General features: G+C 70.2%; 230 protein-coding genes, 3 tRNA genes and 1 pseudogene (2 of these 234 only partly in view). 143 read left to right on the forward strand and 91 right to left on the reverse strand.

The window, feature by feature from the left end; all coding sequences use genetic code 11:
* The 4 genes in view from ACIBKY_RS35980 to dnaK are tightly spaced (at most 15 nt apart) and all read right to left on the reverse strand, a layout consistent with a single transcriptional unit that may run on beyond the window.
* A protein-coding gene (locus ACIBKY_RS35980; RefSeq protein WP_184958700.1) for a heat shock protein transcriptional repressor HspR crosses the window boundary here: on the reverse strand, positions 1 to 268 show its 5' portion. The gene continues 83 nt to the left of window position 1, outside the view; the window shows 268 of its 351 coding nt (coding positions 1-268); its start codon is at positions 266 to 268; its stop codon lies beyond the left edge, outside the window.
* 4 nt (positions 269 to 272) lie between these two features.
* Positions 273 to 1463 (reverse strand): molecular chaperone DnaJ, encoded by a 1191-nt coding sequence (gene dnaJ, locus ACIBKY_RS35985; RefSeq protein WP_397103866.1) that lies wholly within the window; start codon positions 1461 to 1463, stop codon positions 273 to 275.
* Positions 1464 to 1478: 15 nt separating this feature from the next.
* On the reverse strand, positions 1479 to 2111 hold the full coding sequence (gene grpE, locus ACIBKY_RS35990) for a nucleotide exchange factor GrpE (RefSeq protein WP_379611372.1): 633 nt from the start codon (positions 2109 to 2111) through the stop codon (positions 1479 to 1481).
* Complete coding sequence (gene dnaK / locus ACIBKY_RS35995) at positions 2111 to 3982, reverse strand: molecular chaperone DnaK (RefSeq protein ID WP_397103869.1); 1872 nt, start codon at positions 3980 to 3982, stop codon at positions 2111 to 2113. Before dnaK ends, grpE begins: the two co-directional genes overlap by 1 nt.
* A gap of 144 nt (positions 3983 to 4126) precedes the next feature.
* Here dnaK and ACIBKY_RS36000 point away from each other — a divergent pair, with 144 nt between their 5' ends.
* Positions 4127 to 4663 carry an RNA polymerase sigma factor gene (locus ACIBKY_RS36000; RefSeq protein WP_397103871.1) on the forward strand — a complete coding sequence of 179 codons (537 nt, stop codon included), beginning with the start codon at positions 4127 to 4129 and terminating at the stop codon, positions 4661 to 4663.
* Positions 4647 to 5657, forward strand: coding sequence for a hypothetical protein (locus ACIBKY_RS36005; RefSeq protein WP_397103873.1), 1011 nt, complete (start codon positions 4647 to 4649; stop codon positions 5655 to 5657). Before ACIBKY_RS36000 ends, ACIBKY_RS36005 begins: the two co-directional genes overlap by 17 nt.
* 4 nt (positions 5658 to 5661) lie before the next feature.
* On the opposite strand, the gene ACIBKY_RS36010 is transcribed toward ACIBKY_RS36005, so the two are convergent.
* Complete coding sequence (locus ACIBKY_RS36010; protein ID WP_397103875.1) at positions 5662 to 6483, reverse strand: SDR family oxidoreductase; 822 nt, start codon at positions 6481 to 6483, stop codon at positions 5662 to 5664.
* 87 nt (positions 6484 to 6570) lie between these two features.
* On the opposite strand from ACIBKY_RS36010, the gene ACIBKY_RS36015 reads away from it, so the two are divergent.
* On the forward strand, positions 6571 to 7047 hold the full coding sequence (locus ACIBKY_RS36015) for a MarR family winged helix-turn-helix transcriptional regulator (RefSeq protein WP_397103877.1): 477 nt from the start codon (positions 6571 to 6573) through the stop codon (positions 7045 to 7047).
* Here the strand turns inward: ACIBKY_RS36015 and ACIBKY_RS36020 are convergent.
* A complete protein-coding gene (locus ACIBKY_RS36020; protein ID WP_397103879.1) occupies positions 7040 to 10798 on the reverse strand; it encodes a LamG-like jellyroll fold domain-containing protein in 3759 nt (1252 codons plus the stop codon). The two genes, ACIBKY_RS36015 and ACIBKY_RS36020, sit on opposite strands and share 8 nt — an antisense overlap.
* Before the next feature lie 118 nt (positions 10799 to 10916).
* On the reverse strand, positions 10917 to 11264 hold the full coding sequence (locus tag ACIBKY_RS36025; RefSeq protein WP_397103881.1) for a hypothetical protein: 348 nt from the start codon (positions 11262 to 11264) through the stop codon (positions 10917 to 10919).
* Positions 11265 to 11429: 165 nt separating this feature from the next.
* Between ACIBKY_RS36025 and ACIBKY_RS36030 the strand changes: the two genes are divergently transcribed.
* The 6 genes from ACIBKY_RS36030 to ACIBKY_RS36055 are packed head-to-tail and all read left to right on the forward strand — an operon-like array spanning position 11430 to position 17997.
* Positions 11430 to 12311, forward strand: coding sequence for a proline dehydrogenase family protein (locus tag ACIBKY_RS36030; RefSeq protein ID WP_397103883.1), 882 nt, complete (start codon positions 11430 to 11432; stop codon positions 12309 to 12311).
* A 55-nt stretch (positions 12312 to 12366) separates the two neighbouring features.
* On the forward strand, positions 12367 to 13161 hold the full coding sequence (gene proC / locus ACIBKY_RS36035) for a pyrroline-5-carboxylate reductase (RefSeq protein WP_397103885.1): 795 nt from the start codon (positions 12367 to 12369) through the stop codon (positions 13159 to 13161).
* Between the two features lie 53 nt (positions 13162 to 13214).
* Complete coding sequence (locus ACIBKY_RS36040; protein WP_397103887.1) at positions 13215 to 14420, forward strand: MFS transporter; 1206 nt, start codon at positions 13215 to 13217, stop codon at positions 14418 to 14420.
* Between the two features lie 33 nt (positions 14421 to 14453).
* Complete coding sequence (locus tag ACIBKY_RS36045) at positions 14454 to 15803, forward strand: efflux RND transporter periplasmic adaptor subunit (protein ID WP_397103889.1); 1350 nt, start codon at positions 14454 to 14456, stop codon at positions 15801 to 15803.
* Complete coding sequence (locus ACIBKY_RS36050; protein WP_397103891.1) at positions 15800 to 16816, forward strand: ATP-binding cassette domain-containing protein; 1017 nt, start codon at positions 15800 to 15802, stop codon at positions 16814 to 16816. Before ACIBKY_RS36045 ends, ACIBKY_RS36050 begins: the two co-directional genes overlap by 4 nt.
* Positions 16813 to 17997, forward strand: a complete 1185-nt coding sequence (locus ACIBKY_RS36055) for an ABC transporter permease (protein WP_397103892.1) — start codon at positions 16813 to 16815, stop codon at positions 17995 to 17997. The genes ACIBKY_RS36050 and ACIBKY_RS36055 overlap by 4 nt, the downstream gene beginning before the upstream one ends.
* Positions 17998 to 18166: 169 nt before the next feature.
* Here ACIBKY_RS36055 and ACIBKY_RS36060 read toward each other — a convergent pair whose 3' ends face one another.
* The 4 genes from ACIBKY_RS36060 to ACIBKY_RS36075 form a co-directional block, all read right to left on the reverse strand.
* The gene (locus tag ACIBKY_RS36060) at positions 18167 to 18928 is read right to left on the reverse strand and encodes an ABC transporter permease (protein ID WP_397103894.1); all 762 of its coding nucleotides are present in this window, start codon (positions 18926 to 18928) and stop codon (positions 18167 to 18169) included.
* Positions 18925 to 19815: an ABC transporter ATP-binding protein gene (locus tag ACIBKY_RS36065; RefSeq protein ID WP_397103895.1), complete on the reverse strand. Its 891-nt coding sequence runs from the start codon at positions 19813 to 19815 to the stop codon at positions 18925 to 18927. Before ACIBKY_RS36065 ends, ACIBKY_RS36060 begins: the two co-directional genes overlap by 4 nt.
* Positions 19816 to 19896: 81 nt before the next feature.
* Positions 19897 to 20550 carry a response regulator gene (locus ACIBKY_RS36070; protein WP_397103897.1) on the reverse strand — a complete coding sequence of 218 codons (654 nt, stop codon included), beginning with the start codon at positions 20548 to 20550 and terminating at the stop codon, positions 19897 to 19899.
* Complete coding sequence (locus ACIBKY_RS36075) at positions 20547 to 21677, reverse strand: sensor histidine kinase (RefSeq protein WP_397103899.1); 1131 nt, start codon at positions 21675 to 21677, stop codon at positions 20547 to 20549. The genes ACIBKY_RS36070 and ACIBKY_RS36075 overlap by 4 nt, the downstream gene beginning before the upstream one ends.
* 92 nt (positions 21678 to 21769) lie before the next feature.
* Here ACIBKY_RS36075 and ACIBKY_RS36080 point away from each other — a divergent pair, with 92 nt between their 5' ends.
* The 10 genes from ACIBKY_RS36080 (at position 21770) to ACIBKY_RS36125 (ending at position 29901) form a co-directional block, all read left to right on the forward strand.
* Positions 21770 to 22933 (forward strand): acetoin utilization protein AcuC, encoded by a 1164-nt coding sequence (locus ACIBKY_RS36080; RefSeq protein ID WP_397103901.1) that lies wholly within the window; start codon positions 21770 to 21772, stop codon positions 22931 to 22933.
* Positions 22934 to 22940: 7 nt separating this feature from the next.
* Positions 22941 to 23723, forward strand: a complete 783-nt coding sequence (locus tag ACIBKY_RS36085; protein ID WP_397103903.1) for a phosphatase — start codon at positions 22941 to 22943, stop codon at positions 23721 to 23723.
* Between the two features lie 312 nt (positions 23724 to 24035).
* The gene (locus tag ACIBKY_RS36090; protein WP_026214222.1) at positions 24036 to 24239 is read left to right on the forward strand and encodes a helix-turn-helix domain-containing protein; all 204 of its coding nucleotides are present in this window, start codon (positions 24036 to 24038) and stop codon (positions 24237 to 24239) included.
* 184 nt (positions 24240 to 24423) lie between these two features.
* Positions 24424 to 24522, forward strand: a complete 99-nt coding sequence (locus tag ACIBKY_RS36095; RefSeq protein ID WP_018654693.1) for a 30S ribosomal protein bS22 — start codon at positions 24424 to 24426, stop codon at positions 24520 to 24522.
* A gap of 22 nt (positions 24523 to 24544) precedes the next feature.
* Positions 24545 to 25546, forward strand: a complete 1002-nt coding sequence (locus ACIBKY_RS36100; protein ID WP_397103905.1) for an NAD-dependent epimerase/dehydratase family protein — start codon at positions 24545 to 24547, stop codon at positions 25544 to 25546.
* Positions 25543 to 26376, forward strand: coding sequence for a lysophospholipid acyltransferase family protein (locus ACIBKY_RS36105; RefSeq protein WP_397103907.1), 834 nt, complete (start codon positions 25543 to 25545; stop codon positions 26374 to 26376). Before ACIBKY_RS36100 ends, ACIBKY_RS36105 begins: the two co-directional genes overlap by 4 nt.
* Positions 26377 to 26439: 63 nt before the next feature.
* Positions 26440 to 27234, forward strand: coding sequence for an SDR family NAD(P)-dependent oxidoreductase (locus tag ACIBKY_RS36110; RefSeq protein ID WP_397103909.1), 795 nt, complete (start codon positions 26440 to 26442; stop codon positions 27232 to 27234).
* A 58-nt stretch (positions 27235 to 27292) separates the two neighbouring features.
* Entirely contained in the window at positions 27293 to 27874 is a 582-nt protein-coding gene (locus ACIBKY_RS36115) for an RNA polymerase sigma factor (protein WP_397103911.1), read from the forward strand.
* 2 nt (positions 27875 to 27876) lie between these two features.
* Complete coding sequence (locus ACIBKY_RS36120) at positions 27877 to 28893, forward strand: LCP family protein (protein ID WP_397103913.1); 1017 nt, start codon at positions 27877 to 27879, stop codon at positions 28891 to 28893.
* Positions 28894 to 28926: 33 nt separating this feature from the next.
* Positions 28927 to 29901: an alpha/beta fold hydrolase gene (locus ACIBKY_RS36125; RefSeq protein ID WP_397103915.1), complete on the forward strand. Its 975-nt coding sequence runs from the start codon at positions 28927 to 28929 to the stop codon at positions 29899 to 29901.
* On the opposite strand, the gene ACIBKY_RS36130 is transcribed toward ACIBKY_RS36125, so the two are convergent.
* The 3 genes from ACIBKY_RS36130 to ACIBKY_RS36140 all read right to left on the reverse strand — a co-directional run bounded on the left by ACIBKY_RS36130 (position 29875) and on the right by ACIBKY_RS36140 (position 32151).
* Positions 29875 to 30747: an HAD family hydrolase gene (locus tag ACIBKY_RS36130; protein ID WP_379611403.1), complete on the reverse strand. Its 873-nt coding sequence runs from the start codon at positions 30745 to 30747 to the stop codon at positions 29875 to 29877. The two genes, ACIBKY_RS36125 and ACIBKY_RS36130, sit on opposite strands and share 27 nt — an antisense overlap.
* A 10-nt stretch (positions 30748 to 30757) precedes the next feature.
* Positions 30758 to 31450, reverse strand: a complete 693-nt coding sequence (locus ACIBKY_RS36135; RefSeq protein WP_397103918.1) for a DUF5667 domain-containing protein — start codon at positions 31448 to 31450, stop codon at positions 30758 to 30760.
* A 62-nt stretch (positions 31451 to 31512) separates the two neighbouring features.
* Positions 31513 to 32151 (reverse strand): sigma-70 family RNA polymerase sigma factor, encoded by a 639-nt coding sequence (locus ACIBKY_RS36140; RefSeq protein WP_379611405.1) that lies wholly within the window; start codon positions 32149 to 32151, stop codon positions 31513 to 31515.
* Positions 32152 to 32329: 178 nt separating this feature from the next.
* Here ACIBKY_RS36140 and ACIBKY_RS36145 point away from each other — a divergent pair, with 178 nt between their 5' ends.
* Positions 32330 to 33820 (forward strand): putative quinol monooxygenase, encoded by a 1491-nt coding sequence (locus tag ACIBKY_RS36145; RefSeq protein ID WP_397103920.1) that lies wholly within the window; start codon positions 32330 to 32332, stop codon positions 33818 to 33820.
* A gap of 12 nt (positions 33821 to 33832) precedes the next feature.
* On the opposite strand, the gene ACIBKY_RS36150 is transcribed toward ACIBKY_RS36145, so the two are convergent.
* Positions 33833 to 34069 (reverse strand): glutaredoxin family protein, encoded by a 237-nt coding sequence (locus tag ACIBKY_RS36150; RefSeq protein ID WP_397103922.1) that lies wholly within the window; start codon positions 34067 to 34069, stop codon positions 33833 to 33835.
* A gap of 115 nt (positions 34070 to 34184) precedes the next feature.
* Between ACIBKY_RS36150 and ACIBKY_RS36155 the strand changes: the two genes are divergently transcribed.
* From ACIBKY_RS36155 to ACIBKY_RS36190, 8 genes are all read left to right on the forward strand, one after another.
* Positions 34185 to 34862: a redox-sensing transcriptional repressor Rex gene (locus ACIBKY_RS36155; protein WP_379611408.1), complete on the forward strand. Its 678-nt coding sequence runs from the start codon at positions 34185 to 34187 to the stop codon at positions 34860 to 34862.
* On the forward strand, positions 34859 to 36127 hold the full coding sequence (locus tag ACIBKY_RS36160) for a glutamyl-tRNA reductase (RefSeq protein ID WP_397103924.1): 1269 nt from the start codon (positions 34859 to 34861) through the stop codon (positions 36125 to 36127). The genes ACIBKY_RS36155 and ACIBKY_RS36160 overlap by 4 nt, the downstream gene beginning before the upstream one ends.
* Positions 36124 to 37029: a hydroxymethylbilane synthase gene (gene hemC / locus ACIBKY_RS36165; RefSeq protein WP_397103926.1), complete on the forward strand. Its 906-nt coding sequence runs from the start codon at positions 36124 to 36126 to the stop codon at positions 37027 to 37029. The genes ACIBKY_RS36160 and hemC overlap by 4 nt, the downstream gene beginning before the upstream one ends.
* Positions 37026 to 38567 (forward strand): uroporphyrinogen-III synthase, encoded by a 1542-nt coding sequence (locus ACIBKY_RS36170; protein ID WP_397103928.1) that lies wholly within the window; start codon positions 37026 to 37028, stop codon positions 38565 to 38567. The genes hemC and ACIBKY_RS36170 overlap by 4 nt, the downstream gene beginning before the upstream one ends.
* Positions 38568 to 38579: 12 nt before the next feature.
* The gene (hemB, locus tag ACIBKY_RS36175) at positions 38580 to 39563 is read left to right on the forward strand and encodes a porphobilinogen synthase (protein WP_379611412.1); all 984 of its coding nucleotides are present in this window, start codon (positions 38580 to 38582) and stop codon (positions 39561 to 39563) included.
* 134 nt (positions 39564 to 39697) lie between these two features.
* A complete protein-coding gene (locus ACIBKY_RS36180) occupies positions 39698 to 40339 on the forward strand; it encodes a bifunctional DNA primase/polymerase (protein WP_379638220.1) in 642 nt (213 codons plus the stop codon).
* Between the two features lie 33 nt (positions 40340 to 40372).
* The gene (gene hemL / locus ACIBKY_RS36185) at positions 40373 to 41662 is read left to right on the forward strand and encodes a glutamate-1-semialdehyde 2,1-aminomutase (protein ID WP_397103931.1); all 1290 of its coding nucleotides are present in this window, start codon (positions 40373 to 40375) and stop codon (positions 41660 to 41662) included.
* Positions 41663 to 41715: 53 nt separating this feature from the next.
* The gene (locus ACIBKY_RS36190; protein ID WP_397103933.1) at positions 41716 to 42309 is read left to right on the forward strand and encodes a GNAT family N-acetyltransferase; all 594 of its coding nucleotides are present in this window, start codon (positions 41716 to 41718) and stop codon (positions 42307 to 42309) included.
* On the opposite strand, the gene ACIBKY_RS36195 is transcribed toward ACIBKY_RS36190, so the two are convergent.
* Entirely contained in the window at positions 42228 to 43124 is an 897-nt protein-coding gene (locus tag ACIBKY_RS36195; protein ID WP_397103935.1) for an EamA family transporter, read from the reverse strand. The two genes, ACIBKY_RS36190 and ACIBKY_RS36195, sit on opposite strands and share 82 nt — an antisense overlap.
* Positions 43125 to 43320: 196 nt before the next feature.
* Between ACIBKY_RS36195 and ACIBKY_RS36200 the strand changes: the two genes are divergently transcribed.
* Positions 43321 to 44220 (forward strand): LysR family transcriptional regulator, encoded by a 900-nt coding sequence (locus ACIBKY_RS36200; protein WP_397103937.1) that lies wholly within the window; start codon positions 43321 to 43323, stop codon positions 44218 to 44220.
* Here the strand turns inward: ACIBKY_RS36200 and ACIBKY_RS36205 are convergent.
* Positions 44213 to 45070 carry an SMR family transporter gene (locus tag ACIBKY_RS36205; RefSeq protein WP_397103939.1) on the reverse strand — a complete coding sequence of 286 codons (858 nt, stop codon included), beginning with the start codon at positions 45068 to 45070 and terminating at the stop codon, positions 44213 to 44215. The two genes, ACIBKY_RS36200 and ACIBKY_RS36205, sit on opposite strands and share 8 nt — an antisense overlap.
* Positions 45071 to 45307: 237 nt before the next feature.
* Between ACIBKY_RS36205 and ACIBKY_RS36210 the strand changes: the two genes are divergently transcribed.
* From ACIBKY_RS36210 to ccsA, 5 genes are all read left to right on the forward strand, one after another.
* Positions 45308 to 45946: a histidine phosphatase family protein gene (locus ACIBKY_RS36210; protein WP_397103941.1), complete on the forward strand. Its 639-nt coding sequence runs from the start codon at positions 45308 to 45310 to the stop codon at positions 45944 to 45946.
* 79 nt (positions 45947 to 46025) lie between these two features.
* Positions 46026 to 46592, forward strand: a complete 567-nt coding sequence (locus ACIBKY_RS36215) for a TlpA family protein disulfide reductase (RefSeq protein WP_397103943.1) — start codon at positions 46026 to 46028, stop codon at positions 46590 to 46592.
* Positions 46585 to 47307 carry a cytochrome c biogenesis CcdA family protein gene (locus ACIBKY_RS36220; RefSeq protein ID WP_184958626.1) on the forward strand — a complete coding sequence of 241 codons (723 nt, stop codon included), beginning with the start codon at positions 46585 to 46587 and terminating at the stop codon, positions 47305 to 47307. The genes ACIBKY_RS36215 and ACIBKY_RS36220 overlap by 8 nt, the downstream gene beginning before the upstream one ends.
* A complete protein-coding gene (locus ACIBKY_RS36225; protein ID WP_397103946.1) occupies positions 47307 to 48869 on the forward strand; it encodes a cytochrome c biogenesis protein ResB in 1563 nt (520 codons plus the stop codon). The genes ACIBKY_RS36220 and ACIBKY_RS36225 overlap by 1 nt, the downstream gene beginning before the upstream one ends.
* Positions 48859 to 49824: a cytochrome c biogenesis protein CcsA gene (gene ccsA, locus ACIBKY_RS36230; RefSeq protein WP_397103948.1), complete on the forward strand. Its 966-nt coding sequence runs from the start codon at positions 48859 to 48861 to the stop codon at positions 49822 to 49824. Before ACIBKY_RS36225 ends, ccsA begins: the two co-directional genes overlap by 11 nt.
* A 10-nt stretch (positions 49825 to 49834) precedes the next feature.
* Here ccsA and ACIBKY_RS36235 read toward each other — a convergent pair whose 3' ends face one another.
* Positions 49835 to 50149, reverse strand: coding sequence for a PLDc N-terminal domain-containing protein (locus ACIBKY_RS36235; protein WP_397103949.1), 315 nt, complete (start codon positions 50147 to 50149; stop codon positions 49835 to 49837).
* A gap of 130 nt (positions 50150 to 50279) precedes the next feature.
* Here ACIBKY_RS36235 and ACIBKY_RS36240 point away from each other — a divergent pair, with 130 nt between their 5' ends.
* Positions 50280 to 51326 carry a hypothetical protein gene (locus tag ACIBKY_RS36240; RefSeq protein ID WP_397103951.1) on the forward strand — a complete coding sequence of 349 codons (1047 nt, stop codon included), beginning with the start codon at positions 50280 to 50282 and terminating at the stop codon, positions 51324 to 51326.
* A 10-nt stretch (positions 51327 to 51336) separates the two neighbouring features.
* Positions 51337 to 51579 carry a hypothetical protein gene (locus ACIBKY_RS36245; protein ID WP_379625274.1) on the forward strand — a complete coding sequence of 81 codons (243 nt, stop codon included), beginning with the start codon at positions 51337 to 51339 and terminating at the stop codon, positions 51577 to 51579.
* Positions 51580 to 51832: 253 nt separating this feature from the next.
* Here the strand turns inward: ACIBKY_RS36245 and ACIBKY_RS36250 are convergent, their stop codons facing one another.
* Positions 51833 to 52054 carry a BldC family transcriptional regulator gene (locus tag ACIBKY_RS36250; RefSeq protein ID WP_157248821.1) on the reverse strand — a complete coding sequence of 74 codons (222 nt, stop codon included), beginning with the start codon at positions 52052 to 52054 and terminating at the stop codon, positions 51833 to 51835.
* 277 nt (positions 52055 to 52331) lie between these two features.
* Between ACIBKY_RS36250 and ACIBKY_RS36255 the strand changes: the two genes are divergently transcribed.
* On the forward strand, positions 52332 to 52550 hold the full coding sequence (locus tag ACIBKY_RS36255; protein ID WP_379625276.1) for a DUF4229 domain-containing protein: 219 nt from the start codon (positions 52332 to 52334) through the stop codon (positions 52548 to 52550).
* On the opposite strand, the gene ACIBKY_RS36260 is transcribed toward ACIBKY_RS36255, so the two are convergent.
* Positions 52547 to 53758: a hypothetical protein gene (locus ACIBKY_RS36260; protein ID WP_397103953.1), complete on the reverse strand. Its 1212-nt coding sequence runs from the start codon at positions 53756 to 53758 to the stop codon at positions 52547 to 52549. The genes ACIBKY_RS36255 and ACIBKY_RS36260 overlap by 4 nt on opposite strands.
* Before the next feature lie 109 nt (positions 53759 to 53867).
* Here ACIBKY_RS36260 and ACIBKY_RS36265 point away from each other — a divergent pair, with 109 nt between their 5' ends.
* The 17 genes from ACIBKY_RS36265 to ACIBKY_RS36345 all read left to right on the forward strand — a co-directional run bounded on the left by ACIBKY_RS36265 (position 53868) and on the right by ACIBKY_RS36345 (position 72387).
* Positions 53868 to 54587: a demethylmenaquinone methyltransferase gene (locus tag ACIBKY_RS36265; RefSeq protein WP_397103955.1), complete on the forward strand. Its 720-nt coding sequence runs from the start codon at positions 53868 to 53870 to the stop codon at positions 54585 to 54587.
* Positions 54588 to 54809: 222 nt separating this feature from the next.
* Positions 54810 to 56048 (forward strand): geranylgeranyl reductase family protein, encoded by a 1239-nt coding sequence (locus ACIBKY_RS36270; RefSeq protein WP_397103957.1) that lies wholly within the window; start codon positions 54810 to 54812, stop codon positions 56046 to 56048.
* A gap of 76 nt (positions 56049 to 56124) precedes the next feature.
* Positions 56125 to 56520 (forward strand): NADH-quinone oxidoreductase subunit A, encoded by a 396-nt coding sequence (locus ACIBKY_RS36275; protein WP_184958606.1) that lies wholly within the window; start codon positions 56125 to 56127, stop codon positions 56518 to 56520.
* A 2-nt stretch (positions 56521 to 56522) separates the two neighbouring features.
* Positions 56523 to 57074 (forward strand): NADH-quinone oxidoreductase subunit B family protein, encoded by a 552-nt coding sequence (locus ACIBKY_RS36280; RefSeq protein WP_184958604.1) that lies wholly within the window; start codon positions 56523 to 56525, stop codon positions 57072 to 57074.
* Positions 57071 to 57742 (forward strand): NADH-quinone oxidoreductase subunit C, encoded by a 672-nt coding sequence (locus ACIBKY_RS36285; protein ID WP_397103960.1) that lies wholly within the window; start codon positions 57071 to 57073, stop codon positions 57740 to 57742. The genes ACIBKY_RS36280 and ACIBKY_RS36285 overlap by 4 nt, the downstream gene beginning before the upstream one ends.
* A gap of 49 nt (positions 57743 to 57791) precedes the next feature.
* Positions 57792 to 59117: an NADH-quinone oxidoreductase subunit D gene (locus tag ACIBKY_RS36290; protein WP_184958600.1), complete on the forward strand. Its 1326-nt coding sequence runs from the start codon at positions 57792 to 57794 to the stop codon at positions 59115 to 59117.
* Positions 59114 to 59770: an NADH-quinone oxidoreductase subunit NuoE gene (gene nuoE / locus ACIBKY_RS36295; RefSeq protein ID WP_397103962.1), complete on the forward strand. Its 657-nt coding sequence runs from the start codon at positions 59114 to 59116 to the stop codon at positions 59768 to 59770. The genes ACIBKY_RS36290 and nuoE overlap by 4 nt, the downstream gene beginning before the upstream one ends.
* Positions 59767 to 61056, forward strand: coding sequence for an NADH-quinone oxidoreductase subunit NuoF (gene nuoF, locus ACIBKY_RS36300; protein WP_397103964.1), 1290 nt, complete (start codon positions 59767 to 59769; stop codon positions 61054 to 61056). Before nuoE ends, nuoF begins: the two co-directional genes overlap by 4 nt.
* The gene (locus tag ACIBKY_RS36305) at positions 61053 to 63428 is read left to right on the forward strand and encodes an NADH-quinone oxidoreductase subunit G (RefSeq protein WP_397103966.1); all 2376 of its coding nucleotides are present in this window, start codon (positions 61053 to 61055) and stop codon (positions 63426 to 63428) included. Before nuoF ends, ACIBKY_RS36305 begins: the two co-directional genes overlap by 4 nt.
* On the forward strand, positions 63425 to 64762 hold the full coding sequence (nuoH, locus tag ACIBKY_RS36310; protein WP_397103968.1) for an NADH-quinone oxidoreductase subunit NuoH: 1338 nt from the start codon (positions 63425 to 63427) through the stop codon (positions 64760 to 64762). Before ACIBKY_RS36305 ends, nuoH begins: the two co-directional genes overlap by 4 nt.
* Positions 64749 to 65264, forward strand: coding sequence for an NADH-quinone oxidoreductase subunit NuoI (gene nuoI / locus ACIBKY_RS36315; RefSeq protein ID WP_090931991.1), 516 nt, complete (start codon positions 64749 to 64751; stop codon positions 65262 to 65264). The genes nuoH and nuoI overlap by 14 nt, the downstream gene beginning before the upstream one ends.
* A complete protein-coding gene (locus ACIBKY_RS36320) occupies positions 65257 to 66021 on the forward strand; it encodes an NADH-quinone oxidoreductase subunit J (protein WP_379625296.1) in 765 nt (254 codons plus the stop codon). Before nuoI ends, ACIBKY_RS36320 begins: the two co-directional genes overlap by 8 nt.
* Positions 66018 to 66314 (forward strand): NADH-quinone oxidoreductase subunit NuoK, encoded by a 297-nt coding sequence (gene nuoK, locus ACIBKY_RS36325; RefSeq protein ID WP_184958585.1) that lies wholly within the window; start codon positions 66018 to 66020, stop codon positions 66312 to 66314. Before ACIBKY_RS36320 ends, nuoK (ACIBKY_RS36325) begins: the two co-directional genes overlap by 4 nt.
* Positions 66315 to 66384: 70 nt before the next feature.
* The gene (gene nuoL / locus ACIBKY_RS36330; protein ID WP_397104308.1) at positions 66385 to 68250 is read left to right on the forward strand and encodes an NADH-quinone oxidoreductase subunit L; all 1866 of its coding nucleotides are present in this window, start codon (positions 66385 to 66387) and stop codon (positions 68248 to 68250) included.
* Positions 68250 to 69809, forward strand: coding sequence for an NADH-quinone oxidoreductase subunit M (locus ACIBKY_RS36335; RefSeq protein WP_397103971.1), 1560 nt, complete (start codon positions 68250 to 68252; stop codon positions 69807 to 69809). The genes nuoL and ACIBKY_RS36335 overlap by 1 nt, the downstream gene beginning before the upstream one ends.
* Positions 69806 to 71389 carry an NADH-quinone oxidoreductase subunit NuoN gene (nuoN, locus tag ACIBKY_RS36340; protein ID WP_379625301.1) on the forward strand — a complete coding sequence of 528 codons (1584 nt, stop codon included), beginning with the start codon at positions 69806 to 69808 and terminating at the stop codon, positions 71387 to 71389. Before ACIBKY_RS36335 ends, nuoN begins: the two co-directional genes overlap by 4 nt.
* A gap of 8 nt (positions 71390 to 71397) precedes the next feature.
* Positions 71398 to 72387, forward strand: a complete 990-nt coding sequence (locus tag ACIBKY_RS36345; protein WP_397103973.1) for a polyprenyl synthetase family protein — start codon at positions 71398 to 71400, stop codon at positions 72385 to 72387.
* A 23-nt stretch (positions 72388 to 72410) separates the two neighbouring features.
* Here the strand turns inward: ACIBKY_RS36345 and ACIBKY_RS36350 are convergent, their stop codons facing one another.
* A complete protein-coding gene (locus ACIBKY_RS36350) occupies positions 72411 to 72737 on the reverse strand; it encodes a hypothetical protein (RefSeq protein ID WP_397103975.1) in 327 nt (108 codons plus the stop codon).
* Positions 72738 to 72739: 2 nt separating this feature from the next.
* Positions 72740 to 73657, reverse strand: coding sequence for an EamA family transporter RarD (rarD, locus tag ACIBKY_RS36355; protein WP_397103977.1), 918 nt, complete (start codon positions 73655 to 73657; stop codon positions 72740 to 72742).
* Positions 73658 to 73771: 114 nt separating this feature from the next.
* Here rarD and msrA point away from each other — a divergent pair, with 114 nt between their 5' ends.
* The 3 genes from msrA to ACIBKY_RS36370 all read left to right on the forward strand — a co-directional run bounded on the left by msrA (position 73772) and on the right by ACIBKY_RS36370 (position 75797).
* Positions 73772 to 74431 (forward strand): peptide-methionine (S)-S-oxide reductase MsrA, encoded by a 660-nt coding sequence (gene msrA / locus ACIBKY_RS36360; protein ID WP_397103979.1) that lies wholly within the window; start codon positions 73772 to 73774, stop codon positions 74429 to 74431.
* A 366-nt stretch (positions 74432 to 74797) separates the two neighbouring features.
* Complete coding sequence (locus ACIBKY_RS36365) at positions 74798 to 75226, forward strand: hypothetical protein (protein WP_397103981.1); 429 nt, start codon at positions 74798 to 74800, stop codon at positions 75224 to 75226.
* Between the two features lie 271 nt (positions 75227 to 75497).
* Positions 75498 to 75797 (forward strand): multiprotein-bridging factor 1 family protein, encoded by a 300-nt coding sequence (locus ACIBKY_RS36370; protein WP_397103983.1) that lies wholly within the window; start codon positions 75498 to 75500, stop codon positions 75795 to 75797.
* Positions 75798 to 76198: 401 nt separating this feature from the next.
* Here the strand turns inward: ACIBKY_RS36370 and ACIBKY_RS36375 are convergent, their stop codons facing one another.
* The gene (locus ACIBKY_RS36375) at positions 76199 to 76813 is read right to left on the reverse strand and encodes a GntR family transcriptional regulator (RefSeq protein ID WP_397103985.1); all 615 of its coding nucleotides are present in this window, start codon (positions 76811 to 76813) and stop codon (positions 76199 to 76201) included.
* Between the two features lie 9 nt (positions 76814 to 76822).
* Positions 76823 to 77680 (reverse strand): DMT family transporter, encoded by an 858-nt coding sequence (locus tag ACIBKY_RS36380; RefSeq protein WP_397103987.1) that lies wholly within the window; start codon positions 77678 to 77680, stop codon positions 76823 to 76825.
* Between the two features lie 81 nt (positions 77681 to 77761).
* Here ACIBKY_RS36380 and ACIBKY_RS36385 point away from each other — a divergent pair, with 81 nt between their 5' ends.
* Entirely contained in the window at positions 77762 to 78139 is a 378-nt protein-coding gene (locus ACIBKY_RS36385; protein WP_397103989.1) for a hypothetical protein, read from the forward strand.
* Here the strand turns inward: ACIBKY_RS36385 and ACIBKY_RS36390 are convergent.
* Complete coding sequence (locus tag ACIBKY_RS36390) at positions 78136 to 78621, reverse strand: GNAT family N-acetyltransferase (RefSeq protein WP_397103991.1); 486 nt, start codon at positions 78619 to 78621, stop codon at positions 78136 to 78138. The genes ACIBKY_RS36385 and ACIBKY_RS36390 overlap by 4 nt on opposite strands.
* Positions 78622 to 78732: 111 nt before the next feature.
* On the opposite strand from ACIBKY_RS36390, the gene ACIBKY_RS36395 reads away from it, so the two are divergent.
* Positions 78733 to 79368: a TetR/AcrR family transcriptional regulator gene (locus ACIBKY_RS36395; RefSeq protein WP_397103993.1), complete on the forward strand. Its 636-nt coding sequence runs from the start codon at positions 78733 to 78735 to the stop codon at positions 79366 to 79368.
* Entirely contained in the window at positions 79365 to 80174 is an 810-nt protein-coding gene (locus ACIBKY_RS36400) for a nucleotidyltransferase domain-containing protein (protein ID WP_397103995.1), read from the forward strand. Before ACIBKY_RS36395 ends, ACIBKY_RS36400 begins: the two co-directional genes overlap by 4 nt.
* On the opposite strand, the gene ACIBKY_RS36405 is transcribed toward ACIBKY_RS36400, so the two are convergent.
* Positions 80060 to 81304, reverse strand: a complete 1245-nt coding sequence (locus ACIBKY_RS36405; RefSeq protein WP_397103997.1) for an FAD-dependent monooxygenase — start codon at positions 81302 to 81304, stop codon at positions 80060 to 80062. The genes ACIBKY_RS36400 and ACIBKY_RS36405 overlap by 115 nt on opposite strands.
* A 52-nt stretch (positions 81305 to 81356) precedes the next feature.
* Positions 81357 to 84398 (reverse strand): BTAD domain-containing putative transcriptional regulator, encoded by a 3042-nt coding sequence (locus tag ACIBKY_RS36410; RefSeq protein ID WP_397103999.1) that lies wholly within the window; start codon positions 84396 to 84398, stop codon positions 81357 to 81359.
* A 32-nt stretch (positions 84399 to 84430) separates the two neighbouring features.
* Between ACIBKY_RS36410 and ACIBKY_RS36415 the strand changes: the two genes are divergently transcribed.
* Both ACIBKY_RS36415 and ACIBKY_RS36420 read left to right on the forward strand, forming a co-directional pair.
* Positions 84431 to 85129, forward strand: coding sequence for a toxin glutamine deamidase domain-containing protein (locus ACIBKY_RS36415; protein ID WP_397104001.1), 699 nt, complete (start codon positions 84431 to 84433; stop codon positions 85127 to 85129).
* 14 nt (positions 85130 to 85143) lie between these two features.
* Positions 85144 to 85440 carry a YrhB domain-containing protein gene (locus ACIBKY_RS36420; protein WP_397104003.1) on the forward strand — a complete coding sequence of 99 codons (297 nt, stop codon included), beginning with the start codon at positions 85144 to 85146 and terminating at the stop codon, positions 85438 to 85440.
* 3 nt (positions 85441 to 85443) lie between these two features.
* Here the strand turns inward: ACIBKY_RS36420 and ACIBKY_RS36425 are convergent, their stop codons facing one another.
* From ACIBKY_RS36425 to ACIBKY_RS36435, 3 genes are read right to left on the reverse strand one after another with little or no spacing between them, the layout of a single operon-like run.
* Positions 85444 to 85938: a hypothetical protein gene (locus ACIBKY_RS36425; RefSeq protein ID WP_397104005.1), complete on the reverse strand. Its 495-nt coding sequence runs from the start codon at positions 85936 to 85938 to the stop codon at positions 85444 to 85446.
* Positions 85939 to 85943: 5 nt separating this feature from the next.
* A complete protein-coding gene (locus ACIBKY_RS36430) occupies positions 85944 to 86267 on the reverse strand; it encodes a hypothetical protein (protein ID WP_397104007.1) in 324 nt (107 codons plus the stop codon).
* Positions 86268 to 86277: 10 nt separating this feature from the next.
* Positions 86278 to 87102, reverse strand: a complete 825-nt coding sequence (locus ACIBKY_RS36435) for a YbaB/EbfC family nucleoid-associated protein (RefSeq protein WP_397104009.1) — start codon at positions 87100 to 87102, stop codon at positions 86278 to 86280.
* Between the two features lie 85 nt (positions 87103 to 87187).
* Here ACIBKY_RS36435 and ACIBKY_RS36440 point away from each other — a divergent pair, with 85 nt between their 5' ends.
* The 6 genes from ACIBKY_RS36440 (at position 87188) to rfbD (ending at position 92622) form a co-directional block, all read left to right on the forward strand.
* Positions 87188 to 87550, forward strand: a complete 363-nt coding sequence (locus ACIBKY_RS36440; protein ID WP_397104011.1) for an MmcQ/YjbR family DNA-binding protein — start codon at positions 87188 to 87190, stop codon at positions 87548 to 87550.
* Between the two features lie 89 nt (positions 87551 to 87639).
* The gene (locus tag ACIBKY_RS36445) at positions 87640 to 87990 is read left to right on the forward strand and encodes a hypothetical protein (RefSeq protein WP_379615417.1); all 351 of its coding nucleotides are present in this window, start codon (positions 87640 to 87642) and stop codon (positions 87988 to 87990) included.
* Between the two features lie 269 nt (positions 87991 to 88259).
* Positions 88260 to 89714: a sugar transferase gene (locus tag ACIBKY_RS36450; RefSeq protein ID WP_397104013.1), complete on the forward strand. Its 1455-nt coding sequence runs from the start codon at positions 88260 to 88262 to the stop codon at positions 89712 to 89714.
* Positions 89715 to 89716: 2 nt separating this feature from the next.
* Positions 89717 to 90787, forward strand: coding sequence for a glucose-1-phosphate thymidylyltransferase (locus tag ACIBKY_RS36455; RefSeq protein ID WP_397104015.1), 1071 nt, complete (start codon positions 89717 to 89719; stop codon positions 90785 to 90787).
* A 54-nt stretch (positions 90788 to 90841) separates the two neighbouring features.
* The gene (rfbB, locus tag ACIBKY_RS36460; protein WP_397104017.1) at positions 90842 to 91771 is read left to right on the forward strand and encodes a dTDP-glucose 4,6-dehydratase; all 930 of its coding nucleotides are present in this window, start codon (positions 90842 to 90844) and stop codon (positions 91769 to 91771) included.
* On the forward strand, positions 91771 to 92622 hold the full coding sequence (gene rfbD, locus ACIBKY_RS36465; protein WP_397104019.1) for a dTDP-4-dehydrorhamnose reductase: 852 nt from the start codon (positions 91771 to 91773) through the stop codon (positions 92620 to 92622). The genes rfbB and rfbD overlap by 1 nt, the downstream gene beginning before the upstream one ends.
* Here the strand turns inward: rfbD and ACIBKY_RS36470 are convergent.
* On the reverse strand, positions 92604 to 93179 hold the full coding sequence (locus ACIBKY_RS36470; RefSeq protein ID WP_397104021.1) for a dTDP-4-dehydrorhamnose 3,5-epimerase family protein: 576 nt from the start codon (positions 93177 to 93179) through the stop codon (positions 92604 to 92606). The genes rfbD and ACIBKY_RS36470 overlap by 19 nt on opposite strands.
* Positions 93180 to 93323: 144 nt before the next feature.
* Between ACIBKY_RS36470 and ACIBKY_RS36475 the strand changes: the two genes are divergently transcribed.
* The 12 genes from ACIBKY_RS36475 to ACIBKY_RS36530 all read left to right on the forward strand — a co-directional run bounded on the left by ACIBKY_RS36475 (position 93324) and on the right by ACIBKY_RS36530 (position 105458).
* Complete coding sequence (locus ACIBKY_RS36475; protein WP_397104023.1) at positions 93324 to 94529, forward strand: methyltransferase domain-containing protein; 1206 nt, start codon at positions 93324 to 93326, stop codon at positions 94527 to 94529.
* Positions 94526 to 95287, forward strand: a complete 762-nt coding sequence (locus tag ACIBKY_RS36480) for a glucose-1-phosphate cytidylyltransferase (protein WP_397104025.1) — start codon at positions 94526 to 94528, stop codon at positions 95285 to 95287. Before ACIBKY_RS36475 ends, ACIBKY_RS36480 begins: the two co-directional genes overlap by 4 nt.
* Positions 95284 to 95922, forward strand: a complete 639-nt coding sequence (locus ACIBKY_RS36485; RefSeq protein ID WP_397104027.1) for a PIG-L deacetylase family protein — start codon at positions 95284 to 95286, stop codon at positions 95920 to 95922. The genes ACIBKY_RS36480 and ACIBKY_RS36485 overlap by 4 nt, the downstream gene beginning before the upstream one ends.
* A gap of 1 nt (position 95923) precedes the next feature.
* On the forward strand, positions 95924 to 96943 hold the full coding sequence (locus ACIBKY_RS36490) for an NAD-dependent epimerase/dehydratase family protein (RefSeq protein ID WP_397104029.1): 1020 nt from the start codon (positions 95924 to 95926) through the stop codon (positions 96941 to 96943).
* Positions 96940 to 98178, forward strand: a complete 1239-nt coding sequence (locus ACIBKY_RS36495; protein ID WP_397104031.1) for a DUF4910 domain-containing protein — start codon at positions 96940 to 96942, stop codon at positions 98176 to 98178. The genes ACIBKY_RS36490 and ACIBKY_RS36495 overlap by 4 nt, the downstream gene beginning before the upstream one ends.
* Entirely contained in the window at positions 98178 to 99140 is a 963-nt protein-coding gene (locus ACIBKY_RS36500; RefSeq protein ID WP_397104310.1) for a hypothetical protein, read from the forward strand. Before ACIBKY_RS36495 ends, ACIBKY_RS36500 begins: the two co-directional genes overlap by 1 nt.
* A complete protein-coding gene (locus ACIBKY_RS36505; protein WP_397104033.1) occupies positions 99137 to 100573 on the forward strand; it encodes a lipopolysaccharide biosynthesis protein in 1437 nt (478 codons plus the stop codon). The genes ACIBKY_RS36500 and ACIBKY_RS36505 overlap by 4 nt, the downstream gene beginning before the upstream one ends.
* On the forward strand, positions 100570 to 101430 hold the full coding sequence (locus ACIBKY_RS36510; RefSeq protein WP_397104035.1) for a glycosyltransferase family 2 protein: 861 nt from the start codon (positions 100570 to 100572) through the stop codon (positions 101428 to 101430). The genes ACIBKY_RS36505 and ACIBKY_RS36510 overlap by 4 nt, the downstream gene beginning before the upstream one ends.
* A gap of 68 nt (positions 101431 to 101498) precedes the next feature.
* A complete protein-coding gene (locus ACIBKY_RS36515) occupies positions 101499 to 102365 on the forward strand; it encodes a hypothetical protein (RefSeq protein WP_397104037.1) in 867 nt (288 codons plus the stop codon).
* A gap of 72 nt (positions 102366 to 102437) precedes the next feature.
* Positions 102438 to 103328: a hypothetical protein gene (locus tag ACIBKY_RS36520; RefSeq protein ID WP_397104039.1), complete on the forward strand. Its 891-nt coding sequence runs from the start codon at positions 102438 to 102440 to the stop codon at positions 103326 to 103328.
* A gap of 10 nt (positions 103329 to 103338) precedes the next feature.
* Complete coding sequence (locus ACIBKY_RS36525) at positions 103339 to 104043, forward strand: hypothetical protein (RefSeq protein ID WP_397104041.1); 705 nt, start codon at positions 103339 to 103341, stop codon at positions 104041 to 104043.
* A 2-nt stretch (positions 104044 to 104045) separates the two neighbouring features.
* Entirely contained in the window at positions 104046 to 105458 is a 1413-nt protein-coding gene (locus ACIBKY_RS36530; protein WP_397104043.1) for an O-antigen ligase family protein, read from the forward strand.
* Here ACIBKY_RS36530 and ACIBKY_RS36535 read toward each other — a convergent pair.
* Both ACIBKY_RS36535 and ACIBKY_RS36540 read right to left on the reverse strand, forming a co-directional pair.
* On the reverse strand, positions 105413 to 106453 hold the full coding sequence (locus ACIBKY_RS36535; protein ID WP_397104045.1) for a hypothetical protein: 1041 nt from the start codon (positions 106451 to 106453) through the stop codon (positions 105413 to 105415). The genes ACIBKY_RS36530 and ACIBKY_RS36535 overlap by 46 nt on opposite strands.
* 13 nt (positions 106454 to 106466) lie before the next feature.
* Positions 106467 to 107012 carry a dTDP-4-dehydrorhamnose 3,5-epimerase family protein gene (locus ACIBKY_RS36540; RefSeq protein WP_397104047.1) on the reverse strand — a complete coding sequence of 182 codons (546 nt, stop codon included), beginning with the start codon at positions 107010 to 107012 and terminating at the stop codon, positions 106467 to 106469.
* 26 nt (positions 107013 to 107038) lie between these two features.
* Here ACIBKY_RS36540 and ACIBKY_RS36545 point away from each other — a divergent pair, with 26 nt between their 5' ends.
* On the forward strand, positions 107039 to 107869 hold the full coding sequence (locus tag ACIBKY_RS36545) for a glycosyltransferase (RefSeq protein WP_397104049.1): 831 nt from the start codon (positions 107039 to 107041) through the stop codon (positions 107867 to 107869).
* A gap of 37 nt (positions 107870 to 107906) precedes the next feature.
* On the opposite strand, the gene ACIBKY_RS36550 is transcribed toward ACIBKY_RS36545, so the two are convergent.
* Together ACIBKY_RS36550 and ACIBKY_RS36555 are read right to left on the reverse strand one after the other, a co-directional pair.
* Positions 107907 to 109097, reverse strand: a complete 1191-nt coding sequence (locus ACIBKY_RS36550) for a glycosyltransferase family 4 protein (RefSeq protein WP_397104051.1) — start codon at positions 109095 to 109097, stop codon at positions 107907 to 107909.
* The gene (locus ACIBKY_RS36555) at positions 109087 to 110400 is read right to left on the reverse strand and encodes a nucleotide sugar dehydrogenase (RefSeq protein WP_397104052.1); all 1314 of its coding nucleotides are present in this window, start codon (positions 110398 to 110400) and stop codon (positions 109087 to 109089) included. The genes ACIBKY_RS36550 and ACIBKY_RS36555 overlap by 11 nt, the downstream gene beginning before the upstream one ends.
* Positions 110401 to 110508: 108 nt before the next feature.
* On the opposite strand from ACIBKY_RS36555, the gene ACIBKY_RS36560 reads away from it, so the two are divergent.
* Positions 110509 to 111558, forward strand: coding sequence for an acyltransferase family protein (locus ACIBKY_RS36560; protein WP_397104054.1), 1050 nt, complete (start codon positions 110509 to 110511; stop codon positions 111556 to 111558).
* 4 nt (positions 111559 to 111562) lie between these two features.
* On the opposite strand, the gene ACIBKY_RS36565 is transcribed toward ACIBKY_RS36560, so the two are convergent.
* The 6 genes from ACIBKY_RS36565 to ACIBKY_RS36590 are packed head-to-tail and all read right to left on the reverse strand — an operon-like array spanning position 111563 to position 116189.
* Complete coding sequence (locus tag ACIBKY_RS36565; protein WP_397104056.1) at positions 111563 to 112555, reverse strand: GNAT family N-acetyltransferase; 993 nt, start codon at positions 112553 to 112555, stop codon at positions 111563 to 111565.
* Positions 112552 to 113445: a glycosyltransferase family 2 protein gene (locus ACIBKY_RS36570; RefSeq protein WP_397104058.1), complete on the reverse strand. Its 894-nt coding sequence runs from the start codon at positions 113443 to 113445 to the stop codon at positions 112552 to 112554. The genes ACIBKY_RS36565 and ACIBKY_RS36570 overlap by 4 nt, the downstream gene beginning before the upstream one ends.
* Positions 113442 to 114098: a polysaccharide deacetylase family protein gene (locus ACIBKY_RS36575; protein WP_397104060.1), complete on the reverse strand. Its 657-nt coding sequence runs from the start codon at positions 114096 to 114098 to the stop codon at positions 113442 to 113444. The genes ACIBKY_RS36570 and ACIBKY_RS36575 overlap by 4 nt, the downstream gene beginning before the upstream one ends.
* Before the next feature lie 48 nt (positions 114099 to 114146).
* Positions 114147 to 114992 (reverse strand): Gfo/Idh/MocA family protein, encoded by an 846-nt coding sequence (locus tag ACIBKY_RS36580; protein WP_397104062.1) that lies wholly within the window; start codon positions 114990 to 114992, stop codon positions 114147 to 114149.
* Positions 114989 to 115696: a hypothetical protein gene (locus ACIBKY_RS36585; RefSeq protein ID WP_397104064.1), complete on the reverse strand. Its 708-nt coding sequence runs from the start codon at positions 115694 to 115696 to the stop codon at positions 114989 to 114991. The genes ACIBKY_RS36580 and ACIBKY_RS36585 overlap by 4 nt, the downstream gene beginning before the upstream one ends.
* Complete coding sequence (locus tag ACIBKY_RS36590) at positions 115680 to 116189, reverse strand: carboxymuconolactone decarboxylase family protein (RefSeq protein WP_397104066.1); 510 nt, start codon at positions 116187 to 116189, stop codon at positions 115680 to 115682. Before ACIBKY_RS36590 ends, ACIBKY_RS36585 begins: the two co-directional genes overlap by 17 nt.
* 144 nt (positions 116190 to 116333) lie before the next feature.
* On the opposite strand from ACIBKY_RS36590, the gene ACIBKY_RS36595 reads away from it, so the two are divergent.
* Positions 116334 to 116696: a hypothetical protein gene (locus tag ACIBKY_RS36595; RefSeq protein ID WP_397104068.1), complete on the forward strand. Its 363-nt coding sequence runs from the start codon at positions 116334 to 116336 to the stop codon at positions 116694 to 116696.
* 41 nt (positions 116697 to 116737) lie between these two features.
* Here ACIBKY_RS36595 and ACIBKY_RS36600 read toward each other — a convergent pair whose 3' ends face one another.
* The 5 genes from ACIBKY_RS36600 to ACIBKY_RS36620 all read right to left on the reverse strand — a co-directional run bounded on the left by ACIBKY_RS36600 (position 116738) and on the right by ACIBKY_RS36620 (position 122768).
* A complete protein-coding gene (locus ACIBKY_RS36600) occupies positions 116738 to 117643 on the reverse strand; it encodes an NAD-dependent epimerase/dehydratase family protein (protein WP_397104070.1) in 906 nt (301 codons plus the stop codon).
* A 482-nt stretch (positions 117644 to 118125) separates the two neighbouring features.
* Positions 118126 to 119172, reverse strand: coding sequence for a 2-oxoacid:ferredoxin oxidoreductase subunit beta (locus tag ACIBKY_RS36605; protein ID WP_397104072.1), 1047 nt, complete (start codon positions 119170 to 119172; stop codon positions 118126 to 118128).
* Positions 119169 to 121004 carry a 2-oxoacid:acceptor oxidoreductase subunit alpha gene (locus tag ACIBKY_RS36610; protein ID WP_397104074.1) on the reverse strand — a complete coding sequence of 612 codons (1836 nt, stop codon included), beginning with the start codon at positions 121002 to 121004 and terminating at the stop codon, positions 119169 to 119171. The genes ACIBKY_RS36605 and ACIBKY_RS36610 overlap by 4 nt, the downstream gene beginning before the upstream one ends.
* Before the next feature lie 195 nt (positions 121005 to 121199).
* On the reverse strand, positions 121200 to 121274 hold the full coding sequence (locus tag ACIBKY_RS36615; protein WP_376773454.1) for a putative leader peptide: 75 nt from the start codon (positions 121272 to 121274) through the stop codon (positions 121200 to 121202).
* Positions 121275 to 121307: 33 nt separating this feature from the next.
* The gene (locus tag ACIBKY_RS36620) at positions 121308 to 122768 is read right to left on the reverse strand and encodes a polysaccharide deacetylase family protein (protein ID WP_397104076.1); all 1461 of its coding nucleotides are present in this window, start codon (positions 122766 to 122768) and stop codon (positions 121308 to 121310) included.
* Positions 122769 to 122880: 112 nt separating this feature from the next.
* On the opposite strand from ACIBKY_RS36620, the gene ACIBKY_RS36625 reads away from it, so the two are divergent.
* Genes ACIBKY_RS36625 through ACIBKY_RS36650 form a run of 6 tightly spaced genes read left to right on the forward strand, consistent with a single transcriptional unit; the run spans position 122881 to position 127758 of the window.
* Complete coding sequence (locus ACIBKY_RS36625; protein WP_397104078.1) at positions 122881 to 124227, forward strand: glutamate-1-semialdehyde 2,1-aminomutase; 1347 nt, start codon at positions 122881 to 122883, stop codon at positions 124225 to 124227.
* A gap of 19 nt (positions 124228 to 124246) precedes the next feature.
* Positions 124247 to 124618, forward strand: a complete 372-nt coding sequence (locus ACIBKY_RS36630) for an NADH-quinone oxidoreductase subunit A (RefSeq protein ID WP_184958519.1) — start codon at positions 124247 to 124249, stop codon at positions 124616 to 124618.
* An 18-nt stretch (positions 124619 to 124636) separates the two neighbouring features.
* Positions 124637 to 125725 carry a M48 family metallopeptidase gene (locus ACIBKY_RS36635; RefSeq protein ID WP_397104080.1) on the forward strand — a complete coding sequence of 363 codons (1089 nt, stop codon included), beginning with the start codon at positions 124637 to 124639 and terminating at the stop codon, positions 125723 to 125725.
* Between the two features lie 58 nt (positions 125726 to 125783).
* Positions 125784 to 126293, forward strand: a complete 510-nt coding sequence (locus tag ACIBKY_RS36640) for an NADH-quinone oxidoreductase subunit B (protein WP_379615455.1) — start codon at positions 125784 to 125786, stop codon at positions 126291 to 126293.
* Complete coding sequence (locus ACIBKY_RS36645; protein ID WP_397104082.1) at positions 126290 to 126811, forward strand: NADH-quinone oxidoreductase subunit C; 522 nt, start codon at positions 126290 to 126292, stop codon at positions 126809 to 126811. The genes ACIBKY_RS36640 and ACIBKY_RS36645 overlap by 4 nt, the downstream gene beginning before the upstream one ends.
* 5 nt (positions 126812 to 126816) lie before the next feature.
* A complete protein-coding gene (locus ACIBKY_RS36650) occupies positions 126817 to 127758 on the forward strand; it encodes an NADH-quinone oxidoreductase subunit H (protein ID WP_397104084.1) in 942 nt (313 codons plus the stop codon).
* Positions 127759 to 127864: 106 nt separating this feature from the next.
* On the opposite strand, the gene ACIBKY_RS36655 is transcribed toward ACIBKY_RS36650, so the two are convergent.
* Positions 127865 to 129049: a serine/threonine-protein kinase gene (locus ACIBKY_RS36655; protein WP_397104086.1), complete on the reverse strand. Its 1185-nt coding sequence runs from the start codon at positions 129047 to 129049 to the stop codon at positions 127865 to 127867.
* A 208-nt stretch (positions 129050 to 129257) separates the two neighbouring features.
* Between ACIBKY_RS36655 and ACIBKY_RS36660 the strand changes: the two genes are divergently transcribed.
* From ACIBKY_RS36660 to ACIBKY_RS36700, 9 genes and pseudogenes are all read left to right on the forward strand, one after another.
* Entirely contained in the window at positions 129258 to 130505 is a 1248-nt protein-coding gene (locus tag ACIBKY_RS36660; RefSeq protein WP_397104087.1) for a 4Fe-4S binding protein, read from the forward strand.
* A complete protein-coding gene (locus tag ACIBKY_RS36665; protein WP_397104089.1) occupies positions 130502 to 131095 on the forward strand; it encodes an NADH-quinone oxidoreductase subunit J in 594 nt (197 codons plus the stop codon). Before ACIBKY_RS36660 ends, ACIBKY_RS36665 begins: the two co-directional genes overlap by 4 nt.
* A pseudogene (gene nuoK / locus ACIBKY_RS36670) lies at positions 131095 to 131379 on the forward strand (NADH-quinone oxidoreductase subunit NuoK); the annotation flags it as partial. The gene ACIBKY_RS36665 and the pseudogene nuoK (ACIBKY_RS36670), both read left to right, overlap by 1 nt.
* A gap of 212 nt (positions 131380 to 131591) precedes the next feature.
* The gene (locus ACIBKY_RS36675; RefSeq protein WP_397104091.1) at positions 131592 to 133523 is read left to right on the forward strand and encodes an NADH-quinone oxidoreductase subunit L; all 1932 of its coding nucleotides are present in this window, start codon (positions 131592 to 131594) and stop codon (positions 133521 to 133523) included.
* The gene (locus tag ACIBKY_RS36680; protein ID WP_397104093.1) at positions 133520 to 135139 is read left to right on the forward strand and encodes a NuoM family protein; all 1620 of its coding nucleotides are present in this window, start codon (positions 133520 to 133522) and stop codon (positions 135137 to 135139) included. The genes ACIBKY_RS36675 and ACIBKY_RS36680 overlap by 4 nt, the downstream gene beginning before the upstream one ends.
* Positions 135136 to 136644: an NADH-quinone oxidoreductase subunit N gene (locus tag ACIBKY_RS36685; RefSeq protein ID WP_397104094.1), complete on the forward strand. Its 1509-nt coding sequence runs from the start codon at positions 135136 to 135138 to the stop codon at positions 136642 to 136644. Before ACIBKY_RS36680 ends, ACIBKY_RS36685 begins: the two co-directional genes overlap by 4 nt.
* 358 nt (positions 136645 to 137002) lie before the next feature.
* Positions 137003 to 137851, forward strand: coding sequence for a hypothetical protein (locus ACIBKY_RS36690; RefSeq protein ID WP_397104096.1), 849 nt, complete (start codon positions 137003 to 137005; stop codon positions 137849 to 137851).
* Positions 137852 to 137864: 13 nt separating this feature from the next.
* Positions 137865 to 138311, forward strand: coding sequence for a hypothetical protein (locus ACIBKY_RS36695; protein ID WP_397104097.1), 447 nt, complete (start codon positions 137865 to 137867; stop codon positions 138309 to 138311).
* Positions 138312 to 138323: 12 nt separating this feature from the next.
* A complete protein-coding gene (locus tag ACIBKY_RS36700; RefSeq protein WP_379615318.1) occupies positions 138324 to 138467 on the forward strand; it encodes a hypothetical protein in 144 nt (47 codons plus the stop codon).
* 139 nt (positions 138468 to 138606) lie between these two features.
* Here the strand turns inward: ACIBKY_RS36700 and ACIBKY_RS36705 are convergent.
* Together ACIBKY_RS36705 and ACIBKY_RS36710 are read right to left on the reverse strand one after the other, a co-directional pair.
* Positions 138607 to 138688 (reverse strand) — tRNA-Tyr (locus ACIBKY_RS36705).
* Positions 138689 to 138778: 90 nt separating this feature from the next.
* Positions 138779 to 139111 (reverse strand): cupin domain-containing protein, encoded by a 333-nt coding sequence (locus ACIBKY_RS36710; protein ID WP_397104099.1) that lies wholly within the window; start codon positions 139109 to 139111, stop codon positions 138779 to 138781.
* Positions 139112 to 139338: 227 nt separating this feature from the next.
* Between ACIBKY_RS36710 and ACIBKY_RS36715 the strand changes: the two genes are divergently transcribed.
* The 3 genes from ACIBKY_RS36715 (at position 139339) to ACIBKY_RS36725 (ending at position 142872) form a co-directional block, all read left to right on the forward strand.
* Positions 139339 to 139830, forward strand: coding sequence for a YajQ family cyclic di-GMP-binding protein (locus ACIBKY_RS36715; RefSeq protein WP_184958497.1), 492 nt, complete (start codon positions 139339 to 139341; stop codon positions 139828 to 139830).
* Positions 139831 to 140506: 676 nt separating this feature from the next.
* On the forward strand, positions 140507 to 141358 hold the full coding sequence (htpX, locus tag ACIBKY_RS36720; protein WP_397104101.1) for a zinc metalloprotease HtpX: 852 nt from the start codon (positions 140507 to 140509) through the stop codon (positions 141356 to 141358).
* A gap of 32 nt (positions 141359 to 141390) precedes the next feature.
* Entirely contained in the window at positions 141391 to 142872 is a 1482-nt protein-coding gene (locus ACIBKY_RS36725; protein WP_397104103.1) for a hypothetical protein, read from the forward strand.
* On the opposite strand, the gene ACIBKY_RS36730 is transcribed toward ACIBKY_RS36725, so the two are convergent.
* On the reverse strand, positions 142847 to 143317 hold the full coding sequence (locus tag ACIBKY_RS36730; RefSeq protein WP_397104105.1) for an NUDIX hydrolase: 471 nt from the start codon (positions 143315 to 143317) through the stop codon (positions 142847 to 142849). The genes ACIBKY_RS36725 and ACIBKY_RS36730 overlap by 26 nt on opposite strands.
* A 95-nt stretch (positions 143318 to 143412) precedes the next feature.
* Here ACIBKY_RS36730 and ACIBKY_RS36735 point away from each other — a divergent pair, with 95 nt between their 5' ends.
* Positions 143413 to 143907 (forward strand): flavoprotein, encoded by a 495-nt coding sequence (locus ACIBKY_RS36735; RefSeq protein WP_397104107.1) that lies wholly within the window; start codon positions 143413 to 143415, stop codon positions 143905 to 143907.
* Positions 143908 to 144422: 515 nt separating this feature from the next.
* Here the strand turns inward: ACIBKY_RS36735 and rpmG are convergent.
* The 9 genes from rpmG to ACIBKY_RS36780 form a co-directional block, all read right to left on the reverse strand.
* Positions 144423 to 144587 carry a 50S ribosomal protein L33 gene (gene rpmG / locus ACIBKY_RS36740; RefSeq protein ID WP_101786011.1) on the reverse strand — a complete coding sequence of 55 codons (165 nt, stop codon included), beginning with the start codon at positions 144585 to 144587 and terminating at the stop codon, positions 144423 to 144425.
* 70 nt (positions 144588 to 144657) lie between these two features.
* Positions 144658 to 144731, reverse strand: a tRNA-Met gene (locus ACIBKY_RS36745).
* 157 nt (positions 144732 to 144888) lie between these two features.
* Positions 144889 to 144964 (reverse strand) — tRNA-Thr (locus tag ACIBKY_RS36750).
* 51 nt (positions 144965 to 145015) lie between these two features.
* Entirely contained in the window at positions 145016 to 146353 is a 1338-nt protein-coding gene (locus ACIBKY_RS36755) for an ATP-binding protein (RefSeq protein WP_397104109.1), read from the reverse strand.
* On the reverse strand, positions 146350 to 147012 hold the full coding sequence (cseB, locus tag ACIBKY_RS36760; RefSeq protein WP_397104111.1) for a two-component system response regulator CseB: 663 nt from the start codon (positions 147010 to 147012) through the stop codon (positions 146350 to 146352). The genes ACIBKY_RS36755 and cseB overlap by 4 nt, the downstream gene beginning before the upstream one ends.
* Positions 147009 to 147425 (reverse strand): hypothetical protein, encoded by a 417-nt coding sequence (locus tag ACIBKY_RS36765; protein WP_397104113.1) that lies wholly within the window; start codon positions 147423 to 147425, stop codon positions 147009 to 147011. The genes cseB and ACIBKY_RS36765 overlap by 4 nt, the downstream gene beginning before the upstream one ends.
* 31 nt (positions 147426 to 147456) lie before the next feature.
* Positions 147457 to 147660 carry a transposase gene (locus ACIBKY_RS36770; RefSeq protein ID WP_397104115.1) on the reverse strand — a complete coding sequence of 68 codons (204 nt, stop codon included), beginning with the start codon at positions 147658 to 147660 and terminating at the stop codon, positions 147457 to 147459.
* Positions 147661 to 147729: 69 nt separating this feature from the next.
* Positions 147730 to 148263 carry a C40 family peptidase gene (locus ACIBKY_RS36775; RefSeq protein ID WP_397104117.1) on the reverse strand — a complete coding sequence of 178 codons (534 nt, stop codon included), beginning with the start codon at positions 148261 to 148263 and terminating at the stop codon, positions 147730 to 147732.
* A gap of 160 nt (positions 148264 to 148423) precedes the next feature.
* Positions 148424 to 149434: a GH25 family lysozyme gene (locus ACIBKY_RS36780; RefSeq protein ID WP_397104119.1), complete on the reverse strand. Its 1011-nt coding sequence runs from the start codon at positions 149432 to 149434 to the stop codon at positions 148424 to 148426.
* A 255-nt stretch (positions 149435 to 149689) separates the two neighbouring features.
* Between ACIBKY_RS36780 and ACIBKY_RS36785 the strand changes: the two genes are divergently transcribed.
* From ACIBKY_RS36785 to ACIBKY_RS36795, 3 genes are read left to right on the forward strand one after another with little or no spacing between them, the layout of a single operon-like run.
* Positions 149690 to 150625, forward strand: coding sequence for an ATP-binding cassette domain-containing protein (locus ACIBKY_RS36785; RefSeq protein ID WP_397104312.1), 936 nt, complete (start codon positions 149690 to 149692; stop codon positions 150623 to 150625).
* Positions 150606 to 151349 carry an ABC transporter permease gene (locus ACIBKY_RS36790; protein WP_397104121.1) on the forward strand — a complete coding sequence of 248 codons (744 nt, stop codon included), beginning with the start codon at positions 150606 to 150608 and terminating at the stop codon, positions 151347 to 151349. Before ACIBKY_RS36785 ends, ACIBKY_RS36790 begins: the two co-directional genes overlap by 20 nt.
* A 20-nt stretch (positions 151350 to 151369) precedes the next feature.
* Positions 151370 to 151855, forward strand: a complete 486-nt coding sequence (locus ACIBKY_RS36795) for a DinB family protein (RefSeq protein ID WP_397104123.1) — start codon at positions 151370 to 151372, stop codon at positions 151853 to 151855.
* Between the two features lie 292 nt (positions 151856 to 152147).
* Here the strand turns inward: ACIBKY_RS36795 and ACIBKY_RS36800 are convergent, their stop codons facing one another.
* A complete protein-coding gene (locus ACIBKY_RS36800; protein WP_397104125.1) occupies positions 152148 to 153233 on the reverse strand; it encodes a calcium:proton antiporter in 1086 nt (361 codons plus the stop codon).
* Positions 153234 to 153435: 202 nt separating this feature from the next.
* Here ACIBKY_RS36800 and ACIBKY_RS36805 point away from each other — a divergent pair, with 202 nt between their 5' ends.
* From ACIBKY_RS36805 to ACIBKY_RS36825, 5 genes are all read left to right on the forward strand, one after another.
* Positions 153436 to 153885, forward strand: coding sequence for a MaoC family dehydratase N-terminal domain-containing protein (locus ACIBKY_RS36805; RefSeq protein ID WP_379630370.1), 450 nt, complete (start codon positions 153436 to 153438; stop codon positions 153883 to 153885).
* Position 153886: 1 nt separating this feature from the next.
* Positions 153887 to 154315: a MaoC family dehydratase gene (locus tag ACIBKY_RS36810; protein ID WP_397104127.1), complete on the forward strand. Its 429-nt coding sequence runs from the start codon at positions 153887 to 153889 to the stop codon at positions 154313 to 154315.
* Between the two features lie 34 nt (positions 154316 to 154349).
* Positions 154350 to 155558 (forward strand): hypothetical protein, encoded by a 1209-nt coding sequence (locus ACIBKY_RS36815; RefSeq protein WP_397104129.1) that lies wholly within the window; start codon positions 154350 to 154352, stop codon positions 155556 to 155558.
* Between the two features lie 50 nt (positions 155559 to 155608).
* A complete protein-coding gene (locus tag ACIBKY_RS36820; RefSeq protein ID WP_397104131.1) occupies positions 155609 to 156640 on the forward strand; it encodes a UDP-N-acetylmuramate dehydrogenase in 1032 nt (343 codons plus the stop codon).
* A 220-nt stretch (positions 156641 to 156860) separates the two neighbouring features.
* On the forward strand, positions 156861 to 157427 hold the full coding sequence (locus tag ACIBKY_RS36825; protein WP_397104133.1) for a TMEM165/GDT1 family protein: 567 nt from the start codon (positions 156861 to 156863) through the stop codon (positions 157425 to 157427).
* Here the strand turns inward: ACIBKY_RS36825 and ACIBKY_RS36830 are convergent, their stop codons facing one another.
* A complete protein-coding gene (locus ACIBKY_RS36830) occupies positions 157428 to 160286 on the reverse strand; it encodes an AAA family ATPase (RefSeq protein ID WP_397104135.1) in 2859 nt (952 codons plus the stop codon).
* A gap of 199 nt (positions 160287 to 160485) precedes the next feature.
* Entirely contained in the window at positions 160486 to 160632 is a 147-nt protein-coding gene (locus tag ACIBKY_RS36835; protein ID WP_397104137.1) for a hypothetical protein, read from the reverse strand.
* Between the two features lie 151 nt (positions 160633 to 160783).
* Between ACIBKY_RS36835 and ACIBKY_RS36840 the strand changes: the two genes are divergently transcribed.
* The 4 genes from ACIBKY_RS36840 (at position 160784) to ACIBKY_RS36855 (ending at position 165265) form a co-directional block, all read left to right on the forward strand.
* Positions 160784 to 161830: a hypothetical protein gene (locus ACIBKY_RS36840; protein WP_397104139.1), complete on the forward strand. Its 1047-nt coding sequence runs from the start codon at positions 160784 to 160786 to the stop codon at positions 161828 to 161830.
* 56 nt (positions 161831 to 161886) lie between these two features.
* Complete coding sequence (gene deoC, locus ACIBKY_RS36845; protein ID WP_397104141.1) at positions 161887 to 162816, forward strand: deoxyribose-phosphate aldolase; 930 nt, start codon at positions 161887 to 161889, stop codon at positions 162814 to 162816.
* A 2-nt stretch (positions 162817 to 162818) separates the two neighbouring features.
* Positions 162819 to 164240 carry an aldehyde dehydrogenase family protein gene (locus ACIBKY_RS36850; protein ID WP_397104314.1) on the forward strand — a complete coding sequence of 474 codons (1422 nt, stop codon included), beginning with the start codon at positions 162819 to 162821 and terminating at the stop codon, positions 164238 to 164240.
* Positions 164241 to 164419: 179 nt separating this feature from the next.
* Positions 164420 to 165265: an aldehyde dehydrogenase family protein gene (locus ACIBKY_RS36855; RefSeq protein ID WP_397104143.1), complete on the forward strand. Its 846-nt coding sequence runs from the start codon at positions 164420 to 164422 to the stop codon at positions 165263 to 165265.
* A 272-nt stretch (positions 165266 to 165537) separates the two neighbouring features.
* On the opposite strand, the gene ACIBKY_RS36860 is transcribed toward ACIBKY_RS36855, so the two are convergent.
* Positions 165538 to 166827, reverse strand: coding sequence for an FAD-binding oxidoreductase (locus ACIBKY_RS36860; protein ID WP_397104145.1), 1290 nt, complete (start codon positions 166825 to 166827; stop codon positions 165538 to 165540).
* 70 nt (positions 166828 to 166897) lie between these two features.
* Between ACIBKY_RS36860 and ACIBKY_RS36865 the strand changes: the two genes are divergently transcribed.
* Entirely contained in the window at positions 166898 to 167785 is an 888-nt protein-coding gene (locus ACIBKY_RS36865) for a LysR family transcriptional regulator (protein ID WP_397104147.1), read from the forward strand.
* Here ACIBKY_RS36865 and ACIBKY_RS36870 read toward each other — a convergent pair.
* The gene (locus tag ACIBKY_RS36870; RefSeq protein WP_397104149.1) at positions 167782 to 168897 is read right to left on the reverse strand and encodes an MFS transporter; all 1116 of its coding nucleotides are present in this window, start codon (positions 168895 to 168897) and stop codon (positions 167782 to 167784) included. The two genes, ACIBKY_RS36865 and ACIBKY_RS36870, sit on opposite strands and share 4 nt — an antisense overlap.
* Before the next feature lie 90 nt (positions 168898 to 168987).
* On the opposite strand from ACIBKY_RS36870, the gene ACIBKY_RS36875 reads away from it, so the two are divergent.
* The 3 genes from ACIBKY_RS36875 to ACIBKY_RS36885 all read left to right on the forward strand — a co-directional run bounded on the left by ACIBKY_RS36875 (position 168988) and on the right by ACIBKY_RS36885 (position 172671).
* The gene (locus tag ACIBKY_RS36875) at positions 168988 to 169302 is read left to right on the forward strand and encodes an ArsR/SmtB family transcription factor (RefSeq protein ID WP_397104151.1); all 315 of its coding nucleotides are present in this window, start codon (positions 168988 to 168990) and stop codon (positions 169300 to 169302) included.
* Positions 169303 to 169462: 160 nt separating this feature from the next.
* Positions 169463 to 171988, forward strand: a complete 2526-nt coding sequence (hrpB, locus tag ACIBKY_RS36880; protein WP_397104153.1) for an ATP-dependent helicase HrpB — start codon at positions 169463 to 169465, stop codon at positions 171986 to 171988.
* The gene (locus tag ACIBKY_RS36885) at positions 171985 to 172671 is read left to right on the forward strand and encodes a hypothetical protein (RefSeq protein ID WP_397104155.1); all 687 of its coding nucleotides are present in this window, start codon (positions 171985 to 171987) and stop codon (positions 172669 to 172671) included. The genes hrpB and ACIBKY_RS36885 overlap by 4 nt, the downstream gene beginning before the upstream one ends.
* Before the next feature lie 71 nt (positions 172672 to 172742).
* Here ACIBKY_RS36885 and ACIBKY_RS36890 read toward each other — a convergent pair whose 3' ends face one another.
* Entirely contained in the window at positions 172743 to 173921 is a 1179-nt protein-coding gene (locus tag ACIBKY_RS36890; RefSeq protein ID WP_397104157.1) for a pyridoxal-phosphate dependent enzyme, read from the reverse strand.
* Between the two features lie 56 nt (positions 173922 to 173977).
* On the opposite strand from ACIBKY_RS36890, the gene ACIBKY_RS36895 reads away from it, so the two are divergent.
* From ACIBKY_RS36895 to ACIBKY_RS36905, 3 genes are read left to right on the forward strand one after another with little or no spacing between them, the layout of a single operon-like run.
* The gene (locus ACIBKY_RS36895) at positions 173978 to 174826 is read left to right on the forward strand and encodes an SPFH domain-containing protein (RefSeq protein ID WP_397104159.1); all 849 of its coding nucleotides are present in this window, start codon (positions 173978 to 173980) and stop codon (positions 174824 to 174826) included.
* Positions 174819 to 174980: a hypothetical protein gene (locus tag ACIBKY_RS36900; protein ID WP_184958437.1), complete on the forward strand. Its 162-nt coding sequence runs from the start codon at positions 174819 to 174821 to the stop codon at positions 174978 to 174980. The genes ACIBKY_RS36895 and ACIBKY_RS36900 overlap by 8 nt, the downstream gene beginning before the upstream one ends.
* Before the next feature lie 43 nt (positions 174981 to 175023).
* Entirely contained in the window at positions 175024 to 176451 is a 1428-nt protein-coding gene (locus ACIBKY_RS36905) for an amidase (protein ID WP_397104161.1), read from the forward strand.
* Here ACIBKY_RS36905 and ACIBKY_RS36910 read toward each other — a convergent pair.
* Complete coding sequence (locus tag ACIBKY_RS36910) at positions 176448 to 177284, reverse strand: undecaprenyl-diphosphate phosphatase (protein ID WP_397104163.1); 837 nt, start codon at positions 177282 to 177284, stop codon at positions 176448 to 176450. The two genes, ACIBKY_RS36905 and ACIBKY_RS36910, sit on opposite strands and share 4 nt — an antisense overlap.
* 156 nt (positions 177285 to 177440) lie before the next feature.
* Here ACIBKY_RS36910 and ACIBKY_RS36915 point away from each other — a divergent pair, with 156 nt between their 5' ends.
* Together ACIBKY_RS36915 and ACIBKY_RS36920 are read left to right on the forward strand one after the other, a co-directional pair.
* Entirely contained in the window at positions 177441 to 177926 is a 486-nt protein-coding gene (locus tag ACIBKY_RS36915) for a SigE family RNA polymerase sigma factor (RefSeq protein WP_397104316.1), read from the forward strand.
* Entirely contained in the window at positions 177923 to 178615 is a 693-nt protein-coding gene (locus ACIBKY_RS36920) for a hypothetical protein (protein ID WP_397104165.1), read from the forward strand. Before ACIBKY_RS36915 ends, ACIBKY_RS36920 begins: the two co-directional genes overlap by 4 nt.
* Here ACIBKY_RS36920 and ACIBKY_RS36925 read toward each other — a convergent pair.
* Entirely contained in the window at positions 178612 to 179418 is an 807-nt protein-coding gene (locus tag ACIBKY_RS36925; RefSeq protein WP_397104167.1) for an NmrA family NAD(P)-binding protein, read from the reverse strand. The genes ACIBKY_RS36920 and ACIBKY_RS36925 overlap by 4 nt on opposite strands.
* Positions 179419 to 179493: 75 nt before the next feature.
* Between ACIBKY_RS36925 and ACIBKY_RS36930 the strand changes: the two genes are divergently transcribed.
* The 4 genes from ACIBKY_RS36930 to lipB all read left to right on the forward strand — a co-directional run bounded on the left by ACIBKY_RS36930 (position 179494) and on the right by lipB (position 181800).
* A complete protein-coding gene (locus tag ACIBKY_RS36930) occupies positions 179494 to 180405 on the forward strand; it encodes an AraC family transcriptional regulator (protein ID WP_397104169.1) in 912 nt (303 codons plus the stop codon).
* Complete coding sequence (locus ACIBKY_RS36935; RefSeq protein ID WP_397104171.1) at positions 180402 to 180908, forward strand: HAD domain-containing protein; 507 nt, start codon at positions 180402 to 180404, stop codon at positions 180906 to 180908. Before ACIBKY_RS36930 ends, ACIBKY_RS36935 begins: the two co-directional genes overlap by 4 nt.
* A gap of 63 nt (positions 180909 to 180971) precedes the next feature.
* On the forward strand, positions 180972 to 181160 hold the full coding sequence (locus ACIBKY_RS36940) for a PspC domain-containing protein (RefSeq protein ID WP_379615231.1): 189 nt from the start codon (positions 180972 to 180974) through the stop codon (positions 181158 to 181160).
* Position 181161: 1 nt separating this feature from the next.
* Positions 181162 to 181800, forward strand: coding sequence for a lipoyl(octanoyl) transferase LipB (gene lipB / locus ACIBKY_RS36945; RefSeq protein WP_397104173.1), 639 nt, complete (start codon positions 181162 to 181164; stop codon positions 181798 to 181800).
* Here the strand turns inward: lipB and ACIBKY_RS36950 are convergent.
* From ACIBKY_RS36950 to ACIBKY_RS36970, 5 genes are all read right to left on the reverse strand, one after another.
* A complete protein-coding gene (locus ACIBKY_RS36950) occupies positions 181797 to 183323 on the reverse strand; it encodes an amino acid permease (RefSeq protein ID WP_397104175.1) in 1527 nt (508 codons plus the stop codon). The genes lipB and ACIBKY_RS36950 overlap by 4 nt on opposite strands.
* Before the next feature lie 641 nt (positions 183324 to 183964).
* A complete protein-coding gene (locus ACIBKY_RS36955) occupies positions 183965 to 184477 on the reverse strand; it encodes a hypothetical protein (protein ID WP_397104177.1) in 513 nt (170 codons plus the stop codon).
* 341 nt (positions 184478 to 184818) lie between these two features.
* Positions 184819 to 185346: a type 1 glutamine amidotransferase domain-containing protein gene (locus ACIBKY_RS36960; RefSeq protein ID WP_397104179.1), complete on the reverse strand. Its 528-nt coding sequence runs from the start codon at positions 185344 to 185346 to the stop codon at positions 184819 to 184821.
* Entirely contained in the window at positions 185321 to 185554 is a 234-nt protein-coding gene (locus tag ACIBKY_RS36965; protein WP_397104181.1) for a hypothetical protein, read from the reverse strand. Before ACIBKY_RS36965 ends, ACIBKY_RS36960 begins: the two co-directional genes overlap by 26 nt.
* A gap of 464 nt (positions 185555 to 186018) precedes the next feature.
* Positions 186019 to 186375 carry a DUF2809 domain-containing protein gene (locus ACIBKY_RS36970; protein WP_397104182.1) on the reverse strand — a complete coding sequence of 119 codons (357 nt, stop codon included), beginning with the start codon at positions 186373 to 186375 and terminating at the stop codon, positions 186019 to 186021.
* A 58-nt stretch (positions 186376 to 186433) separates the two neighbouring features.
* Between ACIBKY_RS36970 and ACIBKY_RS36975 the strand changes: the two genes are divergently transcribed.
* The 6 genes from ACIBKY_RS36975 (at position 186434) to ACIBKY_RS37000 (ending at position 193883) form a co-directional block, all read left to right on the forward strand.
* Entirely contained in the window at positions 186434 to 188068 is a 1635-nt protein-coding gene (locus tag ACIBKY_RS36975; RefSeq protein ID WP_397104184.1) for an ABC-F family ATP-binding cassette domain-containing protein, read from the forward strand.
* A 113-nt stretch (positions 188069 to 188181) separates the two neighbouring features.
* Complete coding sequence (locus ACIBKY_RS36980) at positions 188182 to 189996, forward strand: ABC transporter substrate-binding protein (protein ID WP_397104186.1); 1815 nt, start codon at positions 188182 to 188184, stop codon at positions 189994 to 189996.
* Complete coding sequence (locus tag ACIBKY_RS36985; protein WP_397104188.1) at positions 189993 to 191048, forward strand: ABC transporter permease; 1056 nt, start codon at positions 189993 to 189995, stop codon at positions 191046 to 191048. The genes ACIBKY_RS36980 and ACIBKY_RS36985 overlap by 4 nt, the downstream gene beginning before the upstream one ends.
* Entirely contained in the window at positions 191045 to 191917 is an 873-nt protein-coding gene (locus tag ACIBKY_RS36990) for an ABC transporter permease (RefSeq protein ID WP_397104190.1), read from the forward strand. The genes ACIBKY_RS36985 and ACIBKY_RS36990 overlap by 4 nt, the downstream gene beginning before the upstream one ends.
* Positions 191914 to 192879, forward strand: a complete 966-nt coding sequence (locus tag ACIBKY_RS36995) for an ABC transporter ATP-binding protein (protein ID WP_397104192.1) — start codon at positions 191914 to 191916, stop codon at positions 192877 to 192879. Before ACIBKY_RS36990 ends, ACIBKY_RS36995 begins: the two co-directional genes overlap by 4 nt.
* Positions 192876 to 193883 carry an ABC transporter ATP-binding protein gene (locus tag ACIBKY_RS37000; protein WP_397104194.1) on the forward strand — a complete coding sequence of 336 codons (1008 nt, stop codon included), beginning with the start codon at positions 192876 to 192878 and terminating at the stop codon, positions 193881 to 193883. Before ACIBKY_RS36995 ends, ACIBKY_RS37000 begins: the two co-directional genes overlap by 4 nt.
* Before the next feature lie 6 nt (positions 193884 to 193889).
* On the opposite strand, the gene ACIBKY_RS37005 is transcribed toward ACIBKY_RS37000, so the two are convergent.
* The gene (locus ACIBKY_RS37005) at positions 193890 to 194537 is read right to left on the reverse strand and encodes a response regulator (protein ID WP_397104196.1); all 648 of its coding nucleotides are present in this window, start codon (positions 194535 to 194537) and stop codon (positions 193890 to 193892) included.
* Positions 194534 to 195637, reverse strand: coding sequence for a sensor histidine kinase (locus ACIBKY_RS37010; protein ID WP_397104198.1), 1104 nt, complete (start codon positions 195635 to 195637; stop codon positions 194534 to 194536). Before ACIBKY_RS37010 ends, ACIBKY_RS37005 begins: the two co-directional genes overlap by 4 nt.
* Before the next feature lie 108 nt (positions 195638 to 195745).
* On the opposite strand from ACIBKY_RS37010, the gene ACIBKY_RS37015 reads away from it, so the two are divergent.
* Positions 195746 to 196822 carry an alpha/beta hydrolase family protein gene (locus ACIBKY_RS37015; RefSeq protein ID WP_397104200.1) on the forward strand — a complete coding sequence of 359 codons (1077 nt, stop codon included), beginning with the start codon at positions 195746 to 195748 and terminating at the stop codon, positions 196820 to 196822.
* 36 nt (positions 196823 to 196858) lie between these two features.
* Here ACIBKY_RS37015 and ACIBKY_RS37020 read toward each other — a convergent pair whose 3' ends face one another.
* Together ACIBKY_RS37020 and ACIBKY_RS37025 are read right to left on the reverse strand one after the other, a co-directional pair.
* Positions 196859 to 197677: an NAD(P)H-binding protein gene (locus ACIBKY_RS37020; protein WP_397104202.1), complete on the reverse strand. Its 819-nt coding sequence runs from the start codon at positions 197675 to 197677 to the stop codon at positions 196859 to 196861.
* Between the two features lie 65 nt (positions 197678 to 197742).
* Positions 197743 to 198876, reverse strand: coding sequence for an FAD-dependent monooxygenase (locus ACIBKY_RS37025; RefSeq protein WP_397104204.1), 1134 nt, complete (start codon positions 198874 to 198876; stop codon positions 197743 to 197745).
* A 60-nt stretch (positions 198877 to 198936) separates the two neighbouring features.
* On the opposite strand from ACIBKY_RS37025, the gene ACIBKY_RS37030 reads away from it, so the two are divergent.
* Positions 198937 to 199503, forward strand: coding sequence for a TetR/AcrR family transcriptional regulator (locus ACIBKY_RS37030; protein WP_397104206.1), 567 nt, complete (start codon positions 198937 to 198939; stop codon positions 199501 to 199503).
* A gap of 23 nt (positions 199504 to 199526) precedes the next feature.
* Here the strand turns inward: ACIBKY_RS37030 and ACIBKY_RS37035 are convergent, their stop codons facing one another.
* The 3 genes from ACIBKY_RS37035 to ACIBKY_RS37045 are packed head-to-tail and all read right to left on the reverse strand — an operon-like array spanning position 199527 to position 201120.
* Positions 199527 to 200162 carry a maleylpyruvate isomerase N-terminal domain-containing protein gene (locus ACIBKY_RS37035; protein WP_397104208.1) on the reverse strand — a complete coding sequence of 212 codons (636 nt, stop codon included), beginning with the start codon at positions 200160 to 200162 and terminating at the stop codon, positions 199527 to 199529.
* Between the two features lie 20 nt (positions 200163 to 200182).
* The gene (locus tag ACIBKY_RS37040) at positions 200183 to 200497 is read right to left on the reverse strand and encodes a multidrug efflux SMR transporter (RefSeq protein WP_184958408.1); all 315 of its coding nucleotides are present in this window, start codon (positions 200495 to 200497) and stop codon (positions 200183 to 200185) included.
* Positions 200494 to 201120 carry an FMN-dependent NADH-azoreductase gene (locus tag ACIBKY_RS37045; protein WP_397104210.1) on the reverse strand — a complete coding sequence of 209 codons (627 nt, stop codon included), beginning with the start codon at positions 201118 to 201120 and terminating at the stop codon, positions 200494 to 200496. Before ACIBKY_RS37045 ends, ACIBKY_RS37040 begins: the two co-directional genes overlap by 4 nt.
* Before the next feature lie 70 nt (positions 201121 to 201190).
* On the opposite strand from ACIBKY_RS37045, the gene ACIBKY_RS37050 reads away from it, so the two are divergent.
* Positions 201191 to 201736 (forward strand): TetR/AcrR family transcriptional regulator, encoded by a 546-nt coding sequence (locus ACIBKY_RS37050; protein ID WP_397104212.1) that lies wholly within the window; start codon positions 201191 to 201193, stop codon positions 201734 to 201736.
* A 97-nt stretch (positions 201737 to 201833) separates the two neighbouring features.
* Here the strand turns inward: ACIBKY_RS37050 and ACIBKY_RS37055 are convergent, their stop codons facing one another.
* Positions 201834 to 202544 carry a nucleotidyltransferase domain-containing protein gene (locus ACIBKY_RS37055; RefSeq protein WP_397104214.1) on the reverse strand — a complete coding sequence of 237 codons (711 nt, stop codon included), beginning with the start codon at positions 202542 to 202544 and terminating at the stop codon, positions 201834 to 201836.
* A 1-nt stretch (position 202545) separates the two neighbouring features.
* Positions 202546 to 203481, reverse strand: coding sequence for a ribose-phosphate diphosphokinase (locus ACIBKY_RS37060; RefSeq protein ID WP_397104216.1), 936 nt, complete (start codon positions 203479 to 203481; stop codon positions 202546 to 202548).
* Positions 203482 to 203549: 68 nt separating this feature from the next.
* Here ACIBKY_RS37060 and ACIBKY_RS37065 point away from each other — a divergent pair, with 68 nt between their 5' ends.
* Positions 203550 to 204581, forward strand: a complete 1032-nt coding sequence (locus ACIBKY_RS37065; RefSeq protein WP_397104218.1) for an AI-2E family transporter — start codon at positions 203550 to 203552, stop codon at positions 204579 to 204581.
* Here ACIBKY_RS37065 and ACIBKY_RS37070 read toward each other — a convergent pair.
* From ACIBKY_RS37070 to ACIBKY_RS37085, 4 genes are read right to left on the reverse strand one after another with little or no spacing between them, the layout of a single operon-like run.
* Positions 204565 to 204987 carry an ester cyclase gene (locus ACIBKY_RS37070; protein WP_397104220.1) on the reverse strand — a complete coding sequence of 141 codons (423 nt, stop codon included), beginning with the start codon at positions 204985 to 204987 and terminating at the stop codon, positions 204565 to 204567. The two genes, ACIBKY_RS37065 and ACIBKY_RS37070, sit on opposite strands and share 17 nt — an antisense overlap.
* A gap of 47 nt (positions 204988 to 205034) precedes the next feature.
* Positions 205035 to 205511 (reverse strand): GNAT family N-acetyltransferase, encoded by a 477-nt coding sequence (locus ACIBKY_RS37075; RefSeq protein ID WP_397104222.1) that lies wholly within the window; start codon positions 205509 to 205511, stop codon positions 205035 to 205037.
* Between the two features lie 28 nt (positions 205512 to 205539).
* A complete protein-coding gene (locus ACIBKY_RS37080; protein ID WP_397104224.1) occupies positions 205540 to 206184 on the reverse strand; it encodes an HAD family hydrolase in 645 nt (214 codons plus the stop codon).
* Between the two features lie 4 nt (positions 206185 to 206188).
* Complete coding sequence (locus ACIBKY_RS37085; protein ID WP_397104226.1) at positions 206189 to 207481, reverse strand: alpha/beta hydrolase family protein; 1293 nt, start codon at positions 207479 to 207481, stop codon at positions 206189 to 206191.
* Positions 207482 to 207603: 122 nt separating this feature from the next.
* On the opposite strand from ACIBKY_RS37085, the gene ACIBKY_RS37090 reads away from it, so the two are divergent.
* Both ACIBKY_RS37090 and ACIBKY_RS37095 read left to right on the forward strand, forming a co-directional pair.
* Positions 207604 to 208713 carry a sensor histidine kinase gene (locus ACIBKY_RS37090; protein ID WP_397104228.1) on the forward strand — a complete coding sequence of 370 codons (1110 nt, stop codon included), beginning with the start codon at positions 207604 to 207606 and terminating at the stop codon, positions 208711 to 208713.
* On the forward strand, positions 208710 to 209378 hold the full coding sequence (locus ACIBKY_RS37095) for a response regulator (protein WP_397104230.1): 669 nt from the start codon (positions 208710 to 208712) through the stop codon (positions 209376 to 209378). The genes ACIBKY_RS37090 and ACIBKY_RS37095 overlap by 4 nt, the downstream gene beginning before the upstream one ends.
* Here the strand turns inward: ACIBKY_RS37095 and ACIBKY_RS37100 are convergent.
* Entirely contained in the window at positions 209364 to 209768 is a 405-nt protein-coding gene (locus ACIBKY_RS37100) for a DUF2000 family protein (RefSeq protein WP_397104232.1), read from the reverse strand. The two genes, ACIBKY_RS37095 and ACIBKY_RS37100, sit on opposite strands and share 15 nt — an antisense overlap.
* Positions 209769 to 209803: 35 nt before the next feature.
* Here ACIBKY_RS37100 and ACIBKY_RS37105 point away from each other — a divergent pair, with 35 nt between their 5' ends.
* The 3 genes from ACIBKY_RS37105 to ACIBKY_RS37115 all read left to right on the forward strand — a co-directional run bounded on the left by ACIBKY_RS37105 (position 209804) and on the right by ACIBKY_RS37115 (position 215774).
* Complete coding sequence (locus ACIBKY_RS37105) at positions 209804 to 210640, forward strand: AraC family transcriptional regulator (protein ID WP_397104234.1); 837 nt, start codon at positions 209804 to 209806, stop codon at positions 210638 to 210640.
* 193 nt (positions 210641 to 210833) lie between these two features.
* Positions 210834 to 212207, forward strand: a complete 1374-nt coding sequence (locus tag ACIBKY_RS37110; protein ID WP_397104236.1) for a carbohydrate-binding protein — start codon at positions 210834 to 210836, stop codon at positions 212205 to 212207.
* A 270-nt stretch (positions 212208 to 212477) separates the two neighbouring features.
* Positions 212478 to 215774, forward strand: coding sequence for a S8 family serine peptidase (locus ACIBKY_RS37115; protein WP_397104238.1), 3297 nt, complete (start codon positions 212478 to 212480; stop codon positions 215772 to 215774).
* Positions 215775 to 215781: 7 nt separating this feature from the next.
* Here the strand turns inward: ACIBKY_RS37115 and ACIBKY_RS37120 are convergent, their stop codons facing one another.
* Positions 215782 to 216015, reverse strand: a complete 234-nt coding sequence (locus ACIBKY_RS37120; protein WP_397104240.1) for a hypothetical protein — start codon at positions 216013 to 216015, stop codon at positions 215782 to 215784.
* A gap of 92 nt (positions 216016 to 216107) precedes the next feature.
* Here ACIBKY_RS37120 and ACIBKY_RS37125 point away from each other — a divergent pair, with 92 nt between their 5' ends.
* Entirely contained in the window at positions 216108 to 216494 is a 387-nt protein-coding gene (locus ACIBKY_RS37125) for an SgcJ/EcaC family oxidoreductase (RefSeq protein ID WP_397104242.1), read from the forward strand.
* Here ACIBKY_RS37125 and ACIBKY_RS37130 read toward each other — a convergent pair.
* The 4 genes from ACIBKY_RS37130 to ACIBKY_RS37145 all read right to left on the reverse strand — a co-directional run.
* On the reverse strand, positions 216484 to 216870 hold the full coding sequence (locus ACIBKY_RS37130) for a hypothetical protein (RefSeq protein WP_397104244.1): 387 nt from the start codon (positions 216868 to 216870) through the stop codon (positions 216484 to 216486). The two genes, ACIBKY_RS37125 and ACIBKY_RS37130, sit on opposite strands and share 11 nt — an antisense overlap.
* Positions 216871 to 216957: 87 nt before the next feature.
* Entirely contained in the window at positions 216958 to 217599 is a 642-nt protein-coding gene (locus ACIBKY_RS37135; RefSeq protein WP_397104246.1) for an HAD family hydrolase, read from the reverse strand.
* Positions 217600 to 217601: 2 nt separating this feature from the next.
* Positions 217602 to 218735 (reverse strand): acyl-CoA dehydrogenase family protein, encoded by a 1134-nt coding sequence (locus ACIBKY_RS37140; RefSeq protein ID WP_397104248.1) that lies wholly within the window; start codon positions 218733 to 218735, stop codon positions 217602 to 217604.
* A 16-nt stretch (positions 218736 to 218751) separates the two neighbouring features.
* On the reverse strand, positions 218752 to 220640 hold the 3' portion of the coding sequence (locus ACIBKY_RS37145; RefSeq protein ID WP_397104250.1) for an indolepyruvate ferredoxin oxidoreductase family protein. It continues 1336 nt past the right edge of the window; the window shows 1889 of its 3225 coding nt (coding positions 1337-3225); the start codon falls outside the window, past its right edge; it ends in the stop codon at positions 218752 to 218754.

A 220640-nucleotide genomic window follows, 5' to 3' on the forward strand; every position in this document is an offset into this window, starting at 1 on the left:
GCCGCAGGGCCTCGTTCTCCAGTTCGAGAATGCGCTTGATCCCGGCGAGGTTGATGCCCTCTTCCTGGGACAGGCGCTGGACCTCGCGGAGCATGATGATGTCGCGCGTGGAGTAGAGGCGGCCGCGTCCGGCCGTGCGACCGGGGCTGACCAGCCCGAGCCGGTCGTACTGCCGCAGCGTCTGCGGGTGCAGTCCCGAGAGTTGCGCGGCCACCGAGATGACGTAGACGGGGGTGTCGTCGGACAGGTCGAAATAGTTGGCGTCCATCGGCTTACTCGCTTCTGGCTCGCTGGATGAGTTCGGCGCGCGGGTCGTCACCGGCGGTGGCCGTGCCGAACTCCGTCAGCAGGTCACGCGACTTCTCATCGAGCGTCTCCGGCACGAGCACTTCGACGCTGGCGAGCAGGTCGCCCTTGGTGCCGTCCTTGCGGGTGACGCCGCGGCCACGGACGCGGAAGGTGCGCCCGTTGGGAGTGCCCGCGGGGATGCGCAGCGTGACCGGCAGGCCCTTGAGGATCGGGACCTTGATCTCGGCGCCCAGCGCGGCCTCGGTGAAGGTCACGGGCACCGTGATGGTCAGGTTGTCGCCGGTCCGACCGAAGACGGCATGCGCCTTCACGTGGGTGACGATGTAGAGGTCGCCCGCGGGCCCGCCGTTCTCGCCCGGCGCGCCCTTGGCCTTGAGCTTGACCCGCTGGCCGTCGCCCACCCCCGCGGGGATGCGCGCCTGGATCGTACGGGTGCTCTTGGCCCGCCCGCTGCCGTCGCAGTCGGGGCAGGGGTCGTCGACGATCAGACCACGGCCCTTGCAGTCGCGGCAGGGCTCGGAGAAGGCGAAGTTGCCCAGGTTGCGGCTGGCCGCGCCGGTGCCCTCACAGGTCGGGCAGACGCGCGGCGTGGTGCCGGCCTTGGCGCCGGTGCCGGTGCACGACTTGCACGCGGCCGAACTGGTCAGCCGGAGCGAGACCGTGCTGCCCTCCACCGCCTCGGTGAAGGTCAGCGTGACCTCGGACTCGATGTCCTGCCCGCGCCGCGGCCTGGTCGTGCCGCTGGTACGGCCGGTGCCGGCGCCACCCCGGTTGAACAGCCCGCCGAACAGGTCGCCGAGCCGCTCTCCCGCGCCGCCACCGCCACCGCCGCTCTGCTGACCGGCGGTGCCGCCGAACAGGTCGCCGAGGTCGAACGGGAAACCGCCACCGCCGGGACGCTGGCCGCCGACGCCGGACCCGAACAGCGTCCGGGCCTCGTCGTACTCCTTGCGGCGCTTGGTGTCCGACAGGATGTCGTTGGCTTCGGAGATCTCCTTGAACTTGGCCTCTTTGACGGAGTCACCCTGGTTGGTGTCGGGGTGATACTGCCGGGCCAGCTTCCGGTAAGCCTTCTTGATCTCGTCTGCGGTGGCGGTCTTGGGCACACCAAGGACGGCGTAGTAGTCCTTCTCCAGGTAGTCCTTGGTGCTCATCGATGGCCCTTCGTCCTAGTTTTCGTCGTTGTCGTCGTCAGCCGGTGAGTCGTCCGGCTCCGCCACGGCCACTCGCGCAGGACGCAGCACCCGCTCTCCGAGGCGGTACCCGGACTGCAGCACCTCGATGGCGGTGGGTTCGGACACTTCCGACGAGTAGCTGTGCATCAGCGCCTCGTGGATGGTCGGGTCGAAGGGGTCGCCCTTCTGCCCGAACGAGCTGAGCCCCAGCTTGGTGACGGCCGCTTCGAGCGACTCGGCCACCTTCGCGAAGCCGCCGGTGAGCTCGCCGTGGTCGCGGGCCCTGCCGATGTCGTCGAGGACCGGCAGGAATTCGGCGAGAATCCCGGCCATGGCCTGCTCGCGGACCGCGACGCGGTCGCGCTCGACCCGGCGGCGGTAGTTGGTGTACTCCGCCTGGAGCCGCTGGAGATCGGCGGTGCGCTCCGCCAGCAGGATGGTGTCGGAGCCGGGCGCGCCGCTGGTGTTCGACTCGGCGCCGCCGTTGGCGGAGCCCGCGCCGGGCGCGGGGGTCGTGCCCGCGCCGGCGGCGTCCTGGGAGTCGGACCCGGCGCTCTGACGCGCCTGGCCCGTCTCGGGGTCGATCTTGCGGTTGTCGCGGATCACCGGCTCGTCTGCCCCCGGCATCACTTGTCCTTCTTCGGCTGGTCGTCGTCGACGATCTCGGCCTCGACCACGTCGTCGTCGTCGCTCTTGTCCTGCTCGGGGCCGGGCGTGGCGTCCTGCGGAGCGCCCTCGCCGCCCTGCTGCTGGTTCTGAGCGTAGATCGCCGAGCCCATCTTCTGGCTGACGGTCGCCAGCTTCTCGGCGCTCGTGCGGATGACGTCGGTGTCGGTGCCCTCAAGAGCCTTCTTCAGCTCGGTGAGCGCATCGTTGACCTCGGTCTTGATCTCGCCGGGGACCTTGTCGTCGTTCTCGCGCAGGAACTTCTCCGTCTGGTAGGCCAGACCGTCCGCGTTGTTGCGGACCTCGGCCTCCTCGCGGCGCTGCTTGTCCTCTTCGGCGTAGGACTCGGCCTCGCGCATCATGCGCTCGATGTCGTCCTTCGGCAGCGCGGAGCCGCCGGTGATCGTCATCGTCTGCTCCTTGCCGGTGCCGAGGTCCTTGGCGGAGACGTTGACGATGCCGTTGGCGTCGATGTCGAAGGTGACCTCGATCTGCGGGATGCCGCGCGGCGCCGGGGCGATGCCGGTCAGGTCGAAGGTGGCCAGCTTCTTGTTGTAGGAAGCGATCTCACGCTCGCCCTGGTACACCTGGATCTGCACCGACGGCTGGTTGTCCTCGGCCGTGGTGAAGACCTCGGAGCGCTTGGTCGGGATCGTGGTGTTGCGCTCGATGATCTTGGTGAAGATGCCGCCCTTGGTCTCGATGCCCAGCGACAGCGGGGTCACGTCGAGCAGCAGGACGTCCTTGACCTCACCCTTGAGCACGCCGGCCTGCAGGGCGGCGCCGATGGCGACGACCTCGTCCGGGTTCACGCCCTTGTTGGGCTCCTTGCCGCCGGTCAGCTCCTTGACGAGCTCGGAGACGGCGGGCATGCGGGTCGAACCGCCGACGAGCACCACGTGGGCGATGTCGGCAACCTTGATGCCGGCGTCCTTGATGACCTGGTGGAACGGGCCCTTGGTCCGCTCGAGCAGGTCGGCGGTGAGCCGCTGGAACTCGCTGCGGGTGAGCTTCTCGTCGAGGTGCAGGGGCCCCTCGGAGGAAGCGGTGATGTAGGGCAGGTTGATGTTCGTCTCGGACTGGCTGGACAGCTCGATCTTCGCCTTCTCCGCGGCCTCGCGGAGACGCTGGAGCGCCATCTTGTCCTTGGCCAGGTCGACGCCGTGGGCGTTCTGGAAGCGCTTGACGAGCTCGTCGACGACGCGCTGGTCCCAGTCGTCGCCACCGAGGTGGTTGTCACCGGAGGTGGCCTTCACCTCGACGAAGCCGTGGCCGTCCTCCTGGCCGACGTCGAGCAGGGACACGTCGAACGTGCCGCCGCCGAGGTCGAAGACGAGGATGGTCTGGTCCTGGTCCTTGTCGAGCCCGTAGGCCAGAGCGGCCGCGGTCGGCTCGTTGATGATGCGCAGGACGTTGAGGCCCGCGACGGTGCCGGCCTCCTTGGTCGCCTGACGCTGGGCGTCGTTGAAGTACGCCGGGACGGTGACCACCGCGTCGGTGATCTTCTCGCCCAGGTACGCCTCGGCGTCCTGCTTGAGCTTCTGCAGCACGAACGCGCTGATCTGCTGGGGGGAGAACTTCTTGCCGTCGATCTCCTGGGACCAGTTGGTGCCCATCTCCCGCTTGACGGAGCGGATGGTCCGGTCCACGTTGGTGACGGCCTGTCGCTTGGCGACCTCGCCGACCAGGACTTCGCCGTTCTTCGCAAAGGCGACCACGGACGGCGTGGTCCGCGAGCCCTGCGCGTTGGCGATGACGGTGGGCTCACCGCCCTCGAGGATCGAGACGACAGAGTTGGTCGTCCCCAGGTCGATACCTACCGCACGTGCCATGAGTACGTCCTTGTAGTCAAAGTTGAGTCCGATAGGCTCAACTTACGAAGCCGAATGACCTTTGTCAAACGAGTTGAGCCTACCTGACTCAACCCCGATGAGCGTGAAAGCATTCCGCGGCATCGGGCAAGAACGGGTGTGATCGTGCACAACACGCGTAACGGGGCAGATCGGCTGGGGGTTCCACCTGATCTCTTCGACCGATATTTCGGTGAGATTCACCGCTACATCGCCCGCCGCCTGTCCGAGGACGTCGCCGACGATCTGGCCGCGGATGTCTTCGTGGCCGCGCTGCGCGGCGGCTACGACCCGGCGGCGGGTCAGATCAGGCCCTGGCTGTACGGCATCGCCACCAACCTGGTCGCGCGGCATCGCCGTACCGAGAGCAGGAGGTGGAAGGCGCTGGCCCGCGCGGCCGAGCGCGACTGGGACGACCGGGAGGACGCCGTCCTCGACCGGATCGACGCCGCGCGCTTCACCGGGCCGCTGGCGGGGGCGCTGGCCCGGCTGAAGCGGCGCGACCGCGACGTGGTGCTGCTGGTCGCGCTGGGCGGTCTGAGCCACGCCGAGGTGGCCGCGGCTCTGAACATCCCCTACGGAACCGTCGCGTCCCGGCTCAACCGGGCGCGCAAGCAACTGCGCGAGGCGCTCAAGGAGGAGTTCGGTGGAGTCGATGGATGAGCTGGAGCTGCTCGCACGTGCCGTGCCCGACGCCCGGCCGCCGTCGGACGAGGTCGTGGCGAGAGGGCGCGCCAAGGCGGCGGCCGCGCGGACCCGGCCGCGGCCGGGCGGGCTCGCCTCGCGAGGGAGCCTGGGCCGGAGAAACTGGGTACCGAGGAACTGGGCGCCGAGGAACTGGGCGCGGAGGAGCTGGGCCTGGGCCGCAGCGGCGACGGCGGCGGTCGTGGCGGTGGTCGTCGCGCTGGCCGCGAACCTCGCGCCGGCGCCCGCCCCGGTGCTGACCCCGGCGCCTTCTCCGAAGCCGGGGCCGAACCAGGCCATGCTCGACCTCGCCGCGCGGATCGAGAAGCTGCATGAGCCACCACGACGGTACTGGCGGACGTCCCGCACGGCCGACGACAAGACGCGGACCGAGAACTGGCTGCCGCGGTCGGCCGGTGATCAGGTCATGCTGTGGCGGGTGGCCGGCGGCAAGTGCGTGTGGGGTTTCAGCGGCGACTGGGGCGGCAGGTACGGCGACAGGACCGTCGCGGACTTCACCATGGCCGACCTCGCGGCGCTGCCCGCGGAGACCGGGGCTCTGGAGCGGAAGTTCCGGGAGTACAACCGGATCTGGAACGAGCGGGGTTTCCGCGACTCCTTCGCGGAGTTCGCCCCCGTGCTCGGCAACATGTTGTACATGCCGATCAGTCCCCAGGTGCGGGCGGGGGTGCTGCGCGTGCTGGCCGGGCAGCCCGGCACCCGCGCGCACGGCGTCGCGCGCGATCCGCTCGGCCGCGAGGGCCTGGTCGTGGACCTGGGCGGGGAGGGCGGGACCTTCAACGACGTGCCCGTCAAGTACCGCCTCTTCATCAGCCTCCACAACGGCGCCTGGCAGGCCAATGTCGCCTACGCCGTCAAGGGCGGCCGGATCGTCTCGTACGACGCGACCACCGTGAGCGGCTGGACGGACCTCCCTCCGCGGATGCCGGAGCGCTGTCCGCGCAAGGGCTGAGCCGTCAGCTCCCGAAGTCGCCGGTGTGGGCGCGTGCCCAGGTCTCGAAGGTGCGGGCGGGGCGGCCGGTCAGGTCCTCGACGGCCGTGGTCAGGGACGCGGGCACGCCGTCGCACGACTGCCACCAGTCGAGCAGCGCGTCGGCGTAGGCGCCGCGCACGTACTGGGCGACCTCGGCCTTCCACTCCTCGCGGGTGACGGGCTTGACGCCGATCTCCCGGCCGAGCGCGCGTCCGAGGATCTCGAGCTGCTCGGCGAAGGTGATCGACCGCGGTCCGGTCAGCGTGTACGCCCGGCCGCCCGGCCCGGGATCGGCCAGCACGGCGGCGGCACAGGCGGCCACGTCGTCCTCATGGATGGCGTCACTGTGCGCGCCGGGGTAGGGCAGGCTGACCGGCTCGCCGGACTTGATGGCCCACGACCAGGCGGTCGCGTTGCCGGCGAACGCCCCCGGACGCAGCAGGGTGGCCGGGATCGGGGAGCGGAGCAGCGCGTTCTCCGCGTCGAGGTGGGAGACGGCCAGGGGGTTGCCGGCCGGGTCGTCGGTGAGCACCGAGGAGGAGGAGAGCAGCACGATGTGCCGCACCCCGGCCTTGGCGGCCTCGGCGGCGAAGGCGTCGGCGTGGGACGGCTCGGCGTAGAGGAAGACGGAGCTCACGCCGTCCAGCGCGGCGGGGAAGGTGTCCGGATCGGTGAGGTCGCAGCGGATGGTCCGGGCGTCGTCCGGCGCGCTGGAGGCCACGCGGACCGGCAGGCCGCGTTCACGCAGCATCGGGATGAGCGCGCGGGCGACGGCGCCGCGGCTTCCGGTGACGAGGGTGGTCATGCTGGGGTTGTCCCTTCAGGACGATAGAATGAGTGTGTCACGCAAACATTGCGTCACGCACGTAATTTAGCCGAATGGAGGCGCACGGTGTCAAACCGCGCGGAGTTGTTCGACGTCCTCGTCGCCGAGAGCCAGCGGCACTACGCGGCGTACGTGCTGTTCAACCAGGCGCTGGCCGACAGCCTCGGCATTCACCCCACGGACCTGCAGTGCGTCGTGCTGCTCGACCTGGAGCCCGGTCCGGTGACCACGGGCAGGGTCGCGGCGCTCACCGGGCTGACGCATGGCTCGGCCACCCGCCTGGTCGACCGCCTGGAAAAGGCCGGACTGGTCGTACGGCAGGCCGACGAGCAGGACCGCAGGCGCACGCTCGTCGCGCTGGCCCCCGCGGCGAGGGAACGGATCGGGGCGGCCTGGACCGAGCCCGGCACGGACTTCGGCCAGGCGCTCACCGGCTACTCCGAGAGCGAGCTGGAAGTGATCGTCGACTACCTGCGCCGCACCGGTGAGGTGGGGCGCAGGCAGGCCGAGCGGCTGACGGCGGGCAGGCGGGCCGTCAGGTGATGGGGGTGTTCATGTCGGTGGTGAGCTGGGCGGGGGTCAGCGCTCTGTTGTAGACGCGTACCTCGTCGATGAGGCCGTTGAAGTACTCGCCCCAGACGGCGTTGCCGCCGATGCGCAGCACGCCGCCGTCGGTCCTGATGTTTCCGGACGCGGTGACGGAACTCACCTCTGCTCCGTTGACGAACAGCTTCAGGTTGGCGCCGTCGTAGGTGGCGGCGACGTGGGTCCAGGTGTTGAGCGGCAGGGAGGCGGGGCTGTAGAGGCCGCGTTCGGAGGTGGTGTGGATGGTGCTGTGGGCGCGGTCGTTGAGGTCGAGGGTGTAGGCGAGGTCGTTGCCGAACTGCTTCATGACGATCGTGCGCCAGCCGGTGCCGACCGCCGGTCTGACCCACGCCTCCACGGTCATGCCGCCGGTCAGGCGCAGGCTCGGGGAGTCGGCGACGGTGACCCAGCTGCCGGTGCCGTTGAACGACAGGGCGTTGCCGTACTTGCCGGTGGTGGTCCAGGACGTGGCGGTGGAGGTGCCGTTGTTGCCGCTGCCCGAGGAGTCGGCGACGGTGACGCCGGTGCCCTCGTTCATGGCGTAGGCCGCCACCAGGCCCTGGCCGGTCGGCGGCGCGGTCACGGCCGCGCTCACCTCGCCGGACGAGGCGCTGGTGTTGGGGACGGCGTCGAAGGCGCGCACGCGGTAGTAGTACGTGCCCGCCGCCAGGCCCGAGTCCGTGAACGACGTGGACGGCGTGGAGCCGACCTGGTTCGCCCCGGACGGGGTGAAGTTCGGCGTCGCCGAGCGGTGGATCGTGTAGCCCTCGACGCCCACGTTGTCGGTGGAGGCGGTCCACGACAGGGAGGCGAAGCCGGCGCCGCCGGTGGCCGCCGGGGAGCCCGGGGCGCTCGGCGCTTCGGTGTCGGGCGGTTGCGGGGTGCCGATCGGGGTGTTCATGTCGGCGGTGAGCTGGGCGGGCGTCAGGGCCCTGTTGTAGACGCGCACCTCGTCGATGAGGCCGTTGAAGTACTCGCCCCAGACGGCGTTGCCGCCGATGCGCAGCACGCCGCCGTCGGTCCTGATGTTCCCGGTCGCCGCCACCGAGCCGGTCTCGGCGCCGTTGACGTACAGCCGGAGCGTCGCGCCGTCGTAGGTGGCCGCCACGTGGGTCCAGGTGTTCAGGGGAAGGGAGGCGGCGCCGTAGAGGCCGCGTTCGGAGGTGGTGTGGATGGTGCTGTGGGCGCGGTCGTTGAGATCGAGTGAGTACGCCAGGTCGTTGCCGAACTGCTTCATCACGATGGTGCGCCAGCCGGTGGTGGTGGCCGGCCGGATCCATGCTTCCAGGGTCATGGCGTTGGTCAGGCGCAGGCTCGGGGAGTCGGCGACGGTGACCCAGGCGCCGGTGCCGTTGAACGACAGGGCCTTGCCGTACTTGCCGGTCTGGGCCCAGGTGGTCGCGGTCGCGGTCCCGTTGTTGCCCGAGGGTGAGGCGTCGCCGACGGCCGTGCCGGTGCCCTCGTTCATCGAGTACGCCGCCACGAGACCCGGCTGGCCCGTCACGGTCTCGTAGGTCGCGGTGTAGGTGGCCGCGCTCGCCGGGGCGGTGATGTTGTGGGCCGCGGCGCCGCCGTCCGACCAGGAGACGAAGCCCTGGTCACCCTGCGGAGAGGGCGCGGACAGGCCGACGCTCGAACCGACGATCACCGTCCGGGTGAACGGCGCGACCGTCTGTTCGGCGTTGAAGCCGAGCAGGAGGCCGGGCGGATTCGTCTGGAAGGTCAGGTTCACCGTCTTGGGCTGCAGCAGCACGCTCTTGGTGTCGGTCAGGCCGTGCGCGTCGGTGACGGTGAGCTTGAGCTCCAGGTGCGACGGGTACTCGTGGTCGGGCGCCTGGAAGGAGCCGGACGCGCCGGTGAACGTGGTGATCTCGTGCTCGTGGCAGCCGCCGGGACAGTGGTGCATGATCAGCGCCCAGTGCATGCGCGAGCCGGGGATCGTGCCGTCCTGGGCGTCGGTGCCGGTGCCGGAGAACCCGATCGACTCGCCCACCGCCCAGGTCGTCGCGGCCGTCGGGGTGGTGATCGCCGCTGTGGGCGCCGTGTTGCCGACGTTGATCGTCACCGTGGCGTCGCTCTGGCCGCCCCTGCCGTCGCTGACGCGCAGCCGTACCGTGTGGGAGCCCGGCTGGGTGTAGGTGCGCGAGGGGGTGGCGGAGGTGGAGTCGTCGAGCTCGCCGTCACCGTCGAGGTCCCAGGCGTAGGTGAGCGGGTCGCCGTCGGGGTCGGTGGAGCCGGTGCCGGAGAAGTCGACCGTGAGCGGGGCCTCTCCCGAGGTCGGGCCGGCCGTGATCGCGGCCGTCGGCGGGTTGTTGTTGTACAGGTAGCGCACGACCGTTCCGGCGTTGTAGTCCACCGCGAACAGGTCGCCGTTCGGCCCGGTCTCCAGCTCGACCGAGCCGACACCGGAGTCGAACGTCGTGATCGTCGCGGGGTCGGGCAGCCCGTTGGCGCCCTTGGTCATCACCCAGACGCACGAGCGGCTGTAGTCGGAGAAGAACAGCGCGCCGTCGTAGGCCGGCGGGTACGGCCCGCCCGGGTAGAACGCCACCCCGCTGGCCGAGGAGTTGCCGCTGGGGCAGGGGTCGTTGGGCGCCGGCCGGGTGCTGTGGTTCCAGCCGAAGTACGGCGCGGCGTGCGCGGACGGGCCGGCCGCGTAGTAGTTCTCGCACAGGGTCAGGTTGAGCGCGTCGTAGCCGCCCTGCCGGTTGGCGCCCTCGTAGCAGGGCCAGCCGAAGTTCGTCACGCCGGCGGTCGGGGAGGCGACGCGGTTGATCTCCTCCCACGTGGTCCAGCCGACCTCGCCCAGCCACATCTCCGCGGTGCCCGGCCGGTTGGTCAGGCGGAACGGGTTGCGCAGGCCGTTGGCGACGATCCTGGCGGTGTTCTGGTCGGCGCTGCCGGCGTTCGGGTTGCCCGCGGCGGCGGCGCCGGTGTCGGGGTTGACGCGGATCATCGTGCCGTCGAGGCCGCTCGGGTCGCCGCTGGTACGGACGTCCTGGGCGCGCAGCGCGCCGCCCTCCGCCGACGGGGGCGACAGGGCGGTGCCGACCGCGTTGGGCGGGTCGCCGCAGGGGTTGTCCGGAGTGATGTCGGAGCTGGGCAGGTTGTCCTGTCCGTAGTCGGCGAAGTTGAAGCTGGCGCCGTCGCCGCCGGTCGCGTACAGCATGCCGTCGGGGCCGAACTGCAGGTCGCCGGTCGAGTGGCTGGGGTGCTGCTGGCACCAGTCGGTGATCAGCGGTGTCTCCGCGCCCGCCGGCGAGATGACCGAGAGGCGGCCGGTGATCAGGCAGCCGTCGCCGGTGGGGCCGGGCGGGCTGGGGCAGGGGTCGTCGGTGGCGCCGGCCGTACCCCATCGTGGAGCGTTCCCGCCGGGGACGGCGTCGCGGGCGTACAGGACGTACAGCCGGGGGTCGGCGGGGAAGTTCGGGTGGAGGGCCATCCCGAGCAGGCCGCGGTCCCAGAAGTTGTGCACCTGGGTGCGCAGGTCCGCGTAGACGGCGGGGGTGGTGTCGGTGAGGGAGTCGAAGACCTTGATGATCCCGCTCTTCTCGGCCACGAAGACGCGGCCGTCGGCGGCGAACTCGATGTTCGACGGGCGCGTCAGGCCGCTGAAGACGACCTGTTTCTGGAACTGCGCCGGCAGGGCCTGCGCGGGTGGCGCGACCACCGCGGTGGTGCCGGCCATGCCGGCGGCGAGTAAGAGCACGGACGTGAGCGCACGTAAGAGCCGTGTCAAGAGAACCCCCCAGTGACCATTTATTTTGATCTATGCAAGAAATCGCATCGAAGTCACTGGGGATGTCCTCATCTGGACATGTCCCGAATTATCGGAGTTTGGCGCCGTCGACGATCTTCCGCTTGCCCAGCGGCGCCTTGAGCTTGACGGTCGTCGTCTTCTGGATGGCGATCATGATGCAGGCGACGTCCTTGGCCTTCCTCGGCGTGCCCTCGTAGAGCGTGATGGTGACCTTGCCCCGGGTCTCCTTCACCTTCACCCGGGCGAGCACCGTGCACGGAGCGACGCCCGACTCCCAGGTGAGCCTGACCTTGCGGCCCTTGTCGTAGGACCTGGCCTTGGCGAAGGGAACCTTCCTCGTGTTGATCGTGTCGGCGACCGGCTTGACCGGCTCCGGGCCCTTGGCCGGGGCCCGCTCCACGGGCGCCGAACTCACCGGGGCGGCTTTCGTGCCGCTGGGGGCCGCCGTCTGGGGCGGCGCAGCCGTACCGCAACTCGTTACCAGGACCAGGCATCCAGCCAGGAGGATTGTCCGCATAACCTTTCGACGGATCCCGCGTCGTGCGGGTTCATCGGCGGCACTGAAGTTAGGGTGAGGGACGTGCTTCGTCAGGCCCTCATCGCCGTCTCCAAGAGCGAGCGCGCCGAGCGCGTCGTCTCCTCCTCGCCGCTGACCAGGGATCTGGTCCGGCGCTACGTCGCCGACGACATCGGCGCCGTCGTCACCGAGCTGACCGACAGGCGGCTGCTGGTGACCGTCGACCACCTCGGGGAGGAGGTGCGCGACCGGGCGCAGGCCGACGGCGCCGTGCGCGCCTACCTCGCCGTGCTCGACCGGCTGCCGCCCGGCGCCGACGTCTCGGTCAAGCTCACCGCGCTCGGCCTGCGCCTGTCCGAGCAGCTCGCGCTCGACAACGCCGCCACCATCTGCGACGCCGTGGCGGGCAGGGGCATCACGCTCACGCTCGACGCCGAGGAGCACGACACCGTCGCCGGGCTGGAGTCGGTCCACGCCACGCTGCGCAAGGAACATCCCGGCGTCGGCATCGTCGTCCAGGCGTACCTGCTCGACGCCGCCGAACGCTGCGCCCGCCTCGACGGCGCGCGCGTACGCCTGTGCAAGGGCGCCTACACCGCGCCGGGCGCCTACACCTCCGCGCGTGAGATCGACCGCTCGTTCGTGCGCTGCCTCAAGATCCTCATGGCCGGGAGCGGCTATCCGATGGTCGCCACGCACGACCCGCGACTCATCGAGATCGCCTCCGCGCTCGCCGTGCTCAACGGCCGCGACGCGACCGCCTTCGAGTTCCAGATGCTGTACGGCGTGCGTCCCGCCGAGCAGGAGCGGCTGGCCGGAGTCGGCGCCCAGGTCCGCGTGTACGTGCCCTACGGCGCCGACTGGTACCCCTACCTGATGCGCCGCCTGGCGGAACGGCCGGCGAACCTCGCCTTCTTCGCCCGTTCCCTGCTCTCCAGAAGGTAGCCGCGCCCCGCCCGGTAGGCTGCGGGCCAGCGTCTACACCTGCGAGGGACCTGACATGATCGCGATTCTGGGCACGGGCAAGATGGGCGAGGCCCTGTTGTCGGGGCTGCTGCGTGCCGGGTTCAAGCCGGGCGACATCGTGGCCACCGCGCGCAGGTCGGAGCGTTCCCAGGCGCTGCGCGAGACCTACGGCGTGCGGACGGTCGCCAACCCCGAGGCGGCCAAGATGGCCGGCACCATCATCCTGGCCGTCAAGCCGCAGGACATGGCCGCCCTCCTCGCCGAGATCGCCCCCTACGTCGCCGCCGACCATCTGGTCATCTCGGCCGCCGCCGGCATCACGACCTCCTTCGTCGAGGAGCGGCTGGGCGTGGACGTGCCGGTGGTGCGGGTCATGTCCAACACGCCGATCCGCTTCGACGAGGCGATGAGCGTCATCTCGGCCGGCGCCCACGCCGGCGAGGAGCACCTGCGCCGCACCGAAGACCTGCTCAAGCCCGTCGGCAAGGTCCTGCGCATCCCCGAGTCGCAGCAGGACGCCGCCACCGCCCTTTCCGGCAGCGGGCCCGCGTACTTCTTCTACCTGGTCGAAGCCATGGTGGACGCCGGCATCCTGCTCGGCATGCCCAGGGCGGCCGCCCTCGACATGGTCACCCAGTCGATCGTCGGCGCCGCGATCATGCTGCGCGACTCCGGCGAGCACCCGGTCATCCTGCGCGAGGCCGTCACCAGCCCCGGCGGCACCACCATCGCGGCGATCGCCGAGCTGGAGCGCCACAGCGTGCGCGCCGCCTTCCTGGCCGCCATCGAGGCCGCCCGCGACCGGGGCCGCGAACTCGCCTCCGGCTGAGCGCGCACCCCCACCAACAGGAAACTTTCCTGTGTGGGGCAGGATGGGCGCCCATGTGGACCCGGGACTTCCGTCTCTTCTTCGTGGCCAGGACGGTCTCCATGGCCGGATTCGCCATGATGCCCGTGGCCACCGCCCTGGGCATGCGGCAGGCGGGCCACGGGGCCACCGGCGTGGGGCTGGCGCTGGCCGCCACCTCGGCGCCGATGGTCGCGCTGATCCTGTTCGGCGGCGTCCTGATGGACCGTTTCACACCTCGCCGGATGATGATCGGCGCCGACGTCGCCAGGATCGCCACCCAGGCCACCACCGCGGTGCTGTTCATGACCGGCAAGCCCGCCCTGTGGCAGATCCTCGTCCTGTCCGCGGTCAACGGCGTCGCCACCGCCATGTACAGCCCCGGAGTCGCCGGAACCATCCCCAGGATCACCGCCGACATCCAGAAGGCCAACGCCTCGCTCCGGGTCTCCGAGTCGATCATGATGCTGGCCGGGCCCGGCCTGGCCGGCGCACTGGTCGGGCTGGCCGGCGTCGGCACCGTGTTCGCGCTGGACGCCGCCGGGTTCGCCGCCAGCGCCGTCTGCCTGCTGCTCATGCGGGTCCGGGTCACCCGCGCCGAAGCCACCCGGCCGATGCTCCACCAGCTCAGGGAGGGCTGGCAGGAGTTCCGCTCGCGCACCTGGATGTGGAGCGTCATCCTGATGTGGATGATCTTCGGCATCACCCTGTTCGGCCCGCTCATCCCGCTGGGCTCCGAACTCATCACCGGCGCGTACGGCGAGGCCGCCTACGGCCTGGTCCTGTCCTCGGGCGGCGCCGGAACCATCGTCGGCGGCCTGGTCGCCATGCGGGTGCGCCCCGCCCGCCCGCTGGCCGCGGGCGCGACCGGCATGCTCCTGTTCGCCCTCGAACCGCTCACCATCGCCCTCGGCGCCCCGCTTCCCGTGATGATGGCCGGGCACCTGCTCGGCGGCGCCGCCTGGGGCCTCTGGTCGGTCATGTGGGCCACCAGCATCCAGACCAACATCCCCGGCGAGGCGCTCAACCGGGTCAGCGCCTACGAGATCGGCGGCTCGGTCATGGCCATGCCCATCGGCAACGCCGTCGCCGGACCGGTGGCGGGCTTCGTGGGCGCGGAGAGCGTGCTCGGGTTCTCGGCCGTGATCGCGGTGTCGGGATGTCTGGTGCTGCTGGCCGTACCGGCTGTCCGGGGGGTACGGCTGGCCTCACCCCGGCCGGTCGAGGCCGACGCCGTGTGAGGGGCGCGTGACCCTCTCTTTACGATGGGCCGGGTGACGATCCGTCGCGGAATTCCCCCGCTGCTCGTCCTTCTCGCCCTGACCGGCTGTTCGGCTGACGCGCCGCCCGCCGTACAGCTCGCGGAAGTAAAGCGCGCGCCCGTCACCGAGGTCGTCGAGGCCCCGGCCACGATCGGCGCGCGCGCCACCGCCACCCTGCGCTCACCCGCGCAGGGCACCGTCGCCAAGCTGTACGTCAGCGACGGCGACCACGTGAAGAAGGGCCAGATCCTGGCCAAGATCCGCTCCCCGCAGGCCGAGGACCAGCTCAAGCAGGCCAAGAAGGCCGCCAAGCCGGCCCGTACGCCGTCGATCGGGATGCCGCGGATCCAGCTCGCCGCCTTCGACACCTCCGCACTCGACCGCAAGGTCGGCGCGCACTTCACCAAGGCCGCCCGCGAGGCCAGGAAGATCGACGACCCGCGGGCGCGCAAGCAGGTGCTGGCTGCGGTGAGCCTGGCGCGCACCCAGTACCAGGCCCAGTCGAAGGCGCTGTCCGGCATCACCGCGCAACTCGGACGGACCATCTCCCAAGTGCTCGCGCAGACCGCCGGCGGACTCAGCGCCTCGATGTCCTCGCTGCAGGCGGCGTCGCTGACCCAGGCCAGGGTCGCGGTCAAGGCCGCCGAAGGGACCGTCAAGGCGCTCACGATCAAGGCCCCGTTCGCGGGCGTCGTCACGCTCGGCCGCGCCTCGGGAGAGAGCGGCGCCGCCACGCCCGGCCTGAGCGGCCTGCTCAGCCAGTTGCCGGGCGGCGGGCAACCACTCCCTAACCTGCCCTCCAACGGCGCCGGGACCGCCGTCGCCACGGGAGTCCCCGTCTCGGCCGGCGACTCGATCATCACCGTCACGGACATCTCCAAGCTCACGATCTCCGCCGACATCGACGAGACCGACATCCTCCTCGTGAAGGTGGACGCCAAGGCCGAGGTCGAACTCGACGCCGTCCCCGGTGCCACCTACACCGCCGGGGTCGCCGGAATCGGCGTCACCCCCATGCAGTCCAGCACCGGCGGCGTCAGCTACCCCGTCCGCCTCAGCCTGGGCGCCGGAACCTTCGACGACGGCACCAAGGCGCCCGCCCCCAAACCGGGCATGAGCGCCGTGGCCCGCCTGGTCGTCCGCGAGTCGCCCGAGGCCGTCTCGGTGCCCGCCTCGGCGATCGTCAGCAGCGGGCGGGAGAGCGTCGTGTGGGCCGCCGCCGGCGGTGCGGCACAGCGGCGCGTGGTCAAGCTCGGGGCGCAGGGGGAGGCGGTGGTCGAGGTACTGAGCGGGCTGTCGGTGGGGGAGCGCGTGGTGGTGAAGGGCGCTGACTCCGTACGGCAGGGCCAGCAACTGCCATGACCTCCACCGGCCCGGCGCTGGAGGCCGTCGACCTCACGCGGCGCTACCAGCTCGAAGGCGTGTCCGTCGAGGCGCTGCGCGGCGTCACGCTCCGGATCGGCCAGGGGGAGTTCGCCGCCATCATCGGCCCGTCGGGCTCCGGCAAGTCGACGCTCATGCACCTGCTCGGCTGCCTCGACCGTCCGTCGTCCGGGCAGCTACGCGTGAACGGCGTGGAGATGTCCGGCCTGTCCGACACCGAGCTGGCCGAGCTGCGCAACCGGACCATCGGCTTCGTCTTCCAGTCGTTCCATCTGCTGGCCAGGACGTCGGCGTTGGAGAACGTGGCGCTGCCGCTGGTGTATCGGGGCATGGGCAAGACGGAGCGGCGCGACCGCGCGCGGGCGGCGCTGGAGGCCGTCGGCCTGGGCCACCGCCTCGACCACCGTCCGTCCCAGATGTCCGGCGGCGAACAGCAGCGGGTCGCGATCGCCAGGGCCCTGGTCGGCGAGCCCAAGGTACTGCTGGCCGACGAGCCCACCGGCAACCTCGACACCCGCAACGGGGCCGAGGTCATGTCCATGCTCGACCGGCTGAACGCCGACAGCGGAGTCGCCATCGTCCTCGTCACCCACGAACCCGACATCGCCGCCCACGCCCGCCGCCAGATCCACGTCCGGGACGGCCTCATAGAACTCGACACCGCCACAGCCCACCTGCCCGAGACCGGCACGACTCCCAAGAGCCCAGGCCCCACGGCCGCCCACCCCAAGGTTGACCGCCCCGAGGCCACCCACCCGGAGGCTGCCCACCCCCGGGTCGCCCACCCGGAAGCTGCCCGCCCCAGGGTCGACCGCTCCGGGGGCGACGCTCATCCCGAGGCCGCCCACCCGGAGGCCGCTCACCCCGAGGCCGTCCACCCGGAGACCGCCCATCCCGAGGCCGCCCGACCCGGGGGCGACCGCTCCGGGGATGGCGGTTCTGTGAGTGGTCACTCCGAGTCCGGGGACCAGTCGTGGGAGGAGGGCCGGTGAGGGGGCGTGAGGCGTTCGGGATGGCGCTGGAGGCGCTGCGGGTCAACCGGATGCGCAGCCTGCTGACCATGCTCGGCGTGATCATCGGCGTGCTGTCGGTCGTGATCCTCGTCTCGGTGGGCACCGGCGCGAAGGACACCGTCGAGCGGGAGATCTCCGGCCTGGGCAGCAACATCATCCTGATCGTCCCCGGCCGCCTGAACGTCGGCGCCGCCCCCACCCAGAGCCGGCTGGACCTGACCGACGTGGCCTACGTGCGCCGCGTGGTGGGGGATCCGGGCAAGGTGACCGTGTCCCTGCAGTCCGGCGAGACGGTACGCGTCGGCAGGGCCGAGGTGTTCTCCACCATCGTCGGCACCGACGAGAACCTGCCCAAGATCTTCGCCCGCCCCCTGGACAAAGGCCGCTACCTCAGCGAAACCGACGTCGACACCCGCCGCCGCGTCACGGTCCTGGGCTCAGAGGTGGCGAACAAGCTCTTCGGCGACATCGACCCGATCGGCCGCCAGGTCTCGATCTCCGGCGCCCGCTTCCGGGTGGTAGGCGTGTACGCCCAGCTGGGTTCCGCCTTCGGAGTGGCCAGAGACCAGGAAATCCACATGCCGGTCACCACGGCGCAGCGCCTGCTCGGCATCCCCCGCATCAACGGCATGGCGGTCGGAGCCAGCGGCCCGGACGAAATCGAGCCGCTCCAGCAGAAGGTCGTGGACGCGCTGGTGGACCGCTACCCGGGAGAACACTTCTCGGCGGTGACCCAGACCCAGCTCCTGGGCACCATCGGCACCGTGATCAGCATGCTCACCGGCGTACTGGCGGCCATCGCCGGCATCTCGCTCCTGGTGGGCGGGGTGGGAGTGTCCAACATCATGCTGGTGAGCGTCCGGGAACGCACCCGGGAGATCGGCCTCCGCAAAGCGCTGGGCGCCCGGCAGGGCGACATCCTGCGCCAGTTCCTGATCGAGGCCGTCCTCCTGACCACGATCGGCGGCCTGATCGGCATAGCCCTGGGAGTGGGCGGCGCCCTGGCCATCGCCACCTTCACCCCCGTCCCGGCCTCGATAACCTGGTGGTCGGTGGCGCTGGCCTTCGGCGTCTCGGCCGCGGTGGGCGTCTTCTTCGGAGTGGCCCCGGCCCGCCGAGCCGGCAAACTCGACCCCGTCGTAGCCCTCCGCGCCGAGTAACCACCCCCAGGTGCTGCCCCCACTGCCCTCCCGCCGCGGGCCGCTCCGCTCGTCCTGCCTGCGCGGGCTCCGCACGGGTCGCCCCGCTCGCGGGTCCGTGTGCGCTGTCCGGCCGGGGTCGCGCGTGAGAGGAGGGCCGGGCCGCGCGTGAGGAGGGCCGGTCCGCGGGTCAGGCGTCGCGGCGGTGGAGGAGGGCCGTGCCGGCTGCCAGGATGACGGCTGTCCAGATCAGGTACACCGCGAAGCCGGTCCACGGCGGCAGCCCGCCCACGCGTGGTTCGACCATGGTGAGCTGGAGGCCGGCGTTGGAGGTGAAGTGATCGCTGACGATGTCCCCGAGCTTCCCCGGCAGCACGGTGGTCAGCTGGGGCAGGACCAGGGTCAGCGTGATGACGGCCACGATCGCGCCGGGCGTGTGGCGGATCAGGGAGCCCAGGGCCAGGCCGAACAGGCCGCTGGCCGCCAGGTAGAGGCCGGCGCCGGTTACCGCGCGCAGCACCTCCGGGGCGGTGATCGAGGTGTCGAGGTCCTTGATGGACAGGACGCCCTGGCTGACGAAGAAGGCGGTGTACGCGGTCACCAGCCCCACGACCAGCGCGGCGATGGTGAAGACGACGGCCTTGCCGTACAGGAGGGTCAGACGTTGCGGTACGGCCTGCAGCGACGTCCTGATCATCCCGGTGCGGTATTCGCCCGAGATGACCAGCACCCCCAGCGTCGCCATGGCGATGGCGCCGAACGGCAGCGCGACCAGCGCGGTCATCACCGCCTGCGCCGCGGTGCCGGTGGCGTCCGCCGGGGTGTTGGACACGGCGGCCCAGGAGATGAGCCCGCCGATGCCGACCATCATCACGAAACCCGCGATCAGCGTCCACACCGTGGAGCGCAGCGAGCGCAGCTTGGTCCATTCGGAGCGCATCACGTCGATCATGAGGTGTACTCCAGGCTGTCCTTGGTCAGCTCCATGTAGGCCGCCTCCAGCGTGGGCTGGACGAAGGTGAGTTCCTCCAGCGGCAGCCCGGCGCGCGCGGTGAGCGTGCCGATCTCCAGAGGCTGCATGCCGGTCACCCGCAGGTGGTCGTGGTGGAGTTCGCCCGCGTTGAGCAGCTGGGCGACCTCGGCCAGGCGCGGCGAGCGTACCTTGACGAAGCCCTGGGAGCTGCGGCCGATGAAGTCGGCCACGCTGGTGTCGGCGATCAGCTCGCCCTTGCCGATCACGATGAGGTGGTCGGCCGTCTGGGCCATCTCGCTCATCAGGTGGCTGGAGACGAAGACCGTGCGGCCTTCCGCGGCCAGCTTGCGCATGAAGGTGCGGATCCACAGGATGCCGTCCGGGTCGAGCCCGTTGACCGGTTCGTCGAACAGCAGGATCTCCGGGTCGCCGAGCAGCGCCGCGGCGATGCCGAGCCGCTGGGACATGCCCAGCGAGAACCCGCCGATCCGCCGCTTGGCCACCTGGCTGAGACCGACGCTCTCCAGGACCTGCCCGACCCGCGAGGCGGGCAGTCCGTTGCTCTGGGCGATGGCCAGCAGGTGGTTGCGCGCGCTGCGCCCGCCGTGCACGGCCTTGGCGTCGAGGAGCGCGCCGATCTTGCGGAGCGGGTGCTTGAGCTTCTGGTACGGCACGCCGTCCACCACCACGGAGCCCCCGCTGGGATGGTCGAGCCCGAGGATCATGCGCATCGTGGTCGACTTGCCCGCCCCGTTGGGGCCGAGGAAGCCGGTCACCTGGCCGGGTTCCACGGTGAACGACAGGCCGGAGACCGCGGTGGTCTGCCCGTAGCGCTTGGTCAGGCCCGTGGCCTTGATGGAGGTCATGGATTCAAGGGTGCCGGGGGGATCGGCGGGGGGCTTCCTGCCGGAGGACCGTTCGCGTCGGCGTGAGGTAGGAGCCTGCTCCTACTCCCCGGGGCTGACCAGGCCCGCCTCGTAGGCGAGGATGACGGCCTGCGCACGGTCGCGTACCCCCGTCTTGCCGAACAGGCTCGTCACGTGGTTCTTGATCGTGGACGGCGAGACGCGGAGCCGGTCGGCGATCTCGGAGTTGGAGCGGCCCTTGGCGATGAGGACGAGCACCTCGCGTTCGCGGTCGGTCAGCTCGGGCAGCGCGGTGGGCGCCCGGCGGGGGCGGGCGGCGCGGACGAACGTGCCGATCAGCCGGGTGAGCAGCCGGGGCGCGACGGCGGACTCGCCGCGGTGGACGACGCGTACGCCCTCGACGAGTTCCTCGGGCGAGATGTCCTTGGGCAGGAAGCCGCCGGCGCCGGCGCGGAGGGCGGCCACGACGTTCTCGTCGAGGTCGAAGGTGCTGAGCGCGAGGACCCGCGTCTCCGGGAGCTCGGCGGAGATCAGCCCGGTGGCGGTCACGCCGTCCATGACGGGCATGTGCAGGTCCATGAGCACGACGTCGGGCCTGAGCTCGCGGGTACGCGTGAGCGCCTCCTGGCCGTCGCCCGCCTCCGCGACGACCTCGATGTCGGGCTGGGCGTTCAGCATGAGCTTGAAGCCCGTGCGCACGAGCGCCTGGTCGTCGACCAGTAACACCCTGATCATGCGTTCTCCAGCGGCAGCAGCGCGTACACCCGGAACCCGCCTCGCGCGCGGGGCCCCGTCTCCAGACGACCGCCACACAGTGCCACACGTTCGGCCATGCCGCCCAATCCGAACCCGGACCCGCCGCCCATGGTTTTGACAGGGGAGCCGTCGTCGAGCACCTCCACCTCGACGCCCTGGCTGAGGTAGGCGAGCCGCACGCCGGCCCGCGAGCCGGGGGAGTGCTTGCGGGAATTGGTGAGCGCCTCCTGGACGACGCGGTAGACCGCGTGGTCGACGGCTGTCGGCAGCGGCACCGGCTCGCCGTCCACGCGCAGCGAGGCGTTTCCCGACTGCTTGACCAGCTCCGGCAGGCCGGAGGCGCCCACGCCGGTGGCGGCGTCCGGGCCGTCGGTGGTGTCGGCCCGCAGGACCTGCAGCAACTGGCGCATCTCCGACAGCGCCTGGCGGGCGCTGTGCTCGGCGGCCTCCAGCGCCTCGCGGGCCGGGGTCGGCTCGGGTGGCAGCACCGTGCGGGCGCCGCCGACGAGCGCGTTGATCACGCTCAGGTGGTGGGCCACGACGTCGTGGAGCTCGCGGGCGATACGGCGCCGCTCGCCGTGGATCGCCTCGTCGCGCATCTCTCGCTGCCTGCGCTCCTTCAGCTCGCGGCGCAGCCGTACGAACTGGCCCAGGCCCAGCCCCAGGAACGGGCCGACGAAGCCGCCGACGACCGGCGCGACGGCGGAGCCGACAAAGGCGGGGTCGTACTGGGTGACCAGGCCGGTGATCGTGTAGGCCGCGCTCGCGGCCAGCCCGGTGAGCAGCACGCTCCGGCCGGCGCGATGGCGGCCCACGGTGTAGAGCGCGATCAGCGACGTGATCCCTAGGAAGGCGTCGGACTCGATGAGAATGGGGACGGCCGCGTCCAGCCCGAGCACGATCGCGGCCACGGTGAGGGGGTAACGCCGCCGCCAGATCAGCGGCAGGGAGCTGAGCAGCAGCAGCACCGGCGCGACCCGGTCGACCTGCGGGATCGAGTACGACACCGCCACCGCGAACAGGCTGCCGACCACGAGCGGGGAGGCCAGCGCGACGTCCTGGACCCACGGGTTGCGCACGAAGCGGTGCAGCCGGGGGAAGCGCATGCCGCGGAGGATACCTCGCGATTTCCGGATCATGACGATGGGCGGTGGCGTGCGCCTGCGGTAACGTCGGCGAAAGGCTAGGAGGGAGACTCATGTCTGGTGCGGCGAGGGTGATCTGGGACGATGCCCTGACCTCCTACGACTTCGGCCCTGATCATCCGCTGGCTCCCGTCAGGGTCGAGCTGACGATGGCGCTCGCCCGCGACCTGGGCGTGCTGGAGCGGGTCGAGCTCGCGGGCTGCGCCCCGGCCACCGACGACGAGCTCGCGCTGGTGCACAAGCGCGGCTACATCGAGGCCGTCAAGCGCGTCTCGGTCGCGGGTATGCCCGACGTGTCCGCCGGGCTGGGCACCTCGGACAACCCGGCCTTCGCGGGGGTGCACGAGGCCTCCGCGCTGATCGCCGGCGCCACCCTGGCCGCCGCCCGCGCGGTCTTCGACGGTACGGCGGAGCACGCCCTCAACGTCGCCGGCGGCCTGCACCACGCCATGGCCGCCACGGCCAGCGGCTTCTGCGTCTACAACGACCCGGCCGTGGCGATCGCCTGGCTGCTGTCCAAGGGCGTCACGAAGATCGCCTACGTCGACGTGGACGTGCATCACGGCGACGGCGTGCAGGCGATGTTCTACGACGACCCGCGGGTCCTGACGATCAGCCTGCACGAGAGCCCCCGCACGTTGTTCCCCGGCACCGGCTGGCCGGAGGAGACCGGCGCGGAGGGCAGCGCGGTGAACGTGGCGCTGCCGGCCGGCTGCGGCGACGGCGGCTGGCTGCGCGCCTTCGACGCGGTGGTGCCGCCGCTGCTGCACGCGTTCCGGCCGGAGATCCTGGTGACCCAGCACGGCTGCGACAGCCACGCCCTGGACCCCCTGGCCAACCTGATGCTCAGCCTGGACGGCCAGCGCGCGGCGTACGCGGCCCTGCACCGGCTGGCGCACGAGACGGCGGGCGGCAAGTGGATCGCGACCGGCGGCGGCGGCTACGAGCTGGTCCAGGTGGTGCCCCGGGCCTGGACGCACCTCATGGCCGAGGCGTCGGGCAGCCCGGTGGACCCGGCCACCCGGACACCCGAGTCCTGGCAGCGTTTCGTCCGCGAGCGCACCGGTGAGACACCCCCGCTGACCATGACAGACGGCCGGAGCCCGGAATTTCGTGACCTTTCCGGTGGTTATGATCCTGCGGATCCCATCGACCGTGCGATCATGGCGACGCGTAACGCGGTGTTCCCTCTGCACGGCATCGACCCGCTGCCCTAGGAGAGTTGTGCAGACCCGCGACGAACTCCGCGAGCACCTGGTTCGCACGCGCATCGCCGGCGACGTCGCGACCCCTCGCGAGAACAACCTCGACCACTACAGCTCCCTGGCCAACCGCGACCCGCACTACACGCTGGGCCTGACCGTCTCGCAGCCGTGGTCCTACCGCGACATCCTGGAGCTCATGGCCAAGTCCGCGGGCGTGGTGGCCGACGTCAAGCATCGTTCCGGGCAGGACACCATCGATCCCGAGCGGACGATCGACGCCCTGGACGCCATGGCCGACCGGATCGCCGCCGCGCTGTCGCGGCCCTCGCCCCGGCTGCTGTTCGCCACGGGACATCCGACGGGGCTGCTGGCCGTACACCTGCCGCTGGCGTGGTTCGCGGCCGAGCGCGGCGCGCGGCTGCTGACGCCCGCCGAAGGCTGGACCTACTGGGGCCAGGGCTTCGGCCGCAAGCGCAAGATCCGCTACCTGCAGGACGTCGCCATGCTCGACGACCGCGGCGGATTCGTGCACAGCCACGACCCCGCGCCGATGGTCGCGATGATCGCGGAGATGGGCGAGGAGCGCCCCGACCTGGTCGTCGCCGACCATGGATGGGCCGGCGCTGCGGGCGAGGCGGGCATCCCGACCGTGGGCTTCGCCGACAGCAACGACCCCGCGCTGTTCGTGGGCGAGGCCGAGGGCAAGATCGATGTGGTCGTCCCGCTCGATGACAACGTGCTTCCGCGCTATTACACACCGTTGACGGACCATCTGGTCACACGGGTCTCACGAGCCCTTTGAGTCGAATTCGGTCATCCCCATACCGTCTTTTCGCGCCTGCATTCCAAGAGGCTCGTCGTCCCTTTGCCAACTTTTGATGGGCCTGGGGCGACTCTTATGTGTACGAAGTTGGACAGTTCCAACGTCCTGGCGAGGTGCTCTGCCCTGCTGCTGGCCAGCGACTTTGCTGGTTTGGCTGACAGGTGGCTCCGCGAGCTGAGAAAATAGGGGGTTTGCGCACTCGGAGTCCCGACTTACGCTGACGGCAGTACACGTGCGTGAGCAATGGCACCAGTGGGGATAACCCGGAAACACGTGCGGAAGAGGCGTCCGATGGGTGCAGGCGAAAGACCTCTCAGCGAGGTTAAGTTCCTGACGGTGGCAGAAGTGGCCACGGTCATGCGAGTGTCCAAGATGACGGTGTACCGGCTGGTGCACTCGGGCGAACTGCCGGCCATTCGCGTCGGCCGCTCGTTCAGGGTGCCTGAGCAGGCGGTACACGACTATCTGCGAGAGGCCTACATCGAGGCCGGATGAGAGTTGGAGTAGCGGCGCGTTCGTACTCTCGCCGTGAATACACGCCGTGGGACATGGCCCGGTCGCGCGAACGCGGCCGGGCACCCACCCCCGAGGGGCGATCTACCACCGATCGCCGGTAGTCTGTGAGCCGGCGTGCGCTCGCACGTCGATTCAGACTTGCTATCAGTTAACTGGGGGTCCCGTGGGCTCTGTGATCAAGAAGCGCCGCAAGCGGATGGCCAAGAAGAAGCACCGCAAGCTGCTCAAGAAGACGCGCATCCAGCGGCGTAACAAGAAGTAGTAGACGCTGTTGTGAGGCGCTGATGACCCGCACCGTGCTCGTCACCGGGGTCTCGCGCCACATCGGCGCCCGGGTGGCGAGCGTCCTGGCGGCCGACCCGGACATCAGCCGCGTCATCGGAGTCGACACCGTCCCGCCCTTGTCGCCGGCGCTTGCCTCGCTGGCGCGAGAAGGCGGCGGCTCCCTCGGCCGGACGGAGTTCGTCCGGGTGGATCTGCGCAGCCCCGACATCGCCCAGGTGATCGCGGCCGCGGACATCGACACCGTTGTGCACATGAGCCTGGTCAGCGCTCCTTCGCGGAGTACGGGCCGGGCACTGATGAAAGAGCACAACGTCATCGGCACCATGCAGCTGCTCGGTGCCTGCCAGCGGTCGGCGACCGTGCGCCGCGTGGTGGTCCGTTCCACCACCGCGGTCTACGGCTCGTCGCCGAAGGATCCGGCGGTCTTCGACGAGGACGTGGAGCCGCACGACGGCCCCGGCCACGGCTATGCCAAGGACGCGGCCGAGGTCGAGGGCTACGTGCGCGGGTTCGCCCGCCGGCGTCCCGACGTGACCGTCTCCATGCTGCGCTTCGCCAACTTCATGGGTCCCGGCGTCGACTCGCCGGTCACCCGCTACTTCGCCCAGCCGGTCCTGCCGACGGTGTTCGGCTTCGACCCTCGCCTGCAGTTCGTCCATGAGGACGACGCGGTCGAGGTGCTGCGGCGGATGGCCACGGAAGACCACCCCGGCACGTACAACGTGGCCGGGGCGGGCGTGCTTCTGCTCTCGCAGTGCGTACGCCGTGCCGGCCGGTTCTCGCTGCCGCTGTTCTCACCCGCCTTCCGCGTGATGGGTGAGATGGCCAGGCGCGCCGGGCTGGTCGAGTTCTCACCCGAGCAGCTGCGGCTGATGAGCCACGGCAGGGCCGTCGACCCCGCCAAGCTCGCCGCCGAGCTCGGCTGGAAGCCCAAGTTCACCACCGCGGCGGCCTTCGACGACTTTCTCCGCTCGCGCGGGCTTGGAGCCATGCTGACATGAGCGAGCCCGATCGGCTGGCCGAGATCCTGGCCTTCCTGCGCAGGCGGCTCAACGGCGACTACGAGGTCGACGAGTTCGGCTACGACCCCGAGCTGACCGACAAGGTCCTGCTCGAACTCCTGCGGCCGATCTACCACCGCTGGTTCCGGGTGGAGACCGCCGGCGTCAAGAACGTCCCGCAGGACGGCGGCGCCCTCGTCGTGGCCAACCACTCCGGCACGCTGCCCGTCGACGCGCTCATGACCCAGGTCGCGCTGCACGACGAGGCCGGGCGGGCGCTGCGGCTGCTCGGCGCCGACCTCGTCTACCAGCTCCCGGTGCTCGGCCACCTGTCGCGCAAGTCCGGCCACACGCTGGCCTGCCGCGAGGACGCCGACCGGATGCTGCGCAAGGGCGAGCTGGTCGGGGTCTTCCCCGAGGGCTACAAGGGGCTCGGCAAGCCGTACGCCGACCGGTACAAGCTCCAGCGCTTCGGCAGGGGCGGCTTCGTCGCCTCCGCGATCCGGGCCGGGGTGCCGATCGTGCCCACCGCGATCGTGGGCGCCGAGGAGATCTATCCCAAGCTCGGCGACATGAAGACGCTGGCCAGGGCGCTTGGCCTGCCGTACCTGCCGATCACCCCGCTCTTCCCCTGGCTGGGGCCGCTGGGGCTGCTGCCGCTGCCGTCCAAGTGGATGATCGAGTTCGGCGAGCCCATCCGCACCGACGAGTACGAGCCGGGCGCGGCCGACGACCCGATGCTCGTGTTCAACCTCACCGACCACGTGCGCGAGGTCATCCAGCAGATGCTCAACGAGCTGCGGCTGAGAAGAGGCCACGCCTTCGCCTGAGAAGGCTGCAACCGATCCCGTCCCGCGGGTGTTCACGAGGCGTCATCCAAGAAAGGAACCCTCGTGGACCTGCAGCTTTCCGGCCGTGTGGCCGTCGTCACCGCCGCTTCCAAGGGCATCGGCCTGGCCGTCGCCCGCACCCTTGCCGAGGAGGGCGCCCACGTCGTGGCGGCCTCGCGCACCCCTACCTCCGAGCTCCCGCCCGAGATCGTGCACGTGCCCGTGGACCTCATGGACCCGCAGGCGCCCGCGCACGTGATCGCCACCGCCGCCGAGCGGTTCGGCGGGCTCGACATCCTGGTCAACAACGCCGGAGGGCCGCCGCCCGGCGTGACCCTGCCGCGCTTCGGCTTCCTCACGCCCGGGGACGACGACTGGCGGGCGATGTTCGAGTTCAACCTCTACTCGGCGGTGCGGGCGATGCGCGCGGCCGTACCTCTGATGCTGGAGCGCGGCGGCGGCTCGATCGTCAACGTCTCCTCGGGCGGCGCGCGGCAGCCCGCGCCGATGAACGTCGACTACAACGCCGCCAAGGCGGCGCTGAACTCGGTGGGCAAGGCCCTGTCCGAGGAGTACGGCCCGCGCGGCATCCGGGTCAACACCGTCTCGCCCGGCCCGACCCTGACCGCCTGGTGGACCAAGGAGGGAGGCGCGGCCGAGGTCCTGGCCTCGATGACCGGCGGCGACACCGCGACCGTGATCGAGCGGGCCGCGCCTGAGATGATGCGGCTGGCCACCGGACGCCTGGTGGAGCCGCAGGAGATCGCCGACGCCGTCGCGCTGCTGGCCTCGCCGCGCTCCGCGAGCACGACCGGCGCCGACTTCGTGATCGACGGAGGCTTCCTCAAGGAGCTGTGAACCGGATGGGCGGGTTGCGGCAAGACATCCCTGACCGACTCCCCACAGAAGGGCGGAGATGATCACGCAACCCGCCACCAGGGCCGCTGACGCAGAGCTCGTCAGCGCGTCCTGGACCGATCCGGAGGCGTTCGCCGAGCTGTTCGACCGCTACTCCGGCATGCTCTACAGGTACGTCGTGAAGCGGCTGGGCCCCGAGCCCGCCGAGGACCTGGTGGGCGAGACGTTTCTGGTGGCCTTCTCCCGCAGGAGGAGCTACGACACGGGCTACTCCGACGCCCGGCCCTGGTTGTTCGGAATCCTGACCAAGCTCATCTCGCGCCACCACCGCAGCGAGGCGGCCCGCTACCGCGCCATGCGGCGCGCGCCGCTCGACGGCGACGTGGAGTCCCCGGCCGACCGCGTGGCGGCCGGGGTCACCGCGCAGGCCGCCAGGCCCGAGCTGGCCGAGGCCCTGGCCAAACTGCCCGCCAAGGACCGCGACGTCCTTCTGCTCATCGCGTGGGGCGATCTGACCTACGACGAGGTCGCACGGGCACTCGACATCCCGATCGGCACCGTGCGCTCCCGCCTCAACCGGGGCAGGCGGAAGGTACGCGCGGCCCTCGGCGACACCAACCCGATGATCGAGGAGGAGTGACGATGGACGATCTGAAGTTGCTCCGTGACTTCGGCAGGGAGCTGGAGCAGGAGCCGCCCGCCACGCTGGTCCGCCAGCGCCGCCGGTACATGGGGACGGCGCCCAGGCGGCGCGTCCGTACCGGCTGGGCGATGATGGGCGCGGTGGCCGTCGCGACCGCGCTGGCCGTCGCGGTGCCCACGCTGCTGCTGGGCAACCGGGACCGGGCGTTGCCGGTGGGATCGGGGAACCGGCCGGTGAACGTCTCCGGCGTCCAGAACATCCTGCTCATCGGCTCCGACACCCGCCAGGGCCCGGGGAACGAGGAGTACGGCCCGCTGGAGGCGCGAACGGAGTCCAAGGCGCGGGCCGACACGATCGCGCTCGTGCACCTGCCCGCCGACCGGGGCAAGCCGACGGTGGTGAACGTTCCGCGCGACTCGATGGTGCAGATCCCCGCGTGTGGCGACTCTCCCGCGCGCCGGGACATGATCAACAGTGCCTACACCACGGGCGGCGTCGGCTGCCTGGCCAAGACGCTGGAGAAGCTGACCGACGTCCGGGTGGACCACTACGCAGAAGTGGATTTTTCGGGATTCAAGAAGGTCGTTGACGCTCTCGGCGGTGTCGAGGTGACGATCAAGCGTCCCATCGACGACCCGAAGTCGAAGCTGAAGCTGCCCAGCGGGCGGAGCGTGCTCAGCGGCGAGCAGGCGCTCGGCTACTTCCGGCTGCGCGACCACGGCGACGGCTCCGACATTCAGCGCATCAAGCGCCAGCAGAGCCTGCTCTACGCGATGCTGGCCAAGGCGAAGACCGCACTGGTCGCCAACCCGGCCGGGTTCCGCGAGTTCCTGGCCGCCGTGACTACGGCCACCACGTCGGACCTCAACGTCGAGGAGATGTACCAGCTCGCCGTCGATCTGCGGCAGAGCAAGCCGGCGTTCTTGACCGTCCCCTGGACGCCCGATCCCGAGGACCCCAACCGCCTGCTCTGGAAGCAGCCCGACGCCCAGAAGCTCTTCGCGAAGCTCCGATAGTCTTATTAGACAAAAAGTCCTATAGTCGCGGGCATGCGGTACAAGGTGCTCGTGACCGGGCTGCTCCTCGGCGTCGCCGTGGGACTCGTCGCCCGGAAGAGGTCCAGCGAGACGCTCGGCGGCGGCCAAGGCCGCCGGCTGCCCGTCGAGACGGACGACGGCGCCGTCATCGACGTCGACGTCAGGGAGTCCGGCACGCCCGCCTACGCCGTGGTCTTCGCCCACGGCTGGGTGCTCAACCGGCACAGCTGGCACTACCAGCGGGAGGCCCTACCCGATGAGGCCATGCTGGTCGGCTACGACCAGCGCGGGCACGGGGCCTCCACGGCCGGTCCGGCAGGACCCTGCTCGATCGAACGGCTCGCCGCCGACCTGGAGGCCGTGATCGACGCGGCGGTCCCGCCGGGCCTGCCGATCGTCCTGGCCGGCCACTCCATGGGCGGCATGACCATCATGGGACTGGCCGCCCGGCGGCCCGAGCTGTTCGGCGACCGGGTCGTCGCCGTGGCGCTCATCAGCACCTCGTCGGGAAGGCTGGCGGAGGGGCTGGCCGGCAGAACCGCCCCCGTCCTGCTGAACCGGCTGAAGGCCAGGGCGGCGCTCATCGACGCCAGCCCGGCGCTCCTGCGCGCCGGGACCAACTGGCCGGTCACCCGGCTGGCCGCCTTCGGGCCGAAGGCGCGCGGCCATCACGTGCGGTTCGTCAACAGGATGGTCGCCGCGACGCCCACCGAGGTCATGGTCGGCTACTTCCACGCCATCCTGGCCCATGACAAGCTCGCCGCCCTCCAGGCGCTGAGCCGGGTCGAGACGCTGATCATGGTGGGCGAGCGCGACCGGCTCACCACGCCCGCGCACGCCCGCAGGATCGCCGGCGCGCTGCCGGGCGCCACGCTGGTCGTCGCGCCGGGCGCCGGTCACATGCTGGGGCTGGAACGTCCGGAACTGGTCAACGCCGCGCTGAAGGCCCTGATCCGGCGCTCACTTGGACCGGTAGTGGCGGCGTAGCGCGATCCCGGCCGCGATGCCGCCCGCGACGGCGCCCAGGCCCGCCGCTATCGGCAGCGCGGCCATCGTGGCCTTCCTGCCGGTGCGGAAGTCCTTGATCGGCCAGCCGTGCTTCCTGGCGTGCTCGCGCAGCTCGGAGTCGGGGTTGATGGCCACCGCGTGCCCGACCAGCGACAGCAGCGGCAGGTCGTTGGCCGAGTCGCTGTAGGCGGTGCAGCGGGTCAGGTCGAGCCCTTCCCTGCGGGCCAGCGCGCGCACCGCCTCCGCCTTGGCGGGGCCGTGCAGCAGGTCGCCCACCAGATGGCCGGTGTAGACGCCGTCCCGGGTCTCGGAGACCGTGCCGAGCGCGCCGGTGAGGCCGAGACGCTGGGCGATCACGTGGGCCAGCTCGACCGGGGTGGCGGTCACCAGCCAGACCCGCTGGCCGGTGTCCAGGTGTGACTGTGCCAGCGCCCTGGTGCCCGCCCAGATGCGGTCGGCCATGACCTCGTCGTAGATCTCCTCGCCGAGCCGTACGACGTCGTCGACCTTGCTGCCGGCGACGAAGGCCAGCGCGGTCTCGCGGGCGACCGCGATGTGCTCGGGGTTCTCGTTGCCGCGCAGCCGGAACGCGGCCTGCCCGACCGCGAACTTCAGCAGGTCGGAGGTGGTGAACAGGCCACGCGTGGCCAGGCCTCTGGCGAAGTGGTAGATCGAGGCGCCGCGCATCATCGTGTTGTCGACGTCGAAGAACGCGGCGGCCTCCGGGTCGGGGTCGGCAGGTTGGGTCACGACCGCCGCCGCGGCGGCGACCTCGCCGGCGACCTGGGCTTCCGTCTCGTGTCGTCGTCGAAGTAGCCGCCTCATGGACAGCAGCTTACCTAGGCACCGCAAGGCCTTCGATGTAGTGCAAATACGTACTCGCCTGGTCCTGCTCTGGGCCGTTGAGCTGCTCCAGCATGGGCTCGACCATGTCGCGCTGGTCCTGGGCGAAACTGTTGAGCTTGGGGGAGCGCGGCTCGACCCGCTCCATCCGCTTGATGGCCGACTTCGTGGATTCGGCCATGTCACTCAGAGTAGCCGAGACGAGGGGCCCATCACCGGAGCCGCCGAGCAGCACGGCCACCTCGGCGGCGCGTTCCTTGGCCGAGACCATCTCGCGCTCCGCCCGCTCCCTGTCGTCGGTGCTGAGCCGTACGAGCGTGTGCTCGGCGGCCCGTTTGAGCGGGTAGAGCGTGTCGCCGGGCACCGACTGGTAGGTGAAGAAGGCCGACATCATCATGCCCGCGGCCAGGCCGAGCGTCGCGAGCTGCGACGGCCACGACAACCGCACCCTCCTGGTACGCCTGGCGTGCCGAGCCCTGCCAGGCGGCGCCTGAGCCTCGGGCACGGCGAGCGCGTCGGCGTCGGCGTCGGCCGAGATCAGCCGCGTTCTCAGCCGCTCGCGGAAATCGCCGTCCGGCCCGCCGCCCTGAGGCAGGCTGCGCAGCTCGTCCAGATGGCCGAGAAGCCGCTCGTGCGACCCTCGCGTGGCTCCGAACGGCCATCGGCTAGGTCGCGCCCTACCCATGACTGCTCCCTGTGGCCCCCGTCCGGTGTGACACCTGCCTAACGAGGCGCCGCGTGCGGAGGTTACGCGAGGTCGTGCTTGAGAGCCCTGGCCAGCGCCCGGATCGCACGGAACTGCAGGGCTTTGATCGCTCCACTCTTCTTCCCCATGATCAACGCGGTCTCCGCGAGAGACAGGCCGTGCAGGAAGCGCAGGACCACGCACTCCTGCTGCTCGGGATTGAGGTCTCGGACGGCGCGCAGGACGCGGTCGTTGATGATGGCCGTGACCACCGCGTTCTCCGGGATGTAAGCCCCGTCGAGCGGCACGTCGAGCACCTCGCCGGTAGTGATCTCCAGACGGTAGCGCCCGGACTTGAAGTGGTCGGTGACGAGGTTGCGGGCGATCGTCACCAGCCAGGCGCCGAAGTCGCGGCCCTGCCAGGTGAAGTCCGCCACACGGCGGAGGGCACGTAAGAATGTCTCTGAGGTGAGGTCCTCGGCCAGGGGGTGAGAGCCCACGCGGAAGTAGATGTAGCGGTAGACAAGATCGACGTAGCGGTCATAGAGCGTGCCAAAGGCTTCCGTGTCGCCGGTCTTCGCCCGCAACACGAGCGTACGCACGTCATCTGGGATCTCTTCGCGCACAGCAAGCTCGCTCGACCGGGTGTTGCCAGCGACCGCTGGCGACAGAAGCCCGGCGAACGGCCACGAGTCAGGCATCCGGTGTCCCTGGGGGTAAGGGCTGCGGCGTGCTCGAACACTCTAGAAATCAACCGGAAATTCCACAATCCGCTTCAGGGTGGCGTCACTAGCCGTAATCGGCGGATACGGTGTGGACCGACCCGTTCCCTCTTCGGCTACCGGCTGGGAGGCATCGTCCGGCAGCATTGGAGTCACCATGGAGATCCTTGTTGCTGTCATCGCGTTCGCGGGCGCGCTCCTCGCCGCGATCGCAACCGGTGCCTTGATCCGTAGTCTTCGCGAGGAGCGCGAAGGGTGGCTCATCGCCTGGACGGTCGCCACGGCGATGCTCTGCCTCGCACTGGGTGCGATCGGCACGGGCTACCTTATCGGCTTCGGCGAGGGGACGTTCAGGATCTACCAACTGGCCGGATCCCTGATCGCTCCGCTGTGGATGGCGATCGGCCTCGTCCAGTTGCTGGCGGAGAAGACGCCCCCGAAGTTCCTCGCCTGGCTGCTCGGGATCGCGTTCACGATCGTCAGCTCGGTGGTGATCGTCTTCGACCCCGTGCTCAAGGCCACGGAGATGGCCAAGGCGCTGCCGCCCGGCTCGTCCCACTGGAGCCTGATCGCCAGCTCCGTCCTCGTCGGCGCGCACGTGATCGACGCGCTCATCCTGCTCGGCTGTGTGGTGGTGGCCGCCCTGCGCTGGCGCGACGGCGACGACTACGACACCGACAACCTGCACGCCGCCGCCGTCATCGCGCCCTCGGCGCTGGCCCTGATCGGCGCGGTGCGCTTCGCCGTGCCGGGTGTCTTCACCACTGCGCTGCTCGTGGTGGCCGCCGCGGCGATCTGGTACGCCGTGCTGCGGCCGCTCGCGCCGTACGAGGACGAGGAGGACGACATCAAGAGCGAGAGCTGGGAACCCGCCTCGACGGGCCGCAGAGCCGTGCCTGAGCGCACGCCCGCCCGCATGGAGGCCCAGGCGCCGCTGGAGCCCCCGCGGGCCAGGCCCTCCGGCCTGAGCGACCTCGTCGCCGAGTACCGCGCGGGCGACCAGGACGTGGGCTTCGGCGCCCGCATGGAACCGGGCCCGGCGACCGGCCACGTCAACCCGATGAACCCGATGAACCCGGCGAACCCGGCGAACCCGGCGAACCCGATGAACCCGGCGCCCACGATGGACCCTGGCCCCTCGACCGGCTACATCATGAACGGCAGCCCGGAGCAGGCGTTCGGCCGCCACAGCGGCGGCCCGCCCCAGCCCCAGCCCCAGCAGCCGGACAACTACAACATGCCGAACACCGGCGTCGTCTACCCGGGCGCCGAGGTCTTCCAGCCCAGCGCGCCCCAGCCGGCCGTCGGCGGGCGCCCCTCGCCCAGCATCTACGGCCTGCTGACCGTCTTCACGCTGATGGACGGATCCGGCGACATGTTCGACCGCCTGGCCGACCAGACCGTCGAGGCCGTGCGCCGGAGCGAGCCCGACACGCTCGTCTACGCCTGCCACGCGGTGAAGTCCGCGCCCCTGCAGCGCATCGTCTACGAGCTCTACCGCGACGAGGTGGCCTTCCAGGACCACCAGCGCCAGCCCCACGTCGAGCGCTTCGTCAACGAGCGCCAGGCCATGGTCCTGGCGACCAACATCATCGAGCTCAACGTCAACGCCGCCAAGGTCGTCCCGCTGCCGACCGCGCTCTTCTGAGCCTTGACCCGCCTAGCTCTCCAGGGCCGCCCGCAGGCGCTCCTCCGACACGCGCCAGAAGTCGTGCTGCACTCCGTCCACGAGCGTGACCGGAATCATGTCGTTGTACTTTTCCCGGAGCTCAGCGGAGCTGTCGATGTCCACTTCGGTCCACCTGACCCCCAGCTCAGCCGCGACTTTCGCGATGGTGGCGCGGGCGTCGTCGCACAGGTGGCAGCCCTGCCGGCCGTACAGAGTGATCTCGTGCATGGGGTCCACGGTAGTGGCGACTTTGTGCGTCGGTTCACAAAGGGATTAACCTGAAAGACGGTTCGATTCCCATGACGCGGCCGAGAGGCCGCCCGTTCCCCTGGAGCTCCGGCACGTGAAGAGCCCGTCCCAGCCCCGTGACCGAGGCATACCCGAGGCGACGGTCGCACGGCTCCCGCTGTATCTGCGGGCGCTGAACGGGATGGCCGAGCGCGGGATCGCCACGGTCTCGTCTGAGGACCTGGCGGCCGCCGCCGGCGTCAATTCGGCCAAGCTCCGCAAGGATCTGTCGCATCTGGGGTCGTACGGCACGCGGGGGGTGGGTTACGACGTTGAGTATCTCGTGTACCAGATCTCGCGGGAGCTGGGCCTGACCCAGGACTGGGCCGTCGCCATCGTCGGCGTCGGCAACCTCGGCCGCGCACTCGCGAACTATGGCGGATTCGTGTCCCGGGGGTTCCGGATCGCCGCCCTGCTCGACGCCGACCCCGAAATCGTGGGCGACGACATCGCGGGGTTGAATGTTGAACACATCGACGAACTGGAAGCCGTGATCGGGCGGCGCGGGGTCTCCATCGTGGTCCTCGCGACACCCGCGGCGGCGGCTCAGGAAGTGTGCGACCGCGTGGTGACCGCGGGCGTGACCAGCATCCTGAACTTTGCTCCTGTCGTACTTTCTGTGCCGGACAGCGTCGATGTCCGTAAGGTTGACCTATCAATAGAACTGCAGATCCTTGCGTTCCATGAGCAACGCAAAGCTGGGGGGCCACTCATGGCCGTGGACAGTCAATGAGTGTTCTGACGATCGGGCTCAGCCACCGGACGGCTCCGGTGGCCATGCTCGAACGCGTCTCGGTGTCGGGGGACACTCTTTCCAAACTCATCCACGACGTGCAGCAGGACGCCTGCGTCGCGGAGACGATGGTGGTCTCGACCTGCAACCGGGTCGAGGTCTACGCCGCCGTGGACCGTTTCCACGCGGCCGTGACGGCGATCAGCAGGCTGCTGAGCGTCCATTCCGGGGTGCCCGTCGACGAGCTGACGCCACACCTGTACGTCCACTATGAGGACCGCGCGGTCGAGCACCTGTTCTCGGTGGTGTCCGGCCTCGACTCGATGGTGGTCGGCGAGGGCCAGATCCTCGGCCAGATGCGCGGGGCGCTCAAGCTCGCCCAGAAGCACGGCACCGTCGGCGCCACGCTGAACGAGCTCGTCCAGCAGGCGCTGCGCGTGGGCAAGCGGGCCCACGCCGACACCGAGATCGACCAGGCGGGCGCGTCCCTGGTCTCCGCCGGCCTGGCCTTCGTCGGCCCGCTGGAGGGCAAGCGGGTGCTGATCGTCGGCGCCGGCTCGATGAGCGCGCTGGCCGCCGCCACGCTCTCCCGCGCGGGCGCCGGCGAGATCGTGGTGGCCAACCGCACCTTCGAGCGAGGCGTACGGCTCGCCGAGCGGGTGGGCGGCCGGGCGGTGCCGCTGCGCGAGGTTCCCCGTGAACTCGCCGCGGCCGACCTTGTGATCACGTGCACCGGCGGAGGGTCGCACGTGGTCACCCCGGCCATGCTCGCCGGCAAGCCCGCGGGAGAGCTGTTCCTGCTCGACCTGGCCCTGCCCCACGACGTGGACCCGGCGGTACGCGAGCTGCCCGGCGTCACGCTGGTGGACCTGGAGACCATTCAGGAGTCGGGCATCGGCTCGCGGGAGGGCGACGCCGTACAGACGGTGCGCGCGCTCGTCGCCGACGAGCTGACGGCCTTCCTGAACGCCGAGCGCGCGGCCAGGGTCACCCCGACCGTGGTGGCGCTGCGCAGCAAGGCCGCCAACGTCGTGGAGGCCGAGCTCGGCCGCCTGCTCATGCGCCTGCCCGAACTCGACGACAAGGCGCGCGGCGAAGTGACGCAGACCGTGCAGCGCGTGGTGGACAAACTCCTTCATGAGCCCACTGTGCGTGTCAAACAGCTCGCCACCTCCCCAGGGGGCGATCATTATGCGGAAGCTCTGCGCGAGCTGTTCGACCTGGATCCGAAGATGCCCGAGGCCGTGAGGGAGGTGGAGCTGTGACCCTGAAGCTGGGAACGCGCAGGAGCCTGCTGGCCACCACGCAGTCGCAGATGGTCGCCGACGGCTACACCCGCGCGACCGGCCGGGAGATCGAGATGGTCGGCATCACGACCTTCGGCGACGTGACCAAGGCGCACCTGGCGCAGCTCGGCGGCACCGGCGTGTTCGTCAGCGCGCTGCGCGACAAGCTGGTGGACGGCGAGATCGACTTCGCCGTCCACTCGCTCAAGGACCTGCCGACCAAGCGGGACGAGCGCTTCACGCTGGCCGCGCTGCCCACCCGCCACGACCACCGCGACGCGCTGGTCGGCGCGCACAAGCTGGCCGACCTGCCGCCCGGCGCAAGGGTCGGCACCGGGTCGCCGCGCCGGGTCGCGATGCTGCGCGCGCTCAGGCCCGACCTGGAGTACGTCCCGATCCGCGGCAACGCCGACACCCGGATCGGCAAGGTAACCTCGGGCGAGCTCGACGCCGTCGTACTCGCTTCGGCGGGTCTGACCAGGATCGGGCGCGACACGGAGATCGCCCAGATCTTCGAGGTCGAGGAGATGCTGCCCGCGCCCGGCCAGGGCGCGCTGGCGGTGGAGTGCCTCGCCGGCCGCGCCGACCTGATCGCCTTCCTTGGTGTGCTCGACGACCCGCGGACCCGCTCCGCGGTCGCGGCCGAGCGCGCCGTTCTGTCCGCTCTCGAGGCAGGGTGCTCCGCTCCGGTGGGTGCCTTCGCCGCCGATGACGGGCAGACTTTGAACCTGACCGCCGCCGTCGTCTCGCTCGACGGCCAGGCTGCGGTCCGCAAGTCCGCCGCCGGCCCGTCCTCGGACGCCGATCGCCTGGGCCGCCTTCTGGCGGCCGAGATGCTCGCCGAGGGGGCCGACAGATTGATGGGGGAGCATTCCCATTGAGCGCCGATAGTCCCACCTCCGGTTTCGTGGCGTTCGTGGGTGCGGGTCCAGGTGACCCGAACCTGCTGACGTTGCGCGGTGCCGAGCTGCTAGGCAAGGCCGACGCGGTGGTCCTCGACGAGGACCTGTTCGGCCCCCTGCTCAAGCACTGCCGCGAGGGCGTCGAAGTGGTCGAGGGCGACTACCTCAAGCGTGCCGGTGACGGCGGGCTGGTGGTACGCCTGTGCGAGGGCGACCCGATGCTGTTCTCCTCGATCACCGAGGAGGTCGCCGCCTGCACCGCCGCCGGGGTGGACTTCGAGATCGTGCCTGGTGTGCCGCCCGCGACCGCGGTGCTCACCTACGCGGGCATCCCGCCGGCGGACGATGTGCCCGAGTTCCGCGTGGTCGACGCCGCGCAGGATCAGGACTGGGCTTCGCACGCCGCCTGTCCCGGCACTCTGGTGATCTACAACGGCATCGGCGACGCCGTGGCCATCGGCAAGGCGCTCGTTTCGGGCGGCAAGCCCGACAGCACGCCGGTCGCGGTCAGCAGCAGCGGCACCACCACCGAGCAGTTCACCGTGGCGACCACGCTGGGCAGGTTGCAGCCCGACCTCAAGCACGCCGGGTTCACCGAGCCCGCGCTGATCGTCGTCGGCGAGGCCGTCGGGCTGCGCGACAAGTTGTCGTGGTTCGAGACCAAGCCGCTGTTCGGCTGGCGGGTCCTGGTGCCGCGTACCAAGGAGCAGTCCAAGGCGCTGTCGGAGCAGCTGCTCTCCTACGGCGCGGTGCCCGACGAGGTGCCGACCATCTCGGTCGAGCCGCCCCGTACGCCGCAGCAGATGGACCGGGCCATCAAGGGCCTGGTCACCGGCCGCTACGAGTGGGTCGCCTTCACCAGCTCCAACGCCGTCAAGGCGGTGCGCGAGAAGTTCGAGGAGTACGGGCTCGACGCGCGGGCCTTCGCCGGGCTCAAGGTGGCCGCGGTGGGCGAGGCGACCGCGAAGGCGCTGGTCGAGTTCGGCGTCAAGCCCGACCTGCTGCCCTCGGGCGAGCAGTCGTCGGAGGGCCTGGTCGCCGAGTGGCCGCCCTACGACTCGATGCTCGACCCGATCAACCGGGTGCTGCTGCCCAGGGCCGACATCTCCACCGACACGCTCGTGGCCGGGCTGACGGAGCTGGGCTGGGAGTGCGACGACGTCACGGCGTACCGGACCGTGCGGGCGGCGCCGCCACCCGCGCCGATCCGCGAGGCGATCAAGGGCGGCGGGTTCGACGCGGTGCTGTTCACCTCGTCCTCGACCGTGCGCAACCTGGTCGGCATCGCCGGCAAGCCGCACAACGTCACCGTCATCGCGGTCATCGGCCCGCAGACGGCCAAGACGGCCGAGGAGTTCGGCCTGCGCGTGGATGTCATGGCGGACAAACCATCGGCCTCCGCGCTGGCCGCCGCCCTCGCCGAGTACGGTGCTAAGCAGAGGCAGGCGGCGATCGCCGCGGGTGACACCCCGCGTAAGCCCTCGCAGAACCGCCGTGGGGCACGCCGCCGCAAATAGGAGTTTCGTCACATGAGTGCTGAGTTTCCCGCCGCACGTCCGCGGCGGCTTCGCCGTACCCCCGTCATGAGACGGATGGTCGCGGGCACGCGCCTGCACCCGTCGCAGCTGATCCTGCCGGCCTTCGTCAAGGAGGGCCTGGCCGAGCCGCATCCCGTGGCCTCGATGCCCGGCGTCTACCAGCACACCCGCGAGTCGCTGCGCAAGGCCGCCCACGAGGCGGCGGAGGCGGGCGTGGGCGGGCTGATCCTGTTCGGCATCCCGGCGGTGAAGGACGCCCGCGGTTCGGCGGGCGACGACCCCGACGGGATTCTCCAGCAGGCATTGCGCGAGGTGAACGCCGAGGTCGGTGACGCGATCGTGGTGATGGCCGACACCTGCCTGGATGAGTTCACCGACCATGGGCACTGCGGGCTGCTGACTCCCGGCGGTGAGGTGGACAACGACGCCACGCTGGAGCGCTACGCCTCGATGGCGGTGGCCCAGGCCGAGGCCGGCTCCCAGATGATCGCCCCGAGCGGGATGATGGACGGCCAGGTTGGCGTGATCCGCGCAGCCCTGGACGGGGCGGGCTTCTCCCACCTGCCGATCATGGCCTACACGGCCAAGTACGCCTCGGCGTTCTTCGGCCCCTTCCGCGACGCCGCCGAGTGCGCGCCGCAGTTCGGCGACCGCGCCTCCCACCAGCAGGACCCCGCGGGGCCGCTGGAGGAGGCCATGCGTGAGGTACGTCTGGACCTCGCGGAAGGCGCCGACGTGGTCATGGTCAAGCCGGCGATGTCCTACCTCGACGTCATCCGCCAGTTCCGCGACAACGTGGACGTGCCGGTGGCGGCCTACCAGGTCAGCGGCGAGTACTCGATGATCGAGGCGGCCGCGGCCAACGGCTGGATCGACCGCGAGCGGATGATCATGGAGTCGCTGATCGGGATCCGGCGCGCCGGAGCCGACCTGATCCTCACCTACTGGGCCACCGAGGTGGCTCGGCGTCTCTAGGTGGGGGTTTCCCGCTCGCCCCTGCGACCTGTGCGTTAGAGTGCGATAACAAGTGCTGGTGTGTCCCAGGTGGCGCGTTGGAGCCCCGGGGTCAGGGACCTCCTCAGGCGCGCGGGATTTGAACGGGAGTCACCATGGTCGGGGTACCACTCGCTCGGCGTACGCGGAAGCGGGCCGCGAAACTCACGCGCCCGACCAGGATCGACGCGGTGCTGGGCTATGCCGCTCTCGGGTGGCCCAGCGCGCCGGGGGCGCATCCGCTGCGGCACGGGTCGCGCGCGTGCTCCTGTGACCGCCTCGGCTGTCCGGACCCCGGCGCGCATCCGCTCTCCCCGGCCTGGCACCTCCAGGCCACGACCGACGCCACGCAGCTCACCCGCTGGTGGCAGCACGAGCCCGACGCCAATGTGATTCTCCCCACGGGACGCGTCTTCGACGTCTTCGACGTACCCCTGGCCGCCGGACTCGCCGCGCTCACGCGCCTCGACGAAGCAGGCTCCCACTCAGGCCCGGTCGCCGCCAACGGCGACCGGGTTCTGTTTTATGTGGCCACGCGCGGCAATCCGGACGACGAGGACGAGTGGTGGTCCTGCCAGCTCGACTGCGACCCGGCGACCATCGACGACAACCCGGGGCTGCGCTGGCACTGCCGCGACAGCTACGTCCTCGCGCCGCCGTCCACGCTGCCCACCGGCCAGCCCGTCTCCTGGCTGCGCCCGCCGGACGGCCGCCCGCTTCCCGACCCGCTGCGCGTTCTGGAGCAGCTCACCGACTGACCGGGCTCGGGGGCCGGCCTCTACCCTGTAGGGGTGAGCCGCACTGACAAGTCTGAGAGCCTGTTCGACCGCGCCAGGACCATCGTGCCGGGAGGCGTGAACTCGCCCGTGCGCGCCTTCGGCGCCGTCGGCGGCACGCCGCGCTTCATGGCCGACGGCCAGGGCCCCTACATCACCGACGTCGACGGCAACCGCTACGTCGACCTGGTCTGCTCCTGGGGGCCGATGATCCTGGGCCACCGTCATCCCGCCGTCGTGGAGGCCGTCTCCGCGGCGCTGTCCCACGGCATGTCGTACGGCACCGCCACCCCGGGCGAGGTCGAGCTGGCCGAGGAACTGGTCTCCCGGGTGACCCCGGTGGAGAAGATCCGGCTGGTCAGTTCCGGCACCGAGGCCACGATGAGCGCGGTGCGCCTGGCCCGCGGCTTCACCGGCCGTTCCAAGGTGGTGAAGTTCGCCGGCTGCTACCACGGCCACGTGGACGCCCTGCTGGCCTCGGCCGGCTCAGGAGTGGTGACCTTCGGGCTGCCCGACACCCCCGGCGTGACCGGCGCGTCGGCGGCCGACACGATCGTGCTGCCGTACAACTCGCGCCAGGCGGTCGAGGAGGCCTTCGCCGCCGCCGAGATCGCGTGTGTGATCACCGAGGCGTGCCCGGCGAACATGGGCGTGGTGCCGCCCGCGCCCGGCTTCAACGCGTTCCTGAAGGAGATATGCGCCCGCAACGGCGCCCTGCTGATCGTCGACGAGGTGCTCACGGGTTTCCGTGTTTCCCGCTCCGGCTGGTACGGCCTGGACCCGGTCGACGCCGACCTGATGACCTTCGGCAAGGTGATGGGCGGCGGCCTGCCGGCGGCGGCCTTCGGCGGGCGGGCCGACGTGATGGCCAACCTGGCGCCCGAGGGCCCCGTCTACCAGGCGGGCACGCTGTCGGGTAACCCGCTGGCCTGCGCCGCGGGCCTGGCCACGCTGCGCAACCTCGACGAGGACGCGTACGCCCGCGTGGACGCCGCGGCCGCCACGGTCGCCCAGGCGGCCGCCGAGGCGCTGTCGGCCGAGGGCGTGCCGCATCGGCTGCAGGCGGCGGGGAGCCTGTTCTCGATCTTCTTCACCGACCGCGAGGTGAGCGACTTCGACGGGGCCAGGAGCCAGAACACCGCCGCGTTCACCGCCTTCTTCCACGCCATGCTCGATCGCGGCGTGTACCTGCCGCCGTCGGCGTACGAGGCGTGGTTCCTGTCGGCGTCGCACGACGACGAGGCGCTGAACCGCATCGGCGACGCCCTGCCCGCCGCCGCCAAGGCCGCCGCCGCGGTGGCCTGACCCGGCCGGATATTCACAGGCGGCGAGCCGGCGCGTCGGGTACCGTCGAACACATGGTGATCACCTGGCGCCGGCTCGCCGAGGACGACTTCCCGCTGGTGAAGCAGTGGCTGGAGCGGCCGCATGTGGCCCGGTGGTGGAACCACGAGACCTCGGCGGAGGCCGTGGAGCGCGACTTCGGCCCGGCGGCCCGGGGGGAGGAGCCGTCGGAGGACCTGCTGGTCTTCCTCGACGGCCGCCCGCTGGGTCTGGTGCAGCGTTCCCGGTACGCCGACTACCCCGAGTACGCCGAGGAGCTGGCCCCGATCCTCGAAGTGCCCGGTGGCGCGGTCAGCATCGACTACCTGATCGGCGACGAGGAGCAGGTGGGCAGGGGCCTGGGCCCGTCGATGATCCGCGCGATCGTCGAGTCGACCTGGGCGGACCCGGAGGCGACCTGCGTGATCGTCCCGGTGTCCAAGGCCAACAGGGCCTCGTGGCGGGCGCTGGAGAAGGCGGGCCTGCGCCGGGTGGCGGAGGGCGAGCTGGAGCCGGACAACCCGGTCGACGACCGGGACCACGTCATCTACCGGCTCGACCGCCCGGCGGGCGCGAGCACCGGCGAGGGTGACGGCGAAGGGGCCGAGCGGGGTCGCGTACCGGCGTAGAGGACGCCGCAGACGATGAGAACGGCCGCGCCCGCCTTCACCCAGCCGATGGGCTCGCCGACGAACAGCGCGGCCGACGACATCCCGAACACTGGGATGAGCAGCGTGTAGGGGGCGACGACCGAGGCGTCGTAGCGGTGCAGCAGCCAGCCCCAGATGCCGAAGCCGCCGAGCGTGGAGATGAACGCCACGTAGCCCAGCGACAGCCAGCCCTCTAGCGGGGCGCTCAGCACGGGCACGCCTTCGACCGCGAACGACAGCAGGAACAGCGGCGGTGCCGACAGGGCGCTCACCCACACCATGAAACGCAGCGAGTCGGGCGGCGCGGCCCGGCGCTGCATGATCGTCCCGACGCTCCACGAGGCGGCGGCGGCCACGCACAGCGCGAAGGCGCCGAACGGGCCGGAGGCGCCGAAGTCGACGGCGACGAGGACGAGGCCGCCGAGCGCGAGGGTCAGCCCGGTGATCCGGCGGCCGGTCAGCCGTTCGCCCAGCAGGGTTACCGCGAAGACGACGGTGAAGAGCGACTGGGCCTGCAGTACCAGTGAGGCGAGGCCGGGCGGCATCCCCGCCCGCATGCCGATGAGCAGAAAGCCGAACTGACCCACTCCAACCGCCGCCGCGACACCCGCGACCCAGCGCCACGGTACGCCCGGCCGTCCCACGAACAAGAGCGCGGGGAAGGCGGCCAGGGCGAACCGGAGCGCCGCGTACAGCAGAGGCGGGAAGTGGCGCAGGCCCACTTCCATGACGACGAAGTTGAAGCCCCACACGGCCGCGAGGCCGACGGCGAGGGCCAGATGGCGCGGCCTCACTACTTGGAGGCGGGCTTCTGGGCGCGGATGCGCTGCTCGCGGGCCTGCTCGGCGAGCTTCTTGAGGTAGGAGGTCTCGGTCTTCTGTGCGGTGTTGTTTCTCATGCATATATTTTCTCTCGCTACACAATCAACCACAAGCGAGACTTTCTACGCTAAACCCTTTAGGATGGCTTACGAGAGGAGGCTCACATCGGATGCTGGATCTGAATCGGCTCAAAGCGCTGCACGCGGTGCACGTCTACGGCTCCGTGGGCGCCGCGGCCGACGCCCTCATGGTCACGCCCTCCGCGGTGTCGCAGCAGATCGCCAAGCTGGAGCGGGAGACCGGCTCGCGGCTCATGGAGCGCAACGGGCGCGGGGTGCGGCTCACCGACGCCGCCGGACTGCTCGCCGAGCACGCCGAGCGCATTCTGGCCCTGGTCGAGACCGCCGAGGCCGACTTCGAGGCGCTGCGCGGCGAGGTGGTCGGCAAGCTCCACGTCGGCTCCTTCCCGACGGCGGCCCGCGGCCTGATGCCCCCCGCGCTCGGCACGCTGCGCGAGCGCCACCCCGACCTGCTGGTCCAGCTCAACGAGCGGGAGCCGGAGCGGGTGGTGCGCGAGGTCGCCAGGGGCGAGCTCGACCTGGGCGTCGTTCAGGACTGGCTCAACCGGCCCATGGCCATCCCCGACGGGCTGTCCAAGGCGATCCTGCTCGACGACATCGCCGACGTGATCCTGCCCGCCGACCACGCCCTGGCCGGCCGCAAGGAGATCGAGCTGGCGGAGCTGAGCGGCGAGCGGTGGATCAGCTCCTCGCCCGGCACCATCTGCCACGACTGGCTGGTCTACACCCTGCGCAGCGCCGACCTCGAACCGGAGATCGTCTCGATGGCCGACGAGTACCCGACGCAGATGGCGCTGGTCGCCGGCGGTCTCGGCTGCGCGATCGTGCCCAGGCTGGGCCGTGACTGCATGCCGTCGCGGGTGCGCGCGATCCCCACCCTGCCCCGGCAGACCCGCCGCATCTACGCCATCTGGCGCACCGACGCCGCCCGCCGCCCCGCGATCAGAGCCATGGTCGAAGCCCTGAAGGAAGCCGGAACCCTCAGCTGAGGGCGATCGTCACCACGCCGCCGAGGATCACCCCGGCGGCCAGGAGCCTGCGGCGCAGGTCGCCCTCGGCCAGCAGCCTGCCGCCGAGCAGGACCGCGATCAGCACGCTGATCTCCCGCGTCGGCGCCACCACGCTGACCGGCGCCATCGTGAACGCGAACAGCACCAGCAGGTAGGACAGCGGGATGAGCACGGCCGCGCCCAGCACGCGCAGGCGGTGCTCACGCCAGATCGCCCCGATCAGCAGCCGCCGCCCGCCCTTCAGCATCGCGGGGGTCAGCGCCAGCGCGCGCCCGGCCTCGCCCAGGTAGTTCAGCACCAGCGGCGCCACCGCGAACACGCCGACCACCTGCGCGTCCCACACCGTGTACGCCGCGATGAACACCCCGGTCCCCAGCCCGAACCCCAGCCCACGGACGTCGGCCCTGCCACCGCCGCTCATCATGAACACCCCGATCCCGACCAGCGCGATGCCCGCGATCCCCGCGATCCCGGGCCGCTCGCCCAGGAACAGCACCGCCACCAGGCTGGCCAGCATCGGCCCGGTACCCCGCGCCACCGGATACACCGTCGACAGGTCGCCGTGGCGGTAGCCGCGCTGCAGCAGCACGAAGTAGCCGAGGTGCAGCGCCGTGCTGACGCAGACCACCGCCACGTCGCTCCACCGCACCGAAGTGCCCGTGAGGAGCAGGAACCCGGCGAACACCGGGCCCCACATGACGGTCGAGGCGACCGCGACCAGCCAGAGGAAGATCAGGCCGTCGGCCTGGGAGGCCTTCTTGCTGAGGAGGTTCCAGGTGGCGTGCGCCACGGCGGCGACAAGGACGAGAACGAGGGCCCAGGCGTTCAAGCGGTGAGCTCCTTCCGGGTGTGCGGATAGGAGCCTCCAGGCTTTTGTCCCGTCAGCTGTACGGCCCAGGGCCGCGGCGCCGCTCGGACCTGTCTCCCGGCCCTGGTTGTGGTTCATCAGGGCGGACCGGAACGCGGAACCCTAGGCGCAGTCAAGGCGACTTTACCGTCGGTGCCCTTTTCGGACGAGACCGGGTCGCCTATCGGCGCCATCGAAACGGATAGGCTGTGCCACACCATGGCTGAGACCACCGTCGTTCACCTGCTGCGCCACGGTGAGGTGCACAACCCCCACGGCATCCTTTACGGCAGACTGCCCGGCTACCACCTGTCCGAGACAGGTCAGCAGATGGCCGAGATGGTCGCCAAGGCCGTCGCGGGCCGCGACATCGTGGCCCTGTACTCCTCCCCGCTGGAACGTGCCCGCGAGACCGCCGCGCCGCTGGCCACCGCGCTGGGCCTGCCCGTGGAGCCCGACGACCGGCTGGTGGAGGCGGGCAACCTCCTGGAGGGCCGTACCGTGGGCGCGGGCCTGGCGATCCTGCGCAGCCCGCGTAACTACCGCTACTTCTACAACCCGTGGAAGCCGTCGTGGGGCGAGCCGTACCTGGAGATCGTCCAGCGGATGCGCACGGTGATCGAGGACGCGCGCACCGCCGCGCGCGGGCACGAGGCGGTGCTGGTCAGCCATCAGCTCCCGATCTGGGCGATCAGGCTCGCGGCCGAGGGGCGCCGGTTGTGGCACGACCCGCGGCGCCGCCAGTGCTCCCTGGCCAGCCTCACCAGCCTCACCTTCGACGAGGACCGGCTGATCAGCGTCGGCTACAGCGAGCCCGCCGGTTCCCTGCGGAAAGGTCATGGTCCGCCGGGAGCCTGAGCCCTGGTGTTCGGGGCGTGCGTCCTCGCCGGTAGAGTTGCAAGCTCTACCGGTTGTAGTACAAGGAGATCATCCTCCCGTGCGCGCGACGTCCCTCTCCCTCGCCCTGCTGACTGTTCTGGTCGCGGGGTGCGCGGGCAACCAGAGCGGCCAGCCGCAGGCCGGTGACACCCGCTTCATCGCCGGCGACGGGAAGATGCAGGTCTTCCCCGCCGCCGAGCGCAAGCCCGCCCCCGCCGTCGAAGGACCGACGCTCGACGGCGGCACCGCGTCGCTGGCAGGGCACAAGGGCAAGGTCGTGGTGATCAACTTCTGGGCTTCCTGGTGCGGGCCCTGCCGGGCCGAGGCGCCGGTGCTCAAGGACGTCGCGGCCAAGACCAAGGCCAGCGGCGTGGAGTTCCTCGGCATCGACTTCAAGGACCGCAAGGCCGACGCGATCGCGTTCGAGCGCACCGAGCAGTCCGGCTACCCGAGCATCTTCGACCAGCCCGGCGAGGTGGCGCTGTCCTTCCAGGGCACGGTGCCGCCGGCGGCCATCCCGTCCACGCTGATCATCGACAAGCAGGGCAGGATCGCGGCCAGGGCGCTGGGCGCGGTGAAGTTCACCGACCTGATGAACACCGTCACCAAGGTCCGCGATGAATGAGGTCGTGGCCTCGGGGTCGCTGCTGCTGGCCGTGCCGATCGCGGTGCTCGCCGGGATCGTGTCGTTCCTGTCGCCGTGCGTGCTGCCACTGGTGCCGGGCTACCTGTCGTACGTGACGGGGATGAGCGCCGACCCCAAGCGCGGGCGGCTGGTGCTGGGCACCGTTCTGTTCGTGGCCGGCTTCGCGGTGGTGTTCGTGCTCAGCGGGGCGCTGTTCGGCGGGCTCGGCTCGCTGGTGCTGGGCAACGCCCAGGTGATCACGCGGGTGCTCGGGGTGCTGACGATCGTGCTCGGGCTGGCCTTCCTCGGCCTCGTGCCGGGCTTCATGCGGGATGTGCGCATCCACCGCAAGCCCGCCGCCGGGCTGGCCGGGGCGCCGCTGCTCGGCATCGTGTTCGGGCTCGGCTGGACGCCGTGCATCGGCCCGACGCTGGCCGTCGTGCTCGCGCTCGGGCTGAACGAGGGCAGCGCGGCGCGCGGCGCCACCCTGGCCGTCTTCTACGCGCTGGGGCTCGGGCTGCCGTTCGTCGGCGCGGCGCTGGCGTACAGCAGGGCGCTGCGGACGTTCGCGGCGATCCGGAAGCACTCCCAGCTCATCACCCGCATCGGCGGGGGCATGATGGTCGCCGTCGGAGTCCTTCTCGTCACCGGGTTGTGGGGACAGATGATCGCGAGCCTGCAGGGGCTCATCGGCGGATTCCAGCCGGTGATCTGATGGCCGTTCAGGAGATGGAGAAGCAGGCGCCCAAGCCGCCCGGGTTCGGCCCGGTGGCCTGGCTGCGCTGGACGTGGCGCACGCTCACCTCGATGAAGACGGCGCTGCTCCTGCTGTTCCTGTTCGCGCTGGGCTCGATTCCCGGCTCGCTGATCCCGCAGCGCGGCGTCGAGCCGGACAAGGTCGCGCAGATCTACCTCAACGACCCGGTCCGCGCCGAGTGGTACGAGCGCTTCCAGCTCTTCGACGTCTTCAACTCGGTCTGGTTCGCCGCGATCTACCTGCTGCTGTTCACCTCGCTGGTCGGCTGCATCGTGCCGCGGACCACGACGTACTTCAAGGAACTGCGGCGCAAGCCGCCGGCCGCGCCCCGCCACCTGTCGCGCCTGCCCCACCACACGGTCCTCGACGAGGGGCTCACCGTGGAGGTGGCCGCCCGCCGGCTGCGTAAGCTGCGCTTCCGCGTCGACACCGGCGACGGCTGGGTCTCGGCCGAGAAGGGCTTCCTGCGCGAGACCGGCAACCTGCTCTTCCACGTCTCCCTGCTCGGCCTGCTGGTCGCCGTGGGCATCGGCGCGGTGTTCGGCTACCGGGGCAACGTGCTGGTCGTGGAGGACGAGGGCTTCGCCAACACCGTCGCCGCCTACGACCGGTTCATGCCGGGCAACCAGGTCTCGGCCGAGTCGCTGGAGCCGTTCTCCTTCACGCTCGACGAGTTCAAGGCCTCCTACCAGGTCGGCGGCGACCCGTCGAAGGTCGGCCAGCCGCTCGACTTCTCCGCCCACCTCAAGGTCAGCGACGCGCCCGGCGCGCCCAAGCGCGACTACGAGCTGAAGGTCAACGAGCCGCTGGAGATCAACGGCACCCAGACCTACCTGATCGGCAACGGCTACGCGCCCTTCTTCCGCATCACCGACGGCAAGGGCCAGGTCGCCTTCGAGGGCGCGGTCCCGTGCCTGATCGAGTTCCCGGCCACCCGGGTCTCCGGCTGCGTGCTCAAGGCGCCCGACGCCCAGCCGGGTCAGCTCGGCTTCCTCATGCGCTTCCTGCCGACCATCGCGCCGGCCCAGGGCGGCGGCTTCACCTCCAGCTTCCCCGGCGACCTCATGCCGAGGGTCCAGGTCCTCGGCGCCTTCACGGGCGACTTCGGGGTGCGCTCGGGACGACCCCAGTCGGTGTACGAGCTGGCGCCGCCCGATGTCATGAGGAAGCTCAAGCCGCTGGTCATGGGCTCCACGGCGCCCAAGCCGCTGGCCCCCGGCCAGTCGTTCGACCTGCCCGACGGACTCGGCAAGCTGGAGTTCGTCGAGGTCAAGGAGTGGATGACGCTCCAGATCGCCTACGATCCCGGCCGCGTGCCCGCCCTGCTCGCCGCCGGTCTCGCCACCGTTTCCATCGTGTTCTCGCTGGTGATCCGCCGCCGCCGTGTGTTCGTCCGGGTCAAGGACGGCGCGGCCGAGGTGGGCGGCCTCACCCGTACCGAGGGCTCCGCCGCGGGCTTCACCGAGGAGTTCGCCGACATCGTCAAGGTCCTATCAGCTGGAGACAAGGATGTCCGCTGAAGTACTGGCCGAGGCGAGCGACCAGCTCGTCGTCGGCGCCGTGCTCCTCTACCTCGCCGCCATGATCGGCTTCGCTCTGGAGCTGGCCTACGGCAAGGCCCGTACCGACGCGCCCGCCAAGGGCCGCGTCAAGCAGCCCGCGACCGTCGGCGCCCCGCAGGACGAGGCTCCCGACCAGGGTGTGGCTTCCGACCTGGGTGTGGCTCCCGCCGAGCCCGAGCCGCCCGCCTGGGCGGGCACCGCGGGCAAGGTGGGGATGGCCCTGGCCTGGGTCGGCTGGGGGGCCAACGCCGCCGCCATCGTCACTCGCGGGCTTGCAGTGGAGCGCTGGCCCTGGGGCAACATGTACGAGTTCGTGGTCGCCATCTGCCTGGCCGCCGTGACCGCGTTCCTGGCCACGCAGCTGCGCGCCAACGTGCGCTTCCTCGGCCCGTTCGTCATGGTCGTGGCGGTGCTCGGGCTCGGGGCCGCGGTGAAGTTCCTCTACACCGCCGCCGGTCCCGTGGTGCCCGCGCTCAACTCCTACTGGATCGCCATCCACGTCTCCGCCGCGATCCTGGCCAGCGGCCTGTTCATCGTGGCCGGCGCGGCCGGCGTGCTCTACCTCATCCGGGGCGACGGCCTCTCCCGCCTGCCCACGCGCGCCGACCTGGAGCGGGTCGCGCACCGCGCGATCGTCGTGGCCTTCCCCGTCTGGACCTTCGCGGTGATCGCCGGCGCGCTGTGGGCCGACAAGGCGTGGGGGCGCTACTGGGGCTGGGACCCCAAGGAGGTCTGGTCGTTCATCACGTGGGTGGCCTACGCCGCCTACCTGCACGCCAGGGTCACGGCCGGCTGGCGCGGCAAGGCCGCCACGATCGTGCAGCTGGTCGCCTTCGGCTGCCTGATGTTCAACCTGGTCGGCGTCAACATCTTCCTCGGCGGCATGCACAGCTACGCCGACGTCGGCAACTAGCCGCGGACGCTCACTCCTCCCCGCGCATCCGCTTGTCGAGGTCGCGCAGGAACTCCGGGTCGTCCTCCGGTCCCTTGGGCGGATCCTGGCGCGGCGGCGCCGGGCGCCGCGGCATGCGCGGGGGACCGTCTTCGGCGGCGCCGCCACGGACGGGTCTGCCGAGCAGGAACCACAGAAGCCCGCCCACCACGGGGACGAGGATGATGACGAGCACCCAGAGGGTCTTTGGCACGTTCCGCACCTCGTCCTCCGGCGTCGTGATGACGTCGAACAGGGAGTAGAGCCAGAAAGCCAGCACCGTCAGGGTGACCAGGACACCTGCCATGCCCGAACTGTAAGCCATCCGAGGCGTGATCGTGCTTGCTCGGTGTCCCATTTCGGATGACTCGGGAAGATCGGCCGCGTACCGTGGAACCGGATCAGGTGGAGCGGAGGGGTTTCACCTGATGGGCAGGGTGTCTAGGGGTGAGATGGCCTTCTCCAGCGACAAGGGCCGGCATCGACGTGGACGTTGGTGGCGGCGCGGGTCCTACCTCTTCTCGCGCCGCGGTGACGCGCCGCCGGAGGCGGACCGCTCGTTCTGGTCCCGTGACACGCCCGCCGAGGGCTTCCGCGAGGCCGAGCGGAAGCGTGCGGAGAGGTCATCCGGAGGAGACGGGCCGTCCTTCCGCGCTCAGCCGCAGGCCGAACGGAGCGTGTGGCCGTTCCGAAGACGCGAGCGCGTCGAGCGCGCGGAAGAGGCGGAGCAGGCGCGGCGACCCGAGCGGGCCGACGAGCCCGGCTGGCGGCGCGAGCGGCTGCCCGCCGCGGTCGTGGAGCGGCCGCAGTACACCTGGCACGACTTCGAGCTCACCGACCTGCCGCCGCGCGCGCAGCCCAACCGGCCCGACGCGCCCGTCCAGGCGGACGGCTTACGCCACTGCGGCGAGCTGGAAGCCGTCCTGCACCGCCAGTGGGACGCCCGGCTCGGTCCGCCCTCGCCGGAGGCCGTGCGCGCCGTGGAAAGCCTCGCCCGGTTGCCCGAACGGCTGAAGCGCAAGCTCGCCATCGGACTCGAAGGCATCTACGTGGGCGCCGGCGGCGTCCCCGACCTCGACGACATGGGCTACCTGCGCGGCGCCCCGCTGCCCTCCGGCAAGGCCTCCTGGGACATCTGCGCCGGCGCGTACGGCGACCGCAAGATCGTCGTCGGCGATCGGCCCTCTCCCACCCCCGACGTGATGATGCACGAGGTCGGCCACGCCCTCGACGACATCGACTCCCCGCATGGCGATTGGGTCTCCGACTTGCCCGAGTTCGTGGCACTCTACGAGAAGGCCGCTCCCATGCTGGCCTCCGCCTTCCACCGGCAGGGCGGGGGGCTCGGCCGCAAGGAGTTCTTCGCGGACGCCTTCGCCGCGATCTCCTCGCGCCAGCGTCCCGCGCTGGTCGACATGCTGGGCGGTGACACGCGGATGGCCCTCGACGTCATGTTGTTCTTCAACCGGCGCTACGGAATCTAGGTGATGAGCGATGTACGTCATCCGGCTCGCTGACGGGACCCTGCGCGTGCCGCAGAGCCTGACCAGTGAAGACGGGCGTCTCATCGGCAACGCGTATGTGGAACTGGAGCCCGGGGATCCCGACTACGAGCGATGGCTGCCGGAGTCGTGCACCGAGGAGGAGGCGGCCGAGCGGCGTGCGCGCTGGGCGGCGGAGAACGACGAGCTTGAACAGGAGTTCCTGGCCTTCAAGGCGGAGCAGGAGGACGCCTGACATCGGGGGACAACCCTGACCGACGGGGGGTGGTGGTCACCGCGACGGCCTGAGGGGTGGAGGCCGGGTCGTGGTTCGGGTCGTCCGGGCAATGTATGTAGAGGGCGTGGGCACGCGTGCCGGGATTCAGCGCGGGGTGGGGCGCTCGTTTCGGTCCTCGGCCACGGGGGCCGGGCCGTACCGGCGAGAAGAGCGTGCCTGTGGGATCCGTGGCGGTGATCCTGCGGCGCAGGATCACCGACCTGACGGAACGTCAAACGCGCGGGGACTCACCTGCCGGCCGTTCGGCCGTAAGAACGTCCTCGCCTCTAAGAAGGGCGTGCACTTCCGACTCGCGGAAGCGACGGTGCCCTCCGGGGGTGCGGATACTGCTGATGCGGCCTGCCGCAGCCCAGCGTGTAACCGTCTTTGGGTCTACCCGGAAGAGGGCGGCAACCTCTCCTGGGGTCAGCAGACGCTCGCTGCTACTCTCCACCAATCTCTCCCCCTCGCATCCCGCTTCCTGCCAGCGGGCGGACAGGTAACCAGTGTGTCGAGCGAAGCCTGATTTATCCGTGGTTTTCGACAAAGATCACGGGTTGTTATCGGCTGACTGCCCGATTGTTATATGATAGAGCCTCTTTGGGGCTCTCGTGGGTGTTTCTTTACGAAACACCCTGACTGGGAACAGTAGCAGTGCTCGCGCCCGATGCGAAGAGCGGCAGCCGGTACGGCCCGCGGGGGCACGACCAGGAGCGAGTAGCCTCTGACCTGTGCATCCCGTTCTCGTTTACACCGCGTCGCGCATCGGCTTGTTCATCGTGACCCTTGGTGTCCTGTACTTGCTCGGCCTGCAAAATCCGCTGGTGCTGATCTTGGTGGCTTTCCTGATCAGCGGTGTGGCCAGCTACGTCCTGCTGTCCAAGCAGCGTGACGCCATGAGCGCCCGCATCAGCGACAAGATCAACCGGCCTAAGCCGCAGGACGACTAGGGCAGAGGGAACATGCCAATCCGGGCATGGTACTCCCGTCCGAGTCGAGTTGTGTCACTACCAACGAGTAGTCCGCGGCTGTACGCCAGAAATGCCTTGACGCCGATACCGCGTTCACGTCCCGGATTCCACGCCAGCGCCTTTCCGGTGCGTGGATCGAGGGCGGCGATGCCCTCTCTGGCCACGGCGCCGGGCCCCGCCGAGTCACGGCCGCGCGGGTTGTTCATCCAGCGCTGATGCCCGCCCACGTAGACGGCCGCGCCGGTCGCCGCGACCGAGTAGAGCGAGTCGCCGCCGGTGTGGTTCACCCAGGTCGGCCTGACGCGCTGGCTCCTGGTGTGGGTCTCGAACCTGGCCGCGCTGTCGCACAGGCGCCGCGTGTCGCCGTTGCCGCCGGTCGTGACGACCACGAAATAGTCGCCGCCGGGTGACAGGTCGAGGCCGCGTACATAGGAGGGGAAGACGTCCTGGCACCGCGGCTCGTACGCGGCCGTGCGCCAGTTGGCCACCCGGGGCGCCGGCGTGGAGATGTCGATCACGCCCAGCTGGGGCCGCGGCTCGCCGTCGAGCGTGGTGAAGCTGCCGTCGACCACCAGCCGGTCGGCGCTCGCGGCCAGCGCGTGGACCTTGACCTTGGGGGTGCGGGGCAGGCCGGGCTCGATGGTGAAGCGCGGGTCGGCGGCGCCGGTCGTGGCGTCGAGCCTGGCCAGGGCGGTTCTCGGCGAGGTGAAGTCGCCGCCGGTGTAGAGGTGGGCGCCGCGCCTGGCCAGCGTGGTCACGACGCCGCCGGACACGCGCGGGGCGAAGCCGCGTACCGTCGAGCCGTCGGACAGGCTCAGGCGGGTCAGCGCGCGCGCCCGCGTGCGGTTGACGGACGGGAAGTCGCCGCCGACGTAGACGGTGCCGCCGGCGCCGGCGGCCAGCGCGTGGACCGGACCGGCGACGTCCGGGGCGAAGCCGGCCAGGACGGCGCCGGTGGCCAGGTCGAAGGCGAAGAGATTGCTCCGGGGGAAGATGGTCGTGCGTCTCGCGTCGGCTACTTCGCTGAACGAGCCGCCCACCACCACGGTGCCGCCCACCAGGGCGATGGTGTTGACGATGCCGTCGAGGACGTGGGGGGTGGTGTCGGCCGGGTTGGCGGACACCACGCGGGTGTGCGTGACAGGGGCCATCGTGATGACCGCTGCAAGGGTGACACGCGCGAACATTCGCCAAGTTCTAGCAGACGGTGCGTTATGGAGTGGCTACTTTCCGTTCATTGTCGGGATAGGGCACACGCGATGAGGGCCTTACGGGCGGGGGCAATAGGCTTGCCGCATGACCCGCGCTCAGTTGGACAAGCAGCCGCACGAGGTCGCCGCGATGTTCGATCGCACGGCCCGGCGCTATGACCTCGTCAACGATGTGATCTCGTTCGGTCAGGTGCGCTACTGGCGCAAGGCGGTCGCCGCGGCCGTGGACGCGGGGCCGGGAGAGGTGGTCCTCGACCTGGGCGCGGGGACGGGCACCTCCACCGACAGCTTCACCACGCTGGGCGCACGGGCGATCGCCTCCGACTTCTCGCTGGGCATGCTCCAGACCGGCGTACGCCGCCACGGGGGCAACGCCCTCAGCGGCCCCGGGATCCCGTTCGTCGCGGGTGACGCGATGCGGCTGCCGTTCGCCGACGACAGCTTCGACGCGGTGACGATCTCGGTGGCGCTGCGCAACGTGCACGACACCCCCGTGGCGCTGCGCGAGATGCTGCGCGTCACCAAGCCGGGCGGCCGGCTGGTGATCATGGAGTTCTCGCACGTGACCGTCAAGTCGTTCGACCTCTTCTACCGCGAGTATCTGATGAGGATGCTGCCCAAGGTGGCCAAGGTCCTCGGCTCCAACGACGACTCCTACGAGTATCTGGCCGAGTCCATCAGGGACTGGCCGGACCAGCCGTCGCTGGCCAGCATCATCCAGGAGGCCGGCTGGGAACGTGTCGCCTGGCGCAACTTGAGCCTCGGCATCGTCGCCATGCACCGCGGCTTCAAGCCCGCCTCATGAACGAACCCCCCGACTGCCCCTTTGCCCCGTAAAAGCGTTAGACTGCGGGCCGACAAGTTTGTGAAGGGGTTCACAAAGGAACGAAGGCGCCATACCCCACGGCCTTCGAGCGTGTAGGACAGGACAAAGTCCAGTGACCGTGCCAGCAGCCAAACGCAAAGCGCAGGAGCTCGCCACGAGAGAGCGAGGCACGATGCCAACGAGTGGTGAGCGGGCGCGATCATGAACACACTTGACGCGGACGTCATCGTCGTCGGCGCCGGCCCCTCGGGCTCCGCGACCGCGTTCTACCTGGCCCGAGCGGGGCTGGACGTGCTCCTCCTGGAGAAGACGCGTTTTCCCAGGGAGAAGGTCTGCGGAGACGGCCTGACCCCGCGCGCGGTCAAGCAACTGCAGAACATGGGCGTCGACATCGACGGGCCCGGCTGGATCAGGAACAAGGGCCTGCGGGTCGTCGGCGGCGGCCTCCGCTTCGAGCTCGACTGGCCGCAGCTCGACAGCTTCCCCGACTTCAGCCTCGTCCGCACCCGCCAGGACTTCGACCAGATCATGGCCGCCCACGCGGTCAAGGCCGGGGTACGCCTCATGGAGGGCGTCAACGTCACCGGCCCGATCCTGGACGACCGCAGCGGGCACGTGACCGGTGTCACCACCAAGGACGGCGCGACCTACCGCAGCCGGCTCGTGGTCGCCGCCGACGGGAACAGCACGCGCATGGCGCTCGGGATGGGGTTGCACAAGCGCGAGGACCGTCCGATGGGCGTGGCCGTACGCACCTACTTCCAGAGCCCGCGCCACGACGACGACTACCTGGAGACGTGGCTCGAACTGTGGGACCAGGACACGCTGCTGCCGGGCTACGGGTGGATCTTCCCCGTCGGCGACGGCACCAGCAACGTCGGGCTCGGCCTGCTCAACACCAGTGACGCCTTCGGCAAGATCGACTACCGTGAGCTCCTCAAGCGGTGGTGCAGGAACATGCCCGCCGAATGGGCCTTCACCGAGGAGAACATGACGGGGCCGATCCGCGGGGCGGCCCTGCCGATGGCCTTCAACAGGCAGCCGCACTACACCCGCGGCCTGGTGCTCGTCGGCGACTCCGGCGGCGCCATCAATCCGTTCAACGGCGAGGGCATCGCCTACGCCATGGAGACGGGCGAGATCGCGGCCGAGGTGATCGCGAAGGCGCTTCGCGGTACCACCCCCGCGCAGCAGGAACGTATCCTGCGCACGTACCCGCAGGTCCTCAAGGACGCGTATGGCGGATATTTCACCTTGGGCAGATTGTTCGTCGAAGCGATCGGGAAGCCAGGTGTGATGAGCTTCGGTACGAGGCACGGGCTGCCTCACCCGAGGCTGATGCGCTTCGCGCTCAAACTCCTTGGTAATCTCACCGACCGGCGAGGCGATGCGTCAGACAGGATCATCAACGCACTCTCGAAGGTCGCCCCACCAGCATGAACCGCAGACCCACCCGGCAAACTTATAGGTCAGACTGCGCGCCCGCGCGCGTTGCGACAGAAGAGGAGGCGTAGCGATGGACCTCTATGTGCCCATCCTGGTGCTCGCCATTCTCGCGGGAGGCTTCGCGATCTTCTCGGTCGCGGTCGCTCCCTTCACCGGTCCCAAGCGCTGGAACCGCGCCAAGCTTGACGCCTATGAATGCGGCATCGAGCCGACGCCCCAGCCTGTCGGTGGCGGACGCTTCCCGCTGAAATACATGATCACCGCGATGCTGTTCATCGTGTTCGACATCGAGATCATCTTCCTTTATCCGTGGGCGGTCTCCTTCGCCCCGCTGAAGGGCGCCGACGGCCAGGTGATCGCCTCGGGCCTCGGGGTGTTCGCGCTGGTCGAGATGGTGCTGTTCATCGTCACCGTGCTTGTCGCCTATGCGTACGTGTGGCGCCGCAAGGGTCTGGACTGGGACTGATTATGGGACTTGAAGAGAAACTCCCCAGCGGGTTCATCCTCACCACGGTCGAGCAGGCCGCCGGTTGGGCGCGCAAGAACTCCGTATGGCCGGCCACCTTCGGCCTCGCATGTTGCGCCATCGAGCTGATGGCCACCGGTGGCCCCCACTTCGACCTGGCGCGCTTCGGCATGGAGCGCGCTTCGGCGTCTCCCCGCCAGGCCGACCTGATGATCGTCGCCGGCCGCGTGTCGCAGAAGATGGCGCCGGTCGTGCGCCAGATCTACGACCAGATGGCCGAGCCCAAGTGGGTCATCTCCATGGGCGTGTGCGCCTCCAGCGGCGGCATGTTCAACAACTACGCCATCGTGCAGGGCGTGGACCACATCATCCCGGTCGACGTCTACCTGCCCGGCTGCCCGCCGCGGCCGGAGATGCTGATCGACTCGATCGTGAAGCTGCACGACAAGATCCAGAACATGAAGTTCGGCGCGCACCGCAAGAAGCAGATCGACGAGCTCGAACTGCAGGCCCTGCGCACCCTTCCGCTGATCGACCAGGGGGCGGGCAAGTGAGCGACAACCTCCCCGAGGTACCGGGGACCGAGCCGCCGCAGACGCCGATCGCCCGGCAGGGCATGTTCGGCGCCCATGACACCGGTGACACCTCCGGCTACGGCGGCCTCGTCGTACGGCGGGCCCCCGAACTGTCCACCCCCCGCCCCTTCGGCGGCTACTTCGACGCCCTGGTCGACACCCTCGACCTGGACGACGCCATCGAGCGCGTCGTCGTCGACAGGGGCGAGCTGACCCTGCACGTCAAGCGCGAGCGCCTGGTGGAGGTTCTGCAGAAGCTGCGCGACGACGCCGGCCTGCGCTTCGAGCTGTCGCTCGGCGTGACCGGCGTGCACTACCCGCACCTGCAGGGCGAGGAACTCCACTCGGTCATCCACCTGGTCTCGATCACCCACAACACCCGGGTGCGCGTCGAGACCTGCGCGCCGGACGACGACCCGCACATCCCGTCGTCGGTCGCCGTCTACCCGACGCACGACTGGCACGAGCGCGAGGCGTACGACTTCTTCGGAATCGTCTACGACGGCCACCCCGCGCTGACGCGGATCATGATGCCGGACGACTGGGACGGTCACCCGCAGCGCAAGGACTACCCGCTGGGCGGCATCCCGGTCGAATACCGCGGCGCCACGATCCCCGCGCCGGATGAGAGGAGGTCGTACGCATGAGCGAGCCGCGTCGAGCTTCATGCGTTGACGGCCGAAGGGAGGATCACTCGTGAGCACGGGCTACGACGAGGCGACCGAGGGCAAGGTCTACTCGGTCAGCGGCGGCGACTGGGACGAGGTCGTCACCAGCGCGCGCGACTCCGAGGAAGAGCGCCTGGTCATCAACATGGGCCCGCAGCACCCGTCCACGCACGGCGTGCTCCGCCTGGTCCTGACCCTCGACGGTGAGACGGTCACCGAGGCGCGCGGCGTCATCGGCTACCTGCACACCGGCATCGAGAAGAACATGGAATACCGGACGTGGACCCAGGGGACCACGTTCGTGACCCGCATGGACTACCTCGCGCCGATCTTCAACGAGACCGCGTACTGCATGGGCGTGGAGAAGCTGCTCGGCATCACCGACCAGGTCCCCGCGCGGGCCCAGGCGATCCGCGTGATGATGATGGAGCTCAACCGCATCGCCTCGCACCTGGTCGCGATGGGCACGTTCGGCATGGAGCTGGGCGCGACGACGCCGTTCCTGTTCGGCTACCGCGACCGCGAACTGATCATGGATCTGTTCGAGTACATCACCGGCCTGCGCATGAACCACGCCTACGTACGGCCGGGCGGCGTCAGCGTCGACCTGCCCGCGGGCGCCGTGGACAAGGTGGGCGAGTTCCTCAAGGAGATGCCCAAGCGGATCAAGGACGTCCGCAAGCTTCTCGACGAGAACCCCGTCTACGTCCGCCGGACCAGGGACGTCGGCTACCTCGACCTGACCGGCTGCATGGCGATGGGCGTCACCGGCCCGATCCTGCGCGCCGCCGGCCTGCCCTGGGACCTGCGCAAGTCGCAGCCCTACAGCGGCTACGAGACCTACGACTTCGAGGTCGCCACCGAGCGCGGCTGCGACGTCTACTCCCGCTACCTGGTGCGCATGAAGGAGATGGAGGAGTCCCTCAAGATCATCGAGCAGGCTCTCGACCGGATCGCCGGTCCGCTCAAGGGCAAGCCCGTGATGATCGAGGACAAGAAGATCGGCTGGCCGGCGCAGCTCGCGCTGGGCCCCGACGGCCTCGGCAACTCTCCCGACCACATCGCGCACATCATGAGCAGCTCCATGGAAGCCCTGATCCACCACTTCAAGCTGGTGACCGAGGGCTTCCGGGTGCCGGCCGGCCAGGCGTACGCCTCGATCGAGTCGCCCAAGGGCGAGCTCGGCGCGTACGTGGTCAGCGACGGCGGCACCCGGCCTTACCGCGTGCACTTCCGCGAGCCCTCCTTCACGAACCTGCAGGCCTTCCCCGCCATGACGGAAGGCGGCCAGGTCGCCGACGTGATCGCCGCGGTGGCTTCTATCGACCCGGTTATGGGAGGTGTTGACCGGTGAGTTATTCACCGGAGGTCCGCGAGCGTCTTGAGCGGGACGCGAAGGAGATCATCGGGCGTTACCCGAAGACTCGTTCCGCGCTGCTGCCCCTGCTGCACCTGGTGCAGTCGGAGGAGGGCTACGTCTCCGACGACGGCCACGAGTTCTGCGCGGAGATCCTGGGCCTGAGCAAGGCCGAGGTGGTGGGCGTCTCGACGTTCTACACCATGTACAAGCGCCGCCCGGCCGGAGACTTCCACGTCGGCGTCTGCATCAACTCCCTGTGCGCCGTCATGGGCGGCGACCAGATCTGGGAAGAGCTGTCCGAGCACGTCGGCGTCGGTCACGAAGAGGCGACCGCCGACGGCAAGGTCTCGCTGGAGCGCATCGAGTGCAACGCGGCCTGCGACTTCGCCCCGGTCATGATGGTCAACTGGGAGTTCTTCGACAACCAGACGCCCGGCTCGGCCAAGCAGCTCGTCGACGACCTGCGTGACGGCAAGAGCGTCTCGCCGACCCGCGGCCCGAAGAAGCTCTGCACCTTCAAGGAGGCCTCGCGCGTGCTCGCCGGGCTGCCCGACGAGCTGGCGGGCGACGGCCCCTCGGCCGCCGGCGCCTCGCTGGAGGGCCTCAAGGTCGCCAAGGCCAACGGATGGAAGGCCCCTGAGGCATGACGACTACGCTGACGCCGGTCCTGACCGCCAACTGGGACCAGCCCAACTCCTTCACGCTTGAGGGCTACGGCCCCTACGAGGCGGCGAAGAAGGCCCTCGGCATGGATCCCGACGCGGTCATCCAGGCGGTCAAGGACTCCGGCCTGCGCGGTCGCGGCGGCGCGGGCTTCCCCACCGGCATGAAGTGGGGCTTCATCCCGCAGGGTGACGGCAAGCCCCACTACCTCGTCGTCAACGCCGACGAGTCGGAGCCGGGCACCTGCAAGGACATCCCGCTGATGATGGCCAACCCGCACTCGCTGGTCGAGGGCATCATCATCACGTCCTACGCCATCCGCGCCAGCCACGCCTTCATCTACGTACGCGGCGAGGTGCTCCACGTCATCCGCCGGCTGCACGCGGCCGTGCGCGAGGCGTACGAGAAGGGTTACCTCGGCAAGGACGTCTTCGGCTCCGGCTATGACCTCGACCTGGTCGTGCACGCGGGCGCGGGGGCGTACATCTGCGGCGAGGAGACGGCGCTGCTCGACTCGCTCGAAGGGCGTCGCGGTCAACCTCGGCTCAAGCCCCCGTTCCCGGCCGTGGCGGGCCTGTACGCCTCGCCTACTGTCGTGAACAACGTGGAGTCGATCGCCAGTGTTCCCTCGATCGTCACCAACGGCGCCGACTGGTTCGCCGGGATGGGGACGGAGAAGTCGAAGGGCTTCGGCATCTTCTCGCTGAGCGGGCACGTCACGCGGCCCGGCCAGTTCGAGGCGCCGCTGGGCATCACGCTGCGCGAACTGCTCGACATGGCCGGCGGGATCCGCGCGGGCCACGAGCTCAAGTTCTGGACCCCGGGCGGTTCCTCCACGCCGATCTTCACCGCCGAGCACCTGGACGTGCCGCTCGACTTCGAGCAGGTCGGGCTCAAGGGCTCGATGCTCGGCACCCGCGCGCTGCAGATCTTCGACGAGACCACCTGCGTGGTCAGGACCGTGCTGCGCTGGACGGAGTTCTACGCCCACGAGTCCTGCGGCAAGTGCACGCCCTGCCGCGAGGGCACCTACTGGCTCAAGCAGGTGCTCAAGCGCCTGGAAGCCGGTCAGGGCACCGAGGAGGACCTGTCCACGATCACCGACATCGCGGACAACATCCTCGGCCGGTCCTTCTGCGCCCTGGGCGACGGCGCGGCCAGCCCGATCCACTCGTCGGTGAAGTACTTCCGCGACGAGTACCTCAAGCACTTCGAGGTCGGCGGCTGCCCGTTCGACGCGAAGAAGTCCACTGTCTGGGGTGACCAGTGACGACCACCGCTGTAGAAACCTCCCTGGTGACCCTGAGCATCGACGGCTTCCAGGTCAGCGTCCCCAAGGGCACCCTGATCATCCGGGCCGCCGAGCTCCTGGGCATCCAGATCCCGCGGTTCTGCGACCACCCGCTGCTCGACCCGGCGGCCAACTGCCGCCAGTGCCTGGTCGACATCCCCGACGCCGGAAACGGCCGCGGCTTCCCCAAGCCGCAGCCCTCCTGCGCGATCGAGGTCGCCCAGGGCATGGTCGTGCAGACCCAGCTCACCTCGCCGGTGGCCGAGAAGGCGCAGCGGGCGGCCATGGAGTTCCTGCTCCTCAACCACCCGCTCGACTGCCCGGTCTGCGACAAGGGCGGCGAGTGCCCCCTGCAGAACCAGGCGATGTCCAACGGCCAGGGCGAGTCCCGCTTCCACGAGCACAAGCGGACCTTCCCCAAGCCGCTGCCGCTCTCGACGCAGGTGCTGCTCGACCGCGAGCGTTGCGTGCAGTGCGCGCGCTGCATCCGCTTCTCCGACCAGATCGCCGGCGACCCGTTCATCGACTTCTTCGAGCGCGGGGCCAAGGAGCAGGTACGGGTGGCCGACGGCCAGCCGTTCGAGTCCTACTTCTCGGGCAACACCGTCCAGATCTGCCCGGTGGGCGCGCTGACCGGCGCCGCCTACCGTTTCCGCGCCCGGCCGTTCGACCTGGTCTCGACGCCGAGCGTCTGCGAGCACTGCGCCTCCGGGTGCGCCCAGCGCACCGACCACCGCCGCGGGCGGGTCACCCGCCGGCTGGCCGGTGACGAGCCGCAGGTCAACGAGGAGTGGAACTGCGACAAGGGCCGCTGGGCGTTCACCTACGCCACGCAGCCCGACCGGCTGAAGACGCCGCTGGTCCGCAACGAGGAGGGCGTGCTCGTCCCGGCCTCCTGGCCCGAGGCGCTGGCCGTCGCGGCCCAGGGCCTGGCCGCCGCCCGCGGCAAGACCGGCGTCCTGCTCGGCGGCCGGCTGACCGTCGAGGACGCCTACGCCTACTCCAAGTTCGCCAGGCTCGCGCTCGGCACCAACGACATCGACTTCCGCGCCCGGCCGCACTCGGCCGAGGAGACCCAGTTCCTCGCCCACGCCGTCGCCGGCAAGGGCATCGAGGTCTCCTACGCCGACCTGGAGAAGGCCCCGGCCGTCGTCCTGGTCGGCTTCGAGCCCGAGGAGGAGTCGCCGATCGTCTTCCTGCGCCTGCGCAAGGCCTGGAAGAAGCACGGCCTGAAGGTCACCGCGATCGCGCCGTTCGCCGCCAAGGGGCTGGCCAAGATGGGCGGCACGCTCATCCGCACCGCCCCCGGCGGCGAGGCCGAGGCCATCGGCGACCTCATCGGCACGCTGGCGGAGGGCACGATCGTGCTCGCCGGCGAGCGGCTCGCCACCGCCCCGGGCGCCCTGTCCGCTCTGGTACGGCTGAGCGCCGCCACCGGCGCCAAGGTCGCCTGGATCCCGCGCAGGGCCGGTGAGCGTGGCGCCATCGAGGCCGGTGCGCTGCCGAACCTCCTGCCGATCGGCCGCCCGGTCGAGGACGAGAGCGCCAGGGCGGAGATCGCCAGGGCGTGGAACGTCGCCTCGCTCCCGGCCACCCCGGGCCGCGACACCGACGGCATCCTGGCCGCCGCCAGGGCCGAGGAGATCGACGCGCTGGTGATCGCCGGCGTCGACCCCTACGACCTGGCCGACCCGGCCGCCGCGCTGGCCGCGCTGGAGAACACGCCGTTCATCGTCAGCCTGGAGATCCGCGCGAGCGCGGTCACCGACCGCGCCGACGTGGTGCTGCCCGTCGCGGCCGTGCAGGAGAAGTCCGGCACGTTCGTCAACTGGGAGGGCCGCGGCCGCTCGTTCGAGGCGCCCATCAGGGTGCCCGGCCTGCAGAGCGACCTCCACGTGATCGGCAACCTGGCCGACCGCCTGGACGTGCACCTGGGCCTGCCCGACGCCAAGGCCGCCCGCCGCGAGCTCGGCTCGGTCGGCGCCTGGCGCGGCGGCCACGTGGCCGCGCCCAACGCCGGCGGCGGTGCCGCCGGGGTGCCGCAGGCGGGTCAGGCGCTGCTGGCGACCTGGCACCTGCTGCTCGACGACGGCCGCCTGCAGGACGGCGAGCCCTACCTCGCGGGCACCTCCCGCGCGGCCGAGGCGCTGGTCTCCGAGAGCACCGCGGCCGAGATCGGCGTGGGCGACGGCGACAAGCTCGTCATCGGCGACGCGATCACGCTGCCGGTGCGCATCGCCGAACTGCCCGACCGTGTGGTGTGGGTGCCGGCGAACTCCGGCGGCAGCTCGGTCACCCGCGACCTGCGCGCGGTGTCCGGCGACATCGTCACGATCGGGAGCGCTTCATGATCCTCCTCGCCACGGAACCGACCCTTGCCGACTTCGGCAAGGATCCGCTCTGGATCACCATCGTCAAGGCGCTGATGCTCTTCGTCTTCCTGATGCTGGGGATCCTGTTCGGCGTCTGGTACGAGCGCAAGCTCATCTCCAAGCTGCAGAACCGCATCGGCCCCAACCGGGCGGGCAAGTTCGGCCTGCTGCAGTCGGTGGCCGACGGCCTGAAGATGGGCCTCAAGGAGGACCTGTTCCCGAACACGGTGGACAAGGTGCTCTACCTGATGGCTCCGGTCATCATGGTGATCCCCGCGTTCCTGGCCTTCTCCATCACGCCGTTCGCCGGCATGGTCAACCTGTTCGGCGTGCAGACGCCGTTGCAGCTCGTGGACCTTCCGGTCGCGGTGCTGTTCATGCTGGCCATGGGCGCCATCTCCGTGTACGGCGTCGTGCTGGCCGGGTGGTCGTCGCGCTCGCCGTACGCGCTGCTGGGTGGTTTGCGGAGTGCGGCGCAGGTGGTCTCCTACGAGATCGCCATGGGGTTGTCCTTCGTCGGCGTGTTCCTGTTCGCGGGGACGCTGTCCACGTCGGAGATCGTCAAGGCGCAGGCCACGGGCGGGGAGTTCTGGGGCATCCCGATGCCTTCCTGGTACGTGGTGCTGCTGCTGCCGTCCTTCCTGATCTTCGTGATCTGTGGCTTCGGCGAGGCGGCCCGTATCCCGTTCGACCTGCCCGAGGGCGAGGGCGAGCTGGTCGGCGGCTTCCAGACCGAGTACTCCTCCTCGCTGAAGTTCGCCCTCATCATGATGGGCGAGTACCTGCACACGTTCACCGCGTCGGCGATGGCGATCACGCTGTTCCTGGGCGGCTGGCAGGCGCCCTTCGGACTGCCGGACGAGGGCTGGTGGGGACTGCTCTGGTTCTTCATCAAGTTCGTCCTGGTCTTCTCCTTCGTGGTCTGGGTACGGGCCTCGCTGCCGCGTGTCCGCTACGACCAGCTGATGTCGCTGGGCTGGAAGGTCCTCATCCCCCTGAACCTGGCGTGGATCATGCTCGTGGCCTCGGTCCGGGCGATCATGTACGTCAAGGAGGGACCGACCTCCGGCTTCGAGGGAAGCATGGCGGTCGTCCTGACGATCACCGCCGTCGTGGTCCTCGGCGCGCTCGGCATCTGGGCCCGGTTCGACACCGTCAACCAGCGCCGCAAGGAAGCCGAGAAGGCCAAGGTCGCCGCGGAGTTCGAGGAGCTGGACCGCGAGCCGACCGCCGGCGGATTCCCGGTGCCGCCGCTCGATCTGCCGCACTACCACGGGGTGCAGCACAAGGAGGTTCCCAGTGGGACTAACTGATTGGCTGAACCCCGTCAAGGGCTTCGGCGTCACCTTCCACACGATGTTCAAGAAGCCCGTCACGGTGAACTACCCGGAGGAGAAGCGGCCCACGGCCCCTCGCTTCCACGGTCGCCACCAGCTCAACCGCTGGCCCGACGGGCTGGAGAAGTGCGTCGGCTGCGAGCTGTGCGCATGGGCCTGTCCGGCCGACGCGATCTACGTCGAGGGCGCGGACAACACCGAGGAGGAGCGTTTCTCCCCGGGCGAGCGCTATGGGCGCACCTACCAGATCAACTATCTGCGGTGCATCCTGTGCGGTCTCTGCATCGAGGCTTGCCCGACTCGCGCGCTGACCATGACCAACGAGTACGAGCTGGCCGACACCAACCGTGAAAGCCTCATCTACACCAAGGAGATGCTGCTCGCACCGCTGACGCAGGGCATGGAGCAGCCGCCGCACCCGATGCGGCTCGGTGAGACCGAAGAGGACTACTACCGCCTGGGACGGACCAATGGGTGAGCAAGTCACTTTCTGGGTGCTCGCCGTCGTGTCCGTGGCGGCCGCCCTGGGCGTGGTGTTCAGCCGCAAGGCGGTCTACTCCGCGCTGATGCTCGGTGGCGTCATGCTCTGCCTGTCGGTGCTGTACGCGGCGCAGGACGCGCCGTTCCTGGCCGCGGTGCAGATCATCGTCTACACCGGCGCCGTCATGATGCTCTTCTTGTTCGTGCTCATGCTGGTGGGCGTCGACTCCTCCGACTCCTTCGTGGAGACGTTGAAGGGGCAGCGCTTCTGGGCCGCGATCGCCGGGCTCGGCTTCGCCTCGCTGATCATCCTGGCCGTCGGCAACGCCGTCTTCGGCAACGCCAAGGGCCTGGCCGCGGCGACCGGTCAGGGCGGCTACATCCGCACGCTGGCCGGGCAGATCTTCACCCGCCACGTGTTCGCCTTCGAGGTGACCTCGGCGCTGCTGATCACCGCCGCGCTCGGCGCGATGGTCCTCGCCCACCGTGAGCGGCTCACCGCCAAGGCCACGCAGAAGGACCTCTCGCGCGCCCGGTTCCAGGGCGACCAGCCCTCGCCGCTGCCCGGTCCCGGCACCTACGCCCGGAGCAACGCCATCGACATGCCGGCGCTGCTGCCCGACGGCTCGGTCTCCGAGAAGTCGGTCAACCGCTACATCGCGCGCTACGACGTCGAGCACGGCCACCTGCCCGCCGACCCGAAGCTCGCCGAGGCGATCAAGCACTCGGTCGAGGTCGAGGAGGACTCGAAGTGACGACGCAGTACCTGATCCTCTCGGGGCTGATTTTCGCCATTGGCGCGCTCGGTGTGCTGATCAGGCGTAACGCGATCGTGGTGTTCATGTGCGTGGAGCTGATGCTCAACGCCTGCAACCTCGCGTTCGTCACCTTCGCCAGGCAGAACGGCAACCTCGAAGGCCAGATCATCGCGTTCTTCGTGATGGTGGTGGCCGCGGCCGAGGTCGTGGTCGGTCTGGCCATCATCGTGACGATCTTCCGAACCCGCAGGTCGGCGTCCGTGGACGACGCGAACCTGCTGAAGTACTGAGGGGTGACTGGTGGATCCCGTTAAGATCGCCGATTTCGCCGGCAACGGCGCGATCGGTGTGTCATGGCTGATGATCGCCTTGCCACTCCTCGGCGCCGCGATTCTGCTGGTTCTCGGCCGGATCACGAACAAGTGGGGACACCTGCTGGGCGTGGCGATGTCGCTCGCCTCGTTCGTCGTGGCGGTGCTCGGGTTCGTGGAGTTGCTCGGGCTTCCCGAGGACGCGCGGCGGCAGGCCGTACACCTGTATGAGTTCATCCCCGGCATGGGCCTGAACGGCGAGGCCCTCAACATGGGGCTGCTGATCGACCCGCTGTCGATCAGCTTCGCGCTGCTGATCACGGGTGTCGGATCGCTGATCCACATCTACTCGATCGGCTACATGTCGCACGACCCCGAGCGCCGCCGGTTCTTCGCCTACCTGAACCTGTTCGTCGCGGCGATGCTGCTGCTGGTGCTGTCCGACAACTACGTCGGGCTGTTCATCGGCTGGGAGGGCGTGGGTCTCGCGTCCTACCTGCTCATCGGGTTCTGGCAGTTCAAGCCGTCGGCCGCGGTCGCGGCGAAGAAGGCGTTCATCGTCAACCGCGTCGGCGACTTCGGCCTGCTGGTCGGCATGTTCATCATCTGGACCTCCTTCGGCACGCTGGCCTTCGGCGACCTGCAGGGCAAGGTGGGCGAGGCCTCCTCGGGCACGCTGACCGCGATCGGGCTCCTGCTGCTGCTCGGCGCGTGCGGCAAGTCGGCCCAGCTGCCGCTGCAGTCCTGGCTTCTGGACGCGATGGAGGGCCCGACCCCGGTCTCGGCCCTCATCCACGCCGCGACCATGGTCACCGCCGGTGTCTACCTGGTGGTCCGCTCGGGCGCGTTCTTCGAGGCATCCAGTACGGCTTCGCTCGTCGTCGCCATCGTCGGCGTCGCGACCCTGCTGGCCGGTGCGATCATCGGTTGCGCGAAGGACGACATCAAGAAGGGCCTGGCCGGCTCGACGATGTCGCAGATCGGCTACATGATGCTCGGCGCCGCCCTCGGCCCCGCCGGCTACGCCTTCGCGATCGCGCACCTCATCGCGCACGGCTTCTTCAAGGCCGACATGTTCCTCGGCGCCGGCTCGGTCATGCACGCCATGAACGACGAAGTGGACATGAGGAAGTACGGCGGGCTCCGCAAGCTCATGCCGATCACCTTCGCCACGTTCATGGTGGGCTATCTGGCGATCATCGGCTTCCCGTTCCTGTCCGGGTTCTACACCAAGGACGGGATCATGGAGACGGCCATGGAGCACGGGCAGTGGATGGGCTGGCTGGCCGTGCTGGGCGCGGGCATCACCGGCTTCTACATGTCCCGCATGATCTTCATGACGTTCTTCGGCGAGAAGCGCTGGGACAAGGACGCGCACCCGCACGAGTCGCCCTCGGTCATGACGGTGCCGCTGATCGTGCTGTCGCTTGGCTCGATCGGCCTGGGCTACTACCTGATCAGCGACAACCGGTTCATGAGGTTCCTCGCCCCGGCGGTCGGCCTGCCTGAGCGGCTGCCCGAGTTCCACCTGTTCAGCACCACCACGGTGGGGCTGTCGTCGCTGGCCCTCGTCGCCCTCGGCGCCGGCTTCGCCTGGTACAAGTACGGCAAGTCCGAAGTTCCGGTCCTGGCGCCGCGCGGTTCGTTCCTGACCGCCTTCGCCCGGCGCGACCTGTACGGCGACGCCCTCAACGAGTCGCTGTTCATGCGCCCCGGCCAGTGGCTGACCAGGATCGCCGTCTTCTTCGACAACCGCGGCGTCGACGGCCTGGTCAACGGGCTGGCGGCGGCGATCGGCGGAACCTCGGGCCGCATGCGGCGGCTGCAGACGGGCTTCGCCAGAACGTACGCGCTGTCCATCCTGTTCGGTGCGGCCCTCCTGGCCGGCGCCCTGCTCCTCGTTGGGAACATCTGATGTCACCCTGGCTCCCAATCCTCATGGCGGTGCCCGTCCTGGGCGCCGTCGTGGTGGCCCTGCTTCCCAAGGGCAGCGACAAGCTGGCCAAGCAGGTGACCCTGCTGGTCTCCCTGGTCGTCATGGTGCTGACGCTCGTCATGGCGGTGCAGTTCAGCCCGCGCGGCGACCGCTTCCAGTTCGTGGCCGAGTACAACTGGATCCCCAGCTTCGGGGTCAAGTTCGGCGTCGGGGTGGATGGCGTCGCGCTGGTGCTGATCGCCCTGTCCGTGGTGCTGGTGCCGATCGTGGTGCTGGCCTCGTGGAACGACGCCGACGGCGTGAAGGCGGCGGACGGCACGGTCATCGCGCCGAAGCGGTCGGTCAAGACCTACTTCTCGCTGCTGCTGGTGCTGGAGACGATGATGATCGGCGTCTTCGCGGCGACCGACATCTTCCTCTTCTACATCTTCTTCGAAGCCATGCTGATCCCGATGTACTTCATGATCGGCTCCTACGGCGGCGCCCAGCGGTCCTACGCGGCCGTGAAGTTCCTGCTGTACTCGCTGTTCGGCGGCCTGCTCATGCTGGTCGCGGTCATCGGGCTGTACTTCGCGGCGGGCAAGGGCACGTTCATGTTCCCCGAGCTCGTCGGCGCGATCCAGGACCCGGCCACGCAGAAGTGGCTGTTCGCCGGATTCTTCATCGCCTTCGCCATCAAGGCGCCGCTGGTGCCGGTGCACACGTGGCTGCCCGACGCGGCGGCCCAGGCTCCGGCGGGCGCGGCCGTACTGCTGGTGGGCGTGCTCGACAAGGTCGGTACGTTCGGCATGCTGCGCTTCTGCCTGGAGCTCTTCCCGGAGGCGGCCAAGGCGTTCACGATGCCGATCGTGGTGCTCGCGGTGATCAGCATCATCTACGGCGCGATCGTCGCCATCGGGCAGACGGACATGAAGCGCCTGATCGCCTACACCTCGATCTCGCACTTCGGCTTCATCGTCATGGGCGTCTTCGCGATGTCCCAGGTCGCGCAGTCCGGCGCCGCGCTGTACATGGTCAACCACGGCTTCGCCACCGGCGCGCTGTTCCTTGTCGCGGGCTTCCTCATCTCCCGCCGCGGCTCGCCGTACATCGCCGACTACGGAGGCGTGCAGAAGGTCGCCCCGGTCCTGGCCGGGTTCTTCCTGATCGCCGGTCTGGCCGGACTGTCGCTGCCGGGGCTGTCGTCGTTCGTCAGCGAGTTCATGGTGATGGTCGGCACGTACTCCAGCGAGGCGTTCGGATCGGGCGCCCTCGCGGTGGCGGCGATCGTCTCCGCGGTGGCGGTCATCCTCGCCGCCGTCTACATCCTGTGGATGGTCCAGCGGGCGCTGAACGGCCCGACGGCCGAGTCCGTCAAGGGCTTCAAGGACCTCAACGTCCGCGAGGTCGTGGTGCTCGCCCCGCTCGTCGCCCTGATCATCGGGTTCGGCTTCTTCCCGAAGCCGCTGCTCGACGTGATCAACCCGTCGGTGCAGCACACGCTCACCAACGTGGACGTCAAGAACCCCGCCATCGCTGAGAAGGGGGCCGGAGAGTGAACGGCTTCGAGGCGCCGACCATCGAGTACGGGCAGCTCGCGCCGCTGCTGCTCGTCTTCGGCGCGGCCTGCATCGGCGTCCTGGTGGAGGCGTTCGCGCCGCGCTACCTGCGCAAGTCCATCCAGGTGCCGCTCTCGCTGCTGAGCCTGATCGGCGCCTTCGCGCTGGTCATCGTGCAGGTGGCCAGGGGCGGCGTGCCGACCACGGCTTCGGCGATGGGCGCCGTCGCGGTGGACGGTCCTTCGCTGTTCATCTGGGGCGTCATCCTGGTGCTCTCGCTGGGCGCCGTGCTGATGGTCAACGACGACGGGCACTTCGTCGCGTCGGCGGCGGCCGTACCCGGGAGTGCGGATGAGGAGGAGGCGGAGACGAGCGGTGGCGCGCACACCGAGGTCTACCCGCTGGTGCTCTTCGCCGTCGGCGGCATGCTGCTGTTCGCGGCCTCGCACGACCTGCTGGTGATGTTCGTGGCCCTTGAGGTCATGTCGCTGCCGCTGTACCTGCTGTGCGGTCTCGCCCGCCGGCGCCGCCTGCTGTCGCAGGAGGCCTCGCTGAAGTACTTCCTGCTCGGCGCGTTCTCCTCGGCCTTCTTCCTGTACGGCATGGCCATGATCTACGGCTACGCCGGCACGGTCAGCCTGCCCGGGATCAGCCAGTCGATGTCCACCGGCTCGCTCATGGACCCGCTGCTGCTGCTCGGCCTCTCGCTGCTCGGCGTGGGCCTGCTCTTCAAGATCGGTGCGGCTCCCTTCCACGCGTGGAAGCCGGACGTCTACCAGGGCGCCCCCACGCCGGTCACCGCCCTGATGGCCTCCGGCACGCTGGTGGCGGCCATGGGCGCGGTCCTGCGGGTGTTCTGGGTGGCTCTGGGCAACCTGGACTGGGACTGGCGTCCGGTCATGTGGGTGGTCGCGGCGCTGACGATGATCGTCGGTGCGATCCTGGCGATCACGCAGACCGACATCAAGCGCATGCTGGCCTACTCCTCGATCGCGCACGCGGGCTTCCTGCTCATCGGCGTGATGGCGACGTTCGAGGCCGCGGAGAAGAACGCCGCCTCGCTGTCGGCGATCCTGTTCTACCTGCTGGTCTACGGCTTCACCACCGTGGGCGCGTTCGCCGTGGTCACCATGGTGCGCGACCCCGGCGGCGAGGCGGGTCATCTGTCCCGCTGGGCCGGACTCGGGAAGCGATCTCCGCTGCTTGCCGGTGTGTTCGCTTTCTTCCTGCTGGCTTTCGCTGGTATCCCTCTGACCAGCGGGTTCTTCGGGAAGTACGCCGTGTTCGCGGCTGCCGTGAGCAGTGGCGCGCAGACCGGAGACTCGATGGGCGCGTGGATGACCGGCCTGGTCGTCGTGGGTGTCATCGCCTCGGCGATCGCGGCCTTCTTCTACGTCCGCGTCATCGTGCTGATGTTCTTCAGCGAGCCTGCCGCCGACGGCCCCACCGTGGTCGCGCCCAGCATGGGCACCGCGGTGGTCATCGGCGTCGCGCTGCTGGTTACGGTAGGAGTCGGGCTTTTCCCGCAGCCCGCACTCGACATCGCCAACCAGGCTGCGTCCGGCCTGTTCATTAGATAGGGGTACCTATGTCCGCGCCACCGGTTGTTGATCTGCCCATTGAGGACGAGCGGTTGGCGCAGGACATCGCCAGTGGGCTGAACGCGGTCGAGAAGCTGCTGCGCTCGTCGGTCGAGAGCGAGGACGCCTTCGTCACGGAGGCGTCCAAGCACCTCATCGAGGCGGGCGGCAAGCGGTTCCGCACGCTGATGCTGCTGCTGGCGGCCCAGTTCGGCGATCCGTCCGCGCCCGGCGTCGTGCCGGGCGCGGTGGTGATCGAGCTCACGCACCTCGGCTCGCTCTACCACGACGACGTCATGGACGAGGCTCCGGTACGGCGTGGCTCCCCGTCGGCCAACGCCCGGTGGGACAACACCGTGGCCATCCTGACCGGCGACTATCTGTTCGCCCAGGCCTCCGACCTCCTGGCCGACCTCGGCCCGGACCTGATCAGGGTCCAGGCGCAGACGTTCTCCCGGCTCGTGCAGGGCCAGATCAGGGAGACGATCGGCCCGCGTCCCGGCGACGACCCGATCTCCTTCTACATCAACGTGCTGGCCGACAAGACGGGCTCGCTCATCGCCGCCTCCGGGCGGTTCGGAGCGCTGCTGTCGGGCGCTCCCACGGGCGTGGAAGAGCGGCTGAGTCGGGCCTGCGAGGCGATCGGCGTGGCCTGGCAGCTCGGTGACGACCTGCTCGACGTGGCCTCGACCTCGTCGGAGTCGGGCAAGACGCCCGGGACGGACCTGCGCGAGGGCATCCGTACGCTGCCGGTGCTCTACCTGCTGGCCTCGCCCGAGGACTCGCGGCTCAAGACGCTGCTGTCGGGGCCGGTGGCGGAGGAGGACCTGGAGGAGGCGCTGACGCTGCTGCGGGCGCACCCGGCGATGGCTCAGGCCCGTGCGGAACTGGACGCGTGGGTGGACCGGGCGCGGGCCGATCTCTCGGGTCTGCCGGACATCCCGGCGAAGGACGCGTTCCTGGCTTTGTGCGACTACGTGGTGGAGCGCTCAGGCTGATTTTTCGGGCTTTTTCGGGCTTCTTAGTGATAAATACGATCAAAGCGGAGGTTGCGGCGCGGTCGACCGCCGTCCCGGCGGTCGACGACCAGGTGGTCCTTGGCCTTGGTCGCCCGGACGACGACCTGCTCGTCGCTGAGATGGCTTCTGGTCTCGAAGGTGTACGCGCCGCCGTCGGGCGTGTAGCGGGCCGTGTGGACACCGGCCGGCGGATCCTCCCGGCGGAGCCAGGTGGCGATGAGCGCTCCGCTCTGGGGGGTGGGGGCGGGCCGTACCAGAACATCCAGGACGAGACCGTCGGGATAGAAGCGGAAGACCTGCTCGTCCCCGGCGTAGATGCCGTCGAGCACGGTCAGGCCGCCGTCTTGACCAGCTCGGCGCTGGCCCGCTTCCGGTTGGCCCGCGCGGCGCTGATGCTGTCGTAGGTGAAGACCGACAGGGCCAGCCACACGATCGAGAAGCCGATCCAGCGGCTCGGCGGCATGGTCTCCTTGACGATCAGAACGCCGCACAGGAACTGCAGGATCGGCGCGATGTACTGCAGGACGCCGATCGTGCTCAGCGGCACCCGGATCGCCGAGGCGGTGAAGAACAGCAGCGGAACCGCGGTGATCAGCCCCGCTCCCGCGAGCAGAAGCGCGTGGCCGGGGTTTGTGTGGCCGAACGTGGCCTGCCCCGTGGCCTCCAGGAAGACGAGGTAGCCGAGGGCGGGCGTGAGCAGGACCAGGGTCTCGACGGTGAGGCTCTCGGCGGCGCCGACGTTGGCCTGCTTCTTGACCAGCCCGTACACGCCGAAGCTGACGGCCAGCGTGAGCGCGATCCACGGCAGCCGGCCGTAGTCGAGGGTGAGCACGACCACCGCCAGCATGCCGAACCCCACCGCGGCCCACTGCAGCGGCCGCAGCCGCTCGCGCAGCAGCAGGACACCGAACAGCACGCTGACCAGCGGATTGATGAAGTACCCCAAGGCCGCCTCGACGACGTGGCCGGTGTTGACCGCGTAGATGTAGGTGCCCCAGTTGACCGTGATGATCACCGCGGCCAGGGCCAGCAGGACGAGCTTCCTGGGCTGCTTCAGCAACTCCCTGAACCACGACCAGTGCCGCCTGACCGCGAGGATGACGACCACCGCAACCAACGACCACGCCATGCGGTGGGCGAGGATCTCAAGCGCCCCCGAGGGCTTGAGCAGCGGCCAGTAGAGGGGGAACAGCCCCCACATCGCGTAGGCCGCGACCCCGAACAACACACCACGCTTCTCGTCAGGCATGTAGCCCATTTTCGGACATTACATGCTTAAACACAAACGCGTACTACTATGTGGGACTATTTAGGCCGTCTTAACGGTTGGCACCTCTGTATGGTTGAAACCAGGAGGTGCACCATGGGTTGGCTGTTCGGCAACAAGACATCGATGGTCCGTCAGGAGGAGGCCCTGCCGGGGCGCTCCGCCCGGATCCCGGTGCCCCCGCGGCACGCCGTACTCGATGCTCCGCTGGCTCCGCCGTACCCGGAGGGGCTGGAGATCGCCGACTTCGGCCTCGGCTGTTTCTGGGGCGCCGAGCGGAAGTTCTGGCAGACCGAAGGCGTGTACACGACCGCGGTCGGCTACCAGGGCGGCTACACCGAGAACCCCACCTACGAAGAGGTCTGCACCGGCGCCACCGGCCACACGGAGGCGGTCCGCGTGGTGTATGACCCGGCGAAGGTGTCATACGAGGAGCTCCTCAAGCTCTTCTGGGAGAACCACGACCCGACCCAGGGCATGCGCCAGGGCAACGACGTCGGCACCCAGTACCGGTCCGCGATCTACTACCACTCGCCCGGGCAGGAGAAGTCCGCTCTGGCATCAAGAGACGCCTACCAGGCCGTCCTGAAGGCCTCCGGCTACGACGAGATCACCACCGAGATCGCCCCGGCCCCGGAGTTCTTCTTCGCCGAGGACTATCACCAGCAGTACTTGTACAAGGTCCCCAACGGCTACTGCGGCATCGGCGGCACCGGAGTCGCGTGCCCGATCGGCCTGACCTCCGGCGAGGCGTAGGCATGCGTAGCGGCTGGTCCTTGCGTGGAGCGGGGGCCAGCATTTTTGCTATTTCACGTAGCAAACTGAGCCTATGAGCGTGCCAGAGCGAGACTTCGCCCCGGGAGACGGCCCGGCCGCCAAGGTCAGTGTGTCTCTGAGAGCGGGCAACGTTCGGGCTGTCTCTTCCACGGTTTGTGCGTCCCGGTCCGTGGCTATTGCGCGCCTGCCGTACGCGGTCCTGACCGGTGCGCTGCGTGCGGTGCACCACTTCCACGCCCTGCGGCGATCACAGCGCCTGGTCCGTGCGCCGGAAAAGGGGATCGAAAGCCGGTTTCCCTAGACTCCCCATGTTCATCGCTCAAGCCGAATGTATGGGGAGATGAGATGATCAAGAAGTTCGCCGCGACCTGCGCAGGAGCCCTCATGGGGGCCGCGATGCTGATCGGCGGCAGTGGGGCGGCCCAGGCCGACCCGAACAAGTGCTATCCGTCCAAGCCCAACTGGGTCTGCTCTGGGAGCACCGGCTCCGGGCAGACAGAGGCATGGATCTGCAGGCGGTCCTGTGAGTCCGGCTCCAACGTGGTCGCCGGAGTCCGGTACACCGACAAGGGTGACGTCGTCGAGGTGTTCGACAACGGCGGCAAAGCGCCTGTCGCCTACGTGAAGGTCGCCGGGAGCGGGACCGCGGTCTTCTACGGCGAGGGCAAGCACAAGCAGAACTACACGGAGGGCAAGAAGATCTGGGTGAAGGTGTGTAGTTCATCCTCGTCCAACCGCGCCTGCACCGACTTCAGCCCAGCTGGCAGCACCTGACAGCGTGGCACCTCTGGCACCCCCACCGAAGTAGCCGACCTCATCCAGATCGTCTGGCTGCTCCACGACGGCGGGTGACGGGTCTGGGTCGGCATGAATCGCTTCCGTGGTCGCGCGCTGACCCAGTACACGAACCGATCTCGGAGGACGCGGAGTCAGGTCATGGATCGCAGACCGATCGCCAATCATGCGCCCGATGAGAAGTGGACCGGGCACGGCGGGCGTTGTTCCGTTGCAAGGATGAGGCGCACTCGGCGGACGAGGAGTACTGATGACCGAGCGGACCGATTGGGCCGATCTCCGGGACCGACGACTGTCTGAGCCCGGGGCGACAGAGGCCTACGACGCTGCCCATCTCGCCTTTGCGCTTGGCCGGGCGGTAAGAGAGATGCGGGAATCTCGTGGGTGGAGCCAGAGCGAACTGGCTCGTGCGGCTGACATGACACAGTCAGTCGTGGCCCGGTTCGAAGGAGGAGGCACCGTTCCCACGTTGCCGGTTCTCGGCCGGCCGGCCAGGGCTCTGGACGCCAATCTGGAGGTACGAATCAGTCCGCGCGCGCCCGCAGCCTGAGTTTGATCTATCGCGTGAGATGACGTGCCGCCGTTGGAAGCGCCTGCTGCATGGTGCCTAAGGGGTCGCACGGGGACGCTTGGTGGAATGTCATTGTTGACGGCTCGGTCTTGCCTAACGCGGCTTGGTTGAGTGCCATTGAGGCGACCCGGTGAGAAGGTGCCCGGCTGGTAGCGCTCGGTATTTGTGCGCACGAACCTGCCGCCGGAAAGCGCCGGAGGTGCGCACGGTCAAAGCTCCGAGCGGAGCGAGGCCCATTGATCGGGGCAGGGTCCAACGGGTGAACCACCCAGCTGGGTAACGGGTGGGGCCTGAGTGGGGCGTCCGACCGGAGGGAGGTCCTTCAGGGGTCGGGGCTTGCCCCGACTGGAAGAGCGCGCGGAGCGGAGCGGAGCACCTTTCTATTCGCCCCAGGAGTGGTTGAGGTGGGTGGCTACTGCGGCTTGGGCGGCTTCTGCGGGACCGGTGGCTATCGCGTCCAGGAGGTCCCGGTGTTCGGTGATCAGGAGGTCTCGGTCCTTGTAGACCTCGCGCAGGCGGACCACCCCTAGCTGGGTTTCGGCGGCCAAGGCGCCGTAGAGGCGTTCAAGGCGGGGGCTGCCCACCGCCTCTATCAGCGCCTGGTGGAGCGCCATGTGTTCGGCCACTATCGCCGACCATGGGGCTTCTTCCGGGAGGGATTCCAGCCTCGCCAGTGCGGACTCCGCCGCCTCTACTCTCCGGCCGGCCAGCGCTCTGGCCATCAGGTCTTCCAGGGGGCGGCGGACGTACATGAGGTCGCTCAGGTCTTCCAGGGTGACCAGGCGGACTTGGGCGCTGCGGTTGCGTTCGCGGCGGAGCAGGCCCTCGTGGACCAGTACGGCCAAGGCCTCGCGGACCGTCGGGCGGGCCACGCCATAGGTTGCCGCGATCTCCTGTTCGGGGAGAGGCGTGCCGGGTTCCAGTTCGCCGGACAGGATGCGGCCGCGTAGCGCTTCGGCCAGCGCGTCGACGGTGGACACGGGTCTGAACGGCACCATGGCACTCTAGCGGCTCACCGTACGGGGTTCGGGAAGGGCTACGGTCACCAGGCTGATCGCCAGCAGGGCCAGGCCGAGGATGGAGAGCGGGGCCAGGTGTTCGCCCAGGACGACCACGCCCAGGAGCGCGGCCACCGCGGGTTCGGCCAGGGCCAGGGTGGCGGCTGTGGCCACCGGGGTGGTGCGCAGGCCTCTGCCGTACAGGAAGTAGGCGAATGCGGTGGTGCCGAGGCCCAGGTACAGGACGGCCGCCAGGCTGCTCGGGGTGGCGAGCCAGTCCGTGCCTTGCCACAGGAGGATGGGGAGCATGATCGCGGCGGCGCCGCCGAACAGGACGCCCATCACGGCGTTGGACGGCAGGCCCCGGGAGATGGCGCGGGCGGCGGTGACCGCGTAGTAGGCGTAGAGGAGGCCGCCGGCCAGGGCGAACAGGATTCCGGAGAGCACCTGTCCGCCGGTCTGGGCGCCGCCGCCGGCGATCAGGGCCGCGCAGCCTGCGATCGCGGCGGTCGTGGCGGCCGACCAGCGTGCGCTGGGGCGTTGGCCGTGGAGCAGCCAGGACAGCAGGCCGGTGAAGACGGGACCGCTGCCGATGGCGACGACGCTGCCGATCGCGACGCCGGTGCGGCCGATGGCCGCGAAGAAGCACAGCTGGTACGCCGCCACCGCCGCCGCGCCCAGCAGAAGGCCTGGTCGCAGGGCGGATCTCAGCTCCGTCGAGGCCAGCAGGGCCAGCGCCGCGCCGCCGATGACCAGGCGGGCGGCGGCCAGCGCCACCGAGTCCGCGGAGACGAGGAGGCCGGCGGTGCCTGCCGTACCCCAGAGGACGGCGGCGCCGACGACGGCGGACGGACCATTGCGCATACCAGGATTGTCTGACAAACAGACAATCCTGTCCAGGGGATCAGGTGGCGGGAGTGACGTAGCTGATCTACGCTCAGGTGCGTGGACAGCGAGAGTCTGGCCGCGGCCGCCCTGCTCTCGGCGCTGAGCCGGGCCGCGGGAACCCTCGCCGAGCTGCGTCATCCGTTCGTGCGGAGCGCCCCGTTCACCTACCTCGCCCCGCCCGCCGGTGCGGTCGCGGGCACCGTCTTCACGCTGCCCGACGGGCGGGAGGTGCGCTTCGCCGTCTCGGTCGCGGTGGCCGACGGCGCCTACCGGGTGGACGGCGAGGTGATCGCGGAGGACGAGGCGCTCGTTGAGCTGCCGCGCACAAGCGTGCCGACGCTGGAGGAGGCGCTGGTCCTGCTCGATGAGTACACGATCGAGGTGGCCGGGCCCGCGGTGCGGCTGCTCGACCGGTTATTGGAGGACCTGCGTTAGTCGGTGGCCAGGCGGGCGTGGCGTTCGACGTCGTAGCGGACGCCGTCGTAGCTGAGCTTGGCGCGCTCGATGCCCTCGGCCGGGAATCCGGCCTTGAGGGCGACCTTGCAGGAGGCGGGGTTGTTGACGCGGTGGCCGAGTTCGAGGCGGAACAGGCCGCGCTCCTTGAACGCCCAGTCGGCCAGCATGGAGGTGGCGATGGCGGCCACGCCCCTGCCGCGGGCCTCGGGGATGGTCCAGTAGGAGACCCAGCCGTTGAGGTGGCGGTCGATGCCGGTGACGGCGACGTTGCCCGCGACCTGGCCGTCCAGGGTCACGGCGAACGCGTGCCCGGCTCCCTCCCAGGCGGCGATCCAGCCCTGGGCGTCCTTGAGGGTGACCATGGGCCACGGCGCCTGCCTGCGCATGTCCTCGGACTGAAAGGCTTGGAGCACCACGGGGGCGTCCGCGTCCCGCCACTCTCGCAGCTCTATCCCTGTCAAGAAATATCCCCCTACTGCCGACATATACCGATATACCCCATCACAGCGTCGACTTGAGCGGTCGCTCAGCCCCATCTACTCTGGGAAACCCGAAGAGGAGTGCCGCTGCCGATGTCCACCACCACCCGCGCCAAGCTGCTCGACGCGGCCCTGGCGACGCTGCGCGCCCAGGGCATCGCAGGTGTCTCCGCCCGCACGATCGCCGCCACGGCCGGAGTCAACCAGGCGCTGGTGTTCTACCACTTCGGCAGTGTCGACCAACTGCTCGCAGAGGCGTGCGAGAACGGCTCCACCGAGCGGGTGGCCCACTACCGCGAGCGCTTCGCCGCCGTCACGACCCTGGCCGAGCTGCTCGCGCTCGGCCGCGCCATCCACGACGAGGAGCAGGAGTCCGGCAACATCGCCGTGCTCGCGCAACTGCTGGCCGGCAGCCAGACCGACGCCAAGCTGGCCCCCGCGACCGCCGCCGGACTCAACCTGTGGGTCGTGGAGCTGGAGCGGACGCTGGCGCGGGTGCTGCGCGAGACGCCGCTGGCCGAACTGGTGGACGTCTCCGGGCTGGCGCGCTCGGTCGCCGCCGCCTTCATCGGACTGGAACTGTACGAGGGAGTCGACGCCGACGGCGCCGCGAAGGCGCTGGACTCGCTCGAAGAGCTCGCCGTGCTGGTGAGCGTCCTGGACGAGATGGGCCCTCTGGTACGGCGGGCCGTACGCGGCCGGCTGCGCAAGGCGGCGACCCGCGGATGATCGTGCCAGAGGTCCGGCGCTACCTCTCGATCGCCGACCGCCTGCTCCCCGGCAGGATCACCGGCTTCTACGTGGTCGGATCCACCGCACTCGGCGCCTTCCGCCGGGGCCGCAGCGACATCGACTTCGTGGCCGTCACCGAGGGCACGATCGGCCTGCCCCGCCTGCGCGCCCTGCAATGGACGGCCAACACCCCGGGCGGCCTGCGCCAGCTCGCCCGCGGAAACTGGGCGATCCCGGGCACCGTCAACGGCGTGTTCGTCCCCCGCGAGGAACTCACCCGGCCCGTCACCCAGATCAGGCCCGTCGCCTCCCACAGCGGCTCCGACTTCAGCGCCGGCGCCGCCTTCGACGTGAACCCGGTCACCTGGAAGGTCCTGCGCGAACACGGCATCGCGGTACGCGGCGCCGAGCCGGCGGAGCTGGGTCTCGACCCTGAGCCCGCGCGGCTGATGGAGTGGAACCTGGCGAACCTGCGCGGCTACTGGAAGGGCCTGGCGGAGCGGACGGCCCGCCGCGCGAAGCCGTCGCTGGTCGGACGGAAGACGGGCATGGCCTGGACGGCGCTGGGCCCGCCGCGGCTGCACCACACGATCGTCACCGGCGGGGTGATCTCGAAGGAGGCCGCCGGCGAGTACGCGCTCGACGTCTTCGACGCCCGCTGGCACCCTTTCCTGCGCGGCGCCCTCGCTTACTGGCGCGGTGGCCCGCCCGCCGAGGTGCGCCCCGGCGAGGCCGCGGAATTCGTCCTCGACGTGATCGCCGACGCCGAGCGGCTGTCGGGCGGCGGCTCCGGGCTCGGGTAGTCCTTCAGCTCGATGTCCGTGGCCGCCCGGTCGCCGATCTTCTTCATGGCCCGCAGCAGGAAGCGGTACTTGAAGATCCAGTTGCGCATCCTGATCCCGCGCCTGGTGGTCGGCGCCAGGAAGGAGCCGGCGTTGCCGGTGCGCGCGATCTTGGCGTAGCCGAGGAAGGCGTCCTCATACGCCTGGTAGGCGGCCCGGTACTCGCCGCCGGCCGCGGCCAACTCGCCCGCCAGCACGTACGCCGCGACCATCGCCAGACCGGTGCCGAACCCGCCCAGCGTGTTGCCGTAGGCGGCGTCGCCGATCAGCGCCACGCGGCCCTTGGCGTAGTGGTCGAGGCGGACATGGCTGATGGAGTCGAGGTAGACGTCCTCCGCCGCGGCCACGATCTCCGTGCCCCGCCAGCCCATGCCGCGGTAGGCCTCCACCAGGACCCGCTTCATGTCCTCGGCCGAGTGGCGGTCGAAGGACAGCTCACCGGCGGCGAAGACGAAGAGCGCCCCGGCCTTCGGCCCGCCCGAGGCGATCATCCGCCCCGGCTCGTTGTACATCCGCGCCGGCCCGTCGAACCGCTCCGGCAGGTCGGCCAGCGCGTAGTAGTGGCCGAGATGGGTGACATAGTCGGATTCGGGGCCGAAGGCCAGCCTGCGGACGTTGGAGTGGATGCCGTCGGCGCCCACGACCAGGTCGTAGGTGCGTGGCGCGCCCCGCTCGAAGGTGACGTGCACGCCGCTCTCGGTCTCGGTCAGCGAGGTGATGGAGTCGCCGAAGACGTAGCGCGCGCCGGCCGCCACGCTGATGTCGTACAGGATGCGGGAAAGGTCGCCGCGCTCGATCTCGAGGTCGCCGCCGGTGAAGGAACCGGGTATCACGGCCAGCTCACGCCCGCCGGCGTCGACGATCTGCTGGTCGGTGCCGCCGGTCTGGCGCCGCGACACCTCCCGCAGGATGCCCGTGCGCTCCAGCACGAGCCGGTGCGTCTCGCCCTTGAAGTCGACGGCCTGGCCGCCGGGGCGCAGCACGGGCGACTTCTCCACGACGGTCACGTTGAAGCCGTGGCGGGCCAGCCAGTAGGCGAGGGCGGGGCCGCCGATGCTCGCGCCGGAGATGAGGATGTTGCTGTTCTTCATGTCCACGAGCTTCGGCGCGGGCGCTGACAGTCCGGCGACGGCCGGCTGACGGTCACGGCAGCACTGTCAGCGCCTCGTCCCTGCTCAGCGCCGCGCCCTTCGCGTACTGCGCGGCGAACCGCTCGGCGCCGATCGCCCGCGTCGCCGCCGCGGCCACCTCGGCCACGGCCCGGTCGCCGGTGACGGCCATGCCGCGCAGCGTCGCGGCCGCGCCCAGGAGGTAGGCGGCACGCTCCGCCGTACCGTCGAGAAGGGCCAGGTCGGCGTGGCCTTCGACCACGGTGGCCAGGTCGCCGGCCAGCGAGCGCGAGATGCCCGCGAGCGCCTCGGCGTGCAGCGCGCGTGCCCGCGCGTGGTCGCCGTCCCGCACGGCCAGGCGCGCGAGGGCGGTCTGCGCGTGCGGCCGCAGGCCCTCGGTGGCGAAGACGCCGGGCTGGGCGACGGCCAGCGCGTTCTCGTAGTGTTCGCGGGCCGCGGCCGGGTCACCGCGCCGGTCGGCCAGCTCGCCCAGCGTGAACTCCACGATCGCCGGCCGCCCGGTCCTGCGCGCCAGCTCGGCGGCTCTGGCCAGGTCCGCGGCGGCCGCGTCCTGGTCGCCCTCGCGCAGCAGCCCGCCGGCCCTGCGGCACAGGATGTCCACGACCTCGTCGTCGGCGCCCAGCTCGCCGATCAGGTCGAGTGCCCGCTGCCACAGCTCGCGCGCCCGCGCCCATTCGCCGCGCCAGCTCGCCAGCGTGGCCAGCGACTCCAGGCCCTGCGCCATGCCCCACCGCTCGCCCAGGGAGGTGAAGCTGGCCAGCGCCGACTCCAGCCCGCGCTCGGCCTCGGCCAGCCGCCCGTCGAGCTGGTCGACCAGCGCCTCGCCGAGCACGGCCACCGCCCTGCTCCACGGCTCGGGACCGAGCATCCGCCCCCGCCGGCTCCGGTCGACGCCGGGACTGCCGGGCCCCGCGACCATGCCCCACAGGACGGTCCCGAACGGGTGGCGCAGCGTGCGGTCCAGCACGTTCATGATCGCCTCCGCCCGCGCCCACTGCTCCTGCCGCACATCCGGTACGGCCAGCAGCACGCACAGCACGTACTCCTCAACCAGCTCGGCCGGAGGCTCACCCACCCGGTCCAGCAGTTCCCGCGCCGACGCGGCGGCCTGCCCGCGCCGCCCGCTCAGGAACCAGTAGGCCGCCTGCGCCCCGACCAGTCGCAGCCCCGTTCCCGGATCGTGGCGTACGGCATGCCGCAAAGCCGCCTGGAGGTTGGCCTGCTCGGCGGAGAGCCGGGCCAGCCAGTCGAGCTGTTCGGCCCGCAGCAGCCAGGGGTCGGCTTCCCGCACCAGTTCCAGGAAATAGGCGGCATGCACGTCCCGGGCGGGATCGCCGGCCTCCTCCAGCTTCTCCGCGCAGAACAGGCGGACCGTCTCGAACATCCGGTACCGCCCGTCGGCCGCCTCCACGAAGGACTTGTCCACCAGGTCGGCCAGCACCTCGCCGTCGCCGCAGACCCGCTCGACGGCTTCCAGACCGGCCCCGCCCGCGAACACGCTCAGCCGCCTGGCCACCACCTGCTCCTCGTGGCTGAGCAGGCTCCAGCTCCAGTCGACGACGGCGCGTAGCGTCCGGTGCCTGGCCGCGGCGGTCCGGTCGCCGCGGGAGAGCAGTTTGAACCGGCCGTGCTCGGCCAGCCGGGCGGCGATCTCCGCCACGGTGAAGGAGCGCAGGCGCGCCGCCGCCAGTTCGATCGCCAGTGGCGAGCCGTCGAGCGCCGTGCAGATCTCGACGACCTCGGGGCCCGGCTCGAATCCGGGACGCACGGCCGTGGCCCGCTCGGTGAACAGCCGCACGGCCGGGGCCCGCGCCCACTCGCCCGGCTGCGCGCCCGCGGCCGGCAGCGCCAGCGGGGCCAGCGGGACGAGTACCTCGCCGGTCAGCCCGAGCGGCTCGCGGCTGGTGGCCAGGACGGACAGCTTCGGACAGGCGTCGAGCAGCCGCCTGGTCAGCAGCGCGGCCGCGGCGACGACGTGCTCGCAGTTGTCCAGGACGAGCAGCAGGTTCCGGTCGGCCAGCGCGGACACGACCCGCTCGACGGGATCCGGCGGCTGGAGCAGCCCCAGGCCGGTCTCGCGCACGCCCAGCGCGGCCATCACCGCATGGGGGACCAGCCCGTCGTCGGCCACCGCCGACAGGTCGACGAAGCAGACGTCCCGGCCATCCCGGCCGGCGGACTCCACGGCCAGGCGGGTCTTGCCGGTGCCGCCCGGCCCGGTGATCGTGACCAGCCGGGCGGCGGCCAGGGCGGCGAGCCGGTCCAGTTCGGCCTCGCGGCCGACGAAGCTGGTCAGGGGGGCGGGCAGCCGGCGGCTCGCTCGGGGCGCGTCGGCGCGCAGTATCGCCACGTGGAGTCCGGCCAGCTCGGGCGAGGGGTCGGCGCCCAGTTCGTCGGCCAGCAGCCTGCGTCCCTCCTCGTAGACCTCCAGGGCCGCGGCCTGCTGGCCGCCCGCGTGCAGCGCGCGCATGAGCTGGCCGCGCAGCCGCTCGCGCAGCGGGTGCGCGGAGACGAGTTGCCTCAGGGAGCCGACCGAGGTGCCCGCGGGGAGGGCCAGCTCGGCCTCGATCAGGTCTTCCGTCGCGGCCAGCCGTACCTCGTCGAGGCGGGCGATCTGCGCGGCGGCGTGGGCCACTTCCGGCAGGGCGGGGCCGCGCCACAGCGCGAGGGCCTGCCGGAGCGTGGCGGCGGCGCGCTCGGGCTGGGCGGCGGCCAGCAGCGCGCGGCCCTCGGCGGCCAGGTGCTCGAAGCGGTGGGCGTCCACGTCGTCGGGGTCGACCGCGAGCCGGTAGCCGCTGCCGTGGAACTCGATCAGGTCGGGCGGGAGCTGCCGCCGCAGCCGGGAGACGTGGGCCTGGATCGCGTTGACCGCGCCGGCCGGCGGGTCCTCGCCCCACTGGCCGTCGATGAGACGCTCGGTGCTGACCAGCCTTCCCGCGTCCAGCAGGAGGAGAGCCAGCAGCGCTCTGGGACGCGGGCCGCCGAGCGCGACGGGTTCGCCATCCTCGCCCCTGACCTCCAACGGCCCCAGGACTCCGAACCGGGGAGCCGACATGCCCCCAGACTACTGACTGCTATAAATCCCCAATGGCGAAGTTCGGTGGTGTCGTGCGCCTTGGGCTGTTCCGCGTCGCCGCTCCCTGGCTCAAACGCGGTCGCGCGGCACGCAAGGGCCGCCGCCCGCAGATGGCGGCCGGGCCGGGCCGGGTCCCGCCCCGGGTGCCGGGCCGTGGCCCCGTGCCGCTGGCGAACCTGCGCCCGCGGCACACCGATCAGTTCGAGCGCGCCGTGGCGCCGCTGTCGGCCGCCGAGCAGGCCGCGATGCGCCGGGCGCACCAGGAGATCGCCCGCATCCAGCGGGAGGCGGCCGGCAGGCCGTTGTCGTACATCAGGATCCGGGAGATGCTGCAGCACATCAACCCGACCGGCAGCCGCAGGAACTGTCCCGAGATGGCCCTGGCCGTGGACGACGTGCTCGCCAGGCGGGTCGCGGTCGCCGGTCCGCTCCCGGGCGCGCCGATGGGCCAGGCCCGGGGCGTCTACCAGAGGAGGGCGATCGAGGGCACGACGCGGAGCGACTCCCTCGACGCCGCGGAGCGTACGATCGCCGCCAACCCGGGATCGCGCGGCATCGTCATGGCGAGCGGCACCAGCGGCAACGCGCACATCTACAATGTCGCCAACGTCAACGGCAGGGTGCTCTACCTGGATGGGCAGTACAAGCTGGTGTCGCCGACGAATCCCCACAGCCAGTTCACCTCGTTCGAGTTCTTCCGCACCGCGTGAGGAGGGGGCCACCGATGATCAGCAGAGAGGCGGCCGAGCGTGTCGCGCGCGACTTCGTCGCCAGGGAGTTCCCGGACCTGGACGGCGCCGAGGAGGTCGCCGTCGACGACGCGGCCACGATCGAGAGGCCCTACGGGTGGCTGTTCACCTATACGACGGTGTCCTACCTGCGCACCCGTGACCCCGGCGAGGGCTTGGCCGGCGCCGGGCCGTTGCTGGTGCTGCGTGAGGACGGGCGGATCATCGACTTCCCGTCCTTCCACACCCGTGAGTCCGCGCTGGAGGCCTACGAGAGCGGGCGAGCGCCCTGAGCCTCAGCCGCCGATGACCCCGTTCATCGCGATGGTGACGCACAGGTCGAGCAGGCGCCCGGTGATCTCCATGATGATCGGCATGCGGGCCGTCGAGGCGCCCATCGTGGCCGGGGCCGCGGCGATGGCGAGCTGGAGCTGGATGACGAGCTGGATCAGCTGGACGATGAAGTTGATCTTCAGGATGAGGACGATCGCGGCCAGGATCATCAGCCCGAGGCCGATGACGCCGGCGCCGGTCGTGCCGTCGCGCAGGTTGCCCTGGGGGGAGTCCTCGGCGTTCCATGCCTGGCGGAAGGCGGTGACGCCGTCGCCCTTCTGCTCCGCCCACACCCCCGCGGCGGGGGTCTCGCTCTTGTTCACCGCCGTGCCCATGTCCCGGCCCAGCGCCATCCAGGCGAGGCCGATCTTGAACAGATACTCCTCGTCGGTCATCGGCCAGTGGCGGCCCAGCGAGTACATGACCTTGCCGAGCCCGGCCGGGGGCTGCATACCCATGACGTCTACCCGAGCATCTTCTTGACGTTGTTGACCTCGATGAGATTCAGCTCTTCGCCCATTTGCTGGTTCGCCCCCATGGTCTGGATGTCCGCGGCGACGGTCTTCAGATCGTCGGTGTTCTCGCTGTAGGAGCCGAACGCCATCTCGTGGATGGCCGCGTAGACGGCACCGATGAGCATGCCGAGGTCGTCGCCGCCGAGGGCGCCGCCGTCGCCTTCGACCTCGCGGCGGAAGGCGTCCAGCCGCGCCCGCAGCTCGTCGGCCGAGGTGCCGACCTCGCCGGCCGCGCCGTACGTCCGCGCGGGTCTGTGCAGGCTGTCTTCCACGGCCACCTCCCTAGTCCGGGCCCCGGACACTGGACATGATGTCGCGCAGCGCCCGCGTGGCCCGGTGCATCTGGTCGAGGCTGAGGTCCTGGAGCTGGCGGGCCCGCCGGTCGAGGTCCTCGCGGTGCACGCCGGCCGCCGCCTCGCTCTCGGCACGCTTGGCGCGCAGGTCGGCGAACGCCTCGTTGACGGCGGTGCGCAGGTGCCCGGCCAGCTCGTGCGTACCGGCGGACATCGCCTTCGCCCCGATCTCCAGCGCCTCCAGCCGGCCGTCGGCGGCGAGCGCGCGTACCTGGCCCTTGAGCGCGAGGCCCTCGCCGCGCGGCGGCTCGACCGGCCGTTCCGGTCCTTCGGCCGCCGCGTCCAGGTAGATCTGGGTGAGTTCGAGGAGCTGGTCGAGGCCGAGGTTGCGCGCGTCGGCCGTACCCTCGACCCGGGTGCGGCCGTGCAGCTCGGCCATCGCCGAGGCGATGCCGCGGGAGATCGTGTCCATCCGGAACAGGGCCTCGTCGCGCGCCAGGCGCAACATCTGTGACATGGCCGCCAGATCGGGCACGTCCGGGGTGCCGTGGGCGCCTCGCGCCCGCTCGATCGCCTCGTTGACGGCCCTGAGCACCAGCTCCGCCACCTCGCCCGGCGGCAGCCGCAGCAGGCGCGGGTCCAGTCTGATGTCCTCGACGGCGCCGCGTCCGACGGTGACGCGTACCCGGCCGTCCTCGCCCGTGCCATTGCCGTACGGCGCCGCGTCCGCCGCACCCGTGCGCAACGAGTCGATCAGTGCGCGGGTGTCGGCCATCAGCCGATCGAGTTCCGTGTCGTCAAGAGGCTCCGGCACCGGACAGACATTACCTCAGCCTGACAAAGGCCGCTTCTCGCCTTCGATGCGGCAAATGTCGGACGGCTCTGCTAGACCTGTTGGCATGGGCGTAACCGTTGACGAGTTCCTGGAGATGCTGCGGCGGCTGCCTGAGCACAAGCTTGGCGACGGCGGCGAGTGGACCAGTATGAAGGTCCACGGACGCGGGTTCGGCTACCTGTGGGAGCGCACGGAGACGGTCGGGCTCAAGGCCACCATCGAGGAGCAGCTCGCGCTCGTGGCCGAGCGGCCCGAGGTGTTCGAGGTGCAGTTCACCGCCGGGCGGTTCGGCTGGGTCGTCGTGCACCTGGACCGGATCGACGCCGAGGAGCTGTGGGAGCTGGTCGCCGAGGCGTGGTGCCTGACGGCGCCGCAGGAGATGGTGACGGCGTTCGAGGCCACGCTGGGGCTCGTCGACAGCCCATGATCGCCGGTACGCGGTTGCCGGTGGTCCCATAAGCACCTATAAGCGCAGGCCCTTGCGGGACGAGGCCCCGAGTCGCGAGAATCGCGCCCATGCACGGCAACCCGATGCCGGACTCCTACGTGTACGTCACCGAGGAGGGCGTCACCCGCCACTACGCCGACGGCAGCGTCGAGGCGCTGGCGTGGGAGGACGTGGTCGAGGTGAGGGTTGTCACCGAGCCCGGAGCCGACGTCCTCTATATCTTGCTGGATCGCGACGGCGAGGGCTGCGTCGTGCCGAGGTCGGCGACCGATGCGACGTTTCTGGCGCGCCTGCGGTATCTGCCGGATTTCGATCTTGACCGACTGGCCGTCGCGGCGGAGTCCGTGCAGGACGGGGTTGTGGTCGTGTGGCGCAGTCCGGATCCGCCGTCCGCATTGCCAGATCTTGAGTATGACTAGCTCCTGAATTCTGGCGCTATCGCTGGGTTTCCAGTGGTCAAACAGACATTCCCCCTGTTCCTCGCTGCATCTTTGGATCGTTCCGTCAAGGTCAGAAATCTGCGCCCCGACGTCCGATTGTGGACATAGTGCGTTATTCCCCAGCATGGAATCGATCTTTACTCTTTAGTGGGGGCCGCCGCCCTTGAGTTCATGTGGGATGTGGGTAAACCCATGCGCTTCAAGGAACGTCACGTTATTGCGGTGCCGAGAGTTGCAGGTGGGGTGTTATGAGGGTGGGGATAGGGGAGTCCGATGTCGTGCTCCTCCATGCCGTGCCGCGTCACGCATCCAGTATCTGGACGCGAGCGTATCTACGGCTCTTATTGCTGGGTGACGTCGCCTGTGCGGTGGTCTGCTGTGCCTTCGTGTTCGGGGTGCGGCTGGGCTTCGGCGCGTACATCCCGACCGAGGAGTTCGCCCTGGGCATCGGGCTGCTGGTGGCCTGGCCACTGGCCCTGATGCTGGGCGGCGCGTACCGTCAGCGAGCCCACGGCGAGGGCACTGACGAGTTCCGCGCGGTGTTCAACGGCGGTGTCGGGCTGATGGCCGCGGTGGCCATCGGCGCCTACGCCACCCAGACGGCCGTCGCCAGAAGTTTCGTCATGGCCACGCTGCCGCTGGCCATCGTGGCGACGCTGTTCTTCCGCTACCGCATGCGCAAACGCCTGCACAGCAGGCGGGCGGTCGGCGACTACATGCGCCACGTCATCGCGGTCGGCCACCGGGAGGCCGTGATCGACCTGGTGGTGACCTTCCGCCGCCAGCCGCACCACGGCATGGTGGTCGTGGGCGCGTGCCTGCCGCCCGGCACGCTGGACGCCGATCTTGAGGGGACGCCGGTGCTCGGCTCCTTCACCGACGTGGCCGGCGTCGTGGCCGAGGCCGGGGCGGACGCCGTCGCGGTGCTGGCCTGTCCCGAGCTCGACGGCACCACGCTGCGCAGGATGGCGTGGAGCCTGGAGACGACCAAGACCGATCTGTTCGTGGCGCCGGCGCTCATGGAAGTGGCCGGACCCCGCATCAGCATCCGGCCGGTCGCCGGGATGCCGCTGCTGCACGTGGAGCATCCGGAGTTCGGCGGGGCCAAGCGGGTGGTGAAGAACGCCTTCGACCGGGTGGTCGCGGCGCTCGCGGTGCTGCTGCTGTCGATTCCGCTGCTGGGCATCGCGCTCGCGATCCGGCTGACCAGCCACGGGCCCGCGTTGTTCCGCCAGACGCGGGTGGGCAGGGACGGCACGACCTTTAAGGTCCTGAAATTTCGGACCATGGTGGTAAACGCGGAGCAACTCAAGGACACGCTTCTCGACGAGAACGAGTTCGACGGCGTGCTCTTCAAGATTAGGAACGATCCACGGATCACCCGGGTCGGCGCCTTCCTGCGCCGATACTCCATCGACGAGCTGCCCCAGTTGCTCAACGTCGTCGCCGGGGACATGTCGCTGGTCGGCCCGCGCCCGCCGCTGCCGGAAGAGGTCGCGAGATACGGCATCGACGTACGCCGGCGCCTGGTCGTCAAGCCGGGTATGACCGGATTGTGGCAGGTCAGTGGCCGTTCCGACCTAACCTGGGAGGAGTCGGTACGGCTCGACCTCAGGTACGTCGAGAACTGGTCGCTCATTCTCGACCTGCAGATCCTCTGGAAGACCTGGTCGGTCGTCACCCGTGGAGAAGGGGCCTACTAGCCGTGAAAGCACTCGTCCTCGCCGGAGGGTCGGGGACCCGGCTCAGGCCGATCACCCACACCTCGGCCAAGCAACTGGTGCCCGTCGCCAACAAGCCGGTCCTGTTCTACGGGCTGGAGGCGATCGCCGCGGCGGGCATCCGGGAGCTGGGCATCGTGGTCGGTGACACGCACGCCGAGATCGAGGCGGCGGTCGGCGATGGCTCCGCGTTCGGGCTGGAGGTCACCTACCTGCGGCAGGAGGCGCCGCTCGGGCTGGCGCACGCGGTGCTGATCGCCCGCGACTTCCTGGGTGGCGACGACTTCGTCATGTACCTGGGGGACAACTTCCTCGTCGGCGGCATCAACGACATCGTGTCCGGATTTATGGCCAGAAAGCCGGATGCGCAGATCATGCTGACCCGCGTCGGCGACCCCCGCCAGTTCGGCGTTGCCGAACTCAATCCCGACGGCGGCGTCAAGAGCCTGGAGGAGAAGCCGCAGCACCCCAAGAGCGACCTGGCCCTGGTCGGCGTCTACCTCTTCACCGCCGCCGTGCACGAGGCGGTGGCCGAGCTCAAGCCGTCCTGGCGCGGCGAGCTGGAGATCACCGACGCCATCCAATGGCTCATCGACCGCGGCTACCACGTCGAGTCCACGACCGTCACCGGCTACTGGAAGGACACCGGCAACGTCGAGGACATGCTGGAGGTCAACCGGCTGGTGCTGGAGTCGATGGAGCCGTCCGTGCAGGGGGAGAGCCTGGACAGCGAGCTCATCGGACGGGTGCGGCTGGAGGACGGCGCCCGCGTGGAGCGCTCGCGCATCGTCGGGCCCGCCGTCATCGGGGCGGGCGCGCGCGTCGCCGACAGCTACGTCGGTCCTTTCACCTCGATCGGCGCCGGCTGCGTCATCGCCGACAGCGAGATCGAGTACTCCATCGTGCTGCCCCGCGCCTCCATCGAGGGCGTGCGGCGCATCGAGGCCTCGCTCATCGGCCACGACGTCCAGGTCACGCCCGCCCCCAACACCCCCAGAGCCCACCGCCTCGTGCTGGGCGATCACAGCAAGGTCCAGATCCATGACCGAACGTAGCGAGGGAATGATCACACGCGGCATGAATCTCATGAGGCCGACGGAGTCGGGCTCATGAAGATTTTGATCACCGGGGGAGCGGGTTTCATCGGCTCGGCGTACGCGCGCATGTGCGTGGACGACCGGGCCGAGATCACCGTCCTCGACAAGCTCACCTACGCCGGCGACCGGCGCAACCTCGACGAGGTGCGCCACACGTTCGTCCACGGCGACATCTGCGACGGCGCCCTGCTCGACGAGGTGGTGCCCGGCCACGACCTGGTGGTGAACTTCGCCGCCGAGTCGCACGTGGACCGCTCTATCGACGGCGCCGCCGAGTTCGTGCGCACCAACGTGCTCGGCACCCAGACGCTGCTCGACGCCTGCCACAGGGCCGGTACGCGCAAGGTGGTCCAGGTCTCCACCGACGAGGTCTACGGCTCGGTGGACATCGGCTCGTGGACCGAGGACGCGCCGTTGCAGCCCCGCTCGCCGTACGCGGCGGCGAAGGCCGGCGGCGACCTGATCGCCCGCGCCTACGCCATCACCCACGGCCTGGACGTCTCCATCACCCGCTGCGGCAACAACTACGGCCCGCGCCAGTACCCGGAGAAGCTCATCCCGCTCTTCGTGACGAACCTGCTCAAGGGCAAGAAGGTCCCGCTGTACGGCGATGGCGGCAACGTCCGCGACTGGGTCCACGTGAGCGACCACTGCGCCGGCATCCGGCTCGTGGCGGAAAAGGGCGAGCCGGGCGAGGTCTACCACATCGCCGGCACCGCCGAACTGACCAACGTGGAGCTGACCGGCCGCCTGCTCGACGCCTGCGGCAAGGACTGGGACATGGTCGAGTACGTGAGCGACCGCAAGGGCCACGACCGGCGCTACTCGCTCGACGACGCGAAGCTGCGCGCGCTCGGCTACCGGCCCGAGGTCGCCTTCGACCTGGGCCTGAAGGACACCGTCCGCTGGTACGCCGAGCACGGGGACCGGTGGAACGACTGATGCGCTGGCTGATCACCGGTGGCGGCGGCATGCTCGCCACCGACGTGCTGGAGCGGATCGCGCTCACCGGGGAGCCGGTGATCGCGCTCACCCGCGCCGACCTCGACCTGTGCGAAGCGCGCGCGGTGCGCGACTTCGTCTGCGCCTACCGGCCCAGAGTGGTGGTCAACTGCGCCGCCTGGACGGCCGTGGACGACGCCGAGAAGCACGAGGACGTGGCCATGGCGGTCAACGGCAGGGCGGTCGAGGTGCTGGCCGACGCCTGTGTGCGGGCGGGGGCCCGATTAGTCCAGCTTTCGACGGACTATGTCTTCGACGGGCGGTCGGCGCGGCCGTACCGGGAGGACGACGAACCGAATCCGCTCAACGCCTACGGGCGCGGCAAGCTCGCCGGCGAGGTCGCCGCCGCCGGTCACTACGTGGTCCGCACCGCCTGGCTGTACGGCTCGGCCGGCCGTAACTTCGTCAAGACCATGATCCGCCTGGCCGGTGAACGCGAGTTCGTTAACGTGGTCGACGACCAGCGCGGCCAGCCCACCTGGACCGCCGACCTGGCCGACTACCTCGTCCGGCTGGCCCAGTCCGACCAGCCGCCGGGCGTCTACCACGGCACCAGCGCCGGCGAGACCACCTGGTACGGCTTCGCCCGCGAGATCTTCACGCTGCTCGGCACGAGCCCCGACCGGGTCAGGCCGATCACCACGGCCGACTACCCGATGCCCGCCGCGCGCCCGGCCAACAGCCTGCTCGCCTGCACCAGGGGCGAGCCGCTGCGCGACTGGCGGGCCGCGCTCCACGCCGCCTGGCCGGTGCTGGCCTCGAGAGCTGGTCGTCAGTGCAGTCCCGCGTAGAACTTCTGGCACACGGCGTAGGAAGGCAGGAGCCCGGACTCCAGCGCCGCCTTCAGCGTGGGCGCGGCCGCGTCCTTGTCCGACAGCAGCGGCTCGTCCACCGGCCACGTGATGCCCAGGTCGGGGTCGAGGGGGTGGACGCCGCGCTCACCGCCCGGGTTGTAGCCGGAGGAGCACAGGTAGAGCACCGTGGCCTGCTCGCTCAGCGCGAGGAAGGCGTGTCCGAGCCCTTCCGCGATGAGCACGGCCCTGCGCTCGTCGGAGTCGAGCCGCACGGCCTCCCACCGGCCGAAGTCCGGGGATCCCTCGCGCAGGTCCACGACGACGTCGAGGATCGCGCCGGATACGCACATCACGTATTTCGCCTGCCCGGGAGGTACGTCGGCGAAGTGCACGCCCCGCAGGACGCCCGCCTTGGAGACCGAGCAGTTGACCTGCACGGTGTCGAAGGGCCTGGGCAGGTCGGCGGTTCGGTAGGCCTCCAGGAAGGCGCCGCGAGGGTCGGCGTGGACGCGCGGGGTGAACTCCCACGCACCGTCGATGCTCAGGGGCTTCATGGGGCGCAGCATCACACAAACACTCCTGAAAGGGCTAGGTCGAAATGACCACCGTCTCCTCCACGGGCAGCACGCCGCGCTGTAACGATCTGCCCGCTGTGTCCGACGAACTCGCGGTGGACCACGTGGCGGGAGTGAGTTGACATGATCGTTTGCCGTCTGTGCGGGTCGGGTGCGATGGCCGGTGTCGTGGACCTCGGCGCGACGCCGCCCTGCGAGCTGTTCCTCACCGCCGACCGCCTCGACCAGCCCGAGCAGACCTTCCCGCTGCACCTGCGGGTGTGCACGGACTGCTGGCTGGCCCAGCTCCCGCCGCTCATCACCCCCGAGGACACCTTCACCGAGTACGCGTACTTCTCCTCCTACTCCTCCTCCTGGGTGGAGCACGCCCGCCGCTTCGTGGACGGGCTGACGCTCTGGCCGGACTCGTTCGTGGTGGAGGTGGCCAGCAACGACGGCTACCTCCTTCAGCACGTGGTCGAGCGCGGGGTGCGCTGCCTGGGCATCGAGCCGTCGGCCAACGTGGGCGCGGCCGCGGTGGAGAAGGGCGTGCCGACGCTCACCGAGTTCCTCTCGCCCGAGGTGGGGCTGCGGGTGCGCGAGGAACACGGCCCCGCCGACGTGGTCGTCGCCAACAACGTCTACGCGCACATCCCGGACGTGGCCGGCTTCACCCGGGGCCTGCGGGCGCTGGTGGCCGACGACGGCCTGGTCGCGATCGAGGTACAGCACCTGCTCACGCTCATGGAGCTGAACCAGTACGACACGATCTACCACGAGCACTTCCAGTACTACACGGTCGCCTCGGCGCAGCGCGCGCTGGCAAGCGGCGGGCTGACGCTGGTGGACGTGGAGCTGCTGCCGACGCACGGTGGCTCGATCCGGCTGTGGGCGAAGCCGTCGGGGGAGCCGTCGGAGCGGGTGGCGGACGTCCTGGCGAGGGAGAAGGCCGCCGGACTACATGAGATCTCCGGGTACGCGAACTTCGCGGCCCGCGTCGCCAAGGTCCGGCGCGACCTGCTGCGCTTCCTCATCGACGCCGCCGACGCGGGCAAGACCGTCGTCGGGTACGGCGCGCCGGGCAAGGGCAACACGCTGCTCAACCACTGCGGCATCCGGCCGGACCTGCTGGCGTACACGGTGGATCGCAACCCGTACAAGCACGGCAGGTTCACTCCCGGCAGCAGGATCCCGATCCTGCCCCCGGAGGCGATCGAGGCCGACCGGCCGGACTACGTGCTGGTCCTGCCGTGGAACCTGCGTGACGAGCTGGTCGAGCAGCTCTCCTTCGTCCGCGAGTGGGGTGGCCGGCTGGTCTTCCCGATCCCCAGGCTGGAGGTCGTCGAGTGAAGGTCGTCCTGTTCTGCGGAGGGCGCGGCACGCGTATGCGGCACGAGGGTGTGGGCGGTGACATCCCCAAGCCCATGCAGCTCGTCGGGCCCCGGCCGCTGCTGTGGCATGTGATGCGCTACTACGCGCACTTCGGTCACAAGGACTTCATCCTGTGCCTGGGCTACGGCGCCCAGCACATCAAGGACTTCTTCCTGACCTACCAGTTCGCGCTGCGCGACGGCACGGTCGAGATGCTGGAGACGGACATCTCCGACTGGCGCATCTCGCTGGTGGACACCGGCCTCGACTCGCCGATCGGCGAGCGGCTGCGGCGGGTGCGCGAGCGGCTGGACGGCGATGAGATGTTCCTGGCCAACTACGCCGACGTGGTGGCCGACGCGCCCCTGCCCAAGATCATCGACAGTTTCGCCGCCTCCGGCGCGGGCGCGTCCATGATGGTGGTCCCGCCGACGTCCAACACCTTCCACGTCATCGAGATGGGTGAGGAGGGCCTGGTCGGCGGCATCACCCCGGTCAGCGAGATGCCGCTGTGGATCAACGGCGGCTTCTTCGTGCTGCGTCAGGAGATCTTCGACCACATTCCGGAGGGCGGCGACCTGGTCGCCGACGGCTGCATGGAGCTGGCCAAGCGCGGCCGCCTCCTGGCCTACCGGCACCGCGGCTACTGGCGTCCCAGCGACACCGTCAACCAGCGCCTGGAGCTGGACGGTTCGTGGAGCCGGGGCGAGCGTCCATGGGCGCTGTGGGAAGCATGATCGGGCTCAGGCCGGGCCGGGCCGGGCGGATCGTGGCACTCGGTGCCCATTGCGACGACCTCGCGATCGGCGCCGGCGCCACGCTGCTCACGCTGGGCGCGACCCGTGTGGACGCGCTCGTCCTGTCCGGCGGCGGCACCTCCAGGGAGGACGAGGAGCGGGCCGCGCTGAAGGCGTTCTGCCCGGAGGCGGAAGTGCACGTCACCGTCCTGGACATCCCGGACGGCCGGCTGCCCTCCCACTGGGAGCGCGCCAAGGACGCGCTGGAGGAACTGCGCGCCGCCACCGACCCCGACCTGATCCTGGCTCCCTGGACGGGCGACGCCCACCAGGACCACCGGGGCCTGGCCCAGCTCGTGCCGACGACGTTCCGCGACCACCTCACGCTCGGCTACGAGATCGCCAAGTGGGACGGCGACATGGGCCGCCCCAACGCCTACCATCCGATCGTGCCCGAGCTGGCCGAGCGCAAGATAGACCTGCTCCACCTGCTCTACCCCTCGCAGCGCCGGCGCGCCTGGTTCGACCGCGAGGCCTTCCTCGGCCTGATGCGCCTTCGCGGCATCGAGTGCAACAGCCGCTACGCCGAGGCCTTCCATGTGAACAAGCTGACGATCGACCTGGCTGGAGACTGACATGCGGGTTCTTCTGACCGGACACCAAGGCTATCTGGGCACCGTGATGGCCCCGGTCCTGCGCGCGGCCGGCCATGAGGTGACCGGCCTGGATTCCGGCCTGTTCGCCGACTGCGTGCTGGGCCCGGCGCCGGACGACCCGCCCGGCCACACCGTCGACCTGCGTGACGTCGGGCCCGAGGTCTTCGCGGGCATCGACGCGGTGGCTCACCTGGCGGCACTGTCGAACGACCCGCTGGGCTCCCTGGCGCCGCAGCTGACCTACGACATCAACCACCACGCCTCGGTACGGCTGGCCGAACTGGCCAAGGCCGCGGGCGTGCGCCGCTTCCTGTACGCCTCCACCTGCTCGGTCTACGGCGCCTCCGGCGGCGACGGCCTGGTCAACGAGGATGCCCCGCTGAAGCCGGTGACCCCGTACGCCGAGTCGAAGGTGCGCGTGGAGGAGGACCTGGCCAAGCTGGCCGACGACGACTTCTCGCCGGTGTACATGCGCAACGCCACCGCCTTCGGCTTCTCGCCCAGGCTCCGGGCCGACATCGTGCTGAACAACCTGGTCGGGCACGCGTTCCTGACCGGGGAGGTGCGCGTGCTGTCGGACGGCACGCCGTGGCGGCCGCTGGTGCACGCCCAGGACATCGCCCAGGCCTTCGCCCTCGCTCTGGTCGCGCCGCGCGGGGCCGTACACGATCAGCCCTTCAACGTCGGCACCGAGCGCAACAACGTGACGGTGGCCGAGATCGCGCGGGAGGTGGCGGACGCGGTGCCCGGCTCGCGGCTGACGATCACCGGCGAGGCGGGCAACGACCCGCGCTCCTACCGCGTGGACTTCGCCAGGATCCGGCAGGCCATGCCCGGATTCGACGCGGGCTGGACCGTGGCCGCGGGCGCCGCCGAGCTGGTCGAGGCCTACCAGCGGCACGGCCTGGACAAGCACGCCTTCGAGCGCCGCTTCACCCGCCTGGCCCGCCTGGCGGATCGGCAGGGGGCGGGCACGGTGGACGGGACGTTGCGTCCGTGAAGGAGTTGGTCGAGCGCCTTTATCCGATCTGCCGCAGCATCACCGGCGACGGCGTCCGCGAGACGCTGTCGATCATCGGCGAACACCTGCCGCTGACGGTCTCCGAGGTGCCGACCGGCACCCAGGTGCTCGACTGGACCGTGCCGCAGGAGTGGAACATCCGCGACGCCTGGATCAAGGACGGGTCCGGCCGCAAGGTGGTCGACTTCCGGGAGCTCAACCTGCACGTGGTCGGCTACAGCGTGCCCGTGCGCGGCACCTTCACGCTGGAGGAACTGCGCCCGCGGCTGCACACGCTGCCCGGCCTGGTGCCCTACCGCACCAGCTACTACAGCCGGACCTGGGGCTTCTGCCTCACGCAGGAGACACTCGACGCGATGGACGAGGGCCCCTACGAGGTGCTCGTCGACTCCACGCTGCGCGACGGCAGCCTGACCTACGCCGAGCACGTCGTCCCGGGCGAACTCGACGACGAGGTGCTGATCTCCTGCCACACCTGCCACCCGTCGCTGGCCAACGACAACCTGGCCGGCGTCGCGGTCGCGGTGGAGCTGGCGAAGAGCCTGGTCAGCCCCCGCTACACCTACCGGTTCATCTTCGCGCCCGGCACCATCGGCGCGATCACCTGGCTGGCCCGCAACCGCGGGCGGACCGAGCGGATCAAGCACGGCCTCACCCTGGCCTGCGCCGGCGACCCCGGCCCGCTCACGTACAAACGCAGCAGGCGCGGCGACGCCACGATCGACCGGGCCGTCGCCCACGTGCTGCGCGAACGACCGCACACTCTGCTCGACTTCTCGCCCTACGGCTACGACGAACGCCAGTACTGCTCGCCCGGTTTCAACCTGCCGGTCGGCGGTCTGACCAGGACCCCGTACGCCGGCTACCCCGAGTACCACACCTCGGGCGACAACCCGGGCTTCGTCACCGAGGAGGCCATGGCCGACACCCTCGACACCCTCAAACAGGTGGTCGAGGTCCTGGAGGGCAACCGCGCCTACCTCAACCTCAGCCCGTACGGCGAGCCGCAACTAGGCCGGAGGGGCCTCTACGCATCACTGGGCGGAAGGAGTGACACGAAACAGGCCCAGATGGCGATGTTATGGGTGCTGAACCTCTCCGACGGCGAACACACCCTGCTCGACATCGCCGAGCGCGCGAACCTGCCGTTCTCGGCGGTGGCCCAGGCCGCTGTCGCGCTGCATGGCGCGAGCTTGTTGAAGGAGAAGACGTGATGGAGCTCCGGGTCGGGGACCTGGTGGAAGTTCGGAGCGAAGAAGAGATCCTGGCCACCCTGGACGATCGGGGCGAGCTGGACAGCCTGCCGTTCATGCCGGAGATGCTCAAGTACTGCGGGCAGCGCATGACCGTGCACAAAGTGGCGCACAAGCTTTGCGACACGATCGAGAAGGGACGCATGCGCAGGATGGAGCATGCCGTACATCTGACCGGGGCGCGCTGCGACGGCGGCGCGCACGGCGGGTGCGGGACGGCCTGCTCCATCTACTGGAAGCACGACTGGCTGAAGAAGGTCACGCCCGCGGATCCGGTGGGGGCGGCCAGGCCGGCGCCGAAGCTGCTGCCGCTGCTGGACGCCAACACGCTGAAGGGTCCCGACCGCTTCGCCTGCCAGGCCACCGAACTCCTGCGGGCGGCGCCGACCTGCGTGCGTTTCAGCGACGTCGGCCAGTACGTGACCGATGTGAAGAGCGGCAACGCGGGCGTGCTCGCGACCGTGCGCACGATCACGGTCGGCCTGTTCAACCACTGGCAGCGCTTCTCCCGCAAGCTGCCCCGGCGCCTGCGCATCAAGAACGGCATCAACTGGGGTTTCGTGCCGCCCGGCACGCTCAAGCGCACCCCGTCCGGCGAACTCGACCTCAAGCCGGGCGAGCTCGTACGCGTCCGGCCGAAGGCCGAGATCCTCGCGACCTTGGACGCCAACCGTAACAACAGGGGCCTGGGTTTCGAAGAGGAGATGGCCAGGCACTGCGGCAAGGTGACCAGGGTTCGCTCACGGGTGGAGGTCTGCGTCGACGAGCGGACAGGCGAGCTACTGACCATGAAGAGCCCGTGCATCACGCTTGAGGACATCGTCTGCGCGGGTGCTTACAGCGTCAACTGCCCGCGGGAGTTCGTGCCGTTCTGGCGGGAGATCTGGCTGGAACGTGTCAACGAGAGCGAGAACCATCTGTGACATCCATAGGTCAGCAGGCCGGTCGCGGCTTGCGCTGGGGCCTGGTCGGGAACCTGATCACCCGGGCCGGGTCGTTCACCATGGGCCTGGTCCTGGCCCGTCTGCTGACCCCCGAGGACTTCGGCGTGTTCGCGGTGGCCATGGCCGCCACCGCGTTCGTCATGACGGTCAAGGACCTCGGCATCATGGCCGCGGTCGTGCAGTGGCGTGGCAAGCTCGAAGACGTCACGCCGACCGCGACCCTGCTCTCGTTCGTCTCGGCGATCATCCTCTACGGGATCTTCTGGCTCGGCGCCCCCTACTACGCCGCCGCCTCCGGCGCGCCGGAGGCCACCGGCGTGGTCCGGCTGCTGACCGCGATCATCCTGGTGGAGGCGTTCACCGCGGTACGCAGCGCGGCCATGCTGCGCCGCTTCGAGCAGGACAAGCTGACCACCGCCATCGCGATCGGCTTCGTGGCCAACGCGGCCGTGGCCATCTCGCTGGCCAAGGCGGGCGCGGGCGCGTACAGCTTCGCGTGGGGCCAGGTCGTGGCGGCGGTCATCACCGGCGTGATCGTCTTCTTCTGGGCCAAGCTGCCCGGCAGGATCGCCTTCGACCGGCCGATCGCGGTCAAGCTGATGAAGTTCGGCCTGCCCTCCGCGGCGGGCGTCGGGCTGGAGAGCGTGCTGCTCAACGCCGGTTACATCGTGGTCGGCGCGGTCATGGGCCCGGACTGGCTCGGCTACTTCCTGCTCGCCTTCAACGTCTCCAGCTGGGTGCCCGGCCTGATCGGCAACGCGATCAGGAACGTGGCCATCCCCGGGTTCTCCCGCCTGGCCGAGGACGGCGGCAAACGCCTGTCCGACGGGGTGCGGCGGGCCACCCCACTGCTCTACACCGCGATCCTGCCCTTCGCCGTGATCATGGCGACCCTCGCGCACCCGCTCATCGACCTCCTCTATGGCGAGAAGTGGGGCCAGTCGGCCGGCGTGCTGCGCTGGCTGGCGGTGGTCATGGTGGTCAGGATGCTGGTCGCGCTGACCTACGACATCCTCACCGCGCAGGGCGCCACCAAGGCGACGGTCTGGATGAACCTCGGCCACGCCTTCGTGCTGCTGCCCGCGCTGATCGCCGGCGCGCATCTGGACGGGATTCGGGGCGCGGCCATCGGCCAGGCCATCGCCTCGGTCGCCGCGGCGATGCCGCTGGCCGTGTTCTTCCTGCGCAGAGCTGGCGTGGACCTGCACGGCGTCCTGCCGTCGCTGCTGCGTCCGACGCTCGCGGCCGTGCTCGCCACCGCCACCGCGTACGTGATCGAGCGCCTGGTGAGTGGCCCGGCGGTGGTCGAGCTGATCACCGCGGGCGGCGCCGCCATGCTCGTCTACACCCTTGTCGTCGTGCCCGTTCTCAGGAAGATGCCCTCGTTCGGGAAGAAGGAAGTCGCGTCATGACCGTCTCCATCGGCCTGCCCGTCTACAACGGCGCCGAGCATCTGGCCGAGACCCTGCGATCGATCCTGGCCCAGGATCACACCGACATCCAGCTGGTCATCTCCGACAACGCCTCCACGGACGGCACGCAGGAGATCTGCCGCGAGATGGCGGCGGCCGACGAGCGTGTGCTCTACCACCGTCAGCCGCGCAACCTGGGGACCATCCCCAACTTCATGACCGCGATGGAGCTGTCGACGGGCGAGTACTTCCGCTGGATCGGCGACGACGACCGGATCGAGCCGAACTACGTCTCGCGCGTGCTGCGCGAGTTCGAGCGTGACCCGCGGGTCATCCTGGTGACGCACCAGACCGCGTACACCACGGAAGGCGTGACCACCACGGCCCGCTACGAGGGCACCGAGCTGGGTTCCGACGACCCGGTCGAGCGCTTCGCCGAGCTTCTGCGGCTGCTGACCGAGAGCTACACGATCATCGACCCGCTCTACGGGCTCATGCGGCGCGACGTGGCGGTGAGCATCCCGCGGCCGATCATGGTGCGTGAGGACGAGCTGGCGGCGGCCCGCTACGCCCTGGCCGGGCCGTGGGCGCATGTCAACGAGGTGCTGGCGGCCCGGATCTGGATTCCGGCCCGCATGCTGAAGATGTCCAAGCGGCACGAGCTGCCGACCTGGCGCGGCGTCTTCGCCAACGTGATCTTCACTCGCGAGCTGCTGCGCGCCGCCGAGGAGGCCGGGCTCGACGCCGACCAGCGCCGCCGGGCGCGGGCGGCGGTCTACAAGCACTACGCGGCCCGGCAGCGGATGTTGCTGCGGCGCCGTACGCGCCGTCTCATGCGCCTCATTCCGGGCATGTAACGGATCGCCCCATATTGCCGAGGTATATAGCAATTAATTGGGGCGGGGAGCACGAGAAGGTTCAACCCATGACGTCAGTCTTCTCCAGCAGCACCTTTGACGACGACGCTCGCCGGGATCTCATCTTCAAGGGGGAGATTTTCACCTTTCCGGCCACGGCGGCCTCGGCCGAGCTGATCGCGTTCGCGCGAGAGCTGATCGATGAGGCCTTCGCGGGCAGGAACCCGGAGACCGCGCAGTTCGAGATGCCCGTAGAAGAGTTCGCCGGACTGCTGTCCGATCTGAAGCCGCGGTTCATCCACCACCGGCGGTGCAAGGAGATCCTGCCCAAGATCTTCGAGGAGATGGGCATGAACCTGGAGCGCACCTACTTCGACGTCCCCCGATTACGGACGTCCACCTCCGACCACTACCTCGACTCGGGCATCTCCTACGCCTACCACGCCCACCGCGACTGCTGGTATTCGGCACCCTTCAGCCAGGTCAACTGGTGGATCCCGGTGTTCGAGGTGGTGCCGGAAAACGTCATGGCCTTCCATCCGCGCTACTTCGACCGGCCCGTGGCCAACGGCAGCGCCCGCTACGACTACGGCGAGTGGAACCGCGTCGGCCGGCCCACGGCCGCGCGCCACATCCACTCCGACACCCGCGAGCAGCCCAAGCCGGAGGAACCGCTCGACCTGCTGCCCGAGATCAGGATCGTGCCCGAGCCCGGCGGGATCCTGATGTTCTCCGGCGCGCAACTGCACTCGACCGTGCCCAACACCTCCGGGCGCACCAGGTTCAGCGTCGACTTCAGGACCGTGAACCTGGACGACGTGCTGGCCGGAAGGGGCGCGCCGAACGTGGACGCCGCATGCAAAGGCACCACGCTGGGCGATTTCATGCGGGCGAGCGACCTTGAGCGGATACCGGAAGCCGCGCGTGCTATGTAACGACAAGCCCCATTGGAACGATGAAATCGTGTTGGGGGCCTGCGTCCCGGGCACTGAGGGGGAGACCGGCACGTGAATTTCTGGAAGGCGCTCCTGCGCCTCCTCCTGCAGAAGCGCATTGGGATCCCCGTCGCCTTGGCCGCCGTAGGCGTCGCGGCGGCGACCTTCGCCGTCATCCCGGTCCGCTACATGTCGAGCACCATCATGATGGTGTCCCCGCCGGTCAACGGCGGCATCGTCAACCGCAACGCGGTCAACCCGGGCGGCGGCGGCAACCCGCTGCTCATCCAGACCGAAGGACTCAGCACCGCCGTCGCCACGCTGGTGCTCGCGCTGAGCGTCGAGGAGACGCGGGTCGAGCTGGGCGCGCCCAAGGACGGGCCCACCGAACTGGTCGTCAACGACGGCAGCACCAGCCCCCGGCTCATCGGCATGGACGGACCGTTCCTCTACGTGGAGGTCACCAGCACCTCGGCCAAGGCGTCGGCCGACGTCGTGGCCAAGGCGCGTGAGCGGCTGATCCGCGACCTCGACGGCCGGCAACGGGAGCTGGGCGCGCCGACGGCCACGTACGTGGTGCTCATGGACATCGTGCCGCCCACGCCGCCCGAGGCGGACGCCATGGACAAGTTCATGGGCGCCGCGATGGGCTTCGTGATCGCGATGTTCCTCGGGATCAGCATCGTGTACGGGCTGGAGCGCCGCCGTGCCCGGAGGCGGGTGGCGCGGGCGCCGGCCGTACCGGAGAGGGAGCTTCCGCGAGAGGAGCTCGTGCTCCACACGCAGATCCCCGAGAAGCGCCCGGAGCCCGCGCCCACCGCCGACGAGGACGACATGCCGACCGACTCCTTCCCCGCCGTGGTCGCGGAGGAGACCTCCAACGGCAACGGCAAGGCCAAGGCGGAGGAGCCAGAGGACGACAGCGAGCCCGAGGACGCCGTGGCCACCGAGCGCGGCGGCTGACGGGAGCGCCATGGACTTCTGGAGCACGATCGGCGTGCTGTTCCGGCGCTGGTATGTGGTGCTGCCCGCGTTCGCGCTGGCGATCTTCGCCTCGCTCGCGGTCTACCGCACGGTGCCGGTGCAGTACGCCTCGAACGCCGTGATCGCCCTGACCCTGCCCAAGAACGGCGGGGTGCTGCCGTACAACCCCAAGGAGCCCAACCCGGAGCTCAACCCGCTGATCGTCACCGAGCGCGGGCTGACGGCCACGGCCTCGATCCTCATCGCCGCGCTCAACTCGCCCGACGTGGCCACCGACCTGGGCGCGCCCCCGGGCGGCGCGGTCGAGCTGAGCGTCAACAACGGCAGCAGCAACCTGGAGGCGATGGCCAACGGGCCGCTGGTGTACATCGAGGTGGAGAGCCCGTCGCCGGACCTGTCGCGTGAGCTCGTGCAGCGGGTCAGCGCCCGCGCGCGGGTGGAGCTGCGCGAGCGGGAGATGCAGGTCGCGGCCCCGGCCACGACCTACATCGTGGTCACCGACGTCGTGGCGCCCACCGCGCCGGAGCCCCGGCTGGCCCGCAAGTCGCGGGCCATGGTCGTGGCGCTGGCGCTCGGCGGCATGGCCGCGCTGACCTCCGCCTACGCCGCGGAGAGCTTCGCGCTGGCCCGGCGCAGGCGGGTGGCCGGGGACGCGGGCCTGCCCGAGGTGGTCATGCCCGAGCGGGTGCCCTGACCATGGCCATCGACTTCCGGCCCGCCGGGCCGCCCAGCCTCAACGGGCACCGGCCGGTGCGGGTGGCCGACATCGACGGGATGTTCGCCGGTCCGCGCGCCGACGGGGCCACGATCGCCTGCATCTACATCGTGATCCTGCTGACGACGCCGGCCGCGCTCATCGTGCGCGGGCTGCCGCTGTCGGTCACGCCGGCGGCGATCGTCGGCATGATCGGGCTGGTGCTGTGGCTGATCACCCAGCTGACCACCACGCTCGGGGCGGCCAAGGGCCGCAACATGGCACGTTCCGGCCTGTTCCTGTTCTTCACCGCGAACCTGGTCAGTTACGGCTACGGCACCTACCACTGGCTGCCCTCCGACGAACTGAACCTGGCCGACCAGAACCTCTTCCTGCTGCTGGCCAACCTGGGCATCGGGCTGCTGGTCTGCGACGGCGTACGCGGGATCGAGCGGCTGAACCTCGTGCTGAAGGCGGCGGTGGCCGGTGGCGCGATCATCGGTGTCATCGGCGCGATCCAGTTCGTGACCGGCTTCGACATCACGCGCTACCTGGTGCTGCCCGGTCTCCGGCTGAGCTGGGAGGACCTCTACGTCTTCGAGCGCGGCTCGGTGCGCAGGGTCGCCGCGACCACCGCCCACCCGATCGAGTTCGGCGTGATCAGCGCGATGTTGTTGCCGATCGCCGCACACTACGCGCTGCGCGCCAAGGCCCTGGGCCAGCCGTTCCTGCGCTGGTGGGCGTGTACGGCGATGATCGGGGCCGGGCTGATGTTCTCGGTCTCGCGTTCGGCGGTACTGAGCCTGGTGGCGATCGGCGCGGTGCTGGTGTGCGGATGGACGTGGAAGCGGCGGCTGCGGGCGCTGGCGGTGCTCGCCGGCTTCCTGGCGATGATGAAGGTGGCGGTGCCCGGCCTGCTGGGCACCTTCCTCGACCTCTTCGTCAACTTCTTCAATGACTCCAGCGTGCAGTACCGCACGCACGACTACGGCATCGCCATCGCCGAGATCGAGCGGCATCTGTGGCTGGGGCGCGGCACCGGCAGCTGGTATTTCCCGAAATATCAGGTGTTCGACAACCAGTACATGCAGACCGCCATCGACCTCGGGCTGATCGGCGTCGCCGTCTACGTGGCCATGATGGCGCTGGGCATCGCGGCCGGGATCTGGGCGAGGCGGCTGAGCAAGGACCCGCACGTACGCGACCTCGGACTGACGCTGGGAGGCGTCATGCTGGCCCCGATCGTGGCCTCGGCCACCTTCGACCTGCTCGCCTTCGCCACCGTGACCGGGCTGACGTTCCTGCTGATCGGGGCATGCGGCGCGCTGCTGCGCGTCGCAAGGCAGGAGGATCGTCTCGGACGGGAGGCTCAGCCCATGCAGGCCAGCGGCCCGACCACCCCGGTCACCCGGTAGGCGTCGTCGATGGTCACGAGCTTGTTGTCGCGCCAGTCGACGGTGGCGCACTCGACCTCCGCCGGTTTGTAGTCCCAGGTGTTGTCGACAAGCAGGTTGTTGCGGAAGATCACGTACCCGCCGATGTCCCAGAGCTGGATGCTGAACGTGCCGCCCATCAGCAGGTTGTTGGTCATCACGACGTTCTCCACGTCGGGGTTCTGCGTGCGCGGGATGAAGATCGGCGCGTTGTGGTCGACGACGTCGCGCTGGTCGATGGTGTTGTGGTCGAAGACCAGGTTGCTTCTGGCGTAGTAGCCCTGGATGCCGTCGGAGTGGTCCTTCGGGTTGGAGCACAGGTCGATGAAGGAGTCCTGGACGACGATGTTGTCGCCGGAGAAGCGGATGCCGTCGCCGTGGTTGCGCACGTGCACGCGGACCGCGGTGAACTCGCCGTCCCCGATGCCGGGCAGGCTGTCGCAGCCCTGCTCCGGACCGACCGTGCTGTCGCTGATCGTGAAGCGCTTGAGCTTCCTGTCCTTCTCGTTGAGAATGCGGCCGTCGATCACGCTGTTGGTGATCACCACGTCGTCGGCCAGGACGACCAGGTCGCCCTTGATGTGCACGCGGTCGAGCCGCCGACCGGCCACGTCGACGCGGTGGGCCTGGCCGCTGTCGTTGAGCACCGCCTCGGTGAGCTTGGTGCCGGGCGGCACGCCGGTGCAGGCGGCCGTCGGGTGGTCGGGGCAGGCGCGGCCGTCGGGCGCGACGACCTGGCGCGGGCCCAGCGCGGCCGGCCTGCTCGTGGCCTTGGGCGTCGGCTGCGGCTTGCCGGTGCCGGTCAGCGGGGAGGCGCTCGGCGACGGGTTCGCGGAGGCGGTCACCGTGACGGTGACGGTCGGCCCGCCCGCCGGGGTCAGGGCACCGCTCGACGGCACCTGGCCGCCCGCGGCCGTGCACGCCGCCGCCGTCACCAGCGCGGCGAGCACGGGCAGGCCCTTGAACAACCGTCGCATCGCAGCCACTCCTTCAGGTCAGGCGGTCGAGCAGCCCCGCCCACGATCCGGCGGCGAGGTCACGCGCGCTGATCGCCGCGGCGGGCAGCGGCCAGTCGATCTTGAGGTCGGGGTCGTCGTAGCGGACCGAGAGGTCCTCGGACGGGTCGTGCTCGCGGTCGATGCGGTAGCAGACGTCGGTCTGCTCGGTCAGGGCCTGGAAACCGTGCAGGAATCCAGCGGGCACGTAAAGGGTCACGAAGCTTTCGTCGTCGAGCGTGACCGCCTGGCTCCGGCCGAACGTCGGCGAACCCGGCCGGATGTCGACGAGCATGTCACGCACCGCCCCTCGCGCACATCTCACCAGTTTGGCCTCACCGCGCCCGGCCCGCCCGTGCATTCCGCGAATCGTGCCCCGGCGCGAGCGCGACTGACTGTCCTGAATGAACGCTGCCGGGTCGATGCCGTGCTCGGCCGCGAGCACCGCGTCGAACGTCCGCGTGAACAGGCCCCGATCGTCACGGTGCGGTGTCGGAACGAACAGCAGGACCCCGTCCAGGGCGGTCCGCTCTACTCTCATGGTCGGCCTTCCGAAGGGAACGACAGGTGAATCCCGTCGCCAGCATCGTCATCCCCGCGCACAACGAGGAAGCGGTCATCGCGGCCGGACTCGACCGGCTGCTCGGCGGCGCGGCTCCGGGCGAGTTCGAGGTGATCGTGGTGGCCAACGCCTGCGCCGACGCCACCGTATCGGCCGCCGCGCGCCCCGGCGTGCGGGTGCTGGAGACGCCGGTCGCGGGCAAGGCCGGCGCGCTGCGGATGGGAGACGCCGCCTGCGGCACCTTTCCGCGGATCTACGCCGACGCCGACGTGGGGCTCGACGCGGACTCCGCCCGCGCGCTGGCGGCCGCGCTGGCCCGGCCGGGCGTGCTGGCCGCCGCGCCCAGGCCCGTCTGGGATCTGGAGGGGGCCACGTGGGTGGCCGGGCGGGTGCACCGCGTGCACGACGCGCTCGTCGCGCCCCACCGCGCGCTGGCCGGCGTCGGCGTCTACGCGCTGGGCAAGGAGGGGCACGCGCGCGTCTTCCCGCTGCCCGACGTGTTGTCCGACGACGGCTGGGTGCACGCGAGCTTCGCGCCGCACGAGCGCGTGGTCGTGGACGGCGCCAGCTCGGTGGTGCGTCCCGCGCGCTCGGTCCGCGCGCACCTGCGCCGCCGCGTGCGGGTGCGGCTGGGCAACCGGCAACTGGCCGAGCTCGGCCGGCCGGTCAACGCGGTGCCGCTGCGGCTGGGCGATCTGGGCGCGCTGCTGCGCGCCGGCCGGGTGAGCGTGCTCGACGCCGGCTGCTACCTCGCCGTCCTCCTCGCCGACCGTCTCCTGACCCGGGTACGGCGCGGCCGCCCCGCCGACTGGGGCACCGACGCCAGCAGCCGCTGAGCTCACGACGAGGCTCACCATGCGGCTCCCGTCAGGCTCATGACCGGGCGACGGCGGCCTCGTAGGCGGCCAGCAGCGCGGTGCGCGAGTTCGCCCAGGACAGCGGGCCCGACACCCGGGCCTGCCCGATCTCACCCATCTTGCGGCGCTCGTCCGGGTCGTCCAGCAGCAGTGCGATCAGCTTGGCGAACTCCGACTCGTCGTTGGGCGGCGCGTACCGGGCCGCCTCGCCCGCCGAGACCCTGGCCTCGCGCAGGTCGAAGGAGACGATCGGCCGGGCCATCGCCATGTACTCCATGATCTTGTTCATCGTGGAGACGTCGTTGAGCGGGTTGAGCGGGTCGGGCGCCAGGCAGACGTCCGCCGTGGACAGATAGCGCAGCAGGTCCGCGTCGGGGATGCGGCCGGTGAACTCCACCACGTCCTCCAGCCCGAGCGTCCTCGACAGCTCGACCATGGCCTCGAACGTGTCGCCGCCGCCGACGAAGACCGCGTGCCAGTCGTTACGGCCCAGCTCGTCGCGGAGCTTGGCCAGCGCGCGCAGCGCGTAGTCGACGCCGTCCTGCGGCCCCATGACGCCCAGGTAGCACAGCAGGTGGGGGCGGCCCTTCTTCAGCTCGGGCTCGGGCGGCACCTGGTGGAAGCGCTCGACGACGGGGGCGCTGCGGACGACGAAGACGTCCTCGGGCCGCTTGCCGCCGCGGGTGAGCGCCACCTGCCGGTAGGACTCGTTGGTGGCGATGACGACGTCGGCGACCCGGTAGGTGGCCCTCTCCAGGGCGCAGACCGCCCGGTAGAGCAGGTCGCGGCCGCGGGTGAAGCGGGACTCGTACAGCTCGGGGATGAGGTCGTGCTGGTCGAAGACGTAGCGGCTGCGCCAGCGCAGCTTGGCCAGGAGGGCGACGAGGAAGAAGAAGTCGGGCGGGTTGCAGCCGTGGACGACGTGGACCGGGCCCACGCGCCTGGACAGGCGGAACGTGTGCCAGAGGGCGGTGCCGTACTCCTTGAGGTAGCCCTTGGGGCCGCCGGTCGCGGCGGTCAGCGGGTAGCGGTGGATGGTGATGCCGTCGATGACGGCGTACGGCTCGGTGTCCTGCTTGGCGCCCTGCGGGCAGATGACGTGCACCTCCCAGCCCGCGTCGCGCAGCGTCGTGCTCTCCTGCCAGACGCGCCGGTCCATCGGCACGGAGAGGTTCTCGACAAGGATCAGCGCTTTCCTACCAGCCAAGGCCCACGTATCCAGGTTCAGCCCGCCGCCGCTCGGCGTCGGGCAGGCGGACGAGGTCGACGACCGGGCGGTCCCCGGCGCGCGTGAGCACGTCGAGCACGGCCTGGTCCTTGCAGCCGACCACGCACACCTCGGCGTGGTCGAGCACCTCCTGCGCGGAGTCGGTGAGCAGGTCGGCCAGGTGCGGCAGGCGCTGCTCGACGTAGGCGCGGTTGGCGCCCATCAGCCGCGACAGGGTGACGTTCGCGTCGTAGATGCGCAGGTCGTAGCCCTTGCCGAGCAGCCGCTCCGCCATCTCGACGAGCGGGCTCTCGCGCAGGTCGTCGGTGCCGGGCTTGAACGACAGCCCGAACAATCCGACCTTGCGCCGGTCGGCGCCGATGACCAGGTCGAGTGCGCGCCGCAGGTGCGCCTCGTTGGCGGGCAGCACGTGCGACAGCAGCGGTACGGAGACGTCGGCCCGGCGCGCGGCGTAGACCAGGCCGCGCAGGTCCTTGGGCAGGCAGGAGCCGCCGAAGGCGAAGCCGGGGCGCAGGTAGGCGGGGGAGACGTTGAGCTTCCTGTCGGCCAGGAAGATGTCCATGACGCGGTGGGAGTCGATGCCGAGGGCCTGGGAGACGGCGCCGATCTCATTGGCGAAACCAATTTTCACCGCATGGAACGCGTTGTCGGCATATTTCGTCATCTCGGCGACGGGAATCGGGACGCGGAATACCTCACCCGGTAAATCCCGGTATAACGCGGCGACCAGATCGCCCGTCTCGCGATCGGATTCCCCGATCACCGTTTTCGGCGGATCGAAGAAGTCACGCACGCTGGTGCCCTCGCGCAGGAACTCGGGATTCACCGCCACCCCGAAATGGGTCCCCGCCTTCAGCCCCGAGGCGCGCTCCAGGATCGGGACGAGCAGGTCCTCGCAGGTGCCCGGCAGCATGGTGCTGCGGAAGACGACCGTGTGCCTGCGCGTCCCGTCGATCGCCCGCCCGATCTGCTCGGCCACCCGCTCCAGGAAGGCCGTCGACAGGCTTCCGTTCGCCGCCGACGGCGTTCCCACGCAGATCAGCGAGAGGTCGCTGGCCGCCAGGGCCGCGACCGCGTCGGTGGTGGCGCGCAGCCTGCCATCCTGCACCACCTCCCGCGTGAGCTCGCCGATCCGCTCCTCCACCACGGGTGCGAGCCCGCGGGAGATGAGCTCGACCTTCTCCGGATTGACGTCCACTCCGACGACCTCGTGGCCCATCGAAGCGAGACACGCGGCCGAGACGCAGCCGACGTATCCGAGGCCGAAGACGCTGATCCTCATCTGCCCTCCAGACAAGCAAGGGCAGCGCATCCCCCCGCCCACGTCTCGGATATCGATACCTGCGCTTGGAACGTTACGAGAGGCGGCAGGTCGTGATATTTACGGGTGATGAGCGAGCTCGTGGTAACTCGCAAGAGGCTGGATTCGCTGACCGGGTTACGGTGGATCGCCGCCTTCGCGGTCTTCGGTTTCCATATCCACGCGGCCGGGCTGACCAGTGACCCGGCGTTGAAGGCGGTGTTGTCCGCCCTTTTCTCCGCGGGCGCCGCCGGCGTCCCCTTCTTCTTCATCCTGTCCGGAATGGTGCTGACCTGGTCGGCCCGGCCCGGCACCTCCGCCGGCGTCTTCTGGCGGCGCAGGGCGGCGCGTGTCCTGCCCAACCACGTCCTGACCTGGCTCGCCGTCCTGGCGTTGCTGGCCGTGTCCGGCGCCGCCGTCTCCGCCGGTCCGGCGCTGAGCGGGCTGGTGCTGCTGCAGAGCTGGGTGCCGGTCGAGGGCTACTACTTCGGCGGCAACACCCCTGCCTGGTCGCTGTCGTGTGAGCTCGCGTTCTACGCGGCCTTCCCGGTGCTGCTGCCGTTGCTCCGGCGGGTTCCCGCGCACCTGCTGGGCTGGGTGGCGGGTGGGATGCTCGCGGGTATCTGGGCGGTGCCGCTGCTGTCCCAGCCGATGGGTGACGAGATCGCCTATTGGTTCGTCTGGATCTTCCCGGTGACGCGGGCGCTGGAGTTCGCGCTGGGCATCGCGCTGGCGTTGCTGGTCGCCTCCGGGCGCTGGCGGGGGCCCAGCCTGCCGGTCGCGGCGGTGATCGCGCTGGCGGCCTACGCCACGGTGCCGTTCGTGTGGGAGCGCTGGGGGTGGGTGGCCTGGACGGCGGGGCCGTTCGCGCTGCTGATCGCGGCCGCGGCGACCAGCGACAACCTGGGGGAGCGGGTCTCGTTCCTGGCCTCGCGGCCCATGGTGTGGCTGGGGGAGGTCTCCTTCGCCTTCTACCTCGTCCACCAGCCGGTGATCAGGGTGGCGGGGCGGCTGGTCGGTGGTGACCGGCCGGTCGCCGTCGTGCTGCTGGCGGTCGCGGGCATGCTCGCGCTCGCGCTCGCCGCCTCGTGGGCGCTGTACCGGTATGTCGAACGGCCGCTGGAGCGGCGGCTGCGTTAGGCCGCTAGGTCAGGCGGCGCTTCATCCGGCTCAGCGTGGGCCTGGCCCGCTCCAGGGCGGTGCGGGCGGCCCGCCGTACCGGATTGCGGGTGACCAGACCCTGACCCACGGTCGTCTCGCCCGTCTTGGCGCGGCGTTTGTACTCGTCGTCGCCCCGTCCGAGGTCGATGCGCTCCACGCCCAGGGACGGCGCGGCCAGCACCAGCTCACGCAGCAGGATCCAGCCCGGCGCCAGCTTGGCGTGGCCGGGGTCGTAGACGGGGAACCACCAGTGCAGCACCCCGCCCGACCTGATCCCGAAGTGCGCGGCCAGCAGGTGCGGGCCGGCGTGCAGGGTCGACAGGATGCCCGAGAAGTCCGGCTCGCGGGTGTGCAGGAGCAGCTTGAGCAGGTCCGCGCGGCCGGGTTCGGCGAAGTAGTCGCGCGCGCCCGTCGCCCGGTACTGGGCCCGCTTCAGCTCGATCACCCGCGCCAGCGCGTCCTCGTCCAGGCTGTCGGCGGCGAAGCGCACCGGCCCCAGCTCGCGCCCGGCCTTGGCGGCGCGCCTGCGCGCCTGCCCCATGTTGTCCTTGCCCGCCTTCGACGCGCGCGCGAGGTAGCCGTCGAGCCCGCCCTCCACCTCCACGTACGGCGAGGCCCGCCGGGTGACCGTCCATCGGTCGAACCCCGCCACCCCCTCCACCAGGTGGTCGAACTCGAACCCCGTCACCCCCTTGCCGAGCAGCCGCAGCGGCTCGAAGGCGGTCCCCGGCGCCAGCAGCGGCCCCTGGAAGTCGGCGCCCGGCCACCCGGCGGGACGCAGCGTCGAGCCGATCAGATGGCAGGCCAGCAGCGCGTCCTCGCCCACGGCCACGTGTACGGCCCGGCCGCTCGCGTGCACCGCCCCGGCGAAGCGCGGATGGAAGAAGGGACTGTCCAGCGCCGGATTGGCCGCGCGCAGCCCGTGCCAGGTGTCGAGCTGCTCCAGCGAGAGCTCGTGGAAGGGCAGCAGCCTCATTGCGGCAGGCTCTTCCAGCGCCGCGCGGGCCGCAGCAGCCAGGCCACGCACTCGCGCGAGGTCCTGCGTCCCGTCAGCGCCCGCGCCGCCTCGCCGAGCAGCACGATCAGGAAGTACAGGCCCCCGGCCAGAGGGCCGCGCCGGCGCCGGAACAACGTCACCTTGTTGATCATCAGCAGTGCCGCCAGCGACGGGTTGACCGCCGAGTCGCCGCCGATGTGCTCGATCACCGACGCCGGCTCGTACCAGGTGGCCCAGCCGTGGTCGGCGGCGCGCAGGCAGTATTCGGTCTCCTCGCTGTAGAGCAGGAACGACTCCTCCCACGGACCGAGCTCGGCCAGCATCCGCGCCGACATGCACAGCGCCGCGCCGGTCGCCCAGGCGACCTCGCGCGCTTCGGCGTACTCGCTTGGGTGCGTCACCAGCTCGCCCAGCCTGCCGAGCCGGCCCGCCCTGATCCCGCCGATGGCCGCCTCCACCGCGGCCCGGCCGATCGACGGCATCCGCCGCAGCGACGGCTGCAGCGAGCCGTCCGGATTCACCATGTACGGCGCCGCGATCCCCCGCCAGGCCGCCTCCGCCAGCGGCAGGATGGACCCCGGCCGCAGCCGGCAGTCCGGGTTGATCAGGTAGACGGCGTCCAGTTCCTCCAGGTCGAGCGCGGCGACGGCGGCGTTGAAGCCCGCCGCGTACCCCGCGTTCGAGCCCACCTCCACCACCCGTGCCCCGCCCGCCTTCGCCAGCGCCACACTGTCGTCCTTGGAGGCGTTGTCGGCCACCACCACGTCGATGAGCTTCACGCCCTCCGAGCCCGCGACGATCGAGCGCAGGCAGCCGTCGATCACGCCGGCGCTGTTGTAGGTGACGATCACCACCGCGACCCGCTTCATCCGCGTGTCCTTTTGTAGAGGCGGGCGCCCAGATCGCGCAGCGACGTCCCGGAGCGCAGGACCCGCTCGATCCACGCGCTGTCCAGATCGTGCTTGAGGCTGGTGCGCGCCTGCAGCCAGCCGCCGGGCCTGGCCCGTCCGCCGTCGCTGGTGTACGCCCGGCTCACCCCCGCCCGCCTGAGCCTGGCCAGCACGCGGCGGTCGTAGGAGCCGAACGGGATCGCCACCCGCGACACCCGGCGCCCGGACACCTCGCTCAGCACCTCGTGCGCCTGGGCCAGCTCCTGCTCGGCCTCACGCGCCGAGACGCGCCGCCAGTCGCGGTGCGCCCAGCCGTGCGAGCCCACCCGCATCCCGGAGGCCACCAGCGTCCGCACCCCGTCCTCGTCCAGGCGGCCCGGCTTGCCGAGCTCGCCGGCCAGCACGAAGAACTCCGCCTGCAGTCCCCTCTCCAGCAGCCTCGGCAGCGCGATCTCCAGGTCGGAGGCGTTGCCGTCGTCGAAGGTGATCCGCACGTCGGGCCGGCTCACCACCGCGTCCATGACCTGCTCGAACCGTTCCACACTCACCCAGGTCAGATCCTCGCCCGGATCGAGCGTCCGGCAGGTCTCGCCGATGCCGTGCACGGTCAGGTTGACGACCGAATCCCCCACATGCCCCTCCCAGGTCAGCTTTAGGTAATCGGGCGGCGGATGACCCCGTTACACCGCGGCCAGCAGCTTCTGCAGGTGCAGACCTCTGTTCACGTCGATCTCATGCGGACGCCACTCACGCACCGCAGCGGCGAACTCCGCGCGCAGCGCCGCCCTGGTCGGCTCGGAGTCGCCGGCCAGGTCGGCCAGGTCCAGGCGGAGCTCGCCGTGCGGGCCGTACATCTCGTAGACGGTGCGCTTGCCGACGCCCGGCACCTGGCCCGACAGCGTCAGCTGGCTGACCGCGCCGCCCTCGTGCAGGCAGGTCAGCATGTGCACGGCCGAGCCGGCCGAGCTGACCTCCTTGATCGTGCCGAGGGCGGCGTCGAGCAGGTCGAGGCCGTGCGGGCCGGTGTTGTAGAGGACGCCGCCCCTGCTCCGCCATGGGCTGTGGGCGAACGTGCCGTCGCGGAACTCGTTGGTGAGCTGGCAGGCCCGCCCGCCGTACAGGCTGGTCCCGGCGCACGCGCGCAGGAACGCGCGCACGCCGGGACGGAAGCGGTTGGTGAGCGTCAGCATGCTCGGCACGCCCGCCCGCCCGACCTCCGCCGCCACCCGCTCCGCCGCCGCGACGTCGAGGGCGAGCGGCTTTTCCAGCAGTACGGCCCGGCCCGCCCGAGCCGCCCGGACCGCCAGCGTCGCCTGCACGTCCGGCGGCACGGCGAAGACCACGGCGTCGCAACGTTCCAAAAGCTCGTCGAACGTGGCGAACACCGGCACGCCGACCCGCGCCGCGTTGCCGGGATCGCGTGACCAGACACCCGCCAGCCGTGTCTCCGGACCCGCCGCGAACGTCGGCGCGTGAAACGCCCGCGCCCACGGCCCGGCGCCGGCCAGCCCGACCGAGACCGTCACGCCTTGATCGCGATCAGCGACTTGGTGAGCCCCGCCACCCTTTCGGCCCTCATCCGGGCGGTGGGGAAAAGCAGCGCCATTTCCGCGCGGCCGATCAGCTCGATTTCCAGCGCGTCCTGAAGCGCGGCCGACCAGTCGGGGGACTTGGTGTGCACCAGCGGCCAGCGCCGGTTGATCCGGGCCCGGACGTTCAGCGGCAGGAATTGGTAGAAAGGAAAAAGCACATGTGGCTCGACCGGAAAGTATCTGTAGGGCGTCTGGACCCAGAACCGCCCGGCGAGCGAGTGCACCGCGTCCGCGAACGCCTGCCGCCTGGCGTAGCCGCCCACGTGCTCGATCACCGCGTTGGAGAAGACCAGGTCGTAGTCGCCGCCCAGAATGCGTTTGGGCAGGTCACAGGCGTCACCTACTTCGGTCCTGAGCCAGCTCGGCAGCTCCTGGTCATCGTGCGCCAGGTTGATGACGTGAACGCCGGCCGGTTTGATCGGGGCGCGCATCCAGGCGGTGGCGGTGCCGCCGAGGTCGATGACGTTCATCTGTCCCAGGTCGGGAAAGCTTTCTGCCACCCAACGCCAGCGGCGCGCCCGCGCCTTTGCCGCGACGGAATTAGGACCGTCGACGAATAAATTCCGCAAGGGAGATCCCACCGCGTCATCTTCGCCTACGGACTGCCACCGCGCCAGCCTTCTACCCAGGTAGGCCACCTTCGGCCAGCTTGCTGTAGTTCTTTCCGAGCGGCCTGCCGGGGATCGGCTTGGCGATGAGGGCGACCGGGATGAAGAAGCAGATCTGGCCGATCGTGAGAATGAGCGTCCAGAGCGCCTTCTCGTCGTAGAGGGCCGCCGCCCTGGCGTACAGCTCGTCGGAGACGCGCTCCCCGGACGGGTTCGGGGTGAGGACGGCCTCCACCAGTTCCAGCGCGGCCCGTTCGGCGTCGGTGAAGTAGGGGGCGTCCCGCCAGGACGGCAGGGCGGCGATGCGTTCTTCCGTCTCCCCGGCCTTGCGCAGCAGTTCGGTCTGCCGGACGGTGTGGTACGTGCTGCCGGCGATCTGCCCGGCGCGTAGCTGGACCAGGATGGTGGTGACGGCCGGTATCGCACCGTTGTGGGTGGCCTTGTTCATGGCGCCGGCGACCGTCCCCACCTCGGGGAAGAACTGCATGGGGTCGGGCAGGCGCGACTCAAAGGATGCGGACATGGGGCTTCTCCCTACGATCGGCGGATGTCTTGGAGGTCCGACGACACAGCCGAGGGGAATGTGAGGCCTCACATTTCGACGGGCTACGGCGTCGGACTCATGACAGATCCATCCAGCTCCGTCCTGGCCGTCGAGGAGTCACCCGTGTTTCTGCGTGTCGCGATCGTCCTGCAAGCCGTGACCCTTCTCAGCGCCCCGATCACCGCCGGGTTGCTGCTGACCGCGCCAAGCGGACGGGCGCTGCACAGCGCCTCGGCGTACTCGGTGTTCGCCGCGGGGCTGGTGCACCTCGTCGCGGTGATCCTGGTGTGGCGGCGGGGCGGCGGCGGCCCTCGGCCCGTCCTGTACTCGGCCGGGTTCTTCGTTCTCGTCCTGGCGCAGATCGCCCTGGGCATCGCGCAGGCGGTGACCCTGCATCTTCCCTTGGGCGTGCTGCTGTTCGGCTACAGCGTCCTTCAGCTCAGCCAGCTGCCGTCGTTCCGGCGACTGGCGCCGGAGGGCGTCTGAGTGGTGGCAGGCCGGGGGTCACCGGTCTGCCACCCCCTGGATCAGGACTTTCTCTGCTGCTCGGCGTACCAGGCGATCGTGTTCTTCAGCCCGTCGACGAGTGAGGTCCTGGGCTGCCAGCCGAGCGTCGTCCCGGCGGGGCCGACGTCGGCGATATGGGCGCGGTCGAGCTGCCGGTCGGGCAGCGCGCCGTACTGGGGCGTGATCGGGCTGGCGGCCAGGCGATGGAGCAGCTCGATCGTGTCCCTGATGGACACGCCCACCCCGCTGCCCACGTCGTACATGCCACCGGCGGCCTTCTCGCTCTCCGCCGCCGCGACGAACGCCTCGATCACGTCGTCGATGTAGATCCAGTCGACCAGCCGGGAGCCGCTGCCGATCCGGGCTGAGCGCCCGTTGAGCAGTTCCGTGGTCACGTACGGCACCAGCTTGGCGATGTCCCGCTGGCCGGGGCCGTACACCATCGCGATGCGCAGCACGGACACGTCCACCGACCACAGATGGTGGAAGAGCCGTGCGTAGACCGTGGCCGCGGACTTGGCCGCGGAGTACGGCGAGTGCGGCGCGCTCTCCCCGGAGCGCGTTTCCTCGATGGACCCGGCGAAGACCAGCTTCATGGGCTGTCCCGCCGCGGCCGTGAGCAGGTTGACCGCGGCGACCAGGTTGCCGTCCAGCATGGCTCTGACCATGCCGACGTCCCTGATCCCGGTGACCTCACTGGCCAGGTGGAAGACCAGGCCGGGCCGGATCGTGCCCAGGAGGTCGGCGGTGGGCGCGGCCTCGCGCAGGTCGCACTGGTGCCAGATCTCGGCTCCGACCTGCGGCTGTGGTTGCCTGCTCACCGCGTGCACCTCGGCGCCGAGCAGTTCGAGCCTGCGCGCGAGGTGCGATCCGATGAACCCGCTGGCGCCGGTGACCAGCGCGCGAGTTCCTTGCCATTGCGGCATTCTCTTTTCCCTCCTTCATGACATGTCGGAACGTGCCTGAACGGAGGGGCGGCGGCCCCCTCGGACTGGGCGGGGGGTGGCCGGGGTTATGCGGATCGGGGTCGGGTCCCGCCCGTGCGAGGCGGCGGTGGCTTCGCGTGCGGCGTCGCGGGACGTACCTGCGGATCTCCTGGCGCCGCCGTTGCGGCCGCGCGACGGCGGTGGCCGGGACGATGGGCGAGGAGCGCTTGGGCGAGCAGTGCGCGGGCCAAGCGTGCCGTGGAGTCCTGGTCAGGCGGCACGAGTGGCCGCCGCAGTCGGGTTCGACCGGCGCTTGCTCGGACTCCACGACGATGACGTACGCGGCTACCGCCGGCGGTACGGCCACCGCCGGTAAACCGAGAAAGGCGGCCGCCAAGAGCAAGACGGCAGACAGCACGCTCTTGGCAGCCAAGTGAGTCTCCGCGACAGAGGTTCCGCTACGGAGACATTGTCGGCTCGGCTCAGCCGATGCGCCAGGTGTCTCCGCCCAGCAGAAGCTCGCTGAGATCGCCCGGGCCCTTCCCGGCCGCCGCCTGCTCCAGCTGCTCGGCCATGAGGACGTCGTAGGCCGGGCGGTCCACCTGCCGGAAGATGCCGATCGGCACGTGCTCGAACGCCGGCTCGTCGAGCCTGCTGAGCGCGAACGCGAGCGACGGGTCCGGGTTGTGCGCGTCGTGGACGAGGATCTCCTCCTCGCTCACCGAATCGCGCGCGACCACCTCGATGCCGCCGTTGGCCGCCCTGACCACGGCCTTGGAGGTGCTCACGATCGGCTGGTCGTGCTCCATGCGCAGCGTGATGTCGTCGCGGACCTCGGGGTCCTTGAGCGGCTCGAAGGCGTTGTCGTTGAAGATGTTGCAGTTCTGGTAGATCTCCACCAGCGACGTGCCCCGGTGCGCGGTGGCCTCGCGCAGTACCGACTGCAGGTGCTTGCGGTCGGAGTCGATCGTGCGCGCCACGAAGGAGGCCTCGGCGCCGATGGCCAGCGAGATCGGGTTGAACGGCTTGTCCAGGGAGCCCATCGGCGTCGACTTGGTGATCTTGCCGACTTCGGAGGTGGGCGAGTACTGGCCCTTGGTCAGACCGTAGATCCTGTTGTTGAACAGCAGGATGTTCAGGTTGACGTTGCGGCGCAGCGCGTGGATGAGGTGGTTGCCACCGATCGACAGCGCGTCGCCGTCGCCCGTGATCACCCACACCGACAGGTCGGGACGGCTGGCCGCCAGCCCCGTCGCGATCGCCGGCGCGCGGCCGTGGATCGAGTGGAAGCCGTAGGTGTTGAGGTAGTACGGGAACCGCGAGGAGCAGCCGATACCGGAGACGAAGACGATGTTCTCCCGCTTGAGCCCCAGCTCGGGCAGGAAGCTCTGCACCGCGGCCAGGATCGCGTAGTCACCGCAACCCGGGCACCAGCGCACCTCCTGGTCGGACTTGAAGTCCTTGAGCGTCTGCTTCACGTCGGTCTTGGGGATGAGGTTCAGCCCCTTGCCGTTGACCAGCTCAGTCATTTCTCGATCACGTCCTGGATGACTCCGGCCAGCTCCTCGGCCTTGAACGGAAGCCCGCGCACACGGTTGTAACTGATGATGTCCACCAGGAACTTCGCGCGCAGAAGCAGGGCCAGCTGTCCCAGGTTGATCTCGGGCAGCAGCACCTTGTCGTAGCTCTTGAGCACGTCGCCGACGTTGGCGGGCAGCGGGTTGAGGTGGCGCAGGTGGGCCTGGGCGACCTTGCCGCCGGCCTTCCTGATCCGCCGCACCGCCGCCGCGATGGGCCCGTACGTCGAGCCCCAGCCCAGCACCAGCACCTTGGTGCCGTCGTGGACGTCGTCGACCTCCAGATCGGGGACGTCGATCCCGTCGATCTTGGCCTGGCGCAGCCGGACCATGAGGTCGTGGTTGTTGGGGTCGTAGGAGATGTTGCCGCTGCCCTCGGCCTTCTCGATGCCGCCGATGCGGTGCTCCAGGCCCGGCGTGCCGGGGATGGCCCAGGCGCGGGCGAGCGTCTCGGTGTTCCGCTTGTAGGGCAGGAACTCCTCGTCGCCGGTCTTGACCGCGAACTCGGTGGAGATGTCCGGCAGGTCGGAGACCTCGGGCAGGCGCCACGGCTCGGAGCCGTTGGCCAGGTAGCCGTCGGACAGCAGGTAGACCGGCGTGCGGTACTTCACCGCGATCCGCGCGGCCTCGATGGCCGCGTCGAAGCAGTCGCTCGGCGAACTGGGCGCCACGATCGGCACCGGCGACTCGCCGTTGCGGCCGAACATGGCCATCAGCAGGTCGGTCTGCTCGGTCTTGGTCGGCATGCCGGTGGAGGGACCCGCGCGCTGCACGTCCACCAGGATCAGCGGCAGCTCGGTCATGACCGCGAGGCCGACCGTCTCGCCCTTCAGCACGACGCCGGGACCCGACGTGGTGGTCACGCCCAGCGCGCCGCCGAAGGCCGCGCCCAGGGCGGCGCCGACGCCGGCGATCTCGTCCTCGGCCTGGAACGTCCGCACGCCGAACTTCTTGTGCTTGGACAGCTCGTGCAGGATGTCGCTGGCCGGGGTGATCGGGTAGGAGCCCAGGAACAGCGGCAGCTTGGCCTGCACGCTCGCGGCGATGAGGCCGTAGGCGAGAGCCTGGTTGCCGGAGATGTTGCGGTAGACGCCCGGCGCCAGCTTGGCCGGCTTGATCTCGTAGGAGACCGAGAACGACTCGGTCGTCTCGCCGAAGTTCCAGCCCGCCTGGAAGGCCGCGATGTTCGCCTTGGCGATCTCGGGCTTCTTCGCGAACTTCTGCTCCAGGAACGTGATCGTGTGCTCGGTCGGCCGGTGGTAGAGCCACGACAGCAGGCCGAGCGCGAACATGTTCTTCGAGCGTTCGGCGTCCTTCTTCGACAGGTCGAAGCCCTCCAGGGCCTTGACCGTGAGGGAGGTCAGCGGCACCGCGTGCACCCGCCACTCCGACAGCGTGTCGTCCTCGAGGGGGTTGCCCTCGTAGCCGACCTTCTGCAGGTTGCGCTTGGTGAACTCGTCGGTGTTGGCGATGATGTCCGCGCCCCGGGGAAGATCGCCGAGGTTGGCCTTGAGCGCGGCGGGGTTCATCGCCACCAGGACGTTCGGAGCGTCCCCGGGCGTGAGGATGTCGTGGTCGGCGAAGTGCAGCTGGAAGCTGGACACACCCGGCAGCGTTCCTGCGGGGGCGCGGATCTCGGCGGGGAAGTTGGGCAACGTGGACAGGTCGTTGCCGAACTCCGCGGTGCCCGCGGTGAAGCGGTCGCCGGTGAGCTGCATGCCGTCGCCGGAGTCACCGGCGAATCTGATGATCACACGGTCGAGTTGCTGAACCTGCTTCGTCACGGCGCCTCCTTGGTCGGCGCGGTGTGCTCGCTGGTGCCCTCGCTACGCTCGGTCACGAGTCCTCCTCGACGCGCCATTGCGCGGGAGCGGGCGCGGTCTCTGTTTCCATGCTAGATCCTCGGGAGGGTCAAGACGTTTCCTCGCCGCACAATGCGGGTAAACGCGTTGAAAGTTAGGGGTGGCGGGGGAGAACGACTAAGGGTGACACAGCCCGGACGCGAGCCTGCCGAGATCGACGTGCAGGCGGGCGAAGAGGGTGGTTCGGGTCACGAGCGCCAACTATACGTCCCCCCAAAGCTCAGGCTACGTCAGGGGTTGCTTGCGCGAACCGCTCGCCCCCGACAGGTACAGGCGTCCGGCCTGCATCCCAGCAGAGCCGTACAACTCTGGAACGGTGACGAAGGTGTAACCCTTCCCGCGCAGTCTTTTGAGGATGTCCGGAACCGCGTCAACGGTCGTGCGGTGAATGTCGTGCATCAGGATGATCGCCCCAGGATGCGCGCCCTTGACCGCCCGCTTGGCCACGACCGCCGCCTTCCTGTCACGCCAGTCGAGGGTGTCGACATCCCAGTTGACCAGCGAGACCCCCAGCTCTTTCGAAACCGCCAGAACATCCTTACTGATCGCCCCATATGGCGGCCGGACCAGTGTCGGCCGCTCACCGAGCGTGGCCGTCAGCGTGTCCTCGGTCCGGACCATCGAGTCGGCGATCTTGCTGCTCGACAGCTTCGACAGGTCCCGGTGCGCCCAGGTGTGGCTGCCCACCAGGTGTCCCTCGCCGCTCATCCGGCGCAGGAGGTCGGGCCGGGCGGCGGCGTTGACGCCGACCGTGAAGAACGTCGCGCGCGCCCCCGCGTCGCGCAACGTGTCCAGCAGCAGCGCCGTGTGCGGCCCCGGCCCGTCGTCGAAGGTGAGCGCGACGCACTTCGTCTTCGCGCAGTCGACCGTGCCCGCCTGGTTGCTGGTCGCCTCCGGGCTGTGCGTGGGCGTCACCTTCGGCGTGGTCTCCGGCGTCGGCGGCGCGGCCGCGCGGGCCGCCTCCCGCGCCCGCCGTCCCGCCGCGGACAGCAGCGGCTCCACCTCGGCAGCCGGTACGGCTTCCGCCACCCTCCCCAAGGAGCAGGCGCCGACCTGGCAGTCGTCGAACTCCACCACGAGATCCCCGTCGCGGTTGAAGGCCATGGAGTCGAACAGCTCGGAATTCGCCTCCACCTGGCCCGACCCGCGGGCCTCAAGCCGCCGGCTCACCTTCTCCGCCAGCCCGCCCAGCGCCGCCTCGCCGTCGAGCAGCCCGGTGGAGGGGAAGGCCTGCTTGGTGCGGCCGTCGTACCAGAACGTCCGGTTGGCGTTCCCCCAGTTGGCGCCGTAGAACTCGCCGGTGCGCAGCCGTACGGCGATGGCCGCGTCGGAGGCGACGGGCAGCTGCCAGTCCACGTTGAGCTCGGGCCGGGGGGCCGGTCCGTGCTTGACGGTGGATCCGCGGAAGGCGCGCAGCTGGCGCTCCGCCTCCTGCCTGACCTTGTCGTTGAGCGGGTCGGCTCCCTTGATCTCGGGGTAGGTGATGTGCACGTACCGGCCGCCGCCGTCCCCCTCGCCGAGGGTCTTGGTGACGAGCCCGTTGACTGCCGACGGGGTCACGAAATCGATCTTCGTCGGCTCGGCGGGGACCTTCAGGTCGCCCTCGGGGGAGGCGGAGGTCATGCCGCAACCGGCGACGGATGCGACAATCAGCGCGATTCCTCCGAAGAATCGCATTTTGTGCATGCGGGCCAGGTTATGGGTGCCCTTTGAGCGCTTTACCTTCCCTTGGGAATCTTGGAGTCGAGCCTTTAGCGGGGTATGTACGTAAAGGAGTTGCGTGCCTACGATGTGATGGGTGCGGGATCTAGGACCGTCTACGGGGTTCATCCAGTCGACCCTTCTGCAGCGCAAGCTCCATGACCTGGTGCCGGGAGGCGCGCACACCTACGCGCGCGGCGACGACCAGTACCCGGAGGGCATGGCGCCGGTACTCGTGCGCGGCGCGGGCGCCCGGGTGTGGGACGCCGACGGCAACTGCTTCGTCGAGTACGGCATGGGCCTGCGCTCGGTCACGCTCGGGCACGCCTACCGGCCGGTGCTCGACGCCGTGCGCGACGTGCTCGACCAGGGCCTGAGCTTCAGCCGCCCCACCGAGCTCGAACTGCGGGCCGCCGAGGACTTCCTCGCCCCGCTGCCCGGCGCCGACATGGTGAAGTTCGCCAAGAACGGCTCCGACGCCACCTCCGGCGCCGTCCGGCTGGCCCGCGCCTACACCGGCCGCGACCTGGTCGCCGTCTGCGCGCAGCCGTTCTTCGCCACCGAGGACTGGTTCGTCGGCGCGCTGGAGATGAACGCCGGCGTGCCGGAGTCGACCAGGAAGCAGACCCTCCGCTTCGTCTACAACGACCTCGGCTCGCTGCGCGCGCTGTTCGACCGGCACCCCGGGCAGATCGCCTGCGTCATCATGGAGGCCGCCACCGCCCTGGCCGAGCCCGAGCCCGGCTTCCTCGAAGGCGTGCGCGCCCTGTGCACGGAACGCGGCGCGCTCCTGGTCTTCGACGAGATGATCACCGGGTACCGCTGGGCCTACCCCGGCGCCCAGGAGCTCTACGGCGTCCGCCCCGACCTCGCCTGCTGGGGCAAGGCCATCGGCAACGGCTTCCCCGTGTCCGCGCTCACCGGCCGCCGCGAAGTCATGGAGCTCGGCGGCCTGCGTACCGACCGGGACCGCGTCTTCCTGCTGTCGTCCACCCACGGCGCGGAAACGGTGTCGCTGACCGCCCTGCGCGCGGTCATCCGCGCCTACGCCGAGCACGACCCCGTCGCAGTCATGGAGGAACGCGGGCGCGCGCTGGCCGACGGCGTCAACTCCGCCGCCCGCGAACTCGGCCTCGCCGCCCACGTCGCGGTCGTCGGCCGGCCCTCCTGCCTGATCTTCACCACCAAGGACGCCGCCGGGCAGCCGTCGCAGCCGTTCCGCACGCTCTTCCTGCAAGAACTCCTGCGGCACGGCATCCTGTGCCAGTCGTTCGTGGTCTCCGCCGCGCACACGCCCGACGACATCGAGCTCACCGTCGAGGCCGCGCGCGCCGCCCTGCTCGTGTACGGCAAGGCCCTGGAGGACGGCATCGGCCGATTCCTCAAGGGAGCCCCGGTGGCCCCCGCCCTCCGCAGCCGCGCCGCCCCTCGCCGGGTGCGCTGACGGCGGTTACGATCAGCCCATGGACAGCTACTACGGCAACTACGCTCTGGTCGCCGCGCTGCTGCTCATCGGCGTGGCCATCGTCGCCGGCGCGCTCATGGCCAACCGCCTCCTGCGCCCCACCCGCCCGACCGCGGAGAAACTGACCACCTACGAATGCGGCGTGGACCCGGTGGGCGATGGCTGGGCCCAGTCCCAGATCCGCTACTACGTCTTCACCTACCTCTACGTGGTCTTCGCGGTCGACGCCGTCTTCCTGTTCCCCTGGGCCACGGTCTTCGCCGCCCCCGGCTACGGCATGACCACGCTCGTGGAGATGTTCGTCTTCCTCGGCTTCATCGCCCTCGGCATCCTGTACGCCTGGCGCAAGCGCGTCCTGACCTGGACCTAGCCCCGGATAAAGTGCCCCATGACGTCATGGCGGGAACGGCCGCGCTCGCGGCCGGCCGAAGGGCTCCACGACGAGGCCGGCGACGCTTCCGCCGCCGGTGGCAGCCTCGTCCGCCTGGCCTCCTACGCCGCCGCTCTGCTGGTGCACCTGCTGACGCTCGCCCTCGTCGCCGCCGGGATCTGGCTGATCACACGGCCCGGGTTCATCGGGATCATCCTCGGCGCCGGGGCGCTCGGGCTGGCCTGGCTCATGGCGCCGCGGCCGGGGAAGCTGCCTGACGGGATGGCGCTGGGCCGTACCGACGCGCCCGAGCTCTTCCGGCTCGTGGACGAGATCGCCGCGGCGCTGGGCGCGCCCCGCCCGCACATGATCGTCGTCACCGGCGAGGTCAACGCCTCCTACGGCACGTACGGCCTGCAGCGCCGGCACTTCCTGGAACTCGGCTACCCGTTCTGGCTCGCGCTGACCCCGCAGGAGCGGATCGCGATGCTCGGCCACGAGGTCGCCCACTCGGTCAACCAGGACACCCGGCACGGATTCGTCGTCGGCTCCGCGCTGGGCGCGCTGGCCGAACTGCGCGAGACCACCAGGACGGACGGCGACACCATCACCTTCGGCAAGATCGCCGTCGCCCCGCTGCGGCTCGTCGCCGGCTTGTTCCACACGGCGCTCGAACGCATCACCTTCCTGGCCACGCAGCGTGCCGAATACCGGGCCGACCTCATCTCCCTGCGCGTGGCCGGGTCGGAAGCCGCGCTCGCCGCGATCGACAAGGGACTCTGGGCGCTGCCCCACCTCGCCGACTACCTCGGCACCCAGGCCCACCAGGTACGCGGCGACCTGTGGGCGGCGGTCAGGTCCTACGTGGCCGAGGTACCGGAGGACGAGCGCGACCGGCGCCGCCTCGCCGCGCGGCAGCGGGAGGTACGCGTGGACACCACCCATCCGCCCACCCACCTGCGCCGCGACCTGCTGGCCGGCCGGCCGTACACCGAACCGATGGTGCGCGCGCCACGGATGGAACCCATCGACCGCGAGCTCGACGGGGCCGCGAGGCGGATCGCGAGCGAGATCGTCGACAACGCGCGCGCCGCGCTGTACATGTAGGGGGCTCTACTCTTCCGCCGCCACCCGCGCGAGAATGGTCAACATGGCCGATCTTCCGATGCCCACCGTGGGGCCGATCTCGCGGCTGGCTCCCAAGCCCATGCGGTTCATCCTCAACTGGGGGCGGCGCTACTCGCTGTGGGTGTTCAACTTCGGCCTGGCCTGCTGCGCGATCGAGTTCATCGCCACCTCGACCAGCCGCCACGACTTCATCAGGTTCGGCGTCATCCCGTTCGCCAACGGGCCCAGGCAGGCCGACCTCATGATCGTGTCGGGCACCGTCACCGACAAGATGGCGCCCGCGGTCAAGCGGCTCTATGAGCAGATGCCCGACCCCAAGTACGTGATCTCCTTCGGCGCCTGCTCCAACTCCGGCGGCCCCTACTGGGACTCCTACTGCGTCACCAACGGCGTCGACCAGATCATCCCCGTCGACGTCTACGTGCCCGGCTGCCCGCCCAGGCCCGAGGCACTGCTCTACGGGATCATGAAGCTTCAGGAGAAGATCGCGGGGGAGAAGCTCAGCGACCGCTACATCTGGTCGCGCGCCCACAAGGAGGACGTGTGAGCTTCTCTTCCTGGGGCGAGCGGGCCCAGCTCGGCGAGTCGTACGGCGAGCACACCGTCGACGTCGCCGCCGCCGACTGGACCGAGGCCCTCACCTACGCCCGCGACGAACTCGGCTACGAGTTCTTCGACTGGCTGACCGGCGTCGACGACCCGCCGGAGGGCTTCTCCGTCGTCGCCCACGTCTACAACCCCGCCGAACGCGCCCGCCTCCTGCTGCGCACCTGGGTGCCACGCGCCGAACCGAGGCTGGCCTCGGCCGTCGGCGTCTACCGGGGCGCCAACTGGCACGAGCGCGAGACGTACGAGATGTTCGGCGTCACCTTCGACGACCATCCCTACCTCGTGCCGCTGCTCCTGCCCGACGGCTTCGAAGGCCACCCGCTGCGCAAGGACTTCATCCTGGCCGCCCGCGTGGCCAAGGCCTGGCCCGGCGCCAAGGAACCAGGCGAATCCGCGCCCGGCCGCCGCAAGACGCTCCCGCCCGGAGTACCCGCCGACTGGGGCACTGGAGGTTAGGCCACATGCTTGACATGATCTTGCGCTTCGCCGCCATCCTCGCGGTGTTCCTGCTCCTGCCGCTCATCATCGGACAGACCGAGCACAAGGTCATGGCGCACATGCAGTCACGGCTCGGGCCCATGTACGCCGGGGGCTTCCACGGCTGGGCCCAGCTCATCGCCGACGGGGTCAAGTTCGCCCAGAAGGAAGACGTCATCCCGGCCGCGGCCGACCGCCGCGTCTTCATGATCGCCCCCGGCGTGGCGCTCGTGCCGTACCTCGTCGTGCTGATCGTCATCCCCATCGACAAGAACGGCTTCGGCGTCAACCTCGACCTCGGCCTGTTCTTCGTGCTGGCCGTCATGGGCATCGGCGTGCTCGGCTCGATCATGGCCGGGTGGGCCTCGGCCAACAAGTACTCCGTGCTCGGCGGCATGCGCTCGGCCGCCCAGCTCATGTCGTACGAGCTGCCGCTCGTGCTGGCCGCATCCTCCGTCGCCATGGCCGCCGGAACCCTCTCGCTGCCCGGCATCCTGGACCAGTGGCAGTGGTGGTGGCTGCCGTGGCAGGCCATCGGCGGCGTCGTCTTCTTCCTCGCCGGTCTCGCCGAGCTGCGCCGCCCGCCGTTCGACATGCCCATCGCCGAGTCCGAGATCATCATGGGTCCGATGACCGAGTACACCGGGATGCGTTTCGCCCTGTTCATGCTCGCCGAGTACGCGGGCATCGTCGTGCTCTCCTTCCTGACCACCGTGTTGTTCCTCGGCGGCTGGCACGGCCCCTTCCTGGCCGGGTGGATCTGGACGCTGATCAAGGTGTTCCTGCTGGCCTTCGTGGTGATCTGGCTGCGCGTCAGCTTCCCCCGGCTGCGTGAGGACCAGCTGCAGAAGCTGGCCTGGATCGGACTGGTGCCGCTGGCCCTGGTCCAGCTGGCGCTGACGGGGGTCGTGAAGGTCCTGCTCTGAGCGAGTCGCGCTCGGTCAGCCGCCCAGTCGTGCGGCGCCATCCGCAGCCTCACCACCGCGCATATCTGGCCCTGTCCGCCGACGTCACCGCGTAGCCCGCGCCCGGTCAGTGCACGATCGCCAGCATCACGTCAGAGGCCGACGGCCGCTCCTCGGGCTTCTTGTTCAGGCACGACCCGATGACCCCGCGCAACGCGGGCGGCAGCGGCGACAGATCAGGATGAACCGTGAGCACCCTGTTGAACACCGCCGGAACCGTGTCCTCGCCGAACGCCGGACGCCCCGTGGCGGCGAACACCATCGTCACCGCCCAGCTGAACACGTCCGAAGCCGGGCCCACCGCTTCCCCCGTCAACTGCTCGGGCGACATGTACGGCGGCGTCCCCACCATCTTCCCCTGCGTCACCGTGACCTGATCCAGCGCTCTGGCGATGCCGAAGTCGATCACCCGGGGGCCGTCCGAGCCGATCAGGACGTTGCTCGGCTTGAAGTCCCTGTGGACGACGCCCGCCTTGTGGATGGCCGCCAATGCACCGGCTGTGGATAACGCGAGCCGTACCAGACTGTCCTGATCGCGCGGGCCGTGCTTCTTGACGAGCTGTTCCAGAGACGGTCCCTCGACGTACTCGCTCACGATGTAGGCGTGCCGGCCGGTGATGTTGACATCGAGCAGCCTGGCCGTGGAGAAGGTCGCCACCCTGCGCGCCGAGTCGACCTCGCGGGCGAAGCGCGCGCGGGCGGTCTCGTCCACCAGATCGTGCAGGACCTTGACCGCTACCCGGTTGCCGTTGGGCGCGGTCGCCAGATACACCGCGCCCTGGCCGCCGCGGCCCAGCAGATGGAGAACGCGGTACGGCCCGATCCAGCCGGGATGTCCCGGCTGGCTCTGGAAGCCGGTGTGGCCGGGCGGCGGATGGTAGGTGGGGGTCGTGACCCGCTGGTGAAGGTCCATCGGGGGCTTGACGCGGGCCTTGGCCATGAAGGGGACCAGGATGCCGCTGTGGATCACGCCGCCCAGCCAGCTGATGCCGAAGCCGATGGTGATCAGAGAACGCATCGGCTCGGGTATCTGCTCGAACTCCTCGTACCCCACGATGGTGATCAGGAACGAGCCCACGAACACCGTGTAGACGACGGCGGCGATCGCGTGGAAGGTGCTGCGCAACCAGAAGGCGGCGAAGCCGATGGTGAGCGGAGTGGCCAGGCCGCAACTGACGAAGGGGAGGATCGCCCAACCCACGAAGGCAGCCCAGATCCCGGCGCTGGGGCGGGCGGGGTGGGGGTGTGGCATGCCGGAACACTATCGGTCGGGGGTGACAGGGCGAGGTGGGGCGGCTCGCCTGTGGATAACTCGGGGACAGCCTGTGGATGTCTGTGGAAAAACTGGGGACAACAGTCTGGCTCATTCACCTCAGACGCATAGTGCGTCATGATGTTGAACCATGGTGCGGATACCGGGAGTAGGGCTGGCAAAAGGGCTGTCCATCACCCTGCGCCACATGCTGCGCAGATCCGTGACGCGGCAATACCCCGAGGTCAAACCCGCCCTCCCGCCCCGCAGCCGCGGCGTCATCGCGCTGGTCGAGGAAAACTGCACCTCCTGCATGCTGTGCGCCCGCGAATGCCCCGACTGGTGCATCTACATCGACTCCCACAAGGAGACGCTCCCCGCACCGGAAGGCGGCCGCCCCCGCCAGCGCAACGTCCTCGACCGCTTCGCGATCGACTTCGCCCTCTGCATGTACTGCGGCATCTGCATTGAGGTGTGCCCGTTCGACGCGTTGTTCTGGTCACCCGAGTTCGAATACGCGGAAGGCGACATCCGCAACCTTCTCCACGAGAAGGAGCAGCTCGGGACATGGGTCGAGACCGTCCCGCCGCCGCCCGCCCACGACGCGGGCGCGGAGCCTCCCAAGGAACTGACCGCGGCCCCACGCCGCCCATCCGGTACGGCAGGCCCCTCCGCCCGGCCGGCGCCCTCCGACACCCCCACACCGCGCCGAACCCGCGACACCCCCGCCGGAAAACCGCCCCCAGAGGGCCCGGCTCCCAGGGAAACGTCCACAGAGGGTTCACTCCCCGAGGTGACGCCCACGGACGCTTCGCTCACCGAGCCTTCGCTCACCGAGACAACGTCCACAGGCGCGAAGCCCACCAAGGAACCGCCCGCGGGCACGAAGGCCGCAGGCACGCCCGAGCCGCCTCCCGGCGAAGCGTCCACCGGCGCGAAACTCACAGGCAAGGTGCCCGAGACGCCTCAGGCCGATGCGTCCACAGGCGGCACACCGGAAGCCGACGTGTCCACAGACAAACCGTCCACAGGAGCGGCGGAAGAGCCCGCCGGTCGCCGTCCGCGCAGGCCGGCGACCAACGTCCGCGGCATCCGGCCCCCCGGCACGCTGCCCGACCCCGCCGGCCGTACCCCCGAGAAGCCCGCACAGGACATGCCCGAGAAGCCCGCACAGGACACGCCCGCAGAGCCCGCACAGGACACGCCCGAGAAGCCCGCACCCCCTGACGGCGCGCCAGAGACAGGCCCCGCAGACGAGGGCGGGCAGTTGTCCACAGGCGAGCAGTCCGGCGAAGAGTTGTCCACAGGTTCGGGCGAGTCGTCGCGGCCGTCCGATTCGGGAGAGCAGACTTCTGCCGCGAGCCCGCGCAGGCGCCGGATGGCCGATCCACGGTCCATCCGTCCGCCTGGGCAGCTGCGACCCGACGAGACACAGGAGTCCGAGGAGGATTCGTGACCGAGGCGGCGCCCTTCCTGCCACCCACCACGCAAGAAGTCGTGTTCTTGCTCCTGGGCGCGGTGGCCGTCGGATCGGCGCTGCTTGTCGTCACCACCAAGCAGCTCGTCCACGCCGCCCTCTGGCTCGTCGTCTGCTTCGGCGCGCTGGCCGGCGGCTATCTGGTGCTGACCGCGGAGTTCGTCGCCTGGGTGCAGGTGCTGATCTATGTGGGCGCGGTGGTGGTGCTGCTGCTGTTCGGCATCATGCTGACCCGCGCCCCCATCGGACGCTCGGCCGACCTCGACAGCGGCAACCGCGTCGTGGCCGCCCTCGTCGCGCTGGCGACGGCCGCGGTCCTGGTCACGGTCGTGATCGACGGCTTCCGTACGGCCTACGCGCCGCTGAAGCCGGGCGAGGGCGCGGCGGGCGAGCTGGGCGCGAGCGTGTTCAGCACGTGGGTGCTGCCGTTCGAGGCGCTGTCCGTGCTCCTGCTCGCGGCGCTGATCGGCGCCATCGTCCTGTCCCGCACCGACATCCGCGGCGCCCCGCCGTCCGCGGGCGAGGCCGGCGGCGATCCGGCTCCGGCTGAAGGTCCCGGGGGGCCCTAGTGCACATCGTGTACCCCGCGGTCGTCTCCGCGTTGCTCTTCTCCATCGGCGTCTACGGCGTGCTGGCCAGACGCAACACGATCCTCGTGCTGATGTCGGTCGAGCTCATGCTCAACGCCGTCAACATCAACCTGGTCGCGTTCGACATGTGGCTGGCCGACGTGCTCCACAGCGGTCAGGTGCTCACGCTGTTCATCATCGTGATCGCGGCGGCCGAGCTGGGTCTCGGCCTGGCGATCGTGCTCGCGCTCTTCCGCAACCGCCAGAGCGTCGACCTCGACCGCCTGCGCGACCTCGCCGAACCCGCCGACCCGGCCACCACCGCCGACGGCGACAACGGCGCGGGCGGCGACAACGGCGGGCGTGCCGACGACCACCAGCCCGCCGAACTCGGCACCGTCACCTCACCCCAGCTCACGGCGCGCGGCAACGGCGCCTCCGACCAGGGCGACGGCGTGGGCCGCCCCGGTCACCCCGCCAGGCGAGGAGGCAACGCGTGATCACGACGTCCTCGTTCCCCCTGTTGATCGTGGCGCTGCCGTTCCTCGCGGCCTTCGCGGGCCTGCTCCTTTCCCGCTGGCCGGGAAGGCCGCGGGCAAGCCGGCCCGGAGGCGCCGAAACGGAAGAGCGGCCACACCGAGGCGGCAACCGGCGCGCGGCCTGGATCGCCGTCCTTCCCACCGCGGTCTCGGCCGCTCTGGCGCTCTGGCTCGCGGCCGCCCAGGGCTTCGCCTTCTTCGCCGAACGCGCCGCCGGCCCTGTCGGCGCCGACTACGGCACGATCGTCACCGGTACGGTCCCCATCGCGTTGACCCTCCAGGTCGACGCCCTGTCCGGGGTTCTCGGCGTCCTGGTGACCCTGGTGGCGCTGGCCGTACAGGTCTATTCGGTGGGCTATCTCCACGACGACCGGCGCTACCCGTCCTACAGCGCCTTCATCAGCCTGTTCACCAGCGCCATGCTGCTCGTCGTCTACTCCGGCGACCTGCTGGTCCTGTACGTGGGCTGGGAGGTCATGGGTCTGTGCTCCTACCTGCTCATCGGCCACTGGTGGGAAGACCGGGCCAACTCCAGGGCCGCCGTGAAGGCCTTCCTGGTCACGCGCCTCGGCGACGTCGGCTTCCTGTTCGGCATCTTCGTGCTCGGCATCTCGGCGGACAGCTTCCGCATCGCCGACGTGCTCGCCAAGGTGCCCGAGATGTCCACGGCCACGCTGGTCACGGCGACCATGCTGCTGCTGGCCGGGGTGGCGGGCAAGAGCGCCCAGGTGCCGCTGCACACCTGGCTGCCCGACGCCATGGCCGGTCCGACGCCGATCAGCGCGCTGATCCACGCCGCCACCATGGTCGCCGCCGGCATCTTCATCGTGGCCAGGCTCTTCCCCGCGTTCCTCGGGGCCGGGCCCACGCTCGACGTGCTGGCCGTCATGGCTGCGCTCGGCATGCTGGGCGCCGCCCTGGCCGCGCTGGCCCAGGACGACCTCAAACGCGTGCTCGCCTATTCGACGATCAGCCAGCTGTCCTACATGGCCGGCGGCCTGGCCGCGGGCTCCGACCACGCGGCCATCTTCCACCTGCTCACGCACGGCGCGTTCAAGGCGCTGCTGTTCCTGTGCGCGGGCGCGGTCATCCACCACGTCGGCTCCAACCTCATGAGCCAGATGGGCGGCCTGCGCCGTGAGCTCCCGGTCACGTTCGCCGCGACCACGATCGGCTTCGCCGCCCTCATGGGCCTGCCACCGGCCAGCGGGTTCTTCAGCAAGGACAGCCTCCTGCTGGCCATGGACGGGGCGGTCAGCGCCGCCACCCTCACCGACGCCGCCGCGCTCCTGCTCTACGCCTGCGCCCTGGCCACCGTGGTCGTGACCGGCGCCTATTCGGCCCGCGCCTGGCTGCGTACGTTCTTCGGGCCCGCGCGCACCATCGCCCTGCCCGAGCCGCAGCCCGGCACGGCGCACGTGGTCGACACCCGCGAGGCGCCGCCGACGATGCTGATCCCCATCGTCCTGCTCGCGGTCCCCGCCCTCCTGCTGGGCTTCGCCGGCGGCCTCCACCTCGACGTCGGCGTGGCCACGATCAGCGTGGTGCTGGCACTGCTCGGCGCCGGAGTCGTCTACGCCTTCTGGCGCGGCGATCCGGTCGCCGACCCCGCGCGCGTCCTCGGGCCGTTCCGCGTCCCGTGCGAGCGCGCCTTCTACGTCGACTCCGTCTACGCGGCCCTGTTCGTCCGCCCGATCCTCGCGCTGTCCCGGCTGGTGGTCAGCACCGACGACCGGGTCGTGGACGGCGCGGTACGCGGCTCCGGCCGCACGGCCCGTGGCCTGTCGGGGGTCCTGCGCCTCGCGCAGAACGGCAACGTGCAGCTCTACGTCAGCGGCGTACTCGCCGGAGTGCTCCTGATCGTCGTCGGGGCGGTGATGTTCGCATGAGCGGGCTCAGCTGGCTGCCTGTCGCACTGCTGGCCGTACCTCTGCTGGGTGCTCTTGTGCTGCTCGCACCCCCGCCCGCGCTGCGGCGGACGCTGCGCCTCTACGGCCTCGTGGTCTCCGGCGCGGTCCTCGTGCTAGCCGCGATCATGGTGGCGACCTTCGAGTACGGCCGGGCCGCCCGCATGCAGTTCACCCTCGACCTGCCGTGGATCCCCGGCCTGGGACTCAGGTTCCACCTGGGAGTCGACGGGATCTCGCTGCCGCTGGTCGCGCTGACCGCCCTGCTGACGTTCTTGTGCTTCGTCTACCTGGGCGTCGGCGACGGCCGCGGCCAGGGCCAGTTGCTCCGCCCCAGAGCGGGCGGCAGCCGGCCGAGGGCGCTGGTGTTCACGCTGCTGGTGCTCGAAGTCGGCATGATCGGCACCTTCCTGGCCCTGGACCTGCTGCTGTTCTTCGTGTTCTTCGAGATCGTGCTGATCCCGATGTACTTCCTGATCGCCGTCTGGGGCGGCAAGGCCCGCCGGGCGGCGGCGATCAAGTTCATCCTGTACACCCTGCTCGGCTCCGTCGTCATGCTGCTGGGCCTGCTGCTCATCTGGGCGCAGGCGGGCACGCTCGACATGGTGGAGCTGGCCGCCGGGCACGGCGCGGGAATGTCCAGGGCCGTCCAGGTGGTGGCGTTCCTGGCGGTCGGCATCGGCCTGGCGGTGAAGACCCCGATGTGGCCCTTGCACACCTGGCTGCCCGACGCCCACACCGAGGCGCCGACCGTCGGCTCGGTGCTGCTGGCCGGTGTACTTCTCAAGATGGGCACCTACGGCTTCGCCAGAATCGCCATCCCGGTCCTGCCCGAGGGCGCCGCCGCCCTGGCGCCGTGGCTGGGCGCGCTGGCCGTGGTCGGCATCATCTACGGCTCCCTGGCCTGCCTGGCCCAGCGTGACCTGAAGCGGATGATCGCATACTCCTCGGTCGGCCACATGGGCTTCGTCCTGCTCGGCTTCGCCACGCTGACCACCGTGGGCATCAACGGCGCCCTGTTCGCCAACGTCGCCCACGGCCTCATCACCGGCCTGCTCTTCTTCCTGGCCGGAGCGATCAAGGAGCGCTACTCCACCGCCGACATGCCCTCGATCACCGGCATGCTGGCCACGCTCCCGCACCTGGGCTCGGTGCTGACGTTCGCGGCCATCGCCTCGCTCGGACTGCCGGGCCTCGCCGGGTTCTGGGGCGAGATGCTCGCGCTGCTGGGCGCCTTCGATCCGGCCGAGGCGCTCTCCCGGCCGCTGTTCCTGACGTTCATGGTCATCGGCGGACTCGGCGCGGTGCTGACCGCCGCGTACTTCCTGGTCATGCTCTCCCGCGTGACCCACGGACTGCCGGGCGGCAGGGCCACGCCCTCACCGGAGCCCGGCCCGTCCGACGAGCTCGCGGACACGCGCCTGGAGAAGTCCGGTGAGCGGATCGGCCTCCTGTCCCGCATGCCCGACATCCGCGGCCACGAGATGGCCGCCTGGGCGCCGCTGATCGTGCTGATCCTGCTGTTCGGCCTCTGGCCCGGCCTCCTGCTCTCGCTCACCACACCCGCCGTCGAGGCGCTGCTGGGGGTCGTGTCGTGATCCAGTCGATCGACTACTTCGCCATCGCCGCCCCGCTGATCCTGGCGCTGGTGGCGGGCCTGGTGCTGCTGCTCGACGCCTTCCTGCCCGCGACCCGCCGGGTACGCGCCGCGCTCGGCCTCATCACGCTGACCGGCCTGCTCGCCGCCCTGGCCTTCGTGGTGGCCCAGGCCCCGGCGGCGGCCCAGGGCCTGTCCACGTTCTGCGTCCCGAAGGCCCTGAACACCGGTCCGACCCCCATGTGCTCCTTCGTCGTCGACCACTTCACCGTGGTCTTCGCCGGTCTGGCGCTGGTGGCCGGGGTCGTCGTGGTGCTGTTGTCGATGACCGAACTCGCGGGCGGTGGCATCCCTGTCGGCGAATGGTACTTCCTGCTCCTGTGCACCCTCGTGGGCGCGGTCGCCCTCCCCGCCTCCCGCGACCTGATCATGCTCGTGGTCGCGCTCGAACTGGTCTCCCTGCCGGTCTTCGCCCTGACGGCGCTGAGACGCTACGACGGCCGCGGCTCGGAGGCGGCGGTGAAGCTGTTCGTGGTGTCCGTGGTCTCGACCGCCATCATGCTCTTCGGCGTCTCCCTGCTCTACGGCATCACCGGCACCGTCTACCTCAACCGCCTGGCCGCGACCCTGAGCGGCCAGCTCCCTGCCCCGGGCGCCCCCGGCGCGCTGCCCGCGGTGGTCGCGGTCGGCGTGGTCCTGGTGACGGCGGGCTTCGCGTTCAAGATCGCCGCCGTCCCGTTCCACTCCTGGGCCGCCGACGTCTACCAGGGCGCGCCCATCCCCGTCGCCGCGCTCCTGTCGGTCATCTCCAAGGCCGCCGGGTTCGCCGGCCTCATCCTCGTCCTCGTGGTGGCCCTGCGGGGCCAGGCGGCGACCTGGTCCCCGTTGATCGCCATCCTCTCCGCGCTGACCATGACCGCGGGAAACCTGCTGGCCATGCGCCAGCGCTCCGCCGTACGCCTGCTCGCCTGGTCCTCGGTGGCGCAGTCCGGCTACATCCTCGCCCCGCTGGCCATCGCCGCGGGGTCGGGTGCCGCCATCACCGCCTCGATGGCCTATTTGGTCCTGTACGCCGCCATGAACCTGGGCGCCTTCGCCGTGGTCATGCTCGTCTCCCGGAGCGCCCCGCGCAACGAGCTGGACGACTACCGGGGCCTGGCCTTCCGTAGCCCGGTCGCGGGCATCGCCCTGGCCTTCTGCCTGATCTGCCTGGCGGGCCTGCCGCCCGGCCTGGCGGGGCTGTTCGCCAAGGTGGTGGTCTTCCGCGAGATCGTCGAGGGCGGCCTGGGCTGGCTGGCGGTGGTCATGGCCGTCAACACGGTCATCGGCCTGTACTACTACGTGGCCTGGACCGCCCGCGTCGTCACCCCGGCCACCGCCCCCGCCCGCGAACTCGCCCGGACCCACCCGGCCACCTGGATCGCCGTCGCCGCCACCCTTGCGGTCGCCGTGCTGTTCTCCGCGGCCCCGCAACTGGTTCTCACCCTGACCACGCTGACGGGCTGACACCCTGGCATAGCGAGCATGGGGCGAATGGCCGACCGAAACCACGGATCGCCGCGCGACAGGCCGACCACGATGATCACTCTGCGGCCGCCACGTCACACCTGCTCACCTCGGTCGCCACGGGACCGCTCCATCGTTCGCGGTCTCACATGGTGAGAAGGCGCGCCGCGACGGAAGGTATTTTTGAACGCGCATCCCTTTTTCGGCGGGGTTTGCAAATGTGGCCGTACGGTTAATGGAAGTTTCAATTTGAATTGAATTTCCCGCGGCGGCTCCGTCGGCCTGAATTTTGTGTCTTTCCAGGTGCTTGCTTGCCTGTTAACTTCTCTGTGGAATCAACGATCGCGGAGGAGAGGCAATGCTCCACATCGAACTCGACGTCTTTTCTGGACGTCCGAATCCGCACTGGAAGCTCACCGCACGCGAAGAACGCGAACTCATCGAACGGCTCAAGGCCAATCGTTCCGGGCTGCGCCCGGTCAACGACGTCGAGTCCAAGCTGGGATATCGCGGAATGGTCGTGACCGCCGATCGGTCAAGCCAGGAACGCCTCACCGCATCCGGCCTGCCACCGAGCTTCCGCCTCAGAGAGGCCACCGGCCTGCGGGTGTCGGACGTCACGGAACGCTGGCTGTTACACACCCCCGGCGCGCAGGCCACCATCTCGCCCGAGGTCGGCGACGTGGCCGACCTGACCATCGGCAGCCCGTCGGCACAAGTGGAGTCGGGGGCGGCGGGCCAGATCGCGGCCTGCGCGACCTGGTCGTCCACCTGGGCAGACCTCAACACCTTCTGGAACGGCGCCCGCCGTCCCACGAACAACTGCTACAACTTCGCCTCCAGCCTCGCCACCGGCACCTTCGCGCAGCCCGGCCGCGGCACCGGCAGCGTCTTCACCACGCTGACCATCGCCAACATCAAGGCGGCGGTGTTCCGGGACGGCTACACCAGCGCATGCAACGACGACAGGTTTGTCAGCTATCTCTGCATCTGGCCGGGGACGGACTTTCACTTCTACCACCGGATCGCCGATTACTCCGGCAGCCTCCAACGCTGGGCACACAAACCAGGAAGCACGCCGGCGACGAACGTCGACAATTCCGGGCTGGCCATTACCAATCCGGTGACATGTAACCGGGGTCCGTATACAGTGGACGGATCTCCGTACATCTATCCCCGGGTAAATCCGCGATCCACTATCAACTAGTCAGGGAGTTCCAGTGGCTGTCCGGCTTGTTCTCGCGGTGATCGGAGTTTCGCTGTCCATGTTCGCCTGCGGCAATTCTGGCGCCGAGGGCGGCTCGCCGAGCGTGGCGACAGTCGAGATTTACTCCGGTCGGCCGAATCCGAGCTGGACCCTCGACAAGTCCGCGCGCTCCGCGGTGGTGGCGGCGGTGGACGGCCTGCGGGTCGACGAGGGGCTCAAGCCGCCGGACGAGGGCAGGCTCGGCTTCCGCTGGATCGAGGTGACCGGACTGGACACCTCGCACGGCCGCGTGGCACGGGCCAAGGTGGCCCCGCGCGTCGTCGCGCTGGAACTGTCGGCCGATCGGCGTATGGTCCTGCTGGCCGACCCCGAATCGCGCACACTCCAGGAACTCCTGCGGCACGCCGCGGGCCATGTTGACGCCGACGTGCTCAACCTCATCCGTCAACAGATCCGCTAACGGAGGACACCCATGTCCGAATCAGTCTCACGTCGTACGATCATCGCCGGCATTCTCGTGGGCGGCGCCGCCGCGTTCGCCCTGCAGTCGGAGGCACTCGCGGGAGCCCCCGACGGCACCGTCGAGTCCTGGCTGCTGACCACGGCCAAGTTCTGACGACAAGCGACGACCGGCGGATCCATGGCCAGGAGGGCGCCGCCCGGCAACGGGCCGGTGGCAGGCCATGACTCCGCCGACCAAAGCGAAGGGCCTCTGGTGCGCGTAGGCGCAGACCAGAGGCCCTTCGTACTGCGTGTGGCAGGTCCAGGGTTCGAACCTGGGTAGGCTAAGCCGACGGATTTACAGTCCGCTCCCATTGGCCACTCGGGCAACCTGCCTTGTCAGACCCGCTTGCGCGGCGACAGGTAGAAGAATAGCGGACTTTCGAGGTGGACGTGACATCAGAATGTCCTGCTTGTGGTCGCGGGTCAGCGGCGCTTCGCGACGGTGAGGAGGACGGCTGAGTCCTCCACGGCCTCGACCGCGTGTACGGCCTGCGGAATGATCAGCAGGTCCCCGGTCATCCCGTCCCAGGACACTCCGTCGGACACGAGCCTGACCCGGCCGGAAACGACGTAAAGGGTGGCTTCGCCGGGATTGTTGTGGTCGTCCATGCGGGATCCGGCGGCCAAGGCGATCATGGTTTGGCGTAGGACCTGTTCGTGCCCGCCGTACAGGGTGGTGGCGGAGCGGCCGCTTGAGGCGACACGCGCGGTTTCGAGCTGGTTGCGGGCTACCGCGGTCAATGACTGCTTGTTCAAAGGTTCCACCTCTCACCATCCTGGTCGTGGGTATTCCCGCAGCTCACCCCCCTCTCCCCGGCCAAGGCTCGGGTAAACGACATTTGACCGGCAGAGCGCCGCGCGCGGATGCTGGCTAGGCTTGTCAGGCTTATCAAGGACTATCGGGCCGCGGCGCCCGTGCGGGCTATCGAGAGTGAAGAAGGCCGAGTCCGCCGTGACTTGGCCCGTCTGAGAGGTTTCGGGCATTGGCAGACTCGTCATTCGACATCGTCAGCAAGATCGACCATCAGGAGGTCGACAACGCGCTGAACCAGACAGTCAAGGAGATCGGGCACCGCTTCGACTTCAAGAACACCGGCGCTTCGATCAGCTGGTCCGGCCAGCAGAACATCGAGATCAAGGCGAACAGCGAGGAGCGCGCCAACGCCGCCCTCGACGTGTTCAAGGAGAAGATCATCAAGCGGGGTCTCTCCCTGAAGATCCTTGACTCCGGGGAGCCCAAGCTGTCGGGCAAGGAGTACCGCATGATGATCGCCCTCAAGGAGGGCATCGACCAGGAGAACGCCAAGAAGATCTCCAAGCTGATCCGCGACGAGGGCCCCAAGGGCATCAAGGCGCAGATCCAGGGCGAGGAGCTTCGGGTCAGCTCCAAGAAGAAGGACGACCTGCAGGACGTCATCACCCTGCTCAAGGGCAAGGACCTCGACGTCGCCCTGCAGTTCGTGAACTACCGCTAGCGACGCTCGGGGCACACCGTGCCCCGAGCCGCTCACCCGCCACCTTCAGAGGTACGGCGCACCCATCCACCACACGAGGCCCCCGCCCCCGCCCCCGCCTCGTGCCGCGCCGCCTGCTGAGCGACCGCGCCTCGTGCGGGTGCCGCCCCGCGCCGTGCCGAGCCCGCGCCTGCCAAGCCAACTGACGCGCCGATCCGCCCCGCGCCAAGCCGTGCCTGCCAAGGCAGCGCCCGCGCTGCGTCGGACAAGCTCTGCGCCGCGCCGCACAGGCCCCGCGCCGCGCCGCACAGGCCCCGCGTCGCCGTCGGACAAGCTCTGCGCCGCACAGGCCCCGCGCCGGGCCGTGCTGACTCCTGCGGTGCCGAGCTGTGTCGCGTCGGCCGAGGTTCGCGCCGCTTCGGGTGCGGGTCGCGTCGTGCTGCTCCGGCCGAAGCGCGCCCTGCTGCTCTGGTCAGGCGATGCCCCTGTTGACAGGCCCCTTGACTGCTCGCCGTACCCCCTGACTGGAGGTTGGGTCCTGTTGGGGTTGCAGGTTTGCGCAGGTCAGCGTCCCTAATGTCCAGTCAAGTCCGGGAACGGGAGATTTCCGGTACGGCGTGCGGGATGGTGGGGCGGGAACGTTGGGGTGGGGGATGGACGTTGGAGCTGGTGAACCCAGACCACGGAAGGGGGAGCCTTGCGTCGCAATGGTGTGCGCACTGCCGTGCTACTTGGCGGATTGTCGGCAGGGATCCTCGTCGTGGGCACCTGGGTGGGTGGCAGGGTCGGACTGCAGGTCGCGTTGCTGATGGCACTGGGGAGCTCCGGGGTCGCGTACTTCTTCTCCGACCGGATCGCGCTGTCGGCCATGCGGGCCCGGCCGGTCAGTGAGGTCGAGCACCCGACGCTCTACAAGATCGTGCGCGAGCTGTCCACGGAGGCGCGACAGCCGATGCCGAGGCTGTACATCTCGCCCACGGCCCAGCCGAACGCCTTCGCCACGGGCAGGAGCCCCCGGCGGGCGGCGATCTGCGTGACGTGGGGGCTGACGCGGCTGCTGGACGAGCGGGAGCTGCGTGGGGTCATCGGGCATGAGCTGTCACACGTCTACAACCGCGACATCCTCCTCTCGTCCGTTACGGCGGCGCTGGCCACGATGATCACCTGGGTCAGCTACGTCGCGGTGTTCTTCGGCGGCTCTGACGACGATGAGGGCCCCGGGTTCCTCGGGGCGCTGCTGATGATGGTGCTGGGCCCGGTGGCGGCCGGCCTGGTGCAGATGGCGATTTCCCGGACACGCGAGTTCCAGGCGGACGAATCGGCGGCCCGGCTGACCGGGGACCCGCTGGCCCTGGCCTCCGCGCTGCGCAAGATCGAGATGGGCGCCCGGCGACTGCCGTTGCCGGAGAACAGCCGTCTGACCTCGGCCTCGCACCTGATGATCGCCAACCCGTTCAGCGGATCGGGACTCGGCCGGATGTTCTCCAGCCACCCGCCCACCTCGCAGCGAGTGGCGAGGCTGGAGCGAATGGCGGGATATCGGCGCTGAGGTTCCGGCACCCGGTGGTGCACAATTGGATCATGGGGTTACGTATGCGGCTCAACGCGGCCGAGCAGCGTGTCTGGAAGGCCTTCGAGACGGGCGCCTGGACCGAGTTCGCCGACCCCATCACCGGCCCCGGTCGCACCGCCGGCGAAAACGCGCCCACGGACGGCGAGACATGGGGCCCCGAGCGCACCGTGCGCGGCGAGGTGATCTCGGCCCTGCTCCTCGGCGCTCACGAACCCGCCGCGGGCACCGCCCCCGCCGTACGGCTGCGCGGCGCCCGCATCACCGGCCAGATCGCCCTCAGAGGGGCGAACACCGCATATGAGCTCGCGATCAGCGGCTGCCACCTGGACGAACCGGTCGACTGCGCGGGAGCGACCACCAAGACGCTGCGGTTCACCGACTGTCACCTGCCCGGACTGCGGGGCAGCGGCATGCGGGTGGCCGGGCACCTGAGCCTGTCGGGTTCGGTCGTGACCGGCACGGTCCGGGTGGCGCGGGCGGTGTTCGAGAGCGGCTTCTGGCTCGGCGGCACGAAGATCACCGCCACGGAGGAGTGGGCGCTGTGGTCGGGCGCGATGGTGGTCGACGCCGGCCTCTACCTCAACAATGCCGACATCACCGGCGGCCTGCGCCTGGTCGGGGCACGGCTCAACGGCGGCCTGTTCATGAGCAACGCGACCATCCGCAACCCCGGCAAGGACGCGCTGGCCGCCGACAACATCACGGTCGAGGACATCTTCGAGGGCGATTTCCATGCCTTCGGGGTCGTACGGCTGCGCGGCGCCCGCATCAACGGCACCCTGTCGATCACCGGCGCCATCCACAGCCCCGACACGCCGTACGCGCTCCACGCCAGCCACATGGAGGTCCGCGAACTCGTCCTGAAGCCCGCCGAACCCATCGAGGGCGTCGTCAGCCTCGCCCACTCCCGCGTCGGCACGCTCCGCGACGACCCCGACACCTGGCCGGAGAAACTCCGCCTGAACGGCCTGGTCTACGAAGCACTGCGCGGGAGCGGCGTCACCAGGCGCATCGACTGGGCCGGCCGGGACCCGGCAGGCTTCCGGCCGCAGCCGTACGAGCAGCTCGCCGCGTGGTGCCTGCGCGACGGGAACGAGCATCTGGCCCGCCGTACCCAGCTGGCCAAGCTGCGGGCGCGCCGCCGTACCTTCCCGCTCAGTGGCCGTATCTGGGGCAATCTCCTCGACATCACCGTCGGGTACGGCTACCGCCCCTGGCTGGCCTCGATCTGGTTCGTTCTGCTGCTGGTCGTGGGCACGGTCGTCTTCGCCATCAACCCGCCCAGGGCACTCAAGCCTTCAGAAGCTCCGGCGTTCGACGCGTTCGCGTACACCTTTGACCTGCTGCTGCCGATCGCGACGTTCGGGCAGCGGGAGTTGTTCGATCCGGCCGGTTGGACCCAGGGGCTGGCGTACGGCCTGATCGCCGCCGGATGGATCCTGGCCACCGCGCTGATCGCCGGAGCTACCCGGATTCTCCGTCCAGTGTGATCTTGCGGAGAATGGCCGGAAGGTCGGCGGGGAAGAAGGCCTCGTCGGTCGCCTCGAGTTCCTCCACGCTCCACCAGCGGTGTCCCAGCGTGGTGTCCTTCTCGATGTCCTCCATGTGGTCGAACGAGACTTCCGCGCCGGTCACCCGGACCGCGAAGAACGTCTGGTCCTGCGTGATCGCGTACTCGGCCCAGTTGAACGAGATCGTCCCGGTCGCCAGCGGCCCGGTGAACTCTCCGGCGGGCGCCGTGATCCCGGCCTCCTCGTACAGCTCCCGGACCGCCGCCTCCAGCAGCGTCTCGTCGTGCTCGGCCGCGCCGCCGATCGTGAACCAGAACGGCCGTTCCGGCACGGCCGGATCGAACCCGTGCAGCAGCAGAACCCGGCCTTCGTCATTGATGGGGAGCACGCGTCCGGTGAACCGACGCAGTGGGATCTTCGTCACGACCGACAGCCTAAGCCGCATTTCCCCCGTAAGCCGACCGAGCCCTTCAAGGTCGGCGATGCATCGCGAACCGGACGGGCAACTAGCCTGGCCTGGTGAAGGTCCTCTACGTCATCGTCTGCGCCGCCGCGCCCGCCTCGGACGTCGGCCGCCTGGTCGAACTGGCCCAGGACGCCGGATGGGACGTCCAGATCGTCGCCACCCCGCAGGCCCTGGACTTCATCGACGTGCCCGCGCTGGAACTCCAGACCGGCCGGGCCGTACGCAGCCGCTACCGCAAACCCCACGAACCCAAGCCGCCCAGGCCCGACGCGATCATCGTCGCCCCTGCCACCTTCAACACCGTGAACAAGTTCGCCCAGGGGATGACCGACTCGTACGCGCTCGGCCTGCTCGCCGAGGCGCCCGGGCTGGGGATCCCGGTAGTGGTGCTGACCTTCGTCAACGCGGCATTGTCGGCGCGGGCGCCGTTCGTGCGGAGCGTGGAGAGCCTGCGGGCCGAGGGGGTCGTGGTGGTGGCGGGATCGGACGGCGAACAACAGACCCAGCCCTGGGACCTGGCCCTGAGAGAACTCAGCCAACCCCTGTGACCCGGTACGGCCGTTGGCCTGGGGCAGGTGGGTGGCTGGCCTTGGCGCGCGGGCACAAGGGCACAGGTGGCGCGGTGTCCGCGGACTGACCGGAGGATGGTCGCGACGTGCTCCCGCGACGCCCTACAGCGGGGAATCCGCAGGCCAGGGCCCGCATGGCCGCAGGGAGTCTGCGGGCGGCCCGGGGGTGCGACGGGCGGGCGCGGGGGGTCTACGGGCGGGCCGGGGGTGCGACGGGGCGGGGATGGCCGCGGGGCGTCTGCGGGCCCGGGGGTGCGGGCGCGGGGGTCTGCGGGCAGGCCGGGAGTTCGGCTGGGCGTCTGCGGGTGGAGCGGGATGCGGGAGGCGCCGCGTGGGCCGGGGTGGAAATGCGACAAACCGGCGCCTCGGTGGAGGTGCCGGTTCGTGCGGTGTGTTGCAGGAGTGTCTGCCCTGCGGAGAACCCGGGCCGCGTGTGGAATCGCGGCTGAGGCGCGGTCGGCCGGATCGGGAGGTGGCCTGGCCGCGGCCGAGTGCTAGCGGGTCTCGCGGTGCGCGCGGTGGGTGCGGCAGTTGGGGCAGTACTTCTTCAGCTCAAGCCGATCCGGGTCGTTGCGCCGGTTCTTCCGCGTGATGTAGTTGCGGTGCTTGCACTCCTGGCAGGCCAGCGTGATCTTCGGCCTAACGTCGGTGGCAGCCACGTGGGAGTGCCTTTCTACGTTCGGGACATGGACATACCCGTGCCCAGGCCTGGTGACCTGAGAAGGGCCGTAGCGGAGGCCGGACTTGAACCGGCGACACAACGATTATGAGCCGTTTGCTCTGCCTGACTGAGCTACTCCGCCTGGAGCCGGGCGAAACAACCCGGACCCGTAGAGGATACCCGACCTCAGGAGCACATACGTACATCACCTGGTCAGGCGGGTTGACCTCATCTATGCCTCACCACAGATCTCATAACAAAAGCCTCGACCGAAAACTTCCGGTGAGGCCTGGTGAAGCTGGAGCCCCCAAACGGAATCGAACCGTTGACCTTCTCCTTACCATGGAGACGCTCTGCCGACTGAGCTATAGGGGCCTGTCCGCAGGCGCTGTCTGCGTTGCGGACAGGTGTAACCATACACGGCAGTCAGCGATGATGCGAACTGGTTCCAGGCAATCTCAGGGTCACCTCGGCGCCCGTGCCCGTGTTGCCGAACTCCAGGTCAGCACCCAGCATCCGGGCCTGCCCGGCGGCGATCGTCAACCCCAGTCCGACCCCCGTCCCGCGGGCGCTCGCACCGCTGGCGAACCGCTGAGGACCATGTTCTCGCAGTACGGCCAGCATGTCCGCAGGGAACCCCTTCCCATGATCCTCCACCCGCACCGTCGTGCCGTCCACGGTGACCGTGACCGGCGGACTCCCATGGCGCACGGCATTGGCCACGAGATTGGCCAGAACGCGCTCGACCCGCCGCGGATCGGTCTCCACCTCGGCATCCCGCACCACCGCCAACCGCACGCCGTCACTCGCCGGAGGAGGAGCCGCCTCCGGCAGGATGCTGTCGTGGGCGTGGGCGTGGGCGGCGGTGATGGCTCGGCGGGCCAGGGCGCTCAGCAGGCGGCGCTCCAGGGCGGGTCGCTCTGTGTGGGCGTCGAGGCGGGCCACTTCCAGGATGTCTTCGACCAGCCTCCCGAGTACGGCGGCGCGGTCGCGGACCAGCTCGCCGGGACGTCCGGGAGGCAACAGCTCGGCGGCGGTCATCAGGCCGGTGACCGGGGTGCGCAGCTCGTGCGCGATGTCGGCCGTCACGCGGCGCTCCGCCTCCAGCCTGGCCTGGAGCGCGTCGGCCATGCGGTCCAGCGCCCTGCCCACCGCCACGACCTCGTCCCCCCGCCATGTGCGCCCCGGAAGGGAGGACTCCCCGGACGGCAAGGGCACGACCGGTTGCCCCACGGGCGTTGGGCCGGAGGCGGAAGACGGGGGCGGGAAGACGCGGGCGGTCAGGTCGCCGGACGCGATGGTGGCGGCGGTTCGGGAGACGCGGCGGATGCGGCGGCTCAAGCCCGTGGCCACCGCGATCCCCGCCAGACAAGCCACCACCGCGGCCAGGGCGCCCGAGGTGAGCAGGGTGCGGTCGAGTGCGGCGAGCTGGGCCCGCTCGGGGTGGTAGGGACGGGTCAGGGAGATGATCCTGCCGCCCAGGGTGGTGGCGGCCCACAGGGTGTCGCCGTCCAGGTACGTGGCGCGAACGGGGCGGGTGGTGATCTCGCGGGACAGCGGCCCGGGGACGGGCCCGACGGTCAGACCGGCGTCCTGGCCCTCCGCCTGGCGGGCCAGCAGCGACTGGAACTGGGCGTCGAGAGTACGGCGCGCGGTGTCGAGCTGGGTGTCGGCGGTTCGCAGGTGGACGAGGAGCCCGATGGCCGTGGCCACCGCCACCGCGGTGAGAGCCAGCGACAGGGCGATCTTCAGGCGCAGGCTCATGAGCGCCTCAGCTTGTAGCCGAACCCGCGCACGGTCTCGATCCGGTCGTTGCCGATCTTGTGGCGCAGGCGTTGCACGTGTACGTCGACGACGCGGGTGTCGCCCTCCCAGGCGTAGTCCCAGACGTTCTGCAGCAGTGTGTCCCGGGACAGGACGATCCCGGCGTTCGCCGCGAACTCCAGCAGCAGCTTCAGCTCGGTCGGGGTCAGGGACAGGAGGGTGCCGCCCCGCCGTACCTCCATGGACTGGGTGTCGACCGTCAGGTCGCCGAACGTGAGGACGGCGGGGGTGCTCGCGGCGGCGGCGCGGCGCAGGACGGCGCGGATGCGGGCGTGCAGGACGCCCAGTTCGAAGGGTTTGGTGACGTAGTCGTCGGCACCGGCCTCCAAGGCGTTGATCACGTCGATGGCGTCGGACCTGGCCGAGATCATGATGATGGGGACGTCGCCCGCCTGCCTGATGCGCCTGGCCAGGCTGACGCCGTCGAGGTGGGGGAGCATCACGTCGAGCAGGGCCACGTCGGGAGCCTGGCGCTGGAAGGCGGACAGGCCGGACAGACCATCCGATGCCGTGCGTACGGCCAGGCCGTGGCGTTCGAGGGCCAGCTGGGTCGCCTCGCGGATCACGGCGTCGTCCTCGACGAGCAGGACGTCGGTCATCGGGGCGGCACCTCCAGCTTCTGGTCGGTCAGGTCGTCCTTGATCTCGTGGCCGGACGTGACGGTGAAGCGGGCGTAGTAGCCGGTGCGCTCCAACCGCGTCAGGCGGCTGAGGGTGATCGTGGCGGGGTAGCCCTTGGTCTCGCAGCCGGGCAGGCACCAGGTGCCGCTCAGTTCGCCGGTGCCCACGGCGCGCTCGCCGCCCCACGACTGCCAGCGCACGCCGTTCATGCCGCTGAACTCGGTGAGCGCGAAGTCCGACGGGCGTTGCAGGGCGTCGCCCATGTAGGCGATGACGTAGACGGGACCGCGGGACTCCGACGGCGGCGCCGGGCCCTCGACCCGGACTCCGCCGGCGGCGCCGCAGGCCGCCGTCAGGGCGAGCGCGAGGAGTGTCAGAGCCTGTTTTCGCATGTCAACGAGGTTACGGCGGAGCCTGTGTCGGTTATCCGGCAGCTTTGTAACGGCGGTCCATCGGTAGCACGATCACTTCACACAACTCGGCCAGATCCACATGCTTGGCGACGTCGGCCACGGACAGGCAGTCGGCGATCAGCCAGCCGTTGCGCCGGATCCGGAGCACCTGGCGGCCGGCCCGCGTGGCGGGGACGACCTCGTAGCCGCGGGGGCCCACCCATCGCCTGTCCATAGCGGCACAGAGTAGACCTCAGGACTCTCAATTTTCACGCAGCGACTCATGCCTCCTGGGCATCGTGCGTCAGAACCGGTAGTAGCCGGCGAAGCCCTTCTTGTCGGCGATGTCGTCGAGGCGGACCTCGGCGCCGGTCTCGGGGGCGTTCATCATCTTCCCGTTCCCGAGGAAGATCCCGACGTGGTGCGTCTTGATGCGCTTTTTCGTGATTTTCCCGAAATAGACGAGGTCGCCGGGCTGCGGCTTCTTCACCCGGTACATGCGCCGCACATGGTCGTCGGTGTTACCGGGACCGAGCACGTCGGAGCCGTGCGCGAGCGCGTACACCCACCTCGTGAACCCCGAGCAGTCCAGCCCCTTGGTCCTGGCGGCGGGACAGGGCCGGATCTTGCCTTTGTAGCCGAGGCAGGTGCCCTTCGACGGGCCGGGCTCGTCGGCGTGCCCGCCGCCCCAGGAGTAGGTGATGTCCTTGCGCTCGATCTCGTAGGCGAGCCGGACGATGTCCGGCGCCACCCACTCCCTGATGGGCGCGGAGGCGGTGGCCAGCAGCAGGACCAGGGCAAGCGCGGGCAGCAGTCCCCGCCGTAGCCGTCCCGACACCCGCCCACGCCTCCGTTAATAGGGAAAGTCGGGATATATCCTCACCCAAAAGCCGCAAGGCCGCGCGGGCAGCGCGAGGAAACCTGGCGGGCAGCGCGAGGAAAATCCTGGCGGTCAGCGCGGGGAGATCTTGGCGGTCAGCGCGGGGAGATCGTGGCGGTCAGCGGGCCTTCAGGTCCAGCTCCATCGTTCCGACCGTGAAGCGCATCCCCACGCTTCCCTTGGCCGGCGCCTTGGTGGTGAACGTCAGCCGCACCTTCTGTCCCCGGTTCAGCTTGGCCACCGTGCACTTCACGGCCGTGCCGCTGAACTTGCAGCCGGGTGCCTTGACGACCTTCTGCCCGCCGTACGCCCGACCGGAGATCTTGATCGTGCCCGCGGGGTGCGGGCCGGTGTTGGCGATCGTGATCGTGTACGAGCGGCGGCTCTTCGCCTGGCCGGACACCGTCAGCTCGACCGCCGCGATGGCCAGCTCCTTGAGCTCGGACTCGCTGCCGTTGAAGGAGTTCTGCCCACCGGCCAGCGTGCCCTTGTCGGCCGACTGCCAGAACGTGTGCCTCTCCCAGCTCTTCGGCAGCTCGCCCGGATCGCTGCCCCAGCGGGCCAGCCAGAGCGGGTTGGCCTTGAACTTGGCGGAGTCGCCGGTGCACGTCTTCCACCAGCTCGTCGTGGTGTAGATGATCGCCTGGCGGCCGGTGCGCTGGTGGTAGCGCTTCGTGAAGTCCTTGACCCACGTGACCATGTCCTTGGGGGACAGGCCGTAGCAGTTGTCCTTGCCGTTGCGGTCCTTGTAGGGGTTGTCCTCCAGGTCGAGCACACCCGGCAGCGTGATGCCGTCGCCGGCCCAGCGGCCGCCGTTCTGCACGAAGTACTCGGCCTGGGCGGCGCCGTCCGACTCGTGTGGCTGGGCGAAGTGGTACGCGCCGCGGATCAGTCCCGCGTCGGCGGCACCCTCGAACTGGGCGGAGAACGTGGGGCTGACGAAGTCGCCGCCCTCGCTGGCCATCACGAACGCGAACTTCGCGCCACCTGCCGCGACACTCGCCCAGTCGACCTCGCCGGTCCAATTGCTGACGTCGACGCCGGGCACGCCGTTGACGGCCTGGGCGGGTAACGCGTTCGCGCCGTAACCGACCGCGGCGAGCGCCGCGGCCACCAGAACACGCTTCACGAGGGGTCCTCTTTTCACCGATGAGGCCAAGATTTTCGCGGAGTACGGCAGGCCCCGCAACCGCTCCACTGGGGCATCACCGAAATTTCTTGAAATCCCAGGTCGAAGCGCTGTTTCGCTTCACGGCCTACATAGCGTTTCCGCAGGTCAGCGCCGTATGTGAATGTAATGTTCGCGTTTGCCTAAACCTCGCTGACGTGCGCAAGCTTGGGGAAATCCGCCCGCCTCCCAAGCAAGGGGCTGTTTGCCATGCCCATCATCAGCGCCCGGGGACTCACCCGGAGCTTCACATTGAAACGAAAAGAGACCGTCGACGCCGTACGCGGGATCGACCTCGACATCGAGGACGGCCAGCTGGTCGCCTTCCTGGGCCCGAACGGCGCGGGGAAGTCGACCACCCTGCGCATGCTCACCACGCTGCTGCCGCCCACGAAGGGCAGTGCCACGGTGGCCGGGCACGACATCGCCACCGACTCGTCCGGCGTGCGCGCCCGCATCGGCTACGTCGGCCAGAAGAACAGCGCGGGCGAGAACTACCGCGTCCGCGACGAACTCGTCGCGCAGGGCCGCTGCTACGGCCTGCCCATCCCGCAGGCGCGCCGCCGCGCCGACGAGGTGCTCGACATGCTCGACCTCAGTCATATGGCCAAGCGCCAGCCGGGCACGCTCTCCGGCGGCCAGCGCCGGCGCCTCGACCTCGCGATCGGCCTGGTGCACGAACCCAAGCTGCTCTTCCTGGACGAGCCGTCCACCGGCCTCGACCCGACCAGCCGCGCCGAGGTCTGGTCGCACATCCTGCGCCTGCGCGAAGCGATCGGGATGACCATCTTCATGACCACCCACTACCTGGAAGAGGCCGACGCCATGGCCGAGCGGGTGATCATCATCGACAACGGCCGGATCATCGCCGACGGCACCGCCGAGCAGCTCAAGAACGACCTGGCCGGCGACCACATCATCCTGACCACCCCGGACGCCGCCCGCGCAGCGGAGCTGACCGGCGGCGAACCGGACGGCGGCACCGTGAAGCTACGCGTCGCCAACGCCCCGGCCGCGCTGCCCGAATGCCTCAGAACCCTCGACGCGCACGAGATCAAGGTCACTGCGGCCGAGACGAAGCGCCCGACCCTCGACGACGTGTTCCTCGCGCTGACCGGAAGGAGCCTGGCCGATGACGACGTTCCTGCGTGACACCGCGACCGTCTTCACCAGGGAGTTCACCCCGTCGCTCCGGCAGCCGACGAACCTGGTCTTCGAGATGCTGCAGCCGCTGCTGTTCCTGTTCCTGTTCGGCTCGCTGCTGAAGGGGGCGACGAACACCTCGTGGCAGTGGTTCGTGCCCGGCATCCTGGTCATGATGTGCCTGACCGGGCCGATGGGCTCCGGCTACAACCTGCTCACCGAGGCGATCGGCGGCTCGCTCGAACGCCTCATGGTCTCGCCGCTGAACCGCACCGCCATGCTGGTCGGCCGGACGCTGAAGGAGATGGCCGTCCTGTTCCTCCAGGCCGTGCTGATCATCCTGCTGGCGCTGCCGCTCGGCTTCGAACTGCACCTGGCCGGGGTGATCCTGGGGCTCGCGCTGCTGATCGTGCTGGGGGTGGGGCTCGGGTCACTGTCGTTCGTGCTGGCGCTCAAGTCGGCGCCGGACGGCACGATGTTCTATCTGGTCACGCAGTGGGCGTTGTTCCCGCTGCTCCTTCTGTCGGGAGTGCTGCTGCCCGTGGACTCCGGTCCGACGTGGTTGCGGATCGTCGGGTACGTGAACCCCGTCAAATATCTCGTCGACGCACAACGTTCGCTCTTCTCCGGTCACCTGGGTGATATCTCTGTCTTGTACGGCGCAGCGGCCGCCGGCCTGGTGGCCCTGATCGGGCTTTATGCCGGAACCCGGGCGATGCGCAAGGGCATCTAGACCCCGGAAGGGGTGAGGACATGTCGAGCGAGCGCGACGACCTCGTCCAGACGCTGGACAAGCACCGCGGGTTCCTGCGCCACACGGTCCAGGGGCTCACCGACGAGCAGGCGGCCCTCACGCCCACGGCCAGCGCGCTGTGCCTGGGCGGCCTCGTCAAGCACGTCGCGAACGTGGAGGAGCGCTGGGCGCGCTTCGCCGTCGGCGGTGCCGAGCACATGGAGAGCGTGCCCGTCGACTGGGAGGGGCAGTTCAGAATGGACGCGGGCGAAACGCTCGACGCCCTGCTCAAGCACTACGAGTCGGTGGCTCAGGCCACGAACGAGCTCGCCCGCACGCTCGACCTCGACACCTCGCACGCGCTGCCCGCGGCACCGTGGTTCGAGCAGGGGGTGCGTTGGTCGGTCCGCCGCGTGATGCTCCACATCATCGCCGAAACCGCCCAGCACGCCGGCCACGCCGACATCATCCGCGAGTCCATCGACGGCCAGAAGTCGATGGGATAGCCGAACTAAGGGGCAAAACTCAAGGGCGGACCATCCATTACGGCTCCGCCACCCCACCCCCACCCGCCGCCGTGGGCGGGCGCCGATCGTGGGGATCGCTTCTCACGCCGGACGTGGCGCCCGCCGCAACGGCGCCACGTCAACCGGCCAAGTGGTCAACCCGGAAGACCGGCCAAGCAGCCAACCCCCGAAGTCCGGCCAAGCAGCCAACCCCCGAAGTCCGGCCAAGCAGCCAACCCCCGAAGTCCGGCCAAGCAGCCAACCCCCGAAGTCCGGCCAGGTCGTCGAGAGGTCACGGGCTGACCGCCAGGAACAGGAACGCGGCGAACAACACCAGGTGGACGCCGCTCTGCAGCAACGTGGCCCGCCCCGGCACCACGGTGAGGGTGGAGACGCCGACGGTCAGGGCGAGCAGGACCATGTGGGTGCCGCCGAGCCCGAGCACCAGTGGCCCCTCCAGCCAGATCGAGGCGAGCGCGATGGCCGGGATCGTCAGGCCGATGCTGGCCATCGCCGAGCCGAGCGACAGGTTGAGACTGATCTGGAGCTGGTCGCGCCTGGCCGCCCGTACCGCGGCGATGGTCTCGGGCAGCAGGACCAGCAGCGCGATCACCACGCCGACGACGGCGTGCGGCAGCCCGGCCTCGGAGACGGCGCTCTCGATGATCGGTGACTCGACCTTGGCCAGGCCGACGACGGCGACGAGGGCGATCAGGAGGAGGCCGAGGCTGGCGGTCGCGGTTCTGGTGGTGGGCCTGGGCGCGTGGGCATCCGTGGGCATGGCCTGGCCGTCGTGGGTGACGGGGAGGAAGTAGTCGCGGTGCCGTACCGTCTGGGTGAGGACGAACAGGCCGTAGAGCGCGAGCGAGGCCACGGCGGCGAAGGCGAGCTGGCCGGGGGAGAACTCCGGTCCCTGGGCGCTGGTCGTGAACGTCGGCAGCACGAGGCTGAGCGTCGCGAGCGTGGCCACGGTGGCGAGCGCGCCGCCGGTGCCCTCGGCGTGGAACGCCACGACCCGTCGCCGGAGCGTGGCGCTGAGCAGGGACAGTCCGACGATGCCGTTGCAGGTGATCATGACGGCTGCGAAGACGGTGTCGCGGGCGAGCGTCGCGGTCTTCTCGCCGCCGCTGATCATCAGGCTGACGATCAGCGCCACCTCGATCACCGTGACCGCGACCGCGAGCACCAGGGAGCCGAACGGCTCGCCGACGCGGTGCGCGATGACCTCGGCGTGGTGCACCGCCGCCAGTACCGCCCCGGCCAGAAGCACCGCGACGATGATCACGACGACCATCGGCGGTTCCCGTCCCCATGTCAGAGCCAGCGCCAGAAGTGCGAGGAGGGGGACGGCGGTGGTCCAGTTAAGGAAACGGCGCATGGTATAGATCATGCCCTAAGTGGAGTGTCTGTTCACTTCTGTCCGGTTGGGCGATCGGGCATCATCCGTGCTCAGGGTCATCGTGCGGCAATGCCGGGGCAGTCGTGGGTCCAGGCGGTTCATGATGGAGTCGAGACGGCGACAGCCGAACCTTGTTCTGTTACGGTCGGGTCAAAGCTCAGGAACGCGTGAAGGGGCACGAATGGCCTTGAACCGTGATTTCGTGGGGCGGTCGTATGCGTCCGCCGCGCCGTACGAGGTCAGCCGGGTGAAGATCCGCGAGTTCGCCGCGGCGATCGGCGACCACAACCCGATCTACCGCGACCGGGACGCGGCGCAGGCCGCGGGACATCCGGACGTGGTGGCGCCGCCCACCTTCCCCATCGTGTTCAGCCTGCAGAGCGGCGGTGAGGCCCTGGCCGACCCCGAGCTGGGGCTGAACTTCGCGATGGTGGTCCACGGCGAGCAGCGGTTCGAGTACGCGCGGCCGATCTACCCCGGCGACGAGCTGGTCACCCGCTCGACGATCACCGACATCCGCAGCGCCGGGCGCAACGAGCTGCTCACGATCAGGAGCGAGGTCAGCACCGTCGCCGGCGAACCCGTCTGCACCACCTACAACACCATCGTCGAGCGTGGAGGGGCGGCCTGAGATGACGGCGACGGTCAAGTACGACGAGGTCGAGGTCGGCCAGCAGATCCCCGCGGCCGACTACCCGGTGCGCCGGCTCAACCTGGTCATGTACGCGGGCGCCTCCGGCGACTTCAACCAGATCCACTGGAACGAGCGGTTCGCCAGGACCGTCGGCCTGCCCGACGTCATCGCGCACGGCATGTTCACGATGGCGCAGGCGGGGCGGTTCGTCACCGACTGGGCCGGCGATCCCGGCGCGGTGGTCGACTACGGGGTGCGGTTCTCCTCGATGGTGGTCGTGCCCGACGACGACGAGGGCGCGACGATCACCGTCAGCGGCGTCGTGGAGGAGAAACTGGAGGACAAGCGGGTCGTCATCGCCCTGGTGGCCAAGTCCGCGGACGCCAATGTGCTGTCCAAGGCGCGTGCGGTGGTTCAGCTGTCCTGATAGAGGCGGCCTGTCCTGGGGTAGGGCGGTCGGTATGAGTGAAGTGCCGCACCACGTCATCGAGCTGGCCGAGCAGCGCGTGAAGGCGAGGGCGGAGCGCGACCACGCGCTCGCCGACGAGCTGCGCGCGCGGATCGAGCGCGAGGGGTGGCTGGTCAAGGACGCCCCCGACGGCTACACGCTGAGCGAGAAGCCGCCCTACACCATCTGGCCGACCGTCCGCTCGATCCCGATCACCGCCGTCACCGACGCCCGCCCGCCCCGCCATCTCAACCCGCGGGCCGTCGCCCCCACCTCGGGCACCGGCCGCGACACGACCGGCGGCAACGCGGGCCCCCAAACGGGGACTCAAACGGGCGCCCAAGCGGATCCTCAAGCGGACGCCCAAGCGGGCGCCCAGGAGGATCCCGCCGCCGAGCTGGGCTTCTCCGGCGACCCCGGATCGAGCGGGACGCCGGAGGACGACATGCTCCACGCGCAGCGGATCTGGGACGCCAGCCTGGCCGCCAACCGGCTCGACGACGCCGGGGTGAACCAGGAGCGGCAACGCGCCGAGACCGCCGACGTCACCGTCTCGGTGGGACTGATCGCCGACGGCCGGCCGGACGACGTGCGTGCCTGCGTGGAGGCGCTGCTTGAGCACACCGACGCCGCCGTGCTCGCCCTCGACCTGGGCAACCGGGACGGCGTGGGCGACGTCCTGCACGAGTTCGCCGCCCGGCGGCCCGAGCGGGTGACCGTCTGGCACGTGGCCGAGCTGCCGCACTGGTTCGGGGGGTCGGCCGGGTGGGGCGCCTGCCGTACGGCATTGATGCGGCTGGACACCTCGGACGTGCACGTCCTGATGGAGACCTCCACGATCCTCACGGGCGACGCGCTCACGCCGCTGACGGCGGCGATCCAGCACGGCGCGGTCGCGGCCGGGTGGAAGGGCGCCGACCCCGACGCGGACGGCCACACGTGGCACGAGGCCGGTCCTGGACGGGTGCGCGCGCTCATGGGCTACCTGATGGCGGTACGGCGGGCCGAGGCGCTGGCCGCCATGCCGCAGGACGCCCGCTACTACCGCAACGCCGACCTGGAGCTCTCGCTCGGCCTGGACGGCGAGCTGGTGGTGCCGCAGGAGACGCTCCCCGTGCACGCCCCGCGCCACCACGGCTACCACGACGTCGACCAGGACTACCGCGAACGCGAGTCCCGCCGCACCTACGACCGGGTCCTGCGCCTGCTGCGCCCCTCCTGACGCGGGCGCCGGGTGCCGCGCATCGCGGGGGGCTCATAAGCTAGGGCCCCATGGAGATGCTGGCGCCGTACACCACGCTGGGCCTGGGCGGCCCGGCCCGCGAGTTCGTCGAGGCCGGTACGGCGGAGCAGCTCGTCTCCTTCGTGGCCGAGGCCGACCGCGACGGGGTTCCCACGCTGGTGCTGGGCGGCGGCAGCAACCTGGTCGTGCCCGACGAGGGCTTCGACGGGCTGGTGGTCAAGGTCGCCTCGACCGGGGTGCGGGCCGAGCGCGACGGCGGGCAGGTGCTGCTCACGGTCGAGGCGGGCGAGGACTGGGACGCGCTCGTGGCCCGCGCGGTCGCCGAGGGCTGGTCCGGCATCGAGTGCATGTCCGGTGTCCCGGGCCTGGTGGGATCCACGCCGATCCAGAACGTGGGCGCCTACGGGCAGGACGTGTCGCAGACCGTCCGCTGCGTGCGGGCCTACGACCGCAAGACCCGGCAGGTGGTGGACATCGAGGCCCGCCGGTGCGGGTTCTCCTACCGCGACAGCGCGTTCAAGCGGGACCTGTCGCGGCACGTGGTGCTGGGCGTCACCTACGTCCTGGACATCTCCGACCTGTCGGGCGAGGTGGCCTACAAAGAGCTGGCCGCGCGCCTCGGGGTGCCGATGGGCGAGCGGGTGGGGCTCGCGGACGCCCGCGCGGCCGTCCTGGCCCTGCGCAGGAGCAAGGGCATGGTGCTCGACCCGGCCGACCCCGACACCCGCAGCGCCGGATCGTTCTTCACCAACCCGATCCTGGCCCCCGCCCAGGCCGCCGAGCTGGAGCTGCGCGCGCCCGGCCATCCTCGCTGGGACCTGCCCGACGGCACGGTCAAGGTGCCGGCCGCGTGGCTGATCGAGCAGGCCGGCTTCCCCAAGGGGTACCGTCGCGGGCCCGCCCGCATCTCCACCAAGCACACGCTCGCCCTCACCAACCCCGACGGCTCGGCCACCGCGGCCGACCTGCTGGCGCTGGCCAGGGAGGTGCGCGACGGGGTCGCGGAGAAGTTCGGGGTGCGGCTGGTCAACGAGCCGGTGATGGTCGGCTGTGAGCTCTGACACCCTCGCCTGAGGAACATTCGCGGGGTTCGGCCTGTTAAAATTGCCGAGATATTCCGAAGGGGAGTAGTCCCAAATCACGTGATCGACACACTGGCGTCCCGACGCCCGGTCACGTGGGCCTTCACAGGCGGACGAGACCTTCGGCCTGGCTGTCATGCCGGGCCGAAGAGTCGTGCCCCGGCAGGCGCTCCGGTCCGGTCCGTAGGAATGAGGACCGTTGGAAGCGTTCTGGATCAGTCTTGTGGCCATTTTCGTGGCGGAGCTGGGTGACAAGAGCCAGCTGATGGCGATGACGTTCGCCACCCGGTTCAAGGCCTGGCCGGTGTTGATCGGCATCACCATCGCCACGACCGTCGTCCACCTGCTCAGCGTGGCCGTCGGCGGGCTCATCGGCGACGCCCTGCCCACGACCGCGATCTCGGTCGCGGCCGGCGTCGCCTTCCTCGGCTTCGCACTGTGGACGCTGCGCGGCGACGAGCTGACCGAAGAGGAGTCGAAGAAGGCCCAGCGCACCACCAGGAACGCGATCATCGCGGTGACGGTCGCGTTCTTCCTGAGCGAGCTGGGCGACAAGACGATGCTGGCCACGATCGTCCTGGCCACGCAGCACGGCTGGCTCGGCACCTGGATCGGCTCCACGGTCGGCATGGTCGCCGCGGACGCCCTGGCCATCGTGGTCGGGCGGATCCTCGGCAAGCACCTGCCGGAGAAGGCCATCCGCTACGGCGCCGCCGCGGCGTTCGCCGTCTTCGGCATCATCCTGCTGGCCGACGCCATCTGGTAGCTAGGACGACAGCAGCGACAGCCGGTACGCGGCCGCGGCGGCCTCGCCGCGGCTGGAGACACCGAGCTTGGCCAGGATGTTGGAGACATGCACGCTGACCGTCTTCGCCGAGATGAACAGCTCGGCGGCGATGTCGCGGTTGCTGCGCCCCAGCGCCACCAGCCGGAGAACCTCCAGCTCCCGGGGCGTCAGCAGCTCCGACGTCGCCGACGGCGCGGAGGCGCCGCCCACCCGCCGGCTGAGCATCTCGATCTCCTCCACCAGCGGGGTGGCCCGCAGCGCCTCGGCCAGCGGCTGCGCGACCCGCAGCCGCGTGGCGGCGCCCTCGCGGTCGCCCGACTGGGCGGCGATGGTCGCGGCGTGCAGGAGCGCCTTGGCCTGGGCGTGCGGGCGGCGCAGCCGTTCCCACGCGGCCGCGGCGGCGTCGAAGTCGCCGGTGTAGGTCAGGCGGTAGGCCTCGGCGGGCGGGCCCGAGATGCGTAGCGTGGCGGCGACCTCGGCGGCGTGGCCGCGTACGTGCTCGGACAGCGTGGCGTCGAGGGCTTCGGCCTGGTCGCAGACGTGGCTGATGAGGGAGAGCAGCCGCCAGCCGAGCGCCGACTTGCTGGACTGCGACGGCCGCGACAGCACCCGGTGGGCGACCTCCAGCGCCGCCTCGGGCTCGCCCTTCAGCAGGTGCCAGCCCATGTGCAGGCGGGAGCTTGAGGTGATGTCCTGGACGAAGTCCTCGGGACGTTCCTTGAGCACGCCCAGCTCGGACAGGCTGCTCTCCAGCGTCGACAGGTCTCCGCGCGACAGCGCGATGTCGGCCTGGACGCGCAGGATGTGGTGGCGGGTGCGCAGGCTGGGTCCGAACCTCAGTGAGCGTTCCGCGGTCTCCAGCGCCTCGTCCCAGCGGCCGAGAAGTTCGAGGGCCTCGGCGCGGTTGTTGAGGATGAAGACGCCTATGGTCCTGATCAGGCCGTACTTCTTGGCCATGCGCTCGCCCTCGTAGGAGAGTTCGAGCGCCTCTTCCGAGCGGCCGAGGTCGTTGAGCGCGTCGATGTTGTTGCCGACGGAGCGCAGGATGAGGCGGGGCGAGTCGATGCGCTCGCCTATCTCGCGGGCGAGCTGGTTGGTCTCGTACTGGGCGATGCTGCCGCCGGCCATGGCCTGACCGAGGGCGAGGTTCATGAGGAGCTCGCCCTCCAGGTGCTCGTCGCCGATGTCCCTGGCGATGAGCAGGCCCTCCTCGCACCTGGCGGTGCCCTCCTCGACCTCGCCCTGCAGCATCAGGTGCTGGCTGAGCTTCGTCAGCACCTCGGCGCGCGGGTGGCTGTGGTCGGGGACCAGTTCCAGGGCCTTGTGGAAGTCCTCGACCACGCCCATCTTGCCTTTGGAGATCTTGAACCCGGCCCAGCGCACCATGAGCATGGCCACGCGGTCGGGCTGGGTGTCCTCGTCGAGCCCGGCGAGCGCCGCCCGCACGAACTTCACGCCGCGATCCACCTCGGCGCTGTTGCCCGCGGCCAGCGCGGCCTTCTCCAGCACGTACGAGTGGTCGGCGTCGATGCGCCCGGCCGCGCCCGGCACCTTGTCCCAGAGCATGAGCACACGTTCGAGCAGCGGGATCGCCTCGGCGTAGGCGAAGGCCTTCATCGACTTGCGGGCCGCCTCCCAGGCGGAGATGAGGGCCCATTCGTCGTTGCGCGCGCCGTACCAGTGGTGGGCCAGCTCGACGGCGGCGCGACCGGGCGGGACGAGCTTGCGGTCGCGGGAGATCTCCTCGGCGTAGCGCGCGTGCAGCCGCTGGTGCTCGCCGGGCAGAAGCTCCTCGTGTACGGCTTCGCGGATCAGCGCGTGCCGGAAGACATAGGCCCGGTTGTCGGCGATCTGCAGCACGTTCCCCGCGATGGCAGGACGCAGGGCGGACTCCAGCTCCAGGTCGGACAGGCCGCTGACGGCGGCGAGCAGGGCGTGGCCGATCCGGATGCCGCCGGCGGCGGCCACCCGCAGGACGCGCTGGGTCTCCTCGGGCAGGCGCTCGACGGCGCTGAGGATGAGGTCCTGCATGGAGTCGGGGAAGGCGCAGTCGCCGTCGGGGTCGTCGAGCAGCGCCTCGACGAACAGCGGGATGCCCTCGCTGCGCTCGAAGACCTTCTCGACTCTGGCGTACTCGGGGGTCCTGCCCAGGATCCCGGTCATCTGCTCGGCCACCTCGTCCTGCGACAGGCGGGGCAGGTCGAGCCTGAGCACGCCCCTGACCCGGCTCAGCTCGGCCAGGACGGGGCGCAGCGGGTGCTGGCGGTGCAGGTCGTCGGATCGGTAGGTGAGCACGATCAGGACCTGGGCGGCGGCGAGGTTGCGGCTCAGGAAGGCGATGAGGTCGCGGCTGGAGCGGTCGGCCCAGTGGATGTCCTCGATGAACAGGACCGTGGGGCGGGACTCCGCCAGGCGTTCCAGAAGGGTGAGGAACTGCTCGAACAGCCGGGCGCGGCCGGTGTCGGTGTCACCGTCGACGGTGGGCTCGCCGAATTCCGGCAGCAGCCTGGCCAGGTCGCGCTCGGCGCCCTCCGGCAGGAGACGGGCGATCCTGGCGGTGCCCATCTCCCTGACGAGCTGCCTGAGCGCGGCGGTGAACGGCGCGTAGGCGAGGCCGTCGGTGGACAGTTCCACGCAGCCCCCGAAGAGCACGTGGGCGCCGTCCTGGGCGGCCCGATCGGCGAACTTCTGCACCAGCCGGGTCTTGCCCACACCGGCTTCGCCGCCGAGCAGCACGGCCGTGGCCGTGCCCTGCCTGGCCGCGTCCATGGCGTCGGCGAGGTGGGCGAGTTCCGCTTCCCGCCCGACGAAGACGGGACTCACCATACGTCCCAGCATGTCATCCAGCATGTCACGCCTTACCTGTAGCTTTCGCCGCATTTATGGAGGCGCTGACCGGAGGCGCAGGGACCGACCGGATGGCTTTTGGCCGGAGGCGGCGGGGTTGGGGGATGTATCGAGGGGCTTGCCCCGTCGGGTCAAGGAGGGTGTGAGGCCCGGCCGCGAGGGAGGTTGCGGCCGGGCACTCTTGTGGGGGTCATGACACGCGGCGCTTGCCGAAGACCGAGCGGCGCTCGGACTTGTTGCGGCGCTCCGCCTCACGTACCCTGCGGTGCTCGGCGGCGGCCCGCCGAAGCTCACCGGCTTGGCTCTTCATCAGCTGGAAGTCGAGCTCGGGGTTCATTTCTTTCTCCTTTGTCGTCTGCACCCCTAACACTCCTCCTAAGGCCCGGCCGGCCACATCGGTCGGATGCCTTATCTCTTGCCGAACCATCGGCTTACCCCTACCTAGGACACGCCTGCCACCTGCCTAAGGCAGGCCACGATGATGGCCCATGAGACGCATCGCGATCGCCGCGCTGGCGCTGTTCTCGCTGGTGGCGGCGGTGCCCGCCGCGGCCGGGGAAGCGGCCTGGCGGGTCTCCAGGACGGACGGATCCCTGGGCGGCTATCAGGACGTGGGCGCCACCGGCGGCGACGACGCCTGGGTGGTCAGGACCGGCCGGCCCCTGCTGCGATGGAACGGCAAAGCCTGGCGGAACACGGCGGGCGGCGCCGTGCCGTACCTGGTGACGGCGGCCGGACGGGGTACGGCCTGGCAGTTCGTGCAGAGCCCGGCCCGGGTGGACGCCCGCCAGCTGACCGGCGGCAAGTGGTACGCGCGCCCGATCGAGGCCGAGGGCGCGCACGCGACGGCGGCGCTGGCCACCGGGCCGTCGGAGTGCTGGGCGGCGGGGCTGCGGCTCGGCCCGCGCGGGCTGCGCGACGTGGTGTGGCACTGGAGGGGCGGGCGCTGGACGGAGGTGGCCGCCCCGCTGCCGATCACCGACTTCGCCGCCTCCTCCCGTAAGGACGTGTGGGCGCTCAGCAGCCTGGGAGCCGAGTCGCCCGCGCACGCCGCGTCCGTCCTGCGGCTGACGGACGCGGGGTGGCGGCGCTCGCCGGTGCCGTCGATCTCCCTGCCCAGCCGGTCGCGGGTCGGCGACGCCTACGCGGAACTGCACGACATCGTGGCGCTCGGGCCGGACGAGGCGTACGCCGTGGGCGGAATCTCCTTCATCATCGGCGAGGAACGGGTCATGCGTGAGGCCGTGGTGCTGCGCTGGAACGGCACCTCCTGGGTACGGCTGGCCCACCGCCCGGCCGGCACGTCCTATACCAGGGTCGCGCCGGACGGCGCCGGAGGGTTGTGGCTGGCCACGCGGCGCCAGGACCTGCCGGACGTGCTCACCCACTACCAGGGCGGACGCTGGACGCGGACCCCGGTCGGCAAGGTCACGCTCAACGGCCTGGCCAACGTGCCGGGAACCAGGACGATGTGGGCCACGGCCGAAGCGCGTGAGGCTGGAGTGACGCGCCAGCTGATCCTCAGCTATCGGTGACCTGATCCGGTTTGGAGGTAGCCTGCCCGGTCGGCGATGCTGTGGGGGTGTCAACTGTGACTACCTCGCTCGCGGACGTGGCGGCATCCGCCACCACCCTGCGGGCCTTCCTGCACGGCCTGCCCGGCGTCGACCGGGTCGGCGCGGACCAGCGAGCGGCGATGCTCGGCACCCGATCCATCAAGACGACCGCGAAGGCGCAGGCCATCGACCTGGCCATCTCCATGGTCGACCTCACCACGCTGGAAGGCGCGGACACACACGGCAAGGTGCGGGCGATGTGCACCAAGGCGATGCGTCCTGGTGGCGGCGCGCCCCGTGTCGCGGCGGTCTGCGTCTACCCCGACCTGGTGGCCGTCGCCGCCGAGACCGTCAAGGGCTCGGGGGTGAAGGTCGCCTCGGTGGCCACCGCCTTCCCGAGCGGGCGCTCCTCCCTGGAGGTCAAGGTCAGCGACACCGCGCTGGCCGTGGCGGCGGGCGCCGACGAGATCGACATGGTGATCGACCGCGGCGCCTTCCTGGAGGGCGACTACCTCAAGGTCTTCGAGGAGATCGTCGCGGTGAAGGCCGCCTGCGGCCAGGCGCACCTGAAGGTGATCCTGGAGACAGGCGAGCTGGCGACCTATGACAACGTACGGCGCGCGTCCTGGCTGGCCATGATCGCCGGCGCCGACTTCATCAAGACGTCCACCGGCAAGGTGGCCCCGGCTGCCACGCTCCCGGTGACGCTGATCATGCTGGAGGCCGTGCGCGACTTCCGCGACGCCACCGGCCGCCAGGTGGGCGTGAAGCCCGCGGGCGGGATCCGCGCCACGAAGGACGCCATCAAGAACCTGGTCCTGGTCAACGAAACCGCGGGCGCGGACTGGCTGACGCCCGAATGGTTCCGGCTGGGCGCCTCATCGCTGCTCAACGACCTGCTGATGCAGCGAGAGAAGCTGGCCACCGGCCGCTACGCGGGCCCCGACTACTTCACCCTGGACTGATGATGGCCTTCGAATACGCGCCCGCGCCCGAGTCGCGCGATGTCGTCGACATCAAGCCGTCCTACGGGCTGTTCATCAACGGCGAGTTCGCCGAGGGGTCCGGCACCCCCTTCAAGACGATCAATCCGGCGAGCGAGGAGAAGCTCGCCGAGATCGCCACCGCCACCTCCGACGACGTGGACCGCGCGGTCCAGGCCGCGCGCAAGGCGTTCGGCGTCTGGAGCGCGCTGCCCGGTTCCGAACGGGCCAAGTACATCTTCCGCATCGCCCGCATCATCCAGGAGCGGGCCCGCGAGCTGGCCGTGCTGGAGTCGCTCGACAACGGCAAGCCCATCCGCGAGTCGCGCGACGTGGACGTGCCGCTGGTCGCGGCGCACTTCTTCTACTACGCGGGCTGGGCGGACAAGCTGGAGCACGCCGGGTTCGGTACCAGGCCGCTGGGCGTGGCCGGTCAGGTCATCCCCTGGAACTTCCCGCTGCTCATGCTGGCCTGGAAGATCGCTCCGGCGCTGGCCTGCGGCAACACCGTCGTACTCAAGCCGGCCGAGACCACCCCGCTGACCGCGTTGCTGTTCGCGGAGATCTGCCAGCAGGCCGACCTGCCGCCGGGCGTGGTCAACATCGTCACCGGCGCGGGCGAGACCGGCGCCGCCGTCGTGGCCCACCCCGACGTCAACAAGGTAGCCTTCACCGGCTCCACCGAGGTCGGGCGGATCATCGCCCGCACCGTCGCCGGCACCGACAAGAAGCTCACGCTTGAACTCGGCGGCAAGGCCGCGAACATCGTGTTCGAGGACGCCGCCGTCGACCAGGCCGTCGAGGGCATCGTCAACGGCATCTTCTTCAACCAGGGCCACGTGTGCTGCGCCGGCTCGCGGCTGCTGGTGCAGGAGTCGGTCCAGGACGAGCTGCTGACCGCGCTCAAGCGCCGCCTCGGCACGCTGCGGCTCGGCGACCCGCTCGACAAGAACACCGACATCGGCGCCATCAACTCCGCCGAGCAGCTGGCAAAGATTCGTGAAATGTCGGAAATTGGGGACTCGGAAGGCGCGGAGCGCTGGTCGCCCCCATGCGACATCCCGGAGAAGGGCTTCTGGTTCCCGCCGACCCTCTTCACCGGCGTCGCCCAGTCCCACCGCATCGCCCGCGAGGAGATCTTCGGGCCGGTGCTGTCGGTGCTCACCTTCCGCACCCCGGCCGAGGCCGTGGAAAAGGCCAACAACACCCCGTACGGGCTGTCGGCCGGCGTCTGGACCGAGAAGGGTTCGCGCATCCTGTGGATGGCCGACCGGCTGCGTGCCGGAGTGGTGTGGGCCAACACCTTCAACAAGTTCGACCCCACCTCGCCCTTCGGCGGGTACAAGGAGTCGGGCTACGGCAGGGAAGGCGGGCTCGCCGGGCTGGAGGCCTACCTCGATGTGTGAGCACAAGCGTGGCAGACGCAGGATCCGCCGCGGGCAGGCCACCCGGGGACACGCCTTCGCCAGGGCCGGGCGGCCCGGCCGTACCGGGTGGTTCGCGCACCGCTGCGGCGTCAGCAGGTGTGGTCAGATCTTCGCTCCTGTGCAGCTGACCCAGGAGATCACGTGGAGGGGGCGCGGCGATGAGTAGGTTGGCCGTTCGCAAGACCTACAAGCTGTTCATCGGCGGGGCGTTCCCGCGCTCCGAGAGTGGAAGGTCCTACGTCGTGACCTCGGCCAAGGGCGAGTTCGTGGCCAACGCGGCGCGTGCCTCGCGCAAGGACGCCCGTGACGCCGTGGTGGCGGCCCGCAAGGCCTTCCCCGGGTGGTCGGCGGCCACGCCGTACAACCGGGGGCAGATCCTCTACCGCGTCGCGGAGATGCTGGAGGGGCGGCGGGCGCAGTTCGCCGAGGAACTGGGCGGGCCCAAGAAGGCCGCGGCCGAGCGGGTGGACGCGGCCGTCGACCGGCTGGTCTGGTACGCCGGGTGGTCGGACAAGATCGCCTCGGTGCGCGGGGCGGCGAATCCGGTGGCGGGGCCGTACTTCAACCTCTCGACGCCGGAGCCGACCGGGGTGGTCGCGGTCGTCGCGCCCGCCGACCCGCTGCTCGGGCTGATCTCCGTGATCGCGCCCGTCATCGTCACCGGGAACACCTGCGTGGTGGTGGCCGCGGAGAACGCGCCGCTGCCCGCGATCACGCTGGCCGAGGTGCTGGCCACCTCCGACCTGCCCGGCGGGGTGGTCAACCTCCTCACCGGCCACCAGTCGGAACTGGCCCCGTGGCTGGCCGCGCACATGGACGTCAACGGCCTGGACCTCGGCGGGGTCGAGGATCCTGACCTGGCGCTGAAGTGCGAGCAGGAGGCCGCGGAAAACCTCAAACGCGTCTTCCGCCCCACCACCGAGGACTGGTCCCCGGACCCGTCCCTTTCCCGCATGACCCGCTTCCTCGAAACCAAAACCGTCTGGCACCCGATCGGGATCTGACCCTCTTTAAGGGCTTTTATCCTTTACGGCGAGCCCCCGCCCACGCCACCCGCCGGCGTGGGCGGGCGCCGATCGTGGGGGTCGCTTCTCACGTCGGACGTGGTGCCCGCCGTCACGGCCTTCGCCGGCCCCCTCGACCGGCCCCCTCGACCGGTTCCTTCGACCGGCCCCCTCGACCGGCTTCTTCGGCCGGCCCCCTCGACCGGCCTCCTCGACCGGTTTCTTCGGCCGGCTCCCTCGGCCGGTTTCTTCGAGCGGCCTGTCGGGGAGGTCTAGCGGGGTGGGATGTGGTGGGTGTGGCGGAACAGGTCGGCCGGGTCGTAGGTCGTCTTGAGGTCCCTGAGGCGTTCGTATGCCGCCGGCTCGAAGGCCTTCTTCACGTTTTCTTCCGTCGCGTGGGCGGCGAACAGGAAGTTCAGTGCCTTTCCGCCGGTCGACCAGGGGCGTAGGGCGGCTTCGGTCTGGGCGTGCTCTGGGGGGACCTCGCTGCCTCTGGACACGACCCCATAGAGGAACGACGCGTTCCGGTTGCCTATGGCATTCGGTGTGACCGGTGGGCGGGACAGGGCTCCGCCCAGGTGGCGGATTTCCACGATGGTGCCGGTCAGGGACCTTGCCGCCTCGACCGCCTGGGGTGGCAGTTCCCTCAGGAGGCTGTGGGAGGACTGGGAGGCCACCGGGTCGGTCGGGTCGTTGTGGATGATGTCCGATCGGGTGTAGGGGATCTCCTCCACCTTGTCCATCAGGCGCGGGCCGTACGCGCGAAGTGGTTCTATCAGGCGCTCGCCCTCCTCCGCCGGGCCCGCGTAGGCGATGCGGATGTGGGTTGCCCGGCGGGCGCGCAGGGGTTCGGGGACGAACGGGGCGTCGGGGAACGGGATGACGGCCACGGACGAGGTCATCTCCTCGGGGACGTTCGCCACCCATTCGCGCCAGGCGTGCACCGCGTCGAAGCCGTCGAAGAACAGTGCGCCGCCGTACAGGGTCGTCACCGGGAACAGGGCGATCTCCAGTCCCGTGGCCACGCCGAAGTTGCCCCTGCCGCCGAGCAGGGCCCAGAACAGGTCGGGTTCCTTGTCGGGCGTGGCCAGGACGAGTTCGGCGTCGGCGGTCACCACCTCGATCGCCCTGACGTGGTCGGCTGCGTAGCCGTGCTCGCGCGCCATGAGGCCGATGCCGCCACCGAGGGTGTAGGAGAGCGCGCCCACCGCCGGGGCGGCGCCGGACAGCGGGGCCAGGCCGTGGGGGGCGGCGGCTTCGATCACCCTGGACCACGGCGTGCCCGCCTCGATCCAGGCGATCCTGGCCGCCGGGTCGACGCGGACGCCGTTCATCCTTCCTGTGGTGACGAGGACGCCGCCGTCACCCGCGACCGCCAGGCCGTGGCCGGTGGCCTGGACGGCCACGGGCAGGTTGTGCGCGGATGCGTGGGAGACGGCGGCGCGGACGTCGGCGGCGTCCTCCGCGGCGAAGATCACGTCGGGGCGATGGCGGGCGGAGAGCTGGAAGCCGGTCCGCTCGCTGTCGTACTGGTCGGAGTCCGCGGTGATGGTGTGAGCCATACGGCCATCCTGCCGAGGGGCTTTCCATAAGTCCAAGAGCTGTTTCTGCTCGTAGCTATAATCCACAGTTATGGAACTGCGGCAGCTTGAGTACTTCGTGTCGGTGGTCGAGGAGGGCGGTTTCACCAAGGCCGCGGCCAAGCTGCATGTGGCGCAGCCCGGTGTGAGCGCCCAGGTCAAGCAGCTGGAACGGGAGCTGGGGCAGCCGTTGTTCGACCGGTCGGGGCGCAGTGTGACGCTGACCGAGGTGGGGCGGGCGGTGCTGCCCTACGCGCGGGCCGCGCTGTGGGCGGTGACCGGGATGCGCGACGTCGTGGACGAGTTCACGGGGCTGCTGCGGGGACGGGTGGTCATGGGCGTGGTGACCGCGCCCTGGGCGCTGGACCTGGCCGGGCTCCTGGCGGACTTCCACGCCAAGCATCCGGCTGTCGAGATCACGCTCAACGAGATGGATCCGGTCACGCTCGCCGAGGCGCTGGCGGCCGGGCAGGTGGACCTGGCCCTGCTCGGGCTCGGGGCGCCGCTGCCCGCAGGGGTGGAGACCCAGGTGGTCATCGACCAGGACGTCGTGGCGGCGGTCGGGCATGGGCACGAGCTTGACGGGCGGGACTCCGTCACGGTGCCGGAGCTGCGGGATCACACGCTGATCACGTTGCCGCCGGGGACCGGGTTGCGGTCCATACTCGAGTCGGCCTGCGCCGGTGCGGGCTTCCGGCCCCGGGTGGCGTTCGAGGCCAGTGAGCCGTACTTTCTCGCCAAGCTGGCGGGCCACGGGCTCGGGGTGGCGATCCTGCCGCGGTCGGCGACCTCGCGGCATCGCGACCTGCACGTGCTGGAGATCCGGGAGCCCGCCATGCGGGGGCAGATGGGGCTGGCCTGGCGTACCGACCAGCCCGCGGGGCCGGCGGCCCGTGCGCTGGTCGAGCATGCCAGGGCGACGATGGGCGGGCCGGGCTAGCTCGCCGCCCGCGCCACGGCCGCCGGTGCGCGGCGGTAGGTGGCCAAGGTGAACAGCACCGCGGCCACGCCCAGTCCGGTGGAGAGGATGATCACACCGGCTCTGCCGTACCACTCCAAGGCGAGGCCGCCCGTGAGGCCGGCCACGAACAGGCCCGCGTACTGGGCCGATGAGAGCAGCCCCAGTCCGATCGGCACGCTGTCGGGGACCGCGGCGACCGTCCGGTACTGCTGCGCGGGGGCCATCAGCCAGCCCACCGTTCCCCAGAGGAAGGCCCAGACCAGGGCGATCGGAAGGGACAGGTTCGCGACCGGGATCAGGGCGAGGAAGACGGTCACGGTGACGAGGCCCAGGAAGACCATCCGGCGTGGGCCGTAGGCGTCGGTGAGGCGGCCGCCGAGCTGGTTGCCGATGATCCCGCCCAGCCCCCACGCCCACAACACCGCGGGGAGCGACAGGTCGAGGAGGGAGCCGATGTAGGTGTAGGCGGTGAATCCCGCCGAGAAGATCAGCAACTGGGTCGTCAGCACCGCCGCCACGCCTCGGTCGGCCAGCGGGGCGAAGCGGTCGCGCAGCCGTCCCGAGGAGGGGATCACCACTTCCGGCACCAGTACGGCCACGCCGATCAGGCCCACGACGCCGAGCGCCACCACCAGCCAGATCGTCGAACGCCAGCCCCCGGCCCCGCCGAGCCACGTGCCGAGCGGCACCCCGATCGCCGAGGAGACGCTCAGCCCGCCCATCACCAGCGCGAGCGCGCGGCCCCGGCGTTCTGGCGAGGTCAGCGCGTTGGCGACGCCGGAGGCGGTCGGCGTGAACATGGCCGCCCCGGCCGCCGCGATCACCCGCGTGGCCAGGATCAAGGGGTAGGTGGGGGCGATGGCGGTCAAGGCGTTGCCCAGGATGAAGACGGCGAGCGCGATCACCAGCAGGCGTTTGCGCGGCAACCTGGCCGTGAGCGCCGCCAGCACGGGCGAAAGGATGGCGTAGGCCAGCGCGAACACCGTCGCCAGCTGCCCGGCCGCCGCGACGGAGATCTGCAGGTCGCGGGAGATCGGGGGGAGAAGTCCCGCCGTGACGAACATGCCCGTCCCAACAGCGAAATTTCCCACAGCAAGTGGATAAAGCCTGGAATTCACTCCCACTACGCTGGCTTATAGTTGGATGGTTGTCAAACAATGGAACTGAAGTAGAGTGACATCATGCGCCAGCTTCCGCACCCGGACGCGAAGGACATCCAGCTCACGGAGGTGTTGAGGGTTCTGGGGGATCCCGTGCGGCTGGAACTGGTCGTCAAGCTCGCCGACGGCCGCGAGCTGTCGTGCTCCAGCGCCGGGGACGACCTCGACATCCACAAGTCGACGCTGTCGCACCACTACCGCGCGCTGCGCGAGGCCGGCGTCACCAGGACCCGGCAGAACGGTCGTGAGCGCCTGCTCAGCCTGCGCAGGGACGACCTCGACGCCCGCTTCCCCGGCCTGATCGACTCCATCCTCACCGCCGCCCACCCCGCCTGAACCCGTGCCCACCACACCCCGAACCCCCTCACCCGACCCCACCCCACCGACCACCGGCGTGCCGTCCGGGTCGTCGGCCACACCCGGTTTGCCGGTTTCGGCGGGGTCGCAGGACACGCCCGATCCGGCTACCACTCCACCCGGCCCGGGGGTCTCGGCGGTGTCGGGGGACGTCTCCGGCACTCCGGTCTCCGGCGCTCCGGTCACCGGCGTGCCGTCCGGGTCGTCGGCCAAGCCGGGCTCGGCGGTCTCCGCGGTGCCTGGGCCGGGGGACGTCTCGGGCTCGCCGGTCATCGGTGGGGGTGGGTTGCCGATCGCCGGGGTGTTGGGGGAGTTGTCGGAGGTACTCGAACGGCACGGCAGCGCGGTGCTCACCGCGCCCCCCGGCACCGGCAAGACCACGGTGGTGCCCCTCGCGCTGGCCGGGGAAGGGCTGCGGGTGCTGGTGGCCGAGCCGCGGCGGCTGGCCGTACGGGCGGCCGCGCGGAGGATGGGTGTCAGCTACACGATCAGGGGCGAGCGCAAGGCCGGCCGCAACCCCATGGTCGAGGTCGTGACGACGGGCGTGTTGCTGCAGCGCCTCCAACGCGACCAAGAACTCCCCGGCGTGGACGTCGTCATCCTCGACGAGTGCCACGAACGCCACCTCGACGCCGACACCGCGCTCGCCTTCCTGCTCGACGTCCGCGAGACGCTCCGCCCGGACCTGCGCCTGCTGGCCACCTCCGCGACCGCCGACGCCGCGCCTCTGGCCCGCCTGCTCGGCGACGCGCCGATCGTGGCCGCCACCGGCGCCCTGCACCCCGTCGAGACCGTGTGGGCGCCGCCGCCCCGCCCACTCGCGCCGCCCCACGGGCTGCGGGTCGACCCCGCGCTGCTGTCCCACGTCGCCTCGACGGTACGGCGGGCGCTGGCCGAACGGCAGGGCGACGTGCTGTGCTTCCTGCCCGGCGTCGCCGAGATCGGCAGGGTCGCCAGGATGCTCGAAGACGAGGACGTGCAGGTGCTCCAGGTGCACGGCCAGGCCCCTCCTCACGTCCAGGACGCCGTGCTCGCCCCCGCCACGGCCCGCCGGGTCGTGCTGGCCACGTCGGTGGCCGAGTCGAGCCTGACCGTGCCCGGAGTTCGCGTGGTCGTGGACTCGGGGCTGGCCCGCGAACCGCGTACCGACCATGCGAGGGGGCTCGGTTCCCTCACCACGGTCCGCGCCTCCAAGGCGGCGGCCGTGCAGCGGGCGGGGCGGGCGGGCCGCGAGGCGCCCGGCGCCGTCTACCGCTGCTGGACCGAGGCCGAACACCAGCGTCTGCCCGACCATCCGCAACCCGAGATCGCCCTGGCCGACCTGACCGGTTTCGCCCTCCAGGCCGCCTGCTGGGGCACTCCGGACGCCACCGGCCTGCGCCTCCTGACCCCGCCGCCACCGGCCGCGATGTCCGCCGCCGCCCGTACACTCCAAACGCTTGGAGCCCTTGAACCCGGAACCCCGCGGGTGACCGATCATGGGCGGCGGATGGCGCGGGTGGGCGTGCACCCGCGCCTGGCCAGGGCGCTCCTGGACGCCGGGCCCGGCGCCGCCGAGGTGGTCGCCCTGCTGTCCGACCAGCTCCCCAGGGACGCCTCCGACGACCTGGCCGAGGTCTGGCGCTCGGCCCGCCGTGGCGCCCTGCCGCGCTGGCGCAAGGAGGTCGAACGCCTGACCCGGGCCGCCCCGGCGACGGAAGGGCGGCGGGGTTCGGCTGACGCGGTGGCCGGGGTGACCGTGGCGCTGGCGTTTCCCGAGCGGGTGGCGCGACGCAGGGGCGGGGCCTATCTCATGGCATCCGGTACGCAGGCGCGGCTCGATGAGGGCTCGCGGCTGGGAGAGGCCGAGTGGCTGGCCATCGCGGTGGCCGACCGGCCGGCGGGGTCGGCGACCGCGCGGATCCGGCAGGCCGTGGTGATCGACGCGGACACGGCCCGGCTGGCCTGCGAGGTCACGGTCGAGGACGAGGTGACCTGGAAGGTGCCGCCCGGGGAGCGGCGCGGCGACGTGGTGGCGCGGCGGGTCGAGCGGATGGGCGCGATCGAGCTGGGGTCGAAGCCGCTGCGGGGCGCCGAGGTGCGGGAGGCCCTGCTGTACGGCCTGCGTACCGAGGACGTGCTCACCTGGACCCCCGAGGCCGTGGCGCTGCGCGAACGGCTGGCCTTCTGCCATCGGGCCGCCGGCGACCCGTGGCCGGACATGGACGACCTGCCCAGCCTGGCCGAGCAGTGGCTGGAGCCGGAGTTGTCGCGGGCGCGGCGCCGTTCCGACCTGGAACGCATCGACGTGGCCACGGCGCTGCGCAGGCTGATTCCGTGGAGCCGGCGGCTTGAGGAGGTCGCACCGGAGCGGATCGAGGTGCCGAGCGGGTCGCGGATCCGCGTCGACTACTCGGGCGGGCAGCCGGTGCTGGCGGTCAAGCTGCAGGAACTGTTCGGCTGGGACGACGCCCCGAAGATCGCCGGGGTGCCGCTGCTCATCCACCTGCTGTCCCCGGCGGGCCGGCCGGCGGCGGTCACGGCGGATCTGGCCTCGTTCTGGCGCGAGGGCTACCGGGCGGTACGGGCCGAGCTGCGCGGGCGCTATCCCAAACATCCCTGGCCGGAGGACCCTTTGACGGCGAAGGCCACCCGCCACACCAATGCCCGGATAATGGGGAAATGACCGACGAGAGGGTGCTGGCGGCGGCGCGCAACAACGCCGAGTGGTGCGACCTGATGACGCGGGCGCACGGAATCACCGGGCACTTCGGCCCCGCGGTGTGGAGCAGCGACCGCAGGACGCCGCCCTACTACCCCGACGCCGTCACCCTCGACCCCGCGGCCACCGCCGCCGACGTGCTGGACGGCATCGACGCGGGCCCGTGGGCCTCGGTGAAGGACAGCTTCGCCACGCTGGAGCTGGACGGCGGCTTCGAGGTGCTGTTCGAGGCGAGCTGGATCCACCGGGAGCCGCCCGTGGACGTGGCCGTGCCGGGCGAGGTGAGCTGGGAGCAGGTCGGGGACGCCGCCGCCCTGCGCGCGTGGGAGCGGGCCTGGAGCGGCGGGCGTGACAACGAGCTGTTCCTGCCCGCGGTCCTGGACGGGGCCCGGGTGCTGGCCGGGCGGGCCGAAGGCGAGATCGTCTGCGGCGCGGTGCTCAGCGGCGATGAGCGGGTGGTGGGCGTCTCGAACGTGTTCGCCGCCGGTCGCGACGTGGACGAGGCATGGGCGGGTGTGCTCGCGATGTCCGCCCGGCTGTTCCCCGGCCGGGCGCTCGTCGGGTACGAGAGCGACGTCGCGGCGGCGGCCCGCCACGGGTTCACCGCGATCGGGCCGCTGCGCGTCTGGCTCCACGAGGGCTCGTAGCGGCCCGCCGTACCGCGCCAAAGGACGCCCGCTCCAAGACGCCCGCTGCAAGACGCGCTCTGAAGCGCGTGCTACAGGGCGTCGCGCCAGGTGGGGTCGGTGAGGACCTCTGCCGGGCGCGCGCCCACGCCGAGGTCCTTGAAGCCGCTGGACGTCCCGACGCACACCACGGGCCCGTCGAAGGTACGGCCCAGCGTGCGGAAGGCGGCCAGGCCGGCGGCGCCAGAAAGCTCCTGCCAGATGCCGTGATCGGCCAGTTCCCGCTGGGCGGCGCGCATCGCGTCGTCGCCGACCGGCAGCGCCTGGCCGCCGCTGTCGCGGACCGCGCGCACGCCGCGGTGCCCGCCGACCGTGCACAGGATGGCGTAGGCGTCGGAAGGGGCGGCGTCGACGATCGCGGCGGGTTCGCCGTCGGCCAGCGCCCGCGCGGTCGGGGCGCCGGCGGCCGGTTCGCAGGCGAACATGAGTGGCACGTCCGTCGTCGCGCCCGTGCGGCGCAGCTCGGTGAAGCCCTTCCAGACGCCGTAGAGGAGCTCGCCGTAGCCGGTCGGCGTGAACACCGCCGCGGGGATCCGGCCGAGCTGCGCGAACAGCTCGTAGGCGATGGTCTTGTAGCCCTCGGGGCCGTAGGGGTGGCCGGTGTGGGTGACGGTCTGGTTGCTGACCGGGTGGTAGCCGAGCTCGTCGACGATGTCGCGCAACAGCGGCCAGCGTCTGTCCGCGTCCACGGTCAGGACCTTCGCCCCATACGCGCGCACGAACGACTGCACGGCCGGCGGTGAGTCGGCGGAGGCGAGCACGACGGCCCTGAGCCCGGCGCGGGCGGCGTAGGCGGCGGCCGAGGCGCCGTGGTTGCCGGAAGAGGCGACGACCACGCCGGGGGCGCCCGCGGCGAGGGCGGCGCTGACGGTGACGCGGTTGAGCCGGTCCTTGTGCGACCAGGTGGGGTTGCGGGACTCGTCCTTGAGGTGGACGCCGCCGTCGAGCTCCAGCAGCGGGGTGCCGCCCTCGCCCAGGGTGGGCGCGTGAAGCGGCGGCAGCAGCGGCGACCACCGCGCGATGTCGGGCAGCGGCGCCTGCTCGAACAGCCCGGCGGGCACCCGGTCGTAGTCGTAGTCCACGTCGAGCGGGTAGGTCAGGGCGTCGGTGCTGGTCTTGGGGCAGCCGCGGGTGAGCGCTGGGACGAGGGGATAGCTGATCGAGGAGTCACCCAGGGAGCGCTGGGCGATGGCAAGCGATGGAGCGGTCACGCGTTCGAGCCTAGTGGGCTATCATCGTGATATCACTTCGATAGCAAGGAGTCGCGATGGAACGACGTGCCTTCCGCCTCAACGGCTTCCTGGCCCTGATCGTGGCGATCGCGCTGGCCGTGGTGGCGGGGCTGACCCTGCTCAACGGCGGGCTGTCCGGGCTGGTGCTCGCGATCGTCCTCGGGCTGGTCGTGCTGCTCATGCTCACCGGGTTCGCCGTGATCAACCCGAACGAGGCCAATGTCGTGCAGTTCATGGGCCGCTACGTCGGCACGGTCACCGACGCCGGCCTGCAGTGGGTGCTCCCGCTCACCACGAAGCGCAAGGTCACGCTCCGGGTCCGCAACTTCGAGACGGCCAGGCTGAAGGTGAACGACGCCGACGGCAACCCGGTGGAGATCGCCGCCGTCGTCGTCTACCGGGTCACCGACGCCGCGCGGGCCGTGTTCTCCGTCGACGACTACGAGGAGTACGTCTCCATCCAGTCGGAGGCCGCGGTGCGTCACCTGGCCACCACCCATCCGTACGACTCGCACGAGGAGTCCCGCACCAGCCTGCGCGACGGCGCCACCGTCGCCGAGGAGCTCACCACCGAGCTGCGCGAGCGCACCGAGCTGGCCGGGGTCGAGGTGCTGGAGGCGCGCATCACCCACCTCGCCTACGCGCCCGAGATCGCCCAGGCGATGCTGGTCCGCCAGCAGGCCGCCCAGGTGGTCGCGGCGCGTACGCGCATCGTCGAGGGCGCGGTGGGGATGGTGCAGCTCGCGCTGAACCGGCTCGCCGCCGAGGGCGTGGTCGACCTCGACGAGGAGCGCAAGGCGCAGATGGTCTCCAACCTGCTGGTCGTGCTGTGCGGCGACCGCGCGACCCAGCCGGTGGTGAACGCCGGCAGCCTCTATGCCTGACAAGAAGAAGCTGCTGCTGCGCCTGGATCCGGCCGTCTACGACGCCATCGCCAAGTGGGCGGCCGACGACCTGCGCAGCGTGAACGGGCAAATCGAGTTCGCGTTGCGCCTGGCCTTGAAGGAAGCCGGTCGGGAGCCTCGCACCGAACGCTAGAAACCTGCAGACTCTATGCATGTTGTGGGCAGGAAGGTCCGCCGTGGAGATCGCGGCAGCCGTACGGCATGGGGACGTCGCGCCGGAGACCGTCGTCGAGGAGCATCTCCAGGTGATCGCCGAGCGTGATCCACGGCTCGGGGCCTTCCGCCTGGTCAGGGAGCGCGCGGTCGAGGAGGCTCGGGCGGTGCGCAAGCGCCGCGACCTGGCCGACCTGCCGCTGGCCGGCGTGCCCGTGGCGGTCAAGGACAACCTGGAGGTGGCGGGCGAGGCGTGCCGCCACGGCTCGGCCGCCACGTCCGCCGCCCCCGCGCGCGAGGACCATCCCGCCGTCGCCCGCCTGCGCGCGGCGGGCGCGGTCGTGGTCGGCCTGACCAACCTGCCCGAGCTGGGCCTGGTGGCCTTCGGCGACAGCGCCTACGGCACCGTCAGAAACCCCTGGGACCTCTCCCGTACGGCCGGCGGCTCCTCGTCCGGCGCCGCCGCCGCGGTGTCGGCGGGCATGGTCCCGATCGCCCTCGGCAACGACGGCATGGGCTCCCTGCGCATCCCCGCCGCCTGCTGTGGGGTGCTGGCGCTGAAGCCGGGGCCGGGCGTGGTCCCGCCGCCGGTCAACGACTGGCGGGGCCTGACCGAGAACGGGCCGCTGGCGTGGGGCGTGGCCGACCTGTCGCTGACGTTGTCGGTGCTGGCCGCCGATCCGGGCCTGGCCGAGTCGTGGCGCACCGGTTCGCGGACGGAGCCGACGCGCCCGATGCTCCGCTCGGTCTGGGCCGACGACGGTGACGATCAGACCTGGGAGCACCGTCCGATCCGGCCGGACGCGAACGGCCCCTTCGACCTGCGCGTGGCCTACGCGCCGCAGCCGCTTCCCGCCGGTCTGTCCATGGACCGGGAGTTCCGGGCGGCGGTGGAGGCGGCCGCCGAGACGCTGCGCGTGGCCGGGCACACGATCGTGGAGCACGGAGAGCGCCTGCCCGCCTGGCTCGGACCCGCCACGATCGCCGCCTGGCTGGCCCGCTCCGGCGAAGCCGCCGACGGCCTGGACCGCGGCCGCCTGGAGCGCCGCAGCCGCGCGCTCGGCCGGGCCGGACGGGTGCTGGCCAGGCTCTCGCTCGACGGCACGAAGGGCAGGGACCGCTGGAGCGGCTACGGCGCCGACCGCTGGTTCGGCGACGCCGACGTGCTCGTCACCCCGACGCTGGCCACCGTGCCGCCCCGAGCCGACGGGTGGGCACAGCGGGGCCTGCTCAGCAACGTGCTGGCCAACGCCAGGTACGCGCCGGCGACGGGCCCGTGGAACATGTGCGGCTGGCCGGCGCTGTCGGTGCCGATCGCCACCCACTCGACGGGCCTGCCGATCGCCGTCCAGCTCATCGCGCCACCCGGCGGCGAACCCCACCTGCTCGGCCTCGCCGCCCAGCTGACCACCGCGCATCCGGCGGTGCGCCCGCCGGGCTACTCGCTCTAGCTGGGCGGCAGGGGCGTGATCCAGCCCAGCGCGAGGGCCAGGAAGATGAACGCGCCCAGCGCGATCCGGTAGATGACGAAGCCGGTGAAGCGGTGGGTGCTGATGTAGCGCAGGAACCAGGCGACGGCCGCGTAGCCCACCACGAACGAGATGATCGTGGCCAGGATCGTCGGGCCCCACGCGGGCGCCTGGCCCTCGCCGATCTCGGTCAGCTCCAGCAGGCCCGACGACAGCACCGCCGGGATGGCCAGCAGGAAGGAGTACTTGGCCGCGTCCTCGCGCCGGTAGTCGAGCAGGAGGCCGGCGGTGATGGTGCCGCCGGAGCGGGAGACGCCGGGGATCAGGGCGAGCGACTGGGCGAAGCCGTACACGATGGCGTGGGTGAAGCTGAGGTGCTTCTCCAGCGTGAGCTTGTTGCGGGCGGTGCGGTCGGCGAACCACAGGATGATCGCGAAGACGATGAGCGTGGTGGCGATGATGCGCAGGTCGCGGAAGACGGTCTCGATCTCGGTCTTGAACAGCAGGCCGAGCGCGCCGATGGGGAGCGAGCCGACGATGATGAACCAGCCCATCCGGGCGTGGAACGCGCCGCGCAGGGCGGGTGTCCACAGGGAGCGTGTCCAGGTGGAGACGATCTCCCAGATCTCCTTGCGGAAGTAGATCAGGACCGCGGTCTCGGTGCCGAGCTGGATCACCGCGGTGAAGGCGGCGCCGGGGTCGTCCCAGCCGACGAGTTCGGACACGACGCGGATGTGTGCGCTGGAGGAGATCGGGAGGAACTCCGTCAGGCCCTGGATCAGGCCCAGGACAACAGCTTCGAGCCAGCCGATCACGCGTATACCCTCCCACGCCCGTCTCTTTGACGAAGCGAGGTTATCGGTCGTTGGGGTTGGGTGGTGACAGCGTTGCTCGTGGGGGAGCGGATGGGTCCGGAAATTTCTTGAAAAGGGTGTCATCCGATGGCGGTGGTCCAGACCGTAGTAACTGTGATGGACACTTTCGCCGAGTACGTGATGACGCGGTCAGCGCGGCTGCGCCGTACCGCCTATGTGCTGACCGGCGACTGGGACACTGCGGACGACCTCGTCCAGACCGCCCTGGCCAAGGCGTGGACGGCCTGGCGGCGGATCGACGGCGACCCGGATCCGTACGTCTACCGCATCCTCACCCATACCCACGCCTCCTGGTGGCGGCGGAGGTGGCGGGGCGAGGTGCCGACCGAGCGGCTGCCCGAGACCCCGGGCGGCGACTTCTCGGCCGAGGCGGAGGAGAAGGCCGCGGTGTGGGCAGCGATCCGGGAGCTGTCGGGACGGCAGCGCGCGGTGATCGTCCTGCACTACTTCGACGAGCTGACGCTCCCGCAGTGCGCCCATGTGCTGGGTTGTTCGCTCGGCACCGTGAAGACGCAGCTCGGCAGGGCGCTGGCCAAGCTGCGCGTACATCCGGGCATCCGGTCCGAGGAGGCGGCGCGATGACGTTCACCGAGGACGACCTGCGGGCGCTGCTGGACGAGCGCACCGCACCCGCACCCGAAAGGCCGACAGACGTGACCCAGATCGTACGGCGGGGCCGCCGGATCCTGATGATCCGGTGGGGGATGGGCGCGGTGCTGGCGGGGGCCGCCGCGCTGGTCGCGTTCCTGGTGGTCCCCGGGCAGAGCCCGAACCCGGATCCGGTCCCGGTGGCCGCCGCGACCCCCTCGGGGACGCCGTCGCGGACGGCCGAGCGGGAGCCCTCCCTCACCCTCGACGGCAAGGACCGCTCCGCCGCGCTCTCCTCCGACAAGTCGGCCGTCGGCTACGACCTGAAACTCACCCCCAAGTCCTCCGCCGTGGTGGTGCGGTGCGAGGAACCGGGCGCCTGGGTGGTCCTGTCGTTCAAGGGCGGCGCCCGGGAGGGGACCACGATGCGGTGCGCCGGACACGGGATCCGGTTCGAGCTGGCCGGGAAGGCCAAGAGCGTGCGCGTCTGGGTGTTCCCGGCCCACGCCCCTGTGGTGGACCGGCCGCTCAAGGACTGCGTTCTGGCCGACAAGGAGAAGGGGCTCTGCGATGGCAGGTACGCCGCCGCCGAGCTCATCCGCCATGACGTCGCCCTCTCGCTCGCCGCCGACCTGGGCGTACAGCCCGGGTCCTGGTCGGTCGGCGTCTACGACCGGCCCTAGACCTTCCACGCCGGAGCCGCCTGCTTGGCGTACTCGGCGAAGTCGCGGGCCGGTCGGCCGAGGGCCTGCCGTACCCCGTCGGCCAGGTTTTCGTTGCGGCCGTCGAGGACCTCGGCGAACAGCGCGTTGAGACCATGGGCCTCGTCCTCGGGCACGCCGGCCGCGATGGCGCCGGCGGCGAACTCCTCCGGCGTGACCGAGACGTAGGCGACCTCGCGGCCGGTCGCGGCGCTGATCGTGGCGGCGGCCTCGGCGAAGCTGATCAGGCGCGGGCCGGTCAGCTCGTAGACCTTGCCGGCGTGGCCGTCCTGGGTCAGCGCCGCGGCGGCGACGTCGGCGATGTCCTCCACGTCGACGAAGGGCTCGGTGACCTCACCGGCGGGCAGCGCGATGGTGCCGCTCAGCACCGGGTCCAGGAGCCAGCCCTCGTCGAAGTTCTGCATGAACCAGGAGCAGCGCACGACCGTCGCCTCGACGCCGGCGTCGAGGACGACCTGCTCGGCCTCCTGGGCGAGTTCCTCGTTGCGGCCGGACAGCAGGACCAGCCTGCGCACGCCCGCGGCCACGGCGATCTCGGTGAAGGTGCGGATCCGGTCGAGCGCGCCGGGGAAGGCGAGGTCGGGGTAGTAGGTGATGTAGACGGCGTGGACGTCGCGGACGATGGGCGCCCAGGTGGAGTCGTCCTCCCAGTCGAACGCCGGGCGCGAGCCCTTGCGCACGTCGAGGCCCATCGCCTCAAGCCGCTCGGCCACGCGGCGGCCGGTCTTGCCGTTGGAACCCAGAACCAGTGTCGTGTTCGTCATGTCCCCTAGTTAAGCGGCCGCGAATGAGACTGGACATGGTTGAAACGCGCCATTCCATATGCGATCGTCTCAATCATGGACCAGCTTGCCGCACTCCTCGACGGGCCACGTGCCCGGGGCGCCTTCCTGCTGCGTGCACTCCTGGATCCGCCCTGGTCGATGCGGGTGGAGGACCAGGCGCCGCTCACCGTGGTGGGGGTGGTCAAGGGGGAGGCGTGGGTGGTGCCGCGGGGTGGCGGGCCCGTCCGGATCAGCCCCGGTGAGGTGGCGATCGTGCGCGGGCCGGACGAGTACGTCGTCGCCGACCAGCCGGACACCACACCCCAGATCATCATCGGGGCCGACCAGCACTGCACCACGCTGGACGGCGAATCGCTCTACCAGTCCATGGACCTGGGCGTGCGTACCTGGGGAAACAGCGCCGACGGCGACACCATCATGATCGTCGGGACCTACGCCATGGAGACCGAGGTCGGCCGGCGGCTGCTGGAGGCGCTGCCGAAGCTCCTCGTGCTTCCGGGCGGGCCGCTGATCGGCCTGCTCGGCGCCGAGATGGTCCGCGACGAACCCGGCCAGGAAGCCGTGCTCGACCGGCTGCTCGACCTGCTGCTGATCTCCACGCTGCGCTCCTGGTTCGCCGACCACGAGGCGCCCGCCTGGTACCGCGCCCAGAGCGACCCGATCGTGGGCAAGGCCATGCGCATGCTCCACAACAACCCCGCCCACCCCTGGACCGTCGCCTCCCTGGCCGCCGAGGTCGGCGTCTCGCGCGCCTCGCTGGCCAGGCGCTTCACCGAACTCGTGGGCGAGCCGCCGATGGCGTTCCTCACCGACTGGCGCCTCGCCCTCGCCGCCGACCTGCTGCGCGAGCCCGGCGCCACCATCGGGTCCGTCGCCAGGAAGGTCGGCTACGGCAGCCCGTTCGCCCTCAGCACCGCCTTCAAACGGGTACGCGGCATCAGTCCCCAGGAATACAAGGTCGGATGAAACCCCTGGTGCTCGTCGACATCGACGGCGTGCTCAACCCGCTCGGCCGGCCGTCCGCGGACTTCCGGCGCTACCGGTGTGTGCTCGAAGGCGAGACCTACACGGTCCACCTCAACCCGCGGCACGGCATCTGGCTGCTCGAACTGGCCGTGCGGGCCGGCGCCGAACTGGTGTGGGCGACCACCTGGGAACACCATGCCAACGAATGGATCGCCCCCCGCCTCGGGCTGCCCAATCTGCCGGTCATCCGGGTGGCCCAGGATCGTCCCAGCGAGGTCGGGGAGATGTTCAAGACGCCGCACGTGGCCGCGTACGTGCGGGGGCGGCCCTTCGTGTGGTTCGACGACCTGCTGTTCTCCGCCGACGAGCACTACCTCAGGGACCACCCGGACGTCGGCGACTTCTTCCTCGTCCAGGTCGACCCGAAAAGGGGACTGACCAGGCAACATTTCGACCTCGCCGCCGAATGGCTCACCCTGTCAGGGTTTTCTCAGGGTCCATAGTGGAACGCGAATCACCTGGTTGTCCGTTTTACCAGGTGAGTTCGCAACCAACGGAGGAGCGAGATGTACCGCTCGAAGGAGCACAGGATTCTGGCCGGCGTCTGCGGCGGCATCGCGGACAAGCTCGGCTGGTCGCCCACTGTCGTGAGGGCGCTGTGGCTGCTGCTGTCGCTGCTGCCCGGCCCCATGTGGGTGCTTTACATCATTCTCTGGATTGTCCTGCCCAACGGCCCGCGGAGCTACGCTCACTAGTATGAAGTCGCGCCCGCTCACGCTCATCCAGGACGATCTCGTCGGCTACGACCAGGCGATGGATCGCATGACCGACCTGGTCGGTCAGCGGCAGAGAGACGAGCGGCGCGACACGCTGTGGTTGCTGAGCCACCCGATGGTCTTCACCGTCGGGCGGCGCACGCCGCTGGAGCACCTGCCCGACCCCGCCCGCGGGGTGCCGGTCGTGGAGACCGGCCGTGGCGGCCAGCTGACCTACCACGGCCCCGGCCAACTCGTCGGATACCTCATCGTCAAGCTCGGCGAGGACGAGGGCATCGTCGACTACGTCCGCGAGGTGGAGCTCCGCCTCGTCGAGGCGCTGGGCAAGCTCGGCCTGCCCGCCGAGCGCCGCGACACCCCGCCCGGCCACGAGCTCCTGACCGGCGTCTGGACCAGCGAGACCAGCCGCAAGATCGCATCGATCGGGATGCGGCAGAGCCGTGGCGTCACCAGCCACGGCTTCGCGCTCAACGTCGACGGCGACCTCGAACCCTGGCACTGGGCGGTGGCGTGCGGCATGCCGGACGTCGACATGACCTCGGTCAAGCGCGAACTGGCCGCCGCCACCATGACCGAGGTCCGCGAGATCGTCGCGACCGCCTTCGAGGCCTCCTCCTAGGGAGTGGGGATCTCGTCCACGGTACGGCGGGGCCCGGTGAACCAGCGCTTGGCCGACAACGTCCACCACAGGGCGATACCCGCCAGCACCACGCCCACCGCGAGCGGCGCGTAGTTGACCGCCGTCCAGGTGAACTCGGCGTTGCCCGGGACCCCCTTGGGCGAGACCGGCAGGACGAAGTAGATCGCGATGACGATGATCTCGATGATGGCGATCCAGTTCAGGACCTTGTACTTCGAGCCCAGCGTCCACGGTCCCGGCACGAACGCGGCGCCCTGCTTCAGCCGCAGCCAGATCGGGATCAGGAAGGCCAGATAGAGGCCGATGACCGCGATCGACACCACCGCGAGGAAAGCTACCGGCGCGGCCGTACCGGGAGGGGCCCACAGGGCCGGGAGCGTGATCAGCAGCGCCACGCCGCAGCCGGCGAGGATGGCGTTGACCGGGGTGCGGTTGACGTTCACGCGTGACCACAGCCGCCAGCCGGGCACCGCGCCGTCCCGCGAGAACGCGTAGGTCATCCGCGACATCGAGGTCACGCAGCTCATCCCGCAGAAGAACTGGCCGAGCGTAGAGATCGCCAGGATCAGCGTCGCCGGAGCCCAGTCGAGCGCGGTCGTGAAGATGGTCGCCACCGCGCCGCCGCTCTCGTTGATCGCGTTCACGTCCGTGGCCGCGAACAGGAACGCCAGCAGCACGATCCAGCCGCCGATCGCCGAGTAGAAGATCGACTTCCAGAGCCCCTTGGCCGCCGACATGGCCGCGCCGTGCGTCTCCTCCGAGACGTGCGCGCACGCGTCGAACCCGGTGATCGTGTACTGCGTCAGCAGGAAGCCCAGCGGCAGCACGTAGAACCAGAACGGCAGGCCGCCCGTCCCGTCGCCGAAGCCGGAGTTGTTGATCGTCTCGGTGAACACGAACGAGATCGACTGGTGCTGCTGCGGCAGGAAGACTAGAAGCCCGACGACGACCGCGGCCCCCACCACGTGCCACCAGACGGAGACGTTCTGCAGCACCGAGATCAGGCGGTGGCTGTAGATGTTGATCAGCGCGTGGAGAATGAGGATCACCGCGAAGAAGCCGAACACCCTGGCCAGGCTCGGTTCCCAGCTCGGGAAGAACTGGGTGAGCGTGAGGTCGAGGAAGGTGGCGCAGCCGTAGTCGACCGAGGCGGTGACCGCGATCAGGCCGACCAGGTTCAGCCAGCCGGTGAACCAGCCGTGGATGGGTTTGCCCAGCTTGGTCGCCCACCAGTAGATGCCGCCCGCCGTCGGATAGGCGGAGACGAGCTCGGACATGCAGAAGCCGATGATCAGGATAAAGATCGAGATCAGGGGCCAGCCCCAGGAGATGGCGACCGGGCCGCCGTTGTTCCAGGCTTGGTAGAAGGTGGTGAAGCAGCCGGCGAGGATGGAGATGATCGAGAAGGAGATGGCGAAATTGGAGAAACCGCTCCAGGTTCGTGCGAGTTCCTGCTTGTAACCCAGCTCGGCGAGTCGTTTGGAATCCTCATCCACAGTCATGTGGTCTCCTCGGGGGGTTCTTTGGTCTACCTCTAGACCAATTCGTTCCTCCGATCAAGCGGTTACACGAGAGTTTCAAGGTAGTAAGAGATCCTCTTGGTATTTCGCCCACATACGAGACCCGACAGGCGAGGTGCTCCGCTTCGCTCCGCGCGTTCTGCCGGGCCCCGCCCGTTGCCCGGGTGGGTGGTTGGGCGGTTGGAGCCCGCCCGACAGGCTCGGTCTGGCTGTGGTGCGCGCTGCGCGCGATGGGGCAAGGCTGTGTTTCCAGTCGAGCCGGGGGCTCGACCCCGTGTTGGGCCTCGCTTCGCTCGGGCTGTCTTCTTGGGGCCCCGCCCCTTGCCCGATTGGGTGGTTGGGCCGTTAGAGCCCACCCGACAAGCGAGGTGCTCCGCTTCGCTCCGCGCGTTCTGCCGGGTCCCACCCGTTGCCCGGCTGGGTGGTTGGCCGGTTGGAGCCCGCCCGACAGGCTTGGTCTGGCTGTGGTGCGCGCTTCGCGCGATGGGGGCTAGCCCGGCTTCCGGTTCGAGCCCAGCCTCAACCCCCGGTGTCTGAATAACCTGAACCGCTTCCCCGCTAGGCACCAGGTCAAGGCCGCCCGCCTCCGCCGCGGCGTGTCGATGTACCCCCCGGTGGCCTTGTCAGGGTCCAGGGGAGATGGGCGCGGTGTTGCGGGTCACGAGTTCGCCGTTCCGAAGAGAGGCCGGTTCGAGGGCGTCGTCCTCGTAGAAGCGCATGTGCAGGGAGAGGTCGAACGCCGAGTCGCGCACCCTCCGGTCAAGCCATCGGATGAATTGTGTCGCCAGGTCGAACTCGTCCGCGTGGATCTCCTGGCGCGAGGTCAACGCCCATCCGGGGCGTCGTTCTTCGGGGCCGCGGCGCTCAAGCGCCGAAAAGAGCACCCCGCGGATTCTGGCGGCCGCCCCACGCTGGGCCAGCGCCGGGAGCCGTACCGCCGCCCAGTGGCCTTCCCCGCTCGCCGCGACCTGGGGATCGTCGAGGTCGTCGACGAACTCCGCGGGAAAGTCGGTCACGATAGTGAACTCCTCGGGCTCCGGCCCGAGCCCGAGGTGCCATCGGAGTTCGGCCATCTCGGCTTCCGAGAGGTCATCGGGAAGATCGGCTGTCACCAGCAGTTCGTACAAGTCCGCCATGGCTGGACATCTTCACATACGCGGCTCGGGTGGGAGGCGGTGATCTAGCATCCGGGCATGCTCGTCGTCCTCGTGAACGGCCTGCCCGGTTCGGGCAAGACCACGTTGGCCACAGCGCTGGCCGGTGCATCGGGTGGACACGACGGGCCCGGTGGACATCGCGGCTCTGGTCGAGCGGGTGACGGCCTGCGTCGGGTAATCGCGTCCTCCAGGGCGTGACGGCCCCGCGTCGGGTGGTCGCGTCTGCCAGGGCTGACGGCCCGCGTCGGGTGAGCGCGTCTGCCAGGGCGGTGACGGCCCGCGTGGGGTGAGCGCGTCTGCCAGGGCGGTGACGGCCTGCGTCAGGTGATCGTGTCTACCAGGGCGTGGCAGAACGCCTTGAGGTCGTCGGGTTTGCGGCTGGTGATCAGGGTGCTCGGGGCGTCGGTGTCCACCACGATCTCCTTGTCGACCCAGGTGGCGCCGGCGTTGCGCAGGTCCGTTCGCAGGCTGGGCCAGGAGGTGAGGGTGCGGTCGCGGACCACGTCGGCCTCGATGAGGGTCCAGGGCGCGTGGCAGATGGCCGCCACCGGCTTGCCGCTGTCGAAGAAGCCGCGGACGAAGTCGACGGCCCGCGGGACTGTGCGCAGGAGGTCGGGGTTGGCCACGCCGCCGGGGAGTACGAGGGCGTCGAAGTCGGCGGCGCTCACCTCGTCCACGGTGGCGTCCACGGCGAAGACGTCGCCCTTGTCGAGGTGGTTGAAGCCCTGGATGGAGCCGGAGGCGGTGGAGATCAGGCGCGGGGTGCCGCCGGCTTGTTTGACGGCCTTCCAGGGGTCGAGCAGTTCGATCTGCTCTACGCCTTCAGGGGCTGCGAGGAATGCGATCATCTTTCCCTGCATGGTGATTTCTCCCTTTTTGGGCCTCCTTTCCGGGTGATGTGGAGATATGCGTGAGGGCGATCAGCGCGTACCCGGCCGTGAGGAACACGGCGCTGAATCCCAGCCCCGCCAGCACATACTCGAAGGAGCCGATCTCGGTCAGGCGCAGGTGACGGCGGGCCATTCTGACCGGTAGCTCCGGGGCGGTGAGTACCACCAGTACCGCGTATCCCAAGGGGAAGGTCAGCCACTTGGGTGAAGGCGGCCCAGTCGACCAGGACCATCAACGGCGTGATCCAGTGGAGCAGCAGGTTGCGGGCGGACTGGGGCAGGGGGAGGGCCAAGAAGGCGACCACTCCGGTCACGACCAGATAGAGGGTGACGGCGCCGCGGATGGAGGGACCGCCTTCGCGGCGGGCGGCCAGGAGCCACAGGTAATACGCGGCCGGCACGGTGTTGCTCTGCACCGTGAACGTCACCCAGGGGTCGCGTAGTTCGGCGAGCGCGAGTGCGACTCCGGTGAGTGCCGCGGCCACCAGCAGGATTCGCCATCAGGTGCGCATGATCACCCGTCCTGGCGTTGCGCAGTTCAACCAGAGGTCACCGGGATTCAGCCGATCTCGACCCGCCGGCGGGTCGAGGCGCCGGAGTGCGTCGGCTCGGCACCCGTGATACATCCGATCAGTCTGCTGAAGAGTCGCGGCTGAGGATGAGATGGTGGGCCGCCGCGGCCAGGGTGGCGCCGGCGGCGTACCAGAAGAGGTCGGGCGGGTTGAAGGTGCTGCCGAGGAGCGGGCGCAGGACGGCGGGGATGCCGGCGAGCTGGGTGAACTCGATGGCCCAGCTCACGCCGCAGGCCAGCAGGGCGGCGATCCAGGGGCGCACGTGCGGGCGGATGAAGACGATCACCAGGTAGATCAGCACGGTGTAGAGGGCGTCGCCGGAGTACTTGGCGAAGGGGCCGGAGAACAGCGCGCGTACGCCCAGTCCCGCGGCCACGGTGACGGCGGCGGCTACCGCGGTGGGCAGGCGGGACATTCCCCAGAGCCTAAATGGCTTTTACCGGGGCGCGTACGGCTGGCTAGCATCAATGCACGTGAGCGCGACGATGGTAGTGAAGAACCTTGCGGCCGGGCATGGGGAGCGGGTGTTGTTCTCCGGGCTCGACCTGGTGGCGGGGCCGGGTGACGTGATCGGGCTGGTCGGCGCCAATGGCGCGGGCAAGTCGACGTTGCTGCGGATGCTCGCGGGGATCGACGCGCCGGAGGAGGGCGAGATACGGCTGAGCCCGGCCACGGCCGTCGTCGGCCACCTGCCGCAGGAGCCGGAGCGCCGGCCGGGGGAGACGGTCAGGGCGTTCCTGGCCAGGCGTACGGGCGTGACCAAGGCGCAGAAGGACCTCGACGAGGCCACTCAGGCCATCGTGGAACAGGCCGCGGGCGCGGACGACGTCTACAGCGTCGCCCTGGAGCGCTGGTTGTCGCTGGGTGGCGCGGACCTGGACGAGCGGGCCGAGGAGGTGGCCGCCGAGCTGGGGCTGAAGGTCGACCTGGATCAGCCCATGACGACGCTGTCCGGCGGGCAGGCGGCTCGGGCGGGGCTGGCGTCCCTGCTGCTCAGCCGGTATGACCTGTTCCTGCTGGACGAGCCCACCAACGACCTCGACCTCGACGGGCTCGACCGGCTGGAGACGTTCGTGCGGGGGCTGCGGGCGGGCACCGTGGTGGTCTCGCACGATCGCGAGTTCCTGGCCAGGACCGTGACGAAGGTGCTGGAGCTGGACCTGGCCCAGCAGCAGGTCAACCTGTACGGGGGCGGCTACCAGGCCTATCTGGACGAGCGCGAGGTGGCCCGCAGGCATGCGCGCGAGCAGTACGAGGAGTACGCCGAAACCCGCGCCGGGCTGGAGGCCCGCGCGCGCACGCAGCGGGCCTGGATGGAGAAGGGCGTCAAGAACGCCCGCCGCAAGATGCCCGACAACGACAAGATCGGACGCAACGCCCGCATCGAGACCACCGAGAAGCAGGCGGCGAAGGCCAAGCAGACCGAGAAGATGATCGAGCGCCTTGACGTCGTGGAGGAGCCGCGCAAGGAGTGGGAGCTGCGGATGGAGATCGCCGTGGCCCCCCGCGCGGGCGCCGTCGTGGCCACGGTACGCCAGGGCGTGGTCCGGCGGGGCGGCTTCACCCTGGGCCCGGTCGACCTGGAGATCGGCTGGGCGGAGCGCGTGGCGATCACCGGGGCCAACGGCTCCGGCAAGACGACGTTGCTCGGCGCGCTCCTCGGCCGTGTTCCCCTGGACGAGGGTCACGCGGCGCTGGGTCCCGGCGTCGTGGTGGGCGAGGTGGACCAGGCCAGAGGGCTGTTCGTGGGCGAGGAGCCGCTGATCGACGCCTTCACCCGCGAGGCCGGGCTGATTCCGGGTGAGGCGCGTACGCTGCTGGCCAAGTTCGGGCTGCGGGCGGGGCATGTGCCGCGCGCCGCCGCGACGCTCTCACCCGGTGAGCGGACCCGCGCGGCGCTGGCGCTTCTGCAGGCCAGGGGCGTCAACCTGCTGGTGCTGGACGAGCCCACGAACCACCTCGACCTGCCGGCGATCGAGCAGCTGGAGTCGGCGCTGGCGAGCTATCCCGGCACACTGCTGCTGGTGACCCATGACCGGCGCATGCTTGAGGCCGTGCAGGTGGATCGCCATCTCAAGGTCGACCACGGGCAGGTCTTTGAAAATTAACACCGCTCCAGGAAACGAGAATGAAACAATTTTCCGCCACTCGTTGACACGCGACTACGGGATGGTGTGCCTTTCTCTACACAGGGAACCCCCCGCCTGAAGGTGAGGCACACATGAAGAAATGGCTCGCGCGCCTGTCGGCGCTGAGCGTGGCGCTTGTCATAGCAGGTCAGGGCCAAATGGCCCTTGCTCAGGAACCGGCGGCGGGGAAGAAGATCGTCCGCGTTGGCGCGACCCAGGCCGTCGACTCGATGAACCCCTTTCTCGCGGTCCGGCTGATCTCAACCTCGGTTCACCGCTGGATGTTCGGCTTCCTCACGGTTCCCGACTCCAAGACCTTGAAGCCCAGCCCTGACCTGGCCGAATCGTGGACGTCGTCGCCGGACGGCCTCACCTGGACGTTCAAGATCCGGCAGGCGAAGTGGTCGGACGGCAAGCCGGTCACCGCCGACGACGCCGCCTGGACCTTCAACAAGATCATGACGGACGAGGCGGCCAAGACCGCCAACGGCCCGGCCGTCGAGAACTTCGAGAGCGTCACCGCCTCGGGCCAGGACCTCACCATCAAGCTCAAGGCCCCGCAGGCCTCGATGCTGGAGAACCCCATCCCGATCATGCCGAAGCATGTGTGGGAGAAGGTCACCGACATCGCCAAGTTCGAGGCCGACACGTATCCGGCCGTCAGCAACGGGCCGTACATCGCGACGGAACACAAGAAGGACCAGTACGTCAAGCTGAAGGCCAACCCCGACTACTGGCGCGGCAAGCCCAAGATCGACGAGCTGCAGGTCATCTTCTATGACAACCCGGCCGCCGCGATCGTCGGGCTGCAGAAGGGCGACATCGACCTCATCGGCCGCCTCGCCCCCTCCGACTTCCAGGCGCTCGCCGGTGACGCCAACATCGAGCAGTGGAACAAGCAGGGCAGGCGCTCGGCGTACCTGCAGATCAACCACGGCGCCACCACCACCGACGACAAGCCCGTCGGTGACGGCCACCCGGCGCTGAAGGACCCGAAGGTCCGCACCGCGCTGCACCACGCGATCGACAAGGCCAAGCTCGTCGCGGACGTGCAGAACGGCCTGGCCAAGCCGGCCGACGGCTCGATCGTGCCGCCGATGTACACGGACTTCTTCTGGGAGGCCACCGGCGAGGAGAAGATCTCCTACGACCCGGCCGCGGCCAACAAGATCCTCGACGAGGCCGGCTACAAGAAGGGCGCCGACGGCGTCCGGACGATGCCCGACGGCAAGAAGAAGCTCGAGTTCCGCTTCAGCATCCACACCGACACTCCCGTCGAGGACAAGCTGGCCGAGTACCTGACCGGGTTCCTCAAGGAGGTCGGCATCACGCTGACCACGAACCGGCTGGACTCCAGCAAGTTCACCGAGGAGACCGGCGTCACCGGCCTGTTCGACATCGCGATCAGCGGCTGGTCGGTCAACCCCGACCCCGAAGAGGTCCTGGCCACGCACCTGTGCAGCCGGCGGCCGAACGCGGCCGGCGAGGGCGGCGGCACCGAGTCCTTCTACTGCAACCCCGAGTTCGAGAAGCTCTACCAGGATCAGCTGAAGGAGCTCGACCGCCCCAAGCGCGCCGAGATCATCAAGCAGATGCAGAGGAAGCTCTACACCGACGCCCCGGTGATCGCGATCTACTACCCGAACGACCTTGAGGGCTACCGCAAGAACACGATCACCAGCGTCACCTCGATCCCCGAGGGCGACGGCATCATCTACGGCGGCAGCAGCTTCTGGCCCTTCTACACGCTGGACGCGAAGGCCACCGCGGCGGGCGCCTCGGGTTCGGGGGCCGGCGGCTCCAACACCGGCCTGATCATCGGCATCGTGGCCGCGGTGGTCGTGGTCGGCGGCGCCGGATTCTTCCTGGCCAGGCGGCGCAAGGGCGTCGCGGACGAGCGCGAATGACAGCTCCGCTCGAAGCCATCGAGCCCGCCGCCGAGCAGGCGGCGGGCCCCGGTGACGAGCGCCCCGCCTACCGGGGAACGCTGCGCTACGCGGCGGTCAAGGTGGGCGGGGCCCTGCTCAGCATCGGCATGGTGATCATCGGCACGTTCTTCCTGTTCCGCATGCTGCCGGGCGACCCGGTGCGGGCCCTGGCCCAGGGCAGGAACATGACACCGGCCCAGCTCGACCTCGAACGCCGCCGGCTCGGGCTCGACAAGCCGCTGTTCGACCAGTTCCTCGACTTCCTGACCGGCACGCTCAGGCTGGATCTGGGCACCTCCTACGAGTACAAGCGCCCGGTCCTCGACCTGATCGTGGATCGCCTGCCCGCGACGATCCTGCTCGCCGGGACCGCGCTCGTCGTCGCGGTCGGCCTCGGCGTCTGGCAGGGCACCAAGGCGGGATGGCGGCGTGGCAGCCGCTTCGACCGCTTCTCCACCAGCACCTCGCTGATCTTCTGGTCGGTGCCGACGTTCTGGCTCGGGCTGCTGCTGCTCATGGCGCTGGGCAACGGGATCGGCCCGATTCCGGGCATCTTCCCCACCCGCGGCATCGAGAGCGTGGACGCACCCGACGGCTTCGCCTACGTCCTGGACGTCGGCATGCACATGGTGCTGCCCGTCCTCACCATGGTCGGCGTCGTCTACGCCCAGTACCTGCTGGTCATGCGCTCGTCGCTGCTGGACGAGGTCGGTCAGGACTACATCACCACCGCACGGGCCAAGGGCCTGCGCGACGACGAGGTACGGCGCCGCCACGCCGTACCCAACGCCCTGCTCCCGACCGTGACGCTGGTCTTCATGCGCATCGGGTTCGTCGTGGGCGGCGCGGTCACGGTGGAGGCCATCTTCACCTGGCCGGGACTCGGGCAGCTGTTCTACCGGGCGATCAAGGTGCCGGACTTCACGCTGATGCAGGGCACGTTCATGCTGCTGTGCGTCTCGGTGATCCTCATGAACACGCTGGCCGACGTGGTCTACCACGTCCTCGACCCGAGGGTGAGGTCGGCATGACCGCGCTCACGTGGACCCGCAGGAAGATGGCGTTCAGCCGGTTCTGGACCACGTTCCGCCGCCAGCCCGCCGGCGTCGCCGGGCTGGGCATCCTGCTGGTCGCCGTCGTGCTGGCGCTGATCGCGCCGCTGTTCATCGACGACGGCGTGACCAGCGTGATCTCGGGCACCGGGACGAGGTTCGGGGCGCCGGGCACGGACAGCGCACTGGGCAACGACGAGTCCGGGCGCTCCATCCTGGAGCTGATCTGGTGGGGCTCGCGGACCTCGTTGCTCATCGGGTTCCTGGCCGCCGTGCTCGCCATGGTGATCGGCACCGTGATCGGGATCGCCGCCGGGCACTTCCGCGGCTGGATCGGCGCCGCGCTGATGCGGGTCACCGACTGGTTCCTGGTGCTGCCGTCGCTGGTGACCGCGCTGGTGCTGGCCGCCATCCTGGGCGGCAGCATGACGACGATCATCGTGGCGATCGGGGTCACGGCGTGGCCGTCCACGGCGCGGCTGATCAGGGCGCAGACGCTGGCGGTGGAGGCGCGGCCGTACATCGAGCGCTCGAAGGCACTCGGCGCGGGGCACTGGCACATCATGACCAGGCACGTGCTGCCGAACGTGGCGCCGCTGCTGCTGGCCAGCACCACGCTGGAGGTGGCCAGCGCGATCGTCACCGAGTCCACGCTGGCCTTCCTCGGCGTGAGCTCGAACAGGACGTCGTGGGGGACCATGCTGCGCGGCTCCTACGACTGGAACGCCGCCTCCGTCGGCGCCTGGTGGTACATCGTCATCCCCGGCCTGTGCATCGTCGCCGTCGTGATGGCGTTCACGCTGGTCGGCCGGGCCCTGGAAGCCGTGCTGAACCCGAGGTTGCGATGAGCCTGCTCGAACTGGACGACCTTCACGTCACCTACCGGATCGCCTCAGGCGAGGTCCCGGCGGTACGCGGGGTCTCGCTGAAGCTGGCGGCGGGCGCGGCCCTGGGCGTCGCGGGCGAGTCGGGATCCGGCAAGTCGACGCTGGCCATGTCGCTTCTGCGGCTGCTGCCCGCCGACGCCCGCGTCACCGGCAAGATCCTGCTCGACGGCGAGGACGTGCTGACCATGAAGTGGGGCCGCCTGCGGGCGGTGCGCTGGGCGGAGGCGTCGATCGTCTTCCAGGGCGCGCAGCACGGCCTCAATCCGGTACGCCGCATCGGCGACCAGATCGCCGAGCCGCTGCTGGTGCACGGCCTGGCCAAGCCGGAGGGCGCGCGCAAGCGGGTCGCCGAACTGCTCGACCAGGTGGGGCTGCCGTCCTGGCGGGCGCGCAGCTACCCGCACGAGCTGTCCGGCGGGCAGCGGCAGCGGGTCATGATCGCGATGGCGCTGGCCTGCGAGCCCCGGCTGATCATCGCCGACGAGCCGACGACCGCGCTCGACGTGATGGTCCAGGCTCAGGTGCTGACGTTGATCAAGGAGCTGATGGCCTCCCAGGACATCTCCCTGATCATGATTTCTCATGATTTGTCGGTTCTGGCGGATGTGTGCGGGGAGCTGGCCGTCATGTACGCCGGTCGCATCGTCGAGAACGGCCCCTCCCACGAGGTCTTCCACGACGCCAAGCACCCCTACAGCAAGGCGCTGGCCGCCGCCTTCCCGACCGTCGGCGACCCGGTCTCCCGCATGGCGCCCAAGGGCCTCGGCGGTGACCCGCCCGATCCGACGCAGCTGCCCGGCGGCTGCTCGTTCCATCCCCGGTGCCCGGTGGCGGTCGAGGCCTGCCCGACCCTGGACGTCGAGCTCTGGTCCGCCGGCGCCCGCCGTTCCGCTGCCTGCGTGCACGTGAAGGAGGCGTCATGACCGAGACCGAGACGCCCGTGGAACAGACGGCCGCCACCCGCACCACGCTGCTGGAGGCGCGGGACCTGCACGTGGACTTCGCCTCGCGCGGGCGGCGCGCCCGCGCCGTCGACGGCGTGAACCTGGCCATCGGCGAGGGCGAGATCGTCGCGCTGGTCGGCGAGTCCGGCTGCGGCAAGACCACGCTCGCGCGCACGCTGCTCGGCCTGGAGCGACCGAGCTCCGGCACCGTCCGGTACGGCGGCGCCCCCCTGTCCTACGACTCCCGCTCGCTCAAGGCCTACCGGCGCGAGGTGCAGCTCGTCCTGCAGGACCCGACCGGCTCGCTCAACCCCCGCCACACCGTGTACGAGGCGGTCGCCGAAGGCCCGCGCATCCACGGCCTGCCCGACGAGGAGAAGGTCGTCGCCGAGGCGCTGTCACGGGCCGGGCTCCGGCCGCCGGAGCGCTTCTTCATGCGCTACCCGCACGAGCTGTCCGGCGGCCAGCGCCAGCGCGTCGTCATCGCCGGGGCGCTCGCGCTCAACCCGCGCGTCCTGGTGGCCGACGAGCCGGTGGCCTCGCTGGACGCCTCCGTACGCGGCGAGATCCTCGCCCTCATGCTCAGGCTCCGCGCCGACCTCGGCCTGTCCGCCCTGGTCGTCACCCACGACCTGGGCCTGGCGTGGAACATCGCCGACCGGGTGGCGGTCATGTACCTGGGCCGCATCGTCGAGTCCGGCCCGGTCGAGCAGGTCCTGACCGCGCCGCGGCACCCGTACACGCAGGCGCTGATGTCGGTGCTGCCCGAGTCGCCGGAACGCGTCATCCTGACCGGCGAGCCCCCGGACCCGACCCGCATCCCGGGCGGCTGCCGCTTCCACGCGCGCTGCCAGGTGCTGGCCTCGGGCAGGGCGGAGGAGGCCGGGGTGGCGGCCAGGTGCAGGACCGAACCGCTGGAGATCCTGCCCGCCGTACCCACCGCTCAGGAGGCCTGCCACTACGCGGCTCTGACCACCACCTGATCCGGGTCAGCTCAGGTCGGCGTCGTGGACGAGGATGGCCGCCTGGACGCGGTTGGTGAGGCCGAGTTTGGCCAGGACGCGGCTGACGTGGGCCTTGACCGTGGCTTCCGTCAAGTGGAGTTCGCGGCCGATCTCGGCGTTGGACAGGCCCCGGGCCAGGCAGCGGATGACGTCCTCCTCGCGGCCGGTGAGCAGGGCGAGCTGCTTGCGGGCCCGGTCCGCGCGTGAGGGAGCCCGGTCGACGAAGGCGGAGATCAGGCGCCTGGTCACCGTGGGCGAGAGCATGGCCTGTCCCGCGGCCACGGTGCGGACGGCTGCCGCGAGCTCCCTGGGCGGCGTGTCCTTCAGGAGGAAGCCGACCGCGCCCAGCCGCAGCGCCTCGTGGACGTACTCGTCCAGGTCGAACGTCGTCAGCATGACCACCTTCGGCGCCCCCTCACCGGCCAGGATGCGGGCGGCGGCGGTCAGGCCGTCGGTGCCGGGCATCCGCACGTCCATGAGCACCACCTCGGGACGCAGCCGGGCCGCCGCGGTGACGGCCTCGTCGCCGTCGCGGGCCTCGCCGACGACCGCGATGCCGCCCGCCGCCTCCAGGATCATCCGCAGGCCGGACCTGACCAGCTCCTCGTCGTCGACGACCAGGACGCGGATCATGCCGGGATCCTGGCGTGTACCCGGAAGCCGCCGTCGGGGGTGGCGCCGGCCGCGAGCGTGCCGCCGATCAGCTCCACCCGCTCCCGGAGCCCGACCAGGCCCCACCCCGAGGGCGCGAGCGCCGGGGCGGTCGTGGCCGGGCGGGCGTTGCGTACCTCGATCTCCAGGTCTTCGCCCTCGAAGCGGAGGGTCACCGCGGTCGGGGCGCCGCCGCCGTGTTTGTGCACGTTGGTGAGGGCCTCCTGGACGATCCGGTACGCCGTCCGCTCCACCGCGTCACGCAGGGGGCGGGGTTCGCCCTCATCCCGGCGGGTCACCTCGATGCCCAGCGCGCGGGACTGGCCGAGCAGCCGGTCGAGGTCGGCGAGCGTGGGCTGGGGGTCGCGGGAGGTGTCGTGCCGCAGGACGCCGAGCACGTCGCGGAGGTTGGCCAGCGCCTCCCTGCCGATGCCGCCGATCAGCGCGGCGGCCTGCGCCGTACCGTCGTCGGGGGCGCGCATCTCCAGCGCGCCGGCGTGCAGGACCATCAGCGAGACGCGGTGCGCGACGACGTCGTGCATCTCGCGGGCGATGCGCGCGCGTTCGTGCGCGCGGGCCTGCTCGGCGCGCATGACCTGCTCGTGCTCCAGGCGTTCGGCGCGCTCGCGGGCGGCGGCGCGCACCTCGGCCCGCGCCCGTATCCACAGCCCGGCCAGCAGCGGCACGACCATCGTGAGCATGGCCAGGAAGAGCGCGTTGACCGGCGTGGCCGTCACCATCTCCCGCTCGCCGCCCACCGCCAGGCCGATCGCGACCGACAGCGCCACGACGAGCGCGGCGGCGCCGAGGTAGGCGGCGAGGTCACGGCCGCGCCGCAGCGTGGTGCCCGCGTAGTAGGAGGCCAGCATGATCGGCGGCCAGATCCCCAGCCCCGCGTACGCCGCCGCGCCCACGACGGCCAGCGGCCACCACGCGCGCGGGGCGTACCAGGCCGCGACGGCCGCGACGCCGGCGACCGCGAGCAGTACCGGCAACGGCAGCCCGGAGGCCACGCCGAGCTGACCGGTGGCGGGCCCGAGCGAGAGCGCGAACATCGCGACGCCGAGGAGGACACGGGGCATGCTTCGAGGGTACGGCCGGTTGACCTGCGCGTATGACGACGAAAGTAGGGGGTGCCGATCGACGTTCGCGGCGGGCGCGATCGGGCGGGCCGCCGCGAGGCTGGGGCCATGAAACGCACGCTGACCCTTGTGACCGCCGCCGCGCTGACCCTCGTGAGCGGCGTCGCGCCGACCCTCGTGAACGGCGCCGCCGCCCAGGCCGCCACCACGCCGGAGCTGCCGCGGCCCACCGGCAAGGCCCCCGTGGGCATGTCCACCTTGCATCTCGTGGACTCCTCCAGACCCGATCCGTGGAACCCGGCGGCCGAGAGCCGCGAGCTGCTGGTGTCGGTCTGGTATCCGGCCAGGAAGGCGGGCGGGAAGCCGGTGCGCTACCTCAGCCCGGAGGAGTCGGCGCTGATACTCAAGCAGTTCCCCGAGGTCCCGCCGGAGATCCTCGCCCGGACCAGGACGCACGCCACCACCGACGCCGTGCCCCGCAAGGGGCGGCTGCCGCTGGTGCTGATGTCGCCGGGGTTCAGCTGGCCGAGGGCGACGATGACCACGCTGGCGGAGGACTTCGCCAGCCGCGGCTATCTCGTGGCCGCGGTCGAGCACACCTACGAGGCCGTCGCGACCTTCCCCGACGGCCGGACCACGACCTGCCTGGCCTGCGTCAAGGGCCAGGACCTGGCGAAGGTGGCGGCGAGCCGGGTGAAGGACGTCCGGTTCGTGCTGGACGAGGTGAAGAAGCGGTGGCGGGTGGGCGACGTCGCGATGGTGGGCATGTCGGCCGGCGGCAACACCACCGCGCACGCGATGCGCGCCGACCGGCGGATCAGGGCGGGCGTCAACCTGGACGGCACGTTCAACCCGGTTCCCGGGCGGCTCGCGCGGCCGTTCCTGCTGCTCGGCAACCCCGCCTCGCACGAGCCGGCGGGCAAGGACACGACCTGGGGCCGGGCGTTCGCGAACATGACGGGCTGGAAGCGCTGGCTGACGATCGACGGCAGCGTCCACGCGAGCTTCACCGACTACGGCGTCCTGCAGCCGCAGATCGGCCTGCCCGACTCCGAGATCGGCGGCGCCCGCGGGCTCCTGCTGACCCGGACATACGTGGGAGCCTTCCTGGACAGGCACCTGCGCGGCGAGAAGGCGCCGCTGCTGGACCGGCCGGAAGACTCCGTGGTGAAGCGCTGGAAGTAGGTGAGCGGGGGCTCTCCGGAGAGAGCCCCCGATGGCTCAGAAAGCGGCCGCGTTCTCCTGCGCCCACTGGGCGAAGGTACGCGCCGGGCGGCCGGTGACGCGCTCGACGGTGTCGACCACGGTGTAGCCGATCTCGGGGGTGTTGCCGAGGGCGTCGACCAGGAACTCGATCAGCTCGGGGCCCATGCCCTTGGCGGCCCACATCTCGCGGGCCCCGGCCTCGGTCAGTTCCTCGAAGGCGACCTCCTTGCCGATCGCGGCCCCGAGCTGGCGGGCCTTCTCCTCGGTGGTGACCGCCTCGGGGCCGGTCAGCACGAGCTCCTGGCCGTCGTAGCCGCCGTCGACGAGGACCTTGGCCGCCACCGCGGCGATGTCGCGCTCGTGCACCATCGCGCTGAGCCGCCCGCCGAACGGCTCCTTGATGACCTCACCGGCGCGGATCGTCTCGGCCCACCACTGCTTGGTGTTGGACATGAACTCGACCGGGCTGAGCAGCGTCCACTCCAGCTCGCTTCCGGTCAGCGCCTGCTCCAGCGGGCCGTCGGCGCGACCGCCGAGGACGGTGGCCCGCCGTACGCCGTGCTTCTCGGCCAGCTTGACAATCAGGTCGCCGTTCTCCAGCGGCTCGTAGTTGTCGCCGGCGAAGTTGATCAGGTGGACGGCGGTGACGCCGTCGAAGGCGGCGTCGAGGGTCTCGGGCTGCGCGAGGTCGCCGGCGACGACCTCGACGCCCTCGGGCAGACCGGCCTTCTCGGGGTTCCTGGTCAGCGCGCGCACCTGGTGCCCGGCCTCAAGCAGCTCGGCGACGACGTTGCGGCCGACGGTACCGGTGGCGCCGGTGATGAGGAAAGTCATGGGAAGCTCCTTCTGAAGAGTGCGGAACGGAACGTTCTGATATCACTCTAACAGAACGGAACGCTTTATTCCACATATTTCTTCAGCGAGATGGCATTGGCCGCCCGGCCGATGCCACCGGCGATGCGGTCGATCATCGCGTCCTTCCAGGGCAGGCGGGGGAGCAGCTTGATCATCTTGAGCTGGAACCAGATCATGCCGGCCGACGCCAGGACGATGCCCTTGATGTTCGTCGGGCCGAGCTTCTGGTTCTCCTCGACGAAGTGCCGCATCTCGCGCTCGTAGCCCTCAAGCGAGCCGCCCGCCAGCTCGCCCGCCAGCACGTACGCGCCCACGAGCGCCAGGCTGGTCCCCTGGCCGGAGGCGGGCGAGGCGCAGTAACCGGCGTCGCCGACCAGCACCACGCGCCCCTTCGACCAGGAGTCCATGTGGATCTGGGTGAGCGTGTCGCGGTAGAAGTCGTCCGACTGGCGCACGGCCTCCAGCAGCTTGGGCACCTCCCAGCCGACCCCGGCGAAGGCCTCGTGCACGTCCTGTTCGCCCGACCACATGAACAGCGCCTTGGCGTCGCCGTCCTGCTTGGTGCTGTAGACGTTGGCGGTACGGCCCGGCGCCAGGTGCACCGCCTCCTCGCGGTCCAGGCCCAGGTGGTTGGGCACGGTGGCGATCGCGATCTGGTAGCCGAGGTCGCGGGCGAACCGCTTCTCCTCGCCGAAGGCCAGCCCGCGGACGTTGGAGTGCACGCCGTCGGCGCCGACCACGTAGTCGAAGCGGCGCGGGGCGGAGCGCTCGAAGGTGACGGTCCCGTCCTCGCCGATGGCGGTGATGGAGTCGCCGAACACGTACTCCACCTCCTCGCGGGTCAGCTCGTAGAGCAGTTCGGTGAGGTCGCCGCGCATGATCTCGGCGTCGTCCTCAAGGCGGCCGCCGAACAGGTCGGCGTCCATGGTGGCCATGACCCGACCGCGGGCGTCGTAGTTGGTCGCGATCGTCATCTCGGTGCTGTGCGCCCGCACGGCCTCCAGCAGCCCCATCCGCTCGATCACGGTGAGCGCGGCGCCCCGGATGTCGACCTTGTAGCCGCCTTTGCGGATCTCGGGGGCCCGCTCGACGACGGTGACGGTGAAGCCGTGGCGGCGCAGCCAGTAGGCGGTCGCGGTGCCGGCGACGCTGGCGCCGGAGATCAGGATGTTCGTCATGCCCTGAACGGTACACTTGTCTTAGACATTTGTGCAAGACGGTTGTGCTAATCTTCTGCCATGGGAAATCGCGAGGAACTGCTGGCCGGTGCCAAGAGATGCCTGCTGGAGAAGGGCTACTCGCGCACGACGGCGCGCGACATCGCCAACGCCTCGGGTGTGAGCCTGGCCGCGATCGGCTACCACTTCGGCTCGAAGGACACGCTCATGAACGAGGCGTTGTTCGACGCCATGCGCGAATGGGGCGACGAGCTCGGGGCCACGCTCACCGCCGACCTCAAGCCGGACGTCACCCCGCTCGAACGTTTCGAGAGCGCCTGGGACCGGGTCGTGGAGTCGTTCGAGCGCATGCGGCCGCTCTGGGTCACGCAGTTCGACCTGCTCGGGCAGGTCGACCATCTGCCAGAAGTGCGCGCCCAGCTGATCGGCGTCATGGGCGAGGCGCGTACGGGGCTGGCGGAGTTGTTCCAGGGCATCGACCCGGCCGCCGAACCGGAGCGCGCCCGCCTGGTCGGCACGTTCTACCAGGCCATGCTGACCGGGCTGCTGGGCCAGTGGCTGCTCGACCCCGCGAGCGCGATGAAGGGCCGCGACGTCGTCACGGCCCTTCGCTCGATCGTGTCCTAGGAGCTGCCCTGGAAGGCGCTGTTCTAGAAGGCGCTGATGGTGGCGGGCGCCCGCTCGGCCCTGCTCAGCGTGCGGATCACCGCCGTGGCCCCATGCCGGTGTACGGCCAGCCGCGCCAGCAGGTCGACGACCGGATCGATCACCGCGTCCGGCAGTTCGGGCGTCTCGAGACCCACGCTGGCCGCCAGGTCGTCGGAGTGGACGACGATCTCCATGAGCCGCGTGAGCAGGAAGTCGTCCAGCCGCAGCGACCAGCCGTTCCAGTCGAGGTGCACGACCCGGTCGGCCGGTTCGGCGGGCAGCGCCGTGGTGAGGTGGGCGAGCACCTCGGCCATCCGGCCGGCCAGCACGCCGGGACCGCAGGCGGCGATCGACTCGCCACCCTGCCGGATGGTCATGTTGCTCTCGTGGTCGAGCCCGGCCTCGACCCAGGGCGAACTGATGTAGTGGTCGATGAGCGCGATGGGCGGCTGGAGACCTGGTCGTGGGAGGACCTCGTCCACCCTGACCAGTTGGTGACCCAGATGTCCGGCCAGCCCGCGGACGCTGAACTCGGTCAGCGCGCTCGGCTTCTCCCACGCGGCGGCGACCGCGGGGTGGCCGAGCAGCGCGACCGCCGAGCCGGCGGCGATCAGGTAGGACTCCCGAATCTCACCCATGCGCATGCCTTTCGGAGGGGTCAGGTCGTTACTCGCGCCAACACTATCCCGCCGACTATCAGCGCCAGCGCCGCCATCCTGCCCACGGACACCGGGTCGTCGTTGAGCACGATGCCGAGGACGATCGCGCCCACGGCGCCGATGCCGGTGAAGACCGCGTAGGCGGTGCCGACGGGCAGCGTGTTCATGGCCAGCGACAGCAGGAACACCGCCGCCGCCATCAGCAGCAGGCTGACCAGGGTGGGGATGGGACGGGTGAAGTTCTGGGTGGGCTTGATGCTCTGCGACCAGGCCACTTCGACCAGGCCGGCCAGGGCGAGGATGAGCCAGTTCACTTGGACGCCTCCTTGAGTGCGGCACGGCGCGACTCCTCGTGCTGCTCGCGCAGATGCGACAGCCGCGGGTCGATCAGGGCGTTGGCCAGTTCGGTGCTGATGAAGGAGACGTCCTCCACGTCGAAGTGGCCCTTGAAGAAGTCGCGCAGGTAGCGCTCCTGGTAGTCCATGGGCTCGCGGACGGTTCCCGGACCGTAGGCGCCGCCGCGGGCGGAGGTCACCACGAAGCGGCGGCCGCGCAGCGACATCTTCGGGAAGGTGATCTGGTCGAGCCAGGCCTTCAGCGACGACGGGATCGAGTAGTTGTACATCGGGGTCCCGATCAGCACGACGTCGGCGGCGACCACCTCGTCGAGCAGCGGCTTGAGCGTCCGCCAGGCCTCGCGCTGGGCGGGGGTGGAGACGGCCTCGCCGTACCGGGAGATGTCGGTGATCTCGTGCCGGAGCACGTGGTCGCACAGCTCGGTCCAGGCCTCGGTGATGTGCGGGACCGGGTCGGCGGCCAGGTCGCGGTAGAGGTATCCCGCGCCGGGGTGCGCGGCGCGCCAGGCGTCGGCGTAGGCGCGCGAGAGCTCACGGGAGAAGGAGGTACGGCGGGCGCTGGCGTCCAGGTGAAGCAGCATGGGTCTCTCCGGAGTTAAGTGGACGGACTGTCCGCTTAAACGGACGCACTGTCCGGATATATTCCTGGGTATGGAAAGAGCCGATGCCGCCCGCAACCGGGCCAAGATCCTGCTGGCGGCGGCGGAGTTGTTCGCCGGCCGTCCGCCGCAGGACGTCACCATGGACGAGATCGCCAAGGCGGCGGGCGTCGGGCGGGGCACCCTGTACCGCCGCTATCCCGACCGGGCCGCCATCGCCGTCGCGCTGCTGGACGAGCACGAGCGCGCGCTGCAGGAGCGGCTCATGCAGGGCCCCCCGCCGCTGGGCCCCGGCGCGCCGCCGGCCGAGCGGCTGGCCGCCTTCTACGCCGCGATGTGCGACCTGCTGGAGGACCACGCCCACCTGGTCCTGGGGACCGAGGTGGGCAGGCAGCGCTTCGAGACCGGGGCCTACGGCTTCTGGCGCGTGCACGTGCGCTCGCTGCTGGCCGCCGCGGGCACGCCGGGACCCGACGCGCTGGTGGACGTCCTGCTCGCGCCGCTGGCCCCGGAGGTGTACACCTACCAGCGGCGCGAGCGCGGCCTGACGAAGAAGCAGATCGCCGACGCCCTGGCCCGCCTGACCACCGCCCTCTGAACGCTGACCACCGCCCTCTGGGCGGGGCCGCCGGTCTCTGGCGCTGACCGCCGCCCTCTGGGCGGGGCCGCCGGTCTCTGGCGCTGACCGCCGGTTTCTAGGTCAGGGTGCGGTGGATCGTGGCGCGGACGAACGAGCGGGCCAGCATCGCCCGGCGGGCGCGGCCGAGTTTGGGGCCGGGCGTGCCGTAGCGGCGGGCCCTGATGTCGGCCACCACCCGCTCCGGCGCGCCCAGCTCGGCCAGCACGTCGAACGCCTCCCGCTTGGTGATCAGGCGGTTGTCCCTGAGCGTGACGGTCGCCCTGGCCACCGTGATCAGGCCGAGGTCGACCCAGATGTCCTGCAGCCAGCGCTTGAAGCCGTCGGTCTTGAGCAGCCAGAAGCCGGCCAGGTCGGCGCGGATGAACGCGTGCAGTTCGGCGTCGCTGACCTCGGGAAGCAGGTCCGGGACCGCGGCGCCGTACAGCTGGACGGGGCTGGAGTGCAGTTCGCGGCGGGTCACGGCCGTGACGGAGCGGTGGAACAGCTCGCCGTGCGCGGCCGTGAGGTGCTCCGCGGTCAGGTCGGGCAGCGTGTCGCGGACGACGTAAGAGCAGTGGAGCAGGTCGGGGAAGCCGCCGTGGATCTCCTCCAGGCGGGTCGGGTCGGCGACCGGGGACTCGACGACGGCGATCAGGTCGAGGTCGCTGCGGCCCGGCTGGTAGTCGCCGGCGCCGAGCGAGCCGTGCGCCCACAGGGCGAGCAGCGGGACCTCCTGCCTGATCTCGCCCAGGAAGCGCGTGAGCAGCCGGTCCGTCTCGGGATGCACGTCAGGCGCCGAACAGGGCGCTGACCGACTCGCCCTCGTGGATGCGGCGCATCGCCTCGGCCAGGGCGGGCGCGATGGACAGGACGGTCAGCTTGCCGCCGGACTTGTGACCGGGCACGGTGTTGGTGCAGACGATCTCCTCGACCTCGGGCCGGTCGCCGAGCCGTCCGATCGCCCCGCTGGAGAACAGGCCGTGGGTGCAGGCCACGCGGACGCTGTTGACGCCGCGCTCCTTGAGCCGGTCGAGCAGTTCGATCATCGTGGTGCCCTTGGCGATCTCGTCGTCGAGCACGATCACGTCCTTGCCGGCGACGTCGCCGATCACCGAGCTGATCACCACGCGGTCGTCGCTGAAGCGCTGCTTGGCGCCCATCGCGACGTCGGTGCCGAGCCGCCGGGCGAAGGCCGCCGCCTCCTTGGCGTTGCCCAGGTCGGGGGAGACCACGACGGTGTTGGACAGGTCGTACCGCCGGAAGTGGGCGGCCAGCTCCCGCAGCGCGTGCAGGTGATCGACCGGCACGCTGAAGAAGCCGTGAACCTGCGGCGAGTGGAGCGTCATCGTCAGCACGCGGCCCGCACCCGCGGCCACCATGAGGTCGGCCACGAGCCGGGCGCCGATGGAGATGCGCGGGGCGTCCTTCTTGTCGGAGCGGGCGTAGGCGTAGTGGGGGAGGACGACCGTGATCCTGGCGGCCGAGGCGCCGCGCGCGGCGTCCAGCATGAGCAACAACTCCACCAGGTGTTCCTGCGTGGGCGGGACCAGAGGCTGGATCAGATACACGTCGCGCTCGCGGCAGTTGGCCGGCAACTGCACTTCCAGGACGTCGTTGGCGAACCGTTTCACGCTGACCGGGTGCAAGGGCGTGCCCAGATGGGCGCAGATCTCCTCGGCCAGTTCGGGGTGGGCACTTCCGCTGAACACAGTGATGTCGCGCACGCCACGCAGGATAATGGTCGGCGCGTTGACCACGCTTTGCGGTCGTGAGCTGCCATAACGTAGCGGCCATGCAACTGTCCCGTGGCCTGCGCCTGCTGATCGGCACCGCCGCCGCCGTCGTCGCGCTCGCCGGGATCAAGCACATGAGCCAGATCGTCGGCCCCGCCTTCCTCGCGCTCACGCTGACCATCGCGGTCAGCCCGCTGCGCAGGTGGCTGGCGCGCAAGGGCGCGCCCGGCTGGGTCACGGTGTTCGTGCCGCTGGCCACGGTCATCGTCGTGATGGGCGCGCTGGCGCTCTCGCTGGTGGTGGCGCTCGCCCAGCTCGCCACGCTGGTTCCCACCTACGCCGCCAAGTACCAGGAGCTGCTGGCGTCGCTGACGGCCGAGCTCGGGCGGCTCGGGATCACCTCGGAGCAGGCCAAGGCGATCTTCAGCGGCCTGGACATGGGCCAGCTCGTCAAGGCCGCGCAGGGCATCCTGACCGGGCTGCTCGGCGTGCTGTCGGCGGTGGTGCTGATCGTGCTGCTGTTGTTCGGGATGAGCCTGGACGCGAGGTTCATGCACGGGGCGATCCAACGGCTGTCGCCGTCGCCGCTGGTCTCGGCGCTGGCCGGGTTCGCCAAGGGCACCTGCAACTACCTGGTCGTCTCGACCATGTTCGGGCTGATCGTGGCCGTGCTGGACACGGTGGCGCTGGCGATCCTCGGGGTTCCGCTGCCGCTGCTGTGGGGACTGCTGGCCTTCATCACCAACTACATCCCCAACGTCGGCTTCATCATCGGGCTGGTGCCACCGGCGCTGCTGGCGCTGCTGGCGTCGGGCCCTGCCACGATGCTGTGGGTCATCGCCGTCTACTGCGTGCTCAACTTCGTGATCCAGTCGGTCATCCAGCCCAGGTACGCCGGAGCCTCGGCCGGGTTGTCGACCACGCTGACCATGCTGTCGCTGCTGGTGTGGGCCTACGTGCTGGGCGCGCTGGGCGCGATCCTGGCCGTGCCGCTCAGCGCGTTCGTCCGGGCCGTGCTGCTCGACGCCGATCCGGCGACCCGGTGGGCCACGCCCCTGGTCGCCGGGCGGGAGATCACTCCCCGTCCATGAGACCGAGCTGCTCCAGCAGGTCGGCCGGGTCCCAGTACTGGCGGAAGTCGGCGATCTTGCCGTCCGCAAGCTCGGCGAAGATCGCGCCGCGCAGTTCCAGGCGGCGGCCGGTGGGTTCGATCTCCAGGTCTTCGTCGAGCTTGAGCGGGCCGGTGTGCAGGGCGGTCATCGTCCACTCCGCCACCACCGGGCCGCCGGGAAACTCGACCGGCACCGCACGCACCTGGATCTCCGACAGGGCGTCGCTCCTGCCGACGGCCTCGGCGATGAGGTCCTCGATCGAGGCGATGTCCTCGCCCGCGCTCCAGCCGACCACGTTGGGCGAGTAGAACTTCCGGATCGCCGAGGCGTCGCCGGTGGCCGACGCGTTGAGCGCGCCGAGCAGGATGTTCGTAGCTTGTGCCATAAGTGGGTTCTTATCCGGAAACGGGGCAAGGACCGCTCAAGTCCGGGTCACGGCATGACGTAATGGTGCATCACGGCCGGTTGACCGGCGTTGTTCAGCCAGGTCGCCCTGGTGGTGGCGACGCGCCGCCAGCCGGTGCGCTCGTACAGGGCGATCGCGGCCACGCCCTCGTCGGAGACCTCCAGGGCGAGCGGGCCGTCCGCCTGCTCGCGTACGGTCGCCATCAGCTTCTCCGCCAGCCCCCTGCCCCGCCCGCCCGGCGTCACGAAGAGCCTGGCGACGGTCAGTGCCCGCGCGCCGCCGACGATCTCGGCCACTGCGGGATCCAGATCCGCGGGCACCAGGCCCACGTGGCCGACGACCGCTCCGGGGTCCACGGCGATCCACGCCCGGACCATGGACGGCGGAGCCAGCCAGCCCCGCGGATCCGCCGGCCACGCAACCGGGTAGCCGTCGGCCTTCTGAACCTCGGCCAGCGCCTCGACACAGGCGTCCAGGTCCGCCTCAAGCCTGGACCTGATCATCGGCTTACCGCGGCGTCCATGAACCTGGTCATTCGGTCACCGCGGCGGGGGTCAGGGCGCCCAGGTCAGGCAGCACCTTCCAGGCCAGCGCCAGCGCGTCGGCGGCGGGCGGGTAGACCGGGTGCGGAATGGCGAGCACCCGCATGCCGGCGGCGTACGCCGAGCGCAGGCCGTTGCTGGAGTCCTCCACGGCCGCGCACCGCTCCGGCGCCACGCCCAGGTCGCGGGCGGCGGCCAGGTAGCCGTCGGGGGCGGGCTTGCCGCGCTCGACCTCCTCGGTGGAGACGGTCGCCGCGAAGTGCGCGCCGAGCCCGGTCTCCGCCAGCACCGTGTCGATCAGCGCGCGCGGTGAGGAACTGGCCAGGCCCAGCGGTACGGCCGCGGCCATCCGCGCCACCGCTTCGACGGCGCCGGGCAGCAGGGGAACGCCCTTGTCGTGGTAGCGGGCCTTCATGTGCTCGATCACGCCGCGGGCGATCTCGTCGGGCGGGAGCCGTACGCCGAGTTCGTGCAGGTACGCGGCCCACTCGCCGGTGCTCATGCCCATCAGCCTGGACTGGGTCTCGGGTTGCCAGGCGCCGCCGTGCTCGGCGACGAAGGCGCGCCGTACCTCCTCCCAGACGGGTTCGGAGTCGACGAGCACGCCATCAAGGTCGAATACACAGGCTTCCACCACATCAGGGTACGAGCAGGCCCCAGTAGACCCCCCACGGGATGAAGACGAGGCCGGCGACGGCGGCCAGCCGTACCCGGAAGGAGGAGGCGCGCCACTGCGTGAGGCAGGTGAGCGTGGCGACCGCGGCCACGGCGGCGAGCGACTGGGCGGCGAGCCAGGTCAGCGGGCGGCCCATGAGCAGCGGACCGGCCTGAACGCCGCGCGAGCTCGACGACAGCAGCATCGAGACCAGCGTGTACGCGAACGCCACCAGCGACAGCGACCCGGCGATGGCGACCAGGCGGGCGGGCCAGCCGCCGGGGCCCAGCCTCCGGACGGTGGAGGCGAGGAACGCCAGCGACAGCAGGGCCATGGTCCCGATCTGCACCTGCCACGACTCCCACCAGGCCGAGGGCGGCGTGTCGGCGCTGCGTGGCTGGGCGGGCAGCGGCTCGGTGACGGCGGCCGGCACCCTGCCCGCGGCGACCTCGCGCACCCAGGAGCCCACGGCGTCGGCGTAGCCGGGGGTGAGTGCGCCCGAGCCCTGGTGCAGGGAGTGGCCGGCCCCGGCGAAGAACCTGACGCTGAGCCCGGCGGGGATGTTCGCCTGGAAACGTTCCGCGCTCTCGGCGGGCGGCACCTGGTTGTCGGCGGCGCCCCACAAGGCCAGCACGGGCTGCTTGATCCGGCGCAGCTCTGGGGCCGGGTCGTGATACGCAGAGGCGAACAGCCCGGCGTCGGCGGCGAGGCGGTGGAACGTCCGGGCGTACGCGCTGCGCAGCGAGCCCTGGATCCCGGCGCGGTCGAGCTTGTTGGCGGCGTTCCACGACTGGGTGCGCAGCGGGCTGAGCCCGGGGCCGCCCACGGTGACCAGGAAGTCCACGGACGTGCTCCGGTTGGCGGCGATCGGCGCGACCCAGCCGCCCTCGCTGATGCCCCACAGCCCGGCCCGGCCGACCGACGGGTGCTTCTTCAGCACCGCGAAGGCGGCGAGGGCGTCGCCGGCCAGTTCGTGGTAGTCGCGGCGGGTCGAGCTATAGCCCGCGCCGCGTTTGTCCGGCGCCAGGACCACCAGGCCCTGGCGGGCGAAGGCGTCCGCCTCCGTCTCCAGGTCCCGCCAGCTGTTGCCGCCGCCTGCGCCGTGCACGAGTACCAGGCCCGGCAGCTTGCCCGTGGTGCCGGCGGGCTCGAAGACGCGTCCGCCGAGCTTCTGGCCGTCCTGCGTGGTGAAGGTGATGTCGGTGGTCTTCACCTCCGCCTGCGCGGCCGGGGTGTGCAGGGACAGGGCCAGCAGAGCCGTGGCGAGGAGTTCCATGGAGACCCAGTCTCGGAAAACCGGGCGTCGCGGGCATCGCCGGTGCGGGCGATCTGCGCACTGGGTCGCGCGGGGGATTTCGGCGGCCGTCCGCAAGGGGATACTGGGGCCTTGTGTCCGAAATGTTCCGTAGCTGGGAGCGGCGGGCCGCCGCCTGGCTACGCGGGCTGCCGCCCCTCGTCGTCGACTTCGCCATCGCCCTGCTGGTGCTGGTCGGGCAGAGCGTGCCCTTCTTCTACGCCACGCGGAAGCTCGGCCCGGAGCCGTGGAGCATGGTCGAGTACTGGCCGGTTCTGCTCGGGGTGGTGCCGCTGCTGGTGCGCCGCCGGTATCCGCTGACCGTGCTGACCCTGTGTGTCGCCTCCGCGGCCATCTACTCGCTGCGCGACCCCGACCTGCCGCCCCAGCCCATCTGGTACGGCTGGCTGGTCGCGCTCTACACCGTCGCCGCGCTCTCACCCCGCTGGAAGCGTTCGCTGGCGATCCTGCTCAGCATCGCGCCGGCCATCGGCGTCTCGCCGGTGACCTTCATCCGCGGCGTGCTCACCGCGCTGGGCGCCTACGCGCTGGGCCGGGCCACGGTGCACTACCGCGAGCGCGCGGCGCTGCTGGAGGAGCGGGCCGTCGAACGGGAGCGGGCCAGGATCGCGCGCGACATGCACGACATCCTGGCCCACGGCATCAGCATCATGATCGTGCAGGCGGAGGCGGGACCGCTGGCCGTACGGGCCGCTCCCGAACGCGCGGAGAAGGCCTTCGAGGCGATCGGCGCGGCCGGACGCGACGCGCAGGCGCAGTTGCGGCGGATGCTCAACCTCCTGAAGGAGGAGGAGGGGCCGCGCGCCCCGCAGCCCACGCTCGCCGGCCTGGCCGGTCTGGTCGCGCGCGTCTCGGAAGCCGGCCCCACGGTACGGCTGGCCGTCACGGGCACCCCGTCCCCGCTCCCGGCCGACGCCGAGGTGGCCGTCTACCGGATCGTGCAGGAGGCGCTGACGAACATGGTCAAACACGCGCAGGCCACCAGCGGTGTGGTCCGGCTCGACTGGAAGGACGACGAGCTGCTGATCACGGTCGCCGACGACGGCCGCGGCCCGGCGCCGGGCACGGGCGGCGGCCACGGGCTGGTGGGCATGCGCGAGCGGGCCGCCGCGTACGGCGGCGTGGTGGCCGTGACACCGGATATTTCGGGATTTGAGGTTGTAGTGAGCTTGCCGATCGGAGACCAGCAGTGACCATCACCGTCGTCGTCGCGGACGACCAGGAGCTCGTCAGGAGCGGGTTCGCGCTCATCGTGGACTCCCAGCCCGGCATGTCGGTGGTGGCGGAGGCGGCCAACGGGCGCGAGGCCGTCGAGGCCGTGCGCGCGCACGCCCCCGACGTGGCCCTCCTCGACATCCGCATGCCAGAACTCGACGGCATCGAGGCCGCCCGGATCATCTGCGCGCAGACGCCGACGAAGGTCATCATGCTCACCACCTTCGACCAGGACGACTACGTCTACGACGCCCTCCAGGCGGGCGCGAGCGGATTCCTGCTGAAGGACGTGCGCAGGGACGACCTGGTCCACGCCGTACGCGTGGCCGCCGGCGGCGAGGCCCTGCTCGCGCCCGCCGTCACCCGGCGCCTCATCGACGACATGGTCCGGCGCAACGCCCGCCCCGGCCCGCCGCCGCGCTCGCTCGACCCGCTCACCGACCGCGAACGCGAGACCCTCACCCTGCTCGGGCGCGGCCTGTCCAATGCCGAGATCGCCGCCACGCTCGTGGTCAGCGAGCACACCGTGAAGACGCACGTCAGCAACGTGCTGAGCAAGCTCGGCCTGCGCGACCGGGTCCAGGCCGTCATCGCCGCCTACGAGAGCGGCCTGCTGCGCCCCGGCACGTCAGGGGTGCAGTGACAGGCCCTTGAGCAGCTTGTCCACCAGGTTGCGCGGACCGTAGACGGCCAGCCCTACCAGCGCCAGGTCGTCGGCCGCGACGGCGCGGACCGCCGCCCGGTTGTCCGCGTCGTGCCCGGTCTTGAACATCTCCTCGATGAACACGGCCGTCCCCACCCCCTTGGCCACGGCCTTCTCCCTGACCGCGCGCAGGTCGTCGGCGGCGTAGACGAGCACCGGCTGGCGGAACAGGGCCAGATAGCCGTTGTCCGACGCGTCGGCGTAGGGCTCGCCGATCGTCTCCGGGTACGCGCCCGCGACCGCCCCGGCCAGGAACGCGGTCACGTTGAGCTTCTGCCAGGTGGCCAGGTCGGGCCGGACCACGATGGCTATCTTTGTATCGAAACGCATGCTCGTCAGCATGGCCCCGCCGTACCGGAGACGTCTTGAAGGCTCGTGCGCAGGACTGGTCGAGCTACTGGCGCGCGCCCGATCGCCCGCTGGAGGCGATGCACGCGCACTTCGTCGAGCACGTCTACCACCGCCACAGCCACGACAGCTACTCCTTCGGCGTCACCGAGGACGGCGCGCAGTCCTTCAGCTGCCGCGGCGCCGCCCACACCAGCGCCGCCGGCATGATCATGGCCTTCAACCCCGACGAGCCCCACGACGGGCACTCCACCACCGAGCTGGGCTTCACCTACCGCATGGTGCACATCGGGCCGAGCCTGGTCGAAGGGGCCCTCGCCGACCTCGCGGGGGACCGCGCGGGCCTGCCGCTGTTCGCGGCGCCAGTGGTCGCCGATCCCGTGCTCGCGGGCGCGCTGCGGCGCCTGCACACCGCGCTGCTCGACGACCGCGCGAGCGCCCTGCGCCGCGACGAGCTGCTCGCCGTCACCCTCGCCTCCCTGGTACGGCGGGCCGCCACCGCCGCCCCCCGCCTCATCGCCGCGGGAGCCGACGACCAGGTCGCCACGCTCGTCCGCGACCGCCTGCACGAGGCGTTCCTCGACGACCTGACCGCCGACGACCTGGCCGGGGCCGCCGGCCGCAGCCGGTTCGCCGTCTACCGCGCCTTCCACGCCAAGTACGGCATGGCGCCCAGCGACTACCAGCGTCAGCTGCGCCTGCGCGAGGCCCGCCGCCTGATCGCCGGCGGCCTGCCCATCAGCGATGCCGCGATCGCGGCCGGCTTCTCCGACCAGAGCCACCTGACCAGGTGGTTCACCCGCGTTTATGGGCTGACCCCGGGCGCGTACCAGCTGTCAAGCACTCTGGCATAACGTGATGCTGGGACCAGATGTTATGGTCCGGCCACCGCCGTTCACCGGATCTTCAATCATGCGCTTCACCTGCGGAAACGCTGATTCTCCCGTGCTGCCATAACGCGCTGTTCCTAACAGGTTGATATGCCCGGAAAGGCGACTTTCCCCTTTACGTTGACGGCGCGCCCCCCAATTCGAGGAGAGAAACCCCATGCTCCGCAGGCACGTCGTGGGGATGAGCGTCGCGCTCGCCCTCACCCTGGCAGTCGTCCCGGTGGTGGCCTTCGCCGCCTCGGCCGGCGAACCCCCCAACCCCTATGCGCAGGCGCGCGAACAGGCCGCCGTCGTCGCCAACCCCGACCCCAAGGTCGTCGCCGCCCTCCAGCGCGACCTCGGCCTGACCGCTGACCAGGCGCTGGCCCGGCTGGTCAACGAGGCCGCCGCCGCCCAGGTCGAAGCGGACTACTCCGCCCGGCTGGGCACGAACTTCGGCGGACTCTGGGTGACCGGGCCGACCGCCGAACTGGTCCTGGCCACCACCCAGTCCGCCGGCTTCTCGCAGATCACCGAGCTGGGTGCCAAACCGGTGCTGGTCTCCCACTCACTCAACGATCTGAAGGCCGTGACCGCCCGCTTCGACAAGCTGGCCCGCCGCATGCCCGCCGGCGTGCACGTCTGGTACGCCGACATCATGGCCAACAAGGTCGTGGTCCAGGCCAAGGACCTCGTCGCCGCCCAGAAGTTCGTCGAATCCAGCGGCGTCAACGCGGCGCTGGTCCAGTTGCAGAAGTCGGAAGAGCAGCCCAGGCCGTTCTACGACGTACGCGGCGGCGACGCCTACTACATCGGCAGCAGCAGCCGCTGCTCGGTGGGCTTCGCCGTGAACAAGGCGGGAAGCCAGGGCGGCTTCGTCACCGCCGGCCACTGCGGCAACACCGGCGCCACCACGACCGGCTTCAACCGCGTCGCACAGGGCACCTTCCGCGGCTCCTCCTTCCCGGGCAACGACTACGCCTGGGTCGAGGTCAACAGCCAGTGGACGCCCACCAACCTGGTCAACGGCTACAGCCAGGGCAACATCACCATCACCGGATCGACGCAGGCCGCGGTCGGCGCCTCGATCTGCCGCTCCGGCTCGACCACCCAGTACCACTGCGGGACGATCGGCGCGCACAACACCAGCGTCACCTACCCGCAGGGCACGATCACCGGCGTCACCCGCACCTCGGTCTGCGCCGAGCCCGGCGACTCCGGCGGCTCCTTCTTCTCCGGCAACCAGGCGCAGGGCGTCACCTCCGGTGGCTCCGGCAACTGCTCCAGCGGCGGAACGACCTTCCACCAGCCGGTGAACGAGATTCTGCAGACGTACGGGCTCACGCTGCCCGGCGGCACCGGAACCCCGACCTCCACCCCGACCTCGACCCCCACCGGGACGCCTCCCGGCGGGACATGGGCGCCGTGGACCGCGTACGCGGCGGGCGCGACCGTCACCTATGACGGCGCCTCCTACCGCTGCCTGCAGTCCCACACCTCCCAGCCTGGCTGGACACCGCCGGTCGTCCCTGCCCTCTGGCAGCGGATCTAGTCCGGTAGGCGAGCGCCCCCGGAGCGGCGGCTCCTGGGGGCGCTCGATCATTGTTTGGCCAGGGTGACAGTTGCCATGCTCACCCCGTCAGGGCTGGCAACTTCCCCATCTAGGCCGGACACCACCTGCGAATTAGGCTCCGCATTTGGCATGTCACCCGCGGGGCGGGGCGTCGAGGTGACACACCTCCCGGCGGGTACTCACGCAGCCCTTCAGGGAGGTTTCTCAGTGCCGAGCAATCCCCGTTTATCCGTCGCCGGACGCTTAGCCGTGGGCACCGCCGCCCTCGCGCTCGTCCTGTCCGCGGCGCCGCCCGCCATCGCGGGCCCGACGCCCACACCGGTGGACAAGTGGCGCGTCACGCCGCTCACCGGCGGCCAGCTCGTCGACGGCGACAAGTCCGCCACCGGCAAGCTAGCCAAGAACGACGCCGCGCTGCTCAGCGCCACCAGCGCCGGCGAAGTGAACGTGATGGTCAAGCTCGACTACGACGCGCTCGCGGCGTACCGAGGCGGGCTCAAGGGCCTGCCCGGCACCAGCCCGTCGGTCACCGGCAAGTCGCTCGACGTGCGCAGCACCGACGCCAAGAAGTACGAGACGCACATCACGAAGATCGAGGACGACTTCCTCGCCGCCCTCGGCAAGACCGTCCCCGCCGCCAAGGCAGGACAAAAGCTGCGGGTCGTGTACGGCGGCATCGCCCTGCGCCTGCCCGCCAACCAGGCCAAGAACCTGGTCAAGCTGCCCGGTGTCGCCGCGGTCCAGTCCGACGCGCCCGAGCGGCTGCTCACCGACTCCAGCCCCGCCTTCATCGGCGCCCCCGCCATCTACAACAAGCTCGGCGGCGCGCCCAGCTCCGGCAAGGGCGTCAACGTCGGCATCCTCGACTCCGGCGCCTGGCCGGAGCACCCGTCCTTCGCCGACCCCGGCACCCTGCCGGCGCCCGGCCCCACCAAGGACGGCACGCCGCGCATCTGCGACTTCGGCGACAACCCGCTCACGCCGGCTCCCGACGTGTTCGCCTGCAACAACAAGCTGATCGGCGGCGGGCCGTTCCTGGACACCTACAACGCCGTCATCGGCGGCGAGGTGTACGGGGACTCCGCGCGTGACTCCAACGGCCACGGCACCCACACCGCCACCACCTCCGCGGGCGGCCCCGTCGCCGACGCCAACCCGCTCGGCATCAGCCGCGGCCCCATCCACGGCATCGCGCCCGCCGCTCAGGTGTCGGTCTACAAGGTCTGTGGCGCCGAGGGCTGCTTCCCCTCCGACTCCGCGCAGGCCGTCGGCCGGGCCATCCTCGACGGCGTCCGGGTGATCAACTTCTCGATCTCCGGTGGCACCGACCCCTACAGCGACCCGGTCGAGCTGGCCTTCCTCGACGCGTACGCCGCCGGTGTGCTGGTGTCGGCCTCGGCCGGCAACGACGGACCCGGCGCCGCCACCGTCAACCACGTCAGCCCGTGGGTGACCACCGTCGCCGCCTCCACGCAGACCCGGACGTTCCGTTCCACGGTCTCGCTCAAGGGTTCCGGCACCAACACCGCCACGGTCTCCGGGTCGACGGTCACCGCGGGTGTCACCACTCCGGCGCAGGTGGTGCTCGCTTCGGCGCCGCCGTACTCGAACGCGCTGTGCACCACTCCGGCCCCGGCCGGACTGTTCGCCGGGAAGATCGTCGCGTGTGAGCGCGGGCCGAACCGCGTGCTCAAGGGCTTCAACGTCAGGCAGGGCGGCGCCGTCGGCATGCTGCTCTACAACTCCACGCCGCTCGACATCATGACCGACAACCACTGGCTGCCGACCGTCCACCTGGACAAGCCCGACGGTGACGCGCTGCTGGCGTTCCTCGCGGCCAACCCCGGCACCACCGCCACGTTCGCGCAGGGCACGAAGACCACGTGGCAGGGCGACGCCATCACCACGTTCTCCTCGCGCGGCCCCGGCGGCGACTTCCTCAAGCCCGACGTCACCGCGCCCGGCCTGCACATCCTCGCCGGAACGACGCCGACGCCGGAAAGCCCGCTCGAAGGCCCGCCCGGCAACCTGTACCAGAGCATCGCCGGCACCTCGATGTCCTCGCCGCACGTGGCCGGTTCCGCCGCGCTCGTCTTCGCCCTCAACCCCGGCTGGACGCCCGGCCAGGTCAAGTCGGCGCTGGAGAGCACCGCGACCACCAAGGTCACCAAGCAGGACCGGACCACCCCGGCCGACCCGTTCGACACCGGCGGCGGGCGCATCGACCTCACCAAGGCCGGTGACCCCGGTCTGACCATGGACGAGAGCGCCGCCAACTTCGTGGCCGCCGAGACCGACGCACTCAACCGCATCGACCTCAACCTGCCCTCGGTGAACGCGCCCACCATGCCCGGTGTCATCACCGCCAAGCGCACGCTCACCAACGTCACCAACAAGACGCTCACCTTCACCGCCACCGGCACGACCGTGAACGGCGCGCACATCGCCGTCCTGCCGCCGCTCGTGGTGGTCAAGCCGGGCAAGAGCGCCAAGATCGAAGTCGTGATCGCCGCGCCCGAGCTGCCCGACGGCCAGTACTTCGGCCAGGTCAACCTCAAGCAGGTCGGCGGCTCGCGCAACCTGCACCTGCCGGTCGCGTTCTTCCGCAAGGAAGGCGCCGTCCCGATCGACCAGACCTGCGCCCCGGCCGCCATCCCGCGCAACACCGGCGAGTCGGTCTGCACGGTCTCCGTCCAGAACAACACCCTTCAGGACGCCGAGGTCACCGCGCTGAGCACGCTCGACGGCAAGCTGCGCCTCAACTCGGTCACCGGCGCCACCAAGGTGGGCAGCCAGATCGCCACCACCAAGCAGACCCTGGCCGCCCGTCAGCCCGACAGGCCCGGCATCGCCCCCGGCACCAGCCCGGCGGGCTACCTGCCGCTGTCCGACTTCGGCATCACACCCGTCGCCGTCGGTGACGAGCAGGCGCTCAACTTCACCGTCCCGCCGTACGTCTACGCGGGCAAGACGTACAACCGCATCGGCATCGTCTCCAACGGCTACAGCGTGGCCGGTGGCACGAACGGCAGCGAGGACATCTCCTTCACGCCGCAGACCCTGCCCGATCCGGCCCGTCCGAACAACGTCCTGGCCTCGTACTGGACCGACCTCGACGGCACCGGCGCCCCGGGCATCTACGCCGCGACCCTCACCGACGGCGTCAGCACGTGGCTCGTGCTCGAATGGCGGGTCAACCTCTTCGGCACCACGACGCAGAAGGTCTTCCAGCAATGGATCGGCGTCAACGGCACCGAGGACATCTCCTACACCTATGACCCGGCCAACCTGCCCGGTGACCCGCCCGCGGGCTTCGGCCTGACGGTCGGCGCGGAGAACGACGAGGGTACGGCCGGTGGCCAGATCACCGGTCCGCCCACCACCGACCTCCGTGTCACCAGCACGCCTGGCGCGCCCGGCGGGACCCTCACCTACACCATGAAGGTGAAGGGCGTGGTCAAGGGAGTGGGCTCGGTCACGACCGCCACCTCGACACCGCAGGTGAAGGGCATCACCGTGGAGGTGGACAAGATAACCGTCCAGTAATCCTTCGCTAGGAGGGGCCCGGCCGTGCGCCGGGCCCCTCATCCATGTGCCGGGGCTTGTCCTCGCGGACCCACACCACCCCCGGCAGCGCGCTCACGATCACTTCTGGCCCGTCGGCGACCACGACCACCTGGCCGGGCCGGAGCTCCCTGAGCACCCTCAGCCCGGGAACCTCCGCGACGACCGCCAGGAACTCCGCCGGAGAGCAGTCGATACCCACGATGTACGCGACCTTGGCCATCTCCTCACGCTACTTGCGGAGCGCTGCGCTCCGCTTTAGAGTGCTTATCGGAGCGCAACGCTCCGATAAGTGGTTGAAAGGGATGATCATCGATGGAAGACGCGATCCGCCGGCTGGTGGCCGACGCCTCCCGCCACCAGAACGACCCCGAGCCGTTCCTGGCCCTGCACGCCGACGACACGAGCCTCGTGAACTTCGGCGGACGACGCGTGGTGGGCAAGGACGCCCTCGGGCAGGCCATGAGGGCCGCGTTGGCGACGCCGCTGGCCAAGGTGGTGACGAGTGCGGAGGTGGCCGACATCCGGTTCTTGCGACCCGATGTGGCGATCGTCGGCGTGCTCAAGCGGGTCTCCGACGAACGGGACGGCGACGGCGACCCGCTGCACGCGAGCGAGGGCTGGCTGACCTACGTGCTCGTGGAGAACGACGGGAGGTGGCAGATCGCCTCCGCCCAGACCACCCCGATACTCAAGCCTTAGTCTCCCGGTCGTTCTGCAGGTTGAGCAGGATGAACGCGGCCAGCGGAACCGCGGTGACGGCGGCCAGGGCGAGCACCGTCGTCACCGCCTCCGTCCCGTCTATGGCCGAGATCAGCACGTACACCGTCGAGATCCCGAAGATCACCGACATGGTCCCCTGGAGCAGGATGGCGCCCCGGCGGCTCTTTCCCCGATGAACACGGACGGCGATGACGATCGTGAACCCGAGCAGCCCCAGGTAGAACAGACCGGTCAACCAGCCGGTGAGCGACCGCGTACCACCCAGTTGCTCCCCGAGGAACGCCACGGCGGCGATCGCGAAGAAGACGACCTGCACCCAGTGCAACGCCACGGCACCCTTCAACAGCCTGGACATACGCCTATCTCCTTGGACCGCGTGGGCACCGCCTCCATGCGCTGCCGCCTGCGCCCAAGGCTGCCGCCCCGACCTTGCCGCCCCATCTCACCGACGTTTCACGGACATGATCTCGAAAGCCCGGACCACGTCGCCAACGACATGATCCGCCCCACGCCCGGCATCGCCCCCCACCCAGATGGTCCGCAATCCCGCTCCGCGCCCACCCTCGACGTCGGCCTCCAGGCTGTCACCGACCATCCACCCGCCACCGTCCAGTGACACCCCGCACCGCTCGGCAACGATCTCGAACAGGCGCCGGTCAGGCTTCCGCACACCCTCGACCCCAGAAACCGCGTAGCCGTCCACCGCTGCCGCCAGCCCGGTCCGGTGGATCTTCCCAAGCTGGTTGTCGGCCATCCCATTGGTGACGATCCCAACCTTCCACCCCAACCCCCGAAGCACCCCCAGCCCACGGAGCACCTCAGGGCGACACGTCACCAGGTACGGCATCCGCCGGCGATAGGCGTCCCACAGCACCTCCACCGGCTCACCAAGCCCGAACCGCTCCTTCACGAGGCCGAAGAACACGTTCCGATGCGGATGGCTCTCCCGTTCGAGCCCGACCAGCACGTCAACCGCGCCCGCCTCGAGCCCTCGGGCCGCGGTGAACTCCTCGGCCCAGGACCGGAAGGCCACGTTCTGCTCGACAAGCGTGTTGTCCAGATCGAAAAGCGCGAGTCTCTGCATGTTCAGAGGTTGCGGGCGATCACCAGGCGTTGGATCTGGTTGGTGCCTTCGAAGATCTGCATGATCTTGGCTTCTCGCATGTAGCGCTCGACCGGGAAGTCCCTGGTGTAGCCGTAGCCCCCGAACACCTGCACGGCGTCCGTGGTCACCTTCATGGCGGCGTCCGTGGCCACCAGTTTGGCCACCGATGCCTGCCGGCTGTACGGGAGGTCGGCGTCGCGGCGGCGGGCGGCGTCGAGGTAGGTGGCGCGGGCGGCGTCCACGGCGGCGGCCATGTCGGCCAGGACGAAGGCGAGCCCCTGGTGGTCGATGATTTTGCGGCCGAAGGTGGTGCGTTCCTTCGCGTACGCCACCGCCGCGTCCAATGCCGCCTGGGCGAGGCCCGTCGCGCAGGCGGCGATGCCGAGCCTGCCCGAGTCCAGGGCGCTGAAGGCGATCTGCAGGCCCTGGCCTTCGGTGCCGAGGAGCCGGTCGGGCTCCAGGATGGCGCCGTCCCAGTGGGCCGTGGTGGTGGGGATGGCGTGCAGGCCCATCTTCTCCTCGGGGCGGCCGAAGGTGAGGCCGTCCACGGCGCCGGGGGCCAGGAAGCAGGAGATGCCCCGGTTGCCCTCGCCGGTCCGGGCGAACAGGGCGTAGAAGTCGGCTATGCCCCCGTGGGTGATCCAGGCTTTGGTGCCGGTGATGCGGTAGCCGTTCTCCACCTTCTCGGCTTTGCAGGTCAGGGCTCCGGCGTCGGATCCGGCCTGGGGCTCGGACAGGCTGTAGCCGCCGATCTGGCGTCCGGCCAGCATGTCGGGCAGCCACCGGTCGATCTGTTCCGGCGTGCCGTACTGCTTCAGGGGGAAGCAGGCGAGCGTGTGGACGCTGACGGCGACCGCCACGGCGGCCCAGCGGGCCGCCAGCTCCTCCAGAACCTGCAGATAGACCTCGTACGGCTGGCCGCCTCCACCCAGCTCCTCGGGATAAGCCAGCCCCAGCAGCCCGACTTCGCCCAGTTTCGCGAAGAGGCCGGTGGGATAGGTCTCGGCCCGTTCGTGTTCCTCCACGCGGGTCGCGAGCTCCTTGTCGGCCAGCGTGCGCGTGAGGTCGAGCAGGTCGTGCGCGTCCTGGTTGGGGAGGAGGCGGGATACGGCCACGTGTCTGTCTCCGATCTCAGAGTCCGGCCAGGGCCTTGCGGGCGCGCTCGCGGAATTCCGCGACCCGGGCGAGCTTGATGTCCTCGTATCCGCGGATCATGTCAGGAAGCGCGGCGATCTCGGCGACCGCCTCTGCGCTCGTACCCGCTGAGAGGGCCTCACGCACCAGGGTGCGGTATTCGTGGATGAGCTCGCGCTCCACTCGGCGCACGTGGGCGTAGCCGAAGGGGTCGAGTGCGGTGCCGCGCAGGAAGCGCGCGGCCCGCAGCGTGCGGAAGACCGGCTTCGCGGTACGGCGCAGCTTGATCTTCCGCTTCATGCCCAGGGCGCGCAGGATCGGCGGGTGGAGCATGACCGCGACCTTGTCCTCGGGAGCGAACTCGGTCTCGAGGTGGAGCCTGGCGACCTCGTACTCGTCCTTGTAGGCCATGAGCTTGTACAGGCCCTTGGCGTAGGCGATGGCGACGTTCTCGTCGCCGGCGAGTTCGGCGATCTGCTGGACGTCGTCGGAGTAGGTGCGGGCGTAGTCGGCGTTCTGGTAGCCGGTGAGGTCGTCGGTCCTGATCGCGAGGATCTCGGCGAAGGACTGCGTCTTCTCCTCGCTCGGCCGCTGGATCGCGGCGGCCCGGCCGTGGGCGAAGGCGGCGAGGTTCTTCTCGACGGCCGCGCCGTTCAGGCGGATCGCGCCCTCGATGGCCGTGGCGCTGATCGGCAGGCAGCCGTGCTGGTACGCGGCCCCGACGAGCAGCATGTTCGCCGGCATGTGGTCACCGAACAGTTCCTCGGCCAGCGCCTGCGCGTCGAGGTAGAGGTTGCCCTCGGAGCGGGTGGCGGAGTCGATGCGTTCGACGGCGGCCTGCGCGCCGGGCACCACGGCCCGGCCGGTGACCATCTCGGCCGTCGGCACCACCGCCGTGTTGATCACGGCGACGGTGTGGTCCTTGGCGAGCACGCCCAGGTTGCCTTCGGCGGCGGCGCCGAGCAGGTCGAAACCGATCAGGACATCCGCCTTCGTGGCCTTGACCGAGCCGGTGATCGGCTCCGGCGAGACGCGTACGTCGCTGATGACCGGGCCGCCCTTCTGCGCCAGCCCGGTCTGCTCGAGACCGGCGGCGTGCAGACCGTCGAGGTGCGCGGCCATCTGCAGGATCTGCGAGACGGTCACGACGCCGGTGCCGCCGATGCCGGGCATGCGCAGCGTGACCGCGCCGGTGAAGCGGGGCGTGGGCTCGGGCAGGCCCGCGGGCGGCGGCGGGAGCGGCTTGCTCTTGCGCGGACCCGGCTCGACCAGCAGGAACGACGGGCAGTCGCCCTTCAGGCAGGTCAGGTCAGAGTTACACGAAGGCTGGTGAATGCGGGTCTTGCGCCCGAACTCGGTCTCGACCGGCTGAACCGACAGACACGTGGACTTCTCCCCGCAGTCGCCGCAACCTTCGCAGACCCGTTCGTTGATGACGACCAGCTCGGCCGGGGTGGGTAGTTTGCCGCGCTTGCGCAGCCGGCGTTCCTCGGCGGCGCACCGGTCGTCGTGGATGAGCACGGTGACGCCGTCCACCTTGGCGAGCTCGCGTTCGGTGTCGGCGAAGTCGTCGCGGTGCCGTACCGTCGCGACCGGATCGAGCCGCACCCCGCGATAGGAGGAGGGGTCCGCGGTCGTGATCACCACGCGGCGCACGCCCTCGATGGCCAGCCACCGCGTGAGCTCGGGGATGGCGAGCCGGCCCTCGGCGCGCTGGCCGCCGGTCATGGCGACCGCGTCGTTGTAGAGCAGCTTGTACGTCATGGACACCCCGGCGGCCACCGCGGCCCTGATCGCCAGCGAGCCGGAGTGGTGGAAGGTGCCGTCTCCGAGGTTCTGCACGAAATGCCGGTCCTCGGTGAACGGCGCCAGCCCGATCCACTGCG

The sequence above is a fragment of the Nonomuraea sp. NPDC050394 genome, assembly GCF_044459065.1.
Taxonomy (GTDB): domain Bacteria; phylum Actinomycetota; class Actinomycetes; order Streptosporangiales; family Streptosporangiaceae; genus Nonomuraea.

Coding starts and splice junctions, on each gene's coding strand:
- ACIBKY_RS36415 (WP_397104001.1), top strand. CDS start 84,431: ATGGCGAAGTTCGGTGGTGTCGTGCGCCTTGGGCTGTTCCGCGTCGCC.
- ACIBKY_RS36815 (WP_397104129.1), top strand. CDS start 154,350: ATGAGTGAAGTGCCGCACCACGTCATCGAGCTGGCCGAGCAGCGCGTG.
- ACIBKY_RS37100 (WP_397104232.1), bottom strand. CDS start 209,768: ATGCGTTTCGATACAAAGATAGCCATCGTGGTCCGGCCCGACCTGGCC.
- rfbB (WP_397104017.1), top strand. CDS start 90,842: ATGAAGATTTTGATCACCGGGGGAGCGGGTTTCATCGGCTCGGCGTAC.
- ACIBKY_RS36440 (WP_397104011.1), top strand. CDS start 87,188: ATGGGCGTAACCGTTGACGAGTTCCTGGAGATGCTGCGGCGGCTGCCT.
- ACIBKY_RS36060 (WP_397103894.1), bottom strand. CDS start 18,928: ATGATCGACGTGATGCGCTCCGAATGGACCAAGCTGCGCTCGCTGCGC.
- ACIBKY_RS36200 (WP_397103937.1), top strand. CDS start 43,321: ATGCTGGATCTGAATCGGCTCAAAGCGCTGCACGCGGTGCACGTCTAC.
- nuoL (WP_397104308.1), top strand. CDS start 66,385: ATGATCGCCTTGCCACTCCTCGGCGCCGCGATTCTGCTGGTTCTCGGC.
- ACIBKY_RS36590 (WP_397104066.1), bottom strand. CDS start 116,189: ATGTCCGCATCCTTTGAGTCGCGCCTGCCCGACCCCATGCAGTTCTTC.
- ACIBKY_RS36755 (WP_397104109.1), bottom strand. CDS start 146,353: ATGAGCCTGCGCCTGAAGATCGCCCTGTCGCTGGCTCTCACCGCGGTG.
- cseB (WP_397104111.1), bottom strand. CDS start 147,012: ATGACCGACGTCCTGCTCGTCGAGGACGACGCCGTGATCCGCGAGGCG.
- ACIBKY_RS36900 (WP_184958437.1), top strand. CDS start 174,819: ATGCCTGACAAGAAGAAGCTGCTGCTGCGCCTGGATCCGGCCGTCTAC.
- ACIBKY_RS36515 (WP_397104037.1), top strand. CDS start 101,499: ATGACGTCAGTCTTCTCCAGCAGCACCTTTGACGACGACGCTCGCCGG.
- ACIBKY_RS36865 (WP_397104147.1), top strand. CDS start 166,898: ATGGAACTGCGGCAGCTTGAGTACTTCGTGTCGGTGGTCGAGGAGGGC.
- ACIBKY_RS37025 (WP_397104204.1), bottom strand. CDS start 198,876: ATGACGAACATCCTGATCTCCGGCGCCAGCGTCGCCGGCACCGCGACC.
- ACIBKY_RS36820 (WP_397104131.1), top strand. CDS start 155,609: ATGGAGATGCTGGCGCCGTACACCACGCTGGGCCTGGGCGGCCCGGCC.
- ACIBKY_RS37045 (WP_397104210.1), bottom strand. CDS start 201,120: ATGCTGCTTCACCTGGACGCCAGCGCCCGCCGTACCTCCTTCTCCCGT.
- nuoH (WP_397103968.1), top strand. CDS start 63,425: ATGATCCTCCTCGCCACGGAACCGACCCTTGCCGACTTCGGCAAGGAT.
- ACIBKY_RS36405 (WP_397103997.1), bottom strand. CDS start 81,304: ATGAAGAACAGCAACATCCTCATCTCCGGCGCGAGCATCGGCGGCCCC.
- ACIBKY_RS36475 (WP_397104023.1), top strand. CDS start 93,324: ATGATCGTTTGCCGTCTGTGCGGGTCGGGTGCGATGGCCGGTGTCGTG.
- ACIBKY_RS36125 (WP_397103915.1), top strand. CDS start 28,927: ATGCGGTACAAGGTGCTCGTGACCGGGCTGCTCCTCGGCGTCGCCGTG.
- ACIBKY_RS36160 (WP_397103924.1), top strand. CDS start 34,859: ATGAGTGTTCTGACGATCGGGCTCAGCCACCGGACGGCTCCGGTGGCC.
- ACIBKY_RS36225 (WP_397103946.1), top strand. CDS start 47,307: ATGGCCGTTCAGGAGATGGAGAAGCAGGCGCCCAAGCCGCCCGGGTTC.
- ACIBKY_RS36570 (WP_397104058.1), bottom strand. CDS start 113,445: ATGAAGCGGGTCGCGGTGGTGATCGTCACCTACAACAGCGCCGGCGTG.
- ACIBKY_RS36510 (WP_397104035.1), top strand. CDS start 100,570: ATGACCGTCTCCATCGGCCTGCCCGTCTACAACGGCGCCGAGCATCTG.
- ACIBKY_RS36100 (WP_397103905.1), top strand. CDS start 24,545: ATGACCCGCACCGTGCTCGTCACCGGGGTCTCGCGCCACATCGGCGCC.
- ACIBKY_RS36265 (WP_397103955.1), top strand. CDS start 53,868: ATGACCCGCGCTCAGTTGGACAAGCAGCCGCACGAGGTCGCCGCGATG.
- ACIBKY_RS36050 (WP_397103891.1), top strand. CDS start 15,800: ATGACCTCCACCGGCCCGGCGCTGGAGGCCGTCGACCTCACGCGGCGC.
- ACIBKY_RS37135 (WP_397104246.1), bottom strand. CDS start 217,599: ATGCAGAGACTCGCGCTTTTCGATCTGGACAACACGCTTGTCGAGCAG.
- ACIBKY_RS36995 (WP_397104192.1), top strand. CDS start 191,914: ATGAGCCTGCTCGAACTGGACGACCTTCACGTCACCTACCGGATCGCC.
- ACIBKY_RS36950 (WP_397104175.1), bottom strand. CDS start 183,323: ATGACTGTGGATGAGGATTCCAAACGACTCGCCGAGCTGGGTTACAAG.
- ACIBKY_RS36855 (WP_397104143.1), top strand. CDS start 164,420: ATGAGTAGGTTGGCCGTTCGCAAGACCTACAAGCTGTTCATCGGCGGG.
- ACIBKY_RS36790 (WP_397104121.1), top strand. CDS start 150,606: ATGACGACGTTCCTGCGTGACACCGCGACCGTCTTCACCAGGGAGTTC.
- ACIBKY_RS36080 (WP_397103901.1), top strand. CDS start 21,770: ATGTCTGGTGCGGCGAGGGTGATCTGGGACGATGCCCTGACCTCCTAC.
- ACIBKY_RS36800 (WP_397104125.1), bottom strand. CDS start 153,233: ATGCGCCGTTTCCTTAACTGGACCACCGCCGTCCCCCTCCTCGCACTT.
- ACIBKY_RS36795 (WP_397104123.1), top strand. CDS start 151,370: ATGTCGAGCGAGCGCGACGACCTCGTCCAGACGCTGGACAAGCACCGC.
- ACIBKY_RS36650 (WP_397104084.1), top strand. CDS start 126,817: ATGCTTGACATGATCTTGCGCTTCGCCGCCATCCTCGCGGTGTTCCTG.
- ACIBKY_RS36115 (WP_397103911.1), top strand. CDS start 27,293: ATGATCACGCAACCCGCCACCAGGGCCGCTGACGCAGAGCTCGTCAGC.
- ACIBKY_RS36990 (WP_397104190.1), top strand. CDS start 191,045: ATGACCGCGCTCACGTGGACCCGCAGGAAGATGGCGTTCAGCCGGTTC.
- ACIBKY_RS36605 (WP_397104072.1), bottom strand. CDS start 119,172: ATGACTGAGCTGGTCAACGGCAAGGGGCTGAACCTCATCCCCAAGACC.
- ACIBKY_RS36830 (WP_397104135.1), bottom strand. CDS start 160,286: ATGCTGGGACGTATGGTGAGTCCCGTCTTCGTCGGGCGGGAAGCGGAA.
- ACIBKY_RS37015 (WP_397104200.1), top strand. CDS start 195,746: ATGAAACGCACGCTGACCCTTGTGACCGCCGCCGCGCTGACCCTCGTG.
- ACIBKY_RS37010 (WP_397104198.1), bottom strand. CDS start 195,637: ATGCCCCGTGTCCTCCTCGGCGTCGCGATGTTCGCGCTCTCGCTCGGG.
- ACIBKY_RS36150 (WP_397103922.1), bottom strand. CDS start 34,069: ATGCACGAGATCACTCTGTACGGCCGGCAGGGCTGCCACCTGTGCGAC.
- ACIBKY_RS36930 (WP_397104169.1), top strand. CDS start 179,494: ATGGACCAGCTTGCCGCACTCCTCGACGGGCCACGTGCCCGGGGCGCC.
- ACIBKY_RS36840 (WP_397104139.1), top strand. CDS start 160,784: ATGAGACGCATCGCGATCGCCGCGCTGGCGCTGTTCTCGCTGGTGGCG.
- ACIBKY_RS36970 (WP_397104182.1), bottom strand. CDS start 186,375: ATGTCCCGCCTGCCCACCGCGGTAGCCGCCGCCGTCACCGTGGCCGCG.
- ACIBKY_RS36400 (WP_397103995.1), top strand. CDS start 79,365: ATGATCGTGCCAGAGGTCCGGCGCTACCTCTCGATCGCCGACCGCCTG.
- ACIBKY_RS36810 (WP_397104127.1), top strand. CDS start 153,887: ATGACGGCGACGGTCAAGTACGACGAGGTCGAGGTCGGCCAGCAGATC.
- ACIBKY_RS36875 (WP_397104151.1), top strand. CDS start 168,988: ATGCGCCAGCTTCCGCACCCGGACGCGAAGGACATCCAGCTCACGGAG.
- ACIBKY_RS36345 (WP_397103973.1), top strand. CDS start 71,398: ATGTCCGCGCCACCGGTTGTTGATCTGCCCATTGAGGACGAGCGGTTG.
- ACIBKY_RS37130 (WP_397104244.1), bottom strand. CDS start 216,870: ATGTCCAGGCTGTTGAAGGGTGCCGTGGCGTTGCACTGGGTGCAGGTC.
- ACIBKY_RS36635 (WP_397104080.1), top strand. CDS start 124,637: ATGACGTCATGGCGGGAACGGCCGCGCTCGCGGCCGGCCGAAGGGCTC.
- ACIBKY_RS36190 (WP_397103933.1), top strand. CDS start 41,716: ATGGTGATCACCTGGCGCCGGCTCGCCGAGGACGACTTCCCGCTGGTG.
- ACIBKY_RS36895 (WP_397104159.1), top strand. CDS start 173,978: ATGGAACGACGTGCCTTCCGCCTCAACGGCTTCCTGGCCCTGATCGTG.
- ACIBKY_RS36145 (WP_397103920.1), top strand. CDS start 32,330: ATGGAGATCCTTGTTGCTGTCATCGCGTTCGCGGGCGCGCTCCTCGCC.
- ACIBKY_RS36040 (WP_397103887.1), top strand. CDS start 13,215: ATGTGGACCCGGGACTTCCGTCTCTTCTTCGTGGCCAGGACGGTCTCC.
- ACIBKY_RS36560 (WP_397104054.1), top strand. CDS start 110,509: ATGAGCGAGCTCGTGGTAACTCGCAAGAGGCTGGATTCGCTGACCGGG.
- ACIBKY_RS36105 (WP_397103907.1), top strand. CDS start 25,543: ATGAGCGAGCCCGATCGGCTGGCCGAGATCCTGGCCTTCCTGCGCAGG.
- ACIBKY_RS36680 (WP_397104093.1), top strand. CDS start 133,520: ATGAGCGGGCTCAGCTGGCTGCCTGTCGCACTGCTGGCCGTACCTCTG.
- ACIBKY_RS36700 (WP_379615318.1), top strand. CDS start 138,324: ATGTCCGAATCAGTCTCACGTCGTACGATCATCGCCGGCATTCTCGTG.
- ACIBKY_RS36280 (WP_184958604.1), top strand. CDS start 56,523: ATGGGACTTGAAGAGAAACTCCCCAGCGGGTTCATCCTCACCACGGTC.
- ACIBKY_RS36365 (WP_397103981.1), top strand. CDS start 74,798: ATGATCAAGAAGTTCGCCGCGACCTGCGCAGGAGCCCTCATGGGGGCC.
- ACIBKY_RS36835 (WP_397104137.1), bottom strand. CDS start 160,632: ATGAACCCCGAGCTCGACTTCCAGCTGATGAAGAGCCAAGCCGGTGAG.
- ACIBKY_RS36535 (WP_397104045.1), bottom strand. CDS start 106,453: ATGCGACGGTTGTTCAAGGGCCTGCCCGTGCTCGCCGCGCTGGTGACG.
- ACIBKY_RS37005 (WP_397104196.1), bottom strand. CDS start 194,537: ATGATCCGCGTCCTGGTCGTCGACGACGAGGAGCTGGTCAGGTCCGGC.
- rfbD (WP_397104019.1), top strand. CDS start 91,771: ATGCGCTGGCTGATCACCGGTGGCGGCGGCATGCTCGCCACCGACGTG.
- ACIBKY_RS36540 (WP_397104047.1), bottom strand. CDS start 107,012: ATGAGAGTAGAGCGGACCGCCCTGGACGGGGTCCTGCTGTTCGTTCCG.
- hemB (WP_379611412.1), top strand. CDS start 38,580: ATGAGTGCTGAGTTTCCCGCCGCACGTCCGCGGCGGCTTCGCCGTACC.
- ACIBKY_RS36130 (WP_379611403.1), bottom strand. CDS start 30,747: ATGAGGCGGCTACTTCGACGACGACACGAGACGGAAGCCCAGGTCGCC.
- ACIBKY_RS36555 (WP_397104052.1), bottom strand. CDS start 110,400: ATGAGGATCAGCGTCTTCGGCCTCGGATACGTCGGCTGCGTCTCGGCC.
- ACIBKY_RS37035 (WP_397104208.1), bottom strand. CDS start 200,162: ATGGGTGAGATTCGGGAGTCCTACCTGATCGCCGCCGGCTCGGCGGTC.
- ACIBKY_RS36500 (WP_397104310.1), top strand. CDS start 98,178: ATGGAGCTCCGGGTCGGGGACCTGGTGGAAGTTCGGAGCGAAGAAGAG.
- ACIBKY_RS37000 (WP_397104194.1), top strand. CDS start 192,876: ATGACCGAGACCGAGACGCCCGTGGAACAGACGGCCGCCACCCGCACC.
- rarD (WP_397103977.1), bottom strand. CDS start 73,657: ATGCCTGACGAGAAGCGTGGTGTGTTGTTCGGGGTCGCGGCCTACGCG.
- ACIBKY_RS36320 (WP_379625296.1), top strand. CDS start 65,257: ATGGGTGAGCAAGTCACTTTCTGGGTGCTCGCCGTCGTGTCCGTGGCG.
- ACIBKY_RS36335 (WP_397103971.1), top strand. CDS start 68,250: ATGTCACCCTGGCTCCCAATCCTCATGGCGGTGCCCGTCCTGGGCGCC.
- proC (WP_397103885.1), top strand. CDS start 12,367: ATGATCGCGATTCTGGGCACGGGCAAGATGGGCGAGGCCCTGTTGTCG.
- ACIBKY_RS36525 (WP_397104041.1), top strand. CDS start 103,339: ATGGACTTCTGGAGCACGATCGGCGTGCTGTTCCGGCGCTGGTATGTG.
- ACIBKY_RS36075 (WP_397103899.1), bottom strand. CDS start 21,677: ATGCGCTTCCCCCGGCTGCACCGCTTCGTGCGCAACCCGTGGGTCCAG.
- ACIBKY_RS36530 (WP_397104043.1), top strand. CDS start 104,046: ATGGCCATCGACTTCCGGCCCGCCGGGCCGCCCAGCCTCAACGGGCAC.
- ACIBKY_RS36010 (WP_397103875.1), bottom strand. CDS start 6,483: ATGACCACCCTCGTCACCGGAAGCCGCGGCGCCGTCGCCCGCGCGCTC.
- dnaJ (WP_397103866.1), bottom strand. CDS start 1,463: ATGAGCACCAAGGACTACCTGGAGAAGGACTACTACGCCGTCCTTGGT.
- ACIBKY_RS36955 (WP_397104177.1), bottom strand. CDS start 184,477: ATGGCGGACTTGTACGAACTGCTGGTGACAGCCGATCTTCCCGATGAC.
- ACIBKY_RS36770 (WP_397104115.1), bottom strand. CDS start 147,660: ATGGACAGGCGATGGGTGGGCCCCCGCGGCTACGAGGTCGTCCCCGCC.
- ACIBKY_RS36725 (WP_397104103.1), top strand. CDS start 141,391: ATGGGGTTACGTATGCGGCTCAACGCGGCCGAGCAGCGTGTCTGGAAG.
- ACIBKY_RS36120 (WP_397103913.1), top strand. CDS start 27,877: ATGGACGATCTGAAGTTGCTCCGTGACTTCGGCAGGGAGCTGGAGCAG.
- ACIBKY_RS37065 (WP_397104218.1), top strand. CDS start 203,550: ATGCAACTGTCCCGTGGCCTGCGCCTGCTGATCGGCACCGCCGCCGCC.
- ACIBKY_RS36485 (WP_397104027.1), top strand. CDS start 95,284: ATGATCGGGCTCAGGCCGGGCCGGGCCGGGCGGATCGTGGCACTCGGT.
- ACIBKY_RS36920 (WP_397104165.1), top strand. CDS start 177,923: ATGACGTTCACCGAGGACGACCTGCGGGCGCTGCTGGACGAGCGCACC.
- ACIBKY_RS36915 (WP_397104316.1), top strand. CDS start 177,441: ATGGACACTTTCGCCGAGTACGTGATGACGCGGTCAGCGCGGCTGCGC.
- dnaK (WP_397103869.1), bottom strand. CDS start 3,982: ATGGCACGTGCGGTAGGTATCGACCTGGGGACGACCAACTCTGTCGTC.
- ACIBKY_RS36090 (WP_026214222.1), top strand. CDS start 24,036: ATGGGTGCAGGCGAAAGACCTCTCAGCGAGGTTAAGTTCCTGACGGTG.
- ACIBKY_RS36370 (WP_397103983.1), top strand. CDS start 75,498: ATGACCGAGCGGACCGATTGGGCCGATCTCCGGGACCGACGACTGTCT.
- ACIBKY_RS36235 (WP_397103949.1), bottom strand. CDS start 50,149: ATGGCAGGTGTCCTGGTCACCCTGACGGTGCTGGCTTTCTGGCTCTAC.
- ACIBKY_RS36620 (WP_397104076.1), bottom strand. CDS start 122,768: ATGCACAAAATGCGATTCTTCGGAGGAATCGCGCTGATTGTCGCATCC.
- ACIBKY_RS36395 (WP_397103993.1), top strand. CDS start 78,733: ATGTCCACCACCACCCGCGCCAAGCTGCTCGACGCGGCCCTGGCGACG.
- ACIBKY_RS36220 (WP_184958626.1), top strand. CDS start 46,585: ATGAATGAGGTCGTGGCCTCGGGGTCGCTGCTGCTGGCCGTGCCGATC.
- ACIBKY_RS36660 (WP_397104087.1), top strand. CDS start 129,258: ATGCTGCGCAGATCCGTGACGCGGCAATACCCCGAGGTCAAACCCGCC.
- ACIBKY_RS36445 (WP_379615417.1), top strand. CDS start 87,640: ATGCACGGCAACCCGATGCCGGACTCCTACGTGTACGTCACCGAGGAG.
- ACIBKY_RS36260 (WP_397103953.1), bottom strand. CDS start 53,758: ATGTTCGCGCGTGTCACCCTTGCAGCGGTCATCACGATGGCCCCTGTC.
- ACIBKY_RS36860 (WP_397104145.1), bottom strand. CDS start 166,827: ATGGCTCACACCATCACCGCGGACTCCGACCAGTACGACAGCGAGCGG.
- lipB (WP_397104173.1), top strand. CDS start 181,162: ATGAAGTCGCGCCCGCTCACGCTCATCCAGGACGATCTCGTCGGCTAC.
- ACIBKY_RS37030 (WP_397104206.1), top strand. CDS start 198,937: ATGGGAAATCGCGAGGAACTGCTGGCCGGTGCCAAGAGATGCCTGCTG.
- ACIBKY_RS36630 (WP_184958519.1), top strand. CDS start 124,247: ATGGACAGCTACTACGGCAACTACGCTCTGGTCGCCGCGCTGCTGCTC.
- ACIBKY_RS37090 (WP_397104228.1), top strand. CDS start 207,604: ATGTTCCGTAGCTGGGAGCGGCGGGCCGCCGCCTGGCTACGCGGGCTG.
- ACIBKY_RS37075 (WP_397104222.1), bottom strand. CDS start 205,511: ATGATCAGGTCCAGGCTTGAGGCGGACCTGGACGCCTGTGTCGAGGCG.
- ACIBKY_RS36410 (WP_397103999.1), bottom strand. CDS start 84,398: ATGTCGGCTCCCCGGTTCGGAGTCCTGGGGCCGTTGGAGGTCAGGGGC.
- ACIBKY_RS36960 (WP_397104179.1), bottom strand. CDS start 185,346: ATGATCGCATTCCTCGCAGCCCCTGAAGGCGTAGAGCAGATCGAACTG.
- ACIBKY_RS36925 (WP_397104167.1), bottom strand. CDS start 179,418: ATGACGAACACGACACTGGTTCTGGGTTCCAACGGCAAGACCGGCCGC.
- ACIBKY_RS37125 (WP_397104242.1), top strand. CDS start 216,108: ATGGAAGACGCGATCCGCCGGCTGGTGGCCGACGCCTCCCGCCACCAG.
- ACIBKY_RS36655 (WP_397104086.1), bottom strand. CDS start 129,049: ATGCCACACCCCCACCCCGCCCGCCCCAGCGCCGGGATCTGGGCTGCC.
- ACIBKY_RS37120 (WP_397104240.1), bottom strand. CDS start 216,015: ATGGCCAAGGTCGCGTACATCGTGGGTATCGACTGCTCTCCGGCGGAG.
- ACIBKY_RS36565 (WP_397104056.1), bottom strand. CDS start 112,555: ATGAGGCTGCTGCCCTTCCACGAGCTCTCGCTGGAGCAGCTCGACACC.
- ACIBKY_RS36805 (WP_379630370.1), top strand. CDS start 153,436: ATGGCCTTGAACCGTGATTTCGTGGGGCGGTCGTATGCGTCCGCCGCG.
- ACIBKY_RS36765 (WP_397104113.1), bottom strand. CDS start 147,425: ATGCGAAAACAGGCTCTGACACTCCTCGCGCTCGCCCTGACGGCGGCC.
- ACIBKY_RS36885 (WP_397104155.1), top strand. CDS start 171,985: ATGACCGACGAGAGGGTGCTGGCGGCGGCGCGCAACAACGCCGAGTGG.
- msrA (WP_397103979.1), top strand. CDS start 73,772: ATGGGTTGGCTGTTCGGCAACAAGACATCGATGGTCCGTCAGGAGGAG.
- ACIBKY_RS36490 (WP_397104029.1), top strand. CDS start 95,924: ATGCGGGTTCTTCTGACCGGACACCAAGGCTATCTGGGCACCGTGATG.
- ACIBKY_RS36245 (WP_379625274.1), top strand. CDS start 51,337: ATGTACGTCATCCGGCTCGCTGACGGGACCCTGCGCGTGCCGCAGAGC.
- ACIBKY_RS36850 (WP_397104314.1), top strand. CDS start 162,819: ATGGCCTTCGAATACGCGCCCGCGCCCGAGTCGCGCGATGTCGTCGAC.
- nuoF (WP_397103964.1), top strand. CDS start 59,767: ATGACGACTACGCTGACGCCGGTCCTGACCGCCAACTGGGACCAGCCC.
- ACIBKY_RS36600 (WP_397104070.1), bottom strand. CDS start 117,643: ATGCCGCAATGGCAAGGAACTCGCGCGCTGGTCACCGGCGCCAGCGGG.
- ACIBKY_RS36935 (WP_397104171.1), top strand. CDS start 180,402: ATGAAACCCCTGGTGCTCGTCGACATCGACGGCGTGCTCAACCCGCTC.
- ACIBKY_RS36275 (WP_184958606.1), top strand. CDS start 56,125: ATGGACCTCTATGTGCCCATCCTGGTGCTCGCCATTCTCGCGGGAGGC.
- ACIBKY_RS36985 (WP_397104188.1), top strand. CDS start 189,993: ATGACAGCTCCGCTCGAAGCCATCGAGCCCGCCGCCGAGCAGGCGGCG.
- ACIBKY_RS36135 (WP_397103918.1), bottom strand. CDS start 31,450: ATGGGTAGGGCGCGACCTAGCCGATGGCCGTTCGGAGCCACGCGAGGG.
- ACIBKY_RS36690 (WP_397104096.1), top strand. CDS start 137,003: ATGCTCCACATCGAACTCGACGTCTTTTCTGGACGTCCGAATCCGCAC.
- ACIBKY_RS36140 (WP_379611405.1), bottom strand. CDS start 32,151: ATGCCTGACTCGTGGCCGTTCGCCGGGCTTCTGTCGCCAGCGGTCGCT.
- ACIBKY_RS36070 (WP_397103897.1), bottom strand. CDS start 20,550: ATGATCAGGGTGTTACTGGTCGACGACCAGGCGCTCGTGCGCACGGGC.
- ACIBKY_RS36210 (WP_397103941.1), top strand. CDS start 45,308: ATGGCTGAGACCACCGTCGTTCACCTGCTGCGCCACGGTGAGGTGCAC.
- ACIBKY_RS36640 (WP_379615455.1), top strand. CDS start 125,784: ATGCCCACCGTGGGGCCGATCTCGCGGCTGGCTCCCAAGCCCATGCGG.
- grpE (WP_379611372.1), bottom strand. CDS start 2,111: ATGCCGGGGGCAGACGAGCCGGTGATCCGCGACAACCGCAAGATCGAC.
- ACIBKY_RS36270 (WP_397103957.1), top strand. CDS start 54,810: ATGAACACACTTGACGCGGACGTCATCGTCGTCGGCGCCGGCCCCTCG.
- ACIBKY_RS36420 (WP_397104003.1), top strand. CDS start 85,144: ATGATCAGCAGAGAGGCGGCCGAGCGTGTCGCGCGCGACTTCGTCGCC.
- ACIBKY_RS36425 (WP_397104005.1), bottom strand. CDS start 85,938: ATGGGTATGCAGCCCCCGGCCGGGCTCGGCAAGGTCATGTACTCGCTG.
- ACIBKY_RS36065 (WP_397103895.1), bottom strand. CDS start 19,815: ATGACCTCCATCAAGGCCACGGGCCTGACCAAGCGCTACGGGCAGACC.
- ACIBKY_RS36940 (WP_379615231.1), top strand. CDS start 180,972: ATGTACCGCTCGAAGGAGCACAGGATTCTGGCCGGCGTCTGCGGCGGC.
- ccsA (WP_397103948.1), top strand. CDS start 48,859: ATGTCCGCTGAAGTACTGGCCGAGGCGAGCGACCAGCTCGTCGTCGGC.
- ACIBKY_RS37070 (WP_397104220.1), bottom strand. CDS start 204,987: ATGGCACAAGCTACGAACATCCTGCTCGGCGCGCTCAACGCGTCGGCC.
- ACIBKY_RS36180 (WP_379638220.1), top strand. CDS start 39,698: ATGGTCGGGGTACCACTCGCTCGGCGTACGCGGAAGCGGGCCGCGAAA.
- ACIBKY_RS37085 (WP_397104226.1), bottom strand. CDS start 207,481: ATGGAACTCCTCGCCACGGCTCTGCTGGCCCTGTCCCTGCACACCCCG.
- ACIBKY_RS36450 (WP_397104013.1), top strand. CDS start 88,260: ATGAGGGTGGGGATAGGGGAGTCCGATGTCGTGCTCCTCCATGCCGTG.
- ACIBKY_RS37050 (WP_397104212.1), top strand. CDS start 201,191: ATGGAAAGAGCCGATGCCGCCCGCAACCGGGCCAAGATCCTGCTGGCG.
- ACIBKY_RS37110 (WP_397104236.1), top strand. CDS start 210,834: ATGCTCCGCAGGCACGTCGTGGGGATGAGCGTCGCGCTCGCCCTCACC.
- ACIBKY_RS36470 (WP_397104021.1), bottom strand. CDS start 93,179: ATGAAGCCCCTGAGCATCGACGGTGCGTGGGAGTTCACCCCGCGCGTC.
- ACIBKY_RS36980 (WP_397104186.1), top strand. CDS start 188,182: ATGAAGAAATGGCTCGCGCGCCTGTCGGCGCTGAGCGTGGCGCTTGTC.
- ACIBKY_RS36380 (WP_397103987.1), bottom strand. CDS start 77,680: ATGCGCAATGGTCCGTCCGCCGTCGTCGGCGCCGCCGTCCTCTGGGGT.
- ACIBKY_RS37020 (WP_397104202.1), bottom strand. CDS start 197,677: ATGACTTTCCTCATCACCGGCGCCACCGGTACCGTCGGCCGCAACGTC.